At 72.1% G+C, this 230,686-nt stretch carries 156 protein-coding genes and 1 riboswitch (1 of these 157 cut by a window edge); of the genes, 62 read left to right on the forward strand and 94 right to left on the reverse strand.

Annotation, left to right across the window (positions count from 1 at the left end; all coding sequences use genetic code 11):
* Window positions 1–1,946: 1,946 nt before the first annotated feature.
* Genes AB0F98_RS11480 through AB0F98_RS11495 form a run of 4 tightly spaced genes read right to left on the reverse strand, consistent with a single transcriptional unit; the run spans window position 1,947 to window position 6,320 of the window.
* Complete coding sequence (locus AB0F98_RS11480) at window positions 1,947–3,494, reverse strand: long-chain fatty acid--CoA ligase (protein ID WP_357732530.1); 1,548 nt, start codon at window positions 3,492–3,494, stop codon at window positions 1,947–1,949.
* Window positions 3,491–3,955 (reverse strand): MaoC family dehydratase, encoded by a 465-nt coding sequence (locus tag AB0F98_RS11485; RefSeq protein ID WP_357732533.1) that lies wholly within the window; start codon window positions 3,953–3,955, stop codon window positions 3,491–3,493. Before AB0F98_RS11485 ends, AB0F98_RS11480 begins: the two co-directional genes overlap by 4 nt.
* Window positions 3,952–5,124 (reverse strand): acyl-CoA dehydrogenase family protein, encoded by a 1,173-nt coding sequence (locus AB0F98_RS11490; RefSeq protein ID WP_357732536.1) that lies wholly within the window; start codon window positions 5,122–5,124, stop codon window positions 3,952–3,954. Before AB0F98_RS11490 ends, AB0F98_RS11485 begins: the two co-directional genes overlap by 4 nt.
* Window positions 5,125–5,171: 47 nt before the next feature.
* Window positions 5,172–6,320: an acyl-CoA dehydrogenase family protein gene (locus AB0F98_RS11495; RefSeq protein ID WP_357732539.1), complete on the reverse strand. Its 1,149-nt coding sequence runs from the start codon at window positions 6,318–6,320 to the stop codon at window positions 5,172–5,174.
* A 137-nt stretch (window positions 6,321–6,457) separates the two neighbouring features.
* Here AB0F98_RS11495 and AB0F98_RS11500 point away from each other — a divergent pair, with 137 nt between their 5' ends.
* The 3 genes from AB0F98_RS11500 to AB0F98_RS11510 are packed head-to-tail and all read left to right on the forward strand — an operon-like array spanning window position 6,458 to window position 9,663.
* A complete protein-coding gene (locus tag AB0F98_RS11500; protein WP_357732542.1) occupies window positions 6,458–7,123 on the forward strand; it encodes a TetR/AcrR family transcriptional regulator C-terminal domain-containing protein in 666 nt (221 codons plus the stop codon).
* Window positions 7,124–7,174: 51 nt separating this feature from the next.
* Complete coding sequence (locus AB0F98_RS11505) at window positions 7,175–8,593, forward strand: aldehyde dehydrogenase family protein (RefSeq protein WP_357732545.1); 1,419 nt, start codon at window positions 7,175–7,177, stop codon at window positions 8,591–8,593.
* A complete protein-coding gene (locus tag AB0F98_RS11510; protein WP_357732548.1) occupies window positions 8,590–9,663 on the forward strand; it encodes an alcohol dehydrogenase catalytic domain-containing protein in 1,074 nt (357 codons plus the stop codon). Before AB0F98_RS11505 ends, AB0F98_RS11510 begins: the two co-directional genes overlap by 4 nt.
* A gap of 91 nt (window positions 9,664–9,754) precedes the next feature.
* On the opposite strand, the gene AB0F98_RS11515 is transcribed toward AB0F98_RS11510, so the two are convergent.
* The 9 genes from AB0F98_RS11515 to AB0F98_RS11555 form a co-directional block, all read right to left on the reverse strand.
* Window positions 9,755–10,642: a class I SAM-dependent methyltransferase gene (locus AB0F98_RS11515; RefSeq protein ID WP_357732550.1), complete on the reverse strand. Its 888-nt coding sequence runs from the start codon at window positions 10,640–10,642 to the stop codon at window positions 9,755–9,757.
* 261 nt (window positions 10,643–10,903) lie between these two features.
* Entirely contained in the window at window positions 10,904–13,705 is a 2,802-nt protein-coding gene (locus AB0F98_RS11520) for a LuxR C-terminal-related transcriptional regulator (RefSeq protein WP_357732553.1), read from the reverse strand.
* Window positions 13,706–13,772: 67 nt separating this feature from the next.
* Window positions 13,773–14,384 (reverse strand): TetR/AcrR family transcriptional regulator, encoded by a 612-nt coding sequence (locus AB0F98_RS11525; protein WP_357732556.1) that lies wholly within the window; start codon window positions 14,382–14,384, stop codon window positions 13,773–13,775.
* Between the two features lie 436 nt (window positions 14,385–14,820).
* A complete protein-coding gene (locus AB0F98_RS11530) occupies window positions 14,821–16,107 on the reverse strand; it encodes an ABC transporter substrate-binding protein (protein ID WP_357733538.1) in 1,287 nt (428 codons plus the stop codon).
* Window positions 16,108–16,186: 79 nt separating this feature from the next.
* Window positions 16,187–17,191 carry a branched-chain amino acid ABC transporter permease gene (locus AB0F98_RS11535; RefSeq protein WP_357733542.1) on the reverse strand — a complete coding sequence of 335 codons (1,005 nt, stop codon included), beginning with the start codon at window positions 17,189–17,191 and terminating at the stop codon, window positions 16,187–16,189.
* Window positions 17,192–17,298: 107 nt separating this feature from the next.
* Window positions 17,299–18,177, reverse strand: a complete 879-nt coding sequence (locus tag AB0F98_RS11540) for a branched-chain amino acid ABC transporter permease (protein ID WP_357732559.1) — start codon at window positions 18,175–18,177, stop codon at window positions 17,299–17,301.
* Window positions 18,178–18,195: 18 nt separating this feature from the next.
* Complete coding sequence (locus tag AB0F98_RS11545; RefSeq protein WP_357732562.1) at window positions 18,196–18,921, reverse strand: ABC transporter ATP-binding protein; 726 nt, start codon at window positions 18,919–18,921, stop codon at window positions 18,196–18,198.
* 76 nt (window positions 18,922–18,997) lie between these two features.
* Window positions 18,998–19,783, reverse strand: coding sequence for an ABC transporter ATP-binding protein (locus tag AB0F98_RS11550; RefSeq protein WP_357732565.1), 786 nt, complete (start codon window positions 19,781–19,783; stop codon window positions 18,998–19,000).
* A gap of 317 nt (window positions 19,784–20,100) precedes the next feature.
* Window positions 20,101–20,943 (reverse strand): alpha/beta hydrolase, encoded by an 843-nt coding sequence (locus tag AB0F98_RS11555; RefSeq protein WP_357733545.1) that lies wholly within the window; start codon window positions 20,941–20,943, stop codon window positions 20,101–20,103.
* 261 nt (window positions 20,944–21,204) lie between these two features.
* Between AB0F98_RS11555 and AB0F98_RS11560 the strand changes: the two genes are divergently transcribed.
* Window positions 21,205–22,383: a low temperature requirement protein A gene (locus AB0F98_RS11560; RefSeq protein ID WP_357732569.1), complete on the forward strand. Its 1,179-nt coding sequence runs from the start codon at window positions 21,205–21,207 to the stop codon at window positions 22,381–22,383.
* 44 nt (window positions 22,384–22,427) lie between these two features.
* On the opposite strand, the gene AB0F98_RS11565 is transcribed toward AB0F98_RS11560, so the two are convergent.
* Window positions 22,428–23,609, reverse strand: a complete 1,182-nt coding sequence (locus tag AB0F98_RS11565; protein ID WP_357732572.1) for a low temperature requirement protein A — start codon at window positions 23,607–23,609, stop codon at window positions 22,428–22,430.
* 194 nt (window positions 23,610–23,803) lie between these two features.
* Between AB0F98_RS11565 and AB0F98_RS11570 the strand changes: the two genes are divergently transcribed.
* Window positions 23,804–26,176: a discoidin domain-containing protein gene (locus tag AB0F98_RS11570; RefSeq protein WP_357732575.1), complete on the forward strand. Its 2,373-nt coding sequence runs from the start codon at window positions 23,804–23,806 to the stop codon at window positions 26,174–26,176.
* Window positions 26,177–26,274: 98 nt separating this feature from the next.
* On the forward strand, window positions 26,275–28,332 hold the full coding sequence (locus tag AB0F98_RS11575) for a glycosyl hydrolase family 28-related protein (RefSeq protein WP_357732578.1): 2,058 nt from the start codon (window positions 26,275–26,277) through the stop codon (window positions 28,330–28,332).
* Between the two features lie 107 nt (window positions 28,333–28,439).
* Here the strand turns inward: AB0F98_RS11575 and AB0F98_RS11580 are convergent, their stop codons facing one another.
* Together AB0F98_RS11580 and AB0F98_RS11585 are read right to left on the reverse strand one after the other, a co-directional pair.
* A complete protein-coding gene (locus tag AB0F98_RS11580; RefSeq protein WP_357732581.1) occupies window positions 28,440–28,682 on the reverse strand; it encodes an SDR family oxidoreductase in 243 nt (80 codons plus the stop codon).
* Between the two features lie 39 nt (window positions 28,683–28,721).
* Window positions 28,722–30,290: a Na+/H+ antiporter gene (locus AB0F98_RS11585; RefSeq protein ID WP_357732584.1), complete on the reverse strand. Its 1,569-nt coding sequence runs from the start codon at window positions 30,288–30,290 to the stop codon at window positions 28,722–28,724.
* 344 nt (window positions 30,291–30,634) lie between these two features.
* Between AB0F98_RS11585 and AB0F98_RS11590 the strand changes: the two genes are divergently transcribed.
* From AB0F98_RS11590 to AB0F98_RS11605, 4 genes are all read left to right on the forward strand, one after another.
* Window positions 30,635–32,794: a glycogen debranching N-terminal domain-containing protein gene (locus tag AB0F98_RS11590; RefSeq protein ID WP_357732587.1), complete on the forward strand. Its 2,160-nt coding sequence runs from the start codon at window positions 30,635–30,637 to the stop codon at window positions 32,792–32,794.
* 207 nt (window positions 32,795–33,001) lie between these two features.
* Window positions 33,002–33,113, forward strand: a riboswitch (SAM riboswitch).
* A 290-nt stretch (window positions 33,114–33,403) separates the two neighbouring features.
* Window positions 33,404–34,273, forward strand: a complete 870-nt coding sequence (locus tag AB0F98_RS11595; protein WP_357732590.1) for an ABC transporter substrate-binding protein — start codon at window positions 33,404–33,406, stop codon at window positions 34,271–34,273.
* 44 nt (window positions 34,274–34,317) lie between these two features.
* Entirely contained in the window at window positions 34,318–35,097 is a 780-nt protein-coding gene (locus AB0F98_RS11600) for an amino acid ABC transporter permease (RefSeq protein WP_357732593.1), read from the forward strand.
* Window positions 35,094–35,837 (forward strand): amino acid ABC transporter ATP-binding protein, encoded by a 744-nt coding sequence (locus AB0F98_RS11605; protein WP_357732596.1) that lies wholly within the window; start codon window positions 35,094–35,096, stop codon window positions 35,835–35,837. Before AB0F98_RS11600 ends, AB0F98_RS11605 begins: the two co-directional genes overlap by 4 nt.
* 68 nt (window positions 35,838–35,905) lie before the next feature.
* Here AB0F98_RS11605 and AB0F98_RS11610 read toward each other — a convergent pair whose 3' ends face one another.
* From AB0F98_RS11610 to AB0F98_RS11620, 3 genes are read right to left on the reverse strand one after another with little or no spacing between them, the layout of a single operon-like run.
* Window positions 35,906–36,823: a sugar phosphate isomerase/epimerase gene (locus AB0F98_RS11610; protein ID WP_357732599.1), complete on the reverse strand. Its 918-nt coding sequence runs from the start codon at window positions 36,821–36,823 to the stop codon at window positions 35,906–35,908.
* A complete protein-coding gene (locus AB0F98_RS11615) occupies window positions 36,820–37,983 on the reverse strand; it encodes a dihydrodipicolinate synthase family protein (protein ID WP_357732602.1) in 1,164 nt (387 codons plus the stop codon). Before AB0F98_RS11615 ends, AB0F98_RS11610 begins: the two co-directional genes overlap by 4 nt.
* On the reverse strand, window positions 37,980–39,131 hold the full coding sequence (locus AB0F98_RS11620; protein WP_357732605.1) for a Gfo/Idh/MocA family oxidoreductase: 1,152 nt from the start codon (window positions 39,129–39,131) through the stop codon (window positions 37,980–37,982). The genes AB0F98_RS11615 and AB0F98_RS11620 overlap by 4 nt, the downstream gene beginning before the upstream one ends.
* 212 nt (window positions 39,132–39,343) lie before the next feature.
* On the opposite strand from AB0F98_RS11620, the gene AB0F98_RS11625 reads away from it, so the two are divergent.
* Window positions 39,344–40,378, forward strand: a complete 1,035-nt coding sequence (locus AB0F98_RS11625) for a LacI family DNA-binding transcriptional regulator (RefSeq protein ID WP_357732608.1) — start codon at window positions 39,344–39,346, stop codon at window positions 40,376–40,378.
* A 114-nt stretch (window positions 40,379–40,492) separates the two neighbouring features.
* On the opposite strand, the gene AB0F98_RS11630 is transcribed toward AB0F98_RS11625, so the two are convergent.
* The 7 genes from AB0F98_RS11630 to AB0F98_RS11660 all read right to left on the reverse strand — a co-directional run bounded on the left by AB0F98_RS11630 (window position 40,493) and on the right by AB0F98_RS11660 (window position 48,407).
* A complete protein-coding gene (locus AB0F98_RS11630; protein WP_357732611.1) occupies window positions 40,493–42,589 on the reverse strand; it encodes a PQQ-dependent sugar dehydrogenase in 2,097 nt (698 codons plus the stop codon).
* 39 nt (window positions 42,590–42,628) lie between these two features.
* Window positions 42,629–43,591 carry a LamG-like jellyroll fold domain-containing protein gene (locus AB0F98_RS11635; RefSeq protein ID WP_357732614.1) on the reverse strand — a complete coding sequence of 321 codons (963 nt, stop codon included), beginning with the start codon at window positions 43,589–43,591 and terminating at the stop codon, window positions 42,629–42,631.
* A gap of 109 nt (window positions 43,592–43,700) precedes the next feature.
* Window positions 43,701–44,450: an ABC transporter ATP-binding protein gene (locus AB0F98_RS11640; protein WP_357732617.1), complete on the reverse strand. Its 750-nt coding sequence runs from the start codon at window positions 44,448–44,450 to the stop codon at window positions 43,701–43,703.
* Entirely contained in the window at window positions 44,440–45,177 is a 738-nt protein-coding gene (locus tag AB0F98_RS11645) for an ABC transporter ATP-binding protein (RefSeq protein ID WP_357732620.1), read from the reverse strand. The genes AB0F98_RS11640 and AB0F98_RS11645 overlap by 11 nt, the downstream gene beginning before the upstream one ends.
* Window positions 45,174–46,304 (reverse strand): branched-chain amino acid ABC transporter permease, encoded by a 1,131-nt coding sequence (locus AB0F98_RS11650; RefSeq protein ID WP_357732624.1) that lies wholly within the window; start codon window positions 46,302–46,304, stop codon window positions 45,174–45,176. Before AB0F98_RS11650 ends, AB0F98_RS11645 begins: the two co-directional genes overlap by 4 nt.
* On the reverse strand, window positions 46,288–47,175 hold the full coding sequence (locus tag AB0F98_RS11655) for a branched-chain amino acid ABC transporter permease (RefSeq protein WP_357732627.1): 888 nt from the start codon (window positions 47,173–47,175) through the stop codon (window positions 46,288–46,290). Before AB0F98_RS11655 ends, AB0F98_RS11650 begins: the two co-directional genes overlap by 17 nt.
* A gap of 5 nt (window positions 47,176–47,180) precedes the next feature.
* Window positions 47,181–48,407 (reverse strand): amino acid ABC transporter substrate-binding protein, encoded by a 1,227-nt coding sequence (locus AB0F98_RS11660; protein WP_357732630.1) that lies wholly within the window; start codon window positions 48,405–48,407, stop codon window positions 47,181–47,183.
* A gap of 123 nt (window positions 48,408–48,530) precedes the next feature.
* Here AB0F98_RS11660 and AB0F98_RS11665 point away from each other — a divergent pair, with 123 nt between their 5' ends.
* A complete protein-coding gene (locus AB0F98_RS11665) occupies window positions 48,531–49,562 on the forward strand; it encodes a LacI family DNA-binding transcriptional regulator (RefSeq protein ID WP_357732633.1) in 1,032 nt (343 codons plus the stop codon).
* A 161-nt stretch (window positions 49,563–49,723) separates the two neighbouring features.
* Here the strand turns inward: AB0F98_RS11665 and AB0F98_RS11670 are convergent, their stop codons facing one another.
* Complete coding sequence (locus AB0F98_RS11670; protein WP_357732636.1) at window positions 49,724–50,515, reverse strand: maleylpyruvate isomerase family mycothiol-dependent enzyme; 792 nt, start codon at window positions 50,513–50,515, stop codon at window positions 49,724–49,726.
* Between the two features lie 361 nt (window positions 50,516–50,876).
* Here AB0F98_RS11670 and AB0F98_RS11675 point away from each other — a divergent pair, with 361 nt between their 5' ends.
* Window positions 50,877–52,475: a hypothetical protein gene (locus AB0F98_RS11675; protein WP_357732639.1), complete on the forward strand. Its 1,599-nt coding sequence runs from the start codon at window positions 50,877–50,879 to the stop codon at window positions 52,473–52,475.
* A 103-nt stretch (window positions 52,476–52,578) separates the two neighbouring features.
* Here the strand turns inward: AB0F98_RS11675 and AB0F98_RS11680 are convergent, their stop codons facing one another.
* From AB0F98_RS11680 to AB0F98_RS11770, 19 genes are all read right to left on the reverse strand, one after another.
* Window positions 52,579–52,956 (reverse strand): DUF2267 domain-containing protein, encoded by a 378-nt coding sequence (locus tag AB0F98_RS11680; protein ID WP_357732642.1) that lies wholly within the window; start codon window positions 52,954–52,956, stop codon window positions 52,579–52,581.
* 105 nt (window positions 52,957–53,061) lie between these two features.
* On the reverse strand, window positions 53,062–53,766 hold the full coding sequence (locus AB0F98_RS11685) for a phosphatase PAP2 family protein (protein WP_357732645.1): 705 nt from the start codon (window positions 53,764–53,766) through the stop codon (window positions 53,062–53,064).
* 112 nt (window positions 53,767–53,878) lie between these two features.
* Window positions 53,879–54,322 carry a VOC family protein gene (locus tag AB0F98_RS11690; RefSeq protein ID WP_357732648.1) on the reverse strand — a complete coding sequence of 148 codons (444 nt, stop codon included), beginning with the start codon at window positions 54,320–54,322 and terminating at the stop codon, window positions 53,879–53,881.
* 58 nt (window positions 54,323–54,380) lie between these two features.
* A complete protein-coding gene (locus AB0F98_RS11695) occupies window positions 54,381–55,268 on the reverse strand; it encodes an SAM-dependent methyltransferase (RefSeq protein ID WP_357732651.1) in 888 nt (295 codons plus the stop codon).
* A 94-nt stretch (window positions 55,269–55,362) separates the two neighbouring features.
* The gene (locus AB0F98_RS11700; RefSeq protein ID WP_357732654.1) at window positions 55,363–56,400 is read right to left on the reverse strand and encodes a zinc-dependent alcohol dehydrogenase family protein; all 1,038 of its coding nucleotides are present in this window, start codon (window positions 56,398–56,400) and stop codon (window positions 55,363–55,365) included.
* Window positions 56,397–57,278, reverse strand: coding sequence for a carbohydrate ABC transporter permease (locus tag AB0F98_RS11705; protein WP_357732657.1), 882 nt, complete (start codon window positions 57,276–57,278; stop codon window positions 56,397–56,399). The genes AB0F98_RS11700 and AB0F98_RS11705 overlap by 4 nt, the downstream gene beginning before the upstream one ends.
* Window positions 57,275–58,210 (reverse strand): sugar ABC transporter permease, encoded by a 936-nt coding sequence (locus tag AB0F98_RS11710; protein WP_357732660.1) that lies wholly within the window; start codon window positions 58,208–58,210, stop codon window positions 57,275–57,277. Before AB0F98_RS11710 ends, AB0F98_RS11705 begins: the two co-directional genes overlap by 4 nt.
* Window positions 58,211–58,268: 58 nt before the next feature.
* On the reverse strand, window positions 58,269–59,609 hold the full coding sequence (locus tag AB0F98_RS11715; protein WP_357732662.1) for a sugar ABC transporter substrate-binding protein: 1,341 nt from the start codon (window positions 59,607–59,609) through the stop codon (window positions 58,269–58,271).
* Window positions 59,610–59,692: 83 nt separating this feature from the next.
* Window positions 59,693–60,454, reverse strand: a complete 762-nt coding sequence (locus AB0F98_RS11720; RefSeq protein ID WP_357732665.1) for a DeoR/GlpR family DNA-binding transcription regulator — start codon at window positions 60,452–60,454, stop codon at window positions 59,693–59,695.
* Window positions 60,455–60,808: 354 nt separating this feature from the next.
* Window positions 60,809–62,083 (reverse strand): multidrug effflux MFS transporter, encoded by a 1,275-nt coding sequence (locus AB0F98_RS11725; protein WP_357732668.1) that lies wholly within the window; start codon window positions 62,081–62,083, stop codon window positions 60,809–60,811.
* A gap of 155 nt (window positions 62,084–62,238) precedes the next feature.
* Complete coding sequence (locus tag AB0F98_RS11730) at window positions 62,239–63,741, reverse strand: hypothetical protein (protein ID WP_357732671.1); 1,503 nt, start codon at window positions 63,739–63,741, stop codon at window positions 62,239–62,241.
* 104 nt (window positions 63,742–63,845) lie between these two features.
* The gene (locus AB0F98_RS11735) at window positions 63,846–64,391 is read right to left on the reverse strand and encodes a gluconokinase (protein WP_357732674.1); all 546 of its coding nucleotides are present in this window, start codon (window positions 64,389–64,391) and stop codon (window positions 63,846–63,848) included.
* A complete protein-coding gene (gene manD / locus AB0F98_RS11740; RefSeq protein ID WP_357732677.1) occupies window positions 64,381–65,610 on the reverse strand; it encodes a D-mannonate dehydratase ManD in 1,230 nt (409 codons plus the stop codon). The genes AB0F98_RS11735 and manD overlap by 11 nt, the downstream gene beginning before the upstream one ends.
* A gap of 31 nt (window positions 65,611–65,641) precedes the next feature.
* Window positions 65,642–66,592, reverse strand: a complete 951-nt coding sequence (locus AB0F98_RS11745) for a sugar kinase (protein WP_357732680.1) — start codon at window positions 66,590–66,592, stop codon at window positions 65,642–65,644.
* The gene (locus tag AB0F98_RS11750; RefSeq protein ID WP_357732683.1) at window positions 66,589–67,224 is read right to left on the reverse strand and encodes a bifunctional 4-hydroxy-2-oxoglutarate aldolase/2-dehydro-3-deoxy-phosphogluconate aldolase; all 636 of its coding nucleotides are present in this window, start codon (window positions 67,222–67,224) and stop codon (window positions 66,589–66,591) included. The genes AB0F98_RS11745 and AB0F98_RS11750 overlap by 4 nt, the downstream gene beginning before the upstream one ends.
* 5 nt (window positions 67,225–67,229) lie before the next feature.
* Window positions 67,230–68,378: a galactonate dehydratase gene (gene dgoD / locus AB0F98_RS11755; protein WP_357732686.1), complete on the reverse strand. Its 1,149-nt coding sequence runs from the start codon at window positions 68,376–68,378 to the stop codon at window positions 67,230–67,232.
* A gap of 7 nt (window positions 68,379–68,385) precedes the next feature.
* Window positions 68,386–69,201 carry a carbohydrate ABC transporter permease gene (locus tag AB0F98_RS11760; RefSeq protein ID WP_357732689.1) on the reverse strand — a complete coding sequence of 272 codons (816 nt, stop codon included), beginning with the start codon at window positions 69,199–69,201 and terminating at the stop codon, window positions 68,386–68,388.
* Window positions 69,198–70,148: a sugar ABC transporter permease gene (locus AB0F98_RS11765; protein WP_357732693.1), complete on the reverse strand. Its 951-nt coding sequence runs from the start codon at window positions 70,146–70,148 to the stop codon at window positions 69,198–69,200. Before AB0F98_RS11765 ends, AB0F98_RS11760 begins: the two co-directional genes overlap by 4 nt.
* 76 nt (window positions 70,149–70,224) lie before the next feature.
* Window positions 70,225–71,511 carry a sugar ABC transporter substrate-binding protein gene (locus tag AB0F98_RS11770; RefSeq protein ID WP_357732696.1) on the reverse strand — a complete coding sequence of 429 codons (1,287 nt, stop codon included), beginning with the start codon at window positions 71,509–71,511 and terminating at the stop codon, window positions 70,225–70,227.
* 135 nt (window positions 71,512–71,646) lie between these two features.
* Between AB0F98_RS11770 and AB0F98_RS11775 the strand changes: the two genes are divergently transcribed.
* Window positions 71,647–72,405: an FCD domain-containing protein gene (locus AB0F98_RS11775; RefSeq protein WP_357732699.1), complete on the forward strand. Its 759-nt coding sequence runs from the start codon at window positions 71,647–71,649 to the stop codon at window positions 72,403–72,405.
* On the opposite strand, the gene AB0F98_RS11780 is transcribed toward AB0F98_RS11775, so the two are convergent.
* Window positions 72,402–72,971 carry a GNAT family N-acetyltransferase gene (locus tag AB0F98_RS11780; protein WP_357732702.1) on the reverse strand — a complete coding sequence of 190 codons (570 nt, stop codon included), beginning with the start codon at window positions 72,969–72,971 and terminating at the stop codon, window positions 72,402–72,404. The two genes, AB0F98_RS11775 and AB0F98_RS11780, sit on opposite strands and share 4 nt — an antisense overlap.
* Before the next feature lie 50 nt (window positions 72,972–73,021).
* On the opposite strand from AB0F98_RS11780, the gene AB0F98_RS11785 reads away from it, so the two are divergent.
* On the forward strand, window positions 73,022–73,612 hold the full coding sequence (locus AB0F98_RS11785; protein ID WP_357732705.1) for a TetR/AcrR family transcriptional regulator: 591 nt from the start codon (window positions 73,022–73,024) through the stop codon (window positions 73,610–73,612).
* A gap of 51 nt (window positions 73,613–73,663) precedes the next feature.
* Here AB0F98_RS11785 and AB0F98_RS11790 read toward each other — a convergent pair whose 3' ends face one another.
* The 5 genes from AB0F98_RS11790 to AB0F98_RS11810 all read right to left on the reverse strand — a co-directional run bounded on the left by AB0F98_RS11790 (window position 73,664) and on the right by AB0F98_RS11810 (window position 81,541).
* On the reverse strand, window positions 73,664–74,824 hold the full coding sequence (locus tag AB0F98_RS11790; protein ID WP_357732708.1) for a CapA family protein: 1,161 nt from the start codon (window positions 74,822–74,824) through the stop codon (window positions 73,664–73,666).
* A 395-nt stretch (window positions 74,825–75,219) separates the two neighbouring features.
* On the reverse strand, window positions 75,220–75,837 hold the full coding sequence (locus AB0F98_RS11795) for an LUD domain-containing protein (RefSeq protein ID WP_357732711.1): 618 nt from the start codon (window positions 75,835–75,837) through the stop codon (window positions 75,220–75,222).
* Entirely contained in the window at window positions 75,819–77,249 is a 1,431-nt protein-coding gene (locus tag AB0F98_RS11800; RefSeq protein WP_357732714.1) for a lactate utilization protein B, read from the reverse strand. Before AB0F98_RS11800 ends, AB0F98_RS11795 begins: the two co-directional genes overlap by 19 nt.
* Entirely contained in the window at window positions 77,246–78,019 is a 774-nt protein-coding gene (locus tag AB0F98_RS11805) for a (Fe-S)-binding protein (protein WP_357733548.1), read from the reverse strand. The genes AB0F98_RS11800 and AB0F98_RS11805 overlap by 4 nt, the downstream gene beginning before the upstream one ends.
* A gap of 135 nt (window positions 78,020–78,154) precedes the next feature.
* Window positions 78,155–81,541, reverse strand: coding sequence for a glycoside hydrolase N-terminal domain-containing protein (locus tag AB0F98_RS11810; protein ID WP_357732716.1), 3,387 nt, complete (start codon window positions 81,539–81,541; stop codon window positions 78,155–78,157).
* 309 nt (window positions 81,542–81,850) lie between these two features.
* Between AB0F98_RS11810 and AB0F98_RS11815 the strand changes: the two genes are divergently transcribed.
* The 10 genes from AB0F98_RS11815 to AB0F98_RS11860 all read left to right on the forward strand — a co-directional run bounded on the left by AB0F98_RS11815 (window position 81,851) and on the right by AB0F98_RS11860 (window position 91,587).
* Window positions 81,851–82,699, forward strand: coding sequence for a fumarylacetoacetate hydrolase family protein (locus AB0F98_RS11815; RefSeq protein ID WP_357732719.1), 849 nt, complete (start codon window positions 81,851–81,853; stop codon window positions 82,697–82,699).
* A complete protein-coding gene (locus AB0F98_RS11820) occupies window positions 82,696–84,060 on the forward strand; it encodes an L-fuconate dehydratase (RefSeq protein WP_357732722.1) in 1,365 nt (454 codons plus the stop codon). Before AB0F98_RS11815 ends, AB0F98_RS11820 begins: the two co-directional genes overlap by 4 nt.
* Window positions 84,057–84,830 carry an SDR family oxidoreductase gene (locus AB0F98_RS11825; RefSeq protein WP_357732724.1) on the forward strand — a complete coding sequence of 258 codons (774 nt, stop codon included), beginning with the start codon at window positions 84,057–84,059 and terminating at the stop codon, window positions 84,828–84,830. Before AB0F98_RS11820 ends, AB0F98_RS11825 begins: the two co-directional genes overlap by 4 nt.
* Before the next feature lie 194 nt (window positions 84,831–85,024).
* Window positions 85,025–86,074, forward strand: a complete 1,050-nt coding sequence (locus tag AB0F98_RS11830; RefSeq protein ID WP_357732728.1) for a sugar ABC transporter substrate-binding protein — start codon at window positions 85,025–85,027, stop codon at window positions 86,072–86,074.
* Window positions 86,074–87,603, forward strand: coding sequence for a sugar ABC transporter ATP-binding protein (locus AB0F98_RS11835; protein ID WP_357732731.1), 1,530 nt, complete (start codon window positions 86,074–86,076; stop codon window positions 87,601–87,603). Before AB0F98_RS11830 ends, AB0F98_RS11835 begins: the two co-directional genes overlap by 1 nt.
* The gene (locus AB0F98_RS11840; protein WP_357732734.1) at window positions 87,600–88,625 is read left to right on the forward strand and encodes an ABC transporter permease; all 1,026 of its coding nucleotides are present in this window, start codon (window positions 87,600–87,602) and stop codon (window positions 88,623–88,625) included. The genes AB0F98_RS11835 and AB0F98_RS11840 overlap by 4 nt, the downstream gene beginning before the upstream one ends.
* A gap of 57 nt (window positions 88,626–88,682) precedes the next feature.
* Window positions 88,683–89,018 (forward strand): L-rhamnose mutarotase, encoded by a 336-nt coding sequence (locus AB0F98_RS11845; protein WP_357732738.1) that lies wholly within the window; start codon window positions 88,683–88,685, stop codon window positions 89,016–89,018.
* Complete coding sequence (locus AB0F98_RS11850) at window positions 89,015–90,025, forward strand: aldo/keto reductase (RefSeq protein WP_357732741.1); 1,011 nt, start codon at window positions 89,015–89,017, stop codon at window positions 90,023–90,025. Before AB0F98_RS11845 ends, AB0F98_RS11850 begins: the two co-directional genes overlap by 4 nt.
* The gene (locus AB0F98_RS11855; protein WP_357732744.1) at window positions 90,022–90,873 is read left to right on the forward strand and encodes an amidohydrolase family protein; all 852 of its coding nucleotides are present in this window, start codon (window positions 90,022–90,024) and stop codon (window positions 90,871–90,873) included. Before AB0F98_RS11850 ends, AB0F98_RS11855 begins: the two co-directional genes overlap by 4 nt.
* A gap of 42 nt (window positions 90,874–90,915) precedes the next feature.
* Entirely contained in the window at window positions 90,916–91,587 is a 672-nt protein-coding gene (locus AB0F98_RS11860) for a FadR/GntR family transcriptional regulator (RefSeq protein ID WP_357732747.1), read from the forward strand.
* A gap of 24 nt (window positions 91,588–91,611) precedes the next feature.
* On the opposite strand, the gene AB0F98_RS11865 is transcribed toward AB0F98_RS11860, so the two are convergent.
* From AB0F98_RS11865 to AB0F98_RS11905, 9 genes are all read right to left on the reverse strand, one after another.
* Window positions 91,612–93,039: a rhamnulokinase family protein gene (locus tag AB0F98_RS11865; RefSeq protein WP_357732750.1), complete on the reverse strand. Its 1,428-nt coding sequence runs from the start codon at window positions 93,037–93,039 to the stop codon at window positions 91,612–91,614.
* Entirely contained in the window at window positions 93,036–93,254 is a 219-nt protein-coding gene (locus AB0F98_RS11870) for a LuxR C-terminal-related transcriptional regulator (protein WP_357732753.1), read from the reverse strand. The genes AB0F98_RS11865 and AB0F98_RS11870 overlap by 4 nt, the downstream gene beginning before the upstream one ends.
* A gap of 16 nt (window positions 93,255–93,270) precedes the next feature.
* Window positions 93,271–95,328: a bifunctional aldolase/short-chain dehydrogenase gene (locus AB0F98_RS11875; protein ID WP_357732756.1), complete on the reverse strand. Its 2,058-nt coding sequence runs from the start codon at window positions 95,326–95,328 to the stop codon at window positions 93,271–93,273.
* Window positions 95,329–95,365: 37 nt separating this feature from the next.
* The gene (gene rhaI, locus AB0F98_RS11880; protein ID WP_357732760.1) at window positions 95,366–96,547 is read right to left on the reverse strand and encodes an L-rhamnose isomerase; all 1,182 of its coding nucleotides are present in this window, start codon (window positions 96,545–96,547) and stop codon (window positions 95,366–95,368) included.
* Window positions 96,544–96,705, reverse strand: coding sequence for a hypothetical protein (locus AB0F98_RS11885; protein ID WP_357732763.1), 162 nt, complete (start codon window positions 96,703–96,705; stop codon window positions 96,544–96,546). The genes rhaI and AB0F98_RS11885 overlap by 4 nt, the downstream gene beginning before the upstream one ends.
* An 18-nt stretch (window positions 96,706–96,723) precedes the next feature.
* Window positions 96,724–97,809 carry a rhamnose ABC transporter substrate-binding protein gene (rhaS, locus tag AB0F98_RS11890; protein WP_357732766.1) on the reverse strand — a complete coding sequence of 362 codons (1,086 nt, stop codon included), beginning with the start codon at window positions 97,807–97,809 and terminating at the stop codon, window positions 96,724–96,726.
* Between the two features lie 33 nt (window positions 97,810–97,842).
* Window positions 97,843–98,907 carry an ABC transporter permease gene (locus tag AB0F98_RS11895; RefSeq protein ID WP_357732769.1) on the reverse strand — a complete coding sequence of 355 codons (1,065 nt, stop codon included), beginning with the start codon at window positions 98,905–98,907 and terminating at the stop codon, window positions 97,843–97,845.
* Window positions 98,897–99,952 carry an ABC transporter permease gene (locus tag AB0F98_RS11900; RefSeq protein ID WP_357732772.1) on the reverse strand — a complete coding sequence of 352 codons (1,056 nt, stop codon included), beginning with the start codon at window positions 99,950–99,952 and terminating at the stop codon, window positions 98,897–98,899. The genes AB0F98_RS11895 and AB0F98_RS11900 overlap by 11 nt, the downstream gene beginning before the upstream one ends.
* A 67-nt stretch (window positions 99,953–100,019) precedes the next feature.
* The gene (locus tag AB0F98_RS11905) at window positions 100,020–101,543 is read right to left on the reverse strand and encodes a sugar ABC transporter ATP-binding protein (RefSeq protein WP_357732775.1); all 1,524 of its coding nucleotides are present in this window, start codon (window positions 101,541–101,543) and stop codon (window positions 100,020–100,022) included.
* Between the two features lie 362 nt (window positions 101,544–101,905).
* Between AB0F98_RS11905 and AB0F98_RS11910 the strand changes: the two genes are divergently transcribed.
* Window positions 101,906–102,937, forward strand: coding sequence for a LacI family DNA-binding transcriptional regulator (locus tag AB0F98_RS11910; protein ID WP_357732778.1), 1,032 nt, complete (start codon window positions 101,906–101,908; stop codon window positions 102,935–102,937).
* 176 nt (window positions 102,938–103,113) lie between these two features.
* Here the strand turns inward: AB0F98_RS11910 and AB0F98_RS11915 are convergent, their stop codons facing one another.
* The 4 genes from AB0F98_RS11915 to AB0F98_RS11930 are packed head-to-tail and all read right to left on the reverse strand — an operon-like array spanning window position 103,114 to window position 117,789.
* Window positions 103,114–106,338 carry a family 78 glycoside hydrolase catalytic domain gene (locus AB0F98_RS11915; protein ID WP_357732781.1) on the reverse strand — a complete coding sequence of 1,075 codons (3,225 nt, stop codon included), beginning with the start codon at window positions 106,336–106,338 and terminating at the stop codon, window positions 103,114–103,116.
* Between the two features lie 52 nt (window positions 106,339–106,390).
* On the reverse strand, window positions 106,391–110,239 hold the full coding sequence (locus AB0F98_RS11920) for a family 78 glycoside hydrolase catalytic domain (RefSeq protein ID WP_357732784.1): 3,849 nt from the start codon (window positions 110,237–110,239) through the stop codon (window positions 106,391–106,393).
* A 33-nt stretch (window positions 110,240–110,272) separates the two neighbouring features.
* Window positions 110,273–114,925, reverse strand: a complete 4,653-nt coding sequence (locus AB0F98_RS11925) for a family 78 glycoside hydrolase catalytic domain (protein WP_357732787.1) — start codon at window positions 114,923–114,925, stop codon at window positions 110,273–110,275.
* Window positions 114,926–114,978: 53 nt separating this feature from the next.
* Window positions 114,979–117,789: a family 78 glycoside hydrolase catalytic domain gene (locus tag AB0F98_RS11930; RefSeq protein ID WP_357732790.1), complete on the reverse strand. Its 2,811-nt coding sequence runs from the start codon at window positions 117,787–117,789 to the stop codon at window positions 114,979–114,981.
* 193 nt (window positions 117,790–117,982) lie between these two features.
* Here AB0F98_RS11930 and AB0F98_RS11935 point away from each other — a divergent pair, with 193 nt between their 5' ends.
* A complete protein-coding gene (locus AB0F98_RS11935) occupies window positions 117,983–119,575 on the forward strand; it encodes a GMC family oxidoreductase N-terminal domain-containing protein (protein WP_357732793.1) in 1,593 nt (530 codons plus the stop codon).
* Window positions 119,576–119,632: 57 nt separating this feature from the next.
* Here AB0F98_RS11935 and AB0F98_RS11940 read toward each other — a convergent pair whose 3' ends face one another.
* The 5 genes from AB0F98_RS11940 to AB0F98_RS11960 form a co-directional block, all read right to left on the reverse strand.
* On the reverse strand, window positions 119,633–120,730 hold the full coding sequence (locus AB0F98_RS11940; protein WP_357732796.1) for an SRPBCC family protein: 1,098 nt from the start codon (window positions 120,728–120,730) through the stop codon (window positions 119,633–119,635).
* A gap of 76 nt (window positions 120,731–120,806) precedes the next feature.
* Window positions 120,807–122,075, reverse strand: a complete 1,269-nt coding sequence (locus AB0F98_RS11945; RefSeq protein ID WP_357732799.1) for an MFS transporter — start codon at window positions 122,073–122,075, stop codon at window positions 120,807–120,809.
* Window positions 122,076–122,157: 82 nt separating this feature from the next.
* Window positions 122,158–122,721, reverse strand: a complete 564-nt coding sequence (locus AB0F98_RS11950; protein WP_357732802.1) for a GerMN domain-containing protein — start codon at window positions 122,719–122,721, stop codon at window positions 122,158–122,160.
* Window positions 122,718–124,073, reverse strand: coding sequence for a HAMP domain-containing sensor histidine kinase (locus tag AB0F98_RS11955; protein WP_357732805.1), 1,356 nt, complete (start codon window positions 124,071–124,073; stop codon window positions 122,718–122,720). Before AB0F98_RS11955 ends, AB0F98_RS11950 begins: the two co-directional genes overlap by 4 nt.
* Window positions 124,070–124,744, reverse strand: coding sequence for a response regulator transcription factor (locus tag AB0F98_RS11960; protein WP_357732808.1), 675 nt, complete (start codon window positions 124,742–124,744; stop codon window positions 124,070–124,072). Before AB0F98_RS11960 ends, AB0F98_RS11955 begins: the two co-directional genes overlap by 4 nt.
* A gap of 228 nt (window positions 124,745–124,972) precedes the next feature.
* On the opposite strand from AB0F98_RS11960, the gene AB0F98_RS11965 reads away from it, so the two are divergent.
* The 9 genes from AB0F98_RS11965 to bla all read left to right on the forward strand — a co-directional run bounded on the left by AB0F98_RS11965 (window position 124,973) and on the right by bla (window position 133,688).
* A complete protein-coding gene (locus AB0F98_RS11965; protein WP_357732811.1) occupies window positions 124,973–125,284 on the forward strand; it encodes a hypothetical protein in 312 nt (103 codons plus the stop codon).
* A gap of 72 nt (window positions 125,285–125,356) precedes the next feature.
* Window positions 125,357–125,923, forward strand: coding sequence for an STAS domain-containing protein (locus tag AB0F98_RS11970; RefSeq protein WP_357732814.1), 567 nt, complete (start codon window positions 125,357–125,359; stop codon window positions 125,921–125,923).
* A 61-nt stretch (window positions 125,924–125,984) separates the two neighbouring features.
* A complete protein-coding gene (locus AB0F98_RS11975; RefSeq protein WP_357732817.1) occupies window positions 125,985–126,275 on the forward strand; it encodes a BON domain-containing protein in 291 nt (96 codons plus the stop codon).
* A gap of 61 nt (window positions 126,276–126,336) precedes the next feature.
* Window positions 126,337–126,717 carry a YccF domain-containing protein gene (locus tag AB0F98_RS11980; RefSeq protein ID WP_357732820.1) on the forward strand — a complete coding sequence of 127 codons (381 nt, stop codon included), beginning with the start codon at window positions 126,337–126,339 and terminating at the stop codon, window positions 126,715–126,717.
* Between the two features lie 431 nt (window positions 126,718–127,148).
* Window positions 127,149–128,696 (forward strand): multiple monosaccharide ABC transporter ATP-binding protein, encoded by a 1,548-nt coding sequence (gene mmsA, locus AB0F98_RS11985; RefSeq protein ID WP_357732823.1) that lies wholly within the window; start codon window positions 127,149–127,151, stop codon window positions 128,694–128,696.
* Entirely contained in the window at window positions 128,693–129,991 is a 1,299-nt protein-coding gene (gene mmsB / locus AB0F98_RS11990) for a multiple monosaccharide ABC transporter permease (protein WP_357732826.1), read from the forward strand. The genes mmsA and mmsB overlap by 4 nt, the downstream gene beginning before the upstream one ends.
* A gap of 52 nt (window positions 129,992–130,043) precedes the next feature.
* Window positions 130,044–131,147, forward strand: coding sequence for a sugar-binding protein (locus AB0F98_RS11995; protein ID WP_357732829.1), 1,104 nt, complete (start codon window positions 130,044–130,046; stop codon window positions 131,145–131,147).
* 106 nt (window positions 131,148–131,253) lie between these two features.
* The gene (locus AB0F98_RS12000) at window positions 131,254–132,483 is read left to right on the forward strand and encodes an ROK family protein (RefSeq protein ID WP_357733551.1); all 1,230 of its coding nucleotides are present in this window, start codon (window positions 131,254–131,256) and stop codon (window positions 132,481–132,483) included.
* Window positions 132,484–132,749: 266 nt separating this feature from the next.
* Entirely contained in the window at window positions 132,750–133,688 is a 939-nt protein-coding gene (bla, locus tag AB0F98_RS12005; protein WP_357732832.1) for a class A beta-lactamase, read from the forward strand.
* Window positions 133,689–133,864: 176 nt separating this feature from the next.
* On the opposite strand, the gene AB0F98_RS12010 is transcribed toward bla, so the two are convergent.
* On the reverse strand, window positions 133,865–135,454 hold the full coding sequence (locus AB0F98_RS12010) for a DHA2 family efflux MFS transporter permease subunit (RefSeq protein WP_357732835.1): 1,590 nt from the start codon (window positions 135,452–135,454) through the stop codon (window positions 133,865–133,867).
* A 484-nt stretch (window positions 135,455–135,938) separates the two neighbouring features.
* Here AB0F98_RS12010 and AB0F98_RS12015 point away from each other — a divergent pair, with 484 nt between their 5' ends.
* On the forward strand, window positions 135,939–136,400 hold the full coding sequence (locus tag AB0F98_RS12015) for a DUF5709 domain-containing protein (protein WP_357732838.1): 462 nt from the start codon (window positions 135,939–135,941) through the stop codon (window positions 136,398–136,400).
* 141 nt (window positions 136,401–136,541) lie between these two features.
* Here AB0F98_RS12015 and AB0F98_RS12020 read toward each other — a convergent pair whose 3' ends face one another.
* On the reverse strand, window positions 136,542–137,354 hold the full coding sequence (locus tag AB0F98_RS12020) for a DUF3152 domain-containing protein (protein ID WP_357732841.1): 813 nt from the start codon (window positions 137,352–137,354) through the stop codon (window positions 136,542–136,544).
* Between the two features lie 143 nt (window positions 137,355–137,497).
* Between AB0F98_RS12020 and AB0F98_RS12025 the strand changes: the two genes are divergently transcribed.
* The 5 genes from AB0F98_RS12025 to AB0F98_RS12045 all read left to right on the forward strand — a co-directional run bounded on the left by AB0F98_RS12025 (window position 137,498) and on the right by AB0F98_RS12045 (window position 142,254).
* Window positions 137,498–138,001 carry a SigE family RNA polymerase sigma factor gene (locus AB0F98_RS12025; protein ID WP_357732844.1) on the forward strand — a complete coding sequence of 168 codons (504 nt, stop codon included), beginning with the start codon at window positions 137,498–137,500 and terminating at the stop codon, window positions 137,999–138,001.
* A complete protein-coding gene (locus AB0F98_RS12030) occupies window positions 137,998–138,777 on the forward strand; it encodes a hypothetical protein (RefSeq protein ID WP_357732847.1) in 780 nt (259 codons plus the stop codon). Before AB0F98_RS12025 ends, AB0F98_RS12030 begins: the two co-directional genes overlap by 4 nt.
* A gap of 33 nt (window positions 138,778–138,810) precedes the next feature.
* Window positions 138,811–139,233, forward strand: coding sequence for an acyl-CoA thioesterase (locus AB0F98_RS12035; protein WP_357732850.1), 423 nt, complete (start codon window positions 138,811–138,813; stop codon window positions 139,231–139,233).
* Between the two features lie 110 nt (window positions 139,234–139,343).
* Complete coding sequence (locus tag AB0F98_RS12040; RefSeq protein WP_357732853.1) at window positions 139,344–140,003, forward strand: spermidine synthase; 660 nt, start codon at window positions 139,344–139,346, stop codon at window positions 140,001–140,003.
* A gap of 235 nt (window positions 140,004–140,238) precedes the next feature.
* Complete coding sequence (locus AB0F98_RS12045) at window positions 140,239–142,254, forward strand: hypothetical protein (RefSeq protein WP_357732856.1); 2,016 nt, start codon at window positions 140,239–140,241, stop codon at window positions 142,252–142,254.
* Window positions 142,255–142,558: 304 nt separating this feature from the next.
* On the opposite strand, the gene AB0F98_RS12050 is transcribed toward AB0F98_RS12045, so the two are convergent.
* The gene (locus tag AB0F98_RS12050) at window positions 142,559–143,242 is read right to left on the reverse strand and encodes a DUF305 domain-containing protein (RefSeq protein WP_357732859.1); all 684 of its coding nucleotides are present in this window, start codon (window positions 143,240–143,242) and stop codon (window positions 142,559–142,561) included.
* A gap of 153 nt (window positions 143,243–143,395) precedes the next feature.
* Here AB0F98_RS12050 and AB0F98_RS12055 point away from each other — a divergent pair, with 153 nt between their 5' ends.
* On the forward strand, window positions 143,396–144,361 hold the full coding sequence (locus AB0F98_RS12055; RefSeq protein WP_357732862.1) for a helix-turn-helix domain-containing protein: 966 nt from the start codon (window positions 143,396–143,398) through the stop codon (window positions 144,359–144,361).
* Window positions 144,362–144,453: 92 nt separating this feature from the next.
* Here the strand turns inward: AB0F98_RS12055 and AB0F98_RS12060 are convergent, their stop codons facing one another.
* Together AB0F98_RS12060 and AB0F98_RS12065 are read right to left on the reverse strand one after the other, a co-directional pair.
* Window positions 144,454–148,320, reverse strand: coding sequence for a S8 family serine peptidase (locus tag AB0F98_RS12060; RefSeq protein ID WP_357732865.1), 3,867 nt, complete (start codon window positions 148,318–148,320; stop codon window positions 144,454–144,456).
* A gap of 334 nt (window positions 148,321–148,654) precedes the next feature.
* Window positions 148,655–149,398, reverse strand: coding sequence for a glyoxalase (locus AB0F98_RS12065; protein ID WP_357732868.1), 744 nt, complete (start codon window positions 149,396–149,398; stop codon window positions 148,655–148,657).
* A 225-nt stretch (window positions 149,399–149,623) separates the two neighbouring features.
* Between AB0F98_RS12065 and AB0F98_RS12070 the strand changes: the two genes are divergently transcribed.
* Window positions 149,624–153,982, forward strand: coding sequence for an ExeM/NucH family extracellular endonuclease (locus AB0F98_RS12070; protein ID WP_357732871.1), 4,359 nt, complete (start codon window positions 149,624–149,626; stop codon window positions 153,980–153,982).
* 64 nt (window positions 153,983–154,046) lie between these two features.
* On the opposite strand, the gene AB0F98_RS12075 is transcribed toward AB0F98_RS12070, so the two are convergent.
* The 11 genes from AB0F98_RS12075 to AB0F98_RS12125 all read right to left on the reverse strand — a co-directional run bounded on the left by AB0F98_RS12075 (window position 154,047) and on the right by AB0F98_RS12125 (window position 172,116).
* Window positions 154,047–154,316 carry a zf-HC2 domain-containing protein gene (locus AB0F98_RS12075; RefSeq protein WP_357732874.1) on the reverse strand — a complete coding sequence of 90 codons (270 nt, stop codon included), beginning with the start codon at window positions 154,314–154,316 and terminating at the stop codon, window positions 154,047–154,049.
* 135 nt (window positions 154,317–154,451) lie between these two features.
* On the reverse strand, window positions 154,452–154,940 hold the full coding sequence (locus AB0F98_RS12080; RefSeq protein ID WP_076469953.1) for a sigma-70 family RNA polymerase sigma factor: 489 nt from the start codon (window positions 154,938–154,940) through the stop codon (window positions 154,452–154,454).
* Between the two features lie 266 nt (window positions 154,941–155,206).
* The gene (locus AB0F98_RS12085; RefSeq protein ID WP_357732877.1) at window positions 155,207–158,563 is read right to left on the reverse strand and encodes a right-handed parallel beta-helix repeat-containing protein; all 3,357 of its coding nucleotides are present in this window, start codon (window positions 158,561–158,563) and stop codon (window positions 155,207–155,209) included.
* On the reverse strand, window positions 158,560–161,541 hold the full coding sequence (locus AB0F98_RS12090) for a hypothetical protein (protein ID WP_357732880.1): 2,982 nt from the start codon (window positions 161,539–161,541) through the stop codon (window positions 158,560–158,562). Before AB0F98_RS12090 ends, AB0F98_RS12085 begins: the two co-directional genes overlap by 4 nt.
* A 57-nt stretch (window positions 161,542–161,598) precedes the next feature.
* The gene (locus AB0F98_RS12095; RefSeq protein WP_357732883.1) at window positions 161,599–163,236 is read right to left on the reverse strand and encodes a hypothetical protein; all 1,638 of its coding nucleotides are present in this window, start codon (window positions 163,234–163,236) and stop codon (window positions 161,599–161,601) included.
* Between the two features lie 58 nt (window positions 163,237–163,294).
* Entirely contained in the window at window positions 163,295–164,470 is a 1,176-nt protein-coding gene (locus AB0F98_RS12100) for a hypothetical protein (protein WP_357732886.1), read from the reverse strand.
* 292 nt (window positions 164,471–164,762) lie between these two features.
* Window positions 164,763–165,884 carry a putative sulfate exporter family transporter gene (locus AB0F98_RS12105; RefSeq protein ID WP_357732889.1) on the reverse strand — a complete coding sequence of 374 codons (1,122 nt, stop codon included), beginning with the start codon at window positions 165,882–165,884 and terminating at the stop codon, window positions 164,763–164,765.
* A gap of 7 nt (window positions 165,885–165,891) precedes the next feature.
* Window positions 165,892–166,449 (reverse strand): cysteine dioxygenase family protein, encoded by a 558-nt coding sequence (locus AB0F98_RS12110; protein WP_357732892.1) that lies wholly within the window; start codon window positions 166,447–166,449, stop codon window positions 165,892–165,894.
* An 81-nt stretch (window positions 166,450–166,530) separates the two neighbouring features.
* The gene (locus tag AB0F98_RS12115; RefSeq protein ID WP_357732895.1) at window positions 166,531–167,445 is read right to left on the reverse strand and encodes a LysR family transcriptional regulator; all 915 of its coding nucleotides are present in this window, start codon (window positions 167,443–167,445) and stop codon (window positions 166,531–166,533) included.
* Between the two features lie 105 nt (window positions 167,446–167,550).
* The gene (locus tag AB0F98_RS12120; RefSeq protein ID WP_357732898.1) at window positions 167,551–171,300 is read right to left on the reverse strand and encodes a S8 family serine peptidase; all 3,750 of its coding nucleotides are present in this window, start codon (window positions 171,298–171,300) and stop codon (window positions 167,551–167,553) included.
* A gap of 132 nt (window positions 171,301–171,432) precedes the next feature.
* A complete protein-coding gene (locus AB0F98_RS12125) occupies window positions 171,433–172,116 on the reverse strand; it encodes a TetR/AcrR family transcriptional regulator (RefSeq protein WP_357732901.1) in 684 nt (227 codons plus the stop codon).
* A 54-nt stretch (window positions 172,117–172,170) separates the two neighbouring features.
* Between AB0F98_RS12125 and AB0F98_RS12130 the strand changes: the two genes are divergently transcribed.
* A complete protein-coding gene (locus AB0F98_RS12130; RefSeq protein WP_357732904.1) occupies window positions 172,171–172,980 on the forward strand; it encodes an alpha/beta hydrolase in 810 nt (269 codons plus the stop codon).
* A gap of 26 nt (window positions 172,981–173,006) precedes the next feature.
* Here the strand turns inward: AB0F98_RS12130 and AB0F98_RS12135 are convergent, their stop codons facing one another.
* Window positions 173,007–173,822, reverse strand: coding sequence for an SDR family NAD(P)-dependent oxidoreductase (locus tag AB0F98_RS12135; protein ID WP_357732907.1), 816 nt, complete (start codon window positions 173,820–173,822; stop codon window positions 173,007–173,009).
* Between the two features lie 148 nt (window positions 173,823–173,970).
* Here AB0F98_RS12135 and AB0F98_RS12140 point away from each other — a divergent pair, with 148 nt between their 5' ends.
* From AB0F98_RS12140 to AB0F98_RS12150, 3 genes are all read left to right on the forward strand, one after another.
* The gene (locus tag AB0F98_RS12140) at window positions 173,971–175,317 is read left to right on the forward strand and encodes a hypothetical protein (RefSeq protein ID WP_357732910.1); all 1,347 of its coding nucleotides are present in this window, start codon (window positions 173,971–173,973) and stop codon (window positions 175,315–175,317) included.
* Between the two features lie 199 nt (window positions 175,318–175,516).
* Window positions 175,517–177,226, forward strand: a complete 1,710-nt coding sequence (locus AB0F98_RS12145; protein ID WP_357732913.1) for a S8 family serine peptidase — start codon at window positions 175,517–175,519, stop codon at window positions 177,224–177,226.
* The gene (locus AB0F98_RS12150; protein ID WP_357732916.1) at window positions 177,223–178,425 is read left to right on the forward strand and encodes a S8 family serine peptidase; all 1,203 of its coding nucleotides are present in this window, start codon (window positions 177,223–177,225) and stop codon (window positions 178,423–178,425) included. Before AB0F98_RS12145 ends, AB0F98_RS12150 begins: the two co-directional genes overlap by 4 nt.
* A 271-nt stretch (window positions 178,426–178,696) precedes the next feature.
* On the opposite strand, the gene eccCa is transcribed toward AB0F98_RS12150, so the two are convergent.
* Window positions 178,697–182,629, reverse strand: coding sequence for a type VII secretion protein EccCa (gene eccCa, locus AB0F98_RS12155; RefSeq protein ID WP_357733555.1), 3,933 nt, complete (start codon window positions 182,627–182,629; stop codon window positions 178,697–178,699).
* 223 nt (window positions 182,630–182,852) lie between these two features.
* Here eccCa and eccD point away from each other — a divergent pair, with 223 nt between their 5' ends.
* The 9 genes from eccD (at window position 182,853) to AB0F98_RS12200 (ending at window position 217,854) form a co-directional block, all read left to right on the forward strand.
* A complete protein-coding gene (gene eccD, locus AB0F98_RS12160; protein ID WP_357732919.1) occupies window positions 182,853–184,250 on the forward strand; it encodes a type VII secretion integral membrane protein EccD in 1,398 nt (465 codons plus the stop codon).
* 3 nt (window positions 184,251–184,253) lie between these two features.
* Window positions 184,254–185,660, forward strand: a complete 1,407-nt coding sequence (eccB, locus tag AB0F98_RS12165) for a type VII secretion protein EccB (protein ID WP_357732922.1) — start codon at window positions 184,254–184,256, stop codon at window positions 185,658–185,660.
* A gap of 139 nt (window positions 185,661–185,799) precedes the next feature.
* Entirely contained in the window at window positions 185,800–186,147 is a 348-nt protein-coding gene (locus AB0F98_RS12170) for a WXG100 family type VII secretion target (protein WP_357732925.1), read from the forward strand.
* A gap of 38 nt (window positions 186,148–186,185) precedes the next feature.
* The gene (locus AB0F98_RS12175; protein ID WP_350788317.1) at window positions 186,186–186,476 is read left to right on the forward strand and encodes a WXG100 family type VII secretion target; all 291 of its coding nucleotides are present in this window, start codon (window positions 186,186–186,188) and stop codon (window positions 186,474–186,476) included.
* A 108-nt stretch (window positions 186,477–186,584) separates the two neighbouring features.
* Window positions 186,585–186,977 carry a hypothetical protein gene (locus AB0F98_RS12180; protein ID WP_357732930.1) on the forward strand — a complete coding sequence of 131 codons (393 nt, stop codon included), beginning with the start codon at window positions 186,585–186,587 and terminating at the stop codon, window positions 186,975–186,977.
* Between the two features lie 63 nt (window positions 186,978–187,040).
* Window positions 187,041–189,410: a hypothetical protein gene (locus AB0F98_RS12185; RefSeq protein ID WP_357732933.1), complete on the forward strand. Its 2,370-nt coding sequence runs from the start codon at window positions 187,041–187,043 to the stop codon at window positions 189,408–189,410.
* 13 nt (window positions 189,411–189,423) lie between these two features.
* Window positions 189,424–189,864, forward strand: a complete 441-nt coding sequence (locus AB0F98_RS12190; protein WP_357732936.1) for a YbaB/EbfC family nucleoid-associated protein — start codon at window positions 189,424–189,426, stop codon at window positions 189,862–189,864.
* The gene (locus AB0F98_RS12195) at window positions 189,857–190,183 is read left to right on the forward strand and encodes a hypothetical protein (protein ID WP_357732939.1); all 327 of its coding nucleotides are present in this window, start codon (window positions 189,857–189,859) and stop codon (window positions 190,181–190,183) included. The genes AB0F98_RS12190 and AB0F98_RS12195 overlap by 8 nt, the downstream gene beginning before the upstream one ends.
* Window positions 190,184–190,269: 86 nt before the next feature.
* Window positions 190,270–217,854, forward strand: coding sequence for a hypothetical protein (locus AB0F98_RS12200; protein WP_357732942.1), 27,585 nt, complete (start codon window positions 190,270–190,272; stop codon window positions 217,852–217,854).
* Between the two features lie 128 nt (window positions 217,855–217,982).
* Here AB0F98_RS12200 and AB0F98_RS12205 read toward each other — a convergent pair whose 3' ends face one another.
* Window positions 217,983–220,808 carry a M36 family metallopeptidase gene (locus AB0F98_RS12205; protein WP_357732945.1) on the reverse strand — a complete coding sequence of 942 codons (2,826 nt, stop codon included), beginning with the start codon at window positions 220,806–220,808 and terminating at the stop codon, window positions 217,983–217,985.
* A 442-nt stretch (window positions 220,809–221,250) separates the two neighbouring features.
* Between AB0F98_RS12205 and AB0F98_RS12210 the strand changes: the two genes are divergently transcribed.
* Complete coding sequence (locus AB0F98_RS12210) at window positions 221,251–221,700, forward strand: helix-hairpin-helix domain-containing protein (protein WP_357732948.1); 450 nt, start codon at window positions 221,251–221,253, stop codon at window positions 221,698–221,700.
* A complete protein-coding gene (locus AB0F98_RS12215; RefSeq protein ID WP_357732951.1) occupies window positions 221,697–222,743 on the forward strand; it encodes an OmpA family protein in 1,047 nt (348 codons plus the stop codon). The genes AB0F98_RS12210 and AB0F98_RS12215 overlap by 4 nt, the downstream gene beginning before the upstream one ends.
* Window positions 222,744–222,838: 95 nt before the next feature.
* On the opposite strand, the gene AB0F98_RS12220 is transcribed toward AB0F98_RS12215, so the two are convergent.
* On the reverse strand, window positions 222,839–223,849 hold the full coding sequence (locus tag AB0F98_RS12220) for a hypothetical protein (protein ID WP_357732954.1): 1,011 nt from the start codon (window positions 223,847–223,849) through the stop codon (window positions 222,839–222,841).
* Window positions 223,846–224,214, reverse strand: a complete 369-nt coding sequence (locus AB0F98_RS12225; RefSeq protein WP_357732957.1) for a GntR family transcriptional regulator — start codon at window positions 224,212–224,214, stop codon at window positions 223,846–223,848. The genes AB0F98_RS12220 and AB0F98_RS12225 overlap by 4 nt, the downstream gene beginning before the upstream one ends.
* Before the next feature lie 210 nt (window positions 224,215–224,424).
* Between AB0F98_RS12225 and AB0F98_RS12230 the strand changes: the two genes are divergently transcribed.
* Together AB0F98_RS12230 and AB0F98_RS12235 are read left to right on the forward strand one after the other, a co-directional pair.
* Window positions 224,425–226,341 carry a glycerophosphodiester phosphodiesterase family protein gene (locus tag AB0F98_RS12230; protein ID WP_357732960.1) on the forward strand — a complete coding sequence of 639 codons (1,917 nt, stop codon included), beginning with the start codon at window positions 224,425–224,427 and terminating at the stop codon, window positions 226,339–226,341.
* 194 nt (window positions 226,342–226,535) lie between these two features.
* Entirely contained in the window at window positions 226,536–227,087 is a 552-nt protein-coding gene (locus AB0F98_RS12235) for a DUF5872 domain-containing protein (protein WP_357732963.1), read from the forward strand.
* A 93-nt stretch (window positions 227,088–227,180) separates the two neighbouring features.
* Here the strand turns inward: AB0F98_RS12235 and AB0F98_RS12240 are convergent, their stop codons facing one another.
* Window positions 227,181–227,936 carry a zf-HC2 domain-containing protein gene (locus AB0F98_RS12240; RefSeq protein ID WP_357732966.1) on the reverse strand — a complete coding sequence of 252 codons (756 nt, stop codon included), beginning with the start codon at window positions 227,934–227,936 and terminating at the stop codon, window positions 227,181–227,183.
* Between the two features lie 76 nt (window positions 227,937–228,012).
* Window positions 228,013–228,582, reverse strand: a complete 570-nt coding sequence (locus tag AB0F98_RS12245) for a sigma-70 family RNA polymerase sigma factor (RefSeq protein ID WP_357732969.1) — start codon at window positions 228,580–228,582, stop codon at window positions 228,013–228,015.
* Between the two features lie 210 nt (window positions 228,583–228,792).
* Here AB0F98_RS12245 and AB0F98_RS12250 point away from each other — a divergent pair, with 210 nt between their 5' ends.
* Window positions 228,793–230,613, forward strand: coding sequence for a copper resistance protein CopC (locus AB0F98_RS12250; RefSeq protein WP_357732972.1), 1,821 nt, complete (start codon window positions 228,793–228,795; stop codon window positions 230,611–230,613).
* Between the two features lie 22 nt (window positions 230,614–230,635).
* Here the strand turns inward: AB0F98_RS12250 and AB0F98_RS12255 are convergent, their stop codons facing one another.
* A protein-coding gene (locus tag AB0F98_RS12255; RefSeq protein WP_357732975.1) for a copper homeostasis protein CutC crosses the window boundary here: on the reverse strand, window positions 230,636–230,686 show its 3' end. 642 nt of this gene lie beyond the right edge of the window; only the last 51 of its 693 coding nucleotides appear in the window; its start codon lies off the right edge, out of view; it ends in the stop codon at window positions 230,636–230,638.

The following is a 230,686-nucleotide window of genomic DNA, read 5'->3' on the forward strand; positions in this document are numbered from 1 at the left end:
GCTCTTACGCATGATCGTGTTCATGATCAAAGCTCCTTCGGGGGTGATGACCCACCGGGGGTGTGGGTCAGCGCCACGAACCGGCGCTTCGAAAGGGGGGAAAGTCTGAGACCGGCAAACCCGCCAACCACAGGGGGATTCGGTTTCACGGGGGGCCGGGGGAAGTCCAGGCGGTCGGGCGAAGCCGGGGGGCTTCACACGCCGGGACCGGGTTCAACGACCAGCCGGCCGTCATCATTCCCGGGTTTTGCCAGGGCCCTTCCGGGCTCGCCTGGCCGTGGCCGGGACCGTGTTCAACGACGGGCGGGCCGTCATCGTTCCCGGGGGCCTAGCCTCACCGGACCGGCCGTCTTGATCTGCCGTCGCGGCGGGCTGCTACCCCGACCGTCAGGGGTGTTCAACGCCCCCGGCCCGGCCACCATTCCGGCCCCGGGATGCCACCGGTCACACCCCCAACCCCCACCAAACCACCCAACCACCCCACCCGCAGCCCGGCACCCCCCGAACGCAAACCGGACACCACGCCCAGCCACCCCCACACCCCGCCCATGGTCAACTCGACATCCATGAAGTCGGGGCATCCACGCGTCCCGGACACCCCGACATCAAAGAACCCGAGTCGATCAACCTGCTCGGGGCCACCACCAAGACCCCAGCCCGAGGCAATCAACCCACCCAGAGGCCACCACCCGACCCAACCCGACTCGATCGACCCCTGAGGCCCGACACGGCCTCTGGGCCAGCCGAGCCGATCAACCAGCCGAGAGATCGGCGGCGAAACCCGACCGACCACGGCGCAAACGCCAGACCACCCAACCGCAGCCGGTGGCCGCCACCCACGAACCGGCCACACACCCAGCCCCCCACACCCAGCGCATGGTCAACTCGACCTCCATGAAGTCGGGGCATCGGCACGCCTCGGACACCGCGACATTAAGGAACCCGAGTCGATCAACGGCCCGCGGCTACCGACACCGCTCCGACCCGGGACGATCAACCCTCCGAAGGCCCGACACGACCCTCCGGAACCATCCGGGCCAACCAGCCAGCCCGGAGACCGGCGCCGATCCCAGAACTAACCACCACGCAACCGCCCGACCACCCAACCGCCCCGACACCCAACCGCAGCCAGTGGCCGCCAGCCCCACGAGCCGGACACGACACCCGCCCCCACCCGACCCATGGTCAACTCGACTTCCATGAAGTCGGGGCATCCACGCGTGCCGGACACCCCGACATCAAGGAACCCGAGTCGATCAACCCACCCAGAGGCCACCCACTGTCCCAACCCGACTCGATCGACCACCCAGGCCAGCCACCCGGCCCCAACCCAGCCGTTCACCATCTGGGCCGCCCGCACGGCGCCAACCCGACCCGATCAACCACCCAAGCCACCCGCGCGGCCCCAACCGATCCGATCAACCACCCAAGCCACCCGCGCGGGCCTCAAGCCGACGAGAGCAACCACCCAGGCCATCCCACTCGACCCGACGAGATCAACCATCCAGGCGGCTGACCCAGCCCTTGGCCCCGAGTCGATCAGCCCTCCGCGGCCCGACACCACCCTCTGCACCATCCGAGCCGCTCAACCAGCCAAAGAGGCCAGCAGCGAAACCGGACCGACCACGAAGCGGGCGGCCGCCCACGCAACTGCACCCGGTGGCCGCCCACGCAACTGCACCCGGTGGCCGCCCACGAACCGGACCGGAACGCCCCACCCACCCATGGTCAACTCGACCTCCATGAAGTCGGGGCATCCGAGCGTGCCGGACACCCCGACATCAAGGAAGTTGAGTCGATCACCCGCCGGACCGTCGCCCGAACACAGAGCCGCACCCAGACCGTCACCTCGAACCGATCCCGCCCGTAGCGGCGGGGGCGCGTGGCGCGGGACAGACGGCTGACGGTGGAGCCCGGCCCGCAGGCTCCACCGTCAGGCCACCGGGTCAGTCGACCGGCTCCGGCGTCATCGTCCGGCGCAGTTCCCGCTTGAGCACCTTGTGGCTGGGGCCGATCGGCAGGGCGTCGACGTAGCGCACCTGGCGGGGGTACTTGTGCCGGCCGAGGTGCTCCCGCGCCCAGTCGATCAACTCCTGTTCGCTCGGCACGTCCGTCGCCGGGCGGGGTACCACCACCGCGCAGACCTCCTCCCCGTGGCGCGGGTCGGGCAGGCCGATCACCGCGACCTGGCCGACGGCCGGGTGGCGGGCCAGGGCCTCCTCGACCTCTCTGGGGTACACGTTGAAGCCACCCCGGATGATCATGTCCTTCTTCCGGTCGACGATGGTGACGAACCCGTCGGCGTCCTTGTGGCCCAGGTCGCCGCTGCGGAACCAGCCGTCGACCACGGCCTCCGCGGTCGCCTCGGGTCGCCCGAGGTAGCCGGCGAAGACGTTGTGGCCCCGGATGACGATCTCGCCGAGCTCGCCGGCGGGCAGCAGCTCGATCCGGTCGTCGACCTCGGCGCGGGCGATCTCCACCTCCACGCCCCAGACGGGGTGGCCGACGGTGCCGGCGCGGGTGCCGAAGTGCGGCTGGTTGGTGGTGGCCGTGGGCGACGTCTCCGACAGGCCGTACCCCTCGAAGACGGTCGTGTCGAACGCGGCGTGGAAGCGTTCCAGGACGGCGACCGGCAACGACGCCCCGCCGGAGACGCAGAGCCGCAGCCGGGGCAGGTCGTCCCGGCCCCGGGCGGCCTCCAGGAGCGCCACGTACATGGTCGGTACACCGTGGAAGACGTTCACCCGCTCACGCAGCATCAGGTCGATCGCGTCCGGACCGGTGAAGCGCGCGAGCAGCACCAGGGTCGCCCCGATGCGGAACGTGCCGTTCATCGCCACGGTCTGGCCGAAGCTGTGGAACAGCGGCAGGCAGCCGAGCACCACGTCGTCGCCGCGCGCGTCGTTGGCGTCGAACACGTTGACCGTGGCGTTGAGGACGAGGTTGAGGTGGGTGAGCAGGGCACCCTTCGGCACCCCGGTCGTGCCGCTGGTGTAGAGCACCACCGCGGCGTCCTCCGCCTCGCGGGTCAGGTACGACGGCAGCGGCGGCACCGCCTCGCTCACGTCCTCCAGGCGGGCCGCCTCGACGCCGGGCGCGGCCGGGCCGACGGTCACCAGCCGTACCCCGGCGGCGGCCGCGGCCGCCGCACCCAGGGCGAGCTGGGAGGTGTGGCAGACCAGCACCTTCGACCCGCTGTCGCGCAGCACGTGCGTGGCCTCGTCCGGGGTGAGCAGCAGGTGCACCGGCACCAGCACCGCGCCCGCGGCGAGCGCGCCGTAGTAGACGCGCGGGAAGTCGACCACGTTCGGGGCGAGCAGGGCCACCGCGTCGCCGGGGGCGACGCCCAGTTCCCGCAGCCCGGCGGCGTAGCTGCGCGCCTCCAGCCACAGCTCGGCGTACGTCACCCGGGCCTCGCCGTCGACCACGGCGACGGTGTCGGCATGCCGACGGGCCGATTCGGCGAGCACCATGGCGAGCGAGAGGGCGGTCACCGGGCCACCTCCCGGTAGAGGCGGCTGACCGTCTCGGCGACGCAGACCGGTTTACCGCCCGCGTCGGTTTCGACGGTGACCACGTTGACCATCTGCACCCCGCCGTCCACCTCGGACACCTCGGCGATGGTGGCGCTGGCTCGTACGGAGCTGCCGACCCGCACCGGGGCGGGAAACCGCACCCGGTTGAGTCCGTAGTTGATGCCCATCCCGACGCCCCGCACCCGGTAGAGTGCGCCGGCCAGCGCGGGCAGCAGCGACAGGGTGAGGTAGCCGTGGGCGACGGTGCCGCCGAACGGACCGGTCGCGGCCCGCTCCGGGTCGACGTGGATCCACTGGTGGTCGTCGGTGGCGTCAGCGAACAGGTCGACGCGCTTCTGGTCGATCGGCTGCCACGGGCCGGGACCGAGGGTCTCGCCGACCGCCGTGGCCAGGTCGTCGATGGAGTCGAAGGTCCTCATGCCAGCTGCCCTCCCAGCTTCGTGTAGCCGCGCAGCAGGTCGCGGGAGATGATCAGCCGCTGCATCTCGTCGGTGCCCTCGAAGATCCGGTACAGCCGGACCTGCCGGTACCACCGCTCGATGGGCAGTTCGCGGGTGTAGCCCATGCCGCCGTGGATCTGCATGACGCGGTCCACCACGCGGTTGACCATGCCGGCGCCGTAGAGCTTCGCCATCGAGGAGGCATGCCGCGGGTCCAGGCCCTGGTCGACCGTCCACGCCGCCCGCAGGATGAGCAGGCGGGCCGCCTCCAGCTCCGTCTCCGAGTCGGCGATCATCCACTGGATCGCCTGGTTCTCGCCGATCGGGCGGCCGAACGTCTCGCGCGTGTTGGCGTACGCGATCGCCATCCCCAGTGCCCGTTCGGCGATGCCCACCGCGTGCGACGGGATCGTGTAGCGGCCCTTGCCGATCCACTCCATGCCGAGCGTGAAGCCCTGCCCCGGCTCACCGAGGATGTTGCGGTCGGGCACCCGCACGTCGTCGAAGACCAGCGACGCCGGGCCGCCCTCCCCCATCGTCTGGATGAACTCGGAGCGCCAGCCCATCTCCCGGTCCACCAGGAACGCGGTGGCCCCGCCACGACGGGCGCCCTTCTCCGGGTCGGTCACCGCGATGACGATGGCGAAGTCGGCCTCGTTGCCGCCCGTGATGAACGTCTTCTCGCCGTTGAGCACCCAGTCGCCGCCGTCCCGCCGGGCGCTGAGTTTGATGTTGGCCGCGTCCGAGCCGGCGCCGGGTTCGGTGATCGCGAAGCAGCTGAACCGCTCCCCCTCGATGGTGGGCAGCAGGAACTCCCGCTTCTGCTCCTCGTTGCAGTAGAAGAGGATGTTGTCCGCCTCGCCGCCGAAGCGGAACGGCACGAACGAGCGGCCGATCTCGGTCCAGATCAGTGACTGGGTGACGGCCGGCAGGTCCATCCCGCCGTACTCCTCGGGTGTCGCGAGGCCCCAGAAGCCGAACTTGCGCGCCTTGAGCTGCAGCTCGCGCAGCTCGCCGCGCTCGAGCCCGGGCTGGTGTGCCCGCTCCCGCCGCAGCAGCTCCTGCTCCAGCGGCACGACCTCCCGGGCGATGAAGTCGCGGGCCGTGTCGCGGATGGCCCGCTGCTCGTCGGATAGCGCGAAGTCCATGGTTCCTCCGGGGGTGGTGGGGTGGGTGTACGCGTGCCTGTGCGCGTTCAGAAGGCGTTCACACCGGTGAGCGCGCGGCCGATGAGCAGTTGCTGGATCTGGCTGGTGCCCTCGTAGAGGGTGGCGACGCGGGCGTCGCGCAGGTACTTGCCGACCGGGTACTCGTCGATGTAGCCGTACCCACCGAACACCTGCACGGCGTTGTTGGCGGCGCGTACGGCGGCCTCGCTGGCGAAGAGCTTGGCCATGGACACCTCGGTGTCGAACGGCTGCCCGCGGTCGATGAGGTCGGCCACCTGCCAGACGAGCAGCCGGGCGGCGGCGGTGTCGACCGCGATGGCGGCGAGCAGTTGCTGCACCAGTTGGTGCCCGGCGATTGGCTTGCCGAACTGGGTGCGTTGCCCGGCGTAGGTGACCGCCGCGTCCAGGCATCCCTGCGCGATGCCGACGCAGCCGGCGGCGACCGACATCCGTCCCTTGGCGAGGGTGCCGAGCGCGAGCCGGAATCCGGTGCCCTCGTCGCCGAGGCGGGCCGTGTCGGGTACACGTACCCCGTCGAGGCGCAGCTCCCCGGTGGCTTGCCCGCGCAGGCCCAGCTTGCCGTGGATCTCGCGGCGGTCCAGGCCGGGGCTGCCGGTGGGCACCAGGAACGCGGTGATGCCGCGGTGGCCCGGGTCGCCGGTACGGGCGAAGACCAGCGCGACGTCGGCGGTGGTGCCGTTGGTGATGAACGTCTTCGTGCCGGTGAGCAGCCAGTCGTCGCCGTCGCGTACGGCGCGGGTGGCGAGCGCGGCGGCGTCGGACCCGCTGTCCGGTTCGGTCAGGGCGAAACAACCGAGAGCGGCACCGGAGCAGAGCTCGGGCAGCCAGCGTGCCCGCTGCTCGGCGGTGCCGTGCGCGGCGATCGACTTGGCCACCAGGCCGAGCGACACGGAGACGATGCCTCGCACGGCGGAGTCGCCGCGACCCAGTTCCTCCAGCACCAGGCAGTACGACAGATGGTCGCCGCCGGAGCCGCCGTCGGCCTCGGGGATGGTCAGGCCGAGGAAGCCGAGTTCGCCGAGGAGTCCCACGATCGCGGGGTCGACCGCCTCGCGCCGGTCCCACTCCGCCGCGTGAGGTCGCACCTCGCGGTCGACGAACTCGGCGGCGAGCCGGCGGACCGCCGCCTGCTCGGCGGAGAGACGCAGGTCCATGAGGCTTAAACTAGCGCTGCAAGTTAAATTCCGTCCAGACCCGGTTGTGGCAGAGTCTCCGGCGGACCGCCGGAGAGCCGGCGACCCGCACCCGGCCGGCTGCCCACCCGGTGAACCGAGCGAATGAGGAGAACGGCATGCCCCGGCCCCGGCAGGCGCTGCTCAGCCGGCAGCGGATCATCGAGGCCGCCGCCGCGCTGGTCGACGCCGAGGGGCTGGAGGCCTTCTCCACCCGCCGGCTCGCCGCCGAACTCGGCGTACGCGGGCCGTCGCTCTACAACCACTTCGCCACGAAGGACGAGATCCTGGACGCGGTCGCGGACAGCATCACGTCGCAGGTGAACGTGTCGTTCTTCGGGAAGGTCGACTGGCGGGAGGCGCTGCGCCGCTGGGGTCTGTCCTACCGGGCCGCGCTGGCCGCACACCCGAACATCGTGCCGTACCTGGCCCGCGGGCCGGGACGCCGTCCGGCCGCGCTCGCCATGGCCGACGCGGTGTACGGCGGGCTCGTCGACGCCGGCTGGCCGCCGGCCCGGGCCACCCACATCGGCGCGCTGATGCGGTACTTCGTGGCGGGCTCGGCGCTCGGCTCGTTCGCCCGTGGCTTCGTCGAGGACCCGGGCCTGTACGCGGAGCAGTATCCGCACCTCACCCAGGCGCACCGGCTCCCGGAGCACCAGCAGCAGGTGGACGAGGGCGCGTTCACCCTCGGCCTGGACGCGCTCATCGACGGCCTTTCCCGCACGTACGAGCGCCAGGTCGGGCCGCTACCGCCCCTCCCGCCGGCCGCCGGCGCGTACTAGGGTCGAGCCAAACTTGCACCGCTAGTTTTGGCGACGCACGTGAGGGGCGCGATGGAACTCGCACGGACCGACTTCTATCTCGACGGCCGTTGGGTCACCTCCTCCGACGGGGAGACCCTCCCGGTGCACAACCCCACCACCGAGGAGGTCATCGCGACCGTGCCGGCCGGCAGGGCCGCCGATGTGGACCGGGCCGTGGCCGCCGCCAGGGCCGCCTTCGACGGGTGGGCCGCGACTCCGCCGGCGCAGCGCGCGGCGCACCTCGACCGGCTGCACGCCCTGCTCTCCACCAGGGCCGACGAGATCGCCCGCACCGTGGCGCTGGAGTTGGGCACGCCGCTGAAGGTGGCCTCCCGGATCCAGACCGGTCTGCCCCTCACCGTGCTGCACAGCTACGTCGAACTGGCCGCCCACTTCCCGGCCGACGAGACGGTAGGCAACTCGACAGTGGTCCGGGAGCCAATCGGCGTGGTCGGCGCGATCACCCCGTGGAACTACCCGCTGCACCAGGTGATGGCGAAGCTCGCCCCGGCGCTCGCGGCCGGCTGCACGGTCGTGCTCAAGCCGTCCGAACTGACCCCGCTCGTGACGTACCTGCTCTTCGACGCGATCCACGAGGCCGGCTTCCCGCCGGGCGTGGTCAACCTCGTCACCGGCACCGGCCCGGTGGTCGGCGAGGCCCTTGCCGCCCACCCCGACGTGGGCATGGTCTCCTTCACCGGCTCCACCGCCACCGGCCGCCGGATCTCGCACCTCGCCGCGGACCGGATCGCGCGGGTGGCGCTCGAACTCGGCGGCAAGTCGGCGAACGTGATCCTCGACGACGCCGACCTGGTGGCCGCCGTGAAGGTCGGCGTGGGCAACGCGTTCCTCAACTCCGGGCAGACCTGCACCGCCTGGACCCGGATGCTCGTGCACCGGTCCCGCTACGACGAGGCGGTGGAGCTGGCCGGCAAGGCCGCCGCCGCCTACCGGATCGGCGACCCGTTCGATCCGGCCACCCGGCTGGGCCCGCTCGTCTCGGCAACCCAGCGGGAGCGGGTGCTCGACCACGTCGCCCGTGGCCTGGCCGACGGCGGCAGGCTGGTCAGCGGCGGCCCGGACGCCCCGGTGCCCGAGCGCGGCTGGTTCGTGGCGCCCACCGTCATCGCCGACGTCGACCCGGACAGCGCGCTGGCCCAGGAGGAGGTCTTCGGCCCGGTGCTCGCGCTGATTCCGGTCGACGACGAGGAGCACGCGGTGGCGGTGGCGAACAACTCCCGCTACGGCCTGGCCGGCGCGGTCTGGTCCGCCGACGAGGAGCGGGCGGTCCGGGTGGCCCGGCGGATGCGGACCGGCGCGGTGGACATCAACGGCGCGCCGTTCAACCCGCTCGCCCCGTTCGGCGGCTACAAACAGTCCGGCCTCGGGCGGGAGCTGGGCCGCGACGGGCTGGCCGAGTTCCTCCAGACGAAGGCGATCCAGCGATGAGGGCGCTCGTCGTACGCGGCGTCGGCGAGCCACCCCGGGTCGAGGAGGTCGAGCTGCCCGCCCCGGGGCCGGGCGAGGTACGTGTGGCCGTCCGGGCCGCCGGGGTCTGCCACTCGGACCTGTCCATGGTGAACGGAACGGTGACCGCGCCGTACCCGCTCGCGCTCGGCCACGAGGCGGCCGGCGTGGTGACCGAGGTCGGCACGGGCGTCACCCGGGTGACGTCCGGCGAGCACGTGGTGCTCAACTGGGCGCCGCCGTGCCGGCGGTGCTGGTACTGCGGACGCGCCGAGCCGTGGCTCTGCGAACAGGGTGGGGTGCCCGCGGTGGCCCGGGGCCGTACGGCCGCCGGAGAGCCGCTGCACGTCACGCTCGGCCTCGGCGCGCTCGCCGAGGAGGTGGTGGTGCCCGAGACCGCGGTGATCCCGGTCCCCGCCGAGCTGCCGTTCGAGGCCGCCGCGCTGCTCGGCTGCGCCGTGCTCACCGGGGTCGGCGCGGTCCGCCGTACCGCCGCGGTGGCGCCCGGGGAGTCGGTCGTCGTGATCGGTCTCGGCGGGGTGGGCCTGTCGGTCGTCGGCGCCGCCCGCGCCGCCGGAGCCGGACCGGTGCTCGCCGTCGACGTGTCGCCCACCAAGGCGAAGCTCGCGCTCGCTGCCGGGGCGAGCGAGTTCCTGCTCTCCGACGACACACTCAGTCGGGCCGTACGCGAACGCACCGGCCGACGAGGCGTCGACCACGCCTTCGAGTGCGTCGGCCGGGGCGACACCATCCGTGCCGCGTGGCGGGCCACCCGCCGGGGCGGCACGGTGACCGTGGTGGGCATGGGCGCCAAGGACGACGTGGTGCCGCTCAGCGCGCTGGAGATCTTCCACTCGGCCCGCACGCTGCGCTCCTCCGTCTACGGCTCGTCCGATCCGGACCGGGACGTGCCCGCGCTGGCCCGGTCGGTGCTCGACGGCACCCTGGACCTCGCCCCGCTGATCACCGACCGGACCGACCTGGACGGTGCCGCCGCCGCCTTCGACCGGATGGCCCGGGGCGAGGGGGCTCGCACCGTCGTCGTCCCCTGAGCCGGCCCGCGTCGGCCGGACCGCCCGCCCGACGCGGCGTCGCGCCGGTGGCGGCCGACGGCGCTAGCCGGGCCGGCAACGTCGGACGGCGCTAGGCGGGCCGGCGGAGCAGTGCGAAGCGGCCGAAGGCGGTAGCGGCCAGTCGTACCAGTTCGAACCCGGCGGCCTGAGCCTCGGCGACCAGTTGCTCGGCGGGCCGGCCGAACGGCACCTCCCAGCCCTGGTAGACGAGCCGCCGCAAGGCGTATGCGGACCGGCCGGCGTCCTGCGGCTCTCGCTCCATCTCCTGCACCAACAGCAGTCCACCGGGCTTGAGCGCACGTCGGATCATGCCGAGCGTCGCGGCCCGGGTCGGCTCGGGGAAGAACGGCTGGGCCCAGAACGCGCCGACGAACGCATCCTGCTCGTCGTAGTCCCGGGCATCCATGCACCTGACGTCCACCCGGTCGGTCACCCCGAGAGCCTCGGCTCGGCGTACCGTCTCGGCCGCAACCGTGGGCACCAGTTCGATCGCCACCGCCCGCATCTCGGGCAACATCGTGGCCATGGTCAGTGTCGTTCCGGCGACGCCGCAGCCGACGTCCAGCCACCGCCCGCTGCGTATCGCCTCGACAGCCTCGGGCAGCTCGGCGAGGAGCTGCGCGTACAGCTCCCGGGCGATCCGGGTGGTCCGTCCGCCGAAGGCGCGGGCGATGACCAGCGCGTAGGTCTCGCTCGACGGCACCGGGCCGGGCTTCTCCACCGCCGCGCGGACCAGCCGGGACATCATCGTGGCGCGATCCAGCACGTCGCTCAGCGTGACCCAGGCGTCGTCGGCGTCGAGCGCCTCGAACGGCGGGCTCAGCCGCACACTCCCATCCTGCTGCTCGATGACGCCGTGCTCCTCCAACACGGCCAGCACGTCCCCCAACCGGGTCGGCGAGAATCCCGAGAAGACAGCCAATGCATCGAGGTCGCGCGGCTCGGCGAGAAAGCGCATCCACCCTTGTTCATGAAGTGCCGTCAGCAGCGTCAGGAATTGTGCTCCCGTGGACCAGTTCTCGATGTTCTCCTGGGCCTTTCGCGCAAGCGCGAACCGTTCCCCAGGTGGTACGTCGTGAGTCACCGCGTGCCTTTCTTGCTTTTCGACCTTGCACTCTAACGGCGGCAATTGGCGGCGCAATGAATTATCGGCGTGATCCAAGGCACTCCTGAACTTGGCAATTCGGTTCGGCCTCGTCCCGGGGTCAGGCGGCTCCGGCTACGGAAGCGCCCGGGCCAGCTCCGTGCGCGACCGGACGCCGAGCCGGTGGAAGATGTTGCGCAGGTGGTGGTCGACCGTCCGGGTGGAGAGGAACATCCGGGCGGCGACCTCGCGGTTGGTCGCGCCCTCGGCGACCAGCTGCGCGATCCGCAGTTGCTGGCCGGTCAGCAGCCGCGCGGCGGCCGGGTCCGGCGCGCCGACGGACTCGCCGGCCGCACGCAGCTCGGTGGTGGCCTGGTCGGCCCAGGCCCCGGCGGCGAGCAGGGTGAACGTCTCCCAGGCGTCGTGCAGGTGGGTACGCGCGTCTCGGGGCCGGCGGGCCCGACGCAGCTCCCGGCCGAACAGCAGCGCGGTACGGGCCCGCTCGAAGGCGCCGGTGTCGACCGGGTGCAGCCGCAGCGCGGCGCCGAACCGCTCCTCGGCCTCGTCGCTGCCGCGCGGGGCGAGCAGCGCGTGGCAGCGGGCCGACAGGGCGCGCCTCGACGGGCTGGCCGTGCTGCTGGCCCATCTGTCGAAGAGCGCGAGGGCGGCGACGGCGACCGGTCGGTGCGACAGCTGGGCGGCCTCCACCAGGTGAGGGGTGGCCATCACCTGGACCAGCACCTGACCGCGCCCGGTGCCCGGGTGGGCGAGCGCGGCGAGGCGGGCGGCGGCCGGGGCGTGCCGACCGTCGGTCAGGTCGAGCACCGCGACGGCCCACTGCGCAAGCGCCCAGGGTCGGCTGTACGGTGCCGGCCCGTCGCCGATCTCGCCGAGCCGGCGCAGGCAGCCGTCCCGGTCGGCGCGTACGGCGGCGAGCACCGCGAGCATTCCCAGGTGGACCGCCGCCACGTTGGCCTGGCCGGTGGCGCGGGCGATCCGCAGCCCCTCCCGCGAGCTCTCCGCCGCCGCCTCGTGCCGGCCCAGCCAGTACTCGGCGATCGCCCGCAGCTCCAGGGCGCGTGGCAGCGCCGAGAGTTCGTTCCGCTCCCGGGCCAGCTCGACGGCCCGCTCGGCTAGGCGGTGCGCCGCGCCGTCCACCGCCACCAGCAGGCCCGCGGACGCCGCCCAGCACAGTGCGGCCGGGGTACACGCCGGTCCGGTGAGCTGGCCGCCGAGCACGACGACGCGGCGGAGCGCGGGTCCGGCCTGCTCCAGGTCGCCGCGGAGCGTGGCGGCCACCCCGGCGAGGTAGGTGCTGGTCAGCTCGACCTCGGGTGGTTCGCCGGGCCGGGCGAGCGCGCGCCCTCGCCGGGCGAGGTCGGCGTAACGGTACTGCTCGCCGGAGAAGCAGAGCGCCTCACCGGCCCGGGCCAGCGCCGCCAGCGCCAGCGGTCGGTCGGTGCGGGCGAGCCGGTCCGCGGCGGCCAGCAGCGCGCGCACGGCGGCGGGCGTACGGCCGCAGCGCAGCTCGACCTCGCCGCGCAGCAGGTCGGCCCGCCCGCTGGCGCAGGGCGGAACCGGGCCCGGGGGAAGGCCGGTTCCGACCGGCTCGGCCGGGACGGTACGGGCCGGCGCGACCGGTTCGACCGGAAGACCGCTCAGCAGCAGCCGCGCCCGCCGGGTCTCACCGGCGGACCAGGCGTACCGGGCCGCGCCCACCCGCCGCTCGGCGACGCGGCCGGCGTCGTCGCTGAGTTCGGCGGCCCGCTCCAACGCGACCGACGCCCGAGCGCCGCCGACGGTCAGCGCCGCCGCCTCCAGCTCTGCGGCGAGCGCGGGGTCGGGGCCGGCCGCGGCCGCCGCGAGGTGCAGCGCCCGGTCCAGCCGATGCCCCGGATCGTCGAGCACGCCGGCGAGGCGCAGGTGCGCCGCCCGGCGTTCGGCGATCGGCGCGGCGGCCACGATCACCGCCCGGGCGACCGGGTGGGGAAACGTGACCCGGTGTGCCTCCACCCGGACCAGCCCGGCCCGCTCGGCCGGGGCGAGCGCGGCGATCGAGGCGCCGCCGACCCGGGCCGCGCGGACCAGTGCGTCCGGTGCCCCGTCCTCGTCGAGCGCGGCGAACAGCAGCACCCGGCGGGTGTGGTGCGGCAGCTGGTCCAGCCGGGCTCGGTAGGCGCGACCCAGCGCGCCGTCGGCCGGTGGGGCCACCGGCGGTGGCTCCTCGCCCCGGCAGTGCGCCGTGGTGAGCACCCCGGCCAGGTCGACCAAGGCCTGCGGGTTGCCTCGGGCGGCCGCGGCGAGCGCCGCGGTCACCGGCGCGACGGGCGGCTCGGGCAGTCGGTCGGCGAGGAGAGCGGCACTGTCCCGCTCGTCGAGGGGGCGCAGCCGATAGGTCGGCAGCCCGCCGGGGGGCGCGGACGTCGCGGTGAGCACGACAGCGACCGGCATCCGCCCCAGCCGCCGGGCCACGAAGGCGAGGATCTCGGCGGTCGGCCGGTCACCCCGGTCGACGTCGTCCATCGTGCAGAGCAGCGGGCGATCTCGCGCGACGACGGCGTACAGCCGCAGGACGGCCAGGCCGAGTGCGAGCTGACGCTCGGGCGGGCAACCGGCGCCGGACAGTACCCGGCGCAGTAGGCGCGACTGTGCGGTGGGCAGTTCGCCGGCCCGGTCGAGCACCGGGTCGAGGAGGCGTTGCAGCCCGGCGTACGGCAGCGTCGCCTCCTCGGCGAGGCCGGCGGAGGCAAGGACGGCGCACGTCCCGGCGTGGTGGTGGGCGTAGTCGACGAGGGCGCTACGCCCGGAGCCCGGGTCGCCCTGAAACACGACGGCCGCCCCGCCGCCGGTCAGCCCGCCGAGCAGCCGCCGGATCGCCCGGCGTTCCTCGTCCCGGCCACGCAGCACAGTTATTTGCACTGTAGATGCAGCAACCATGCATCGAGTGTCACCTATCGATTCCCGCTTGGAAAGGGGCGGGCGACCCGGACGGACGCGCGGAGCGTCAACCCCCGACGACCTGCGCCAGCAGCGCCCGCACCGTACGCGTCATGACCGCCCGCGCCTGGTCCACGCCGAGCCCCAGACCGTCACGCAACATCGACCAGGCCGGCCACATGCTCGCCGCCACGATCGCGTCGACCACCTGCTTGCGCCCGCGGCCGGCCTGCGCCAGCTCGGTCGCGAAGAGCTGCTCGACCTCGTCGCGTACCCGCTCGATGTGCTTGAGCCGGTTGCGGTGCAGCTGCTCGGACACCGGCTCGCGCATCTGGGCGGCCCGGGCCGACGGCGCGATGAGCTGGAGCAGCCGGGCCCGCTGCCGGCAGTACGCGTCGACCCGCTTGGCCAGTGGCAACGTCGGCGAGATCGCCCGGTACGCGGCGTCCTGCCGGTGGAGCACCTCGGCGCCGCTGGCCTCGAAGAGGGTCTCCATGTCCTTGAAGTTGGTCCAGAGCGTACGCAGCGAGATGCCGGCGCGCTCGGCGATCCGCTCACCGGTCGGCCGCAGATCGCCCTCGGAGATGAGGTCGAGGTGCGCCTCGACGATGGCCGCGCGGGTGCGCTCGGAGCGCAGCGTCCGCCCGTCGACGCGGCCCGGAGCCGCCGCCCCGCTCATCCGCTCGCGCCCCCTCACCACCGCCGCGGCCCATTCGACGGCGAGTCTAGACAGGCGGTGGTCGGCGCCGCCGCCACGGGCCGCGACAGCGGTGCGACGTGGCGCGGGGCAAATACCGGCCACCGCGGCGGCGCGCCGCGACGCCGGGCGCCCCGGCGCGCGGCGGGCTCGCCCGCCACCGGCTGGCCCGACGTCGCGGCAGCGAGCGCCGCCCGCCCGCAGAGCCGACCAGAATATGCAGTCACAGTGCAGATACTAGGAGCACTGCCACGCCCTGGTCAACGACTCGACCGGCGCCAGGGCAGGCGGCCGGCGGGCGGCGGCGGGAAGCGGCGGGCGGCGAAGGCCGAGGTCGCGCCCCCTGTCAGGGCAGGGTCGAGCCCGGCCACGGCGGAGGGTCGTGCCGTGGCCGGGCTCGTCGGCCGTCGTTGCGGGGTCAGGAGCCGGTCGGCACCCCGTTCGCCGGCGGCTGGACGGGCGTCGCGGTGTACTCGTTGACCGGCCCGTCCGCCTCGTCGGTCTCGTACGCCGGGCCGAAGTAGCTCTGCACTCCCCCGCTGACCCGGGTCAGCCGCTCCCCGCCATAGCCGGAGTGGTCGTCGGCGGAGAAGCGCAGCGGGACCAGGCCCGGACCCTGGAAGCCGCCCTTGCCCACCGCCTCGAGCAGGCTCTCCCGGGTCAGGTCCTTGCCGGCGGCGAGCAGCGCCTGCACGAAGAGGTAGCCGACGGACATGCCGTAGACGACGTTGCCGTCGAACTCCGCGTTCCCGTTGTGCTCCTTGTTGATCCGGGTGAAGAGCTGGATCCACGGGTTGGCGGCGTCGTTCTGCATCGGCAGGTAGTTGCCGCCGATCATCCCCTCGAGCAGCGGTGCGGCCTCGCCGAGCTGCTTGGCCAGGGTCGGGTGGTCCCCGCCGACGTTGGAGACCACCCACTGCGGCTTGAAGCCGAGGCGGGCCGCGGTGCCGATGGACAACGCCGTGAAGCCGGGCACGGTGGCGAGGACGACCACCTGGCAACCGGCGGCCTTGAACGCGCCGATCTGCGGTGCCACGTTCGTGTTGCTGGTGACGTACGTCTGCTTGACGGCCACCGCGTCGGCGCCGAGGATCTTCTCCACCCCGGCGAGGCTGTCCCGGCCGAAGTCGTCGTCCTGGCCGAGGAAGCAGACCTTGCGTCCTGGCATGGTGGTCTTCACGTGCTGGGCGAGGATCTTGCCCTCCACCGTGTAGTCCGGGTTGAAGCCGAACGTGCCGGGATACTTGTCCGGCTGGTCCCAGCTACGGCTGCCGGAGGCGACGAAGAGGTCGGGCACCCGGTTGGTCTTGAGGAAGTCGAGCACGCCGGTGTGCGTCGGCGTTCCGAGCCCGTTGAGGATCGCGAAGACCTTGTCCTGGAGGACCAGCTGGCGCACCACTTGCTGAGTGTTCGCCGGGTTGTACCCGTCATCCATGATCTTGTAATTGATCTTGCGACCGTGCACGCCGCCGTTGGCGTTGACGTAGTCGAAGTACGCCTTCGTCGCCGGAGCGATCTTCGAGTACCCGGCAGCGGCCGGGCCGGTGAGCGGCATGTGGGTACCGACCAGGATCTCGGTGTCGGTGACACCGGGTACGTTCCCGCGGCTGGACCCGGAACCGCCGTCGCCGCCGCAGGCGGCCGTGGCGATGAGCAGAGCGATGGTGCTGGCGATCGCGAGACCGCGTCGCGCCGTACGGTGCATGGGGAACACCGACCTTTCCTCGGTGGGGGTTTCGTGGTGGGGTGGGGCGCCCGGCCCAGGGGAAGGCCGGACCGGTGGCTCAGGACCGGCCGGCCCGCCAGCGGGCGAGCAGCGCACGGCCGAACCGGGACAGCAGTCCCTGCACGCCGCCCGGCGCGGCGAGCATGACCACGACCAGGGTGATACCGAAGATCGCCAGCGGGAGGTTGCCCTCCAGCCGCTGGGCCGCCGCGGCCGAGAGCGTGAGCTGCTCGGTCACCGAGTGGCTGAGGTCGGGCAGGGCGACGAGCAGCACCGCACCCCACACCGCGCCGGCGAGCCGCCCCAGGCCACCGATCACCACGGCCATGAGCAGGAAGAGCGACAGGGTCAGCCCGAAGGCCCCCGGGGACACGCTCTGCGCCAGCACCGCGAGCAGCGCACCGCCGAGCCCGGCGGTCGCGGCGCTGACCACGAACGCGAGCACCTGGGTGCGGGCGACGTGGATCCCGGCGAGGCGGGCGGCAACCTCGTCGTCCCGCACCGCCCGGAACGTACGGCCGTACCGGCTGCGCACCAGGTTCGCCAGCAGCAGCAGCGCGAGCAGGGTGGCCGCACCGGCGATCCAGAGCTGCCACCGCTCGTACGGGAAGTACACGCCGAGCGCCAGCGGCGGCGGCTCGACCGGCACCGACAGACCCTGCTCGCCGTTGAAGACGCCGTCGAACGTGACGGTGAGGGCCGGCACCACGACCGCGACCGCGAGGGTGACGCCGGCCAGGTACGGGCCGCGCAGCCGGGCCGCGGCCACCCCGACCACGGCGCCGACCGCGACCGTGGCGACGACCGCCGCGGCCAGGGAGACGACCAGCAGAGCAGCACCGGTGACGCCCCGGTCGTAGAACGCGTTCTGGCACAACGCGACGGTGTAGGCCCCGGTGGCCATCAGTGCGCCGTGCCCGAGCGAGAGCTGGCCGTTGAGCCCGGTGAGCACGGTGAGACCGGCGGTGGCGCAGAGGTACGCCGCCACGGTGGCGAGCTGGAAGTTGCGGAACGGCTCGACGGCGTAGCTCACCCCGACCAGCAGCAGCCCGGCCACCGCCACGACGGCGAGGTGACGCAGCAGGGTGCTGCCCCGCTGGCGCTGGTCACCCGGCCCGCCGGCCGCACCGGTCGTACGCTCCCGCGGCGGCGTCCCCGCCGACGTGGCGCTCACACCCGCCTCGCCGCGACCGGGGCGAACAGACCGCCGGGACGGACCAGCAGCACCGCCAGCAGCAGCACCAGCACCGCCAGCGGGGTGAGGTCACTACCGGCGTAGCCACTCACGTAGGAGAGCAGCAGGCCGACGATGAGGCCACCCACCACCGCCCCTGGTGGACTGTCCAGCCCACCGACCACCGCCGCGGTGAACGCCGAGACGAATACCAGGTCCATCGCGTGCGGATGCAGGCCGAGCTCGGTCGGGATGACCAGCATGGCCGCCAGCGCGCCAACCCCGGACGCGAGCGCCCAGCCGAGGGTGAGCATTCCGCCCACGTTCACCCCGAGCAGGCGGGACACCTCGGGAGCGAACGCCGCGGCCCGCATCCGCAGGCCGACCGCCGTCCGGGCGAAGATCCAGGCGAGTGCGCAGACCACCACCGCGACCGCGCCGAAGACGAACAGGTCGTACGGGGAGAGCACGGCCAGCCCGCCCACGGTGAAAGCACCCCGGGAGAAGGGCGCCTCGGCGGGCCGGAACTCGCTGCCGTAGATCATCCCGAGGACAGCCTGGATCAACAGCACCAGCCCCAGCGCGACGATCACCGGGTTCAGTGGCGAGGCGTGGTCGACGTACCGCATCACGGCCCGGTCGACGATCGCGCCGAGCAGCAGCCCGGCCGCGAGCGCGACCACGAAGCCCAGCCAGTACGAGCCGGTGGTCGAGGCGACGCTGTACGCGACGTACGCGGCGGCGACAGCCATCGCGCCCTGGGCGAAGTTGACGACCCGTGCGGCCCGCCAGATCAGCACCAGCGCGAGCGCGAACGCCGCGTAGACCGCTCCCCGGGACAGGCCGTCCAGGGTGAGGAAGACGAAGCGGTCCAAAGTTGTCCCTCCCGGTGGTCAGAAACCGAGGTAGGCGTGACGGAGGTCGACGTCGTCGCGCAGGGCGGCGGCCGGCGCGGTGGTGACCACCCGCCCCAGCGACATCACCACGCCCTGGTCGGCCACGGAGAGCGCACTGCGGACGTTCTGCTCGACCAGCAACACGGTGAGCCCGGTACCGTCGCGCAACTGCCGCAGCAGGGCCATGGTGCGGGCGACCACCCGCGGCGCGAGGCCGAGTGACGGCTCGTCGAGCAGCAGCAGGCGGGGCCGGCCGACCAGCGCCCGGCCGAGCGCGAGCATCTGCCGCTCGCCCCCGGACAGCTGGTGGCCGAGGTGGCGCCGGCGCCGGGCCAGCGGCTCGAAGAGCTGGTAGACCTCATCGAGCGCACGGGCGGCATCGGCCCGGTCGCGCCGCCACAGCCCACCGAGGCGCAGGTTCTCGTCGACGCTGAGCTCGCCGATCACGCCGCGCCCCTCCGGCACGTGCGCCATGCCACGGTGCACCAGCCGCTCGACCGGGACGCCCCGCAGGTCCTCTCCGGCGAGCTCGATCCGGCCGGCCTGCGGGCGCAGCACGCCGGAGATCGTGCGGAGCAGGGTGGTCTTGCCGGCGCCGTTGGCACCGACCACCGCCGTGATGGTGCCGGCGGGGACGGTGAGATCGACGGCGTGCAGCACCGGTGCGGCGCCGTAGCCCGCCACGAGTTCACGCACCACCAGCAGGTCGCCACGTTCACTCATGCCGCCGCCTCCCTCCGGTCGGCGACGCCATGAGACACGACCACCCAGCACCAAACGATTCGCTCACCACGTTCGCTCATGCCGTGGCCTCGTCGACGGTGGCGCCGAGGTAGGCGTCGGTGACCGCGGGATCGTCGCGGACCTCGTCGGGGGTGCCGGCGGCGATCACCCGACCGAAGTCGAGCACCACCAGCTCGTCGCAGACCGACATCACCAGGTCCATGTGGTGCTCCACCAGCAGCACCGCGCACGGATCCGGGTCGCGGTGCGGCAACTGCCGGATCAGCTCCGCCAGTTCGGCGATGTCCTCCGCGCCGAGGCCACCGGCGGGCTCGTCGAGCAGGAGCAGCCGGGGCCGGGCGGCGAGCGCCCGGGCCAGGGCGACCCGCTGGCGTACGGCGAAGGGCAGCGTGCCCGGCGCGGCGTCGGCGTGTGTCGCGATGCCCAGCCGGTCGAGAACGTCGAGTGCGTCCCGGCGCAGCCGGGCCTCGTCGCGGTCGCTGCGCGGCAGCCCGAGCAGCGCCGGGAGGAAGCCGGCCCGGGCGGTGTGCGAGGCCCCGGTCATCACGTTCTCCAGGACGGTCAACCCGGCGAAGAGCCCGGTGCCCTGCAACGTCCGGGCGACACCGAGCCGGGTCAGCCGGTGCGGACGCGGCCGTAGCGGTCGGCCGTCCAACGCGATCGATCCCGACTCCGGCGTGACGAAGCCGCAGATCACGTTGAACAGCGTGGTCTTGCCGGCGCCGTTGGGGCCGATGACCCCCACCACCCGGCCGGGCGGCACCCGCAGCGAGACGTCGTCGAGGGCGGTGAGGCCGCCGAAGCGCACCCCGATGTGGTGCAGTGCGAGCCCCTCCTCCATCACCCATCCCCCGGGTCGTGGCAGGCGTTATTTACACTCGCAGTGTACTTTTCTCGGTTAGCGCGTCAATACTTTCGATGTTTCGATCCAATCGCCCATCCGGCCGGCGCGCCAGCCGCCGGACGGACGGACACGGCGGGCCTTCCGACCAGACACCCGCGCATCGACGCCGGCTCTCCCCGATCGCCCCGCTGATCATGAAGTTGTTGCCGTGACACGCCGCTGCCGAGGGCAACAACTTCATGATCGACGCGACGTGGCGGCGGATCGCCGGAGCGGGCGGGGCGGCCGTTTCGACGGCCGCCCCGCCCTGGTTGTCAGGCGCTGGGGCAGGTGTTGCGGTACTCCTCGATCGCCAGCCCGCTCGGGCCGGGGCAGAGGAACTGCTCGTAGCGGGTGTCGTTGTCGACGAACCGCTTCAGCCAGGCCACCGCCTGCCGGGCGGTCGGCGTGTTCACCGTCTGCGGGAAGAAGTGACTCTCGCCGTTGAGCTCCAGGTACGCCTTCTCCGCGGACGCCGGGATGCTGTTGTAGAACGGGATCGAGTGGCTGGCGACCGGGGCGACGCTGTCGTACTCACCACCGACGATCAGCGTGGGCACCTGGAGCGTGTTCCAGGTCTTGTCGAGGTTCCACGGGGCGAGAGGCACGGCGGCCTGTAGCGACGGCCGCGCCGCGGCCGCCTCCAGGCTGCCGCCGCCGCCCATCGAGTGACCGGCGACGGCAAGCCGGGTGCCGTCGATCCGGCTACGCACCGAACTCCGCTCGACGAGGTAGTCGAGCGCGGCGAGCAACTGCTGGCCCCGGCTTTCTGGCTGGTCGAGCCGGGTGTTGGTCTCGATGCCGATCACCACGAAACCGTGCGAGGCGATCCGCGGGCCGAGCCAGCTGATGCTGGACCAGGCGGCGGTGAAACCGGGCGAGATGGCGATCGCGCCGAACGTGCCCTGACTGGTGTCGGTCGGGTAGTAGATGACACCGCCACCGAAACCGGTGACGCTCAGCGAGGAGACGCTCTGCGACGCGGTGCTGAAGGGGCCACGGGCGGCCTCGAGCAGGGCCACGGTCGGGGCCGGACCTCGCTCGTACGGATTGTCGGCGGCCTGGGCCGGGCCGGAGGACGTGGCCAGGGCACCGCTCGCGACCAGAGCGGCGGCCATCGCGGCCCGGGCGACGCGGGACAGGACGGAACGGGGACGGGTGGTGGTGGGTACGGGCACGTCGGGCTCCCTAGCGGTGGGGGATATATCGACGTGCATAAGTCTTGAGCGCGCCCCTGCGTCGCCGCATCGGCGAAATCACCGGTCCCGCGTGGGTGACCGCCCGCCGCCGCGGGTCCGCCGGCCGAGGGAGGTGGATACGGTGTCGGTGGCCCTTACCGGTCGCGGCGTACACGGCGCGCGTCAGAGGAGGCAGACGCGGTGACGTCCAGTCCGCTTCCCCGCATCCTGCGCCGACGCGGCGAGCCCGGGTATCCGACGTTCCTGGAGCTCTTCTTCGACGTCACCTACATCTTCATGCTCTCCCGGATCGCCGCCGGGCTCGCCGATGACCTCACCGTGCGGGGCGTCGCCCAGGCCGCCGTCCTGCTGATGGCGGCCTGGTGGGTCTGGGTGCTGACGGCGTGGCTCACCGACCTGTTCAACCCGCGGCTGCCGCTCATCCAGGCGACCGTGCTGCTGGTCATGTTCGGGACCCTGGTGATGGCGATCGCGGTGCCGCAGGCGTTCGGCGAGTACGGCTGGCTCTTCGTCGCGGCGTACTTCGGCATCCATGTGGTCCGCGACGCGGTGCTCATCCCCGGCACCCGGGTGAACCGCTCGATCCAGGCCCGCAGCGTCCGGGTGTTCTTCTGGTTCATCGTCACCGCCGCACCCTGGGCGGCCGGGGCGTTCGTGGCGGGGTTGCCGCGGCTGGTTCTCTGGGGGATCGCGGTGGTGATCGACCTCGGCTCGGCCCGAATCGGCTGGCCGACGCCGAGGCTGGGGCGCACCGAGCTGGCCAGTCAGATCTTCACCGGGACGCACCTGTCGGAGCGGCATCGGCAGATCTTCCTCATCGCGCTCGGCGAGCTGATCCTCACCGTCGGGGTCGGGCTGAGCGCGAGCGACCTCGGGCCTCCCGGATACACGGCCTGCGCCGTCGCGTTCATCAGCGGGATCCTGCTCCTTGGGCTCTACTACCACCGGGTGCAGCAGCTCCTCGCTCCGCCCGGCCTCACGACGGTGGAGCGGGTACGTCCCGGAACCGCCACCTCGTACGCGCATCTGGTGATGGTGGCCGGCGTACTGCTGACCTCGTCGGCCCTCTCGCTGGTGATCGACGTGCCGCTCGGACCCGCGCCGGCCGCCTGGACGGCCGTCACTCTCGGCGGGCCGGCGCTCTTCCTGCTCGGCAGCTGCCTCTTCGACGTGGTGATGACCGGCCGGGTGCTCTGGTCGCGGGCCCTGGGCGTGGTGGCGCTCGGCGCGCTCGCGCCAGCGGCGGCCCTGCTCCCGCCGCTGGGCGTCCTCGCGGTGGCGAACCTGGTCATGCTGGTCATCCTGATCGGCGAGTCGGTGGCTCCCCGCTCCCGGCTGGTCGGAGTTCCCCACGGCTGAGCCGCCGGACGTTGACGAGGCCGGCGATCCGGGGAGACGGATGGTCAGCCGAAGGCCGGCGGGGCGGGCACGCGCGGGTGCAGCCGGGTGGCCACCAGGTTCGCCACGGCGATCAGGGCGAGGACGATCACGGCGAGCAGGGCGACGAGGACCGGCGGCAGCACCGAGGAGGCCGGCGCCGCGCCGGCCAGCAGCACCAGCCCGAGCACCCGGGATCGGGAGATCCGCCCGAACACGGTGTAGTCGAGCAGCCCGCGGCCGATCAGGAACAACGCCGGACCGCCGAGGACCACGGCGGCCCACGACGGTGGCGTGTCGCCGAACGGCCGTACCACGACGAGGTCGCTGGTCACCGCCACGCCACCGATGCCGGCCACCATCACCAGGTGGCAGACCGCGGCGGCGCGGGTGAGCAGCGCCGGGTCCGGCGACCGGGCGATCGCCTCGGTCAGCAGCTCACCCGCCCGGTAGATGTAGATCCGCCACATCAGCACCACGATGGTGAACACCACCGCCAGGGCGTAGCCGCGGTCCAGCGTGTACTCGTTCTGGCTGAACGTCGTACCGGTCGTGAGGATCGACACGCCGAACGCGACGACGACGAACTGCCGGTACCGCTCGGGCACCCGCTCGCCGCCCAACTGCCATTCCATCGACCTCGACCGGCCGAGGCCGGGCACCGGCCAACCGAGCGCGGCGGTGGTGTACTCGACGGCTGCCGCCGCCGCCCAGAGCCCAAGCCGGACCGGGCCCTCGGAGAACGCCCCCGAGATCCAACCGATGGCCGCGATGGCCTCCCAGAAGGCGATCCGGGCGGTCCGTCGCGGCATGGCCGGACTCGGGGCCACCAGCAGGAAATAGATGATCGAGCCGAAGTGGATGAAGACGTAGGTGCCGGCGAAGAGCAGGCCTCGGTCGCCGAACGCGTGGGGTGCGGCGGCAGCCATCACCAGGCCGGCCGCGGCCGTAGCGATGATGTGCGCCTGCACCGACGGGCGGGCCACCGCCGACGAGCCACCGGCCCACGTGGTCAACGCCCAGATCAAGGCGAACGCGAGCAGGAGCACCAGCCCCCGGGCCAGGCCCGTCCAGCTCAGGTTGCCGGTCAGCATCTTGGTGAGGGAGACCAGCGCGAAGACGTAGACCAGGTCGAGGAAGAGTTCCACGAAGAGCGGGCGGCCGGATTCGCCGGCCGCCCCGGCGTCGCTCTCCGCCACCGTCGTCATCGCGTGTCACCCGGCCCCACCGCACCGACCCTGCTTCCGACAGTACGGGACGGGGAAGGCTGCTCACCCCGATCATCTGCTTCTTACAGCCTGGCAGCCGTGATCTTTCATCTAGAAGTCGAACTATTGCGATGCGATGACGCCGGCTGGCATGATGACCGTCAATTCCCCTGACCGGCGAAGGAGCCATACCCATGGCGCTCACCCGTCGCACCCTGTTCGGCTCCGCGGCGGCGGGATCCGCACTCGCCGCCCTACCCGACCTGGCCGCACCCGCCCCGGCCGCCGCGGCCGGCCCACCCGGCGACGTGGTCGGCAAGATCACCGTCGGCTACCAGGGATGGTTCAGCTGCCCGGGTGACGGCGCCCCGATCGGCGGCTGGTGGCACTGGAGCCGGGACCGCTTCCAGCCCCCGTCACCGACCAACACCACGATCGTGTCCTGGCCGGACATGCGGGACTACGTCCACGGCTACCCCACCGCGTACCCCAACCTCGGCGACGGCCAGCCGGCCCGGCTCTTCTCGTCGTACGACCAGCAGACCGTCGACACCCACTTCCGCTGGATGCAGGAGCACGGCTGCGACACCGCCGCTCTGCAGCGGTTCAACCCGTTCGGCGACGAGGGGCCGACCCGCGACGCCATGGCGGTCAAGGTCCGCGGCGCCGCCGAGCGGTTCGGCCGCAAGTTCTACATCATGTACGACGTCACCGGCTGGACGTCGATGCAGTCGCAGATCAAGCAGGACTGGACGGCGAAGATGTCGGCGCACACGGCCTCACCGGCGTACGCGCACCAGAACGGCCGGCCGGTGGTGTGCGTGTGGGGGTTCGGCTTCGACGACGACGGCAGGCCGTTCCCGCCCGAGCCCTGTCTGGACGTCGTCCAGTGGTTCAAGGCGCAGGGCTGCTACGTCATCGGCGGGGTTCCCACCTACTGGCGGCAGGGCGTCAACGACTCCCGTCCGGGCTTCGGCGAGGTTTACCGCGCCTTCGACATGATCTCGCCGTGGATGGTGGGCCGCACCGGCACCCTCGACGGCCTGGACTGGTTCCACACCAACGTCAACGTGCCCGATCTGGCCGACTGCGCCGCGCACGGCATCGACTACCAGCCCTGCGTCATGCCGGGTGACCTCTCGGCCGGGCACCGGCGGCACGGCGACTTCTACTGGCGGCACCTCTACAACCTCACCCGCCTCGGCGCGCAGGGCCTCTACGTCTCGATGTTCGACGAGTTCAACGAGGGCAACCAGATCGCCAAGACCGCCGAGACGCAGGCGAGCACGCCCGCCGGGGTGGGCATCCGCGCGCTCGACGAGGACGGCACCTTCTGCTCGGCCGACTACTACCTGCGGATCACCGCCGACGGCGGGCGGATGTTCAAGGGCCAGCTCCCGCTCACCCCGGTACGCCCGACCCCGCCGGTCCCGGGAGGCGGTCAGCCGCCGGGCGGCAACCTGGCCGCCGGGCGGCCGACCTCGGCGAGCAGCCAGCACGGGCCGTACGTCGCCGGCAACGCCGTCGACGGCGACCGGGGCAGCTACTGGGAGAGCGCGAACAGCGCCTTCCCCCAGTGGTGGCAGGTCGACCTGGGCGCCGGCCACCCGGTGAACCGGCTCGTGCTCGCCCTACCCGCGGGGTGGGAGGCGCGGACCCAGACGATCTCGGTGCAGGGCAGCACCGACGGGTCGTCCTTCAGCACGCTCCTGGCCACGACCGGGCTCCGGTTCGACCCGGCCAGCGGCAACACCGCCACCGTCGCGCTCCCGGCCACCCCCGCCCGGCACGTCCGGGTCACGGTCACCGGAAACACCGCCTGGCCCGCGGCGCAGCTCTCCCAGGTCGAGGCGTACGCGGCCGGCGGCACACCCACTCCGCCCACCGCGCCCGGCGACCTCACGGTGACCGGCCGGACCGCGACCAGCGTCTCACTGGCCTGGTCCGCCGCCACCGACGCCGACGGGGTGGCCGGCTACCAGGTCCGGCAGGGCACGACGACGGTCGCGTCGGTCACCGGCACCTCGGCCACCGTCACCGGGCTGAGCCCCGCCACCGCGTACACCTTCACGGTCGTCGCGCTGGACCCGGCCGGCACCTCGTCACCGCCGTCGAACGCGGTCACGGTGACCACCGATCCGGTGGCGCAGACCGACCTGGCCCGGGGTCGACCGACCGCGCAGAGCAGCCAGACCCAGTCGTACGGGAGCGCCAACGTGGTCGACGGCGATCCGGACAGCTACTGGGAGAGTGCCAACAACGTCTTCCCCCAGTGGGTGCGGGTCGACCTCGGGGCGGCCACCGCTGTCGGCCGGATCGTGCTCCGGCTGCCTCCGGCGGCGACCTGGTCGGCCCGGACCCAGACCCTCTCGGTGCAGGGCAGCACCGACGGCGACAACTGGAGCGACATCGTCGCCTCCGGCGGCCGGCTCTTCGACCCGGCCACCGGCAACCGGGTGACGTTGAGCTTCCCCGTCACCGCGACCCGGTACGTGCGTATCCACCTCACCGGCAACACCGGCTGGCCCGCCGGGCAGCTCTCCCAGCTCGAGGTCTACGCCGCCTGACCGCTCGCCCGGCCGCCCGGGCCGAAGGATCGCCACCCGCCGGGCCGCCCCGGCCGTCCCAGGCAACGCCGCGTCGCAGCATCCCACCATCGAGAGAGATGAGCCCCTCCATGAATTGGAGCATCCGCGCGGAGCTCCCGCGCACCCGACAGCGGCGGCGAGCGGCGATCGCCGCCGTGACCGCGCTCGCCACGGCACTCGGCATCCTGGCCGGCGCGCCGGCCGAGGCCGGCACCCGGGACGCCGGCCGTCCGGCCGGCCCGGTGGTGACCCGGGCGGCGCTCGATCCGCAACTGGTCGCCGGCCGGGGCGCCCGGGTCGCCTTCCTCGAGCAGGAGGCGGAGAACGCGACCACGAACGGCGAGGTCATCGGGCCCGACCGGGGCGCGTACACGCTCCCCTCGGAGGCGTCCGGGCGGCGTGCGGTCCGGCTGACCCCCGGCCAACACGTCGAGTTCACCCTGCCCGCGGCCGCCAACGCGATCACCGTCCGCTACAGCATCCCCGACGCGCCGACCGGCGGCGGCATCACCGCGCCGCTGGACGTCGCCGCCAACGGCAAACGGATCCGCACCATGACGTTGACCTCGCAGTACGCCTGGCTCTACAACCAGTACCCGTTCTCCAACGACCCGGGCGCGGACCTGCTGCACCCCGACTGGTGGATCACCGAGTGCTCCTGCGTGCCGGCGGAGACCGAGCCGTACCCCACGATCCAGAAGCCGTTCCGACCCAGCCACTTCTACGACGAACAGCGGTTGCTGCTCGGTCGCACGTACCGGGCCGGTGACCGGATCCGGCTCACCGCGCCGGCCGGCAGCAACGCCGCGTGGACGGTCATCGACCTGCTCGACTCGGAACTGGTCGGCCCACCGAAGGTGCGGCTGCTCGCCGCGAACGTGCTGGCTTTCGGCGCCGACCCGACCGGCCGCCGGGACGCCGCCCCCGCGATCGAACGCGCCATCGCCTTCGCCCGGCGCACCGGGCTGCCCGTCTACCTCCCACCCGGCACCTACCAGGTCAACCGGCACATCACCGTCGACGACGTGACCATCCAGGGCGCCGGCAACTGGTACACGATCATCAAGGGCCGCGAGGTGGCCCTGCCGACTCCGGCGCCGGACGGGTCGCTGCACACCGGCGTCGGCTTCTACGGCAGGGACGCGGCCGACGGGGGCAGCCGCAACGTCCATCTCTCCGACTTCGCCATCGAAGGTGACGTCCGGGAGCGGATCGACACCGACCAGGTGAACGGGATCGGTGGGGCGATGAGCGACTCGACCATCGACGGACTGCACCTGCGCCACACCAAGGTCGGCCTGTGGTTCGACGGTCCGATGCGCAACGTACGCGTCACCGACAACATCATCGTCGACCAGATCGCCGACGCGTTGAACTTCCACACCGGCGTGACCGACTCGCTCGTCGCCAACAACTTCGTCCGGAACACCGGCGACGACGGCCTGGCGATGTGGTCGGAGCAGACGGCGAACGCCCGCAACACCTTCGCCGGCAACACCGTGCAGTCGCCCGTGCTCGCCAACGGCATCGCCGTCTACGGCGGCGGCGACAACACCGTCTCCGGCAACCTGGTCGCCGACCCGGTGCGGGAGGGCAGCGCCATCCACGTCGGGTCCCGCTTCGGCGCGGAGCCCTTCACCGGGCACCTACGCATCACCGGCAACACGACGGTCCGGGCCGGCACCTGGGAACTGAACTGGCAGATCGGGCTCGGCGCGATCTGGTTCTACGCCCTGGACCGCAGCATCGACGCCCGCATCGAGGTGACCGGCGACGCGTACCTCGACAGCACCTACAACGCGATCATGCTGGTCAGCGAGTGGGCAGTGAAGGACCTCTACTCGATCAACGGCGTGCGCTTCCGGGACATCCGGGTCGACGGCACCGGCACCTCGGTGGTCAGTGCCCGTACCGCCGGTTCGGCGTCCTTCCAGAACGTGGACGCACGGCACGTCGGGGCGGTCGGCGTGAACAACTGCGGCTCGTTCCACTTCACCCCGGCCGGTTCGGAGTTCGGCCTCACCGACCTCGGCGGCAACGACGGTGGCTGGCTCGCCGACTGGCAACTGCCGAACACCATCACCTGCGACGACCGCCCGCCCGTGGTCCCACCACCCCCACCAGCCCGCTGGTGACCCACCCCACCCCCGCACCAACGCGTTGATCATGAGGTTGACGGCGGCTTCCGAGATCCACTCCGCCGTCAACCTCATGATCGGCAGGGTGGACGAGGGCCCGAGGGTCAGGCTGTGGAGTGGGCGCTGTCGCCGGCGATGGCGGCGAACGTGGCGCCGCTGACCATCCGCGCGTCGTCCGAGGCGAGGAACACCACCAACGGCGCGACATCCTCCGGCGCGATCCACGGCAGGCCGAGCGGCGTACGCCCGCGCAACGCCTCCACCGCGGCGCCTCGTCCGATGCCGTGCGCCGCGCCGGTGACCACGGCGACGCGGCCGTACCGCGGGGTGTCCGCTGCCTCGTGCACCGTGCGCTCCTCTCCTCGGTCGCACATCCCCCCGGACCGCTACTCCGGCGCCTCCGGCCCGAGCAGCCGGATCTCCTCGATGTCCAGGGCGGCCTGGAGCTCTCGCAGCACGACGTCGTCGATCTCGTTGGCGTCGCGCATCCGGGTGATCTCCCGGCGTTTGTGCTCGATCAGGCCCAGCCGCAGCTGGCGCTCCCGCTCGCTGGCCCGTGGCGGACCCCCCTCGCGTTCGACGCTGCTGAGGTCCTCGAGGAGCGCCTCGTAGTCGGTGCGGACCCGGTCTCGCACGTCGTCGTCCGCGCCGACCTCCTCGGCGATCTGCGGCAGCGCCGACAGCCCCGCCTGTCCGGCCCGTACCCGGGCCTGCCGCACCTCTTCGACGCGCCGTGGATCGCCCATGAGGCCCGCCCAGCGGACGATCAGCGGCAGGGTGGTGCCCTGCAACAGCATGATCGCGAGGATCGCCGTGGCCGTACAGAAGATGATCAGATCTCGTTCCAGGACTCGATGCCCGTGCGTGCTCAGTGGGACGGCCAGCGCCGCGGCGAGCGACACCGCGCCCCGGTATCCGGTCCAGGTCGCGACGACGCGTAACCGGATGCCGGCGGCCTGCCGCTTCGCCCGAGGGTTGACCGCCCGGATCGGGTACGACGACAGGAGGATCCACGCGGCCCGGGTGAGCACCACCACCAGCGTCACGACCGCCGCGATGACCACGGCGCGCCCGATGGACACGCTGGTGACACTGCGGATCGCACGGGGCATCTGCATCCCCAGCAGCACGAAGAGCGCGCCGTTGATCAGGAAGGTCGAGAGATCCCAGAACGAGAACGCCACAAGCCGGGAACGGGCCCGGATGACCCGCGGGCCGGCGTAGGAGAGCACCAGTCCGGACACCACGACGCCCAGCACACCGCTCGCGTGAATCTGTTCCGCCAGCAGGAACGCGGCGAACGGGGTCAGCACGCTGAGCGCCCCCTCGCGCATCGGGTCGTCGATGTGCCGCCGCACGAGCACGACCAGACCGCTGACCACCAGTCCGGCGGCGATGCCACCGGCGAACGAGAGGCTGAACTCGCCGGCCAGCTCCAGCGCCCCCGGCAAGGCGCCGCCGCCGAGCAGGCCGACCGTGACGGAGAAGAGCACCAGGGCGCTGCCGTCGTTGATCAGGCTCTCCGCGCGCAGGGTGGTGAGCAGCCGGCGCGGCATCCGCTTGGCCAGGCCCGACACCGCGGCGGCGTCCGTCGGGGCCAGCACGGCGCCGAGCACCCAGGCCGCCGCCGGCTGGACGCCCAGCGCCTGTGCGGCGAACGACACGGTGACCGCCGTGAGCCCCACCAGCACCACGGCGAGCAGGCCGATGACGAGCAGGTTGTTCCGGATCTCGCGCAGGCTGGTGGTCAGGGCCTCCCGGTAGAGGATCGCCGGCAGGAAGAGCAGCAGCACGACCTCGGGCGCGAGCACCACGTGCGACAGCGGCGGGATCAGGGCCAGCAGCCCGCCCAGGACGATGAGCAGGACCGGCGGCGCGACCCGGTAACGACCACCGATGGTGGTGCCGACGATCACCGTGACGGCCAGCACCACGAGCAGCAACAGCCCCTCCACGTAGCACCCCCCTCCTTCGCCGCAGTGACCGTTCCGACACCACTGTCGCCGCTGCGGGCGGGTCAGGGAGGCGGAACGGGCGCAGCACGCACCGGATCATCGGCGCGTGGGTGGAGGCGGGCGCGGAGCCACGGCCGGCGTGGGGTCCGGCCTGTGGGGGCCGCGAAGCCGGGCGGGGCTCGGATCGGCGGGTCGGGGTCGGGGCGTGGCGGCCGGTCGGCAGAAAGCCGGGCCGTCCCGGACCCAACCGTGCCGGGCTGATGTGCCCGTAGGCGAAGCCGCATCGCTCGAGCCGACATAGGGTCGCGGTAGGGGCAGGCCCGGTAGCGCCGGCTGGGGGGCACGTGACGGCTGCGGAACGACGACGCACACCGGCACAGCCGTGGCCGGACCTGACCCCCGACGATCGGGTGGCCAGCGGGGCCGGCCGCGACCTGCCGCCGGAGCTCGGACCGGACGCCGTGAGCGTGCTGGAGGGCCGCACGTTCATGTTCTCCAACGCCTCCGGTGACGTGCCGAAAGGCACCATCGGTGGGCTGGTGCACGACGACACGCGCTTCCTCGACAGGTGGGAACTCACTCTCGACGGCGCGCCGCTGCTGGTGCTGGGCGCCGGCACCGTCGACCCGTTCTCCGCCGCGTTCTTCCTCGCCAACACCGAGCTGCCGCACCTGCCGCCGAACCGGGTCGGCGTCCGCCGGCAGCGGTTCGTCGGCGACGGCATGTACGAGCGCGTCGAGCTGCGGTACTTCGGCCCGGACCCGGTCGAGTTGCGCCTACGGCTCGCCGTGGGTACCGACTTCGCCGACCTGTTCGAGATCAAGGAGTCCGGCCGGGACCGTTCCGCGCAGATCGTCCGCAGTCACGAGCAGGACGGCTCCGCGCTCTGCTTCGCCTACCGCAACGGCACCTACTACGCGATGGTGCGGGTCGAGGCCGACCCGGCGGCGACCCAGATCGACGGAGACGCGCTCGTCTGGCACCTGCGTCTGCACCGCGGCGAGGCCTGGCGGTGCGAGCTGCGGGTGCCCCTGCACTGCGGCGAGGAGCAGTTCGAGCCGGTCGCCCGTAGCTTCGGCGACGTCTTCGAGCGGGACGCCGAGGATCCGTCCGCACGATGGCTCGCCGCCGTACCGACGCTGGAGGCCGGCTCGGACCGGCTGCTGGCGGTGTACCTCAAGTCCGCCGCCGACCTGGCCTCGATGCGCCTGGAGAAGCGCATCCGGGGCGAGCCGGTGGTACTGCACGCCGCGGGGCTGCCCTGGTTCATGACCGTGTTCGGCCGGGACACGCTGATCACCGGATACCAGACGGTCGCCCTCGGCAACACGATGGCGCGGGGCACGCTGCTGGTGCTCGCCAGCCACCAGGCCCAGGAGCACGACGACTTCACCGACCGGGAACCCGGCAAGATCTTCCACGAGTTCCGCACTGGGGAGTTGACGCAACTCGGGTTGAAGCCTTACCAGCCCTACTACGGCGGGGCCGACACCACCGCGCTCTGGCTGATCGTGTTCTCCGAGTACTGGCGGTGGACCGGTGACGACGCCCTGGTGCGGGAGCTGTGGCCGAACGCCCGGGCGGCCCTGCGGTGGATCGACGAGTACGGGGACCTGCACGGCTGCGGGTACGTCGGCTACGCGACCCGGTCCAGGGAGGGCCTGGGCAACCAGTGCTGGCGGGACTCGCCCGACGGGGTGCAGTTCGCGGACGGGACCATCCCGGTGCTGCCGATCGCCACCTGCGAGACGCAGGGCTACACGTACGACGCGAAGATCCGCGCGGCGGAACTCGCCGACGGGCCGATGCGGGACCCGGTGCTGGCGCAGCGGCTGCGCGCCGAGGCGGCGGCCCTGCGGGACCGGTTCAACCGTGACTTCTGGGTACCGGAACGCGGCGGCTACTACGCGATCGGCCTGGACGGCGACGGACGGCCGATCGACTCGATGACGTCCAACATGGGCCATCTGCTCTGGAGCGGCATCGTGCCGCCGGACCGGGCACGATTGGTGGCCGCCCAACTGATGTCCGACGAGATGTTCTCCGGCTGGGGCGTGCGTACCCTCTCCACCGCCGACAGCGGCTACAACCCCATCGGTTACCACGTCGGCACCGTCTGGCCGCACGACAACTCGATAGTGGCGGCCGGCCTCGCCCGCTACGGCCAGCACGAGGCGGCCCACCGCATCATCGGGGCCATGATGGAGGCGTCCGCCTACTCCGAGCACCGGCTGCCCGAGGCGTTCTCCGGCTACGACCGCAGGTTCGGCCGGCGGCCGGTCCCATACCCCACCGCGTGCAACCCGCAGGCCTGGGCCAGCGGGGCACCGCTGCTGTTCCTGCGTACGCTGCTCGGGCTGGACGCGGTCGACGGCCGGCTGGTCCTGGATCCGCACCTGCCGGAGTCGATCGGCCCGGTCCGGCTGCTCGGCGTTCCGGCGTTCGGCCGCCGCTGGGACCTGCACGCCGAGGGCACCCACGGCGAGGTCCACCCCGCCGCCTGACCCGGCGACGCCAGTCGGCCCGACGCGGCGGCGTCGGGTGCTGCGATCGCGCGCCACCGTGGCCACGCACAAGTCGGGCCGGTCGACTCGATTCCGGTGATCGTGGCCGGTCCGAGACGCCCGGCGGCCGCGCCACCCGACGGGGAGCGTGAGCGTGGTCATAACGGCTGGACGACTGTCCGTACCGGGCTGCTAACCTCTTGCGCAGGTCATGAGCGCCAGCGTCAAGCCCCGGCTTGCTGGCCGGCAACCCTCCTCCGCGGTGGGGTGCCCCGGGTGAAGACCGGGCACCGGAGCGAATCCGGTGCAAGCGTGGCCTGGTCCCCAGGTCAGCAACGACCCGGGAGAGCCAATGTCGTTCCACCACACCATCTCGTCAGTCGGCCGCATCGTGCCCGACGCCAACGTCCGGCGGCCCGATTCGCCGGCGCTGACCCGGCGTCGGCACGTCGACATGATGTTGGTGTGCAGCGCCGGCTGTCCTGCCGGCGCGCGGCGCTGACCGCGCACTCTCCCCGCCAGCCCGAACCCTCCAGCGGCGTGCCCCTGCGGCGCGCCGTCGGCGGCGCGCGTCCGTGCTCCGCCGAATACCGACATCCGGAGACACCTGTGCGATTCCTTCCTACCCTGACCCGGTTGGTCGCCGTCGGCGCGGCCGCGATCCTCGGTGCCACCGCCCTCACCGCCTGCGGCGACGACGCCGCGTCCGGCGCGGACAACCCGTACGACCTGCTCCAGCCGGGCGTGCTGCGCGCCGGGACGCTCACCGATGCCCCGCCGAACGTGTACCTGAAGGACGGAAAGTTCACCGGCTTCGACAACGACCTGCTCACCGCGGTCGCCGGGAAGATCGGTCTGAAGGTGGAGTTCGTCGGCACCGACTTCTCCGCGCTGCTCGCCCAGGTCAACAACCACAAGTTCGACGTCGGCAGCTCGTCGATCACCATCACCGAGGCCCGCAAGAAGACGGTGGACTTCGGCAACGGGTACGACTTCGGCTACTTCGGACTCGACGTACCGGCCGGCTCGCCGATCCACAGCTTCGACGAGCTCGCCGGTAAGCGGGTCGTCGTCGTGCAGGGCACCGTCCAGGACGACTACGCCAACGGCAAGGGACTCGACCCGGTGCGCGTACCGGACTACAACGGCGCGATCAACCAGCTCAAGGCCGGTACCGCGGACGCCTGGATCGCCCCGGCCGAGATCGGCGAGAAGTCGGCCGCGGACAGCGGCGGGAAGATCGCCGTGGCCGCGAAGCTGCTCAGCCCCGCGCCGACGGCGTACGCGGTGGCGAAGGGGAACGACGCCCTGCGCGAGGCGCTGAACAAGGGCCTCGACGAGGTGATCGCCGACGGCACGTGGAACCGGCTGCAGGCCCAGTACTACCCGGGCCGGCCGATTCCGGCGGACTTCAAGCCGGGCAGCGGCACCGTGGCGGTCCCGGCCGCACCGACCGCGTCCGCGTCGGCCGGGTCCTGACAGTACGACGAAACGACCGAGCGGAGCGGTAGGAGAGACGAGACATGGATCCGTTGCGGACCCTGTGGGAGACGTTCTTCGACTGGGATTCGATGCGCGAGGCGCTGCCCGAGATGCTCACCATCGGGCTGCCCAACACCCTGCTCCTCGCGGTCTCCGCCGCTCTGCTCGGCTCGGTACTGGGCATGCTGCTGGCCGTCGCCGGCATCTCCCGTACCCGGTGGCTGCGCTGGCCGGCGCGGGTCTACACCGACGTGTTCCGGGGGCTGCCGGCCGCCGCGACGATCCTGCTGATCGGCGTCGGCCTGGCGCCGCTCGGCATGCAGGTGTGGGGGCCGAACCCGTACCCGCTGGGCATTCTGGCGCTCTCCCTGATCGCCGCCGCCTACATCGGAGAGATCTTCCGCTCCGGCATCCAGTCGGTGGAGGCGACCCAGTTGGAGGGTGCCCGCGCGTTGGGATTCTCCTGGGCCGAGGCGATGCGGGTGGTGATCATCCCGCAGGGCGTACGCCGGGTCCTGCCGGCCTGGGTCAACCAGCTCATCGCGCTGATCAAGGACTCCAGCCTGGTCTACTTCCTCGGCCTGGTGGCCAGCCAGCGGGAGCTGTTCCGGATCGGGCAGGACTACGCGGCCACCACCGGTAACGAATCGGCCCTGCTGCTGGCCGGCCTGTTCTACCTGGCGCTGACCGTACCGCTGACCCACGTGGTCAACGCGATCGACGCCCGGCTGCGCCACGGCCGGCCCGCCGCACAGCCGACCGACGAGATCGACGACGCCGACCTGGCATTGCCGGGTGCGGCGGGAGGGAGTGGGCGATGACCGCCGCCACCAGCACCTCGGTCAGCCTGGCCGTACGCGATGTCCACCTGGCCTTCGGGCCCAACCGGGTGCTCCGCGGGGCCGACCTGGACGTGGTCCGCGGCGGGACGGCCTGCGTCATCGGGCCGTCCGGCTCCGGCAAGTCGACGCTGCTGCGGACGATCAACCGGCTCATCGAACCGGACCGCGGCGACGTGCTGCTCGACGGGCGCAGCGTGCTGGCCGACGATCCGGACGCCCTGCGTCAGCGGATCGGCATGGTCTTCCAGCAGTTCAACCTGTTTCCGCACATGAGCGTGCTGCGCAACGTCACCCTGGCGCTGCGCCGGATCAGGAAGCTGCCCGAGGAGGAGGCGGTGGCGATCGCCCGCGCCCAGCTGGAACTCGTCGGCCTGGCCGCCAAGGCGGACGCGCGACCCGGCCACCTCTCCGGCGGGCAGCAGCAGCGGGTGGCGATCGCCCGCGCGCTGGCGTTGCAGCCGCAGGTGATGCTCTTCGACGAGGCGACCAGCGCCCTGGACCCGGAGCTGGTCAAGGGGGTGCTCGGGGTGATGGCGGACCTCGCGTCCGGTGGCATGACCATGGTGGTGGTGACCCATGAAATGGGCTTCGCCCGAGAGGTGGCCGACACGGTGGCCTTCATGGACCACGGCGTGGTGCTTGAGGCCGGTGAACCGGCGGCCGTCTTCGAGGCGGCCGAGCACCCACGACTGCGCCGGTTCCTGGCCCAGGTGCTCTGAGCCGCGCGGTCACGTGTACCGTCGGCCGCCCCTGTCTGCCGCCTCAGTCGACCGCCCCCGTCGGCAGCTCAGTCGCGCAGCACGTGCGTGACGTAGCGGCGGGCCAGCGTGGACACGACGTCGTCCGGGTCGGCCGCCCAGACGTCGGCGTTGAAGATCTCGACCTCCACGTCGCCGGTGTAGCCGGCCCGCTCGACCGCGCGGCGCAGCAGCGGGAAGTCGATGTGCCCGTCGCCCATCATGCCCCGGGAGAGCAGCGTGTCCGGGGGCAGCGGCGTGATCCAGTCGCAGACCTGGAAGCCGGCGATGCGGCCCCGGGCCCGATCGATCTGGTCGAGCACGTCCGGATCCCACCAGACGTGGAACGTGTCGACCACCACCCCCACCTGCTCGGTGGGGAACTGCTCGGCCAGGTCGAGCGCCTGCCCCAGGGTGGAGAGCACCCCCCGGTCGGCGCAGAAGATCGGGTGCATCGGTTCCAGGGCCAGCCGTACGCCCCGCTCGGCCGCGTACGGCACCAGTTCGGCGATCCCCTCAGCCATGCGGTGGCGGGCCCCGGCCAGGTCCCGCGAGCCCTCCGGCAGGCCGCCGACCACCATCACCAGACAGGCCGCGGCCAGCTCCGCGGCCTCGTCGATGGCGCGCCGGTTGTCGTCGAGCGCGGGCCGCCGCAACGCCGGACCGGCGGCGGTGAGGAATCCGCCCCGGCACAGCGAGGAGACCCGCAGGCCGGCGTCCGTCACGAGACGGGCGGCGGCGGGCACACCGATCTGCTGGACGGGCTCGCGCCACAGCCCGACGGCCGGCAGACCGGCCCGTACACAGCCGGCGACCGCCTCGGCGACCGACCACCGCTCGGTGGTCTTCTGGTTCAGCGACAGTCGGGCGAGCCGCGCGTCGCCGGGCGCCGGTGTCGGCACCTCGGCCGGCCGCCCGGAGGGCACCTCGACGGCGGGCACTGTGGATCGAGTGGGCCGGCCGGTCATCGCGGCACTCCGGCGGCGTCGAGGAACGCCCGCAGGCGGGCGGCGGCGAGGTCGGGATCGGGCAGCAGCCGCGCGTCGTCGGCGAGCCGGGCCAGCTCGGCGAGGTGGAGCACGGACCGGGCGCTCTGCAGTCCGCCCACCATGGTGAAGCCGGGCTGGTGACCGCAGAGCCAGGCGAGGAACGCGATCCCGGTCTTGTAGTACCAGGTCGGCGCGGTGAAGATGTGCCGGGCCAGCGGCAGCGTCGGCGCGAACGCCTCGTCGTAACGCGGCAGGTCGCCGGCGTCGAGGGCCTGGAGCGCGGCCGAGGCGGCCGGTGCGATGGCGGCGAAGACACCGAGCAGGGCGTCGCTGTGGTACGTCCCGTCGCCACGGATCAGGTCCGGGTAGTTGAAGTCGTCGCCGGTGTACAGCCGGACACCGGCCGGCAGGGCGGCGCGCAGACCGCGTTCGTGCCCGGCGTCGAGCAGCGACACCTTGACCCCGTCGACCTTGCCCGCGTGCTGCCGGACGAGGTCGAGGAACGCGGTGGTGGCGGCCGGCACCTGCGGCGAACCCCAGTAGCCGTGCAGCGCCGGGTCGAACATCGACCCCAGCCAGTGCAGGATCACCGGGCCGGAGACCTGTTCGAGCACGCGCCCGTAAACCTCGGCGTAGTCCTCCGGAGCGCGGGCCAGCCGGGCGAGCTGCCGACTCGCCATCAGGATGACCTGCGCACCGCTGGCCTCCACGACCTCGATCTGCTCGCAGTAGGCGGCGGTGACCTCGTCGAGGGAGCCGAGGTCGGCCGGGGCGTGATCGGTGCCGGCCCCGGCGGCTATCCGGCCACCCACCTCGCGGGCGGCCGCGGCGCTGCGGGCGATGAGTTCCCGGGTGCTTGGCCAGTCCAGACCCATGCCACGCTGGGCGGTGTCCATCGCCTCGGCCACGCCCAGGCCGTACGACCAGAGATGCCGGCGGAACGCCAGGGTGGCCTCCCAGTCGAGGGCCGCCGGTGCGCCGGGAGTGTTGTCGCCCAGCGGGTCGGCCACCACGTGCGCTGCGGCGAAGGCGGTCCGGGAGGCGATCGGCCCGGACGGCCGCGACCAGCGGGCCGGCTCGGCCAACCGCCTCTCCTCCACCGTCCCGTCGGAGCGGGGCAACCGCACCGAGGCGCTCATGCCGTCAACTCGGTCAGCTCGACGCGGCGCCCCTCCCGCGAGGAGCGGAGCCCGGCCTCGGCGAGTTGCACCCCGCGAGCGCCGGAGAGCAGGTCGTACGGGTTCGGCGCGTCCTCGACGACGTGCCGCACGAACTGTTCCCACTGCGCCTTGAAGCCGTTGTCGAACAGGGCGTTGTCGGGCACCTCCTGCCACTGGTCGCGGAATCGTCGGGTCTCCGCGAGGTCCGGGTTCCACACCGGCTTCGGGGTGACCGTCCGGTGCTGCGCCCGGCAGCGGTGCAGCCCGGCCACCGCGCTGCCCTCGGTGCCGTCGACCTGGAACTCCACCAGCTCGTCCCGGTTGACCCGGACCGCCCAGGACGAGTTGATCTGCGCGATCACTCCGTCGTCGAGCTCGAAGATGGCGTACGCGGCGTCGTCGGCGGTCGCCTCGTATCGCTGGCCCTGCTCGTCCCACCGTTGCGGGATGTGCGTGACCACCCGCGCGGTGACCGCCCGTACCCGGCCGAACAGGTTCTCCAGCACGTAGTTCCAGTGCGGGAACATGTCCAGCGCGATGCCGCCGCCGTCCTGTGCCCGGTAGTTCCAGCTGGGACGCTGGGCGGGCTGCCAGTCGCCCTCGAACACCCAGTAGCCGAACTCGCCGCGCACCGACAGGATGCGGCCGAAGAATCCACTGTCGACCAGCCGCTTGAGCTTCACCAGGCCGGGCAGGTAGAGCTTGTCGTGCACCACGCCGTTCTTCACGCCGGCCCGGCGGGCGTGCCGGGCGAGTTCGAGCGCGGCGGTGAGCGATTCCGCGCTGGGCTTCTCGGCGTAGACGTGCCGGCTGGCGTCCATCGCCTTGATGAGCGCCTTCTCCCGGACCTGCGTCGACTGGGCGTCGAAGTAGACCGGGTAGTCGGCGTCGGCCAGCGCGGCGTCCAGGTCGGTCGTCCATCGCGGCAGGTCGTGCCGCTCCGCGATCTCGCGCAGCTTGGTGGCGTTCCGCCCGACCAGCAGCGGGTCGAGCTGCACCCGGGTGCCGTCGGAGAGCGCCACGCCGCCCTGCTCCCGGATGGCGAGGACGGATCGGACGAGATGCTGCCGGTAGCCCATCCGGCCGGTCACCCCGTTCATAACCACGCCGAGCTTGCGAGCGGCCATCGACGACCTCCTTGGGAAAGCGCTTACCGAGACGGTATGGCAGAGCGAGCCGCCGGTGCAAGCCCCGTCCACATCGGCCGGTCAGCACCGAGACCGATCGGTCACTATGAATGGGAGAAGTGCAGGTCATCGGGGTTTGACGGCGCGATCGGGCGGTTCCTAGGCTGGCGGCGGACGACTTCCATCCGGCGTCCACCGGGAAGGACGGTGTCGTGACCGGTTCCGTCACGCTGCACGACGTGGCTCGGCGCGCCGGCGTCTCGCTGGCCACCGCGTCGCGCGCCCTCAACGGCAGCGCCAACCGGGTCGTCGGCGAGGAGCTGCGCGAGCGGGTGCTGCGGGCCGCGGCAGAGCTGCGCTACTCCCCCAACGCGCACGCCCAGGCGATGGCCCGGGGTCGCACCAACATCGTCGGGCTGTCGCTGCACGACATCGCCGACCCCTACTTCTCCGCCGTCGCCGCCGGCGTGATGCGCGAGGCCGAGGCGCACGGCCTGCTGGTCACCATGGCGAGCACCGAACGGCGGCCGGGTGCCGAGACCGACTACGTGGGTGCGTTCCGCCGGCACTGGGCCAGCGTGGTCATCGTGGTCGGCAGCCGCACCGACGACCGGGCGGCCACCGACCAGCTGGCCGAGGAACTCGCCGCGTTCGAGGCCGAGGGGGGCCGGGCGGTGGCCGTGAGCCAGCCCCGCCTCCCGGTCGACACCATCTCGATCGACAACCAGGCCGGCGCACGGGATCTCGGCCACGCCCTGCACGAGCTCGGGCACCGGCGGTTCGCCGTGCTCGCCGGCCCCACCGAACTGCTCACGGCGACCGAGCGGGTGGCCGGGTTCCGGGAAGCGCTGGCCCGGCACGGCGGGAGGCTCGACCCGGAGCACGTGGTATCCGGCCCGTTCACCCGCGACGGCGGTTACGCGGCGATGCGCGAGCTGCTCGACCGGGACCCGGACGTGAGCTGCGTCTTCGCTGTCAACGACGTGATGGCGGTGGGTGCGATGGCCGCGCTGCGTGACCGGGGGATCGACCCGCCCACCGGGATGGCGATCGCCGGGTTCGACGACATCGCCACGCTCCGTGACGTCAATCCGGGGCTGACCACCGTGCGGATCCCGCTGGAGGAGATCGGCGCGCTCGCCGTCCGGCTGGCCCTCGACGACGGCGTGACGCGACCCCGGGTGCACCGGGTGGCCGGCGAGGTGGTGGTGCGCGCCAGCACACCCCGCCTGCCACCACCCCGGTGAGCATCAGGTTCGCGGCGCCCACGTCCGTCGACCCGACCGCCAGCCACCTGATCGACGACAGGTCGGCCGACCGCGGGGAGCGGCGGCTCGTTGCCGCCGCCCCCCACCGAGCGGTCAGGCCGCCGGAGTGCCGCGGACCGTGAGATCACGCAGCCGACCGACGTTGTCGAAGGAGCCGAAGCCCACCCGACCCGAACCGAACGTGGTGTCCCTGGCTGTCATCAGCGGGTCCTTCGACCCGTCGACGTAGACCGCGATCTCGCCGGTGGCCGGCAGGTGCCGGACGCGGACGCTGTGCCAGTCGGCGTCCACGATGGCCGGCGCGGCACCACGGGACCGGCCGTTCCACTGGTAGTCGAGCCGTTCCCGATCGGCATTGTCGACCTTGAAGATGCCGTTGTGCGGCAGGATCGTGTTGTCGGTCGACAGGTGCGCGTAGTAGAACTCCGTGTCCGAGCGGTAGCCGAACACGATGATCACGTCACGGTTGGTCACCTCGACCGGGGTGTCCAGCCGCACCTCCGCGGTGATGTCCACCGCGCCGAAGGCCGGACCGGCGGTGAGCACGGCGTACTCGAACGGGCGGCGCGGGCCGGGCCGCTGCACGCCCGCCTCGGCCAGGATGACCTCCTCGCCGGTGAACTGCCACTTGGCCGGGGTGACGGGCGCCCAGTTGGTCGGGCGCATCGTGTCCCGGACCTTCGTCGTGCCAGGCCGCCCGCTGGCGAACTCCCGCGTACCGGTCACCTTCCAGATCTTCCCGTTCGCCTTGGCCAGGATGTAGAGCTCACCCTGCGCGTCGGTGCCGAAGCGCAGATCGACGCGGTTCGGGTCGCCCGGGGCGCCCGGGGCGGAGAGGTCCTGCATCCGCACCGGGGTGCCGGCGGCGTCGAAGAGAGCCAGCCGGTGGATCGGGGCGAGCCCCTCCCCCCGCCGCATCTGCTTCGCCTCGGTGTAGAGCACCCGGCCGTCGACCAGGTCACCGAAGACGTACTTGCCGCGCAGCGCGGGCACGTCCCGACCCCGGTAGACGAACCCGCCGGCCACCGCGACGCCCACGTCCGAGGTGCAGTTCCAGCCCGGGGCGGGGTCGTGGTCGTACGCGGCCACCGGGTACGTGTAACCGTACTGCTCGTCGTCCGCAGGGAGCGGGAAGAGCTTGTCGCAGGGACGGGTCGACGTCTTGTCGAAGACGAACGCGCCCTCACGCTCGCTCCAGCCGAAGTTGTCCCCGGCACGCACCTCGTAGATCGCCTCGATGGCGTGCTCGCCGATGTGGCCCAGGTACATCTTGCCGGTCTGCCGGTCCCAGCTGAAGCGGTGCGGGTCCCGGAAGCCGACCGCGTAGATCTCGCCGAGCGCCCCCTCCCGCCCGACGAACGGGTTCGACGGGGGAACGCCGTACCGGCCGTTCGCGGCGTTGGTGCCCAGCGGGTCGATCCGCAGCAGCTTGCCGTGCGGCAGGGCCAGGTTCTGCGGATCGGTGTTGCGCACGCCCAGCCCGCCGTCGCCGACGGCGAGGTAGAGCAGGCCGTAGTCCGGGTCGTGCTTCTTCGCCGTCGGATTGAAGTTGATCTCCTGGATGCCGTGCACCTGGCCGCCGAAACCGACCCGCAGCACCTCGCGGCGGCTGCCCGCGAAGGTGTCGGCCGCCGGATCGCTCGCCGTCCACTCTGTGATGACGCCGTGGAAGAGGGTGCCGGTCTGCGACCAGTCCGGCACCTCGGTGGCGAGCGACGCCTGCTCGGTGTGGATCGTGTAGAACTTGCCGCTGCGCTTGAAGTCGGGGTGGAAGGCCACATAGCCGAAGCCCTGGCCCAGCCCGCGGCCGGAGAAGAACTTCGGCGCGAAGGTCGACGCGACGTCGAGGTAGACGTGCGGGACGCCGTCCTCCACGACGTACAGCTTGCCGTTCAGGTCGGGCACCGCCCGGCGGCCGGAGCCGTCCGGGATCTCCATGATGGTGTTGATCCGGGCGTGCCGCATGAGCCGCGCGTCCGTCGGCGCGGGCGTCGGCTCGGACTTCGGGAACGCGGCGTACTCGGTGAGGACCAGCCCGAGGCGACTCTGGAGCTGCGCCTCGGGTACCGGGTCGTAGATCGGGTCGGCGGCGCGGGCGGGCGCCGCGGCCACCAGCGACAGGGTGAGCGCGGCGGTCGCGAGCGCCGCCGTGGCCGCCGATCTGCGCAGGCGGCGAGGGAGGATGCGCACGGGTCACTCCGTTCTCGAGGGACGGGGGACGGTGACGGATCAGCGTCCGCGGGTCATGTGCCGGTGCTGCCGCTCGATCTCCCGCGCGTCGAGCACGCGGTCGAGGAACATCAGCGAGTCCATCCGGCAGTCACACGGGTTCTGCTCTCGGTTGTCCTGCGGGTAGCTGCCACCGATCTTGATGCCGCGCGGATCGGAGGCGGTGGTGACGTGGGGGCCCGGGCCGCCGACGAGCCACGGGTCGTCGGTACGGGTGTAGAAGCCGGCCAGCGGTTCGCCGTCGCGGTAGAGCGCCATCGCTCCGGTGCTGAAGTCGAACGTGGCGGCGAGGTGCACCCACCGACCGGCCGGCAGCAGGGTGCGCCAGTCCTGTGCCGCCGCGAACGTCTGGGAGCCGCCGCCGTCGAGCCGCCGGCCGAGCGCGACCAGCCGCAGTTCCCCGTTCACGTCGATGAGTTCCAGCAGGGCGCGTACGCCGTGCCCGTCGGAGTCGCCGGTCAGCACACCGGCCAGCCCGATGGCGTTGTAGCGGTCGCCGGGGTCGGCGGTGTTCGAGTTCGGCAGGGGCTCGGTCATCTCGACCTTGAACCAGCCCATCACGGTGGCGCCGCCGACGGCGTTGAACGCGCGCAGCGTACGCACACCGCTGGCCGAGAAGATGCCGGCCTTCCAGTCGTCGTTGCCGGCGACCGTCGGCTCGACCTGACGGGTCTGCAACGCCCGGCCGCTGCCGGCGTACGCGCGCTCGGGCACGCGCATCGCCGGACCGCCGTTGACCAGCTCGATCTCGGTGCCGGAACGGCCCTGGTCACGTTCGAGCGCCGCGTCGCCGGAGACCGGATGGTCGAAGTCGTAGAAGGCGACCAGATCGTCTCGTAGGGACGGGTGGACGTCACGCGGGCCCGGCCGGAAGGCCGACGCGGGTGGCGCCGCGACGCCGGCCAGCACGCCGGCCGCCAGGACGGCGGCGGTGGCGGCGGCGACACGTCTTGCTCTGGACATCGCGTACACCTCTCTGTGCCACGAACCTCGGCGGTCCGGTCCCGGTAAGCGCTTGCCGACGTGGCCGGACCTCGCTATGTCGGTTGTGCGTTGGTGCCCGTACGAGCTTTCAGCGTTTCGGAACGACCGGCGGCTCGGCGGGCCGACCGCCGAGGTAGAGCTCGCCGAGCTGCGGATCCGCCAGCAGCTCGGACGCGGGACCGGAGATGTGCACGCGGCCGAGGTCGAGGACACAGCCCAGGTCGGCGGCCTCCAGTGCCCGCCGGGCGTTCTGCTCGACCAGCAGAACGGCCGTGCCGGCGTCCCGCATCCGGACGACCTGCTCGAACACGGTGGCCGTCGCCTTCGGGTCCAGCCCCATGGACGGCTCGTCGAGCAGCACGACCTTCGGGTCCACCATGAGCGACCGGGCGAACTCGACCTGCTTCTGCTGGCCGCCGGAGAGCAACCCGGCGAGACTCCCCCACCGCTGCGCCACCACCGGGAAGAGCTCCTTGACGAACTCGGCCCGGCGGGCGACGAACGACTTGTCCCGCAGCGTGTAGCCGCCGAGGAGCACGTTCTCGGCCACGGTCATCTCGCGGAACACGCTGTGCCCCTGCAGCACGTGCGCCACGCCGGCGGCGAGCATCGCCTGCGGCCCCTGGCCGGTCATCTCCCGCCCACCGACCAGGATCCGCCCGGACCGGGGCTTGAGCAGCCCACTGGCCACCTTGAGCACGGTCGACTTGCCGGCGCCGTTCGGGCCGACCAGGCAGACGATGGATCCGGCCGGCACCGCCACGGAGAGCCCGCGCAGCACGGGGGCGGCGCGCCCGTAGCCGGCCTGGATGTCGACGAGTTCGATCTCAGACGCCAAGGTAGGCCCCCAGCACGCGTTCGTCGGAACGGATGACCGACGGCGGCCCTTCGGCGATCGGTCGCCCCCGGTCGAAGACCACGATGTGGTCGCTGATGCTCATCACCAGGTCCATGTTGTGCTCGACGATGACGAAGGTGCGGCCCTCGGCGTTGAGTTCCCGGACCAGGCCGCCGATCCGGTCGAGCAGGGCCGGGTTGACGCCACCGGCCGGCTCGTCCAGCAGGACCGTCTCCGGGTCGCTCATCAGCACGCCGGCCAGTTCCAGCAGCTTCTGCTGCCCCCACGACATGTTCCGCGCCTCGACGTCGACGAGGTGCTCGATGCCCAGCCGGGTCAGCCAGCCGCGCGCCCGGTCGACCTCGGCCCGGCCGCGCGCGCCCCGCAACCGACCGAGCAGACCCTCCGGGCGTACGGCGGCGAGCACGTTGTCCAGCGCCGACATGCGGGGAAAGACCCGGCAGAGCTGGAAGGTACGACCGATGCCGCTGTGCGCGACGGCGTGCGGCGTGGCACGGGTGATGTCCCGCCCCCGGTAGACGGTGCGCCCCGAATCGGCGCGGATCATGCCGGTGACGCAGTTGAAGAACGTCGTCTTGCCCGAGCCGTTGGGCCCGATGAGCGCGTTGACCTGCCCGTGCCGAAACGCCACGCTCGCGCCGTCGAGGGCCACCACACCCCCGAACGCCTTGGTGAGGCCCTCGGTCCGCAATGCCTGGTCGGTCATGCCCGCTCCCCGGTCGATGGTGTGCCGGGGCCCGTTCCGGCCAGCTCGGTCTCCGCCCGGACGCCGCCCTCGCGCTGCTCGCGCAACTCGGCGGCGGTCACCTCACGGATCGACTGCTGCGCCGGGCGGAACCGGTCGAGCATTGCGGCGACCGCCGGCAGCACGCCGTCGGGCATGAAGAGCACGACGAGGGCGAGCAGCAGGCCGGTGGCGACCAGATGCAGCGGGGTGCTGCCGTACTCGACCTTGAAGTACTCCAGTGCCGTGCCGACGACCACCGCCCCGAGCAGCGGCCCGAAGAGGGTGCGCACGCCGCCGAGCAGCGCCATGAGCACCAGGTAGGAGCCGGTCAGGATGGAGAACTGGAAGACCGGGTCGAGGTCGCCGAACCAGAGCGCGTACAGCCCGCCGGCGGCGGCCGTGAACCCGGCCGACACCACGAACACCACGAGCTTGTAGGCGAACGTCGGGATGCCCAGTGACTCCGCCTTGTCCTCGTCCTCCCGGATCGCCTTGAGCCCGAGGCCGAACCGGGAGCGGTCGATCAGCCACCAGACCAGCAGCGCGAGCGCCAGCAGCGCGGCGAAGAGAAACCAGAAGACCCGGTGGTGCTCGGGACGCAGCAGGTCGGGGAACGGGCGCGGCACGGTCAGCCCGCGCGAGCCGCCGGTGAACGAGGCCCAGCTCTGGAACACCAACAGCATGACCAGCACCAGCGCGATCGAGACGATGACGAAGGAGGCCCCGCGTACCCGCAGCGCCGCGTAGCCGATCGGCACGGCGAGCGCGGCCACGACGAGGGCGGCGACGCCGAGCGCCAGGAAGCTGGGCAGGCCGGCCTTGGTGACGAGCAGGCCGGTGCCGTACGCGCCGAGCCCGGCGAGCGCCCCGTGCCCGAGCGAGATGTAGCCGGTGAAGCCGCCGACGAAGTTCCACGACGTCGACAGCAGCGCGTAGTTCAGCACGAGGATGCCGGCCGAGAGGATGTACGGGTTGGGTGCCAGCGACGGGAACGACAGCACGACCGCGACGAGAGCCAGGAGCAGGACGGCCCGGCCGGCCCGGGCGGCCGTGACCGACGGTCGGCGGACCGTGAGGCTCGAGGTCGGGTCAGAAGCGCTGGGCAAGCCGGCCTCCGAAGAATCCCTGCGGGCGGAACGCCAGCGTGGCGAGGAGCGCGAGGTAGAAGATGGTCTGCGCCCAGGTGGTGTTGAGCGGGATCTGCAGCAGGCTCTGGGTGAGGCCGAGCACCATGGCAGCGGCCGCGGCTCCGGGCACGCTGCCCAGCCCGCCGACCACGATGATCGCCATGAGCGGCCCGATCCAGTGCCAGTGCAGCGACGGGTAGATGGTGGTGTCCAGGGCCAGCGCGGTGCCGCCGACGGCCGCGGTGGCCAGCCCGATGCCGAAGCCGTGACCGGCGACCCGGCTGGTGTCGATGCCCACCAGCCGGGCCGCGTCGGGGTGCTGGATCGTGGCGCGCAGCGCCCAACCGAACGTGGTGCGCTTCAGCAGCAGATAGAGAGTGAGCAGGGCGGCCGCCGCGAGCCCGAACGCGATGAGCTTGACCACCGCGATCCGCGCGCCGAACAGTTCGAGGTTCGCCGTGCCGTACCCGAGCTGGATGCGGCGCTGGGTGCCGGTGAAGGCGTACCCGAGCAGCCCCTCGATGATGACCGCGATGGCGAAGGTCAACAGCACCGACATCATGGTCAGCGTGGCGGGACGCAGCCGGGAGAGCAGGCCCCGTTGCAGCAGCACCCCGGCGGCGAAGAAGAGCGGAACCGTGACGACCAGGGAGAGCAGCGGGTCGACGCCGAGCCGGGTGTGTGACCACCAGGCCAGGTAGGCGGCGAGGATGAGGAACGCCGAGTGAGCGATCATCACCACCCGCATGATGCCGAAGTAGAGCGTCAGGCCCGAGGCCAGCAGGGCGTAGAGCCCGCCGAGGAGCAGGCCCAGGACGACGCTCTGGAAGATCAGCGCTCCGGAGGTCATCGCGCCTACCAGGCCGGCTTGGGGTAGACGACGTCGGCCTCCTTGGCGTCGGCCGGGAGCACGATCTGGATTTCCCCCTCGACCCACTGCTGGATCATGTGTGCGCCCTGCGGCTTGCCGGTGGCGTCCCAGCTCAGCGGACCGACGACCGTCTCGACGGTGTTGCCGCGGACCCATTCGACGAGCTTGCGCTGGCAGTCGCCCTGCTCCGCGCAGCCCACCGCGGTGATCGCCGCCGCGACCACCTGGCCCGTGGTGTAGGCGTTCGCCTCGTCCTCCTCGGGCGGCGTGCCGAACTGGGCGGTGTACTTCTGCACGAACTCGACGTTGCTGGGGTAGGGCGCCTGCTGGGTGTAGCCGGTGGGCGCCAGTATCCCTTCGGTCTTGTTGCCGATCGCGGCGGCGAACTCCGGGCTGGTCGGGGCCGTGGAGAAGGCGGCGAGCTTCGGCTGGTACGCGAGTTGCTGGAGCGCGACGATCAGGTTGACGCCGTCCTGGTACTGCGAGCCACCCACCACGATGTCCGCCTTCGAGGAGGCGATCTTCGCGGCGATGCCGCTGAACTCGGTGGTGTTCGGCGGGTACACCTCGTCGACGACGGTGCGGATGCCGCCTGCCTCGAGCTTCTCCTTCAGCCCGTACGCCGTGCCCTGCGCGAACGGGTCGTCCATCGCCGCGTACGCCGCCGTGGTGGGCCGCTGCCCCGCCGGCAGGCCGAGGATGTACTCGGCGAGGTGGTTGTAGTGGTCGTTCGCGACCGCGGGGGCGGCGTAGAACAGGTTCTTGAAGCCCTGTTCGAAGACCTCCTTCGCCGCGCCCGCGGGCTCGACGAACAGCATCCCGTACTCCTCGGCGACGCGGGCGGCCGGTACGACGAGCCGGGTCGAGAAGGGACCGACCACGACGTCGACCTGGTCCTGGCCGATCAGCTGCTCGTAGTCGGAGACGACGCGGTCGGCGTTGGACTGATCGTCGAGGATCTTCAACTCGACCTGCCGGCCCAGCAGCCCGCCCTTCTCGTTCACGATCTTCACCCAGGCCTGGTAGCCGCGTTGAACACCCTTGCCGGGCTCGGAGAAGTCGCCGGTGAGCGGCAGCGAGATCCCGACCACGATCGGGTCGTCGGTGGAGGTCGATCCCTGCTCGCCTCCGCCGCAGGCGGCGAGCGCGAGGGTGGCCACCGTCGCGCCGAACGCCGTCGCCCATCTCTTCTTTGTCAACCGGGTGGACATGCTCGGACGCTCCTTTGCTCCGGGCTGGAAGCGCTTGCGAAAGCGCTTTCGTACTCTAGGGTGTGTCCTACGTCACTGGCAATAGATAGCCGTACCGACGTCGATGTCTCGGGAGAGTCGCTGATGCCCAAGCCTGGCTCGAGGTTGCGCCTCGTCGACGTCGCCGAGCGGGCGGGAGTGTCACTGGCGACAGCGTCTCGTGCCCTGTCCGGCCGCGACGGGGTCAGCGCTGAGGTCGCCGACCGGGTACGGCGGGTCTCCCAGGAGCTCGGCTACGTCGCCAACCCGTACGCCCGCACCCTCGCCGGGGGCGCCAGCTCGACCGTGGGCCTCGTCGTGCACCAGGTGGACGACCCGTACTTCTCCGAGATCGCCGGCGGGGTCATCGAGGTCGCCGCGGAACAGGGGTTGCTCGTGCAGATCTGCCACTCGGGGCGTGACCCGCACTTCGAGCTGCGCCAGATCCGCCATCTCATCGCCCAGCGGGTCGGCATCATCCTCATCGCCGGCTCCGGCTACACCGACAACCGGGTCGAGGCGGAGACGAAGGCGGAGCTGGCCGCCTACCAGAGCCTCGGCGGACGGGTCGCGGTCATCGGGCGGCACTCACTCGGCGCCGACGCCGTACTGCCCGACAACGAGGCCGGCGGCCGGGCGCTCGCCGAGCACCTGCTCGGGCTGGGGCACCGGCGGATCGCCGTGGCGGCCGGTACCGAGGGACTCACCACCGTCGCCGACCGGCTCGCCGGGGTCGCCGCGGCATTGCGCGGCCACGGCCTGGACCTCGCCGAACTTCCGGTGGTGCACACCGACTTCACCCGGGAGGGCGGACGGGTGGCGGCCGAGCGGATCCTCGGCGAGCACCCGGAGACGACCGCCGTCATCGCGCTCAACGACGCGATGGCGATGGGTGTGCTCGCGGTGCTGCGTGCCCACCGCATCTCCGTGCCGGAGCGGGTGTCGGTGGTCGGCTTCGACGACGTCTCGGTCGCCGCCGACCTGGCACCCAGCCTCACCACCGTCCGGCTGCCGATGACCGAGATGGGACGCACGGCGCTGGCGCTCGCCCTCAAGCCCAGGTCGAACCGGCCGCGTCGGCGCCCCACCGGGCACACCCTCGTGGTCCGCGACTCCACCGGTCCGGCACCCGCCTGAACGACGGGCGCCGGACCGGAGCGCCTCACGGCACCGCAACATTCTGGTCGTGGTGGCCTCGACTCCCCCGTCAGGCCACCACGACCAGGATCGTGCGTGATCAAGCCGAAGAAGCGGCTCGCAGCGCACGACACCAGAGTCCAGCGGAGCCGGCCTCGGCCTCAGAAACCGGGGAAGACGGCCCGCAGCTCGTCCAGGCTCAGCGGCCCGGTCAGCCGCACGGTCTCCGGCGTGTACTGCGCGCCGAGCCGTCCCACCGTGAGGCGCAGCCACGCCTCGGCCGGCGCCACCAGCTCGCCGTCCGGCTGCTCCGGCGCGTCGGTCAGCTCGACCCGCTCACCGAGCCGCAGCCCGAACACCCGGGACGGGTCGTCCAGCCGCACCGTGAGGGTCGCCTGCCGACCGCCGAGCACGTCCGGCCGGCTCGCCCAGGCGAGCATCATCCCCACGTTGTCGAGCAGCAGCGGCACCGCGTCCGCCGACACCGTCGCGGACGGGTCGAACCCGACCTCGACGTCCCACCGGTGCAGGGCGAACTCGCTGAGCCGCATCCGGGCCGCGGTCGCGACCTCCACCGGCTCGGGAAGGAAGCCCAGGTCGATCCGGAGCTCCGCCCGGGCCGTCGGGTCCAACGACTCGTACTCCTCGACGAGCCGCGTGTTGGCCTCGACGAACCCGGCGGCCTGCTCGGCCGGGGACATGGCGTCCCAACGTGCCCACACCGACTTGTTGAAGTCGCCGCCCGGCACCGTGCCGCCGGACGTCGCGGCACGTAGCGCCGCCAGGTTGATCTCCGCGCCGCTGCCGAGGTGACTGAGCACCTGCGACACCTGCCAGTCGCTGGCACCGGAGGGCCGGACCAGGTCCTCCTGGCTCAGCTTCCCGACGAACGCGACGAGCGCGTCGTGCCCACTACGCAGGGCCGATATCGTCTGGTCCGCGATCGAAGACATGTCTCTCCTGTTCATTGCTCGGCGCCGCCGCGCCCCGCGACGTGCGGAGCTGGCCGGTGACCGGCACCGCTGACCATCATGCCGCGCCGGTCCGGTGCCCCGCGCCGTGCTGCGGACCTTCCCATGCTTTACTCTCGACGCCTTCGATCCGGACGCGCCCGCAGGCGCCGAGGGAGGCACCGTTGGTGGCCCGTCGGCTACCGACCGTCCGCCGCTCGCGCCGGACGGCGGCGGACGTCCACGCACGACGGGCGCGCCCCCGCAGGGGGCGCCGGGTCGGTGATGGTCTCCGTCGGCACGGCGGTAGCGTTGCGCGACCCCATGCCCCGTGGGGACGGCACGATCGTACGGAGGATGTCGGATGTCCAACGGCGAAGAGTCGTTCACGGTACGCGACCATCGCGTCTCGCGGCCCACCTTCGAGCTGACGCTGCGCGGCTACGAGAAGCGGCAGGTCGACCGGTACATCGAGCAACTCGACGCCCAGCTCACCGCGCTGACCACCGATCGCGACCGGGTGACCGGTCAGGTCCGGGAGCTGACCGCTCAGATGCAGCAGCTGCACACGGAGCTGACCGAGCTGCGGCACCGCCCCACCCAGCCCGATCGCGCGTCGTTCCGCGATCTGGGCCCGATGGTCGACCAGATCCTGGCCCTGGCCGAGAAGCAGGCCGGGGCGATCGCCGACGCCGCCGCGCAGCGCGCCGGTGAGTTGCAGGCCGAGGCGGAGCGGACGCTGGTCGACGCACGCGAGCGGGCCACCCGGACGCTTCAGGAGCTGGAGGAGGAGCTCTCCGCGCGCCGCACCGAGCAGGAGAAGGCGTACGAGGAGCGGCGCACGGCGGTCGAGACCGAGATCGCCGAGATCCGTGAGGCGGCGGAGAAGCTGCGCGCCGACGGTGAGGCCGCACACGAGCGGGCCCGTCAGGAGGCGAAGCGGATCAGTGAGCAGAGCGCCCAGCAGGTCGAGCAGGCCCGGGCCGCCTCCGAGGCGCTGACCCGCGCGGCCCGTACACAGATCCAGCAGGAGCTGCAGGCCGCCCGGAACAAGAGCCAGCAGGAGCTGGCCCAGTGGCAGGCCAACATCGAACGGGACGTCAACGAACGGCGGGCCGCCGCCGAGCAGGAGATCGCGGAGCAACGGGCGACCGCCGAGCGGGAGATCGAGAACCAGCGCAACGCCGCCGAGCAGACCATCGGCTCGCTCATCGCCGAGGCGCAGCAGTACGCGACGGAGGTGCGGCAGCGGGCGGATGAGCAGGCCACCGCCCACCACGAGCAGCTCACCGAGTTGCAGCGGGAGATCACGCTGCGCCAGCAGGCGCTGGCCCAGGTGGAGTCCGAACTGGGCACGGCCCAGCGCGACCTGGCCGGGTCGCGCCAGGAGCAGGCGGCGGCGGAGCACGAGCTGGGCACGGCGCAGCGGCGCCTGGAGGAGGTCCGCCAGCAACTCGCCACCGAGGCGTCGCGCCTGGACGAGGCACGCCGGTCCGCCGATCTGGCCGAACGGCACGCCAAGGACGTCCGTGCCCGGGTGCAGCGGGAGGCGAAGCGGGTCGCCGACCTCGCCGCGGCGGCGGTGATGGCGGCCGCGGCCGGCGGTGCGGAGACGGCCGAGTATCCGACGGTGGCCGCGCGCGAGTCGGGCCGGCGGCGGGCGAACAGCGGGCCGGCGCACGTCGAGCCGTCGCCCGCTCCGGGCGAGCAGCCGCAGCTGCGGCACGCTGCCGAGCAGAGCGCACCAGCCGAGGCGCACCCACCGGTCGAGCAGGCCGCCCAGCCCGAGGCGCACCTCCCGGCCGACGGGACCGTCCAGCCCGAGGCGTACTCCTCGGCCGAGCAGTCCGCGCCCACCGAGACGTACGCGCCGGCCGAACAGGCCGGGCACCCGATGTCGGAACAGCCGGGCGAGCAGCAATTCCCGGCACCCGGCAACGTGATCGTCCCCGAGCGGGCATAGGGCCTGCCGGGCGAGGGGTGGGTCGGCGCGGCCGCACCGAAGGGGTGCGCCCCGTCGACCCACCCACGCTCGAGAACTGCTGGGGAGCGCTCGCTCCCCGCCGTCAGGTTGTGCCGAAGAGCTCCGCGTAGCCCGACGGCAGCTGGGTGATCAGGTCGTTCAGCTCGCCGTCGCTGATCGCGTCCGCCACCGTCGACAGCACGGCGCCGGCGTCCCACTCGGCCGTCCGGCTGGTCGCCCCGGTGCCGGCGGCGATGCGCTGCAGGAACTCCTGGACCGACAGTTGCAGCGTGGGCTCGTGCGCCTCCTCCATGATCTCGGCGACGCCGTGCGGAAGCTGGGCGGCGAGGTCGTGCGCCTCGTCGGGGGTCAGGCGGGCGGCGAGGACGACGAGTACGGCCCGGATGGCCTCCTCGGCCTCGGCGGTGCTGGCGTACTCACCGCGCTGACGTACCGTGGCCACGAACTCGTGGTACTTCACGACGTCCTCCTTCGCCGGTCGCCGACGGTCCCGCGCCCCCGAGTCTGGCACAGCGGACGCGGACGGGAGCGCCATTCGCCATCCGCCCGCGGCTCGTGTGCCCGGTCAGCGGGCGCGGTCCAGCCACCGGGGAAGCGGCAGCGTCCGCCACGGCACCCGCAGGAGCGCCCGCACGATCAGCAGGCCCAGCAGGTAGCCGGCGATGCTGTCGGTCAGCCAGTGGTAGCCGAGGTAGGTGGTGCCGATGAAGACGAGCACGCCCGGCACCCACATCAGCAACCGACGGACCAGCACCGGCAGGTACGGGGCGAGCAACATGGCGAGCACACCGAAGTAGACGATGCCGTTGCTCACGTGCCCGGAGGGGTAGTACTCCTCCCACCCGTCGCTGAACATCTCCACCGAGCCGTGGTGCGGGGCGCCCCGCGAGGTCCACCGTTTCAAGCCCACGATCAGCAGGGTGCTGATGATCGGTGCGAGCCCGGCCGGGATGATCGGACGTACCGACCGGTGTCGCCAGGCCAGCCAGAACGACACCAGCACGGTCACGGCGGTGAGCGCGCCGCCCTGGCCGATCCGGTCGAACACGTACATCATCGTGGACACCGGCGGGGGCCGGTGCTGGTCGCACCAGTCGCGTACGACGATGTCCACCCGCAGCAGCGGCCGCCACCAGACCAGGGCCGCGGTGAGCGCGGCCAAGGCGGCGAGCAGCAGTCCGTCGAGCCACCAGCCGCCGGGGACCGGCGCGAGCACGGGCACACCGAGCGGCCGGGGTGGGCGGCGGCGCGAGGAGGTACCCGTTGGCATGGCCCTCTCCGCTCCACCCCCGGGCATATCCGGCTGACAGTGCGAAAATAGCGCGAGCGGCACCGGCTGCGGCCGGTACTCGACGGATTACCCCGGACGCGTCCCGCGTCGGCTACTCGCCGCCGGCCGCCTCGGCCAGGATCCCGGTGCCCTGGCCGAGCTCGATCAGGTAGCCGTCCGGGTCCCGCAGGTAGCAGCGGATCTCGACGCCGTGGTCCTTCGGCTCGGTCAGGAACTCCCCACCTCGGGAGCGCCACTGCTCGTACACCGCCCGGACGTCGGTGACCCGGACGTTCATGGCGCCGCTCAGCACGTCCGGGTCCGCCGGGGCCTGGGCCCGTACCGTCGGCTTGTCGTCGGTCGGGCCACCCTCGTCGTTGATCACGATGTAGCTGTTGTGGAACCGCAGGATGGCCGGTTGCCGCTCGCGCACCACCGTCGCGCCCAGGACCTGCCGGTAGAACTCCCGCGAGCGATCCACGTCCCGCACGATCAGCAGGTGGGTGAGCACCATTCCGTTCTCCGGCCGGAAGTAGTCCGGCGCCTCGGTCGCCATCCGCGCCTCCCGGAGCTCGTCCGGCAGCGCGGGTACCCGCCGACGACCCCGGCACACCTCACGGCTTGCGCGCGAGCCCAGCCCAGTAGTACGCGGCGTGCGGGTCGTCGGGCTGCCCGTCCTCCGGCCGCCACGCCATCACCGGGGCGATGCCCGGCTCGATCAGCTCCCAGCCTCCGAAGAGACGCTCCACCTCCTCGCGGGTACGCGGCACCAGCGTCATGCCGCCCTGGGAGGCCGCGGCGACAGCGGCGTTCATCTCGGCCGGGTTGAAGTCCCCGGTCGGGTGGGTGATCGCCAGGTAGCTGCCGGACGGCACGGCGTCCATGAGCGCACGCAGCTTGCCGGCCGGGTCGTCGCTGTCACGCAGCAGCATCAGCACCGCGATGAGGGTGAGCGCCACCGGCCGGTCCAGGTCCAGGGTCTCGGTGAGCCGGGCGTCCGAGAGGATCTTCTCCGGCTCCCGCAGGTCGGCGTGGATGTACTCGCTGCGCCCCTCCGCGGTGCTGATCATCAGCGCCCGGGCGTGCGCCAGCACGATGGGGTCGTTGTCGACGTAGACGACTCGGGTCTCCGGCGCCACCGCCTGAGCCACCTCGTGCAGGTTGGGACGGGTGGGGATCCCGGTGCCGATGTCGACGAACTGCCGGATACCGGCCTCGCTCACCAGATAGCGGGCCACCCGGTGGACGAACCGCCGATTCTCCTTGGCCATGGTGCGCAGGGTCGGGATCGCCTCGATGAGGGCCGCGCCCATCGCCCGGTCCGCGGCGAAGTTGTCCTTACCGCCGAGCCACCAGTCGTACACCCGCGCCGAGTGCGGGATGCGGGCGTCCACTCCGGACGGTGGGTTCTCCTCGAGCCCAACGGCGGCCTCGCTGTGCGACACGATCGTCTCCGTCCCTTCTATCGGCCGGTATCGACGAGCGCAGCCTAGAGGATGCATCGCGATCCGGCCGCCCGCGGGCGCGGCGGGACGGGCCGACAGGCGGCCCGCCGCCCGGTGACGAGGGCGGCGGGCCGGGGCGGCACGGGGTGGATCAGGCGCTGCCGACCTGCGCCGGGGCGGGCTCACGGACCGGCTCGCCGGCCCCGACGATCTCGATCTTCCGCCCGACGCCGGCACGGAACTGGGCGACCGCGTCGGCGTAGCTGTCCAGCGGGAACCGGTGGCTGATGAACAGGTCGGGGTCGAGGATGCCGGCGGCGAACAGTTCACCGGCCCGTTCGAAGCTGTGCAGCACCGCCATCGACCCGGTCACCGTGATCTCCTTGTTGTAGATCCGGTACGGCTCGATCGTCGCCCGGGTGCGGTACTCGGCGACTCCGAACTGGAGGAACGTGCCGGCGGGCGCGACCCGGCCGAGGCCGTCGTCGATGGCCGCCTGCACGCCGGTGCAGTCGATGACGACGTCCCAGCCGCGGGCCCGGGTCAGCTCGTCGGCGTCCGACGCCGACGCCGAGCAGCCCAGCCGGACGGCGGTGGCCAGCCGGGCCGGGTTCGGATCCACCACGCTGACGCTCGCGGCACCGCAGCGCTTGGCGAGCTCCAGCATCATCAGCCCCATCGTCCCGGCCCCGTAGATCAGGTAGTGGTCGCCCAGCCGCCGGGGCAGGACGTCGAATCCACGTACCGCACAGGAGAGTGGCTCGATCAGCGCGGCGTCCACCGGCGCCACCCCTTCGGGCAGCGGGAAGCAGTTCTTCACCGGGGCCACCGCGAACTCGGCGGCCCCGCCGGACACGGTGACTCCGATGGCCGCCCACCGCTCGCAGAGGTTGCCCCGGGCTCGGCGGCACTGGTAGCACTCTCCGCAGTGCAGCGAGGGGTCGACCGCGACGGCCTCGCCGACCCGCACCTCGGTGACGTCGCGGCCCGTCGCGACGACCGTGCCGGCGAACTCGTGTCCGGGAACGATCGGGTACGCGGGAGCGAACTCGCCGTCGAGGATGTGCAGGTCGGTGCCGCAGATGCCGCAGCCGGCCACCTGCACCACGACGTCACGGGGTCCGGGCGTCGGGTCGGGTACCGACTCGACCGAGATCTGACCCGGCGTGACGATGACCGCTGCTTTCACTTGACCGCTCCCATCGAGAGTCCACGTACGAGTTGCTTCTGGGCGATCCAGCCGGCGAGCACGACCGGCAGCGACACCAGCGTCGCCGCCGCGCAGAGCCGCGCCAGGAACAGCCCTTCGGAGGTGATGAAGCCGACCAGGAAGATCGGTGACGTGCCGGCCCGAGTCGCGGTCAGGTTCACCGCGAAGAAGAACTCGTTCCAGCTGAAGATGAAGCAGATCAACGCGGTCGCGGCGAGCCCCGGCGCGACGATCGGCAACAGGATCCGGCGGATGGTCAGCAGCACGCTCGCGCCGTCCACCGCGGCCGCCTCGATCAGCGCCGGCGGAACCTCCAGCAGGAACGACCGCATCATCCAGACCGCGAGTGGCAGGTTCATCGCGGTGTAGAGGATGATCATGCTCCAGACGTTGTCGAGCAGGCCGAACTCCTTGACCAGCAGATAGATGGGGAGCAGCGCGGCCACCGCCGGGAGCATCTTGGTGCTGATGAAGAAGAACAGCACGTCGCGCCACTTCGCCACCGGCCGGATCGACAGCGCGTACGCCGCCGGGGTGGCCAGCAGCAGCACCAGCAGCGTCGAGAGCAGGCTGGCCATCAGCGAGTTGAGCAGGTACGGGGTGATGTCCCGGTCGAAGACCTGCCGGTAGCCGTCGAGTACCGGGGTGAACACCCAGGTCGGCGGGTTGCTCGCCGCGTCCACCTCCCGCTTGAACCCGGTGAGCACCATCCAGAGCACCGGCAGGAAGAACAGCAGCCCGACCAGCCAGGCGAGAACGGTCCAGGCCGCTGCGGCCGGGGCGGCCGCCCGCCGGGCTCGGCGGCCGCTGGACGTGGCGGGCGGGACGGCGGTCGGGCCGGGGCGTACGGCGGTCATCGGGCGTCCTCCATCCGGAACAGGCTGGAGATGACCCGCAGCGCGAAGGTGGCGACGACGATCGTGCCGATCACCACCACGACACCTGCGGCGGCCGCCTCGCCGTACTCGAACTTGCGGAACGTGGTCAGGTAGATCTCGTACGGCAGGTTGGTGGTGGCGGTGCCCGGGCCACCCTGCGTGATGGTGAAGACCGCGTCGAAGGTCTGCACCAGGTAGATCGAGCCGAGCAGGGCGCCGAGTTCCAGGTACGGGCGCAGGTGGGGCAGCGTGATCCGGGTGAAGATCTGCCAGCCTCCGGCGCCGTCGACCCGGGCCGCTTCGAGAATCTCCGTCGACTGGCTCTGCAACCCGGCGAGGATGATCAGCATCATGAACGGGGTCCACTGCCAGACCAGGGTGGCGACGACGGAGAGCATCGGGTACTGCGAGACCCAGTCGGTGCTGCCGCCGAGCACGCCGTTGATCAGGCCGTACGCGGGGTTGTAGATGGCGTGCTTCCACAGCAGGGCCGCGGCCATCGGCATCACGAGGAACGGGGTGATGAGCAGGGTCCGGACGATCCCCCGGCCGGGGAACCTCCGGTCGAGCAGGATCGCGACCCCGAGCCCGAGCAGCACCGACGCGACGACCGCTCCGGCGGTGAGCACCACCGTGTTGGTCAGGGCCGCTCGCAGCCGGGAGTCGGTGAGCACCTCGGCGTAGTTGGCGAGACCGATGAAGCTGCGCTCACCGGGACGCAACGCGTTCCAGTCGAGTGTGGACAAGTAGATGGTGACCAGGAACGGAATCTGGGTCACGACGATCGCGAAGAGCAGGGCGGGCAGCAACGGCGCGCGGCGGGACCACCTGTCGGCGGCGCGCCGTCGGGCTGACGCCGCGACCGGGGCACGGGGCGTCAGGCCCGCGCCGGTGGCAACTGTCTGTGTCATCGGTTCACCTCGGGTCGGGCGGGGAGCGGCCGCGGCGGGCGGCCGCTCCCGGCCGTGGCTACCGGTTCTCCCGGGCGACTTCCTCGGCCAGCTTCTGGCCGTCGGCGAGTGCCTTCTCCACCGTGGTGCCGCCCGCGATCGCCGCGGAGACCTCCTGCGACACCTTGGTGCCCAGGTCGGCGAACTCGGGGATGCCGACGAACTGCACCCCGAGTGCGGGTCGCGGTTGCACACCCGGGTTCTTCGGGTCGGCCTCCTGGATCGACTTGAGCGTCAGGTCCGCGAACGCCGCGGCGGACTCCCGGTACTCCGGGATGGCATAGGTGGACTGCCGCTTACCGGCCGGGACCCGGGACCAACCGAGCGAGGAGCCGATCATCCGCTCGTACTCCTTGCCGGTGGCCCAGGAGATGAACTTCCAGGCGGCGTCGGGGTGCTTGGTCGTCTTGGGCATCGCCAGCGCCCACGCCCACAGCCAGCCGGACGACTTCGTCTTGTTGACCGGCGCGTACGCGTAGCCGACCTTGCCGGCCACCGTGCTGGCCGAGGCGTCCTCGAGGGTGCCGGCCGCCGACGTGGCGTCGTACCACATCGCCGCCTTGCCCTGACCGAAGGTGTTCAGGCACTCGGTGAAGCCGGCCTGCGGCGCCCCGGGTGCACCGTGCTCGCGGACCAGGTCCACGTAGAACTTCGTGGCCTCGACGAATTCGGGCGCGTCGACCTTCGGCGTCCAGTCCTTCTCGAACCAGGTGCCACCGAACGTGTTCACGACAGTGGTGAGCGGGGCGAACAGTTCTCCCCAACCGGGCAGCCCGCGCAGGCAGATGCCGGAGACCCCGGCCTTCTCGTCGTCCAACTGCGCGGCGAACTGCGCCACCTGCTGCCAGGTCGGCCGCTCCGGCATGGTCAGGCCCTTGGCGGCGAAGAGTTCCTTGTTGTACATGAGGAACGACGACTCTCCGTAGAACGGCGCGGCGTAGAGCTTGCCGTCCTCACCGGAGAGCGAGGTGACCATCGGCTGGAGCAGGTCGGCCCGGTCGTAGCCGGCGTCGGCGTCGGCGTACGAGGTCAGTTCGTGCAGCCAGCCGTTCTTCGACCAGATCGGGGCCTCGTACGCGCCGATAGTCGCCACGTCGTACTGGCCGCCCTGGGTGGCCACGTCCTGGGTGACCTTGTCGCGCAGCTCGTTCTCCGGCAGGATCGTGAACCGGACCTCGATGCCGGTCTCCTTGGTGAAGTTGTCAGCGGTGACCTTGGCGAGGTCCTCCATCTGCGGGTTGCCCACCATGAGCACGGTGATGCTCTTGCCGTCGCCGTCGTCGGAGGATCCGCCGCCGGCCCCGGAGCAGCCCGTGGCGGTGAGGACGGCCACGACGGCCAGGGCCAGTGCGGGTCGCAAGCGGTGCGGAGACCATCTTCTGGGCACAGCGAACCTCCAGGATCCGTTTCGGTGGTGGTGAGGGGGATGGCCGGTCCGGTGAGTCAGACGCGCTGAACCACCGGGCCGAGCAGCGAGTAGCGGTGTGCCTCGGACGCCGGCAGGCCGACGTCCGTGACGACGGCGTCGACGTCGGCGACGTCCGCGAAGCGGCAGAAGCTGCTGGCACCGAACTTGGTGTGTACGCCGGCGAAGACGACGCGGCGGGACACGCTGATCACTTGCGCCTTCACGGCGGCGACGGCCGGGTCGGGGGTGGTGAGGCCGTGCTCCCGGGAGATCCCGTTCGCGCCGACGAAGGCCAGGTCGATCACGAAACCGGCGAGCATGTCGACCGCCCAATGATCGACTGTCGCCCGGGTCCGGCCCCGGACCCGGCCGCCCAGCAGCAGGACCGTGGTGGCGGGCGAATCGGCGAGGATCGCCGCGGTGTCCAGCGAGGCGGTGACCACGGTGAGCGCCCGCTCGGCCGGCAGCGCCTCAGCGATCAGCCGGGGTGTGTATCCCTCGTCGATGAAGACCGACTCGGCGTCGCCGAGCAGCTGCGCCGCCGCTGTGGCGATTCGGCGCTTCTCCGTCACCAGTCGGGTGGTCCGCGTGTCGAGGGTCGTCTCGAACCGGGCGGTCTCCACCGGATAGGCGCCGCCGTGGGTACGCCGCACCAGCCCCTGCTGTTCGAGCCGGTGCAGGTCGCGCCGGACCGTCTCCGGCGACACGGCCAGGTCGGCGGCGAGTTTCTGCACGTCGACCGCACCCTGGTCGCGGGCGAGAGCGAGAATGTGCTGCCGGCGTTCCATCGAGTTCATCGCTCACCTCCCGCCAATCGGTTGCTAATTTTTAACACCGTGACGCGGATGTGACGCCTATCGGAGCGGGCAAAATCCGGAGGATTCCTGCCCGTTTGCGGCGAGCGGTCGGGCGCACCAACACCAACGAGACAGCCGAAGGCCGACAAATGGTGCGCCCGTTTGGGCAGGATGGCTGCCCGGATGTTGCCCGTCCTCGCTCCGAGGGCACGAACGGGCACCTCGGCCCGCCAGGAGCCGAGAGCGTCGGCGGGCGCGGCGGGTGACCGGGCGCACCAGAGAACGCGACGGCCGGCGAGGCTTCCGCCCCGCCGGCCGCTCGGATCGACATTCGCTCGGCAGACAGCCGTACGGTCAGTGCGCCACCACGGTCACCGCCGACGCCGCGACGTCCCCGAGCCGCGCCGGGCGCACGACCACGAACAGCACGGCGACTGCGGCGATCATGCCGCCGGCCACGACCACGGCCATCGCCACGACCCCCGTGCCGAGCATGCCGACCAGCGGCGCGGCCAGCGCGCCCACGCCGAACTGCACCGCACCGAGCATCGCCGCGGCCGTGCCGGCCGCCTCACCGTGCCGGGACAGGGCGAGCGCGGGCGCGTTCGGCATGGCCAGGCCCGCCGCGAACAGGACCACCCACAGCGACGCCAGCACGGTCGGCAGCCCGCCGACACCGGTCACGGCGAAGGTCGTCAGCACGAGGCCGGCCACGGTGCCCAACCCCAGTGCGGCGATCAGGATCCGCTGCGGCGAGTACCGGCTGAGCAGCCGGACGTTCAGCTGGGTGGCCGCGATCAGGCCGATGGCACCCGCCCCGAACGCGATCCCGAACTGCTGCTCGTCCAGCCCGTACTGCTCCTGGAAGACGAACGACGACCCGGACACGTACGCGAACAGCGCCGCCATGGCCAGGCCGGTGACCAGGATCAGGCCGACGAACACGCGGTCACGCAGCAGGGAGCCGTAGACCCGGGCGGTCGCGACGACACCACCGCGACGGCGCAGCGCGGGCGGCAGGGTCTCCGGGAGTCCGAACGCCGCCACCGTGATCAGGATGATGCCGAACGCCGCGAGGGCGATGAACACACCGCGCCAGTCCGACCAGCGCAGCAGCCCGCTGCCCAGGGTCGGGGCGAGCACCGGCGCCACGCCGACGACCAGCATGAGCCGGGAGAAGAGCCGAGCGAAGGCGGCACCGTCGAACAGGTCGCGGACCACGGCCATCGCCACCACCGACGCGGCCGCCACGCCCAGCCCCTGCAGCACCCGTAGCACGCCGACCACGGCGATGCTCGGGGCGAGAACGCACAGCACCGACGCCACGATGTGCAGGGCGACCCCGGCGAGCAGCGGCACCCGCCGCCCGACCGCGTCGGAGAGCGGGCCGATCAGCAACTGGCCGACGGCGAGCCCCGCGAGCGTCCCGGTCAGGGTCAGCTGCACGGCCGCGGACGTGGTGTGCAGGTCAGCGGCGATCTCCGGGAGCGCCGGCAGGTACATGTCGATGGTGAGCGGACCGATCGCGGTCAGCGAGCCGAGCACCAGGACCAGTCGCAGCCGGCGCGCGGTGCTCATCAGGTCGCCGGAGGTCTGGACGGCGGGAACTTCGGTGGGGGCCGGCGTCATGCCTGCGCCCCCATGGGTCTCTGACGGACGTGTGCGGGTCTACGTGCAGCAATCACACCTGCCAGCAAACCGTCGGCGGCTGATCTCATTCCCGGACGGGCCGAAGGTGCCTCACCTCACACGCGGCGCTGGAGATCGGACCTGTCCGGCAGGGGTCAGTCGACCGAGGCCTGCGGGGTACCGCAGATCTTGGTGCCCGGCGGCGTGATCTCCTCCTTGCTCCAGATCTTGTACGGCGGCGGCCCGAGCCGTCTCTCGCCGTCGATGGGTTTCACCTTGATCAGGTTCAGGAACTTGTTGACGAGGTCGACCACCGGCTGGAGGATGCTGTACCCGACGCCGTAGCTGGCCCACACTCCGAGCCCGACGCCCCGGCACTCCACGAAGTGGGAGCCGAGGGTGCCGACCGCGCCCAGGGCCGACCCGAGCGTGGTGCCGTACGCGGTGCGGACCTCGAAGAAGACACCGGCCTTGAAGACGAAGGCGTTGAATCCGACGTCGAACTTGACCCGATGCTCGATGAGCAGCCCCATGACGCCGACGGGGACTCCGGTGAGTGAGTCGATGAGGCTGCTCTTGCGTTGCACGTTCGTGCTGACGCGCGGGCCGAACGCGTTGTTGGCGTAGCCGTAACCGAGCGATCCCGCGAGAGAGAACTCGCCTGAGCCCTTGATCGTCCCGGCCTTGGCACCGAACGCCGTCGTGACCTTCAACGTCTGGCTGATGGTGAACATGAGGGGCACGCCGACGACGGTGCCGATCGGGAAGGCCGCCTCGACGGGGATCGGCAGGACCGCCTTGATGTTCTGCCCGCCCTGGATCCCGGCCTCGAAGGCCACCCGGATGCCGAACCCGCCGGTCACCTCCAGCTCGGCACGGGTCACCCGGCCGCCGCGGATGTTGAGGTGGAAGTTCGCATCGGGCGACTTGAAGGTGAGGGCCGCCCGCCCGCTCAGCTTCAGGCCGCCGCGGTCGTAGTGGAAGCTGACCTCCGCGCCGTCGTTGAAGCTCACTCCGTTGGAGAAGTTGGCGGCGACGGTCTGGGCCTCCCGCTCGCGCGTCGGTGGGGGCTGCACGGGTCGTCCGGGCGGCGGGACCGCGGGCGCCCCGCGCAGCGGCACGCTCCGGCCGAACCGGCCGGTCGGTGACGGGGCCACGGCCCCGGTCTCGTCGGTGTTCGCCCAGAACGGATCCCCGGCCTGGTACAGGACAGGGTCGGTGAGCCGCAGCCCCTTCTTGACGAAGGTGCCGTCCCGGATCACCTCGGTCAGCGTCACCGGTCCCAGCGTGACGAGCAGGTCGGCGCCGTCGCGCTCCAGGTGCAGCACCCGGCCGACGCTGCGGCCGGTCACGAACATGACCTTGCCGACGGCCACGTCGTCGGCGTGCTCGGCGTCGCCATCGATGCGCCAGGTGAGCCCGTCCGCGGTGACCGACCTGATCGACCGGCCACCGCCGCCCACGATCACCACGTCGGGTTGGAACGTCACGTCCGGATTCGCCACCGGTGCGGGCCCGTACCGCAGCGCCGCTTCGCTCCACGGGTCCTCGTTGCCCGGGCCGGTCGGCGAGCCGCCCTTGCACGCGCCCGCCGCCAGCAGTATCACGACGATGAGGACGATCGAACCAAGCTTCCGCACGCCGGATCGTCGGGTCATGCGACGACGCTACGGCGACGGCGGTGCCGAGGAATCGGGAGTTTCCCTATGTTCTGCCCGCCGCACACCATCAGGTGCACGGCGGGCAGGCCGGCCCGAACGGGCTACCGCTCCCCCACCGGGGTCACGGTGGGCAGATCGAGGACGTCGACCGCCGCCGCCACGAGCTGCTCCGGGCTGAGCGAGACGTCGAGCACGAGCACCGACTCGTCCGGCTCGGCCGGCTCGAGGGTGGCGAGCTGAGACTCGAGCAGGCTGGCCGGCATGAAGTGCCCCGTCCGGCGGGCCATCCGATCCCCAATGACCTCGGCCGGCCCGTCCAGGTGCACGAAGTCCACTCCGGGCGGACCATGGCGCAGCACGTCCCGGTACGACCGCCGCAGCGCCGAGCAGGCCAGCACCGTCGAGCGTCCCTCCGCCGCCCGCGCGGCCATCCAGCCGGCGAGTTCACGCAGCCAGGGCAGGCGAGCCGCGTCGTCCAGGGGTACACCGGCCCGCATCCGCGCCACGTTCTCCGCCGGGTGGAACTCGTCGGCCTCGGCGAAGAGCAGACCGGTCGCCTCGCTGATCCCCCGAGCCACGGTGGTCTTGCCGGCGCCGGAGACACCCATGACCACGACGTGCCGGGTGGGCCGCCGGTCACCAGTCATGGACGGTTCCGTCCTTGAGCCGGTTGAACGGCAGGTACGCCGGCACGTACGGGAACTTCGCGGCGGCCGCCTCGTCGAGCTCGACGCCGAGCCCCGGCTGCTCCCCCGGGTGCAGGTAGCCGTCGGTGAACGTGAACGACTGCTGGAACACCTCGTCGGTGAGTGGCCCGTGCCGCATGTACTCCTGGATGCCGAAGTTGTGGATCGCCAGGTCCAGGTGCAGGGCGGCGGCCATCCCCACCGGGGAGATGTCGGTGGGGCCGTGGATGCCGCTCTTGATCTGGTACTGGGCCGCGTAGTCGAGCAGTTTGCGCATGGCGGTGATGCCGCCGGTGTGGGTGACCGCCGAGCGGACGTAGTCGATCAGCTGTTCGCGGATGAGTGTCTGGTAGTCCCACACGGTGTTGAAGACCTCGCCGATGGCGAGCGGCGTGGTGGTGTGCCGGCGGACCAGCCGCAACGCCTCCTGGTTCTCCGCCGGCGTGCAGTCCTCCAGCCAGAACAGGTCGTACGGTTCGAGCGCCTTGCCGAGCTTCGCGGCCTGGATCGGGGTCATCCGGTGGTGCCCGTCGTGCAACAGCGGCAGCTCCGGGCCGAACTCGTTGCGTACCGCCTCGAAGACGTCGGGGAGGTGGCGCAGGTAGGCGCGGGTGTCCCAGTCCTCCTCGGCGGGCAACGGGGTGCGCTGCGCCGGCTCGTAGTCGTACCGCTTGCCGTCCACGCTGGGCTGGGTGGCCACCCCGTAGACGGCGTTGATGCCGGGCACGGAGGTCTGCACGCGGATCGACTTGAAACCCTCGTCCAGGTGGCGGCGGATCGAGTCGAACAGCTCCGGCAGGTCCCGCCCGGAGGCGTGGCCGTACGCCATGATGCCGGTGCGGGAGGCCCCGCCCAGCAGCTGGTAGAGCGGCATGCCGGCGGCCTTGGCCTTGATGTCCCACAGGGCCACGTCCACGGCGGCGATCGCCGCCATGGTGACCGGCCCCCGCCGCCAGTAGGCGGAGCGGTACAGGAACTGCCAGGTGTCCTCGATGCGGTGCGGGTCGCGTCCGATCAGCAGCGGGACGACGTGGTCGCGCAGGTACGACGCCACGCTCAGCTCCCGGCCGTTGAGGGTGCCGTCGCCGAGGCCGGTCAACCCCTCGTCAGTTGTGATCTTGAGGGTGAGGAAGTTCCGGTCGGGGCTGGTGACGATGACATCGGCTGCAACGATCTTCACGAGGGGTGCCTTTCTTCCGGTGGTACGACGGTCAGCGCAGAACGCTGCCCGCCTCGTGGCCGTCGAGGAGAGCGAGTTCGGCCCGGCGCGGGAGACCTTCGCAGTCGCCCCGGGTGGAGACCGCGAAGGCGCCCAGGGTGGCCGCGCGACGCAGCCGGCCGGTCAGATCCAGGCCGTCGAACCAACCCGAGAGGTATCCGGCGGTGAAGGCGTCTCCGGCGCCCACCGTGTCGACGGCGGTCACGCTCACCACTCCGACCTCCTCGACTCCGTCGACTGTGTACGCCCGGGCCCCGTCGGCGCCGAGCTTGACCAGCACGGTCTCCACGCCGCGCCGCAGCAGCTCGGCCGCCACGGCGGGCTCGTCGGCCCCCGGGTCGCCGACGAGGTCCAGCTCGTCCGCGGAGGCGATGACGGTCGTGGCGTAGGCCGCCAGCGGCGTGAGCACCTCCCGCGCGGCCGCACGGGACCAGAGCCGGGCGCGGTAGTTCACGTCGAGGCAGATCGGAATCCCCGCCGCGTGGGCCGTCTCGGCCGCCCAGCAGGTCGCCTCCCGCGCGGTGTCGGAGAGGGCCGGGGTGATCCCGGTCAGGTGCAGCATCCGCGCCCCGGCGGCGAGCGGGGCCCGCAGGTCGTCGACGCGCAGCGCCGAGCCGGCCGATCCGGCGCGGTAGTACTGCACCCGGGTCAGGTCGGCGGAGCGCTGCTCCAGGAACATCAGACCGGTCTGCCGCTCGGCGTCCCGGGCGACCCCGTCGACGCCGACGCCCTCGGCGCGCAGCTGCCGCAGGACGTACTCACCGAACTCGTCGGTGCTCACCCGCCCGACCCAGGCGGCCCGGTGACCCAGCCGGGCCACCCCGATGGCCACGTTGGACTCGGCGCCGGCCAGGTGCATGCTGAGCGGCGTGCCGGTGGCCAGCGGACCGGTGGACCGCATCGACACCATGGCCTCGCCGAAGGTGAGCAGGTCGGGGGTCATGCGTGCGCTCCCTTGACAGCAGTGAGGTAGGTGCGGGCCCGCTCGCGCAGCGCGACCAGGTCGCCGCCGGACGCGGCGTCGCCGACCAGCGGCCCGCCGACGCCGACCGCGATGGCGCCGACCGACAGGTAGCCGGGCACGTCGTCGAGGCCGACCCCGCCGACCGCGACGAACGGGATGTCCGGGAACGGGTCGCGCACCGCCTTGAGGTACGCCGGGCCCCCCACCGAGGCCGGGAAGAGCTTGACCGCCGACGCGCCCATCCGCATGGCCGTGTACGCCTCGGTCGGTGTGAACGCCCCGGCGGCGACCGGGAGGTCGCGGCGGGCGGCTGCGGCGATCGAGTCGACGACGGCCGGTGTGACGACGAACTGGGCACCGGCGGCGGCCACGTCGGCCACGTCGGCGGCGGTGAGCACGGTACCCGCGCCGACCAGGGTCCCGGCGGGTGCGATCGCGCGCAGGGCCGCGATGGCGCGGGCGGCGTCCGGCGTCGTGAGAGCGACCTCGACGACCCGTACGCCCTCCTCCAGCAGTGCGGTGCCGGCGGCGATCGCGCCGGAGCTCGACTTGCCGCGGATGACCGCGAGGATGCGGGCCGCGGCGAGTTCGGCAGTGAGGTTGAGCGTCATGTCAGTCACCATTCCGCGTAGGAGCCGTCGAGGTGCCGCCAGGTCGGGCTGCGCCAGGCGTGCCCGCGCTTGTCGGCGGTACGCACCGCGTGTTCGTCGATCTCGATGCCGAGGCCGGGTGCCCGCAGCCGCTCGACGTACCCGTCGACGAACGTCAGCGGGGTCTTGTCGACGCAGTAGTCGAGCACGTCGGCGCCGAGGTTGTAGTGGATGCCGATGCTCTGCTCCTGGATCAGGTAGTTGGTCGTGGCGAAACCGACCTGCAGGCACGCGGCGAGCGCGATCGGGCCGAGTGGGCAGTGCGGCGCGAGCTGCACGTCGTACACCTCGGCCAGCGCGGCGATCTTGCGGACCTCGGTGATGCCGCCCGCGTGCGAGAGGTCCGGCTGCGCGACCGCGATGCCGGCCTGGAGCACCGGCAGGAACTCCTGCCGGTTGTAGAGCCGCTCCCCCGTCGAGACCGGCGTGCTGGTGGAGCGGACGAACTCGCCGATCAGGTGCGAGTTCTCCGGGACCACCGGCTCCTCGAGGAAGAACGGCCGGTACGGCTCGAGCAGCGGCGCGACCCGGCGCGCGTTGGCGAGGGTGAACCGGCCGTGGAAGTCGACCGCGACGTCCCGCTCCTCACCGAGCACCTCGCGGGCGGCGGCGACCCGCCGCACCACACCGTCGAGTTCGGCGACCGAGGCGACCGAACTCATCCGCCCGGACGCGTTCATCTTCACCGCCGTCAGGCCCGAGGCGACGGCCGCGGCGATCTGGTCGCGCACCTCGGCGGGCTCGTCACCGCCGACCCAGCCGTAGACCCGGATCCGGTCCCGGACCGGACCGCCGAGCAGTTGGTGCACGGGCGCGCCGAAGTGCTTGCCGGCGATGTCCCACAGCGCCTGGTCGAGGCCGGCGACGGCGCTGGCCAGAATCGGCCCGCCCCGGTAGAAGGACGCCTTGGTGAGCACCTGCCAGTGGTCCTCGATCCGCAGCGCGTCCCGGCCGATCAGCAGCTCGCTGAGCTGCTCGACGGCGGTGCGGACGGTCTCCGACCGGCCCTCGCAGGTCGCCTCGCCCCAGCCCACGACGCCGGAGTCGGTCTCCACCCGGACGAAGAGCCAGCGCGGCGCGACGAGGAAGGTCTCCACCCGTGCGATCGTCGTCATGACGTGCTCAACCCTTCGTGGCGCCGGCGGTCAGGCCGGAGACGACGTACTTCTGCACGAACAGCGCGATCACCATGATCGGCAGGGTGACGACCGTGGCCGCGGCCATCAGACCACCCCAGTCGATGCTGGCGTAACCGACGAAGTCGAAGATCGCCACCGGGAGCGTCTTCGTGTCCGCGCCGGAGAGCACGAGGGCGAACATGAAGTTGTTCCAGGAGAAGATGAACGAGAGGATGCCCGCGGTGGCGATGCCCGGCACCGAGAGCGGCATGGTGATCCGCCGGAACGCGCCGATGTGGGTCAGCCCGTCGACGAGGGCGGCCTCTTCCAGCTCGGTGGGCAGCCCGTCGAAGTAGCCCATCATGATGTAGACGATCAGCGGCAGCGACACGAACATGTGGCTCAGGATCAGCACGCTGAACCCGCCGACCATCCGCAGGTTCGAGAAGACGTAGTACCAGGGCACCAGGAGCGAGACGCCCGGAATCACCCGGGCCATGAGCACCACCAACGCCGAGCGGCGCATGTTGAACCGGCTCATCGAGTACGCCGCGGGCACACCGAGGATGAGCGACAGCACGGTCGCGGCGAACGCGACCCACAGGCTGTTGCCGATGAACTGGACGTAGTTCGCCCGCTGGAGGACGTTGGCGTAGTTGTCCAGGGTGGGCGAGAAGGCGAACGCCTTGCCGGTGTCGTAGATGTCGACGTTGGTCTTCAGCGACGCCGTGATCATCCAGAGCAGCGGCGCCAGCAGACCGATCACCACGACGGCGAGGGCCACCGCCCGGAAGATGCGGAACGACCGGCTCGGTCTCATCGCTGCAGCCCCTTCTTGCGGTAGGTCAGCGCCCACATCACGCCGATGATGATCAGGAAGAAGATGATGAGGACGGTCGACGAGACGCCGTAGTCGTTGTAGTCGAAGCTGAGCCCGTAGGCGTACACGTTCAGGGTCTCCACCTCGTGGAAGGACCCGCCGCCGCGGCCCTTCGTGGCGTAGAGGATGTCGAAGGTCTTCAGCGCGTCGATGCCGCGCAGCAGGATCGCCACGACCACGGTCGGCATGAGCAGCGGCAGGGTGACGTGCCGGAACCGCTGCCAGGTGCTGGCGCCGTCGATCAGCGCCGCCTCCTGGGGCTCGTCGGAGAGCGAGGTGAGCCCGGCCAGCAGGATCAGCACGACCATCGGGGTCCACTGCCAGACGTCGATGAACATCGTCGTCGGCAACGCCGAGTGCTGGCCGGAGAGCCAGGGCTGGGGGCCGATGCCGACCCAACCGAGCACCTGGTTGGCCATTCCGATGTTGGGGTCGAAGATCAGACGCCACATCATGCCGACGGCCACCGGCGTGGCCACCAGCGGCAGCAGGATCGCCACGCGTACCCACCGCTCGCCGCGGAACGGGCGCCACAGCAGCAGGGCGATCGCCATGCCGAGGACGATCTCGAAGAGCAGCACGACGCCGGTGAAGGCGACGGTACGCCAGACGGCCGGCCAGAAGCGGTCGGTGTCGGCGAGCACGTCGAGGTAGTTCTGGAAGCCGATGAACTCGCTCTCGGCGCGTACCGAGCCCTCGGCGTCGGTCAGGCTGAGGTACCCGGTCCAGGCCACCGGGAAGACGATCAGCACGGCGACGAACGCCATCGCGGGTGCCGCGAAGAGCCACTTGCGGTGTGCGTTGGCCCAGCGCGACCAGGCCGACCCGTCCGGAAGCGCCGGGCGGGCCTCGGGTGATCTGGTGTCGGGGGTGGTGACGGTGGACATCGGGGTCTCCGGTTCGCAGGGGCGTGACCGGTACGGTGGCGGAGCACGTCGGCGCCCCGCCACCGTCACGGTCGGGCTACTTCGCCTCGTCGTCGAGGAACTTCTGGAACGCCTCGTTCGCCGCGTCCGCGGAGGCGGCCGAGTCCTTGCCGGTGATCGCGTCGACGATCGGCTGGCCGACGATCTCGCGCGCCTCGGCGACCTTCACGACCAGCGGGCGGTCGTGGCCGACGCCGTTGGCGGTGCTGACCGTGGTGGCCTCGGCGAGGTCCTTCGGGTAGGTCGAGGTGGCCTCCGGGTTGGCCCACACCGAGGCCCGGGCGCCGGGAACACCCGCCTTCTGCTGCACCAGGGACTGCTCCTTGCCCGCCGCCCACTGGATGAACTTCCAGGCGTTGTCCTTGTTCTCCGAGGTGCCGTTGACCCCGAGCGCCCACGAGGGGATGTTGTACGGCTTCGAACCGGCCGGGCCGGCCGGGAAGGCCGCGAAGCCGACGGTGTCGGCGACCTTCGACTTGGCCGGGTCGGTGGCGTTCTTGTAGAGGGAGTTGGCCTCGGTGTAGAAGGCGGCCTTGCCCTGGGTGAAGATGGCCATCGCCTCGGACCAGCTCATGTCGGTGCTGATGTTCTCCGGGCCGTGGTCCTTGAGCATCCCGCCGTAGTAGGCGTACGCCTGCTTGGCCTGCTCCGAGTTGACCGAGGCCTTGCCACCGGCGTCGACGAAGTCACCGCCGAAGCTGTAGAGGAAGCTGGAGAACTGGGTGACGGCGGCCGCCTTGCCGGTGCGGGCCACGAAGCCGGCCACGCCCGGGTTGTCGGCCTCCACCTTCGTCGCCTGCGCCTTGAGTTCGTCGAGGGTCTTCGGCGGGGCGGTGAAGCCGGACTTCTCCAGCAGGTCCTTGCGGTAGTAGAGGACCTCCTGCTCGGTGATGATCGGTACGCCGACCACCTTGTCCTCGTAGGTGGTGGCCTGCACCGGCGCGGGCTGGAAGTCGCCGAACTCGAAGGCGGAGTCCGACTTGGTCCGGTCGGTCAGGTCGGCGAGGTACTTGTTCTTGGCGAACAGCTTCCCCTCCTGAAGGGGCCGGTACATCATCACGTCGATGTCGCTGGAGCCGGCGTTCAGCTTGACGTTGTACTGGTCGGAGAGCTGATCCTCGCCGAGCTGGGTGACCTCCACCTTGAGACCGGACTGCTTCTCGAACTCCGGCAGGGCCTGCTTGAGGTTCTCCGTCCACACGTGATTCACCAGGGTGATCCGCAGCGTGTCGGAGCCTTCGCCGCTGTCCCCGCCGCCGCAGGCGGCCACTCCCATCGCGACGACCACGGCCAGAGAAGTGCCGAGTATCGATCTACGTCGCACGCTTGTCTCTCCTTCTGTCGCGGCCATCGCCTCGACGAGGCGCTACCTCGCTCTTTACATCTGCTTAACGTCGGGATGCTAGGCGCAAAAAGCAGACTTATTCAAGGTGTTGATCTAACTGATATGATCAGTGGCGTGGAAGCGTCCGCCTCAGGGGCCCCCGTAAGCGCCGCCCCTGCCGAGACCGGACTGCACGCGCGCGTCCTCGAACACCTCGGCACCGTCATCTGCGGCGGCGAACTGACACCCGGATCGGTTCTCAACATCGACGAGCTGGTCGACCGGTACGCCGTGTCGCGTTCGGTCATCCGCGAGGTGCTGCGCGTGCTGGCCTCGATGGGATTCATCGAGACACGCCGCCGGGTGGGCGTACTGATCCGTCCGGCCAGCTCCTGGAACGTCTTCGACCCGCAGGTCATCCGGTGGCGGCTCGCCTCGGCCGGCCGGATGGCCCAGCTCAGGTCGATCACCGAGCTGCGCACCGCCGTCGAACCGCACGCCGCCCTGCTGGCCGCCACCCGGGCGAGTCACGAGGAGGCCAGCGACCTCATCGGGCTGGCCGCGAAGATGTGGGCCGCGGGTAAGGCCGGCGACGAGGAGCGCTTCCTGAGTTTGGACATCGAGTTCCACCGCCGGGTGCTGCACGCCTCCGGCAACGAGATGTTCCTGCGGTTGCAGGACCTGATCGCGGAGGTGCTCACCGGCCGGCACAAGCACCACCTCATGCCGCACCACCCGCACGAGCAGGCCCTCCAACTGCACGCGGAGGTCGCCCAGGCCATCCAGCGGCACGACGGCGAGCGCGCCCGCCGAGCCATGGTGCAGCTGATGGAGCAGGCGTTCGACGAGATGAAGTCGCTCTGGGAGCAGGCCGTCGAGCCCGAGCGCACCTAGGTCCTGTCCTGCCGTTCATCGCCGGCCCGCGTCGGGTCCAGCCGACGACCGCTGCGGCGCAGCGCCTCGGCGCCGGCGCGCAGGTCGAGCTCGTAGACCTGGCCGACGAGATCCACACCGAAGCTGTGATGCCGTTCCTGCTCGGCGAGGGTGAAGCCCCGTGACAGGTACACGCGCCGGGCGGCGACCAGCGGATCGTTCGTCCACAACGTCAGGCGCGTGTATCCGCTCCGGCGGGCGAACGTCACGCACTCGTCGACCAACCGGCCGCCGAGGCCGTGTCCGCGGGCGGATGGGTGCACGAGGAGAATCCTCAGTTGCGCGGTGGTCTGGTCGGCCGCGACGCACAAGACGCACCCGACCCGGCGCCCGTCCAGCTCGGCGATCCACGCCGCCTCCCGTCGTGGGTCGCGATCGGTGGCGTAGTCGGCGACGATCCGGCTCACCAACGCCTCGAAGGTCGCATCCCAGCCGAACTCGGCCGCGTACAGCTCGCCGTGCGCCATCACCACCCAGCCGAGATCACCGGGTCGACCCAACGGACGAATCCCGAATCGCTCGTTCATCACGACCCCCAAGGCAACTGAAACGACTGTTTCAGTGGCAGAGTAACGCCATGAGCGACACGACACGAGCCCCGTCCGCACGCCGGGAGGAACTACTCGAGAGCGCCTATCAGTACGTCCTGCGGTGCGGCCTGGCCGATCTGTCGCTACGCCCCCTGGCCACCGCCATCGGATCCAGCCCACGCGTGCTGCTGTTCCTGTTCGGCTCCAAGGACGGCCTGATCCGGGACCTGCTCGCACGAGCCCGCCGCGAGGAACTGGCGTTGCTCGACCAGGTGCGGTCAGATCCGGCGGGCGGTGATCCGACCACCGTCGTGCGGGCCACCTGGCGGTGGTTGGTCGCTCCGGCGCACCGTCCACTGCTGACCCTCTGGCTGGAGGCGTACGCACGGTCCCTCGTCGACCCGCGCGGCCCATGGGCGGGCTTCGCCCGCCAGACCGTCGACGACTGGCTCACCCTCCTCGCCGGTCCGCCGAACCACGAACACACGGGTGGCGCCGGCGCCGAACCCACCCTCACGCTGGCGGTTCTCCGCGGCGTCCTGCTGGACCTGCTCGCCACGGGAGACATCGACCGCACGACCGCCGCCGTCGAGCGACACCTGAGCCTCGTCGACACCGCCGTTCCCGGGCCCGCGTAACCCCGCCGCAGGTAGAGCTCGACGCCGCCGGCGACCGCGGCGTCGCGCCGCTCAGTGCGGCATCCGCAACCCCGCCTCGATCGCGCCCCGCTGATCCACCAGCCCGGCGATCCGCCGGAGGACGGCGGTGTAGCGGGCGCGAAGCAAGGCCGGCGACCCGGGGTCGGCCGCGGCCGCGGTCACGTCGACCACCCGCGCCAACGGCCGGTACTCCATCCAGGTCGGCAACACGTCCACCCCGGTGACCGTCCAGCGCCCCCCGGCCGTACGGGTGAAGGTAAACTCCGGTACGACCGCGTCCTGCGAACGCTCCTCCGAGCCGTCGGCGAACCGCGTGATGAGGTTTCCCATGCCGTAGGCGACCCACTTGTCGCCCACCTTCTCGAACGGCTGCACCACGTGCACGTGGTGACCGACGATCAGATCGATGTCGGGCGAGGCCAGCAGATCGTGGGCCAGGTCCACCTGGTCGGCGGTCGGCTCGTGCTGGTACTCGGTGCCCCAGTGCATCGACAGGATGACGATCTCCGCGCCGGCCTCCCGGGCCCGCCGGGCCTCCGCCCGGATGGCGGCGGCGTCGATCAGGTTGGCCGCCCACGGCCGGCCCGCCGGGAGCGGGATGTCGTTGAAGCTCAACGTGTACGACAGATGCCCGACCTTGACGCCCTTGACGTCCAGCACGGTGGGCCGGCGGGCCTCCGCCTCGGTACGGGCCGTGCCGGTGTGCCGCAGACCCACCCGGTCCAGGTTGTCGAGCGTACGGTCGATGCCCTCGACCCCGGTGTCGAGCGAGTGGTTGGAGGCGGTGGAACAGGTGTCGAAGCCGGCCCAGGCGGCGGCGTCGGCCAACTGCGGCGGGACGCTGAAGTTCGGCCAGCCGGCGAAGGGGCCGCCCGGTTCGGCGAGCGGTGTCTCCATGTGACAGATGGCCAGGTCGGCGGCGCTCACCCGGGAACGCACCGCGGCCAGGATCTGGGTGAAGTCGTGCCCGTCGCGCCCGGCCCGTCGCGCGTCGGCGGCCGCCTGCTCGCTGAGCGCGGGATGCACCAGCAGGTCACCGGCCGCCACCACGGTGAGCGTGGTCGGTGGCGCGGCGCTGGTGGGCTGCGCGGACGGGGTCACCGGTCGGACGAACGGCTCCGGCTCGGGCGCGTCGCAGCCCGCCGTCAGAACGGCAGCCAGTATCGCCGCTACGGCGGGCAGCTTCCTCATGACAGCCCATGATGCCGGTCGCGCCGCGCCCTGCGGCCGGAACCGCGAAACTCCTGCCCACTAGCGTGATCGACTTGAACGGGGCCAGGTGCCGCGCTGGCAGCGGCCGAACGGACGACTGCGGACCAGCCACTCACCACTTCCGCTGTCGCCGCATTCTTCAACGGCCGGGCGCAGGCCGCGGTCCCCGCGTACGTGGACGCCGCGCCGGGCGCACTCGTGGTGGTCGCTGGCCGGATCCGGATCGTGCTCACCTTCATCGTCACCGACCGGATCATCGGCATCGAAGCGATGGCCGACCCGGCGCGCATCGCCGAATTGGACATTGTCACCGACGAGCCGGCTCGACGGTGACGGGCGGCGACGCGTCGCCCGAGTGATCGGCGGGCTCCGCGTCAGGGGGCCAGGAGAACGACGTGCAGGTTCCGGGGGCCGTGTACTCCCTCCACCCGGTTGAGTTCGATGTCGCTCGTGGCGGAGGGACCGCTGATCCAGGTCAACGGGCGACACGGGTCGAGCCGGGCCACGGCGTCCGGCACCCCGGCGACCACCTGCTCGGCACGCACCACGCAGAGGTGCACGTCGGGCAGGAGCGTGATGACCCGGCGGCCCTGGTCGGGGGCGCCGTCCAGGACGATCGTGCCGGTCTCGGCCACGGCCACGGCCGCAGCGGTGACCACCCCGTCCGTGGCGGCGATCTGTGCGGTGGTGAGGTCGTCGTCGGTGACCGCGGTGACCGAGGCGGGCAGCCACCGCCGGGGCAGCGCCGGCGGAATCACGATCCGCCGGCCGGCGAGGACGGCGTCGACGACCCTCGGCACCTCGGGCTCGGCGCACCGGTGCACGGTGGCCCGGTAGTCGGTGAGCCGGTCCACCAGCAGGTCGAAGTCGACGGCGGCGCCGGCCGGCCGGTAGTCGCGTGGCACCTCGGCCGATCCGCGCGACTGGGCGCCGCGGGCGGCGCGCAGCCGGGCGAGGACCTCCTCGCGGCCGTTCATCGCTGCGCCCACCATTCGCGGAAGGTCCGCGGTGGCGGCTGCGGCAGGTCACGGCCGATCGTCCACCCGGACAGCGGTGGCGGCAGGCCGCGACCACGGCGGCCGGCGAGGCGGCTGAGCCGGGCCGCCCGCTGCGCCGCCGCGTAGAGCGCCGGCCGGTCCATGACGTACGCGGCGGCGGTCATCGCCGCGGCCTCGGACCTCGGATGGGGTGCCTGGTCACGCAGGTGCACCAGCAGCTCCGGAATGTTGATCTTCACGGGGCAGGCGTCGTAGCAGGCGCCGCAGAGCGTCGAGGCGTACGGCAGGGAGGCGTTGTCCTCCACCCCGGTGAGCTGCGGCGACAGCACGGCACCGATCGGACCCGGATACACCGACCCGTACGCGTGCCCACCCGCCCGTTCGTAGACCGGGCAGACGTTGAGGCAGGCGGAGCAGCGGATGCAGTGCAACGCCTGCCGGCCCACCTCGTCGGCCAGCACGGCGCTGCGTCCGTTGTCGAGCAGGACCAGGTGGAACGCCTGCGGGCCGTCGCCGGGCGTCACACCGGTCCACATCGAGGTGTAGGGGTTCATCCGCTCCCCCGTGGACGCGCGGGGCAGCAGTTGCAGGAAGACCTCCAGGTCCCGCCACTTCGGCACGACCTTCTCGACGCCCATCACGGTGATCAGCGTCTCGGGCAGGGTGAGGCACATCCGCCCGTTGCCCTCGGACTCGACGACGGCGAGGGTGCCGGTCTCGGCCACGGCGAAGTTGACGCCGGAGACGGCGACCCGCGTGGCCAGGAACGTCTCGCGCAGGAAGCGGCGCGCGGCGGCGGCGAGGGCGGGCGGGTCGTCGGTGAGCGACGGGTCGACGCCCGGCATGGCGCGCAGGAAGATCTCGCGGATCTCGGCCCGGTTCCGGTGGATCGCCGGCACCAGGATGTGGCTCGGCCGGTCCTCGCCGAGTTGCACGATCAGCTCGGCGAGGTCGGTCTCCACCGCCGCGATGCCGGCCGCCTCGAGCGCCTCGTTGAGGCCGATCTCCTGGGTCGCCATCGACTTGACCTTGATGACCCGGTCGCTGCCGGTCGCGGCGACCAGGTCGGTGACTATCCGGTTCGCCTCCACCGCGTCGGCCGCCCAGTGCACGGTGCCGCCCGCCGTGGTGACCGCCGCCTCGAGCTGTTCGAGCAGCTCCGGCAGGCGGGCCAGCACGTCCGCCTTGATCGCCGAGCCGGCCGCGCGCAGAGCCTGCCAGTCCGGCAGCTCACCGATGACCGCACCGGACTTCGCGCGGATGGTGGTGGTGGCGTGTCCCAGGTTGCGCCGCAGCTGCGGGTCGGCGAGGCCACGCCGGGCGGCGGCCGGGAAGGACTCCTCGCCGCGCAGATGACCGACTCCGCGGGGCGCGGTCGCCGGCATGCCGAGGAAGGTGCGGCTCATGCCCGCACCGCCGTACGGGCGGTCCGGCCGGTGGTGCCGTCGCGCTCGGTCGCGGCGAGGATCTCCGCCAGATGCACCGTGCGCACGCCCGTGCGCAGCCGGGACAGCCCGCCGCCGATGTGCATGAGGCAGGAGGCGTCACCGGCCGTGCAGACGTCGGCGCCGGTCGACAGGACGTGGCGCAGCTTGTCCGCGAGCATCGCGGTGGAGGTGTCGGCGTTCTTCACCGCGAAGGTTCCGCCGAAGCCGCAACACTGCTCGGCCTGCGGCAGCTCGACGAGGTCGAGGCCACGCACCTCCCGCAGCAGGCGTAGTGGCCGGTCCCCCACGCGCAGCATCCGCAGCGAGTGACACGTCGGGTGGTACGTCACCCGGTGCGGGTAGTAGGCGCCCACATCGGTCACCCCGAGCACGTCCACCAGGAACTCCGACAGCTCGTAGGTGCGGCCGGCCACCGCCTCGGCGCGCTCGGCGAGCCGCTCGTCACCGGCCCGGCGGGCCACTGCGGGGTGCTGGTGCCGTACCGAGCCGACGCACGAGCCGGACGGGGCGACCACCACGTCGTACGGCTCGAAGGTACGCACGTGGCGGCGTACCAGCGGCAGGGCCTGCGCCGAGTAGCCGGTGTTGACGTGCATCTGCCCGCAGCAGGTCTGCTCGGGCGGGAAGAGCACCTGGTGGCCGAGCCGTTCCAGCAGCCGCACGGTCGCCTCGGCCGCGGCCGGGAAGAGCGTGTCCGCCAGGCACGTCACGAAGAGCGCGATCCGCATCGTCACCCGCCTCTCGGGTTCGGGCCGGCCCGACGCGCACCGGCCGCGGCTATTCGATCAGCTCGGCCACCTTCACGCAACGGTCGGACCGAGGGCAGGCCGGAACGGCGGCCGGCGTCCCGGCGGGCGGCGGAGTCAGCCGAAGGCACGGCTCTGCCACGTGCTGACCGCATCGGCCGGGAGCGCCTCGGGCAGGATGGCCAACCGGTCCACCTCGCCGATGAGCCGCTGCCCGCCGCCCTGATCGGCGGCGAACCGCAGCTCCCGGGTGGCGCAGCCGACGATGCCGCCGTCCGGGACCTTGGCCGTGCCGGCCTGTCGACCGTCGAGGTAGACGGTTACGGCACCGGCGTCGTCCATCGTGATCACCAGGTCGACGTACCGGTCGAGGGGCACTGTGGCGTTGGTGGTGACGCCGGTGCCGGAGCCGATGAATCGCACCTGGTTGCCGGGGGTGAGGTCGATGAGCACACCGTCGGTACCCGGATCTCCGCTGGGCTGGAAGTCGAACAGGCGCCGGTAGCTACCTGTCGTGGTCACCTTGACCTCGGCGGCGAACGTGGCCGTCTCCAGGAAACCCAGCGTGGTGGGGGCGGTCCGCAGGTAGCGGGCGCCGTCCAGGGCCAGCGCCGTGCCGGTCGGGCCGTCGGCGACGTACGCCGCGCCGGTCTGCACCGTCGCCGTGCGTCCGTTCGGCGACCGGTCGGCGATGGTGTCGCCGCTGGTGGGGTCCCAGGCGACGAGCGGCCGGCCCGGGTCCGGCCGGGCGCACGGCGGCGGTACGGGCAGTGCGATGGCCGTCCAACCGGACGCCCGCCATTCGTCATCGACCAACCGCGCCTCGATCCGGTTCCTGCCGGGGGCGGCGTCCCCGGTCGCTGTGACGGTGAACCGGTAGACCTGGGAGTCGCCGGAGCGCAGGCGCGGCACCTCGAACCGGGCGGGACGGGCGTTCCATCCGGTCGGCAGGGCCAGCGCCAGCCCGGACGGCGGCAGGTTCTGCGCGGCGTCGACCGTCACCGCGACGGTCCGCGGCTGGTCGGCTTCGAGCGTCGCCGGGGCGTCGATGGTGAAGCGGACTCCGGCGGTGGCGACGTAGCGGTGCCCGGCCTTGGCCGGGAACGTCAGCCGCTCGCCCCGGGTGTCTGCGTCGACCCGCTTTCCGGTCGTGGCGTCCACCATCCGGAACGGGCCGGTGAAGAGCGGGCTGCGCAGACGTACCTCGCCGGTCCGGCCGGCGGTCACGGCGATCTCGGTCGCGGCGCCGGCCGACCACGTCGTGTCGACGGTGAGGTCGCCGCGGGCACGCAGCCCGCGTACCGAGCCGTCCGGCCAGGCGCTCGGCAGCGCCGGGAGGACGTGGACGTCGCCGCTCTGGCTCTGCAGCAGCATCTCCGCGACGCCGGAGGTGGCACCGAAGTTGCCGTCGATCTGGAACGGCGGGTGGGTGTCCCAGAGGTTGGCGAGGGTGCTCTGCCGTAGCTGTTCGGTGAGCATCTTGTGCGCGTGGTCGCCGTCGAGCAGGCGGGCCCAGAAATTTATCTTCCATGCCTTGCTCCAGCCGGTGCCGCCGTCGCCGCGCGCGGTGAGCGAGACTCGGGCCGCGTCGGCCAGCTCCGGGTCGTCCAGCGCCGAGATCTGGGCGCCGGGGTGCAGGGCGAACAGGTGCGACACGTGCCGGTGCTCGTTCTCCGGGTCGTCCAGGTCCTCCTTCCACTCCTGCAACTGCCCCCACGAGCCGACCCGGATGCCCGGGTCGAGGTTGGCCAGCGCGGCTCGCAGCTCCTTGCGGAACGCGTTGTCGCCGCCGACGATCCCGGCGGCCTCGACGGTGTTGGTGAACAGGTCCCAGACGATCTGCTGCGACATCGAGGCGCCCGCGGTGAAGTCGCCCTGCTCCGGTGAGTAGCTCGGTGAGACGACGAGCCTGCCGTCGCGCGGGTCGACGACGAGCTCGTCGAGCCAGAACTGCGCCAGCTGCTTCATCACCGGGTACGCGCGGTCGGACAGGAACCGCTTGTCCCGGGTGAACTGGTAGTGCTGCCAGTAGTGCTGGGCGAGCCACGCCCCGGCCTCGGGGAACCAGAACGAGGAGGCCCAGTTGTGCAGCCCGGTGAACCCGTAGATGTTGGTCTCGTTGTTCACCACCCAGCCGCGGTTCCCGTAGATCTCCCGGGCGGTCACCTGGCCGGGCGGCACCATCGAGTCGACGTAGTCGAACAGCGGCGCGGTGGTCTCCGAGAGGTTGGTGAGCTCGGCCGGCCAGTAGTTCATCTGCAGGTTGATGTTGACGTGGTAGTCGGCGTCCCAGGGCGGGTTGGTGGAGTTGTTCCAGACCCCCTGCAGGTTCGCCGGCAGCGAGCCGGCCCGCGACGACGCGATCAGCAGATAGCGGCCGTACTGGAAGAAGAGCGCCTCCAGCGCCCGGTCGGCCGGGGCGGCGCCGCCGGTGTAGGCGCGCAGCAGTTCGTCGGTCGGCACGTCCGGCATCGCCTGGCCGATGTCCAACCGGACCCGGTCGAACAGTGACCGATGGTCGGCGGTGTGCGCGGCGAGCAGATCGGCGTACGTCCTGCGGGCCGCCGCGTCCGTGGTGGCGGTGACCACCGCGTGCGGGTCGGCGCCCCGGTAGCTCGGGTAGCGGGGCGCGTAGTCGGTGCCGGCGGCCAGGATCAGGGTGGCCGAGTCGGCGTCCCGCACGGTGACCGTGCCGTCGGCGCCCGAGGCGACCGTCCCACCGTCGGCGTTCACCTGGATCTGGGACTCGTACCGGAGCTTGTTGTCGGTGAGCGCACCGGCGAAGGTGATCCGCCCGTCGTTGGCGGTGACCGTCTTCGACCGGTTGCCCGGGGCCGTGACGGCGGCGGTGAAGCCGACCCGGCCCGGCTGGTCGGCGCTGATCCGCACCACCAGCACCCGGTCCGGGTGGCTGGCGAAGTACTCGCGGGTGTAGCGCACCCCGTCGTCGAGGTAGGAGACCTTCGCCACGGCACGGCCGATGTCGAGCTCGCGGCGATACTCCTGGACCGCGCCGGGATCCTCGGCCAGCCGCAACGACAGCTCCCCGAACGTGTTGTACGAGCCGAACCCGCTCTTCGGCTGGCCGAGCCGGTTCGCCACCTCTTCCGGGGACAGGCGGCCGCGTTCGTTGATCAGACGCTGCACCTCCTCGATGGCTCCCGGACGCGGCGAGGTCCAGTTACCGAAGTTGTAGCCGGCGGCCGAGCCAGGCCCGCCGGTCCACAGCGTCTTCTCGTTGAACTGGACGGTTTCGTTCGCGACCCGCCCGAAGATCATGCCGCCGAGCGCGCCGTTGCCGATCGGCAGCGCCTGGGTCTCCCAGTCGGCGGCCGGCTCGTCGTACCAGAGGGTGAGCGGGTCGGCGCTGGTGCTCGCGCTGGTGGCATTCGTGGCGGCGGCCGGAGGCGGCGCGGACCAGACGGGAAGCGTCGCGACCAGCACGGCCACCAGAAGGATCGCTGCGGAGCGGAGCGGGTGTCGCCACCGGGAGAGCTCGTCCATGGGTGTCTCCGGATCGTCCGAGGGCCGGGATGGACTCTGGCGGGTCTTCGCTGCGAGGGCCAACCATGGCGGCACCTCGGATGTTTCAGATCGAGGCTACAAAGGATCGCGCGCCACAACAAGGACTCATCCCGATCGATCCGTCACTCGGCCTCGCCGGATGGGCTTGCCTGCAACGAGAGTGACGGGGTCTGATCGTTGTGATCGATGCGGTCTTTGTCTATCTGGTGGTCTTGTGGAGCACCGCAGCTCACTGATAGACATCGGATGTCTTACCGACAACTGCGACATGGTTCTGGGGAGCGACGCGTGAGGTTGTTGCGGGTGGGTGCGCCGGGCCGGGAAACCCCGGCGCTGCTGGACGAGACCGGACGGTTACGCGACCTCCGTGGGGTGATCGACGACCTCGACGCCGAGTTCCTGGCGGACGGCGGACTCTCCCGGCTCGCCGCGGTCGCCGTGGACGAGCTGCCGGTGCTGGACAGCTCCGGCCTACGCGTGGGGCCACCGCTACGGCCCGGAAAGATCGTCTGCATCGGCCTGAACTACCGGGACCACGCCGCCGAGACGGGCGCCCCGCTGCCCGCCGAACCGGTGGTCTTCCTCAAGGCACCCGACACCGTCGTCGGCCCCGACGATCCCGTCCTGATCCCCAGGGGCAGCACGAAGACGGACTGGGAGGTCGAGCTCGCGGTGGTCATCGGCCGCCCGGCACGCTACCTGGCAACGACCGAGGAGGCGCTGACCTGCGTGGCCGGGTACGCCATGGCCAACGACGTGTCCGAGCGGGAGTTCCAGCTCGAACGCGGCGGTCAGTGGGACAAGGGCAAGTCCTGTGAGACCTTCAATCCGTTCGGCCCGTGGCTGGTGACCGCCGACGAGATCCCGGACCCGCAGGACCTCCGGCTACGGCTCTGGGTCAACGGCGTGGCGCGGCAGGACGGCACCACGAAGGACATGGTCTTCCCGGTGGCGGAGATCGTGCGTTACCTGAGCTGGTTCATGGTGCTGCACCCGGGCGACGTCATCAACACCGGCACACCCGCCGGGGTCGCTCTCGGCCAGCCGGACCCCAAGCCGTACCTGACGGCGGGCGACGTGATCGAGGTCGAGATCGACGGGCTGGGCCGGCAGCGTCAGGTGGTGGCACAGGCATGATCTTCACCGAGCTGGAGATCTCCGACGTCCGCTTCCCGACCTCACGGTCGCTGGACGGATCCGACGCCATGAACCCCGATCCGGACTACTCCGCCGCGTACGTGGTGCTGCGCACCGACGTCGGGGACGGCCACGAGGGGCACGGGTTCGCCTTCACCATCGGACGCGGGAACGACGTCCAGGCGGCAGCCATCGCGTCGCTGCGCCCGTACGTGGTGGGCCGGCCGGTGGCGACGGTGCTCGCCGACCTGGGCGGCCTCTGGCGGGAACTCGTGCACGACTCGCAGCTGCGGTGGCTGGGCCCGGAGAAGGGCGTCATGCACATGGCGATCGCGGCGGTCGTCAACGCGCTCTGGGACCTGCGGGCCAAGCGGGAAGGCCTGCCACTGTGGCGCCTGCTGAGCCGGCTGAGCCCGGAGGAGCTCGTCGACCTCGTCGACTTCCGCTACCTCGACGACGCGCTGACCCGCCAGGAGGCGCTGCAGCTGCTGCGGGCAGCGCGGCCCGGCCGGGCCGAGCGCGAGGAACACCTGTTGCGAGCCGGCTTCCCCGCCTACACCACCTCACCCGGCTGGCTCGGCTACGACGACGAGAAGCTGCGCCGACTCTGCAAGGAGGCGGTCGCCGACGGCTTCGGCCAGATCAAGCTGAAGGTCGGCGCGGACCTGGCCGACGACATCCGGCGGATGACCATCGCCCGGCAGGCCTGCGGGCCGGACTTCCCGATCGCGGTCGACGCCAACCAGCGGTGGGACGTACCGACGGCGATCCGGTGGATGCGCGAGCTGGCGCGCTTCGATCCGCACTGGATCGAGGAACCGACGAGCCCCGACGACCTGCTCGGCCACGCCACGATCGCCCGGGAGCTGGCGCCGATGCGGGTCGCCACCGGCGAGCACGTCGCCAACCGGGTGGTCTTCAAGCAACTGCTCCAGCTCGACGCGATCTCGTACCTGCAGATCGACGCGACCCGGGTCGCCGGTGTCAACGAGAACGTCGCGATCCTGCTGCTGGCGGCGAAGTTCGGTGTACCGGTCTGCCCGCACGCCGGTGGGGTGGGTCTCTGCGAGCTGGTGCAGCATCTGGCGATGTTCGACTACGTGGCGGTGTCCGGCGAGATGACCGACCGGGTCATCGAGTACGTCGACCACCTGCACGAGCACTTCGTCGACCCGGTGGTGATCCGCGACGGCCGGTACGTCGCGCCCGTCGCGCCCGGTTTCAGCGCGACGATCCGCCCCCGGACGCTGGCCGAGTACGCGTACCCGGACGGCCTCGTCTGGTCGGGGGCCGCCCCGGCCGAGGAGCCGGTCGGAGAAACCTCAGAGCCGGGACGACCCGGATCGGAGGTGGCATCGTGAGCGGCGTCCGGGGCGAGTTCGCCGGTCTGGCGGCGCTGGTGACGGGCGGGGCGTCGGGCATCGGCCTGGCCACCGCGACCCTGCTCGCCGAGCGTGGCGCCCGGGTGGCGTGCCTCGACCTGAACCCGGCGGGCGTGCCCGAGCCGCTGCTCGGGCTCGCCGCCGACGTGACCGACGACGAGAGCGTACGGGCGGCGGTCGCCGCCGCGGCGGACGCGCTGGGCGGCGTCGACGTGCTGGTCAACAACGCCGGGATCGGCGCGCGCGGCAGCGTCGGGGACAACTCCGACGAGGAGTGGCACCGGGTGCTCGACGTCAACGTGGTCGGCATCGCGCGGGTGACCCGGGCCGCGCTGCCCCACCTGCGTGCCTCGGCGCACGCGGCGATCGTCAACACCTGCTCCATCGCCGCCTCGGCCGGTCTGCCGCAGCGGGCGCTCTACAGCGCCAGCAAGGGGGCCGTGCAGGCGCTCACTCTGGCGATGGCCGCCGACCACGTACGGGAGGGCATCCGGGTGAACTGTGTGAGCCCCGGAACGGTCGACACGCCCTGGGTACGTCGGCTGCTCGACGCCGCGGCGGACCCACCGGCGGAACTCGCCGCGCTACGGGCCCGCCAGCCCACGGGCCGCCTCGTCCGCGCGGAGGAGGTGGCCGCCGCGATCGCCTATCTGGCGGGTCCGCTCGCCGGGGCGACCACCGGCAGCGTGCTCGCCGTGGACGGCGGGATGCACGGGCTGCGGCTCCGTCCCGATCCGCCGCCGCACTGACGACGTGGGCGGTCGCCGTGCTCCCGGAACATCCGATGTACCTCGTGCGACCAGTGCCGGACCTGCTCCGCAAGCGTCCGCAATCGGCCCTTGCCCGGCATGGACATCCATTGATAGGCATCGGATGTATGAACTGCGTGCGTCCGGCTGCCGTCGAGAAACGCCCACCGCATCCACACCGCTGGAGGACCATCGTGAGACCTACCGCCAAGACCCCGGTCGGAATCGCGCTGACCGCGATCCTCGCCCTCGGCACCGTCGCCTGTGGTGACTCGTCGTCGGGCGGCGCGGGCGGCCAGAGCGGCTCCGGCCCGCAGATCGGTATCGACCTGCCGCGCGCCGACTCCGACTTCTGGAACTCCTACACCAAGTACGTCCCGAAGTTCGCCGACGAGTACGACGTCAACCTGATGTCCCCGACCAACTCGCAGAACGACGTGTCGAAGCTCGTCGCGAACGTGCAGGCGCTGGTCAGCCAGGGCGCGAAGGCGATCGTGATGGCCCCGCAGGACACCGGCGCGATCGCCTCCACCCTGGGCAACCTGGAGTCCCGCAAGATCCCGGTGGTCTCGGTCGACACCCGTCCCGACAAGGGCAAGGTCTTCATGGTGGTGCGCGCCGACAATCGCGCGTACGGGCAGAAGGCCTGCGAGTTCCTCGGTGAGAAGCTCGGCGGCAAGGGCAAGGTGATCGAGTTCCAGGGCTCCCTCTCCTCGATCAACGGGCGGGACCGCTCGGAGGCGTTCGCGGAGTGCATGAAGACGAAGTTCCCCGGAATTACGATCTTCGAGGAGCCGACCGAGTGGGAGGGGGCCAAGGCCGCGGCCGCGCTCCAGACCCGCCTCGCCCAGCACCCCGACATCAACGGCGTCTACATGCAGGCGGGCGGGGTGTTCCTGGCCCCGACGCTGCAGGTGCTCCGGTCGAAGAACCTGCTGGTCCCGCCGACCGACCCGAAGCACATCTTCATCGTCTCCAACGACGGGATCCCCCAGGAGTTCGAGGCGATCCGCAAGGGCGAGATCGACGCCACGGTCTCCCAGCCCGCCGACCTCTACGCCAAGTGGGCGCTCTACTACGCCAAGGCGGCGGCCGAGGGTAAGACCTTCCAGGCCGGTCCGACCGACCACGACAGCACGATCATCGACATCGGCAACGGCCTGGAGGACCAGCTCGCCGCGCCGCTGGTCACCAAGGAGAACGTCGACGATCCGGCGCTATGGGGAAACCAGATCGGCAAGTGATGACCAGTCACGAGCAGACCGCGGGCGCCGCGGCCGGACCCCCGGCCGCGCAGGCCCGCGACGTGTCGAAACGGTACGGGGCGACCGTGGCGCTGCACTCCGCCGGCATCGCCGTCCAGGCGGGTGAGACCCACGCGCTGGTGGGCCGCAACGGCGCCGGGAAGTCGACGCTGGTGTCGATCCTCACCGGGCTCCAGCGGCCGGACAGCGGTGAGATCCGGTTCGACGGCGTCGCAGCGCCGTCGCTCGCCGACCGGGACGCGTGGCGGCAGCGCGTCGCCTGCGTCTACCAGAAGTCCACCATCATCCCCACGCTGACCGTCGCGGAGAACCTCTTCCTCAATCGGCAGGCCGGCCGTGGCGTCATCGACTGGCGTGGGCTGCGACGCCGCGCCGCGGACCTGCTGGCCGGGTACGGGGTCGACGTCGACCCGGCCGCGCTCGCCGGGGCGCTCACCGTCGAGCAGCGGCAACTCGTCGAGATCGCCCGGGCGCTCTCGTTCGGCGCCCGGTTCATCATCCTCGACGAGCCGACCGCCCAGCTCGATGCCGCCGCCATCGACCGGCTCTTCGACCGGATGCGCGAACTCCAGTCGACCGGGGTGACCTTCCTGTTCATCTCGCACCACCTTCAGGAGGTGTACGAGGTCTGCCAGCGGGTCACCGTGCTGCGCGACGCGCGGCACATCCTCACCGAACCCGTCGAGGCGCTCTCCCGCGACGAACTGGTCGCGGCGATGACCGGCGAGACGGGCCGGGCGCTGGTGGCGGGCGCCACGCGGCCACCGGTACCGGCCACGGCACCCGTCGTGCTCGACGTACGCGGCCTGCGGCTCGCCGGCCACTACGACGGCGTGGACCTCACGGTGCGCGCCGGCGAACTGGTCGGGCTCATCGGTTCGGGCAGCAGCGGCAAGGTGGCCCTCGCCGAGACGATCGCCGGGCTACGCCGGGCCGACGCCGGAACGGTGACCATCGCCGGCAACACCCCGAAGCCGGGCCAGGTGCCCGCCGCGCTCGCCGCCGGGCTCGGCTACCTGCCGCAGGACCGGCACCGGGAGGGCCTCGTGCCGTTGCTGTCGGTGGCCGAGAACGCCACGATGCCGATCGCCGGCCGGCTCGGCCCCGCCGGGATCATCGCCCCCGCCCGGCAGCAGGCCACCGCCGAGCGGATGATCCGGGCGTACGACATCAAGACCGACGGGCCGCACCAGCCGGTGAGCGACCTCTCCGGCGGCAACGCCCAGAAGGTCGTACTGGCCCGCGCGCTCGCCAACGACCCGAAGGCGCTGGTGTTGGTGAGCCCCACCGCCGGTGTGGACGTCCGGTCCAAGGCGTCCCTGCTCGGCGCCGTCGACGAGGCCGCCGCCGGAGGCGCCGGCGTGCTGGTGGTCTCCGACGAACTGGACGACCTGCGCTCGTGCGACCGGGTGCTGGTCATGTTCCACGGACAGGTGATCCGGGACGTGCCCCGGGGTTGGACGGACGCCGACCTGGTGTCCGCAGTGGAGGGAATGGAGCAGCCGTGACCGGCACCGAGACGATCGCCAAGCCACCGAGGACCGGCGGCCCCCGGCCGGGTGGCGGCCGGTTACCCCTGGCCCGGCTCCGGGACTTCGCGCTCGTTCCCGCGATCCTGTTGCTCATCGTGGTGGGCGCGCTCATCGACCCGGTGTTCCTCAGCACCGCCAACATCACCAACGTGCTGCAACAGCAGACCGAGCTGGCACTGCTGGTGCTCGCCGAAGCGATCATCCTCATCGCCGGGAAGTTCGACCTCTCGCTGGAGTCGACGATCGGGCTGGCACCGGCGCTGGCCGTCGCGCTGGTCATCCCGGCGGCCAGCAACGGGCTCGGCACCGAGCTTCCGGCCGGCCTGGCCATCGTCCTCTGCCTGCTCACCGGGCTGGCGATCGGGGCGTTCAACGGACTGCTGATCCTGCGGTTCAAGCTCTCCGCGTTCATCGTCACGCTGGGCATGCTGATCGTGCTGCGTGGCCTGCAGATCGGGATCACCGGTGGGCAGAACCTGTTCGACATCCCACCCTCGGTGCTCTACCTGGGCAGCGCGGTGTGGCTCGGCGTACCGGCCTCCATCTGGATCAGCGGCAGCCTCTTCGTGGTCGGCATCGTCGCGCTCGGCTACTTCCGGCACGGCCGGTCCGTCTACGCCATCGGCGGGAACACCGACGCGGCGCGGGCTGCCGGTATCCGTACCGACCGGGTGGTCTGGGTGGTCCTGATGATCGGTGGCCTGCTCGCCGCGCTCGCCGGCCTGCTGATGACCGGTCGCCTGGGTTCGGTCGCGGCCGCGCAGGGCGACGGCATGATCTTCACCGTCTTCGCGGCGGCGGTCATCGGCGGAATCAGCCTCGACGGTGGCAAGGGAACTCTCTTCGGCGCGCTCTGCGGCGTCGTCGTCCTCGGCCTGATCAACAACATCCTGACCCTCGCCGGGGTCTCCGCCCAGTGGATCCAGGCCATCTACGGCGCCATCATCCTGGTCGCGCTGATCCTGGCCCGGCTCACCTCCGGCAAGGCCCAGGACTAGAGGTTCATCGTCCCGGCCGCTACCGGCGGCCCCCGACGGCAGCGGAGAGGAGCGCCGATGCGCCGGATCGCCCTGCACACCCGGCTCAAGCCCGGCCGCGAACGCGAGTACGACGACGTCCACGCGACCATACCGGCGGAGCTGGCGGCCGCGATCCGCGCGGCGGGCGTACACGGTTGGTGGATCTGGCGGGACGGACCGGACCTGTTCCACGTGGTGGAGGTCGAGGACTACCGGCGGATGCGAGACGAGCTGCGCGAGCATCCGGCGAACGTCGCCTGGCAGGCCCGCATGGCGACGCTGCTCGACGTCCCGGACGACTACTCGGGCACGGACACCGGACTCCCCCTGGTCTGGGCGTTGCCCTCCGCGACGGATCGGGCGACGCCGTGACCGCCGTCCGGGTGGGACGGTCCCAGGTGACCGTGAGCCGGGTCGGTCTGGGTTGCGCACAGCTCGGCAACCTCTACACGCCGATCGGTGCGGCGGACGCGACCGCCACCGTGCGGGCCGCCTGGGACTGCGGCATCCGCTACTTCGACACCGCGCCGCACTACGGCCTCGGACTCTCCGAACGCCGGCTCGGTGACGCGCTGCGCGCCCTGCCCAGGGAGGCGTACGCGATCAGCACGAAAGTGGGCCGGCTGCTCGTACCGGACCGGTCCGGAGCCGACCGGCAGGACCCCGAGGGCTTCCTCGTACCGGCCGACCAGCGGCGGGTGTGGGACTTCACGGCGGACGGGGTGCGCCGGTCGCTGGAGGCGAGCCTGATCCGGCTCGGCCTCGACCGGATCGACGTCGTGCTGATCCACGACCCGGAGGGTCACCAGGCGCCGGCTCTGGAGCAGGCGTACCCGGCGCTGCACGAGCTGCGCGCCCAGGGCGTGATCGGCGCCGTCGGTGTCGGGTCCAAGCAGTCGCAGGTGCTGCACCGGTTCGTCACCGAGACCGACGTCGACGCGGTGATGGTCGCGGGCCGGTACACGGTGCTGGAACAATTCGCGCTCGACGACCTGCTGCCGGAGTGTCAGCGGCGGGGCGTCTCCGTGCTCAACTCGGGAATCTTCAACAGCGGCCTGCTCGCCGTCCCGGACCCGCAGCCCGGCCTCCCGTACGAGTACGCCGCGGTCCCGGACGCGGTGCTCGCCCGGGCCCGCGCGATCGCCGCGGTCTGCGCCCGGTACGGGACGACGCTGCCGGCCGCCGCGCTCGCCTTCGCCGCCGCGCACCCGGCCGTCGCCACGGTCGTGGTCGGCGCGCACGATCCGGCACAGGTCCGGCGCAACGCCACGCTGGCGGCCGCGCAGCCGCCGCCCGGCGAGTTCTGGGCGGACCTGGTGGCCGAGGGGTTGCTGCGTCCGGATGCCGCGCTGCCCACGGCCCCGGTGGTGGCCGCGTGATCGTCGACGCGCACCACCACCTGTGGCGGATCGAGGACGGCTACCGCTGGCTGGACGCACCCGAACTCGCCCCGATCCGGCGCTCGTTCGGCCCGCAGGACCTGGCACCCGAGCTGGCGGCGGCCGGCGTCGACCGGACCGTGCTGGTCGAGGGCGGCCGCTGCGACGCCGACGAGGCGGCCCTCCTGCTCGGGTACGCGCACCGGTCGACCGTTATCTCCGGGGTGATCGCGTGGGCGGACCCCGCCGACCCCGCGCTCGCCGACGTGATCGCCGGCTACAGGCGGCTGCCCGGCGGCGACCTGCTCGTCGGCGTACGGCCCCAGCTGCAGGCGGAGACGGATCCGGCGTACCTGGACCGGCCCCCGGTGCGGCGCGGTCTGCGCACGATCGCCGACGCCGGGCTGGCCTTCGACGTGGTGTGCCGTGTCGACCAGCTTCCCGCCGTGACCCGGGCCGCCCGGGACGTGCCCGAGCTGCGGTTCGTCCTCGACCACCTGGGCAAGCCACAGATCCGCGACGGCGCGGACGGGCTGGCCGCCTGGTCGGGTCCGATCGGCACGCTCGCCGCCTGCCCGAACGTGACGGCGAAGCTCTCCGGGCTGGTGACCGAGGCGGATCGGGACCGGTGGCGGGTGGCCGACCTGCGGCCGTTCGTGACCGAGGCGCTCGGCCGGTTCGGCCCGGACCGGCTGATGTTCGGTTCGGACTGGCCGGTCTGCCGACTCGCCGCCGACTACCGGAGCGTGCTGTCCGCGCTGGTCGAGGCGCTGCCACCGCTGACCGCGCGGGAGCGGTCGGCGGTGTTCGGCGAAACGGCCGTACGGACCTACCGGCTCCGGCCCTGAGCGGTCCCATACGCTGCGGTGCGGAAGAGGGCGGAGGCGAACGTGGCTGTCACGGACGAGGCGATCGACAAGATCAAACAGATGATCCTCGCCGGGGAGTTGCGCCCCGGCGACCGGCTACCACGCGAACCGGACCTGGCCGAACGGCTCGGCCTGTCCCGCAACTCCCTGCGCGAGGCCGTCAAGGCGCTCTCGCTCATCCGGGTGCTCGACGTACGGCAGGGCGACGGGACGTACGTGACGAGCCTGGACCCGGCCCTGCTGCTCGACGCGCTGAGTTTCGTCGTCGACTTCCACCGGGACGACACCGTGCTGGAGTTCCTCGAGGTCCGGCGGATCCTCGAGCCGGGCGCGACCGCGCTGGCCGCGCAGCGGGCGACCGAAGAGGACATCTCGGTGCTGCGCGGGGTCCTCGACGGGCTCGGCGACGATCCGACCATCGACGAGCTCGTCGCCAACGACCTGGAGTTCCACCGGCTGATCGCGGTGTGCGCGGGCAACAACGTGCTCACCTCGCTGCTCGACAGTCTCTCCGGCCCGACCACGCGTGCCCGGGTGTGGCGGGGCCTCACCCAGGAGGGCGCCGTCGCCAAGACCCGCGAGCAGCACGCCGCCATCCTGGACGCGGTCGCCTCCGGGCAGGCCGACCTGGCCCGGTCCTGGGCCACCGTGCACGTCGCCGGTGTGGAGGAGTGGCTGCGCCGGGTCCTCTGACCGGCGTGTTCGGTGCGCTCGCCGTCAACCGGCCATCCGCTCCTCGGCGGCGCGCCACGCCGTCTCCGTCCCGCGCGGCTCGTACCGCACGACCTGCTGGGTCTCGCGCAGCAGGGCCCGCAGTGCCGTCAGGTCGCCGCCGACGGTGCCGGACGTCCTCGCCTGCACCAGCACGTTGCCGAGCGCGGTCGCCTCCACCGGGCCGGCGAGCACCGGCAACCCGCAGGCGTCCGCCGTCAGCTGGCAGAGCAGCGCGTTACGCGCCCCACCACCGACCACGTGCACGGCGTCCACGTGCCGGCCGGAGAGCTGCTGCGCCTGACGTACCGCACGACGGTGCGCCAGCGCCAGGCTGTCGAGGATGCACCGGACGGTGGCGGCCGGCGTGCTGGGCACGGGTTCGCCGGCACGGCGGCAGGCCCGCGCGACGCGTGCCGGCATGTCGCCCGGTGGCAGGAACGCGGGGTCGTCGGGATCCACCACCGACCGGAACGCGGGTTCGGCGGCGGCGCGGCGCAGCAGGTCCGGCAGGTCGGCCCCGCCCCAGGCCCGCACCGACTCCTGGAGCAGCCACAGACCCATGACGTTACGCAGGTAGCGGATGCTGCCGTCGACTCCGGACTCGTTGGTGAAGTTCGCCTGCCGGCTCGCCTCGGTGAGCACCGGGGCGTCGAGCTCGACCCCCACCAGCGACCAGGTGCCGCAGGAGATGTAGGCGAAGTTCTGCCCCGACGCCGGTACGCCCACCACCGCCGACGCGGTGTCGTGCGAGCCGACGGCCACGACGTCGGGCGCACCCGGCAGCCCGAGCGCGGGCAGGACGGGCGCGACGCGGCTGCCCGCCTCCCGCAGCGGCGGGAACAGCTCCGGCCGGATCCCCGCGTCGGCCATCAGCTCGGTGGCCCACGTCCGGCGACGCACGTCGTAGAGCTGGGTGGTGGAGGCGTTGGTGACCTCCGCACCGACCTCGCCGGTGAGCCAGTAGACGACGAGGTCCGGAATCAGCAGCAGCCACCGCGCGACGTCGAGCTGCGGTGTACCGCTCGCGGCGGCGAGCTGGTAGAGGGTGTTGAACGGGAGCTGCTGCAACCCGGTCGTCGCGTACAGCCGTTCCGGCCCCAGCCGTGTCGCCAGCCGCTCGGCCACCCCGTCGGTACGCGCGTCGCGGTAGTGCACCGGGTTGCCGAGCAGCGCGCCGGACGCGTCGAGCAACCCGTAGTCGACGGCCCAGGAGTCGACACCGACGCTGGTCACCGGGCCGGCGGCCCGCAGACCGTCGAGGACACCCCGCGCGAGGGCGAGGATGTCCCAGTGCAGGGTGCCGGCGACCCGCACCGGCTCGTTGGCGAACCGGTGCACCTCGGTCAGGTCGAGGATGCCCGGGCCGACCCGCCCGACCATCACCCGGCCACTGGACGCACCGAGGTCCACGGCGGCGAAACGGCTGCTCACAGCAGCCCCCGTCGGACCGCCCACACCACCGCCTGGATCGGCGCGGCCACGTCGAGCCGGTCGCAGACCGCCCGTACCCGTCGCCGTACGGTCCGCTCGGAGAGGCCCATCCGGCGGGCCACCGTCTCCAGTGGCAGGCCGGTCGCCAGCAGCCGCAACAGCCGCAGGTCCCCCTCGTCGAGCACCGGTTCCACCATCCGCGCCGTCGTCGTCATCCCGCGCCGGCCCGGCTCAGCGGAGAAAGGCCGCGGCGACACCGGCGTCGACCGGGACGTGCAGTCCGGTCGTGTGCGACAGCTCCCCGCAGGTGAGCACGAAGACGGCGTTGGCGACGTGCTCCGGCAGCACCTCCCGCTTGAGCAGGGTGCGCTGCGCGTAGAACTCCCCGAGCTTCTCCTCCGGCACGCCGTAGACGGCGGCGCGTTGGGCGCCCCATCCCCCGGCGAAGATGCCGGAGCCGCGTACCACGCCGTCGGGGTTGACGCCGTTGACCCGGATGCCGTGCCCGCCGAGTTCGGCCGCGAGCAGGCGTACCTGGTGCGCCTGGTCGGCCTTCGCCGCGCCGTACGCCACATTGTTCGGACCGGCGAACAGCGAGTTCTTGCTGGAGATGTAGACGATGTCCCCGCCCATCCCCTGGGCCGTCATGATCCGCGCGGCCTCCCGGGAGACCAGGAACGAGCCCTTGGCCATCACATCGTGCTGCAGGTCCCAGTCCTCCTCGGTCGTCTCGAGCAGCGGCTTCGAGATCGAGAGCCCGGCGTTGTTGACGACCAGGTCCACCCCGCCGAACGCGAGCACCGCCGCGCGTAGGGCGCGGGCGACGGCCGTCCCGTCGGTGACGTCGGCCGTGACGGCGACCGCCACGTCGGCGCCGCCGATCTCGGCGGCCACGGTGCTCGCCGCCTCGGCGTCGCGGTCGGCGACCACCACGCAGGCGCCCTCTGCCGCGAGACGGTGGGCGGTGGCCCGGCCGATACCGGAGCCGCCACCGGTGACGAACGCGACGCGGGTGGCGAGGGGCTTCGGCTTGGGCAGCCGCTTGAGCTTCGCCTCCTCCAGCGCCCAGTACTCGATGCGGAACTTCTCGGCCTCGTCGATCGGGGCGTACCGCGACACGGACTCCGCGCCGCGCATCACGTTGACGGCGTTGACGTAGAACTCCCCGGCCACCCGGGCGGTCTGCTTGTTGGCGCCGAAGCTGAACATGCCGACGCCCGGCACGAGGACGACGGCGGGATCAGCGCCGCGCATCGGCGGGCTGTCCGCGGTGGCGTGCCGCTCGTAGTAGGCCCGATAGTCGTCGCGGTAGGCGGCGTGCAGTTCCCGGAGCCGCTCGATGGTCTCGGGCAGTGGCGCGGTGGGCGGCAGGTCGAGCACCATCGGACGCACCTTGGTGCGCAGGAAGTGGTCCGGGCAGGACGTGCCGAGCGCCGCGAGCGCGGGATGCCGCTCCCGGGCCACGAAGTCGAGCACCACGTCACTGTCGATGAAGTGGCCTACCTGCGGCCGGTCGGTGGAGGCGAGGCCGCGCAGCACCGGTGCGAGGGCGGCCGCGCGGGCCCGCCGCTCGTCCGGCGGCAGCGGCGCGTACCCCTCGATCACCGGGCCGAACGGCTCCGCCCGGCCGTGTTCGTCGAGGTACGCCTGCGCGGTCCGGATGATTTCCAGCGAGTGCCGCTCGCACTCCTCGCTGGTCGTTCCCCAGGCGGTGATGCCGTGCCCGCCGAGGATCACGCCGATCGCCTGCGGGTTGGCCCGCGCCACCGCGGCGATGTCCAGCCCGAGCTGGAAACCCGGCCGGCGCCACGGCACCCAGAGCACCCGGTCGCCGAAGATCTCCTTGGTCAGCTCGGGGCCGTCGGCGGCGGCGGCGACAGCGATGCCGGCGTCCGGGTGCAGGTGGTCCACGTGCGCCGCGTCGACCAGCCCGTGCATCGCCGTGTCGATCGACGGCGCGGCCCCACCCCGGCCGTGCCGGCAGTAATCCAGGAGCGGGACCATCTCGTCCTCCCGCGCGGGATCGGCCGGGCCGCCGCCGGCATCGCCCGGGTAGACGTCGACGAGGGCGCGCAGCCGGTCCAGGCGCAGCACGGCCAGACCGGCCTCGGTGAGCGTCCCGAGGTCACCGCCGGAGCCCTTGACCCACAGCAGATCGACGGGCCGGCCGGTGACCGGGTCGGTGACCTGTGCCTTGGCCGAGGTGTTGCCCCCGGCGTAGTTCGTGGTGGTCGGGTCGGCGCCGAGCCGGTTGCTCCGCGCGATCAGCGCCTGTACCTCGGAATGCATCGTCCTCACGTCCCTGTTCGCGTTCGTTCGGTGGTGGTCAGGCGCCCCAGCCGGCCTGCTGCCCGCCGGCCCGCTCGGTACGGATGCGCTCGAAGTAGCCGGAGCGGGCGTACGCGGCCATCGGGTCGGGGTCCAGACCCAGGTCGGCCCGCAGCTCGGCCAGCAGGGGACGGACGTCGGTGTGGTACGCGTCCATCAGCACCGCGTTCGCGCCGAGCACGTCACCGGCTCGCTGGGCGGCGGCCAGCGCGTCGGCGTCGACGAGCAGGGCCTTGGCGGTGGCTTCCTGCACGTTCATCACCGACCGGATGATCGCCGGGATCTTCGGCTCGATGTTGTGGCACTGGTCGAGCATGAACGCGATCCCGCCCTCCGGCCGCAGCGCGTCGCCGCGGACGATCTCGTGCATGATCCGGAACAGCTGAAACGGGTCCGCGGCGCCGACCATCAGGTCGTCGTCGGCGTAGAAGCGGGAGTTGAAGTCGAACCCGCCGAGCTTCCCGGCGCGCAGCAGGAACGCCACGATGAACTCGATGTTGGTGCCGGGCGCGTGGTGGCCGGTGTCGATGACCACCTGCGCCTTCGGCCCGAGTTCCAGGCAGTGCGCGTACGCGGTGCCCCAGTCGGGCACATCGGTGGTGTAGAAGGCCGGCTCGAAGAGCTTGTACTCCAGCAGCAGCCGCTGGTCGTCACCGAGCCGGTCGTACGCCTCGCGCAGCGCGGCGGCGAGCCGGTCCTGCCGGGCCCGGATGTCGTCCTGACCGGGATAGTTGGTGCCGTCGGAGAACCACAGCTTCAGGTCACGCGAGCCGGTGCGGTCCATGATGTCGACGCACTCGAGCAGGTGGTCGATCGCCTTGCGCCGCACCCCCGGGTCCGGGTTGGTGACGCTGCCCAGCCGGTAGTCGTTGTCCTGGAACACGTTGGCGTTGATCGCACCCAGCGCGACACCCTGGTCCGCCGCGTGGCGGGCCAGGTCGGCGTAGTCGTCGACCCGGTCCCACGGGATGTGCAGCGCCACCGTGGGGGCCACCCCGGTGAGCCGGTGCACCATCGCCGCGTCGGCGATCTTCTCGTACGGGTCACGCGGCACGCCCTCCTGCGGGAACACCTTGAAGCGGGTGCCGGAGTTGGCGTACGCCCAGGACGGGGTCTCGATGCGCTGGGCGCTCAGGGCCTGCGTGACCCGCGCACGGGTCGGCGCGTCGGGGTGGGTCATGGAGTTTCTCCCGTCTGCGCGGCGAGCTGAGCCGCGAGGTTGAAGGCCTCGTCCAGCGGCCGCCACGGCGCGGCCGGGGTGTGGTGGTCGAGGTCGAGGTCGAGGCGGAACGACGACGTCTGCCCGCACCGGCGGCGTGGTGCCGGCGCCGGGAGCACCGGCACCACTCGCGGCGGTCAGAAGTCGAACTGGTCGATGTTGTTCTTGTCGAAGACGGTGGGCGGGCCGAGGACGACCACACCGTCCTTGCCGACGGTGTACTCGCCGAGCTTGCCGGCCGTGAACTTCTCACCCTCGGCACCGGTGATCTGCCCCGACGCCAGGGCGGCGCCGGCGTACGCCGCGAGGTAGCCCAGGTCCGCCGGGTTCCACAGCGAGAACGCGTCGACGGTGCCGTCCTTGACGTACTGGCGCATCTGGTTCGGGGTGCCCAGGCCGGTCAGCTTGACCTTGCCCTTGTACTGGGAGCCGCTCAGGTAGCGGGCGGCGGCCGCGACGCCGACGGTGGTCGGCGAGATGATGCCCTTGAGGTCGGGGTACGACTGAAGCAGTCCCTGGGTCTCCTGGAACGACTTCTGGTCGTCGTCGTTGCCGTACGCTACGGTGACCAGCTTGATCTTGCTGTACTCGGGCTTCGCCAACTGCTGCTTCATCAGCTCGATCCAGGCGTTCTGGTTGGTCGCGTTGGCGGTGGCGGAGAGGATCGCGATCTCACCGGCGCCGCCGATCTGCTCCGAGATGAGCTTGACCTGGTTCTCGGCGATGCCTTCGGCGGTCACCTGGTTGACGAAGATCTGCCGGCACTCTGGCTTGGTGTCCGAGTCGAACGTTACGATCTTGGCCCCCGCCGCCTTCGCCTGGTTGAGGGCGCCGCAGATCGCGTTGGGGTCGTTCGCCGAGGTCACGATCACGTCCATGCCCTGCTGCGACAGCGTGTTGATGTAGCTGACCTGGGAGGACGCGCTCGCCTCGGAGGGGCCGACCTCCTTGAACTCGCCCTTGATCTCGGTGACCGCCGTCTTACCGCCGTTGTCGGAGACGGTGAAGTAGGGGTTGTTCACCTGCTTGGGCAGGAAGGCGATCTTGAGGCCTTCCCTGATCGACGCGTCCGGGTTCGCGGCGCCGCTGGCCTGGTTGCCGGCGCCGGTGTCGTTGCCGGAGTTCTCCCGGGTGGTGCCGCCGCAGGCCGTGGCGCTGAGCAGCAGGGCGGCGAGGGCGAGGCCGGTGGCCCCGAATCGGAAACCTCTGCGGTGCGCGGACATCGTTATCCCTTCCGGGGGTTGGTGGTGGGGGAATCAGGGCGCGACGGGGTTGGCGCGCTGCCGTCGACGGTGCAGCCGCGCGCGGACGTCCGCGACCGCGTTGGGGAGCACGACGGAGGCGACGAGCAGGGCCCCCGTGACGATCGTCAACGCGTTGGCGTCGACGTCGGCGAGTTGCAGCGCGTTGCGGAGGACACCGAGGAGCAGGACTCCGGCGACCACGCCGAGCAGACCACCCCGGCCGCCGAAGATCGACACGCCGCCGAGCAGCACGGCGGTCACCACGGTGAGTTCGAGACCGGTGGCGTTGTCGCCCCGGGCGCTGGCGTAGCGCAGGGTCCAGAAGATCCCGACCAGCCCGCAGACGGCGCCGGAGGCGACGAAGAGCCAGAACTTCGTCCGTGCCACCGAAACGCCGGCGAAGGTGGCGGCCTGGTCGTTGTTACCCATCGCGTAGAGCGCCCGCCCGGCCGAGGTCGCGTGGAGCACGAGACCGAACACCAGCGCCAGCAGCAACACCGGCAGCACCGCGACGGGGATCGAGGTGCCGGGGATGTCCCGTACCGCCGCCGCGGTCCAGCTCGCCGGGAAATCGGCCACCGCCTGGTCGCCGAGCACCACGAACGACAGTCCCCGGTACAGGGCGAGGGTGCCGATGGTCACCGCCAACGAGGGCAGGCCGAAGCCGGTGACGAACACGCCGTTGACCGCGCCGAGCACGGCGCCGAGCAGCACCACCAGCACGCAGATCAGCTCCAGCGACAGCCCGCTGGACAGCCACAGCTGCCCCATCACCGTGCTGCACAGGCCCACCGTGCTCGCCACCGACAGGTCGATCTCGCCGGTGATGACGATCAGCGTCATGGGCAGCGCGAGCATGGCCAGCGGCACCAGGTCGAGCAGCAGGAACTGGACGTTGCGGCCGGTGGCGAAGTTCTGCACCGACACGCCGGCCAGCAACGCGGCCAGCACCAGGGCCACCACGACGGCCACGTCCCAGGAACCGAGCGCGCCACGCAACCCGGCCAGGCGGCCCGTCTCCCGCTCGGTCTCGGCGCCGGACGACGACGGTGCGGCGTACAGGCTGTCATGCGCCATGGGCGCTTCTCCCTCGGAGCCGGGCCGCCATCCGCAGGGCCAGGAGCCGGTCCAGGCCGATGGCGGCGAGGATGAGCGCGCCGACGACCGCCTGCTGCCAGAACGGGTCGATGCGCAGGACGGCCAGCGAGCTGCCGATCGTGGTGAGCAGGACAGCGCCGAGCGCGGCGCCGTACGCACTGCCGCTGCCGCCGAAGATGGCCACCCCGCCGACCACGGCCGCCGCGACGACCTGCAGCTCCAGGCCCGTTCCGGCGGCCGCGTCGAGGGTGCCGAACCGGGCCGCGTAGAGCACACCGGCGAGGCCGGCGAGCGCCCCGTTGGCGACGAACACGGCGAAGACGCGCCGGCCGACGGGGATCCCGGAGAGCCGGGCGGCCGCCGGCTCCGAGCCGATGGCGTAGAGCTCCCGCCCGCTGCGGTAGGAGCGCAGGTAGTAGCCGACGACGGCGACGACGACCACCGCGGCGAGGAAGAGCAGGGGTACGCCGAGCACCGTCTGGTTGCCCAGTCGCAGGAATGACCGGGGCATGTCGGCGGCGTTGATCTGGCGGCCGGACGCCCAGTAGTAGTCGATGCCGCGGAAGGCGTAGAGGGTGCCGAGCGTGATGACGAGCGCGGGGACCTTCGCGACCGCGATCAGCCCGCCGTTCACCGCGCCACACCCGGCGCCCAGCGCGACGCCGAGCAGCACCGCCACCGGCCAGGGCGTACCGGGCGCGGCGAGGAAGAGGGACCCGGTCGCGAAGGCGACCAGGCCGAGGATCGAGCCGACGGACAGGTCCACGTTGCGGGTGACGATGACCAGGGTCTGCCCGACCGCGAGGATGACCAGGATCGCGCAACCGAGCAGCAGGTCCTTGACACTCTGCCCGCTCAGGAAGCGGTCGTTGCGCAACGTGGTGACCAGGATCAGCGCGCCGAGCGCGAGCAGCAGGCTCAACTCGCGTACGGCGAGCAGCCGTTCGGTGAGCCCGCGGCGTGGCGGGCCGGACGGCGGGTTCGCGGTGCGGCGGTCCGGCGTCCCGGTGTCCGTGAGACTCATGCCGGCACCTCGCTCCGCTCGGCTCCGGCTGCCGCACCGCACTGGCGATTCGCTCGCCGGCGCCCGCTCATACGGTCGCTCCTTGTCCGGTGGCGGCGAGCATGACCGAGGTCTCGTCCGCCTCGGCCCGGGACAGCTCGCGGACCACGCGTCCCTCGTGCATGACGAGAACCCGGTCCGCCATACCGAGCACCTCGGGCAGTTCGCTGCTGATCATCAGGATGGCCAGCCCCTCGTTCGCCAGTTCGGAGAGCAGTCGGTGGACCTCGGCCTTGGTGCCGACGTCGATGCCACGGGTCGGCTCGTCGATGATCAGGATCCGCGGTTCGGTGGCGAGCCACTTGGCGAGCACGACCTTCTGCTGGTTACCGCCGGAGAGCGTCGCCACCGGGGCGGTGAGCCGGGACGCCTTGACCTGCAACCGCCGGGTCCATCGCTGGGCCTCGGCCCGCTCGGCACCCCCGATCAGCAGCCCCAACCGGCTCAGTGCGCTGCGGCGGGCCAGGGTGGCGTTGCGCTCGACCGACAGTTCCATCACGAGACCCTGCTGGCGGCGGTCCTCGGGGACCAGCGCCAGGCCGGCGGCGATGGCCCGGCGCGGGCTGCCCGGTGGTAGGGGCCGGCCGGCGACGCGTACCTCGCCGGCGTCGTAGCGGTCCACGCCGAAGACGGCCCGGGCCACCTCGCTGCGGCCGGCGCCCACCAGACCGGCCAGGGCGACGATCTCGCCACCCCGGACGTTGAACGACACGTCGGAGAAGACACCGGCCCGGCTCAGCCCACTGACCTCCAGCAGGGTGTCCCGAACCGGGGCGTCCTGCTTCGGGTAGAGCGACGAGACGTCCCGGCCCACCATGCGCCGCACCACCTCGTCCACGGTGAGGTCGGTGGTCCGGTCGGTGGAGACCCAGGCCCCGTCGCGGAGCACCGTGATCCGCTGGCAGAGGTCGAAGACCTCGTCGAAACGGTGCGAGATGAACAGCACGGCCGCACCGCGCTCGCACAGTGACCGGGCCACCCCGAAGAGCCGTTCCACCTCGACGCCGGAGAGCGCGGCGGTGGGCTCGTCCATCACCAGGATCCGGGCGTCGAAGGACAGCGCCTTGGCGATCTCGACGAGCTGCTGGTCGGCGATGGACAGCCCGCGCGCGGGACGGGTCGGATCGATCCGGACGCCGAGTCGCTCGAAGAGCCGCTCGGCGTCACGGTTCATGGCGGTCGTGTCGATGCGGCGCAGGCCGCGCAGTGGCTGCCGGCCCATGAAGATGTTCTCCGCGACCGACAGGTCGGGAAACAGGGTCGGCTCCTGGTAGATGACGGCGATGCCGGCGGCCCGGGCATCCGCGGGGCCGCGCAGTTCGAGCGGGCCGCCGTCGAGGGCCATCCGGCCGGTGTCCGGGGCGTGGGCTCCGGCGAGGATCTTCACCAGTGTGGACTTTCCGGCCCCGTTCTCACCGACCAGGGCGTGCGCCTCGCCGGGGCGCAGCGCGAGGTGCACGCCGCGCAGCGCGGCGACGGCGCCGAAGGACTTCGTCACACCGTCCAGTACCAGCAGCGGAGCGTTGTCCGCTCCCGGTGCTTCGGGGCTCATCCGACCCCCTCCTGAATCGTTTCATGGGTCGTGCATGGACGGTAGGGGCAGGCATTCGTGACCGTCAAGACCTCGCGGCGATTTCCCCCCGCTCGCCGGAACGGGCCGCGAACTCTCACTTCCCGTCGCGCAGGGCCGACCCGAAGTGGGCCGCCGCCGACCGGGCAACTGGATGAAACGTTTTAGCCGCTATAGACTCCCGACGTCGACCCGGGGCCCGGGGCCGCCGCGCGGCGTCCCCGCTCCATGTCCCAGGGATCAGGTGGCGTGCTCGGTGTCTGCGGTGGGTGAGCGGGACCGTCGGACCGCAAGGCGGGACCACCCAAGGACGCTCACCAAGCGCACTGAGAGGTAACGGAACGATGGCAGGGGCAAGCATCAAGGAGGTGGCCCGCCACGCCGGCGTGTCCCTCGGCACGGTGAGCAACGTGCTCAACCGGCCCGACATGGTCTCACCCAGCACCCGCCAACGTGTGCTCGACGCCATCGCCGAACTCGGCTACGTACGCAACGACTCCGCCCGTCAGCTGCGCGCGGGCCAGAGCCGCACGATCGCCATCGTCGTGCTGGACGTGACCAACCCGTTCTTCACCGACATGGTGCGCGGTGCGGAGCGGGTCGTCGAGGCGACCGGCGCCATGCTCATCGTCTGCAACAGCGGCGAGGACGGTGCCCGCGAACGCCGGCACCTCGAGCTGTTGGAGGAGCAACGCGTACGCGGCGTGCTCATCACCCCAGTCGGCGACGGGCCGCAACCCCATCTCGAGAAACTCATCGACCGTGGCATCCCCGTCGTCCTCGTCGACCGCGGCACCGGCCGGGCCAGCCGCTGCTCGGTGGCCGTCGACGACGTCCTCGGCGGCCGGCTCGCCATGGACCACCTGCTCGACCAGGGTCACCGCCGCATCGCCTACGTCGGCGGGCCACTCTCCATCGCCCAGGTCGCGGAGCGGCATGCCGGTGCCGCCGCCGCCCTGGAGGATCGGGGGGCGGGCGCCGAACTCCGCGTCGCCGCGACCACCAGCCTGACCGTCATGGCCGGACGGCGAGCCGCCGAGGACCTGCTGGCCCTGCCCGCGCGCCAACGACCCACTGCCCTCTTCTGCGCCAACGACCTGCTGGCCCTCGGCGTGCTCCAGGAGCTCACCGCGCGCGGTCTGCGGGTGCCCGCCGACATCGCCATCGTCGGCTACGACGACATCGAGTTCGCCGCCGCGGCGGCGGTGCCGCTCTCCTCCGTACGCCAACCCCGCGAACAGCTCGGACGCACCGCGGCCGAACTGCTGCTCGAGGAGGCCGAGCACGGCGAGGCACACCAGCACCGGCACGTCGTCTTCCAGCCCGAGCTCGTCGTCCGCCGCTCCAGCGACCAGCCTCGACGCGCCCGACGCTGACCGGCGCCGGCAGCCGTGCGGCCGACGCGGTCGTGGCCGGCTCGGTGTGCGCCACCGGGCAACACGTGGCCGCCTCGTTGCGCCCCGGCGCGAACCCGGATACCGCGTACGGCAGGCGGGCCGGCCTGCGGCCGGGCCCGGCGTCACGGTGTGGACGCCGGACCCGGCCGCAGGGGCTATCGCGTGACCGTGAAGGAGTACGAGCCCGCACCGACGCGGTAGACGGCATGGTCGGCCTCTACCCGCACGAAGTCGGCCCGCTCCGGCGCTGCGGTCACCTGGCCGCCGTGCAGCGGCACCCGGATCTCCGCTGTGGTGTTGGTGGGGACGGTGACCGCGAGCCGGAACCGACCGTCGGTCCTGGACCACTCGGAGCGGACGAGCCCGGCCGGCGTCCGGTAGCTGCCCTTCACGAAGGTCAGATCGCCGACGACCTTCGGCTGGATGACCAGCTCCCGGTAGGCGATGCTGCCGTCCGCCGCGCGGATCCCGGCGAGCCCACTGTGGAACCACTCCTCGATCTGGGCGAGGATCATGTGGTTCTTCGAGTCGCCCCGGTTCCACCGCTCCCCGATGGTGGTCATGCCGCCCGGATTGGCGGTGGTGGACGCCATGAAGTACCCGTAGCTCGGCTGGTCGTCCTCCTGGAGCAGATCCCACAGCACGTCGTCGCGGCCACCGGCGGCCAGGGCCCGGACGGTGGGGCCCATGCCGATGGTGCCGCCGCTGAAGTGCGGCCCGTCGCCCTCGGGGTGGAACGCGTAGACCAGGTCGACGAGGGCGTCGAGGACCGCGGCGCGCTCCCCGTCCGGGACGAGCCCGGCGTCCAGCGCGAGTGCCTGCGCCGTCTGGGTGGCACCGGCGGTGCCACCGTCGCCGTCGGCGGTGTAACGGCGCAGCTGGGTGTTGTAGAAGTGCGCGTTGAACGCCGTCTTGATGTCGTCGGCCAGGGTGCGGTACCTCTCTGCGTCCGCCCGGTGTCCGGTCAGCTCCGCCATCATGGCCAGCTTGGTGATCATCACGTGGTAGCCCCAGGTGCCGGTGATCCGGCCCGAGGTCTGGTCGGCCGACACCCAGTCGGCGAGCGCCGCGTCGACGATGTGCGCGTCGGCGCCGGTGCCGACCTTCTCCCGCTGGATGTAGTCGGCGAAGTCGACCATCCGGTCGTAGTAGCGGGTCATGGTCTGGGTGTCGCCGTACAGCTCGTAGAGCATCGCGGGCACGAGAATGATGGCGTTGCCCCAGTTGATCTCGTCACCGAAGCGGCCGCTGTAACCCCAGTCGTACACCGGAGTCTTCAGCGCCACGTTGCCGGACATGGGCGTGTCGGCGACCGACTGTCCCTCCACCAGATGGTGCATGGTCGTGCGCAGGTACGCCGCGAGCTGCTCGTTGCGGTGGATGGCCCCCATCGGCATGGTGTAGTCCGCCGGGTACGACAGCTTCTCCCGGCCGGGGCAGTCGGTGAACACCGACATGATGTTGCTCATGAAGGAGTACCGGGACATCGTGTGGATGCGGTTGACCCGGGCGTTGGAGGTGGTCACCTCCCCGGCCGTCGGGGTGTCCGCCTGCAACCGCAGGCCCCGGATCGTGTCCTTGGTGGGCACGTACCCCTGCGGCAGACCGGTCACCTGCACCCACTGCATCCCGAAGTAGTTGAACTCGGGGTGCCAGGTCTCGCCGCCCCGGAGACCGGCCGTCGTGTAGGTGTTGAACAGGTCCCGGCCCCGGCTGCCGCCGCCACCCATCAGCGAGGCCTGGTCGACGGTGCCGTCGGCGGCGAGCGACTCGGCCGGGGACATGCGGACGGTGGTGCCCGCCGGCACCTCGTCGCGCAGGTGCAGCTCCGGCCACCCGACGATGTTCTGCCCGAAGTCGAAGACCCAGGTGCCGGGCGCGGGATTGCGTACGGACAGCGGGGTGAACTTCTCGACGACCTCGACCGGCTCGGCCGCGCGGGCGACGAGCCTGGTGGCCAGGTTGGGCGGTGGTGCGATGCCGGCGTCGATCCAGCCGGTGTTCGTGCCGTCGCGACGTTTCGCGGTCGCCGAGAGATCCGCCCCCGGGCCGTCCCAGCCGGGTTGCTCGCGGCGGGCGTCGTAGTCCGCGCCGGAGTACCACGCGTCGGTGACGAGTGGCCCCAGGGCGGTACGCCAGCTGCGGTCGGAGACGATGACATCGGTCGCCCCGCTGGCGTACGAGATCTCGAGGCGCGCGATGAGGCGCGGGGTGACCGCGGCCCCGGCGCTCGCGTCACTCGCGGCGATGTTGTTGCCCGACCCGGTGACCAACGCGCCCGCGCTGTGCGGTCCGGCCAGGCCGGGAGTGAAGGCGATACCGGCGCCGGTGGGGCCGGCGGTGCCGATCGCGGTGATCGTGCGGGATTCGAGGCGGTCTCCGCCGTCGCCGGTGTCGATGTTGATGCTGCCGCCGACGTGGTAGTTCGCCACGTCGGTGACCTGCACCGTGGTGGCGCCGGCCGCCACGTCCGTGGCCAGGGCGCCGCTGCCCTTGAGCTGACTCTGCCACCAGGAGTACGGCGCGGTACGGCCGACGGCCGGGTTGGTGACGCTGCGGCGCACGTACGCCGGGCCGTTGCCGAGCTGCACGCCGAGCGTGTTGCCGCCGGTGCGCAGCTCCTTCGAGACGTCGTAGGTGCGGTACTCGCTGGAGAGCTGGTAGTTCGAGTTGCCGGGGGCCAGCACCTCGTCGGTGAGCGTCCGGCCGTTCAGGCTCGGCTTGTGCAGGCCGACCCCGGACAGGTACAGGCGGGCATCCTCGATCCGCGCCCGGCGGTCGATCGTGAACTGGCGGGCGAAGATCGGCATCGGCTGGTTCTCTGCGCGGCCCGGGTACTCGATCCAGCGGGCCGGTGCCCAGTCACTCTGCCGCAGCAGGCCCATCTCCCAGGAGGACGTCTCGCTCCAGCCCGAGGGACGCTTGTCGGCGTCCCAGACGCGTACCCGCCACACCACCCGATCACGGGACTTCAGGGGCGCACCCGCGTAGCGGACACCCGTCTGCACATCGGATTCGACCCGGCCGGAGTCCCAGATCAGCCGCCCGCGATCGAGGTCCGACTCGCTGGCCGCGGCCTGGACCTGATAGGCGGTCTGCCTGTCCCCCGGGCACGCCTGGCGGGCTCGGGGCCGGTGACACGGATGCGCCGCGGCCCGGGGCGTCTCGACGATCTGCCAGGCGAGCGTCGGATCGGGATCGTCCATGCCCAGCGGTTCGTCGTACCTGCCGTCGACCTGGAGGTTGGCGACCCGGACGTCGGGGGCGCCGCCACCAGGCCCGGCTGCGGCCGGGGTGGCGGCCAATGCCTGCGACGCGATCAGGAGCAGGCAGACGCCCGCCCCCATGAGCCCGCGCGTCCGATGTCTCGTTCTCGACACGATGCTCTCCCTCCCGTCGACGCCCCGGCGCCGACGCTCCGCCTCTTCGCCGTCAGGCGGTCGGTGCGGAGCTGCTGACGAAGCGCCAGGTCCCCGAGCCGACCGTGTGCACCAGGTAGCCCGCCACCATCCGCCGGGCCGTCACCAACCCGCCGGGCGACGCCTCGACGTCGCCCGGCCGCGCCCCGGGTACGTGGACCTCGGCCGTGGCCCCCACCGGCACCTGCACGGTCAGCTCGAACCGGCCGTCGCGATGGCGCCAGGCGGCGGAGGCCCGCCCGCGCACCGTGTCCACCGCCACCGACGCCGAGGACAACTCGGCCCGCGCGTCGGGCCGGACGACGAACCGGGCCCATCCGTCGGCGACCGGCCGCAGGCCCGCGACGTGCTCGTAGAGCCACTGCACGACGGTGCCGTGGAAGTAGTGCTGGCGGGAGCGGGTCGAGGTCGGCCACATCTCCCACATGGTGTCGGCGTCGTTCTCCACCCAGTAGCCCCAGCTCGGGTACGTCCGCTGCAACGCCACCCGGGCGGCCACGTCGGCGTGGCCGTGCGCGGTCAGCACGGGCAGCAGGACGCTGGTGCCGAGGCAGCCGGTGTTCAGGTGCCAGCCCCGGTCGCGGATGTCGGCCACCAGGTTGTCCACCACCGCCTGCACCAGGTCCTCGGGCACCAGACCGAACGCCAGCGGAACGGCGTTGGACGTCTGCCGGTACCCGGGATCACGGTCGGTGCGGTACAGCCCACGCCCCCGGTCCAGGAAGGTCTCGTTGAGCCGGTCGCGCAGCCCCGCCGCCGCCGCGCGGAACGTGGCGGCCTGCGCGTCCTGCCCGATCAGTTCACCCACCTCGGCGCTCGCCAGCAGCGCCCGGTGCAGGTACGCCGTGGCGGTCAGCCGGGTGTCCTCGGGCGGATTACCGCCGGTGCCCGGCGACAGGTAGTCCCCGAGCGCCGTCACCGCCAGCCCGTCGCTGAGGCGACCCAGCTCCCACTCCAGATAGTCGGCCACGGCCTGCCAGTGCTGCCGTGGCAACCGGTCGTCGCCGTACCAGCGGTGCATCTCGCGCAGCAGGTACGGGTAGACGGTGGTCCACTCCGGCGCCGGGGCCAGCTCCTGGTATCCCCAGCCGCCGCTGGGCACGATGACCGGCACCTGACCGGAGGCGACCTGGGCGTCCCGCAGGTCCCCGAGCCACTTCGTGAAGAACCGCGACAGGTCGAGCTGACCGGCCATCGTGGCGGCGGCGACCTGCGCGTCCCCGGTCCAGCCGTTCTTCTCGTACATCGGGGTGTCGGTGGGGATGCCGTGCAGGTTGCTGCGCACCGTACGGCGCATCATCCGCTCGAACTGCTCGAACAGCGGTTCGCTGCACCGGAACTCGCCGACGTCGCGGACGTCGGAGTGCACCACCCGCATGGTCACGGTGTCGGTGCGGGCCGCCCCCGGCAGCCCGTCGAGCTGTACGTAGCGGAATCCCTTGTACGAGAAGCGCGGCTCCCAGACCTCCACCCCGCCGCCTCGGGTCACGTACTCGTCGAGTTGGAAGCGGGCGCTCTGGACGTTGCCGTTGGACGCCTCGACCGTTCCGTCGGCGCGCAGCTTCTCGCCGTACAGGATGCGCACGACGGTGCCGGCCGGCGCGGTGACCCGCAGCCGTACCCAGCCGGCGGTCGTCCGGCCGAAGTCCGCCACCCAGACGCCTGCACGCGGGGAGCTGAGGTGGTTCGGGGCGACGGACTCGACGACCCGGATCGGCTCGTGTTCCTGGGCCCGCAGCGTGCCGGCCGGGGCGTCCAGCACGCTCGCCCGCTCCCAGTCGGAGTCGTCGAAGCGGGCCGCCGACCAGCCCGGCAGCTCCAGCCGGGCGTCGTAGGTCTCCCCCGCGTAGAGGGAGTTCGACAGGGTGGGGCCGGCGGTCACCCGCCAGCTGTCGTCGCTGACCACCTCGGTGCGCGACCCGTCGGGGTGCTCGACGACGAGCCGGGCCAGCACTCGTGGCTCTCCGTGCCAGGGCGCCTGGTGCCAACGCCACACGTTGCGGGTGGTCATGCCGTAGAAGCCCCGGCCCAGCTCCACGGCGAGCGCGTTGTCGCCCTGCGCCAGCAGCCGCGTGACGTCGTGCGTCACGTACAGCACGGTGTCGTCGTAGTCGGTGAACCCCGGGTCCAGCACGGCCGTCCCGACCCGCTCACCGTTGAGGTGCGGCACCTGGTAGGCGAGGCCCGCCACGTACAGCCGGGCCCGGGTCACCGGCTTGTCGAGCCGGAACGCGCGCCGCAGCAGCGGCGCTGGCCGCTCCTGCACCGGCGGTTCGACACCGCTGCCCCACGGCCCCTGGCCGTACGGCGCGAGGACCACCACCGGCGACCAGGCGGAGTCGTCGTGGTCCACCTGTTCCCACCCCGGCTCGACGCTGCCGGTCGTCCGCCAGGCCGCACCGGTGACGAACACCAGTTCGCCGCCGTCCGTGGTGCCGACCACGAGCTTCGCGATCAGACCACCGGGGTTGACCGACGCGCCACCACGGTTGGTGGCGATCACGGCCAGCACCAGGTCGCCGCCGACGGCCGCGCGGGTCAGCTCCGTGACGTCCGCGACCCGGGCGGTACGCCAGCCGTCGGTCTGCTGGGGGGCGGAGAGGACGAGCTGGCCGCAGAGGTACGCGGTGAAGTCGTCGTCGGCGCTCATGATCAGCCGGGCGGAGCTGACCCCGGTGCCCTGGGGCAGGGCCAGCCGGCCGCGGAACCAGCGCGGACCGGCGGGGGCGTTGCCGGTCGTCGCGCCCGGACCCCACACCCAGGACGCGCCGGTCAGATTCAAGGCGTTGGGCTGCGGGATCTCGACCTGTCCGCCCCACGGCCCCTGGCCGTACGGGGCGAGCACCGCCACCGGCGCCCAGCCGGTGTCGTCGTGGCCGGGCTCCGGCCAGCCGGCCTGCTCCGTATCCGAGCTGCGCCAGGAGCCATCGCTGACCAGCACCGACCGCTCACCGGCGGTGGTCGTCACGACCAGCTTGGCGATCAGCCCGCCGGGGTTCACCGACGGGCCGGGGCGGTTGGTGGCGATCACGGCGAGGGTGAGCGGACCGCCGGCGTCACGGACCAGGTCGGTGACGTCGGCGGCCCTGGCGTTCTTCCAGCCGTCGGTCTGCTGCGGGGCGTGCAGCACCTGCTGCCCGTCGAGGTACGCCGTGAAGTCGTCGTCGGCGGTCACGACGAGCTGCGCGGCGACGATCCCGGTGCCGGCGGGGAGCACGAGCCGGCCACGGAACCAGCGGGTGCCGGCCGGGGCGTTTCCGGCGGTGGCGTCCGGCGACCAGATCCACGAGGCGCCGGCAAGGTCCAACGGTTCAGCCGCGTGGTCCGGTTCCGCGCCCACCCAGCGGGCGGCGCCGAAGCCCTCGTCGAGCAGGCCGGTCTCGAACCAGGTCGGGTTGCTCCAGCCGGTCGCGCGACCGGCCTGGTCCCAGAGCCGCACCCGCCAGTGGTACCGGGTCCGTGGGGCCAGCCGCGGACCGGCGTACGCCACGCCCAGGGACCGCTGCGAGGACACCCGGCCCGAGTTCCAGACGTCGGCCGCCTCCGGGGTCAACCGGTCCGGGCGGGTGGCCACCAGCACCTGGTAGGCGCTCTGGCCGGCGTTGTGGCCCGGCGCGGTCGCGGTCCAGGAGAACCGGGGCCGGCCGACGTCCGTACCGAGTGGACGGTCGGCGTACTCCGTGCGCAGGCGGTCGACCGCGAGCGGCCCGGCGCCGGCACCGTCCGGCGGGGCGGCCGACGCGGGCTCGGTGCCGCCCGCGCCCAGCGCCACGGCTCCGGCACCGGCTACGCCCCACCCGATCAGCGATCGGCGGGTCAGTTCCGATCCGGGTGCCGGGGCCGGTCGTGGGGTCTGCGCCATCGGTCTCCTCCTCGATGCGGTGGCGTTGCGGGGTCAGGGCTGCGCGGGGGCCGGCAGTGGCGCGGACCAGACGTCGGCGATCGACGGGTCGTAGCCGTCGCCGGTGTCCCGGAACCGCACCCGGACCGTGCCGTCCTGGGTGGCGTCCGGCAGGTCGACGACGAACTGGTAGCTGACCGTGCCGGCCCCACCGGCGGTGCGTCGCCAGGACCGGGTGTGTACCGCCGTGCCGTCGACGACGACCTCGTAGTCCTTCAGTTGCGCCTGGTCGTACGTCTCGACGGCCCGCAGCACGAACGGCGCGCCCGGTGTGACGGCGAGGTCGAACTCGAACCACCCGTCGGGCTGGGTGACGTTGGTGTAGCGCCGGGTCAGGCCGGCCTCGGTGCTGGTGCCGGAGTAGGTCGAGGCGGTGAGTCGGTGCGTCTGCTCCGACGCCGGGTCACCGAGATCCACATGGTCGTACGCGCCGGCCGGCGGGTTGGTGATCTGGACCTGGACCGGCACCGCGCGCCGTTCGGCCTCCGTGTCCCCCGTGGCGACGGTGACCGTCGCCGGGCCTTCCGTCGTCGACAGTGGCGCGGTGACGGCCGTGGACATCGTGGTCTCCGCCCCCGGGGCGATGGCGTACCCGGCGGCGGGTCCCACCGTCCAGCCGTCCGCCGCCACGGTGGTGAGCCGCCCGGTCACCGGCACCGTGGATCGGTTGCGCAGCACGGTGGTGACGGTGGTCGCGGCGCCGGGAGCGACCGGCTCGGCGGCCGCGGACACGATCTGCACCGCCGGCACGGTGCTGACGGTGCCCGACACCGGCAGGGTCGCGGTGCCACCCCGGTGCCGGTAGCTCACCGTGCCGTCGACGCTCGCGGTCCCCGGCGACTGCCCGAGGGGGATCCGCAGGTCGTAGCGGTGCCGCACGGTGGCGCCCGGCGCGACAGTGGTGGGCCGGGGGTCGACGGGGTTCGCCGTCCAGCCGTCCGGGACCCGCAGCGCGGACGTCACGCCGGTGAGCGGGCCGGTGCCGCCGTTGGTGACGGCGACAGTGGCGTGCAGGAGGTCGCCGGGCATCCGCTCGCCGACCGGCAGGTCGAGGGTCACCACCGCCCCGAGCAGCGCCGAGGAGGCCGCGGAGAGCCGCCGGCCCACCGTGGTGAGCGGCTCGGTGAAGCGGTCGGCGTCGGCGGCGCTCAGCCGACCGGCGTCGACCTGGGTACGCAGCCACCGGCCCACGTCGTCCGTCGTGGCCAGGGCCCGGTGCGCGTGCGCGGCGGCGGCACGGGCGTCGCCCGCGAGGTGGGCCGTGCGGGCCGCCGTGGTGGCGGTGGCGAGCTGACCGAACCGGGCACGCAGGTACGCCTCCGCGGGCCGGCCCGGTTCGCCGGCGAGTTCGTCGGTCAGCGCCCGCAGCGCCGTCACGGCGTCACCGGCGTCGCCGAGGTCACCGAGCACCCGGTCGACGGCGAACGAGTAGCTGCCGGAGCCGATCTCGTAGACGGCGACCGGGCCGTCGGTGCGGAGGAAGCGCACCCCGTCGGCTTCCGCCGCCGGCCGGCCGCGTTCGATGACCGCGTGCCGCGTCGGCGTCGGGATGCGTACGGTCGCCGTCACGTTCGCCGGGACGGTGAGGCGCAGCCGCATGTCGCCACGGGCGTCGAGGCTCCAGTCGCTGCCGATGACGCCCTGCGCCGCACGGTACGAGGCGCGGGCGGAGGTGAGGCCGCCACCCGGCTGCGGCGCGAACGTGAGGTGCGTGTACCCGGGGCTGCCGGGGTCGGGTTGGATGCCGGCGACGGTCCGGTACATCCAGTCCCCGACGGCACCGTAGGCGTAGTGGTTGAAGGAGTTCATCGACACGTCGCCGAAACTCCCGTCCGGCATGATCGAGTTCCACCGCTCCCAGATGGTGGTCGCGCCCTTGGCGATCTCGTAGCCCCACGACGGATAGGTGTCGTTGAGCAGCAGCCGGTACGCGACGTCCAGGTGCCCGGTATCGCTCAACGCCGGCAACAGGTCAGGGGTGCCCAGGAAGCCGGTGGACAGGTGCCAGTCGTGCCGCCGCACGTTGTCGACCAGCCGGTCGGCGGCCTTGGCGCGCACCGGTTCGGGCAACAGTCCCATGCCGATGGCCAGCACGTACCCGGTCTGGCTGTCGCCCGCGACGGTGCCGTCGGCCGAGACGTACGCGTCGACGAACGCCTCGGCGATGTCCCGGGACAGCGCCGTGTAGCGTGCCGCATCGGCGTCCCGGCCGATCGCCTCCGCCATCTCCCCCAGCAGCCGGATGCTGTACGCGTAGTAGGCGGTGCCGATGACCCCGGCGGGCGTCGGGTCGTCGAGGTTGAGCCAGTCGAGGTACGGGCCGGCGTTCGCGCGCAGGTGCCCCGAGCTGGTGCTCTCCAGCCAGGACGCGTACCGCACCATCGACGGGTAGTGCTCCTCGACGACCTGGGTGTCCCCGTAGCGCTGCCAGAGCGTGTACGGCACCGTGACACCGGCGTCGGCCCATCCCGTCGCACCGTCACCGCAGCAGGCGCGGGGTGCCACGTCGGGGTACGCGCCGTTCACCGACTGCGCGTCGCGCAGGTCCTGCAGCCACTTGGTGAGGAAGGTCAGGCTGTCCATGTTGAACGTCGCCGTCTCCGCGAAGACGTTGATGTCACCGGTCCAGCCCAACCGCTCGTCGCGCGCCGGGGTGTCGGTCGGGATGGAGAGGAAGTTGCCGCGCTGACCCCAGGTGATGTTGGAGTGCAGCTGGTTCACCATCGCGTTGGAGGTCTCGAACTCGCTGGTGAGTTCCCCGTCGGTGTGCATGACCAGGCCGGTGACGGTGGCCAGGTCGGGTGTGCCGGGGAAGCCGGTCAGTTCGACGTAGCGGAAACCGTGGAAGGTGAACGCCGGCTCGTAGATCTCCGCCGCACCACCGCGCAGCGTGTAGCGGTCGGTGGCCTGCGCCGAGCGCAGGTTCGCCGTGTACGCCGTACCGTCCGGGTTGAGCACCTCGGCGTGCCGGATTCGGACCGTGGCACCGGCCGGCCCGGAGACGCGCAGCCGGACCTTGCCCACCATGTTCTGCCCGAGGTCGAAGATCCAGGTGCCGGGGGTGGGCTGGGTCAGTGCCCGGGCCGGCAGCTCCTGTACGACCCGCACCGGCGGGTCGACCTGGGCGACGATCCGGCCGGTGGCACCGGTCTCGTCCAGGGTGGCCGGTGACCAGCCGGAGTCGTCGAAGCCGGGACGGTCCCAGCCGGCCGGGAGCCGGCGCGCGTCGTACGTCTCGCCGTGGATGAGGTCGCTCTGCCGGAAGGGCCCGGGTGTGGCGCGCCAGGAGCCGTCGGTGCCGACCGTCTCCGTACGCCCATCGGCGTAGTCGACGACCAGCTGCGCGCTCAGGTGCGGACGGGAACCGTAGTGGTCGGTGCCGAACGAGGCGATGGTGCCGGCGTACCAACCGTCGCCGAGCAGGGCGCCGAGGACGTTGTCGCCCCGGCGGAGCTGCCCGGTCACGTCGTACGTCTGGTACTGCACCCGCTTGTCGTAGTCGGTCCAGCCGGGCGCCAACTCGTGGTCACCGACCCGGTGACCGTTGAGCGACAACTGGTAGACCCCGAGGGCGGTGGCGTAGATCCGGGCGCGGGTGACCTTCCCGTCGACCTGGAATCCCCGGCGCAGCAGCGGGCTCGCATCCAGCGCGGTCAGCATCGCCTCGGTGCCGCCGCTGACCCGCAGCCCGGCGGCGGTGGGTGTGCCACCGCCGAACGGGTTCTCCCCGTCGGTGAGCGACGCCGCGAACAGGGAACTGTCGCCGCTGGTCACGGAGAAGTCGGAGAAGGTGCCGGTCTCCACTCCGTCGGTACGCAGGCCGACCGACCCGCCACGGTGTGCGCCGTCGCGCGTGACGTCGACCTGGGTGCCGTCGACCCAGGTGGTGATGGTGTCGCCGGTCGCGGTGATGCGCAACGTGTGCGGTGCGGTCAGCCGGTCGGCCGGCACGACGTCGCCGAGCGGTACCTCCTTGAGCACGCGCCAGGCGCCGTCGACGCGTACGTGCGGGCGCAGTTTCGCGCTGCCGCCGACGATCGAGAACTGCCACATGTAGGCGTTGGCCGGGCCGGTGGCGCGCAGGTAGACGCCGGCGGCGTCGCGTTCGAGGCGGACGGTGGTCTGGACGGTGTAGTCCGCCCAGGACTCGGTGGGCGACGGCAGCCCGATCCAGTCCGCTCGCCAGCCCGCCGCGCCCAGGACACCGGTCTCCCAGGAGGCCGGTTCGCTCCAGCCCGAGGTACGGGCCGCGGTGTCCCACACCCGCACCTGCCAGACGTATCGGGTGCGGGGCCGCAGTTCGGGGCCGGCGTACGGGACGAGGACGCTCTGCCGCGACCGGACCCGCCCGCTGTCCCAGACGTCGGGGTCGTCGAGTCGGGCCGTGCTCGTGGCCACCCGTACCTGGTAGGACTCCTGGATCACACCGCGTGCGGCGGAGTCGAGCCGCCAGCCCAGCCGGGGTCGCGGCACGTCCAGCCCGATCGGGTTCGTCGCCCGCTCGGCGGTGAGGCCGGCCACGGCGAGCGCGGGCGCCGAGGGTCGGGCGGCGGCCGCCGGCCCGGCCGACACCACCGCGGCCGCCGGTCCGGCGAGCAGCAGGAGCGCCGTGGTGAGCGCGAGGCGGCGCCGAGTTGGGAGCTTCATACCGGGTCCTCACCCTTCTGTACGACGACGGCCGCGGCGGGCCGGCCGGTGGGTCAGCGGGGTTGGGCGGCCGGCGCGGAGACCGGGTGGAAGCTGGACCGCCCCGAACCGACCTCGAACACGGCCCGGCCGTCCCGGATCCCGAGGAAGGTTGCCTTGCTCGGTCCGGCCGAGCGGTAGGACTTCGCGGCCGTGACCGGCAGGGAGACCCGGGCCGTGACGTTGACCGGCACGTCGAGGTCGGCCCGCAGCCCGGCGCCGGTACGCCGCCAGTCGAGGCGCACCGGCCCCCGCTGGGTGGGCACGACTCCGGACGCGCGGTCCAGGCCCACGGCGGGTGGCGCGATGTCGACGCGGGCGGCGCCCGGGCTGGCGGTACGCACCCCCAGCAGGGTCTCCTGCACGTCGACCACGGCCTGCGCGCCCCAACCGTGGGACTGGCTGAAGTTGCTGCCGGGGTCGAGGGTCCACGCCTCCCAGGTGAAGGTGCCGCCCTGGGCGAGGATGTCGGCCCAGCCGAGGTCGTCGTCGTTGGTCAGCAGGCGCAGCACCGCGTCCGGACGGTCGGCGTCGGCCAGCGCCCGCAGCAGCCAGTGCGCCGTCATCGGCCCCTGCTTCATGCCCATCGACGCGAGGTGCTCGGCCAGGGCCGGCAGGTCGGCCCGCGGGGCCACTCCGTGCGCGATGGCGTACGAGGTCGAGTGCTGACCGGCGTGGGGGCTGGGTTCGCCGGTGGCCGACAGCCCGTCGACGTAGACGCCGTCGGCCCGGCGCAGCTTCGCGTTGATCGTTTCGGTGAGATCGGCGGCGTGCCCGTCGTAGGTGGCGACCTCGGCGGCGGGCCGGTCGAGCGCCGCGGCCATCCGGGCGGTGGTGCGGAGCACGTCGACGCCCTGCGCGTTGATGGTGGTGCGGGCCGCCGCGCTCATGTCGTACCCGAACCGGCCGGGCTCGGGCCAGTCGACGATGCCGAAGCGGTACGCGCCGCTGCCGCCCGCCAGCTCGGTGACCAGGCCGGCGGTGGGGCCGGTGGCCGGGATGTGGCGCAGCACGTAGTCGGCGGTGTCCCGGATGGCCGGGTACGCCTCGGCGAGCAGGGCCCGGTCGCCGGTCTCGATCCAGTACCGCCACACCCAGTCGACGAACATCAGCGAGTAGTCGGGGATGTCCCGTTTACCGTCGCCGTTGGGGTAGACGGCGTTGTAACGGCCCCGGTCGTCGCCGGTGTTCCAGTAGCGGGCCGCCGAGCGGAGGAACTCCCGGATGGCCTGCTGCGTGGCGTCGCGCTCGCCGTACGCGCCCATGGTGGCGTAGGAGATGTTCGCGGCGTCGCCGAGGAACTGCCCCTTCTCCCGGGTGGGGGTGTCGACGAACGCCTCCTGAACCGAGTAGAGCGCGGAGCGCGCCATCATCGCCCACACCGCGTTCAGCGTGGCGTCCGAGCTGGCGAAGGTGGCCGCCGCGCCGGCCGGGACGTCGGTGTGCACCACGACGGCCGAGACGTCGTCGAGCGCGATGTCCTCGCCGGCGTCGGGGATCTCCAGGTAACGGAAGCCGAGGTGGGTGAAGGCCTGGAACTCCTGCGCTCCGTCGGTCTGGATGTAGGGGAAGCTCATGTCGGTGCCCTGCGACAGCAGGGTGGACGTGGCGACCCGGCCGGTGTCGGTGAGGGTGTAGCCGGCCCGGATGGGGACCGGGTGGCCGGCCACCCCGGAATGGAACCGGACGACCGGTCGGGCGGGAACGACCACGCCGAAGTCGGCGACGACCGTGCCGTCGGCGGCGGTACGCAGCGCGACCGGGGCGACCGTCCGCTCCGCCAGCCGGGTCTCCTGGCCGATCAGGTGCGGCGACGATGCGGTGGGATGCGCGCCGACGACCTCGGCGGCGCTGAACGGGGCGACGTCGTCGTCGAATCCGGGCCGCGTCCAGCCGGTCACCTCGCCCCGGGCGTCCTGCCGCTCGACCCGGTCCCCCTCGCCGTTGCGCCGCTCGGCGCCGGCGACGAACCGGCCGTCCCGGGCGACCCGCCAGGACCCGTCGGTGACGAACACCTCGCGGGTGCCGTCGGCGTGCTCGACGACCAGTTTCAGCAACACGCCGCGCGACCCGGCGGGACGGCCCTGGCCGCTGCCGTACCAGTGGTAGCGCAGCCCGATGGCCAGCGGCTTGCCGGCGGCCACCAGGCGGGTGACGTCGACGGCCTGGTAGTAGTCCTCGCCCGGGTAGCCGAAGGAGGTGCCCCGGTCGGCGCGGACACCGTTGAGGTAGAGCTCGTAGGTGTGGTCGGCCGAGGTGTAGGCGCGGGCCCGCACGACGCGGCCGGCGGCGGGCCGGACCTCGGTGCGGGCGAGGGTGTAGTCGTCCGCCTCCGTGGTCGCGCGGCGGATCCAGCTGGCGCCCTCCCACTGGCCGTCGGCGATGCCGGTCTCGAATTCGCCGCTGGCGGCCGGGGACTGCCGGCCGGTGCGGTCCCAGGTGCGTACGGTCCACCGGTACGCCGCTCCGGCGGATAGCTCGGGCCCGGTGTACGGAACGTACGACTGCTGGTCGGAGGCGACCTTGCCGGAGTCCCAGACGGGAGCGCCACCCGGCCGGGAGACGGTGATCCGGTAGGCGGTCTGCACCTCACCGGGGTCGGCGTCGCGCGGGAGCCAGCCGAACCGCGGCGGGCCTTCCACGTTGAGCGGGTGGGGCCGGTCGTCGACCGTGAGGGCGGTGGGCGCGTCCGGAGCGTGCCCCGGGGCGGCGGACGCCGGTGGCGCCCCGGCGAGGACGGTCCCGACGACGGTGGCGGCTGCCGCCATGGCGACCGTTCGGCGTCGTCCGGAAAGCGGCCGGTGGTCGACGATCCGAGGGATCACGCCTGCCTCCTCCACCCAATGAATCGTTTCAGGCAGGCTACGTGCTCGTCAGCGTCGTGTGAAGGTGTCCCTCGTGGCCAGATCCGGCCACTGCGGAGATCGACGATCGTTCACGTAGACGCGACGGCTCTTCCCGTTGCGTGATCAAGGGCCTACCGTATGTCCCGGCGATGCCGGCGAGAGGGGACGCCTCGTGCAGGAGTACGACTACATAGTGGTCGGCGCGGGTGCGGCCGGCTGCGTGCTCGCCAACCGGTTGACCGAGGACGCGGGGACCCGGGTCCTGCTGGTCGAGGCGGGTGGATGGGACCGGAGTCCCTACGTCCGCATCCCCAAGGGCTTCAGCAAACTGATGGACGACCGGCGCACGGCCTGGCACTACCCCGCCGAGGTCGCACCGGGGCAGCGGGAGGTCTGGCAGCGCGGCCGAATCATCGGCGGCTCCAGCTCCATCAACGGCATGGTCTACGGGCGCGGCGACCGGCTCGACTACGACGAGTTGGAGCGCCTCGGCAATCCCGGCTGGGGCTGGGACACCATGCTGCCGATCTTCAAGCGGTTGGAGGACAACCCGCTCGGCCCTTCCGAGGTACGTGGCGCGGGCGGTCCGCTGCGCCTCTCCACCGCCACGGGCACCGACGAACTCTGTGAGGAGATCATCGCCAGCGGCGAGGAGCTGGGCTGGCGGCGCGTCGACGACCTGAATGCCGACGACGACGATCGGATCGGCTACCTGACGGCCACCATCCGTGACGGTCGCCGGATCAGCGCGGCCGAGGCGTTCCTGCACCCGGTACGCGACCGGCCCAACCTCACCGTCGCCGTGCACACGGTGGTGCTCCGCCTTTTGATCCACAACGGACGGGCCCTGGGCGTACGCACCGAACAGCGGGGTGAGGTCGTCGACTGCTACGCCTCGGCCGAGGTGATCCTCGCCGCCGGCGCGCTCGCCTCACCGCAACTGCTCCAGGTCTCCGGCATCGGCCCGGCCGGCACGCTGCGCGAGGCAGGTGTCCCCGTGCTGCTCGACCGCCCCCGGGTGGGTGCCGGGCTACGGGAACACCGCTCCGTGCCGCTGCAGTTCCGGCTGGCCGCCCCGGGTGGCTACAACGCCGCGCTCAGCAGCGGGACCGGCCAGGCGATGGCCGCGCTGCGATACGTGCTCACCCGTCGCGGGCCGCTCGCCCTGCCGGTCTCCGACGTCGGGGCGTACATCCGCTCCAGCCCGGGGGTGGACCGGCCGGACGCGCAGGTGCTGCTCGCGCCGTTCTCGGCCGCGCCACGCCGGCCGGGCCGGGCGTTGGAGCTGGAACGCGAGCCGGGGCTGATGGGCCTGGTCACGGTGACCCGGCCGGAGAGCGAGGGCGGCCTCGCCATCACCTCCGCCGACCCGGGCGCGTCGCCGCGCATCGTCGCCAACTACTTCCAGCACCCGGACGACCGGCGGGTCGCGGTGGGCGCCTTCCGACGGATGCGGGAGCTGTTCGCCACCAACCCGATCGCCAAGCGCATCTCGGCGGAGACGTTGCCCGGCCCGAGCGTCCAGGACGACGACGAGATCGTCCGGGCCGCGCTGGACAACGGTTACTGCGGGTACCACGCGGTGGGCACCTGCGGCATGGGCCCGGGCGACGACTCGGTGGTCGACCCGCAGCTGCGCGTACGCGGCGTGCAGCGGCTGCGGGTCGTCGACGCGTCGGTGCTGCCGGTGCTGGTCTCCGGCTACCTCAACGCCCCGGTGATGGCCCTGGCCTGGCGGGCCGCCGACCTGATCCTGGGTCGCTGACGCGCGAGGCGGGGCATGTCATCAGGCCGACGGCTGCGGCCCGAACCGACCCGGGGCTCACAGCCCTTCGCAGGGCCTGCCGTCGATCGCGCAGCTCGCGGGTCCCTTCGCGAACGCCGCGGAGTCGCGTACGTCGAACCGGATGGTCTGCGACTCGCCGGCCGGTAAGGCCGGCCCGGTGAAGGTGACGGTCTGGCCGTCCTGCCGCCCATCGGCACCACTGACCTTGCCGATCTCGCTGTCGTCGGAGAACGTCACGACGACCGTCCAGTCCGCGCCCGCCACATCGCCCGGGTTGGTGACCACCACCTCGCCGGTGTAACCGAGCAGTCGGCTGTTGACGGTCTCGTAGCGCGCCGTCATGACCGGTCCGGGCGGCTGCGGTGGCGGTGGCGCGGAGCCGGGCGTGCGGGAGGGCTTCTCCGTGGGCGTCCGGCTCGGCCGCGGGCTCGGGCTCCCCGCACGGCTCGGCCGGGCGGACGAGATGGCCGGGGTGGGACGACTCGAGGCCGCCGTCGAGCCGGTCGTGGTCGCCGTCGGCGTGGGCGGCTCCTGCGCCCCGGTCTGCTCCGGCGGCTCCGACCCCAGCGCCCAGACCGCCGCGCCGCCGGCGAGCAACACACCGACCCCGGCGGCGAGGAGCACCGCTCCCCGACGGCCGCGCGGCTTCGTCGCGCCCACCCACTCGAGCACCGGCAGCTCGGCCGTCATCCCGGCTTCGCCGCGGCGCAGATCGACCTGCTGGAACGCGAACCAGTCGAGGATCGCGGGCAGCCGGTTGGCCAGTGCCTGCTGGAAACTCTGTGCCCGGGCGGCACGTAGCTCGGTGGTCCACTCTCCGTCCTGGAGGGTCTCCCGCAACGACAGCCGGCAGCCCTCCGCCGTGGGCGTGAGCGTGCAGGTGAGCAGGCTCCGGCGGCCGGCCTCCAGGCACCGCATGGTGACCATCTCCGGGGCCCGCTGCTCGACCACCTCGGCTCCGACGACGTCGTCGAAGCCGGGCAGCGCCGCCGTGGCGAACAGCAGCCGGCCCGGCGCGTCGGCCGCCGCCGTGGTGTCGGCGAACCACCGACCGAGCAGTTCCCGGTCGGTCAATGCGTGCCAGGCCCGGTCGGCAGGGTGGAACAGGTCGACCTGCGCACTGATCTCGATCACGGCGAGACTCTACGATCCAGCGTGGTCGCTCGCACGGCACGGGGGTCCATTCCGGCCCATCGGATGCGAAACGTCGTCAGATCCCGACCGGCGCCGGCTCGGTCTGTCGTGCGGCGCGCGGCGTGCCCGCGCCACGGATCGGGGTGCACAGTCCACCGAGCGCGACCAGGACGCAACCGGCGCCCGCCACGAGCATCACGGCGGTGACCCCGAACCGTCCCGCCGCCCAGGTCAGCACGGCGGCGCCGGCCGGTCCCAGCGAGTAGTGGGTGCTCCAGAAGGCGGATGTGACCCGGCCGAGCAGATGGTCCGGGGTGATCTCCTGCCGCAGCGACATCGAGGAGATGCCACCGACGCTGATCCCGCACAGGTACACGGCGGTCAGCACGGTCACGGCGCGCACGTCGCCCACGAGGCCAACACCCGCGAGGGCGAGGCCGCACAACAGTTGCGCACCGATCCACGCCGTGCCGAAGCCGCGACGGCGGCGCAGCGGCGCCACCAGCAGAGCCCCGGCGACGGTGCCCAGCGCGGCCAGACCGAGTACGGCGCCGACCGTGCCGTCGGTGCCGCCGAGGTCGTGCCTGACGTGGTAGACGAGCACATCGGTGAAGCCGTAGGTCAGGAAGATGAAGACCGCCAGCAGCACGGTGAGGGCGCGCAGCACGGGTTGCCGCCAGAGGAACCGCGCTCCCGCGAGGAACTCGGCCAGCGGTTTCTCCCGCTGGGCGACGCCTGGTACCTCGCTGCGCGGCCGGAACCGGATCATCCGCAGGCCGACGGCCGACACGGCGAAACTCAGCGCGTTGACGGCGAGCGCCGCCGAGGGGCCGACCCGGGCGGAGACCACCCCGGCGAGCAGCGGCCCGGCCACCGCCGTCAGCGCGAAGCTGGCCTGCAATCGCCCGTTGGCCTCGGTGATGCGGTCCCGGTCCACGAGAGCCGGTACCGAGGCGACCGCGGCGATCTGGAAGAGCATCCCGGCCGCCTCGCAGATCGGCAGCACGACGAAGAGCAGCCAGACCTGCGGCCCGGCGAGCCAGGCCAGTGGGATGAGGCCGTAGAGCACGAGGCGTACGACGTCCACGACGATCATCAGAGTGCGCCGGTCGTACCGGTCGACCAGGACGCCGCCGAATACCCCCGCGCCCACGGACGCGGCGCCGGCCACGGCCGTCAGCAGACCCATCTGCGCGACCGACCCGGTGGCGTGCAGCACGAGCAGCGGGACGGCGAGGAACGCGAACGCGTCGCCCGCGGCCGAGAGCGACTGCGCGAACCAGTACGTGCTGAAGGCGCGGTCCCGCCACAACGAGCGAGAGGTCGTCGTCGTGCCACGGCTCATTGCCGCACGGTACCGGGCCGAAGCGTCCCAGGATCGGACGGCCGAGGGCAAAGCTTCCCGAGGCCTGCGCCGGGCGACGGGATCAGCGCACCGGCATGAGCGGCGCGTAGTCGGCGGCGCCGAGCGGGTCGCGGGAGAGGGAACCGTCGCCCCGCGGTACGTCCAACGGCCGCCCGTCGCGCCGGAACGAGACCCGCCGCACGTCCGGCCGGGTGGTCAGCGTGCAGACGATCTGACCGAAGGCGAGCACCTCGTCGCTGCGGCCCGTCTCCTCTCCGGCCGCCCGGACGTCCACCTCGGCGATCGTGCCGTCCGTCCGTACCCCTGCCACGCTGACCGTGCCGGGCAGCGCGCTCGCGAAGCCGGCCTCCCGCTCACCGGCGGCCGGCCCGGCCAGCAGGTGCTGGAGGTGGACGTCGACGCCCGGCAGGGCGTCCACCCGCCGTACCGCGCGATCGAGCCGGTCCTCGCGGACGAAGCAGAGCGTCTCGGTGGCCCGCCCCGAGGCGGCCGTCGGGCCGGCGGTACCCGTCGTGGGAAACGAACCGGGCGGCGGCTGTACGCGGCGAGGCTCCTCGTCCACCGGCACCCCGCAGCCGCCGAGCAGCCCGACGACCAGTGCCCCGGCCAGGAGGCGGCGGTTCACGGCAGGACCCCCGGCAGCTCGACCCGGAACCTCGCGCCGCCCTCCGGACGCTCGGTCACGCCCGCGCGTCCGCCGTGCGCTGCGGCGTGCTGGGCGACGAGCGCCAGTCCGAGCCCCGTACCGTCGCTGTTGGCGCGGGCGTGCGCCGCCCGGCCACGGACGAAGCGGTCGAAGATCACCTCCCGGTCGGCGGCGGGCACGCCGGGGCCGTCGTCGTCCACCTCCAGCACACCCGTGTCGGGCGGCCGGAGGCACAGGCGGACGGCGACCGCGCCGCCGCCGTACCGGGTCGCGTTGTCGAGCAGGTTCAGCAGGATCTGCTCGAACCGACGCCGGTCCACCCGCCACTCGGTCGCCGGCCCGGGTCCGGCGCGTACCAGGCCGTCGGGGAGGCCGCGTGCCCGGCAGGTCTCCCGGGCCAACGTCACCACGTCGACGAGCTCCCGCTGCGCGGGCTGCTCGGTGCGGGCGAGCTCGATGAGATCGTCGACCAGGCGCTGGAAACGGCTGATCTCCTCGGCGACCAGCCGTGCCGCGGTCGCCGTGCGCTCGTCGTGGTGTTCCCGCCGGCGGGTCAGGACGCTCGCCGCCGCGGCCAGGGTCTGCAACGGCGAGCGCAGCTCGTGGCTGACGTCGGCGGCGAAGCGGCGATCCCGGTCGATGCGTTCCACCAGCTCGTCGACCATCCGGTTGAACGAGGTCGACAGCCGGGTCAGGTCCGGGTCGGTGGCCGCGTCGAGACGGGTGGTGTAGTCGCCGGCCGCGATCCGCTCGGCGGCGTCCGCCACCGCGGTGAGTGGACGGACACTGTGCCGGGTCGCGTACCAGCCGAGGGCCGCGCCGGAGCCGGCGGTCATGATGGCCACGGCGGTCAGCGTGAGCGCCACCACCTGGAGCGTCCGCGCGACCTCGCGCAGCGACGTGAGTTCGTAGTAGCTGGTGGTGTCGGAAACGGGGACGCCGACGAGCAGGGTGGGCTGCCCGGCCACCATGATCCGCTGCACCGCGGCCTCGCCGGAGCGGACGACGCGTTGCAGCTCCGCCGGGATGGGGCTGCCGTCGATCTCGGCGGAACGGCTGTGCCACTGGCCGTCGCGGTGCAGCAGCGGACGGCGACCGGTGCCGGTGTCCAGGGACCGAAGCACCTCCACGACGTCCGGGTCCTCCGTGTCGAGCCCGGTGCGCACCACGGCCGCGTCGAAGTAGGCCGCGCGTACCGCCGTCCGCTCGCGCTCCTCCAGCAGCGAGTGCCGGGTCAGGTCGTACGAGAAGAGCGCCATCGACGCGGCCAGCAGCAGCGCGCCGACGGCGAAAGCGGCGGTGACCCGAGCGCGCAGTCCGAGGCGCTTCATCGTTGCAGCTTGTAGCCGAGGCCCCGGAGCGTCACCAGGTGCCGGGGGTTGGCCGGGTCGTCCTCGATCTTCTGCCGCAGCCGTCCCACGTGTACGTCGACCAGGCGCTCGTCGCCGGTGTCGTAACCCCAGACGCGTTGCAGCAACTGCCGGCGGGACAGCACCCGGCCGACGTGCTCGGCCAGCTCGCAGAGCAGCCGGAACTCGGTCCGGGTGACCGGCACGACCTGCCCGGCCCGGCGTACCTCCCCCGCGTCCGGGCTGACCTCCAGCTCGCCGATGATGTGATTGCTGACCGGCGTGGTCCCGACGCGGCCCCGACGCCGCAGCGCCCGCAGTCGCGCCGACAGTTCCTTTATCGCCACCGGCTTGACCACGTAGTCGTCGGCGCCGGCCTCGAGCGCGGCGACGATGTCGTGGGTGTCGTCCCGGGCGCTGACCACCACGATCGGCACGTCGTCGTCGCGGCGTAGCTGCCGGATGTACTCGAAACCGTCCATGCCGGGAAGCATCAGGTCGACCAGCACGTTGTCCGCCGGGTCGGCGCGCTGCCGTTGCAGCCCCTCCTCCGCGGTCGCCACCCCGTACGCCCGGTAACCCTCCTCTTCGAGCGCGAGCAGCAGTGCCAGCCGGATACGGTCGTCGTCCTCGATCACCAGAACGGCCGTCATACCGGCATCATCCCCAACCGGCGCGGGCTCGCCCAACCGTGACCGCCGTTCCCCTGATTTGTCACACAACTGTCATGGAACCGAGCGGCCATCTCCAAGATCGCTACAGAGGGTGGTATTCGGGTCCCCCGCCGCCCTTTGCGATCCCACCCGGCGGGGCGGCACCGGACGAGCCTCTCGTCCGGCCCGCCGGTCGCCCGTCCGGCGACGCGACGAAGGGAGGGGCACGTGAGTGGCAGGGTGCTGGTCAGCGCGCTGGTCGTCGGGCTCGCCGTCGGCATGATCGGCCGATGGGCGGTACCCGGGCGGCGTGCGGCGCCGCTCTGGCTGACGCTCTCCCTCGGTGTGGCCGCCGCGCTACTCGGTTCGATCGTCGCGCGGCTGGCGGGCACGGACATCATCGAACTTCCCGGCCCGCGGCTGACCATCCAGGCGGGATGCGCCGCGGGCGCGGTGCTGCTCGCTCTCCTGACGGCCGGCCAATGTGACGGCGACCACTCGACCGTCTCGAACCCACCCGACGCCGGCCGACGCCACTGACGAACCGCTCACCCGCGGGCCACCCCGCCGGCCTCCGGTGGCGGCCGGCGGAACGAACGAAAGGAACTGGCGATGACCGTAGTACCTGCGGATCACCTGATGACACTGATCTGCGACGGCTGCGGCGACACGATCACCGGTGTGGCTCCCGTCCTTCCGGACGCGGAGGTCGTCTGGACGCTGGTGTTCTCCAACGACTGGGTCGGCTCCCCCTTCGCCTCCGGCCCGCACCACTGCCCCCGGTGCAGCTTGAACCTGCCCGAGGACGGCACGACCGTCGGGGACCTCGTCAGGCAGGAACGCGCGCTCGGGATCGACTACCTGGACGAGGTGGGCGTCGAACCGGCCGCCACCGAACGCGATCCGCAGGAGTTGCTCCGGCGCGCGCTGCGGGAGGCGGTGGAGCACGGCGGCCGGGTCCTCGTCGACCTCAGTGAGGTGCAGGTCATCGACTCAGCGGGGCTCGGCCTTCTCGTCCGCGCCCATCAGGAGGCGCGGCAGCGGGACACCACGCTCTGCCTGGTCGCGCCGTCCCGGTTCGTCCTGACCGTGCTGCACACCATGCGCCTCGAAGGGATCTTTCCCGTCGTGGAGAGCCGCGCGGCGGCCCTACGCGGGCTCGCCGACACCTCGCCCTGACCCAGCCCGGCACGGCCACCTCGAGCCGGATCCGCCCAGTTGCCCCCCCCTCGGAGGAACGATGATTTTGCCCTGGCCCGACGACGCCCTGTACCGCTACCTCCAGGAACCGGGGCCGGCGAGCGACGACGTGCGGCTCGCCGCGCTCGTCGCCCAACGGCTGGGCATCGACTGGACCACCCGCCACCAGCAGATCGAGGTCACGGTGCAGAACCGGGTGGTGATCCTCTCCGGCACGGTCGCCAACCTGGAGGTCCGCCGGGTCGCCGGTGAGCTCGCGTGGGACGTCACGGGCGTCCTCGACGTTTGCAACACCCTCCGCCCGCCGGGCCGTCGGCGCGTACGGGGTTGATCGGGTTGGCCCCACCCACCGCCTTCGGGCGACGTGGCGCACGACGGTCATGCTGTACATCATGATCCGTTTCGTGTTGAACGTGCTGTGGCTGATCTTCGGTGGCGGCATCGTCCTGGCGATCGGCTACGGCATCGCCGCGCTGATCTGTTTCGTGCTGGTGGTCACCATCCCGTTCGGGGTCGCCGCGCTACGCCTGGCGAACTACTCGCTCTGGCCGTTCGGCCGCACCCTGGCGCCGAAGCCCGGCGCGGGTGTCGCGTCGGGGTTGGCCAATGTCCTGTGGGTGGTGCTGGCAGGCTGGTGGCTGGCGTTGTCGCACATCGTCGCCGGGATCACGCTCTGCGTCACGATCATCGGTATCCCGTTCGGCATCGCCAACTTCAAGTTGGTGCCGGCGGCGTTCTGGCCGCTGGGACGTGAGATCGTCGATACCCCCTGAGCCGGCTCCGCCGGGGCGGAAACCGACCAACCGGTCGTGCCGGCGGAAACCGCGCATCGCCGCCGTTCACCTGCAAGCGGGCACGTACCGTACACGCATGAGAGGGCGATGTCGAGCCCTCAGAACGGCCTGCCATGATCATGCCTGCCGCGCGGCCGGCACCGGAGGACACCGGTTCCGAGCCAGGCCCGCAGATGCGACGACGAGCGTATGCCCACCGTCACTATCTGCTATGGGTGTGGCACGGATCGCACCGTCCGTCGTGGTGACCAGGGCGGACGCGGGGTCATTATTACCGGGTTGTTACGGAATTGGCGGGCCCCCAGCTTGCGAATGATCCTCTGGTCCGAATACGTTGCCGACGGCAACAAAACCAGTAGGGCCAGACGCTTCCCGGAGGCATCCATGACGTTGGCGAGGTGGTGCGAACAATGAGCGACGTACCGATCCTCCTGGAGATGCGCTCCATCACCAAGGAGTTCCCCGGGGTCAAGGCCCTGTCCGACGTGAACCTGGTGGTGCGCGCCGGTGAGATCCACGCGATCGTCGGGGAGAACGGCGCAGGCAAGTCCACGCTGATGAAGGTTCTCAGCGGGGTCTATCCGCACGGCAGCTATGACGGCGACATCGTCTACCGGGGCGAGGTATCCCGCTTCGGGGACATCCGGGCCAGCGAGCGGGCCGGGATCGTGATCATCCACCAGGAGCTCGCCCTCATCCCGCACATGTCGATCACCGAGAACATCTTCCTCGGCAACGAGCCGCGGAAGAACGGTGCGATCGACTGGAAGGCCGCCAACCGGCAGGCGCTGGAGCTGATGGCCCGGGTCGGCCTCCGGGAGGACCCGGACACCCTGATCAAGGACATCGGTGTCGGTAAGCAGCAGCTCGTGGAGATCGCCAAGGCGTTCGCCAAGAACGTCAAGCTGCTCATCCTCGACGAGCCGACAGCGGCGCTGAACGAGGACGACTCGCAGCACCTGCTGGACCTGCTGCGCGGCTTCCGCGAGCGCGGCATCACCTCGATCATCATCTCGCACAAGCTGAACGAGATCGAGGCGATCGCCGACCGGATCACCATCATCCGCGACGGCCACACCATCGAGACGCTGGACGTCAAGGGCGATGGCGTCGACGAGGACCGGATCGTGCGCGGCATGGTCGGCCGGGAGCTGCACAGCCGCTTCCCGGAGCACACGCCCAAGATCGGTGAGGTCTTCTTCGAGGTCCGTGACTGGACCGTCCGGCACCCGATCTCCGCCGATCGGCTGGTCGCCAAGCACTCGAACTTCGTCGTACGCCGCGGCGAGATCGTCGGCTTCGCCGGCCTGATGGGCGCGGGCCGCACGGAGCTGGCGATGAGCATCTTCGGCCGCTCCTACGGCGTCTACCAGTCCGGCACGATCATCAAGGACGGCAAGCCGGTCGTCCTCAAGACGGTGGCGGACGCGATCGCCCACGGTCTCGCGTACGTCAGCGAGGACCGCAAGGCGATCGGGCTCAACCTGCTCGACGACATCAAGACGTCGACGGTCGCCGCCAAGCTCTCCAAGATCACGCATCACGGCGTCCTCGACGAGGTCGAGGAGTACCGGGCGGCCGAGGCGTACCGCCAGAGCCTGCACATCAAGACCCCGACGGTCGACGAGGGCGTCAGTAAGCTCTCCGGCGGCAACCAGCAGAAGGTCGTCCTGGCGAAGTGGATGTTCACCGACCCTGACCTGCTGATCCTGGACGAGCCGACCCGCGGCATCGACGTGGGGGCCAAGTACGAGATCTACGGGATCATTCAGCGGCTCGCCGACCAGGGGAAGGGCGTCATCGTCATCTCCTCGGAACTGCCTGAGCTGATCGGGCTCTGCGACCGCATCTACACGGTGTCGGAAGGCACCATCACCGGCGAAGTCGCCCGGCAGGACGCAGACCCGGAGACCCTCCTGAAGCTGATGACCTCGACTAAGAAGATGCAGACACGATGAGCCGACTCAAGGATCTTCAAAAGAACCTCTTCGGAGGCACCACCTCAAACGCCCGCCAGTTCGGGATGATCGCCACCCTGGTGGTGATCGTGCTGATCTTCCAGATCTGGACCGATGGGCTGACGCTGCGGTCGGACAACCTGATCGCGCTGTTCCAGCAGAACTCGTACATCCTGATCCTGGCCATCGGCATGCTGATGGTGATCGTCGCCGGGCACATCGACCTCTCGGTCGGCTCGATCGCCGCGTTCACCGGCATCCTGGTGGCCAAGGCGATGGCGGAGTGGAACCTGCCCTGGCCGTTGGGGATTCTCTTCGGCCTCGCGATCGGCGCGGTCATCGGCGCCTGGCAGGGCTTCTGGGTCGCCTACATCGGGGTGCCGGCGTTCATCGTGACCCTGGCGGGCATGCTGCTCTTCCGCGGCGGCAACCAGTTCATCGGCAACGCGAACACGATCCCGGTGCCGGAGGGCTTCCGGGTGATCGGCTCGGGCTTCCTGCCCGAGACCGGCCCGAACACCGGCTACAACAACCTGACCCTGCTGCTCGGCCTGGCCGGCTGCATCGCGGTGGTGTGGCGGGAGCTGGCGGCGCGCCGCACGCGCAAGGAGATGAACGCCGACCCGATCCCGATGTGGATCTCGATCCTGCGCATGGCCGTGATGGTCGGCGTGCTGATCTTCATCTCGCTGCGCTTCGGCAGCGGCCGGGTCGGCACCAGCTTCCCGGTCTCCGGCATCATCCTGGTGGCGCTCGTGCTGGCGTACTCCTTCTACACCCGCAACACCGCGGGTGGCCGGCACATCTACGCGGTGGGCGGCAACTCCCGCGCTGCGGAGCTGTCCGGCGTGAAGCTCAAGCGGGTCAACTTCTTCGTCATGATGAACATGTCGGTCCTGGCCGCGCTCGCGGGCATGATCTTCGTGGCCCGCTCGGCGGCCTCCGGCCCGCAGGACGGTAACGGCTGGGAGCTGGACGCGATCGCCGCGGTCTTCATCGGCGGCGCGGCCGTCGCGGGCGGCATCGGCACCATCAGCGGCTCGATCGTCGGTGGTCTGGTGATGGCCGTACTCAACAACGGCCTCCAGCTCGAAGGTGTGGGCACCGACAAGGTGCAGATCATCAAGGGCCTGGTCCTGCTGCTGGCCGTCGCGGTCGACGTCTACAACAAGCGCCAGGGACGGTTCTCGATCATCGGGAGTCTCACGAAGTCCTTCCGCCGGGAAGGGCCGGCCGCACCTACGCCATCGTCCGGCGCGGAGCGTGAACCCGCCAAGACGACGGTCGCCGGCTGACGCCCGCCGGCCGCAGTTCACACACCAACCCTCAAGAAAGGCAACCACCCCAATGCGCAAGCTTCTCGGCAAGACGATGGCCGTCGGTGCCATCGCGATGCTTGCCCTCACCGCCTGCGGCTCCGGCCGCGACGAGGGCACCAGCGGCGGCTCGGGCAGCGAGACCAAGGGCTTCCCGGCCAACTCGCTGATCGGTGTCTCCCTCCCGGCCAAGACCTCGGAGAACTGGGTCCTCGCCGGTGACCTGTTCACCAACGGCCTGAAGGAGGCCGGCTTCGAGGCGAACGTGCAGTACGCGGGCGCGTCGACCACGGTCGCCGACCAGCAGGCCCAGATCACGTCCATGGTCACCAAGGGCGCCAAGGTCATCGTCATCGGCGCGACCGACGCCGCGCAGCTGTCGACCCAGGTCGCCGCCGCGCACGAGGCCGGCGCGAAGGTCATCGCGTACGACCGGCTGATCCTGAACAGCCCGGACGTCGACTACTACGTCGCGTTCGACAACTTCAAGGTCGGCCAGCTCCAGGGTCAGGCCCTGCTGGACGGCATGAAGGCCAAGAAGCCGAACGGCCCGTACAACATCGAGCTGTTCTCCGGCTCGCCGGACGACAACAACTCGAAGGTCTTCTTCGACGGCGCGATGAGCGTTCTCCAGCCGGAGATCGACAAGGGCAACCTTGTCGTCGCCTCGGGCCAGAAGGACATCAAGCAGACCGCCATCCAGGGCTGGAAGGCCGAGGGTGCGCAGGCCCGCATGGACCAGCTGCTGACCTCGACCTACGGCAACAAGGAGCTGGACGGCGTCCTCTCCCCGAACGACACCCTGGCCCGCGCGATCATCACCTCGGTGAAGGGCGCCGGCAAGCCGGTCCCGGTTGTCAGCGGTCAGGACTCGGAGGTCGAGTCGGTCAAGTCGATCGTCGCCGGTGAGCAGTACATGACGATCAACAAGGACACCCGCACCCTGGTCAAGCAGACCATCGACATGGTGAAGGCCCTGCAGGCCGGCAACGCCCCGCAGGTGAACGACACCACGACCTACAACAACGGCACGAAGGTGGTCGACACCTTCCTGCTCCCGCCGGTCGCCGTCACCAAGGCGAACGCGGCTGAGGCGTACGCGAACGACCCGAAGCTCGCGCCGCTGACCAAGTAAGTAGCACCGCAGTTAGACGTCGGGTCCCGGATATTTCCGGGACCCTTCGTCTTCCTGGAGCCGACGGCACCGACAGACGGAAGGAGGTGCGGTTGTGCGCCCCCCGCTGTCCGCTCTCCACCGGACCGGTGGTACCCCGGCCGTCCCGGCGCCCCCCGCGTCGGGTGCCAGCCAGGAGGAGATCCGCCGGCAGAACCTCGGAGCCCTGCTGCGTCACGTCCACGTCCACGGTCCGACCTCCCGGGCCGAGTTGACCGCGCGGCTCGGCCTCAACCGCAGCACCATCGGCGCGCTCGCCGCCGACCTCGCCGCCGCCGGCCTGGTCACCGAGGGAGCGCCCGTCACGACCCGCCGCGGCCGCCCCTCACTCGTGGTGACCCCCCGCTCGAGCCGCGTGTACGCGCAGGCGCTCAGCATCGAGCCGGACAAGTTGCGCGCCGCCCGAATCGGCCTCGGCGGTCGCGTCCTCGACCTTCGTGACACCCCGCGACCAGCCGGGACGTCCGCCGTCGACGCCGTCGACACACTGACCGCCCTGGCGCACGAGATGGACCGCGACGTCGCGGCGGATTCCATCCGGGTGGGCATCGCGGTCGCCGTCACCGACACGACCCGCGACCGGGACGGACGGATTCGCATCGGCGGCCCGGACGAGAGACTGCGCGCCGCGATCGGCGCGGCCTTCGGCGACGGCCGGACCGGACCCACCGTCCTCGCCGGCGACCTGGCCGACATCGCCGCGCTCGCCGAACACGTCCGGGGCGTGGCCGCCGACGTGGACGACCTCATCTACCTGCACGGATCCAGCGGCGTCAGCGCCGGCATCATCATCGAGGGCCGGCTCGTCGTGGGCCACGGAGGTCGCAGCGGCAAGGTCGGCCACATGGTGGTCAACCCCGACGGCCTGCCCTGTGAATGCGGCTCCCGTGGCTGCTGGCAGACCGAGATCGGCGAGGCCGCGCTGCTGCGGCACGCCGGGCGTGACCCCGGTACGCCTGACGGGGTGTGCGAGGTGCTGCGCGCGGCGGCCGACGGGGAGCCGGCCGCGACCGCCGCGGTCGAGCGGGTCGCCGACTGGCTCGGCTTCGGCGTGGCCAACCTGGTCAACGTGGTCAACCCCGACGCCGTGGTGTTCGGCGGGTCGCTGCGCGAGGTCTACCTGGCCGGCGCGGACGTCGTCCGGCAGCGCCTGGACGAGCTGGCGCTGCCGGCCTCCCGCGAGCACGTGCAGCTGCTACCCGCGGCGCTCGGCCCGGACGCCGCCCTGATCGGCGCCGCCGAGCTCGCGTTCGCGCACCTGCTGGCCGATCCGCTGCACATCGGCACGGCCGCCTGACCCGACCGGCGCCACCCGGGTCGCGTTCCCCGACCCGTGGGCGGCCGCACGTCCGCGCCACCGCCGGTATTCGCCGCCGCACGTCCGGGCCGCCACCCGGGCCCCGAACGCGACCGGCGAAGACGGCGAGACGTCCGCGCGACAGACGGTCGACGTCGCCGCCTCCAGCGCGGACGTCACCGGGAATGCAACCCGCGGTCGGCGTCCGGGCGTGTTCCCTGTCGTCAGCGATGCTGGCCACGTCCACGATGCCTGGAGGTACGGCGATGGGATTCCCGAGCGTCCGCGGCGGTGCCGCCGTGACCTGCGCAGCGACGATCCTCGCCGCGCTCGCGGCCTGCGGACCGGACGCCGATCCCGACGCGCCGGCCACGCCGGGTGCCTCGTCGGCCCCCGCCACCGACGCGCCGCCGACACCTCCTGCCGTGGATCGGGAGTTCCGCCGGCTGGAGACCGACTTCGACGCCCGCCTCGGCGTCTTCGCCGTCGACACCGGGACCGGGACGACGGTGCGGCACCGGGCCGACGAGCGGTTCGCGTACGCCTCGACGTTCAAGGCGCTGGCCGCCGCCGTGCTGCTCGACCGGACCTCGGCGGCCGAGCTCGACCAGGTCGTCCGGTACTCGCGGAGCGACCTTGTGGCGCACTCCCCGATCACCGAGCAGCACGTCGCGACAGGGATGCGGCTGCGCGACGTGGCCGACGCCGCAGTCCGGTACAGCGACAACACGGCAGCCAACCTGATGCTGCGTCAGCTCGGCGGCCCGGACGGCTTCGAGCGGGAGCTACGCCGGCTCGGCGACACGATCACGGAAGCCGACCGCTTCGAGACGGCGCTCAACGAGGGACGGCCCGGTGACCGGCGGGACACCACCACACCCCGGGCCTTCGCCACGGACCTACGGGCGTACACCGTCGGCGACGCGCTGAGTCAGGAGGACCGGGACGTCCTCAACGGGTGGCTGCGGAGGAACACCACAGGTGACGCCCTGGTCCGCGCCGGTGTGCCCGCGGGCTGGACGGTCGGCGACAAGACCGGCGCGGGCGGGTACGGCACCCGCAACGACATCGCCGTGCTCTGGCCGCCGGAGGGAGCGCCGATCGTCCTCGCCGTGATGTCGAGCCGCGACGCGGAGAACGCCGCGTACGACGACGCGCTCATCGCCCGGGCCACCCGGATCGTCGTCGGCGCGCTGCGTCCCTGAGCTGGGTGCCGCCGGCCCTCTCCCCCGGTCCGCTGACCGGACCCGCGTCTCGCCGCGGGCGGAGCGGACCGGGCGGGTCCCGGGCGGACCGTCCCGGCCCGAGCGGACCGGCGGGTCGACCTGACCGGGCGGGCGTCGGGGCCGCCGGGACGTTCTCCCGACGGCCCCGGTGGGCGTCAGTGGATGCCGACGGGCGTGCGGGTCTGGTCGCCCTGCCCACCGTCGAGCAGGTCCGGCCGCTCGATCCTGCGGCGGGACAGGAACGCGGCCGGGATGAACGTGAGCACCACGAGCGCGAACGCGACCCAGAACGTGCCGCCGAACGAGTGGGCGGCGAAGCCGAGCCCCCGGTCGATGAGCTCCTGCGGGACCGGGAACTGTTCGAGCAGCTGTGGCTGCTGCTGGCTGGCGATGGCCAGCCCCGCCTCGGTGACCGGCTTGCCGCTCTCCGGGTCGGTCACACCGGGGATCACGTTCGAGCCGTTCAGCTGATTGGTGAGGATCACCGACATGACCGCGGCGCCGACCGAGCCACCGATCTGCTGGAGGATGTTGACCAGCGTCGAGCCGCGCGCCACGTCATGGGCGCTCAACGTCCGCAGCGCCGACGTCATGATCGGCATCATGGTGCCGCCCATGCCCAGGCCCATGACGAACAACGAGCCGCAGAGCAGCAGGTAGGACGTGTTCGGGTCGACCTGGGTGAACGAGAAGAACCCGAGCACGATGAGCGCCAGCGCGAAGGGCACCGTACGCCCCACGGGCACCCGGTCGGCCAGCGTGCCGGCGATCGGCATCGTGATCATCGCGCCGATCCCCTGCGGCGCCATCAGCAGGCCGGCGGCGAGGGTCGACTCGCCGCGAACCTGGAGGAAGTAGCTCGGGAAGAGCAGGCCCGCCCCCATGAAGGCGATGATGAAGACGAAGAGCGTCACCGCCGCCACCGTCAGGTTGCGGTTGGCGAACAGCCGCAGGTCGAGCAGCGGGTGCCGGGGCCGGAACGAGTACAGGACGAAGGCCACCAGCAGCGCGGCCCCGACCAGCATCGGCCCCCACACCTCCGGGTCGCCGAACGTGCCGGCCTCGGGCAGCGAGGAGATGCCGTAGAGGAATAGCGCGAGGCCCGGGGAGAGCATCAGCATGCCGAGGAAGTCGAAGGACTCCGACGGCTCCGGCGCGTCCTTCGGGAGCGCGACCTGCGCGTAGATGAGCGCGACGACACCGATCGGCAGGTTGATCAGGAAGATCCAGTGCCAGCCGGCCGCGTCGATCAGCCAGCCGCCGAGGATCGGCCCGGCGATCGGGCCGAGCAGCATCGGGATGCCGAGCACGGCCATCAGCCGGCCGATCCGGTTCGGGCCGGCCGCCCGGGTCATGATCGTCATGCCGAGCGGCATCAGCATGCCGCCGCCGAGGCCCTGGAGGACCCGGTAGGCGATCAGTTGCCCGATCGAGTCGGCGGTGGCGCAGAGCGCCGAGCCGATCGTGAACAGCGCCAGCGCGGTCATGTAGAGACGCTTGGTGCCGAACCGGTCGGCGGCCCAGCCGGCGAGCGGGATCACCGTGGCCAGGGCGAGCGTGTAGCCGGTCATCGTCCACGCGACTCGGGCGTACGAGGCGTCGAAGTCGTTCTGGAACGTGGGCAGCGCGACACTGACCACGGTCACGTCGAGGATCGACATGATCGCGCCGAGGACGACGACACCCGCCACCTTGAGGACCGCGGCGTCCAGTTTCGCCGGCGCCGCGGCAACTTGCTGGGTCACAGAATCTCCTGAAGTCGGTGGTGCTGACGGGCGGTGAGCGGTGGGGGTGGCGCCGCGCCGTGGTGTGGGACGAAGCACGGCTCGCGGAGGGCGAATGCTCGCACGCAGAGTAGCGGCCGCCCCCGACAGGCCGCCCCCGTTTTAGCCCGACCGCCTCGGCCGGTACCGGTGACCTTCCGTCGCGATACGGCGGTGTTCGTCCGGGTTCTCGACGTGGTCAACTCGGCCTCCGCCCGGGGTGTGACGTCAATCCGATCGTGACTTCACCCACACGATGAGCAACCATGGCCGCCCGACGAACGGGGCCTCGGCTGCGGCGACAGGGCACGGAGGCGGAACCGGCCGGCTCTGCTGCGGTGCGACCTCCCGCCGGCCGGCTCACCGCCGCCTGGTCACCACCGCTGAACGTGTCCCCTCCTCACGATCGGCGAGAGCGCGCCCTAGGCTTGCTTGGTCGCCGCAGGGGTGACGAGGGGAGACGACCATGAGCCTGACCGACAACACCGACCGCGCCGAGGAGTGGAACGTCGCCGAGGACGACGGGGTCCTGGACGCCTCCGACACCCTCGACAGCGATCGGATCACCGATCCGCTCGACACCGGCATCGCCGCTCCGGATCACTGGTACGGCGCGAACCGGTACGGCACGACTCCCGCCGAGGAGCGGGCGGGCGAGTCACTCGAGCAGCTGCTCGCGGAGGAGGAGCCGGACATCGACCCGTACGCGGAGCAGGTCGACGACGAGGACGAACTGATCCGGCGGGGCTACGAGCAGGACCCGCGGGCGGGCCGCCTCGTCGAATACGACGAGGGCTTCCGCGATGACGAGGAGCCCGACTCGGTGGCCTGGGACGCCGGGATCGACGCCGGCGCGGCCAGCGCGGAGGAGGCCGCCATCCACCTGGTGGACGACCCGAACGGCCCGGGCGACGGCCCACTGCGCTGAGGCCCTTCCGCCGCACCGCGCCGGCGAACACTGCCGTCCCGGGCCGCCGGGTACGGATCGCTGACCCGGGTGCCGTTGCACCGCACCCGGCCGGCGTCACACATACCTGGTGACGGCGGCGGCCCCTCCGGCCGTCGCCCCTCAGCCCGCCCGGCCGCGCTCGCGTGGCGGAATGGGATCGTCGTACGTCCCGGAACGTCCCCGGTGGGGCTCGCCGTCGAGGTACGGCTTGGCGTTGGCGGTGCAGCCGTGCAGGCCGAGCGTCTGCTGCTGCATGACGGGCGCCGGTTCGCCGCGGCCCGGGCAGCGCTCGTGCCCGTGGCCGAGCCGGTGCCCCACCTCGTGGTTGACCATGTACTCGCGGTAGGTGGCCAGGGATGCGCCGTACCGCGGCACGCCCTTCACCCAGCGCGCCACGTTCAGCACCACCTTGGCGCCGTTGCGGCACGACGTGTAGCCGTCCGGCACATCGCCGCAGAGCTCGTCGCGGGTGCCCGGGGTGGCCAGGTAGATGGTGAAGTCGGCGGCCTGGCCCGGCCCGACCCGGCGCAGGGTCAACGTCCCGCCGCCGGTCCAGCCCTGCGGATCGGTCAGGATTCCGGTGACCTCCGCGGCGAAGGCCGACGTCTCGATGCCCCGGATGTCCCGCTCCACCGCCACGCGGTAGCGCATGATCTCACCCTCGCCCCGGCGGGCCGGGGACTCGGCGGCCGCGGTCTGCCACCGGTTGCTGCCCTCGGCCGGGTAGCTGATCGGGACGGGCCGTGGCCGTGCGGGAGCCGACGGCGAGGTCACCGGCCCGGCGGGGTCGACGAACCCGACGGCCGGCCCGGCCGGCGACTGGCGGTCCGCCGCCGACTCGCCGCCCACCGCGGGCTGAGCGCACCCGGACGCCAGCAACCCGCACACCGCCACCACCGGCAGCAAGCCCCGGCGCGTACTCTTCCCGGACATGCGTCTCCCCTCGCCGCGCACCGTTCGCTGGTGGCGCACGGCAGTTAGGACGCGTCAACCGGGCGGAAAGTTGATCAGGCGCGGACTCAACCTTTCGCGCCTCCCGCCCGTCCTGAACGTCGTGGAGTGCGAAGCGGGCGGACATGGCACGAGATGACGCGGAGTTCGTCGAGTTCGCCCGGGCCGCCTCCCGCCGGTTGGTACACGCGGCCTTCCTGATGACCGGCGACCGCCATGAGGCCGAGGACGCGGCGCAGACCGCGCTGGCCCGCACGTACGCCTCGTGGTCGCGCATCCGCGGCGACGACGCCTACCGGTACGCCCGGTCGGTGCTCGTCAACCACCTCGTCGACCGCTGGCGGCGACCGATTCGGGAATACCCGACCGAGGAGCTTCCCGAGCAACGTGACGAGGACGTCGCCGACTCGGTGGCCACCCGGCGCTGGCTGTTCACCATCCTCGGCACGCTCAGTCCGCGCGAGCGCGCCATCGTCGTCCTGCGCTACTACTTCGACCTTCCGGAGGCCCAGGTGGCCCACGAACTCGGCGTCTCGATCGGAACGGTGAAGAGCACCAGCTCCCGTGCTCTCGAGAAGCTGCGCAGCGTCGACGCCGGGACGCCGCAGGTCCACGGGAGCTGCCGATGAACGAGGCGGAGCGGCTCCGTGAGGCCATGCTGGCGACCGAGCGGGCGGACCACGACCTGCTCGACCTGGCTGCCGTCGTACACGAGGGTCGGCGCCTGCGCAGGCGGCGACGGGTCGCGCGCACCGGGGCGGCCGCGCTCGTGCTGGCGGTCGCGGTGGCCGTACCGGTCGCGCTGGCGTCGGCGGGTCCGGAGCCGAAGCGACCTGCGGACCCGATCGCGGGTGCCCGCCCCACCGCACCCCCGACGACCGCGCCCACCGCCGGGCCCACGACGGCTGCCGCGCCAACCGCCACACCGGCCGCCACCACCGGCTCCGGGCAGTCGCGCCCGAAGCCGGTCGGCATGGTGCTCTCCAGTGGCATCCGGTACGGCGCCGAGGAGCGGGTGTTCTACGTCGTCGGGGTCGACGTCCCGAAGGTGCCGCAGGTGACGATCGGCCTGGTGGCCGGTCGTCGCGACGCCGCCGGCGAGCTGACGCCCGACGTCCTGATCAACGACGTGGCGGGCCGTGACCGCCACGCGGGCTTCCACGAGATCGGCTACGACCAGCAGGGCGACCGCCCGGTCCACCCGCCGGTGCCCACCTTCGGGTACTTCGTCGGACCGGCCGTGCGGATCATCGGCACCGTCGACGGCCGTCAGGTGCCCGCCACGCTGGCTCGCTGGAGCGAGGATCCACGCGTGGTGGTCTTCTGGTTCGATCCCACGGTGCTCGCCCCGGGGGTACGGCTGGACGGCATCGTCGCCACCGACAAGCGCGGCAACCGGCTCTGAGTCGACGACCTTCCCACCGGTAGGCTCGGAGTCATGGAAGATCCTTTCCGGGTGCGCGTCACCGTCCGCGGCTACGAGCTCGACACCCAGGGTCACCTGAACCAGGCCGTCTACCTCCAGTACGGCGAGCACGCCCGGTGGGAGTGCCTCCGCGCCGCCGGTATCTCGCAGGACCGGCTGCTCGCCTCCGGCGTGGGTCCGGTCGCGCTGGAGGTCACCCTGCGCTACCTCAGCGAGCTGCGCGGCGGCGACGAGGTCGACGTGTCCTGCGCGTTCCGCTGGGGCGAGGGCAAGACGTTCCGCATCGACCAGGACTACACCCGGCCCGACGGCACCCGGGTCGCGACGCTGACCGGGGTGGGCGGACTGCTCGACCTGTCGGCGCGCCGGCTGGTGCCCGACCCCCGGGTGCGGTTCCGCGAGCTCGCCACCGATCCGGCGCCGCTCGGTCTCTGAGCCTCCGTCCGGCCCGCCCCGGTTCCGCACGGCATCACCTGACGGCCGGCTGCACCGACGCCCGCCGGAAATCCGTGGGCACGCCACGCCCCGCGGCATAGATTGGCCGGGTGAGTGAGGCGGTTACGGTAATCGACCGGGTCGTGACCGACCGCGGCGAGCTCGTCCTGCGGCGGAGTGCCGAGCACCTGGAGATCATCAGCAACGGGGTGTTCCTGATGGACACCCGCGCCGGCAGTTCGGAACGGCTGCTGGTACGAGAGTCGTTGAAGCTCGTGCCGGCGGGTGCCCGGATCCTGATCGGCGGTCTCGGGGTGGGCTTCTCCCTGGCCGAGGCCGCGGCGTCGCAGGTGCCGGGCGAGATCGTGGTCGTCGAGATCGAGCCGGCGCTCATCGACTGGCACCGGGACATGCTGGCTCCGTTCAGCGCGCACGCTCTCGACGACACCCGCGTCCGGGTCGTCAACGACGACGTCGTGCGCTGGCTGGGCACGACCGACGAGGTCTTCGACGCCATCTGCCTGGACGTCGACAACGGTCCGGACTGGACGGTCTTCGAGCACAACGCCGCGCTGTACGACGATCGTGGGCTCGCGCTGCTGCGCCAACGGCTCACCGACGGTGGTGTGCTGGCCGCCTGGAGCGCCTCCGCGTCACCGGCGTACGCCGCCCGCCTGGCGGCGGTGATCGGGCCGGTCACCACGCATCGTGTCGAGGTGCCGCGCGGCGAGCCGGACGTGGTCTACCTGGCTCGACGCCACAACCGGTGACCTTCGGGTCGGCTGCGGCGCGGTACCACATGATCTGGACCGTCGACTCGGGAGCGGAGACCGGCCGGGCAGGACCTTGATCCCGATGTCGGGAAATGCGGCAGTTTCGCGTCCTCCGCAAATATTTACATGATCCAAACTGACCGGTAGGCGGTACGGTCCTTACTTACCGTGGTGTACACGCGTGTCGATGCGCGTCGCAACCAGGAGGGGACACCGCGGCTGGAGGAGACGCATGACCCAGACCCATCGCAACACAGGCAGGAGACGCCGCTTGATCGGCGCCGCGGCCACCGCCGCTCTCCTCGTGGCCCTGCTGCCCGGCACCGCGTCGGGCCAGGAGTCCGAACCGGACCCGCGGATCGGGCTCGGCGCGGGCTGGCTGGACGCGCAGAGCGCGATCAGCGACCTCGATCTGCTGGCCCACCGCGACAAGCCGGCGGGCTTCGTGAACCCGGCCAACCCGGGCGACTTCGGCTACGTCGCGTCGGATCTCGCCTTCGGCGGAAGCCACGCCTTCCAGGGCAACTACAACGGCTTCAACGTCTACGACATCTCGCAGCCGGCCAACCCGACGCTGGTCAGCAGCGTGGTGTGTCCGGGCGGGCAGGGCGACCTGTCGGTGTACGGCAACCTGCTCTTCATGTCGGTCGAGGAGACCCGCGGCCGGCTGGACTGCGGCACGGACGCCTCTGCGGGCACCCGTTTCCAGGGCGTACGCGTCTTCGACGTCAGTGACGTGGCCAACCCGGTACAGGTCGCCGCCGTGCAGACCTGCCGTGGCTCGCACACGCACACGCTGGTGACCGACCCGGACGACAGCTCAAACGTCTACGTGTACGTCTCCGGCACGGCGGGTGTCCGACCGGCCAGCACGATGGCCGGCTGCAACAACACGCCCGCCTCCGGCGAGGACCCCGCACGCTGGCGCATCGACGTCATCAAGGTGCCGGTCGCGGCTCCGGAGCAGGCCGCCGTCGTCAACAACCCGCGCCTGTTCGCCGACCCGCAGACCGGCGCGGTCGACGGCCTGCAGAACACCCCGCCCACCACCAGCCACCCGTCGGGCAGCGCGTGGGGCCCGTCGCCGGTCACCGACGCCTGCCACGACATCACGGCGTACCCGGCGCTCGGGCTCGCCGCAGGCGCGTGCGAGGGCAACGGCATCCTGATCGACATCTCCGACCCGGCGAACCCGGTGCGGATCGACGAGGTGTCCGACCCGAACTTCGCGTACTGGCACTCGGCGACGATCAGCAACGACGGCAAGAAGGTCGTGTTCACCGACGAGTGGGGCGGTGGCACCGGCCCCCGCTGCCGGGACACCGACCAGCCGCAGTGGGGCGCGAACGCCATCTTCGACATCGTGGACCGGAAGCTGAAGTTCGCCAGCTACTACAAGCTGCCCGTGCCGCAGACGCTCCAGGAGAACTGCGTCGCGCACAACGGCTCGCTGATCCCCGTACCGGGTCGGGACATCCTCGTTCAGGCGTGGTACCAGGGTGGTATCTCCCTGATGGACTTCACCGACTCGGCGCACCCGCGGGAGATCGCCTACTTCGACCGCGGCCCGATCAGCCCCACCACCAGCGTGCTGGGTGGCTTCTGGTCGGCGTACTGGTACAACGGTGAGATCTACGGCAGCGAGATCGCCCGCGGCTTCGACGTACTCGGGCTGCGTCCCAGTGAGCACCTGACCGCGGCGGAGATCGCCGCGGCCCGCGAGGTGCAGATGCCGCAGTTCAACGCCCAGAGCCAGACGAAGGTCGACTGGGCACCGAGCTTCGCCGTGGCCCGCGCCCGCTTCGACCAGCTGGCCAGGACGTGCACCACGACGATCGACAAGCGGCACAACGGGCCGCTGACGGTCTCGGGTGTCACCTGCCTGTCCGGCGCGACCGTCAACGGGCCGGTCACCGTACGTCCGGGCGCCTCGCTGCTCGCGTTCGACTCGTCGATCTCGGGGCCGGTGTCGGCGTCGAACGCGGCCGCCGTGCACCTCTACGAGAGCACGGTCCGTGGCCCGGTCAGCATCACCGGTACGCGCGGCAGCACCGCGATCGTGAAGAGCGAGATCCACGGTCCGGCGGTGCTGACGGGCAACCGTACCGGCTCCGTCGAGCCGATCATCGCCGACAGCACGGTGAGCGGCCCGCTCGCGTGCACGGGCAACGCGCCGGCGCCGATCAACCTCGACGCCGCCAACCGGGTGTCGGGGCCGACCAGCGGTCAGTGCGCCAGCCTCGACTGACGTACCCCGCAGCGGTTCGATGAGGAGGCCGCGTCCTGCCGAGGCAGGACGCGGCCTCCGCCGTTCCGGAGGGGGGCGGAATCCTTCGCCGGGGTGCCGACGAGGGCGCCGGCGAAGCGGTGGTGGGGGGACCGTCGGGGCGGGTGCCGGGCATCAACCAGGACGCCAAGGAGCCGATCCGGGTCATGGACCCGGACACCTGCCGCGCGGTCGTCGCAGTTCGGTGTCCAACCTGACGACCGAGCGGTCAGCGGACGCGGTGCGCGTGCGGCGGAAGGTGCTGCGGCCGGACGGTGGGCCGGTGTCAGCCGGCGAGCCGGGCCTGCAGTTCGCGCAGGCTGCGGATCTCGATGCCCTGATCGGCGTTGACCTCCCGGGCGAACCGGTCACTCGCCGGTTCGAGCCCGCCGCCGGCCGCGTAGAGCTGCTGCACCATGGTGAGCGCGCCCTCGTGGTGCTGAATCATGAAATCGAGGAAGAGCCGGTCGAACTGCTCACCTCGGGCCTTGACCAACTGCGCCAACTGCTCCGGGGTGAGCATGCCGGGCATGACCACGTCGTGCTCGGCATGGTGCTCGTGTGGCCCCGGGAGCTGCTCGCCACGGTCGGTCAGCCACTGCTGCATCTGCGCGATCTCGTCGCGCTGCGACGTCTCGATCCGCTTGGCGATCAGCGACACGTCCTTGCTGACGGAGCGGTCCGCGACGAGCGCGGTCATGTCCAGCGCCTGCACGTGGTGCGCGATCATCCGCTGCATGAACTGCGTGTCGGCCGCGGTGTGCTTCGGCGGCGCGGGCAGCTGGGACTGCTCGGCCGGCGAAAGGACGCGGCCGCTCTGACCGGGCGCGCCGGGCTGGACGATCCGGGGTGCGGCGACCGGCCCCTCCGGCTCGTCTTCGGTGAGCTGGACGACGGCGAAGACCGACGCGCCGAGGACTACGGCGGCGGCCACGGCGGCGATGACGATGCGTCGACGAGACGAGAACACGATTCGATCACCGTAGCGGAATTCGGCCCGTCAGACGAGAGGCCGGATGGATGGTCCGCTCGGCGACACTTGACGCTCCTGTCCGGAACGCTCCAAGATCAACGCAGCGGACCACGCCACCGGTGGGGCCGCCCGAGCTGGGTGTGGTGGACAGTGCTGAGCGCATTCGGTCTGACCGAACTGGAAGAGAAGATCTACCTGGCGCTGGTCGGCGGCCGCCCGAGTACCGCGACGGAGCTGGTGGAGCGCCTGGCCACCGGCCCCGACGAGGTGGACGCGGCGCTCGATTCGCTCACCCGCCACGGCCTCGTCCGCGTGGTCGGCGACCGGGCCGGCGCGGCGCCACCCGACCTGGCGATCGATTCCCTGCTGACCCAGCGCATCCGTGAGCTTCAGGAGGCACGGATCGACCTGCGGGAGTGGCTGCGGCAGCAGCGCGCGCCGGAGCCCGCGGATCCGGGCGTCCAGATGGTCGTGGGTGTGGCGGCGATCCTGCAGACGTTCGAGCAGTTCCTGCGCGGCGCCGAGGAGGAGGTGCTCGGTTTCGAACGCCCCCCGTACGCGGCCGACATCTCGGAGAATCCGGCGGAGCTGGAACTGCTGGGTCGGGGCGTACGCTTCCGAGTGGTCTACGACCGGCGCGGCCTGGAACGACCGGGCGCCTCGACCCACATCGGCCGGTTCATCGCCGCCGGCGAGCAGGCCCGCGTCGCGACCGACGTACCGGCGAAGCTCGCCGTGGCCGACCGCCGGATGGGGCTGCTCTCCTTCCCTTCCCAGGCCGACATGGTCGAGCCCTGGGCGCTGGTGGTGCGCGGCGCCACCTGGGTCGAGGTGCTCGTGGCGCTCTTCACCGAGGTCTGGGAGCGGGCCACGCCGCTGCGCCTCGCTCCGGCCACGACCGTGCTCGACGACGCCGACCGCTGGACCGTGCCGACACCGACCGACCGGCAGATCCTGTCGCTGCTGATGACCGGGCTACCGGACAAGGCGGTCGCCTCGCAGCTGGGCATCTCGCTGCGTACCGTGCAGCGGCGGCTGCGGCAGCTCATGGACGTGACCGGCAGCGCCACCCGGATGCAGCTCGGCTGGTTCGTCGCGCGCAACCGGTGGCTCTGACACCGCGTCCCCGGTCCGTTCCGCCGGCACGCGGGCGGAACGGACCGCGACGGGTCCCGCTGACCGGCGACCCGGCCAGCGGGACCCATTGATCACTTGGTGACCGTCACCGAGACGGTGACCGGGGTGGACGCGCCCTTGGCGCCGTTGTTGGTCACCAGCACCGTGGCGACGTACGTCCCCGGGGTCAGGCCGGTGGCGTCGACCGTGACGGTCAGCGCGCCCTTTTGCCCCGGCGCCACCTCACCGGAGGTCCCGGCCGACAACCACGGCACGTCGCTGTACGCCGGCAGCGACCCGTCCACGTGGTAGACCTTGCTGCTGTACGGCTGGTTCCGGTAGGCCACCGTCCAGAGGTTGCCCTGCTCGTCGATGTCGAGCCCGGCACCGCTGATCGGGTTCGGGTCCGGGTCGGGCACCGAGGCCAGCGCGCGGCAGGTGTCCGGTTCCATGGCCCAGATCGACTCCTTGGCGTCCTGGTTGATGCCCCACAGCACGTTGTGCTCCTCGTTGAGGGCGAGCCCCGTCATCCACGGCACGGGCGGGGTGCACTCCCCCAGCACCGAGCCCGGCTGCGGGTGGGACAGCCCGGCGAGGTGCCGGATGACCCCGTCGCCGCTGAGGTAGAAGGTGTCGTCCGAGGCGCGGTAGGCCAGCCCGTAGTAGAGCTTGCCGGCCCACGGTCCCGTGATCGTCTCCTTGACCTCCAGGGTGTCCGGGTCGAAGCAGACGATCGGCAGCTCCCCGATGAACGACATCTTCGGCGCACACATGAGGTCACGCCCCGGCACGTACGCCATGTCCGAGGGCCAGCCACCGATGTCGAGCACGCCCTTGCCGAGCGACGTGCCGTCGGCGGCGAAGCGCTGCAGCTCTCCGAACTGGTACGAGTTCGACACGATCAGCTCACCGTTGCGGTAGCCGACGCCGAACGCGTAGTAGAAGTCCTTCACCGCGAAGGAACTCATCACCTTGCCGGGTACGCCGGCCGGCGGGTTCGGCGAGTCGATCTCGCGGGCCAGCCAGCTGGCCGGCAGGTCACCCTTGTTGGTGAGGGTCACCGTGGCGGTCCGGGTCTGTCCGGCCCGCGCGCTCACCGAAACCTTGTTCTTGTTGGCCAGCAGCAGCGGCGTACGCAACGCGACGTCGTGCTTGACCACCCTGGTCTCGGCCACGGTGACGGTGGCCGGCGGCAGGTCGTAGCCGGGCTGCAACGCGGCCACGGTGACCGGCCCGGCCGGCGCCTCCAGCTGGTAGAAGCCGTCCGCGTCGGTGGTCGCGGTGATCGGTTGCCGCGCGTTCGGCGACTCGACGTGTACGGTCGCGCCCGCCAGGGGCTGGCGGTCGTTGGCGTCACGTACCGTGCCGCGCAGCAGACCCCGGCCGGGCACCTCGAACGTGATCGAGGTTTCGTCGTCGAGCACCGCCTCGTCCCGCGAGTACGTCAACGCCACAGTGCCGCTGGCGTCCTCGATGCCGACCGTCGCCGAGCCACCGGCCGCCGCCGAACCGGTGCCGAGCTTGCGGTACCGGATGATGACGGTGCCCCGCTCGCCCAGCAGCACCTGGACGTCGACCCGCTGCTTCGGGTCGCTCTTCAGGGCCGCCCGGGTCCAGCTCACCAGGAGCCGTCGGTTCATCCCCGACCCGATCGCCTTCGTCCGCACGGTCGAGGCGTGGTCCAGCACCAGGTCGTCCCAGAACGCGTAGACGGCCGGCGCCGACACCTGCGGGGCGGGCAGCGGACCGTTGGCGCCGACGGAGGTGGCGGCGTCCGCGCCGAAGGTCAGGTAACCGTCGGTGTGCACGGTGACCCGGTCGTACGTGGTGCCGTAGAAGGTCATCGGGAACGGCAGGTCGAGGCCCTTGCTCGCGGTGTCACCGGTGAGGGCGAGCACCTTGCCGCCGTCCTCCCACTTGCCGGCGGTGACCCCGGCGGCGTAGCCGTACCGGTCGGTCTTGGCGGTGAGCGCCACGTCCACCGTCTTCGGCCCGTCCACCGTCAGCGCGACCGTCTTCGGAGCCAGCCACCGTCCGAAGTCGACCAGCAGGTCGTATTCGGCCTCGGGCAGCTTCCCGTCGTAGTGGCCCTCGGCGTCGGTGACGAAGCCGGGGAACGACTCGTCGGCGAGCGTCAACCGGGCGCCGGCGACCGGCTTGCCGTTCGGGTCGGTGACCCGGCCGCTGACCGGCTGCCACGGGGCGGCCTCGGAGAGGTCCAGGGTCAGGTTCACGGTGCCGCTCTGCGACACGGTGATGGTCCGCCGCTGGGTCCGCTGCCCGAAGTAGGTCGCGGTCAGCGTGTACTCCCCAGCCGGGACCCGGCCCAGCTGGACCGTGCCGTGGGCATCGGTGCGGGCGGTCCGGGTGACCAGGTTGGACGTCAGGGTGATCCGCGACCCCGCCAGCGGGTTGCCGTCCCGGTTCGCGTGCACCACGACGCCGCCGAGCTGGGCCGTCGAGGCCTGGGTCACCAGGTCGTACGCGTCGAGCCGGCCCTCGCCGTAGACGTTGTTGTCGGCCGGCGTGCCACCGCACTGCTGGTCGTCGACGTCGTGCGCGGTGCGGTCCAGCAGCTCGCGGGTGGTCACCACGTCCCGGCGCAGGTTCGGCACGGCCGACCAGGCCAGCGCGACCGCGCCCGCGACGTGCGGGGCCGCCATCGAGGTGCCGTCCATGTATCCGTAGTCGCCGCCGGGAAGGGTGGAGAGGATCTGCTCACCGGGGGCGGTGATGTCCGGCCGCACCGCTCCGTCCCGGCCGGGGCCGCGGCTGGAGAACTCGGTGATCACACCGTCCGGGCCGGTCGCGCCGACCGCGTACGTCTGCGGGTTGGTGGCGGGGTGCCCCGCCGAGCCGCACGGCTCCGGCGCCTGCTCCGCCTCGTTGCCGACCGCGAAGACCGGGAAGATGCCGGCCGCCACCCAGGAGTCGACGATCGCGTCGTACATGTGCGGGTCACCGCCGACGCCGCCCCACGAGTTGTTCACGATGTCCGGCGACAGCTCCGGACGCGGGTTCTCGCCGTTGCGGTCGGTCGGCGCGAGCATCCACTGTCCGGCGGCCAGCAGTGACGCGTCGGTGCAGTAGGTGTACTCGCAGCCCTTCGCCGCGATCCAGGTCGCACCCGGGGCGACCCCGGTGATGTGCCCGGCGCCGTCGTCACCGACCATCGAGCCGACGGTGTGCGTGCCGTGCCCGGCGTTGTCGCAGGGCTCCTCGGACATGCAGAACCCGGTGGGGTCGTACCAGTTGTAGTCGTGGGTGAAGGTGCCGTCGTCGTTGTTGCCGCGGTACTGGCGCACCAGCGACGGGTGGTCGTACTGCACGCCGGAGTCGACGCTGCCGACGACGACGCCCTCGCCACGGGTGCCGTACTCGCGCCACACCTTGTCGGCGCCGACCGCGGTCAGGTTCCACAGCAGCGGCGTGTCGGCGTCCGCGCCTGCGGTGCGGACCGGCTCCTCCAGCGTCGTCACGCCGACGGTGGTGATCCGCGCGACGTCCGAGCGGCCGGCCAGCTCGGTGAGCAGGTCCAGGTCGCCGGTCACCTCGATGACGTTCGCGATCCAGAACGGGGTGAAGTCGGCGTGCCGCTCCCGGAGCAGATCGCGCAGGCCGCGCTGCGTCTGCTCCGCGTGCGCGACCTTGGTCTGGTAGACCCGCGTGGTACGGGCCACCCGTCCGGCCCGGCCACCGGCGGCGCGCTCGACGCGGTCGAGTTCCGCCGCGTCCAGCTGGGCCTCGTCGGCCAGGTCGACCATGAAGGTGGTGCTGGTGCCGCCGCGGGCCGCGGCGAGCACGGTGGGCTCCACCTTACGCAGCGGCTCCACCGTGCCGCTCGTTGCCGTCGGTGTGGGCGTCGCCGCGATGGCACCGGTCGGCAGCGCGAGCAACGCCGCCAACGTTGCCGCGACCGTGGCTGTCGCGTGGCGCGCCCCGTATCTGGATCTGCGCATGAATTCCCTCCTCCGGGCGTCCGCCGGGAAACGCCGGCAGCGCCGTCGCAGATTCTGGGGCGGCGGGCGGCCCGGTGGCGGGCATGATCACTGGCGGAGCCCGGACATGGCGGAACTCCGCCATCCCCGGTTGGCCACGGCGACACCAGCGCGTCACCTCGGTACGCGCGGTGAGCGGGAGCGGCAACAGTCGGTGACTTGTCGGGTCAGGAACGGCTCCGCTACGCCCGGCCGGTGTGACCCGCTCCGGACACTGTCGAGCTGCCCCGGATCCGAGCCGCCCGACAACCTCCGGGCCGGCGGCAGCTGCTGACGCCTCGCGGCGACGCGGCGGTCAGCCGGCGTCCGGCAGCCACGGCGCCAGGACGGCCGGATCGGCAACCGCTTCGCGCACCTGGTCCCGCTCGGACGCGGTCAGCCGGATCGCCTGGAGTCGCACACCCCAGTCCGGCACGCGCTCGTGCTCGTCGAGAGCGGTCGAGAGCTCGATCAACGCGGCGAGCGCCAGCGCCTGCTCGACAGCCGGCGCCGTGTCGCCGTGCCGGCGCAGCCCGGAGTTGAGTGCCCGGAACGCCGCACGGTCGTCCGACTTGAACTCGCGCAGGATCCGCGCGTTGTCGAGGACACGGGCCAATCCCACCAGGCGCTTGGACCCGCCGTACTCCAACTCCTGCGGCTCGTCACGCCGGATGAAGATGATGGTGTTGCCGGAGGGGTCGACGACGCTGAACCGCGACGCGCCCGGCCGGTACCGGGTGATCCGCGGCCGGCCCTTGGCGAGCACCTTGCCGTACGCGCCACGCATCGCCTCGGTGAACGCCGCGTGGTACGGGGCGACGGCGTCGACCATCACCAGGCACCCTCCGGTCTGCTCGGCGGCCGGATCCACGCCGGTCGCCGCACCGCCGTAGTGCAGCTCGAATCCGCTCCACCGGAAGGCCAGATACAGGTATGGCCGGGTCTGCTGCCAGGTCACCGCGAAGCCGAGCGACCGCCAGAACGCCAGGGTCTCCTCGGCCGACACGCAGGGCAGCAACGGGACGACGCTCTCGGTCGGGCAGACGAGTTCCTCGGTCAACCTGGACCTCCCGGCTGGTGGCTCGGCGGTCCGGCAATTGTGCCACTGACCCACCGTATGCTGTGGGATCGACCACGATCGGCTGCCGGCGGCCGCCTACCGACCGCAGCTCACCACGGGTGGCCAGGCAGTCTCGTACATCCGGCGGCTCCCACGCGGACACCTGCTACCCATATCCTCCGACGGTCTACTCCCAACGGAGGCCAGAGTTTGATGTACAGGCACGTGACCAGACGACCGCTTGGTGCGGCGAGCGTGCTGCTCGCCACCAGCGCACTGATCCTGGCGAGCAGCACGGCCGCCCTCGCCGCCCCGACGGCCGCGGCACCGTTCGTCAGTGAGATCCACTACGACAACGCCGGCACCGACACCGGCGAGGCGATCGAGATCCAGGCGCCGGTCGGCTACGACCTGACCGGCTGGCAGATCGTCCTCTACAACGGCGCCAACAACGCGGCGTACCAGACCCGCACCCTGAGCGGTACGGTGCCGGCCGCCGGCGTGGTCGTCGCGTCGTACCCGACCGACGGGATCCAGAACGGATCGCCGGACGGCGTGGCGCTCGTCGCCCCGGACGGCACCGTTGCCGAGTTCCTCACGTACGAGGGCACCATGACGGCGGTCGGCGGCCCGGCGAACGGGCTGACCGGTGTCGACATCGGCGTCGCGGAGACCTCGAGCACCCCGGCCGGTCACTCGCTGCAGAAGATCGACGGAACGTGGCGGGACGCCGCGCCGAACAGTTTCGGCAGCCTGAACAGCGCCGGTGGTGGCGACGGCGACCCCGAGCCGCCGCTGGGGTGCACCGTCGCCGTCGACCACACCATCGCCGAGGTCCAGGGCACCGGCGGCGCCACGCCGCTGGCGGGCACCCGGGTCACCGTCGAGGGTGTGGTCACCGCCGACCACCGCACCGGCGGTTACAACGGGGTCTACGTGCAGAGCGCCGGGACCGGCGGGGACCGCCCGGTCTCGGCCGGCACCGCGTCGGACGGCGTCTTCGTCTACCTGACGACGAACACCGCCAACCACCCGTCGGTGGCGATCGGCGACCGGGTACGCGTGAGCGGCACCCCGAGCGAGTACAACGGCCTCACCCAGGTCACCATCGCCGCCAAGGCCGACGTGCAGGTGTGCGCGCACGACGCGCCGCTGCCCGCGCCGGTGCCGGTCGGCCTGCCGCTGGACGACGACGCCCGCGAGTCGGTCGAGTCGATGCTGGTGGCGCCGGTGGGCTCGTACACCGTCTCGGAGGTCTACAACACCAACCGGTACGGCGAGGTCGTGCTCGCCGCCGGTGACCGCCCGGCCGCGAACGTGACCGACGTGGCCCGCCCCGGCTCGGACGAGGCGCGCCAGGTGGCGACCGCGAACGAGCGTGGCCGGATCCTGCTCGACGACGGCCGGACCACCAACCTGTCCACCGGTGGTCTGCTGCCCCCGTACCTGTCGAAGGAGAACCCCCTGCGGGTCGGCGACTCGGTGGAGGCGTTCGGGCCCTCGGTGTTGTCGTACGGGTTCGACGAGTGGCGGTTGCAGCCGACCCTGCCGGTCGACGCGGACACCGTCGCTCCCGCCCGGACGACCTTCAAGGCCACCAACCCCCGGGCCGCGGCACCGGTGAACGTCGGCGGTGACGTCCGGGTGGCCAGCTTCAACGTGCTGAACTACTTCGTCCACTTCGGCGGCGACGCCCGGGGCGCGGCCGACGAGGCGGCGCTGGGCCGCCAGGAGGCGAAGATCGTCTCCGCGATCAGCGCCCTGGGCGCCGACGTGGTCGCTCTCGAGGAGATCGAGAACTCGGTCCGTTTCAACCCGGACGACCCGCAGCAGGCCCTGAAGCGCCTGGTCGCCGCGCTGAACGCCAAGGACGGCGCCGGCACCTGGGACTACGTCCGCAGCCCGGCCGAGCTGCCCGCACCGGCGCAGCAGGACTTCATCACCACGGCGATCATCTTCAAGCCGGCGAAGGTGCAGCCGAAGGGTCCGGCGCGCTCGGTCAACGACGAGACCGTCTGGTCGAACGCCCGGGAGCCGATCGCGCAGGCGTTCACCGCGGGCAAGGTCTCGTTCATCGTGGTCGCCAACCACCTCAAGTCCAAGAGCGGCACCGGCACCGGCGACAACGCCGACACCGGTGACGGTCAGGGGTCCTGGAACGGCGACCGGGTCCGGCAGGCGCGCGCGCTGGCCACCTTCGTCGACCAGGTGAAGGCCGACAGTGGCACCTCCGACGTCCTGCTGCTGGGCGACTTCAACGCGTACACCCAGGAGGACCCCATGCAGGTCCTCTACGACGCGCAGTACCGTGACCTGAACGACACGGGCAAGGCCACCTACGTCTTCGGCGGCGAGTCCGGTTCCCTGGACCACGCCCTCGCCTCGCCCTCCCTGGCGGCCCGGGTCACCGGGGTCGACGTGTGGCAGATCAACGCGGTCGAGTCGTTCGCGTTCCAGTACGACGGGCTGCCCGCCTTCTACGAGCCGAGCCCGTACCGGGCCAGCGACCACAACCCGCTCGTGGTGGGCATCAGCACCGGCGCGAAGCCGGTGGACCTGCAGCTGCTGACCGTCAACGACTTCCACGGCCGGCTGGAGTCCCCGGCCACCGTGGACGGCCAGCCGGTCGGCGGCGCCGCCCAGCTCGCCGGCCTGGTCGGTCAGCTGCGTGCGCAGAACCCGAACACCGCGTTCGTGTCCGCGGGCGACAACATCGGCGCCTCCACCTTCATCTCGGCGATCGACGGGGACACCCCGACGATCGACGCGCTGAACCAGATGGACCTCGCCGCGTCCGCGGTGGGTAACCACGAGTTCGACAAGGGCGTCGCCGACCTCACCGGCCGGGTGTCCGACCGCGCCGACTTCCCCTACCTGGGCGCCAACGTGTACCGCGGCGACGTCCGGGAGCTGCCGGCGTACTCCGTCAGCACGGTCGGCGGGGTCCGGGTCGGCTTCGTCGGTGTGGTGACGGAGCAGACCGCTTCGCTGGTCAGCCCGGACGGGATCGCCGGGCTCACCTTCCGCGACCCGGTCGCCGAGGCCAACCTGGTCGCCGGCCAGCTCAAGGACGGCAACCCGGACAACGGCGAAGCCGACGTGGTGGTGCTGCTCGCGCACGAGGGCGCTGCGACGGAGCACATCGACTCCGCCGAGGCGCTCGCCGCGGACCCGGTCTTCGGCCCGTTCACCCGGGTCGACGGCACCGTCGACGCGATCATCAGCGGACACACCCACCAGCCGTACGCCTTCGAGCTCCCCGTTCCCGGCACCGACCGGCTGCGCCCGGTGCTGCAGGCCGAGGACTACGGCAAGCGGCTGGGCAAGGTGACGCTGACGTACGACCCGGAGGCCGGTCGGGTCACCACCGCCGACGCGGCGCTGGTGGACGTGGTCGGCGCACCGCAGGACCCGACGGTGGCCGGCATCGTGGCGGCCGCCAAGGAGAAGGCCGCCGAGCTGGGCAAGGAGCAGTTGGGGTCGATCACCGCGGACGTCAAGCGGGCCTACACCGACGGCAACGAGGACCGGGGCAAGGAGTCGGCGCTCGGCAACTTCATCGCCGACGTCCAGGTCGCCGGCACGAAGGACGCCGGTCGGGGCGGCGCGCAGATCGCCTTCATGAACCCGGGTGGACTCCGGGCCGACCTGCTGTACGGCACCGACGGCACGGTGACGTACGCCGACGCGTTCGCCGTCCAGCCGTTCGCCAACGACGTGGTGACCAAGAGCTACACCGGTGCCCAGGTCAAGCAGGTGCTGGAGGAGCAGTGGCAGCCCGAGGGCGCTTCGCGTCCGGTGTTGTGGCTGGGCGTCTCGAAGGGGTTCAACTACACCTACAACCCCGAGGCGCCCAAGGGCTCGCGGATCACGTCGATCAAGCTGAACGGAACGGCCATCGACCCGTCGGGCACCTACCGTGTCACGGTGAACTCGTTCCTCGCCGCCGGTGGGGACAACTTCACCACCCTCGGCGCGGGCACCGACCCGGCGACCACCGGCAACAACGATCTCACCATGCTGGTGGACTACTTCGCGGCGAACTCGCCGGTCACCGCGGACACCGAGCCCCGGTCGACGATCGGTCAGGCCGGGCCGCAGTGCACCACGACGATCACCGGCCGGTACGCCAAGCCGCTGGTCGTCAGCGCCGGCCTGACCTGCCTGGAGAACGCCACCATCGCGGGGCCGGTCACGGTCCACCCGGGTGCCTCACTGATGGTCACCGGCGGCACCGTCAACGGTCCGATCGCCGCCACCCGTCCGGTGCTGTTCGAACTCTCCGGCGCGACCGTGGCCGGCCCGGTGACGGTGTCCGGCGCGACCGGCGGGCTGAAGATCGGCGACGGCAAGGTGAACGGTCCGCTCTCGCTCACCGGTAACACCGGTGGCGTACGGGTCGACTCGGTCGCGGTCGGTGGGCCGGTGACGGTGACCGGCAACACGGGCAGCGAGCCGGTGGTGGTCGCGGCGAACACCGTCGGCGGGCCGCTGAGCTGCTCCGGAAACAACCCGGTGCCGGTCAACGAGAGCCGGCCCAACACGGTGAAGGGCCCGGCGACGGGCCAGTGCGCCCGGCTCTGACCGGACGCTGATCCCCCGTCCGCGGCCTCCCGGCCGCGGACGGGGGACCCACTGTCGGAGGATGTCAGCCGAGCCGAGCCGGTGGGGGCCTGCGCGAAGCGGTCACTTCCGGCGCTTCCTCCTCGGCGGCGTCCGGCAACTCCACCGCCTCGTCCGGACCGAGGCCGGCGACGGCGCTGACGGTTGGGCCGAGGCGCTCGCACTCGCGTCGGCAGCGACCGCATTCCAGCAGGTGCGCCTCGAAGGCCACCACCGCGTCCGGGCGGAGCGCACCAAGAAGGTACGGTCCGCAGCCGTCACACGTGCAGCGGGTGCCGTCACCGTCGTCGGTCATCAGCGCGCCAGCTCTTCTCGGTGACCTGACTACCGTCTTGGCGCAGGCCAGGGCGATTCTCGAACTCGCGACCACTGTATGACGTGAGCGCCCGTCCGGGTCAGCACCCGCACATCCTCACCTCGCCACGAATCGTCAATCGCCATCGGTACGGCCGATCGCGGCCCGCAATGCCCGCAATGCGTAGTGCGCGCGCGACTTCACCGTGCCCTCCGGGATGCCGAGGCGGGCCGCCGCCTCGTCCGTCGATCGGCCGCGGTAGTAGAGCTCGATCAGCACGGCCCGGTGCGCGGGCGTCAGCTTCGGCAGCGCGCGGCGCACCGTCTGCACGACCACCACGTCCTCGGTCACGTCGCCGCTCGCGGGGAGCCGGGTGAGGTCGTTCAGACCCACCTCGGTGGGCCGGGCCTGACGCGCGCGCGCCGCGTCGATGGCGATCCGCCGCGCGACGATGAACAGCCACCGACGGACCGACTCGCTGCTGTCGGGCAGGCGGTCGAGGTGCCGCCACGCCTGCAACATCGTCTCCTGGAGCAGATCCTCCGCGAGCTGCCGCTCGCCCCAGCTCAACCGCAACAGGAAGCGGTAGAGCGGCTCGGCGTGCTCGGCGTGCACCTCGCGCATCCGGGCCTGCGCCCGTGCCTCGTCGTCCGGCCCTCCGTCACCGCCGCCGGTGCCGGAAGGGGCCGCGCCGACGAGCTTGGCCGGCACCAACAACAAACCGCCTCCCCGGTAACCGTCACGCCTCGCTCCCGCGCGGGATCCGTCGGTTACCGGCGAATCCACGCTGGAGCTTCGGTGAAGCATACGGCCAGGGCTGTGCCGTTCAAGCGAAACATTCACGAAATCATTACAAACGTCGGCAGTCATGGCACAACGCTGAAAAGCGTTCATGTTGCCGCGACGTCCTCGGCGAGGAGCATCCTCAACTGTTCCACGCTCGGGTCACGCAGCGATCGGATACGGCCGGCCTGGCGCGTGATCGCCTCGTCGAGCACCTGCCGGGCGTACCGGCCGTTGCCGAACGACCGGGTCCGCGGTACCCGCTCGAAGTGTCCGCGCAGGGCCGCCAGGGTCTCCCCCGGGCACTCGTAACCGCTCGCCGCGGCCAGGTTCTGGAAGATGGCGACCAGGTCGTTGGCGTCGTAGTTGGTGAAGTGGATCCGGCGCGAGAACCGGGACGCCAAACCCGCGTTGGCGGCGAGGAACTCCTCGATCTCCTCCTCGTACCCGGCGGCGATGACGACCACCTCGTCGCGGTGGTCCTCCATCAGCTTGACGAGCGTGTCGATGGCCTCCCGACCGAAGTCCTGGCGGGCGTCCGGCGGCGCCAGCGTGTACGCCTCGTCGATGAAGAGCACCCCGCCCCGGGCCCGGTCGAACGCCTCCCGGGTGCGCTGAGCGGTGTGCCCGATGTACTCCCCCACCAGGTCGGCCCGGGCGACCTCCACCAGCTGGCCACCGGCGAGCACGCCCAAGGCGGTCAGCAGCTCGCCGTACAGCCGGGCCACAGTGGTCTTGCCCGTTCCGGGTGGCCCGGAGAAGACCAGGTGCCGGGAGACCGACGGCGCCGGCAGCCCCGCCCTGACCCGGGTCCGGATGGTCGCGAGCAGGTCGATCATGTCGGCCACCTCACGCTTCACCCCGGCCAGCCCGATCATGGCGTTCAGCCGGCCGAGCAGCCGGTCGACCTCGTCGTCGCGAGCCACCCCGGCCTGCACCCCGGTCCCCGCTGGCGCACCCAGATCCTGTGGCAGCAGCTGCGCCAGCTCGACGCCGGACGGATCACCGGCCTGGGAGAGCCGGTACGCCTGGCGTCCGATCATCTCCTCGAACACCTTCCGGGCCACCCGGGCGTTGCCGAAGTTCGCGTCCCGGCTCATCCCGTCGAAGAGGTTGGCCAGCGCCATCCGGGTGTCGTACTCCAGGGAGTAGTGGTGCGTGCTGCAGAGCCGCTCCACGATGGTGACCAACTCCTCCGTCGAGTAGCTCTCGAATTCGACGGTCTTGGAGAACCGGGAGGCCAGGCCCGGGTTGGCGTCCAGGAACTGGCGCATCTGCGCCGAGTAGCCGGCGACGATGACCACCACCTCGTCCCGGTGGTCCTCCATCAGTTTGACCAGGGTGTCGATCGCCTCCCGGCCGAAGTCGTGACCGTTGCCGCCCTCCACCGGGGCGAGCGCGTACGCCTCGTCGACGAAGAGCACACCACCGCGCGCCTCGTTGAACTTCTCGGTGGTCTTCACCGCCGTGCCACCGATGTGCTCGGCCACCAGGTCCGCCCGGGCGACCTCGACCAGTTGACCGGACTTCAGCACGCCGAGCGCGGCGAGGATGCGCCCGTACAGCCGGGCCACAGTGGTCTTGCCGGTACCGGGAGCACCGGCGAACACCATGTGCCGGGACATCGGCGGCGCCGGCAGTCCGGCGGCAGCGCGACGCTGGCTGATCCGGTGCAGCCCGACCAGGGTCGCGACCTCGTGCTTCACCCCGGCGAGCCCGACGAGCGCGTCCAACTCCGCCAGCAGCGGCGTCGCCGGGTCGGCCGGAGCGGCCGGCTGCCCGGTCTTCGCGGCCACCGCGGGGGCGACCGGGGTCGAGTCGCGGGTGGTGACCGGTGTCGACGGCACGGGAGTGGACGGCCGGCCCGAGGTCTCCTCGGGGCGCGACGGTTCGCCGCCCGACGGCCGGGAGGCCCGCGAATCGTCCACGTCGACCGTGCCCGGCACGGTCAGCCGGATCGGCTCACCGCCGTTGCCGACGATGGTGGTGGTACGCACCCGCACCGGCTCCAGCGTCTCGACGAGCAGTCCGTCGCCGGCGTTCTCCAGCACCTCGCAGCCGTCGAGCTGGCCGGAGGAACCGGCCCCGAACTGGATTCCCGGTCCGCCGCTGCCGCGCACCCGGGTACGGGCCAACGTCAGCGTGGCCTCCTGCTGCACCAGGACGCCCGCCTGCCGGGCCCCGCCGAACTCGCAGGCGGTGGCCGTGGCGGCGCCGCCGGCGGCGAGCAACAGCGCGTTCGCGCCGGCGCTGACGGTGGTCTCCAGCATCGTGAGAGTCGCACCGCGACCGACCTGGACACCACCGCCCTGGCATCCGTCGATACGCGCTCCGCGCACGCTCGGGGCGGCGCTGTCGGCCACCCGTACGCCGTACTGGGCGCAGTCGGTGATCGTGACGTTCTCGATGGCGGGGCGTGCCCGGCCCTGCACCAGCAGACCGTCCTGTCCGCCGCGGACGGTCAGCCCGCGTACGGTGCCCGCCGACTCCGCATCGAACAGCAGCGCCACGCCACCGTCGCCGGACACCCGGCCGCCCTCGATCCGCGGCGCCGCCGCGCCGGCCACGGCCACGGCGGCGGATCCGGTGCCACTGATCTCCCCGTCGCTGAACACTCCGGTCGCGGTCTCCAACGCGTAGAGCCCGTGGCCGGCGCTGCCGCTGACCCGGCACCGGGTGAGCACCGGGTCGGCGGTGCCGGAGAGGACCACCCCGTGGCCGCCGACGGCGCGGAACTCGCACTCCTCGAACGTGGGGATGCCACCGGCGACGAAGACGCCCGCGCCGGAGGTGTCGTGCACGGTGGTACGCACCACCCGGACGGCACCGTTCTCCTCGACGGCCACGGCCGGCCCCTCGACGGCGCTGATGTCACACGCCTCGACACTGCCCCGACCGCCCTTGGTGACGAGCACGCCCGCGCCACGAACGTCGGCCACTGTGCAGTCGCGGAACACAGGGTCGGCTCCGCCCGTGACCACGATCGCCGCGCTGGCCACGTCCCGCACGGTGGTCCGTACGACCTCGCCGACGGCGTTCCCCTCGATCAGGAAACCCGCGCCGGCCGGGTTGCTGACCCGGCAGTCAGATAACTCGAACTGGCCGCCCGGAACGTGCACCGCCACGATGCCCTGCCCGACGACGTCGCAGTCGCTCAGGTGCAGGCGACCCTGCCCCACCTGGACCGCGGGCAGGTCGGTGCCACCGCCGCGCACGGTCAACCCGCGCAGCGTCGCCGTACCCCGGGCGGCGAAGACCGCGACGCCGTCACCGCCGTCGATGGTGACCGTGCCCGGCCCGTCCTCCGCGGTCACCACCACGTCCCGCGTCAGCCGCAACTGCTCGCGGTACGTGCCCGGCTGGACGACGACTGTCGCCCCCGGCGCGGCCGCCCGGACGGCCTCCTCGATGGTCGACAGGTATCCCGGATCCGTCTGGGACACCAGCAGCATGCCGTTGCTCACGCGCTCCCACCCTTGTTCACCGCGGCAGCGCCGGCGAGTTCCGCCGGCCGCTGGAAGGGGCGGCCCTCGTCGTCCAGCCCCGGGGCGAAGCCCGTCGTCCGGCTCGCACCGGTACGTGGCGCCGCCCGCAGCTGGGCCAGGATCCGCTCCGAGTCGTTGCGCCCCCCGCGGCGCGGCTCGACGCCGTACGCGGCGCCGAGATCCTGCAGCATCACCCGCATCGGTGCGCCCTCGCCGGGCTGCTCGTCGACCGCGAGCACCAGGAACCGGCTGCCCGGCTGGAAGACGGCGCCGCCCGGGCCGGGGTCGGCGGCCAGCCCGCCGAGCCGATGGGCGCTGACCGACCAGATGGCGAACTCCACCCCCGACGGCGGGACCGGTCCGGCAGCCAGGTCGACGTCGACGAAAGCCGGCTCGGCGAGCACGTCACCGGGGCGGTACGCGCGCACGTGCGCGAAGCCGGCGGGACCGGGCCGGAAGACCGGGCCGAACACCGACGGAAGCCGACGCAGCCCGTACGTGGCCCAGCGGGCCAGCAGTTCGACCCGCTCGGCCTCCTCATCGTCGCCGCCACCGCGCAGCACCTCGTTGACGTACTCACGTCCGCCGTCGCAGTACGCCCGCACGGCGACGAGCCCGGCCGCGAGGTCGGCGACCACACCCGCCGCGGCCCGCAGCCCCGGCGACTCGGCCAGGGTCCGGGTGACCACCCGGGCGTGGGCGTCGTAGCGGCCGCCGACCGCCTGGCGCAGCGCCGCACGGTTCGCGACCGTCAGCTCCGGATCGGCGCTCGGAAGCCAGCGCGCTCTCGGCACGTCGGCAGCGGGACCGCCGAGCCCGTCGGCCGGACCGTCCGCCCCGCCGTCGGCCGCGTCGCTGCCATCAGAGGGCGCCGCGGCGGTGGAGCCCCCGGAAACCCCGACGGGGGTCGCGTCCGCCCTCGACCCGACCACACCCTCGGGCAGACCGGGCACCGTCGTAGGTATGCCGGGAAGGCTGATCCGCACCGGTGCTACCGGCTCGGGCCGGTCCACGGCGACGGCCGCCGGGGCGCCGGGGACCGGCTCGGCCGTGACACCCGAAGGCGCGAGCGTGACCGGCCCGGCCCCGTCGCCGGGTGCCGGCGTCGTCGGTGACGCCGGCCGTTCGGCGGTAACCGCCTGCGCAGCGCCGGGCGAGGTCGCGGGCGGCGCGGCGGACGACGCTGCGGCCGGATCGGCGGGGACCGGTGCAGGCTCCACCGGTTCCGGCGGCACGGGAACCACCGTGATCGGGGCAACCGCCGACCGGGTAGACCAGCGCTCCGGATCGAGCAGCACTGCGAACGAGGCGTCCACCGGCTCCGGCTCGGGATCGGGTCCGATGCTCGGGTCGCCGGCGGGGTCGACACCGGCCGGGACGTCCGGCTGTCGTCCCGGCTCCCCGGCCGCCGGGACCGGCTCGACCGTCGGGCTCGGATCAGTGAGCGACGCGCCGGCCCCCGGGACCCGCTCGACCGTCGGGCTCGAGTCGGTGAGCGACGCGCCGGCCCCCGGGACCCGCTCGACCGTCGGGCTCGGATCAGTGAGTGTCGTGCCGGTCGCCGGGCTTACGGCGGCGGGCGGAAGGGTCCGCGTCGTCTCGGCGCCCGGCGAGCGGCCGGCGGGCACGACGCGACGGCCGGCCGTGCCCGGCAGCGGCGGCAGCACCTGGCCGACCACCTTGATCTGACGCGCCGGTCGCCCCTCGCCCGGTCGGGCGCGCCGGGGACTCCAGCGGCGGAAGACGCCGGTGGTCCGCAGCAGTCCGCTGCTGGTGTGCTGCACCTCCCCGTCCGCGGCGTAGACATGGACGGCCAGCGCGTCGGCCAGGCCGCCGTAGAGCAGGTCGGCGGCCGACCCGGAGACGGCCGCGCCCCGGGTCACGAGCACGACAGGTTCGCGTGCGTCCGGGCGGCACGCCGCGACCAGCTTCGCGAACGCTCGCGGTGGGGTCGGACGGCCGCCGACCCGGAAACCGGTCGCACCGACGGTGACCTCGACGACGAAGCCGGCGAGCGCCGGAGCCGGCCGGTCGTCGGTCGGTTCGTCCACGAAGGACCAGCCCGCGCGGGTACGGACGCCGGGCAGATCGGGCGGCGGGGTGGCGGCCTTGCTCGGCACGGCCACGGTGGGCGCGGGGCGGGGCGGCAGCCAGATGAGGGGTGGACGCTCGCGCGGCAGCGCGACCACCCCGTCACCCCGGGACACCAGCCACCAGGGCCCTCCGTCGGGCCATACGCGGCGTACCGGTCGGGGTGACGCCCCGGGCGACGCGGCTGCGGGCGGCGACTCCGCCCCCTCTGGCGGCGCGGACGCGGAAGGCACGGACGGCACGGGCACGGACGGCACGGGCACGGACGGCACGGGCACGGACGGCACGGGCACGGACGGCACGGGCACGGACGGCACGGGCACGGACGGCACAGGCGCGGGCGCGGGCGGCACAGGCGCGGATGGCGCCGGAGGCGGTACCGGCTCAGCATCCGCCGGGGCCGGCGGCGGCCAGGCGGCCGCCGGGCGGGGTGGCCCGTCGGGCGAACACGTCACCCAGATCGAGCCGAGCGCGTCGGCCGGCAGGAGATGTCCTCCATCGGGTGCCACCACCAGCCCGACGACCGGCACGAGCACGTCCTGACCTACCCACTCGGCCAGCTTCCGCGCCGCCGGGACCGCCTGGACGGAGGAGGCGTACGCGCCCGTCGCGACGACCCGGACCGCCCCGGCGCTGCCGCCGAGGTGCTCGATCAGCAGGTCCGGGAGGAGCTCGAAGAAGTCGGTACGGCCCGTCACCGTCGGCGTGCTCACCACCGCGGTCTGCCCGACCTCGACGGGCAGCGCCACAGCCAGCGCGACGAACGGTTCCCGGGCGTCCGCCTCGGTACGCAGCACCAGCGCGTCACCGGCGGTCTCCACGATGACGTCGGTCGTCGACGGCGGATCGGTCCGGCCCGGGGACATGGGGCGGGTCACCTCGCTTTCGACGGACGGATTGACGGAGTGGGCGGATCTCGAGGGTCAGCCCGCCTTCGCCGTTCCCGTCTGCCAGAGCGTCCGGCCGTTCTGCGAGATCGTGACGTTGCCGTCGTTCTGCAGCACGAGGATCGCGCCGTCGTGGCCGTCGGTACGCGTGCTCCAGATCGTCGCCATGCCGCGCGTGTAGAGCACCAGGTTCCCGTCGGCCTGGAAGACCAACTGGTCCGCACCCTTGCCGGAGGTCTGCGCGCTCCACACCCGGCGACCCTGGTCGTAGAGGACGACGTTGCCGTCGGAGGTCAGGGTGAGGGTGAGCCGGTTGGTGCGCCACGAGCCGCCGGGGCGTAGCACCGAGGTGGCGTTGACCACTCGGGTCTGCCAGTCCGGCTTCTTGGGCGGCTTGCTGGTGGTCGCCGACCGGGTGGGCGACGGTCGGGTGGTCGATGGCCGGGTGGGCGAACCGCTGCCCGGCCTGGTGGCGTCCGGCCGGGGACTCTGCGGTGTCCGGGTGACAGTCGGCGTGCGGGGCGTCCGCGCCGACGATTTGCCGGCGAGTGGCGCGTCGGCCCCGTAGTAGCCGACGTACGTCGAGACCAGGTTCAGGTAGTCGCGTACGGCCGGGTTGTCCGGCACTCCGCCGGCTTGGCGTACCGCCTCGGGACCGGCCCGGAACGCGGCCAGCGCCGTGAGGTATGGGTCCTTGCCCACCCCGGCCAACTCCCTGACGAGGGAGCACATGGTGTGGGCGAGCGCCGGGACGGCCGCGCCCGGGTCCCAGGGCGAGGCAGTTGCGGCGAAGGGCGCGTACCGGGCCCAGTGTTCCGGCGTGAACTGGGCGATGCCCTGTCCACCGTCGACGCCGAGCAGGTTCGGGTTGAATCCGGAGGAGGCCATCAACTGGGCGGCCACCCGGGCGGGCGAGAGCGCGGGGCAGTGCCCGCCGGCCTCACTTACGGCTGCCAGGTAGTCCGAGGGCACCGGCCGCGCGGGCGTGTCCCGGTTGGGCGCCACCCCGGCCGGTCCGTTCGCCGTGGACAAGGTTTCGCTGCCGGACAGCGGCTGGCGGGCGTACCAGGCGGCGTATCCGGCGACCGTGTCGACGTACTGGCGGGCCGGGGCGGGGACGCCTCCGGCCTCGCGTACGGCCGCGATCCCCGAGTGGTACGCACCCAGCGCGAGCAGCCACGCGTCGCCCTCGATGCCGGCCTGCCGGACCTGCCCGACGAGGTCGCAGGTGAGGTGGGCGAGGGCGGTGATGTTGGCGGCATGGTCGGCCCGGTGTGCGACGACTGTGGGCTTCCACCGCTCCCAGGACGCATCCGACAGTCCGGCCAGGCCAGTGCCGACGGAAGTCCGCGCGTCGGCGTCGAACCCGGAGGCGGCCATCAGCTGCCCGGCGAGCCGGGCCGGAGTGAGCGCCGGGCAGGAGAGTGCCGCCGCGGCGACCATCCGCGCCTCGCCGGCCGGCACCGGCCGACCGACGAGCTGCGGGGCCTGCCCCGCCGTGGCGCGGCCGAAGCCGGAACTGGCCACGACGCCGGCCGCCCCGGCCAGCACTAGCAGGAGAAGTGCGGCCGTCCAGCGCCGGGCGGGGCTGTCGAACGGGCGACGGCGTACGTTGAGCCCGCGCAGCGCGTGCCGCAGCCGGGACCGGCCACCGCCACCGGAAGGCATGGACACGGTTCGATCCCCCTCAGCAAGGTGCTCGGATGTACGACGGAGATCATCCCTGGTCGGTTCAAACCGACTTCGCCGTGGCCGCCCCACCCGTGTCGGCGCCGCCGACGGGCTCGTCGACGGCGCCGGCCACATCGGACTCCTCGACGGCGCCGACGCCGCCCGCAGCCGAGGCGTAGAGCACCGACAGCGCCCGGTGCAACGCCACCGCGTCGACCTCCGGTGACCGGTACGCGTTCCTCCGGATCTCAGCGAGGAGTTCGGGATCGGGCGCCAGGCCGTAGCCGCGCAGGTAGTAGCTGACCGCGTCGCTCCAGATCCATCGCCCGTCGGTGCGGAACGCGGTCGGCACCGCCGGCTCGCGGGTCGGGTCGGCCACGTCCGGGGCGAGGTCCGGGGTGATCAGCAGCGGCACCCCCTCATCGAGGTAGCGCGCCACCTGCTCGGCCTCGGTCTCGTCGAGCTCGGGATGGTCCGGTTCGAAGCCCGGGCCGACGCCGGGCTCGAAGGTGTCGAAGACCCGCGCCACGGCCGGCGTCTCCGCCGGCTTCGCGGTCCACAGCAGCGCGGAGAAGCCGAGCGCGGTCCGCTGGTAGGCAGGAAGTCGATCGGCGTCGACGAACGCCTCCACCTGCGGGTTGTCCTCGCCCGCCACGGTCAGCGCGTCCTGCAGCCCGGCGGCCAGTGCGGGCAGGACCGTCTCGTGGTCGGCCTGCAGCAGGTAGACCCGCCGTGGTGGCGGCCACTGGGTGCCCATCGCCGGGAACCGCCAGGTACGCCAGAGCGCCCCGGCCGGCGCGTCCTCGGCGAGCGACGGCATCGCCGCCACGGCGGCGGCGTCGACCTCGTCCAGCCCGCCCGGCCCCTCGTACGGCTGGGTCAGGTCGACGGCGTACGGCACCGCGTCGCCGTGTTCGGCGAGCACCTCCGGGCTGACCGGGGCGACGCCGTACAGCGGCTGCGGGTCGGCCTCGGAGCGTTCCAGGTCGGCCAGCGCCTCGACGTCCTCGCCGGCGGCGGTGAGGGTGTCGGCCAGCAGAGCCGCCTCCGCCTCGGTCACCGCGACCCGGGCGGCGAGCGCGGCGAAGACCACCGCCTGGGCGATCTCCACGAGCTCGTCCGCGACCAGCCAGCGCCGGGCCTCGGCGATCAGCTCGTCCGGCAGCCGACCGGCCATCCGCAGCAGCAGCTGGTGGAAGGCGGCCTGTTCCTGCCGCACCTCGCCGATCTGCGTCATCAACCCTGCTCCCTCCGCGCCGTTCCGGTCGGCCCGAGCGGAGCACCCGGCCCGGCCACCCACGACGGTCGACGGTCGACGGGGCGCTTCGGTTCAATCCGGCCAGCCGGGCACGGCTCACGCGGAGCCTCCGCCACACCTGACCGGGCCGGCCGATGCCGGCGCACCGCCGAACGAGGGAACCCGCGACCGGGTGCACCCCGGTCGCGGGCCGTGGCGGGCGGCCGGTGCGGCCCGTGCGGGGTCTTGCGGTGCCGGTGCCCGCTTCTTTCTGGCGGACGGCACCAACTGATCAGGTCGTGAGCAGCACGCCGGCATATGACACGCCGGCGACGACCGCCCAAGCGCTCACCCCGAGCGCCGCGGCGCGCCCCCCGGTCCGGGCCAGCGTGGGCAGGTGCACCGCGCTGCCGAGGCCGAACAGGGCCGCGGTGAGCAGGATCTCCTGCGCCAGGGACGCGCCGTCGAGCACGCCCGCGGGCAGCCAGCCGGTGCTGCGTACCGCGATCATGACCAGGAATCCGACGACGAACAGGGGCACCAGGGACGGCTTCGCCGTGCGCTCGCCGCCGGCCCGCTCCGCGCGCTGGGCGCGCGCCCGCCGGCGCAGCCCGATCGCCACCACGGCGACCAGCGGGGCGAGCAGAGCCACCCGCATGAGCTTCACCAGGACGGCGTCACCGAGAGCCGCCGGGCCCGCGGTCTGCGCGGTGGCGACGACCTGTCCCACGTCGTGCACACTCGCGCCGACCCAACGCCCGAACTCGGGGTCGGAGAGCCCCAGCGGATGCTGCATCAGCGGAAGCACGGCGATGGCGAGCGTGCCGCAGAGCGTCACGAGGGCGACCGAGGCGGCCGCGTCCTCCTCGTCGCTGCGGGTCGCCGCGCTGACCGCCCCGATCGCCGAGGCCCCACAGATCGCGTAGCCGGCGGCGATCAGCAGTGGCTGGTCACCGGGCAGCCCGATCCGCCGGCCCAGCCACCACGTGCCGGCGAACGTCGCGGCCACCACGGCGATCACCATCACCAGGCTCGGCCACCCGAGTTCGCGTACGTCCTGCACGCTCAGCTTCAACCCGAGCAGCACGATGCCCAGCCGCATCAGCCGCTTACCCGCCACGCTGAGGCCGGGGCGGGCCGCGCCGCGTACCCGGTCGCGGACGACGGGCAGGTGGGCGGCGGCGATGCCCAGCACCACGGCGGCGGTCAGCGCCGGCACGGCGGGCACCAGCCAGTGCACCGCCCAGGCGGCGGCGGCACCGAGAGCCGCGGCGATCAGCCCGGGAAGGACCTTCCGGCCGCCCGCGCGCTTCGCGGCGCCGGTACGGCCCGCGCCGCCGTGCCCCGTTCGCGCCGGTCCGGCCGGGTCGGTTTCGTGTTCGGTCGTGCCGGTCAGCGCCATGCCGGCACCCATGTCCCGTTCACTGCTCGTCGGTCGGATTCTGGTAAACGCGACGGACACTCGACCCGAGGCGAGAGATGTCGGCGCCGTAGATGTGCAGGGAGATCGCCTTGCCGTCGCCGCCGTTCCAGACCCGGTGGATGTCCCCGGGTGGCGCGAAGCCGCACACCTCGCCCTGCCGGTTCACGACGTCCTGGGTGGCGACGAGCCGGGCGGCGAGCCCGTCGGAGACGAGGCGGTACCGCCGCTCGTGCTCCTCGCCCTGGTGCACCCCGGTGACGCACCAGGCGACGTGATCGTGGATCGAGGTCCGCTGGCCGGGCAGCCAGACGAGGGCGACGATCGAGAATCCGCCGTCACGCTCCGCATGCAGGATGTGCTGGCGGTAACGCTCCGGATCACCCTCGCACTGAGCCGGGGTGAGCAGGTCGGAGGCGCCAAGGTGCGGGGCGAGCCGCTCCCCCACCAGGTACGCGGTCAGGTCCGGCGGCAGGCCCCGGTCGACCACGGCCCGAACCTCCTCGACCAGCCGGGCGAGGCGGGCGGTGGTGGCAACAGTGGCGGTCGGCGTGGTCATGACAACCAGCGTGACTGAGAGTGACCCATCACGTCCAACTACAGTTCCTTAGCCGATCCCAAGAATCTCTTATGACTCGACTCACGCTCGGGTCAGATCGGCGCGCCGTCCCGACACCGTCGCGAGCGCTTCGAGCAGCCGGGCCGTCGCGGGGATGCGCAGGTGCTCGCGCAGGACGTACGCCGACACCTGCCGGCGCGAGGCGGGCGCCAGCGGTCGCCCCCGGACCTTGTCCCGGCGTAGGAAGGGAAGGGTGAGGCCGGGCATCATCGCGACGCCGAGCCCCTGCGCGACGAGCGCCTGGACGGCGAGGTTGTCGTCCGTGGTGAAGACGATGTCGGGCGTGAACCCGAGCTGGGCGCACTCGTGCACGAAATTGGTGCGGCAGCGCAGGCAGCCGGCGATCCAGCGCTCCTGCGCGAGGTCGCCGAGCTGGACCGCGCGACGCCGGGCCATCGGATGCCCGACCGGCAGCAGGACGGTGAGCTGGTCCTCCAGCAGCGGGATCTCCACCAGCTCCCCGGGCACCTCCTCGCGGAGGCCCGGGTACGTGAACGCGAGCGTCACGTCGCTCTCGCCCTGCACCACCCGGCGCAGCGAATCAGGTGGCTCGTCCTCGAGCAGCTCCACCCGGATGCCGGGGTGTTCGACGGCGAGCAGGGCCATGGCCTCGGGCACCAGGGTCGCGTTGGCGCTGGGGAACGCGCAGACCCGTACCAGGCCGGTGCGCAACCGTGCGATCGCGGCCATCTGCTCCCGGGCGACCGACATGCTGCCGAGGATGTTCTGGGTGTGGCGAGCCAGCGTCTCCCCCGCCTCGGTGAGCCGCAACCGCCGCCCCACCCGGGTGAAGAGCGGGGTGCCGACCTCGCGTTCCAGGGCCTTCATCTGCTGGCTGATCGCCGGCTGCGTGTAGCCGAGGGCCTGCGCCGCGGCCGAGTACGACCGCGTCCGGACCACCTCGTGGAACGTCCGGATGTGGCGCGAGTCGAACACCGTCGAATCATAGGTCGCTCGGCCGTCACCCGCCCACGCTCGGTGAGCGGCACCACCGGACCGGCCCGGGACGTCGCCGCCCCGCGCCGGTCCGGGTCACCGCGCCTACCGCAGCCCGAAGGCCCGTACGACGGTCTGGGTGACGGTGTTGCCCACCGCGTCCCGGGCGGTCACGCGGAGTGAGGCGAACCGCGCCGACTTCGGGGCGGACAGCTCCAGCCGCCAGGCGCCGGGCTCGACCCGCGGCTTCGTCGCCCGCTGCCAGGTCCGGCCGTCGTCGTACGACAACTCGACCCCGACCGCCTGGATCGCGCCGGCGTGCCAGGCTCCGTCGAGGTGGCCGGCCGAGACGGTCAGCCGGGCGTTGCGCCGGGCGTGCCCGGCCTGGTCGGTCTCCACGCCGTAGTCGAGCTGGATCAGCGGAAGCTGCCGCACCGACTCCGGGTCCGCGTCGGGGAACTCGACGCCCCACTCGGTCACGGTCCTGGTCGAGTACGGCGAGACGACGTCCTGGGTCGCCTCGGTGACCAGCCGCACCGGCCGGCCCGGCTCGACGGAGGCGCCGATCCCGCCACCCGGGGTCGAGGCGATCAGGTCGTCACCCTGGTAGATGCTGGTCGTCTGGGCGACCTCGGCCCCCCAGGTCATCCCGTGGTGGTGTGGCTCCGCGTCACCCCAGCTCGGCAGTCCGTACGTGGACAGCTCGCTGCCGACCAGCACCGGCGCGCCGGACAGCAGCGAGCGCTGCGGCACCCGGGGCCGCGCCACCGGCGCGAACCAACTCTGCTCCGTACGACGTCCGGCCGGGTAGGAGACCGGTTCGGAGGTCAGCACGAGCGGCGTGAGGTTGGCCATCTCGAGCCACTCGTTCCCCTCGTCGGCGGAGAGCCAGTCGGTGCGCTCGCCCTGCGCCGGGAAGGGCACCGGCAGAGCGCTCAGCGCGGTCGAGGGCTCGTCCGGCGAGACGTTGGACCGCGTCCAGGTGCCCGCACCCGGGTTCGGGTTGCGGAACGACACCTCGACCCGGGCCAGGTCGCGGCCGCGAGGGCGATAGGTCAGGTTCTCCGGCACCGCGCCGGGGTGCCGGTCGACCAGGTCGTAGAGGTAGTCCGGGGTCGCGTGCCCCTCGACGGTCAGGCGTACGTCGCCCCGCCGGATCCGCTTGATCAGGTCCTCACCCTGGTCGCGGCCGAGCGAGGCGACCGGCAACGGGGTCTCCGGGTCCGGCACGTCAGCCCAGGCGTCGAGGCGCCCATAGCCGTCGTTGACCACGATCATCAACGCTGCCCCGGCCGCAGCCGCCGCGTCGGCCTGCGCCAGAGCCGTGGCCGGGTCGGCGTGCCGGACCACCACGACCTTCCCGCCCACCCGGGCCCTGGCGACGTCGGCCGGCGTGGTGCCGGCGACGAAGACGGCGTCGAGGTCGTGACGCCCCTCGGGACCGATCGCGGAGCCGCTCTGCAACCGCAGGTCGTCGTACTCCTCGGCCTTGCCGCGCACGGTGAGCGGCGGCTGGATCAGGGACCACCGGAAGCCGAGCGTGAAGGATCCCTGCTCGACCCTCCGGCCCGTCGGCGTGGCCCAGAGGCTGTCGTAGCGGGGGTCGAGGAGGTAGTTGTCGGAGAGCCGGTACCGGTCGGGATACGAACGGAAATAGTACACGCCGAGACCGGCGAGGCTGGTCCGCTGCGGGGTGACGGCGGTGACCTGCCGCAGGATACGGGCGTCCAACGTGACGCTGCGGGCGTCGTCGCCGACGACGATCTCGGGGGCGACGAGCACCGCCCGGCCGACAGAGTGTGCGCCGTGCACACCGGGCACGTCGGCGTGCATGAGGATGCTGTACGTGCCCGGTCGTACCTGCAGGTCGAGTCGGCCGGTCTCGTCGACCTCGTAGAGCTTCGGCACCACGTCCCGGGTGATGTCCTTGAGCAGGACCTGTCCGGGCAGCCCGGCGCCGTCCCGGTCCTTCGTGGTGACGCTCAGCCCGACGCGCTGGCCCTTCTTGTCGAGCCCGACCAGGGTGTGCAGGCGGGGGGTGCCGGCGGGGCCGGCGCCGACCACCGTGGCGTACGCGTAGCTGTCCTCGTCGGCCATCCGGTCCAGGTCGCCGTGCACGGTGACGGTGCTCGTGCCGTGAGCAGGCACGGTCACCTGGTCGGCGGCGAGGGTGAAGAGCCCGGCCGGGGCGGTGGGCGCCTCGACGCTCAGGTCGAGGGTGACCGGCGCGTCACCCGTGTTGGTGTAGGTGACCTGGTGCTCGGTGCGCTGCCCGGGCTCGTACGGCCACCGCAGCGCGGTGAAGTCGACGCCGGTGGCGAAGACGGTCGCCGAGACGGCGGCGGCGACGTCGACCCGGCCCGCACCGGCCCGGTAGGCGTCGTACTGGCGGGTCACCTTGCTGGTGCTCATCAAGGCGTCCTTGAGCTGCCGCCCGGTCCACTGCGGATGGGTCGCGGCGAGCAGTGCGGCGGCCCCGGCCACGTGCGGAGTCGCCATCGAGGTGCCGCTCATGGTCAGGTACTGCCCTTCGCCCTCCGGCGAGTACTGCGAGCGGGCCGCGAGCACGTCGACCCCGGGCGCGGTGATGTCGGGCTTCAGTGCGTTGTCGCCGGTACGCGGCCCACGACTGGAGAAGACCGCGAGGCGGTCGAGGTTGTCCACGGCGCCCACGGTGAGGGCCGCGTCCGCGCTGCCCGGCGCGCCCACGGTCTGCATGTCCGGGCCGGAGTTGCCGGCGGCGATGGTGAACAGGGCACCCGTCTCGGCGCTGAGCTGGTTGACCGACCGGCTCAGCAGGTCGGTGCCGTCGCTGGGCGCACCGCCGAGGCTCATGCTGATGACCCTGGCCTTCGCGTCCCGGGCGGCCCACTCCATACCGCTGACGATCCAGGAGTCCTGTCCCTCACCGGCGTCGCTGAGGACCTTGCCGACGTGCAGCTCGACACCGGGAGCAACCCCACGCTCCCGGCCGTCCGAGGCGGCGCCGGTGCCGGCGATCGTCGAGGCGACATGTGTTCCGTGGCCGTTGCGGTCGGTCACCTCCTCTCCTGGTACGAAGCTGCGGGCCTCGGCGACCTGCCCGGTGAGGTCCGGGTGCTCGGCGTCGACGCCGGTGTCGAGGACGGCGACCGGTACGCCCGCACCGGTGTTGCCACCGGACCACACCTGCGGAGCGCCGATCTGCGCCGTGGTGTCGGCCAGGGTGGCGCGCACCTTGCCGTCCAGCCACACCTTCGTCACGCCGCCGGTGAACCGCACCGGTTCGACGTCGGACCGCTTGGCGGTCGCGGCCCCGGCCGCCGCACCGGTGAGTGCGCTCCAGAAGCGATCGGCCTGGCGGCGGTCGGCTTCGACCGCCGCGCCCTGCACGCTGGGCAGGTCGCGGACGCGGGTCGCGCCGGTCGGCGCGCTCTTGGCCCGCGCGGCCGCGTCCGTGTAGCTGAGGATGAGCGGCAGCCGGTCGCGGTGCGCGTCGTCGTAGCCGTCCTCGATCAGCTGGGTGACGTTGAAGAGCCGCTGGTCCAGCAGCCCCGATGCGACGTACCGGGAGACCGAGTCGGGGTAGACGTAGGTGTCGTCGCCGTAGGTGACGACCTGGGCGCCGACCGGTTGGCCGGCCGGCCCGCGCACCTCGGTGACGACGCCGCCGGAGGTGGGGGTGACCGTTACCCGGTCGCCATTGACCAGCGTGATCCGGTGCGGCACACCGGCGGGGGCCCGGCCAGGGGAATCGGCGGGCGGCGTGGCGACGCCACTGCTCGCCGGCGCGGCGGTCGCCGGTGTGGCGGCGCCGAGCGCGAGAGCCAGGACGGCGGCGAGCGCCGCGCGTCGGCGGATGGGTGGGACGTTCAAGGATGCAGCTCCGTTCATCGGGGGCGGAACGTTGCGGAGCATGATCGCAATCGATGGTCGTCCCGGATCCGCCGGGGCATCCACACCGGACCCCCGTTCGGAGTCGGGTCCGGCCGGCCCCGGCGGCGGGCGCTACGACCCGTCGGGGGTGAGCAGGCCGCGCAGCAGGCTGCGCAGCGCGCGTTCGAAGAGGTCCGTCGCCGGTGGCGCGGCGGCCGGCTGGCGGAACGCGGCGAGCAGATGCGGGTACGGCGTGACGTCGAGGCCGACGAACGTGAGGGACTCGCCGGCGGTGCGTTTGCGCGCGAACAGGATCGCCACCCCGTTCATCATGCCGATCGCCTCGAACTTGGCGGCGAAGGGCGCATCCACCGGTGCCATCACCTTCAGGCAGGCGTCGAAGAAGCCCAGCGCCTCGGGGCCGATGGCCGAGGCCCGCTGGCTCAGCTCGAACAGCCACGGGTGGCGCTCGTGCACCGCCCGCTGTGCGCGAGCCATCCGGACCAGCGTGTCCAGCCAGTCGCCGTCGGGCTCCGGGTACGGGCGCAGCTCGGCGGCGACCCGGTCGGCCATCAGGTCCAGCAGGTCGTCGCGGGAGGACAGGTAGCGGTAGAGCGAGGCGGCTCCGGTCTTCAGCTGGGCGGCGACCGCCCGCATCGACACCGCCGCCAGCCCGTCGGCGTCCGCGATCGCGATCGCCGCCGTCACGAGTTCGTCGCGGCTGTGCGCGGGCGCCGGCCCCCGCGTTCCGCGTGCCGGTCGCCGAAATATCGATTCTCGCTGCGTGTGGCCGGACTTCGGGGTCGCATCGTTCACTGGTCTACTGTAAACTGCAAACACTGTTCGCAATTATGGGAGAGGTGGGCGCTCATGGCACCGGTCATCGCACCTGATGGCGAGAAGATCGTGCTGCACTCGACCGGCACCGGCCCGGACGTGGTCGTGGTACACGGCGGCGGAGTGACCATCGAGCCGTACCGGAGGCTCGCCGCCGCTCTCGCCGAGCACCACACGGTGCACCTCTACAATCGGCGCGGCCGGGCGGACGCACCGGCCCGCCGCGAGCCCTACTCGGTGGAGCAGGAGATCGAGGACCTGGCCGCCGTGCTCGCGCACACCGGGGCGCGTACGGTCGTCGGGCACAGCTCCGGCGGTTTCATCGCACTGCGCGCCGCGCTCACGCTGCCCATCGCCCGGCTCGCGCTCTACGACCCGGCCGTCTCCGTCGACGGCATCTTCAAGGCCGACTTCGTACCGCGGGCACGGGCGGCGCTGCGCGCCGGTAAGACCGCCCGGGCGCTCGCGATCGTCGGCGCCGCGGGCAACCCCCAGTCGCCTGCGTCACGACTGCCCCTCGGCGTGCAGACCGCACTCTGCCGGCTGCTCCTGCGCCACCCCGTCGGGCGGCAGATGGGTGAACTGCTCGACATGACGCTCTACGAGAGCGCCGAGATCGCGGCGCACGACGGCCCACCCGAGCAGTACGCGGGCATCACCGCCGAGGTGCTCTTCGCCTACGGGCAGGCGGGCCCTCCGCACTACCCGAGGCTCGCGGCGGCCCTGGCACCCGTCCTGCCGCGGATGCGGGTGTTGCCGGTCCCGGGCAGCGGTCACGACGGCATCAACCGGGCCCCGGCCCGGCTGGTCGAGCCGCTCGTCGCCTTCCTGGCGGCGGCCTGACCGAACTGGCCCGACCGGCCGCCCGATCAGGGTGTGCCGTCGAGCCAGGGCCCGAGCAGCGTCATCGTGAGCCGGTGCAGGTCCTCCCGGAACGTCGCGTCCCGGACCTGCCCGGCCGGTTCGGCGACCTGCTGCTCATCCAGGTAGACGCCACTGGGGACGTCGGGCCGCAGGGCGGCGGCCACGACGTTCGCGCCACCCTGGGACGCGGGCTCCCCTCGAACGGCGAACATCGCGTGCAACAGCGAGGTCGCCACCACCCCGGGGTGGACGCTGACGATCCCCGGCCGGATGTGGGCCGCCGCCCGCACCGCGTGGGCGACGAGCGCGAGTTTCGAGCGGGCGTACGCGGTGGTCGGCTCGTACCGACGCCGCAGCTGCGGGTCGTCCAGATCGAACGTCGCGGACAGGTGCGTCGCGGACGCCACGTGCACCACCCGGCCCGTCCCGGGCATCAGCGGCAGCAGGCGCTCGGTGAGCAGAACCGCCGCGAGATAGTTGGTCTGCAGCGTCGCCTCGTACCCGTCGTCGCTGCACCGGCGCTGTGGCGCGCCGGGCCGCCCCGCGTTGTTGATCAGAACGTCGACCTGGTCGGTGGTGCCCGCGACGTGGTCGGCCAGGGCCACGACGTCGCCGAGGCGGTCGAAGTCGGCCGGCACGTAGACGATCTCCGCCCGGCCCGCGGAACGCAGCCGGTCGAGCAGCGGACGCACGGCCGAGGCCGGTTCGGGGCCGTGCACGATCAGCCGCCGCGCCGACCCGGCGAGGAGCTGCGCCGCCGCCGCCCCGATCCCGCTGGTCGCCCCGGTGAGCACCACGGTCCGGGAATTCTGGTTGGTCATCACTGATCGCTTCCACTCGGGATCCGTCTGCTCGGGCCAATCATCGCCGGACCGTACGGCGGTCCGACGCGGTTCGCCGGACGTACAACGCGTCGCGTACGGTCTGGGCCGAACCTGCGGGGTGGGCGTTCGCGAGGGATGGTGCGGAGTGGGCAGGTGGGTCAGGAACGGGTTGCTCCTCGGTCTCGCGATGAGCCTCGCCCCGATCATCACGCCAGTCGCGGCGCTGGCCGCGCCGGTCCCGGCACATTCCGCCCGGTCGGTGTCGCCCGAACCCACGGCGAGCCCGGGCACGACCCGGTACTACGTGGTCGGGCCGCCCCGCGACGGCCAGCGCGAGTACCTGTACCAGATCGCGGTGCAGACCCTCGGTGACGGCAACCGGTACCGGGAGATCTTCGAGCTCAACCGTGACCGCCGGCAGCCGGACGGCGGCGCACTGACGGACCCGCTGACGGCGCTGCAACCCGGCTGGATCCTCGAACTGCCGTCCGACGCGAAGGGCGCGACGGTCCGCGTCGGCCCGCTGCCGTCCCCGTCGGACACGCAGCCGGACGGGCCGGCCGCCGAGGAGGACGGCACGAGCGTCACCCCGTACCTGGTCGGCGCCGCCGGGCTGATCGTGATGGCGGCGTTGCTCGCCGTCGTGCTGCGACTGGCGCGGGGCGGCCGCCGGCCACCACTCGCCGACCCGGAGGCCGACGCTACGACCGAGCCGGGGGCCGCCGAGCCGAAGAGCGCCGACCCGGCCGCACCCGCGGAGAGCTCCGAGCCTGCGAAGCGAGCCGAGCCGGCGGAGGACGCCCAGCTGGTCGAGGCCGCCGAGGCCGAGCCTCCCGGCACGGGCCCCCGCCCGGTTCCGCCTGCCGAGGTCGCCCCGAGCACCGATGCCACCGGTACCCGCGAGGTCGCGGCCACGACTGTCGTCGAGCGACCCGTGTCGCTGCTGGCGACGTCGGGGCGGGTGGTGGCACAGCTCGAGGCGCTGACCGATGCACCGGACCACCTCGACGTACGCCTGCTCGGCGTCGCGCCCGACGGCGTCGTGGAGATTCCCTGCGCCTGGATCGGCGACGGTCAACTGCCGGACGCCAGGATGCCCGTGGTCCTCGGCCGGCAGGACGAGCGACGACTCTTCGTCGACCTCGCCGCCGCACCCGACGTCTTCACCGTCACCGGCGTGCTCTCGGCGGCCCGCCGGCAGGCGCGCGCGGTCGCCGAGCAGCTCCGTACGGCGGGTGCGACGGTGTTCGTCGTCGGCGACGCGCTCGGCCCCGACGTTCCGTCCGAGTACCGGCGACTGGAGGTGTTCCCCGACGCCGACAGCGCGGCGTCGGGCGGGCCGGCCGTGGTGTTCAGTGGTGGCCTGCGCGGGGCGGAACTGACCGCGGCGCGCGCCCTGGCCGCCCGTACCGGCCACCAGGTGGTACCGGTGCTGGTCGGCGAGGTGGTGCGGTCCCGCTGGTCGGTACGGGTCACCGAGTCCACCCGCTGACGCGGACCGGCGCGGTGGTGCGACGCCGAGCCGGGCCGCTCCGGTGCCAGCAGCGCGCGACGGTTGATCACGTCGCTTGCTCGACCTCACGGATCGGAATTTGAACCGGTGGGCCCGGCGCAGCGTCGTCGGTGAGGGCGACCGCGCGGTTCCACCACGGGTAGGTCCCATGCAGATGGCGAGGCGAAGGAGGCCGGCGGTGACGGCGAAGGTGCGGGCCTGGCCCATCCTGCTCGGCAGCGTGGCCCTGGTGGCCGTCCTGCCGCAGGTGACCGGGCCGGATCAGACATCGGACGCGACCGTCCCGGCGTCGATGTCCGTCACGGTGTCGGCAGCGCCCACCCCGTCCGCGGGCAGCGCGGATGCGGACAGTGGCGCGTACGTGAAGTACTACACCGTGGCGTCGGGCCCGGACGGCGCGGAGAGCCTGGCGGCGATCGCCGGACGGTTGCTCGGCGCGGCCAACCGGGCCGAGGAGATCTACCGGCTCAACGTGGGCCGGAAGCAGGCCGACGGTCAGGCCCTGACGGACTCCCGTCAACTCCGCGCGGGCTGGGCGCTCATCCTGCCCTGGGACGCGGTCGGGGACGGCGTACGCATCGGCCCGTTGCCCACGCAACCGTCGTCCGGGCACCAGGCGCCGGCCGTACCGCCGGTGAACACGCCCCGGCCGCCGGAGCCCGGCAAGGGCACCCGCCCGCCGACGTCGTCCGGCTGCGCCAGCTCCGTACCGTCCCGCCCCGACTCCGGCTGGGCCCAGGAGCGGATGGCCCCCGACCAGGCCTGGGGCCGTACCCGCGGCGCGGGGGTGCTCGTCGCGGTCGTCGACTCCGGAGTGGACGGCAGCCTTCCGGAGCTCGGCGGGCGGGTCGCGGTCGGCGCGGACATCCCGTCCGGCACCGGCCGCGGCGACGTCGACTGTCTCGGCTCGGGCACCGCGATGGCGAGCATCATCGGCGCCCGCCCCGTCGAGGCGGCGGCACCGGCCGGAACCGGCCCGGCGCAACAGGCGACGATCGCCGGGATCGCGCCGGAGGCCACGATCCTGCCGTTGCGGGTGGTCGGCGACGTACCCCGGTCCAAGCCGGCCGACGCCGCGACCGCCATCGAGGTCGCGGTCTCGGCGGGCGCCCGCGTGGTCGCGCTCGGCGCCTTCGTCGACCTCGCCGACCCGGCGGTGGCGGAGGCGATCGGCCGGGCGTCCGAACACGACGTCGTGGTGGTGGCTCCCGCGCCGACCGGCACCGACGCCTCGCTGTCGCCCGCCCCGGACAGCGGGCCGGACGCGCTGCTGCGGGTCGGTGGCGTCGGCCCGGAGGGGCAACCGGCGGCGAACTACCGGCCCGCCGGGGCCGACGTGATCGCGCCGGGCATCGACGTGGCCAGCCTCGGGGCCGGCGGTACGGGGATACGTGCCAGCAGCGGCTCGCAGTACGCCGTCGCCTTCGTGGCCGGCACGGCGACCCTGGTCCGGTCCGCGTTCCCGAACCTGAGCGCCGCGCAGGTCGTACACCGGATCAAGACCACGGCCGACCGGGCCGGACGCTCCGACGCGGACCCGGCGACCGGCTGGGGCATGATCGACCCGAACTCGGCTGTCGTCACGACCCTCGCCGAGGAGACGCCACCCGCGTCCGACGACGGCGGCGGCTCCGGACCGGTGCGGATCCTCATCGTCGCCCTGCTGGCCGTGGCCGGGATCGCCGCGATCGCGGTGCTGGCCAGGCGTCCCTCCACCGCCGGTGACCCGGCCGAGGAGACCACCGACGACACCTCGGGAGACGGACACGGCGACGCGGACGCCACCGGCGACACCGGCGACAGGGACGACACCGGGGAGGGCGGCGTCCCCGTCCCCGCGACCGCCGCCGGAACGCCCGGAACCGGCGCGGCCGGCACACGCGAGTGACGCGGCCGGGTCGGGCCCGCGCGGTCGTCGCGGCGCTGCTGCTCACCGGAGTCGTCGGCGCGGTGCCGGTGGTACCGGCGCAGGCCCGCGCGTCCGCCGCGGAACCGCCCGCGTTGCCCCAGGTCACCGAGGGCTGCGTGGGCGAGTCACCGGCGGTGGTCGACAGCCCGCCGTGGGCGCTGCGCCGGATGCTCCCGTCGGCGGTGTGGCCGTTGACGCGGGGCGGGGGCGTCGTGGTGGCAGTGGTCGACACCGGGGTGAGTGCCACCGCCACGGCGCTGCGCGGCGCGGTGCGGCCCGGCACCGACGTGGTCGGCTCCGGCGCCGCCGACCGCGACTGCTACGGCCGGGGCACCGCGCTCGCGGGCATCGTGGCGGCCCGCCCCGTGACCGGGAGCGGCTTCGTCGGGATGGCGCCCGAGGCGACGATCCTGCCGATCCGCATCGTCGACGCGAAGGGCAGGGTCGCCCCGGGCGCGATCGCCGCCGGCATCCGGGCGGCGACCGCCGCGAAGGCCGACGTCATCCTGCTCGGTGTCGGCACCACCAGCCCCGACGCGGAGCTTCGCGCCGCGATACGCGAGGCGGTGGATCGGGACATCGTGCTCGTCGCCGCCGTCTCCGACGAGACGAAACCGACGGGCAGCACCCAGCAGGCGCGTCCGTGGTTTCCGGCCGCCGACCCCGACGTGGTCGCTGTCGGCGGGGTCGACGCCAAGGGCGTACCGACCGAGAAGTCCCCGCCGGAGGCCGGTGTCGACCTGCTGGCTCCCGCCGCCGACGCGGTCAGCGTCGCGCCGCGCGGCAACGGGCACTACTCCGTCGCCGGCCCGGCGGTGGCCGCCGCGTACACGGCCGGAGCAGCCGCGCTGATTCGCGCCCACTACCCGCAGCTGTCCCAGGCCGACGTCCGGCGCCGACTGGAGCTGAGCGCCGAGCACCCGCTCGGTACCTGGCCCGCGCCCGGCGTCGGGTACGGCACCCTCGACCTGTACAACGCGCTCACCGCGCTGGAGCTGGGCAGGACCTCGCTGCCGTCCCGGCCCCAGGTCCTGCGGCCGTTGCCGACGGCCGCTCCGGCCGAGCCGACGAAGCTGATCGCCGGTTCCGTGGCCGCCGGAATGGTCGGCCTGGCCGGGCTCGCGTACCTGTCGGCGATGACCGTCAAGTGGGGCCGGCGCCGCCGCTGGCGCGCCTGACCGGGTCACCGGCCACCTGGGCCGGGCCGGCCCGCCGTTGACGTCCGCTCAGCCGGCATCCTCCGCCGCTGGCGTGGCAGACCGGCGCGACGCGCCGCCAGATGACGTCAGCCGGTTCCGATCGCGCCGAGCCGCACCACCTCCCGGGCCACCACGTCGGTGGGTGCCGGCGCCGTCGAGCTGCCCCGGAAATGGGGCAGCTCGACAGCGTCCGAAGACCGCTACCCGAGCGCGGCCGCCCGGCGGCAGCGCGCCGGCCGGTCACCGGCCGTCAGCCGATGGGCTGCTCCGCCTCCAACGGGCTCCACGCCGTCTGGATCAGTCGCGCGCCTCGCCGCGTACAGAGCAGCGCCCGTCCGGGAGGCAGGTGACGCGGCTTGATGTTGCCGAGCAGCGGGCCCTCGGTGGGCGGGCAGGAGAGTGCCACGTCCGGGCTGTTGGTCTCCTGCATCCGGCGCAGCAGCGGATCCATCGACATCCGCAGAACGTTGGCCGCGCCCCGCGTCAGCACCAGGTGGAACCCGATGTCCGCGCCCTGCGCCAGGTACGGCAACAGCGGCATCAGTGGACTGTCGTGCCCGGCCAGCAGGTCGTAGTCGTCGACCAGGACGAACAGCTGCGGGCCGGTCCACCAGTCCCGGCGGCGCAGCTGCTCGGGGGTGACGTCCGCGCCGGGCATGCGCGGCCCCAAGCCGGCGACGGCGTCCGCCACGGTCTCCCGGGTGGAGTCGGTGGAGACGGAGTACCCCAAGCGGTACTCCTGCGGCACCGAGTCGAACAACTGCCGGCGGTAGTCGACGATCATGATGCGGGCCTCGGCCGGGGTGTACCGGGCCATCACCGCCCGGGCGAGGTGGCGCAGCATGTTCGTCTTGCCGCTCTCCGTGTCGCCCAGCACCGTGAGGTGCGGCACGTCGCCGAAGTCGTGCCAGACCGGCTGCATCCCGGCCTCGTCGAGGCCGAGCACGATGCGCACGTCGCCCTCGGGCGCGGGCAGCGTGTCGGCGGGGAGCAGCGCGGGCAGGGTACGCACCGGCGGGGCGGCCGGGCCGTCCCAGAAGTCACCGACCATCGCGGTCAGGCCGCGTACGCCCTCGGTCACGCTGGACGCGTCGGCGAACCCGTCGATGCGGGGCAGCGCAGCGAGGAAGTGCAGCTTCTCCGGCGTGAGACCCCGACCGGGCAGCTGCGGCACCGTGGCCGCCAGGCGCAGGTCGATGGTGGAGTCGACCGGGTCACCCAGACGCAGTTCGAGCCGGGTGCCGATCTGGTCGCGCATCGCGTGATGCACCTCCGACCAGCGCGACGCGGTCAGCACCAGGTGGACACCGAAGTTCAGCCCCTGCGCGGCGATCTGCCGCACCGCGCCCTCGAGCGTCTCGAAGTCCTGCCGGAGCGTGAACCAGCCGTCCACGACCAGGAACACGTCGCCGTGCGGGTCGTCGGTGACCTGCCCCTCCGCGCGCAGCTTCCGGTAGCTCGCCATACCGTCCACGCCGAGTTCACCGAAGCGGCGTTCCCGGTCCACGATCAGCCCGGTCACCTCGGCGACGGTGCGGCTGACCCGGTCGATGTCGAGACGCCCGGCGACGCTGCCGACGTGCGGCAGATCGGCCAGCGCGGCGAGCCCGCCGCCGCCGAAGTCGAGGCAGTAGAACTGCACCTCGCGCGGGCTGTGGGTCAGCGCCAGGCTGCTGATCAGCGCACGCAGCAACGTGCTCTTGCCGCTGCGCGGTCCACCTGCGATGCCGACGTGTCCGCCGTTGGCGGAGAGGTCGACGAGGAGCAGATCCCGCACCTGTTCGAACGGCTTGTCGACGAAGCCCACCGGCGCGACGAGCATCCCGTTGCCGGGCCACTCGACGGCGGTGAGCCCGCGCTCGGGGTCGGGTGCGAGGGTCGGCAGCAGTTGGTCCAGCGTCGGCGAGGCGTCCAGCGGCGGCAGCCACACCTGGTGCGCCGGCGGCCCCTGGTCGACCAACTGCTCCACCACGACGCTGAGCACGCTGCGTTCGGTGGTGGCCTCGTCGCCGTCCACCGTCTCCTCGACCGCCTGCTCGACCTGTGCCGGCTCCGGCGCACGGAACGGCACGTGGTCGAGCGAGTACGGCACCACCTGCTGCTGCACGATCTCCTGCCGCACCCGGGCGGTCGTGGCCCGGTACGGCCCCGAGACGTACCCGGCTTTGAACCGGATCAGCGTCGACACGTCGGTACGCAGGTACCCGTTGCCCGGGGCCGGCGGCAGCTCGTACGCGTCCGGCACCCCGATGACCGACCGTGACTCCATGGCGGAGAAGGTCCGCAATCCGATGCGGTACGACAGGTGCGACTCCAGCTGCGCGATCCGCCCGTCGTCGACGCGCTGGCTGGCCAGCAGCAGGTGCACGGCGAGCGACCGGCCGAGCCGGCCGATCATCACGAACAGATCGATGAAGTCGCGGTGCGTGGCGAGCAGCTCGCTGAACTCGTCGACCACCACGAACAGGGTGGGCAGCGGGTCCAGCGGGGCGCCCTGGGCCCGGGCCCGTTCGTAGTCCAGCACCGAGCTGAACCCGCCGGCCTGCCGCAGCAGCTCCTGCCGGCGGACCATCTCGCCGTGCAGCGCGTCGCGCATCCGGCCGACCAGCGCGGCCTCGTCGGCCAGGTTCGTGATCACCGCCGAGGTGTGCGGGAGCCGGTCGAGGCCGAGGAACGTGGCCCCGCCCTTGAAGTCGACGAGGACGAAGTTCAGCGTCTCCGAGGAGTGCGTGGTGGCCAGCGCGAGCACCAGCGTACGCAGCAGCTCGCTCTTGCCGGAGCCGGTGGCGCCGATGAGCATGCCGTGCGGCCCCATCCCGTTGAGCGCGGACTCCTTGAGGTCGAGCGCGACCGGTTGGCCGCTGGCGTCGATGCCGATGGGCACGCGCAGCCGCTCCCCTGCCGTGCGGGGCGCCCAGAGCCGGGTGAGGTCCAGCTGCCGCAGATCGGGGATCTGCAGCATCGTGCCGAGATCGAAGTCGGTCTTCAGGGTGTCCGCCGGGGTCTCGGTGACCACGCCCAGCCGGTACGGAGACAGCGTCCGGGCCACCACAGCGGCCCGTGCCGCGGTGAGCCGGTCGGGGGTGGCGAGCCGGGTACGCACCTCGCTGCCGACCCGGTCCTGCCGGACCATGCTCAGGTCGTCGCCGTCGACCTCCAGGCAGAGCGCGCCCTTCCCGACGGCCGGCGTCGGGTCGTCCAGGTCGATGAGGACCGCGTTGCGGTAGCCGGCGGTCGCCATCCGGCTGCCGTTGCCCAGCCGTCCGCCGTCGCGGACCACGACGACGTACGGCTCGTCCCGGCTCGGGGCCGCGCCCGACTCGTATCGGGGTCGGGCGGTGAAGCCCTCGCCGAGCCGCTGCTCCACCTCCTCCACGGTGCTACCGACCAGCCGCACGGCGCCGGCCGCGTCCTGATCGGTCGGGTGCTGCAGGTGCGGCAGCCACTTCGTCCACTCCCACTCGGCCACCGTGTCGTCGGCCACGCACAGCGCGAGCCTGACCTCCTCGGGAGCGTGAAAGCTCACGAGCTGCACCAGCAGCGCCCGGACGAACGCTCGGGTCTGCTCCTTGTCGCCCGCCGTGCGGATCTGCGCGAACCCGCGCAGGAACAACGCGATCGGCTGGTCCTCGATGGTGGTGTAGGCACGGATGAACCGGCGCAGCGACTTGGCCGCCAACGGCTCCAGGTCCTCGATCGGCTTGGTCTGCATCGGCGTGATCCGCACCGCCAGGCGCTGCTCGCCGGTGCCGACCCGGATCTCCAGGAAGTCCGGGTGGGTGGGACGCCGCTCCCAACGCCGCGACGTCATGGCCAACGACCACAGGGAGTGCGGATCGGGGTGCTGCCAGTCGCTCGCCTCGCGCTGGCGCAGCACGTGCTGGCGTACCCGCTTGCGGTTCTGCGCCAGGTAGCGCAGGTAGTCACGGCGGTCACCGCCCAGACGGGACTTGCGTTCCATGCCGCCGACGGCGATCTGGCCGACCACCAGACCACCGAGCGCGACGGCCATCAGCGCCAGGATGATCCAGGTGAACGCCCCGCCGCTGCGGCTGATGAACAGCAGCACCATGACGCCGGACATCAGGGCCATGGGCAGCATCAGGAACGCCTGCCGCAGCCCGTTGCGTTGCGGCTCGGGCAGGGCCGGCGGCTCCTGGAGACTGATCTCGCCGGACGGCATCTCCGGGCCGTTGCGGCGGGCGGGGCGGCGGAACAGCACCGTACTCAAGGGGCAGAGCCTTCCACGTCACGGGCGTCGCCCGCTTCCTGCGCTCACGTCGGGCCCGCGTGGACCGCCGGCCGACACCTGTATGACGGAGCCGGAGCCGAATCGGGTCAACTTCGTCGCCAACCAGTTCGCGGGGAAGTTTGAACCGGCGACGTCTCCCGACCGTCGTGAGGGCATGAGCGTCACCGCCCCCGCGGAGATGTGCCGCCTCGTCGTGTCCGGTCCAGGGCGGCAGATCGAGGTGGCCGTACCGGCCAACGTGCTGGTCGCGGACCTGCTTCCCGCGTTGCTGCACCACCTCGGTGACAACCTGGCCGACGCCGGTCTGGCGCACGGCGGCTGGGTGCTGCAACGGCTGGGCGGCCCACCCCTGGACGAGGAGAGCACCGTCGCTCTGCTCGGCCTGCAGGACGGCGAGACGGTCTACCTGCGTCCCCGTGCCGACCAGTTGCCGCCGGTGGACTTCGACGACCTGGCCGACGGGATCGCCACCGGCGTTCGCAACCGGTCCGGGCTGTGGCGTCCGGAGATGATCCGCTGGACCGCGCTCGGCGCCTTCGTGCTCGTGTCCGGCCTCGGCGCCGTGACGCTGGCCCTGCCCGGTCCGCCGCTGGCCCGGGCCTTGTGCGCCGCCGCCGTCGCGGTGCTCGCGCTGGCCGGCGCGTTCGGGCTCACCCGGGCCGGCGCCGACCGGCCGTTCGGTCTCGCGTCGGCGGTGACCGCGATCGGGTTCGCCGCGCTGGCCGGGATGATCGCCCCCGATCTGACCCGCGACAGCTCCCCGCTGGTCGTGGGCGGGCCGGAGGTGTTCGCCGGATCGGTGTCCGCGCTGGTGGTGGCCCCGCTGGCGGCGGTCCTGGTCGGCTGGGCGGGACCGCTCTTCACCGCCGTGGTCACCTGCGCGTTCTTCGCCGCCGTCGGCTCCGCGTTGTCGGCCTTCGTCGGCCTCGACGCGGGCCAGGCCGCGGCGGTGGTCGCGGTGGCCGCCACCGTGGCGACGGTACGCATCCCGCTGATCGCCTTCCGTCTCGCCCGCATCCACCTGGCGCCGCTGCCCACCGAGCCGGAGCACCTCCAGGAGGAGATCGATCCCGAGCCGAGCGAGCAGCTGCTGGAGCGCACGGCCGTGGCCGACGGATACATGACGGGGCTGTACGTCGGAGCGGCCGTCGCGGCCGGCGTCTGCCTGCTCCTCGTGGCCCTCGCGGGCGGCTGGGCCGCCTGGACCCTGCTCGGGCTGGTCGCCCTCGTGCGGCTGCTGGCGCTGCGCCCGATGACCAGCGCGTGGCACCGGCTCGCGCACGCCCTGCCGGCGCTGGCGGGGCTCGTCGCGCTGACCGTGATCAGCCTGGCGCAGGCACCGTCGCTGCTCCGGCTGCTCGCGCCGGTGACGCTGCTGCCGCTGGCCGGCGCGCTGCTCTTCCTGCTGGGACGGTTCCTGCCCAACCGTCGGCTGATGCCCTACTGGGCGCGGATCGGCGACGTGGTCCAGCTCACCGCGACCGTCGCCATGCTGCCGGCGCTGCTCGCCGTGCTCGGCGCGTACGCGGCCGCCCGGGCCTTGGCGGGCTGACCCGTGCAGTCCCGCCGTGACCAGGTGCAGGCCCAGACGTACGTGCTGGGCCGGCTGACCGGGGCGCTGGTCGCCGCCGAGCCGGACGGCCTGGAGAACCCGAACCGCCGCATGGTGGTCGGCACGATCGCCGGTGTGCTCGTGGCCGCGGTGGTCTTCGTCGGCTTCGTGATCTTCGGGTTCTTCTTTCCCGGCGGGGCCACCAAGTGGCGGCAGCCCGGCGTCCTGGTGGTGGAGAAGGAGACCGGCAGCCGGTACGTCTACGACGACGGCCTGCTGCATCCCGTCCTCAACTACACCTCGGCACGGCTGCTCTTCGGCGGCGAGCCCGCGGTCGTCACGGTCTCCCGGAAGTCGTTGCGGGACGTGGCCCACGGGCAGCCGCTGGGCATCGCCGGTGCCCCGGACGCGTTGCCGACCACCACCGCCGTCGACCGTCAGGTATGGACGGTCTGTGCGCTGGCCAGGCCGGACGCCGCCGGCACGACCTTCACGGCGACCACCGTTCGCATCGAGCAGCCGACCGGGGACGCGCGCCGGGACCGGCCACTCGACCGGGACCAGGCGATCCTGGTCACCGCGAACGACCACAGCTTCCTCGTCTGGCGGGGGCGGCGGCACCGGCTGACCGAACCCTGGTTGGCCCGGGTGCTCGGCTACGACCACAACGCGCTTCCGGTGGAGGCCGGCTGGCTGGAGTCCGTACCGGTCGGGGCCGACATCGCGCCGCCCGACCTGCCCGGACGGGGCAGCGCGGGGCCGACGGTGGACGGTCGGCGTGGCACCGTCGGTGAACTCTTCACGGCCCGCACCCCGGACGGCGCGGAGCGGCGCTACCTGCTCCAGCAGAACGGCTTGGCCGAGCTGAGCCCGATGGCGTACGCCATGGTGGCCGCCGACCCCGCGACCGCACGGGTGTACGACGGACGGCCGGTGCGGCCGCGCGAGTTGAGCCCTGCCGCCCTGGTCTCGTTGCCGGTCGCCCCGCAGCCGGACTGGATGGCGGCGCTGCCGGCAACCCCGCCCAGCCTGGCGAAGACGCCGGAGCACGGCACCTGGTGCGTACGTCACTCGATGGCGGACGGCTCGGTCGAGGTGACCGTGGACGTGCCCGCCCCCTCGGCCGCCACCCTCGACGACGGGGTCGGTGTCACCCGTACCTCCGCGAGTGCGGAGGCGGTCGCGGTGCAGCCGGGGGTCGGCGGCCTGGTGCTGGCGGGCCGGGCGGACCAGGCCGCCGGGTCGGGTTTCTACCTGGTGACCGACGCCGGGATCAAGTATCCGGTGGGTTCGAGCGAGGTGGCGACCCAGCTCGGCTTCCCTCCGGCGACGGCCCGCCCGGTGCCCCGACAGCTGCTGGAGATGCTGCCCACCGGCCCGCTGCTGGATTCCGCCACGGGCGGGGGGTGATCGGCGTCCCAGCAGGCCGGCGGGTGGCCGGCACGCGATAGCCGACGGTCGCCACGCGATCGGAGCGAGCAAGACGAAGGGTGGTGACGGCTCCAGTCGGAGTCGTCCCGGAGACAGCAGACTTGAGAGGAGCAGGGCCGTGGCAGGTTGGACTCAGCAGAAATCCGACGACGAGACCAGAAGCAGTGTCATCTACGCCTTCCAGCGGATGGTGGACGAGCTGGAGCAGGCGGAGCGGACGGTGATGAGCAGCTCGTCGGAGCTCGGTGCCCGCTGGCTGGGCGAGGCGTCCATGCGCTACCAGCAGGGGCTCCAGGAGATCTCGCAGGGGATCGTGGAGATCCGCTCCGGACTCGGCGACATCAGCGGCGCCATGCAACGGTTCGCCGCGATCACGGACTCCACCGAGGACGACAACGTCGCGGCGGCGGCCAGCATCTCGCTGCAGACGGAAACCTTCACCCCCAAGGCGAGCTGGACCAACTGATCCTCCGTACGACACCTCAGGCAGGAAGGAAGCGAACAATGGCCACTTACACCGTCGACCTCTCCGACGTCGACGCCGCAGCGAGCCAGTTGGAGAGCGTCGCCCAGCGGCTGAGCCAGGCGCTGGAGGAGCTGAAGTCCCAGGTGCAGGTCTTCGTGAGCAGCAACGCGGGCCAGACGATCACCAACTACGACGAGGTCCAGAAGAAGTGGGACGGCGGCATGACGAAGGTGAACAGCGGCACCGCGAAGGCCGTCGCCGAGCTGCGCAAGATCGGCGAGAACTACCACGCCGGTGACCGCCAGGGAGCGACGCTCTTCGTCGCCTGACCCGGGATCATCCCGGCACAGGCTGAGCCGGTCGGGCGGCCCGGGAGCACCTGAGCCGCCCGACCGGGACCTGTCCGCAGCGAGAGATCGAGGAAAGGAACTTAGGCGGTGCCGAAAGAAATCAAGATCGACGAGGCGTATCTGCGCGGCGTGGTCCAGAAGCTGAAGGGGATCAGGAACCAGGTCACCACGGTCCGGGCCGGTGCGAACCCCAACGACATGGCCCACCCGCACGGCGGCCACCTGAACAACCTCGTGGTCCGCACCGGCTCGGACAACTTCACCGCGGGCAAGGACCTGCGCGAGCGGGTCCGGACCGTGGGCGGCCAGGTCGACCAGCGACTCGCCGCGTACGACCAGAAGCTGTCGAGCTACGGCCAGAACCTCGAGCGGATCATCGCGTCGAGTGACGACATCGAGAACGCGAACACCTCGTACGCGTCGTCCACCGGCCTCGGCAACGGTCCGACCGGTTCGGGCAACACCGGCAACAACACCTGATCGATTCCGCGACGTCCCGAACCCGCTCACGCCGCCGGTACCGCACGGTGAACGAAGGTCCCGATGACTCAACCAAATCCGCTGTCCAACAACCTGCCGGCCTGGGAACAGGGCCTGCGGGAGGTGCTCGGTGCAGCCGACATGGACACGCGCCAGTTCACTCAGCCGACCTGGATCAGCCTGTCGGGCTCCGGCTTCTACGTGGACTCGAAGGCGAAGCCCTGGGACGACCCGATGGGCACACCGGCGAACAACGAGTTCACCCTCTACCGCCGGACGGCGCAGGAGTTCTACTTCGACGGCGACGGGTACATCGGCAAGTCCCACGCCGCGTACTACATCATCAAGGGGAAGGTGAACTGGTTCGAGAAGTCGGGCGACTACTCACCGGACGACCACTGGAACCAGTTCTACAAGAGTTCCGGCGACGCGCTGTTCCGTCCGCCGATGCCGCCACCGCTCGACGCGGCGACCCTGCACGAGTCCGCGGAGAGCTTCTACAACCTCGCGATGTGGCTCGACACGGCCGCCCAGCAGCTGAAGACCGAGGTCGACAATCTCGGTGACGGGTTCAAGGGCGCGGCGGCGGAGGGGCTTCGCGAGTCGCTCACGAACCTCCGCGACGAGATGCTGCTGCTCCGGGAGGACCTCAGGACCGCCGACGACTGGGTGGCGATGCTGCACAGCAACGGCGACGCGGTGCAGACCTTCCTGACGGAGATCGCCAAGGCGTGGCAGGCCTTCGACACGCACCCGGGACGGAGCCCGAGGGCGATGGTCGAGGCCGCCATGCGTGACATCGAGCGCGCGGTCGACGACCTGGGCAAGGAGACCGACGACTGGAACGGCCGCGCCTGGAACGAGCACAAGCTCGTGGTCTGGGAGGATCTGACAACCTGGCCCATCAGCATCGACATCGGCAACGGCGCGAAGACGTACGACTTCATCGACGCGGGCAAGGCATTGTCGGACCTGAACAACAACATGCACGCCTTCTACGCCGAGGCGGCGAAGGTGCTGAACGACGCGATGACGGAGCAGTACCGCAAGCTGCACGACAGCTTCGAGACGACCTACCGGAACCTGGTCGACCCCCGCACGTACACGCCGCCGCCGCCGTCGAAGGACGACCTGGACAGCGACGGCAACAAGGGCGGGATCGACCTGGACGACATCCTCAACAAGGGCGGCGGAGGCGGCCTCGACCTCGACGACATCCTCAACAAGGGCGGTGGCGGAGGAGGCGGCGGAACCAACCTGGACGACATCCTCAACAAGGGTGGCGGAGGAGGCGGCGGCACCGACCTGGACGACATCCTCTCGAGGACCGGTGGCGGTGGCGGCGGTGGCGGCTTCGACGCGAGCAGCTTGCTGGGCGGCGGTGGCGGCGGTAGCGACGGGCTCAGCCTGGACGACGTGCTCAACGGCGGGGGCGGCGGCACCGGCGGCCTCAACACGGACGGCCTGTTCGGCAACGGCGGTGGTTCGGGACTGGACGGCCTGACCGGGTCGGGATCCGGTGCGGGTGGCGGCGCCGGTATCGGCGGCAACCTCGGTCTCGGTGGTCTGCCCGGCCTCGGCGGCGGCCTGAACGGTCCGCGGGGCAACGACGACAAACCGCCGTCGCAGAACGGGCCCACCACCGGTGGCGACTTCGAGGAGGGACCGTCGTCCATCGGCGATCTCCCGGATCTCGGCGGCCCCGGCGCGGGCGGCAGTTTCCCCGGCCTCGGTGGCTCCGGTGGCTCGGGCTCCGGCTCGGGCATCACCGTGCCCGGCCTCGGCGGCTCCGACGGGCCGGGCGCCGGCGGAAACTTCCCCGGGCTCGGCGGTTCCGGCGGCGACTTCCCCGGGCTCGGGGGTGCCGGTAGCGGCGGCAACCTGCCGGGTCTGGGCGGCCCGGGCGGCGGCGGGGTCGGCGGCAACGACTTCTTCGGCGGAGCACCGGGCTCGCACTCCGACTTCGACGACTTCGGTACGGCCGGCCTCGGCAGCGGCGGCACAGGCTCGGGTTGGGGCTCCAGCAGTCCCTCGCCCAACGGGATGATGCTCGGCGCGCTGGGCCCGGCGCCGGCCGGCGGCGGTGGAACCGGCTTCAACCTGGTCCCCGGCGTCAGCGGTCAGCCGGGCCCGAACGGTGCTGCCGGCACGTTCGGGCCCGCCGGGGGCTACCCACCCATGATGCCGCCGATGGGCGGTATGGGGGCGGGCAACCAGCAGGAGAAGGAGCGTGAACGCACCACCTGGCTGGCCGAGGAGGAGGAGGTCTGGGGCACCGACCCGGATGTGGCGCCCGCGGTCATCGGCCGGGACGACGTCACCGAGCCGTCGAGCGGGCAGCGCACCCCCTGGTCGCCGGCCGCACCGCAGACGCCCGGATCCCCGTACGGCCCCGGTCGGGGCAGCGGCCAGCAGGTCCGCCGCGGCAACTGAGAGGAAGAACCAGATGACAAGTCCGCTGTACGACCGGATCGAGCAGGCGTACGCCGAGTTCGAGGAGAAGAAGGCCGCGATCAGCGGTGTCGAGCAGCAGATGTCGGGGGCGCAGACGACGGTGACGGCCAAGAACCGCGCCGTCAGCGTCACTGTGGACGGTCGTGGTGATCTCGTCGAGGTGAAGTTCCCGACGAACGCGTACCGCACGATGGCACCGGCGGAGCTCGGCGGCCTTCTGGTGGAGACGGTCAAGTCGGCGCGGGAGGAGGCGCGGCATAAGGCGATGAAGCTGTTCGAGTCGATCCTGCCGCCCGGATTGCCGCTGGCCGGTCTGCTGCGCGGCGAGAAAACCGCTGATCAGATGTTCGACGAGGCGATGCAGTCGATCAACGAATCGTTCGGCGGCGCCAAAGCGCCGGCGAGCGGGGACCCGGGGGTGAACCGTGGCTAGTGTCGGAGCCAACACCGATCTGTTGCGTAGCGGCAAGCTCGAACCGGCGCATCGCGAGATGCTCGCGGTGAACAAGAACTTCGCCTCCGTGGTCGAGCTGAACAACCCTCCCGGCGGGGTGCGGGCCGAGGTCGACAAGCAGATCCACGACGGGCTCAAGACCCAGGTCGAGCTGGTCACGTCGATCATCGACGGCCTCGTCCGCCTCTCCAGGGGAGATGGCACGAAGGTGGACTCCCTGCGTTCGCTACTGTCCCGCGTGGAGGAGACCAACGTCGACCTGGCGACGCCGTCCGGCGACAGCATCGTTCGGCACTGAGTCACGGGCCGTCGCCGGCCCGCAACGAGTTTCCCGGGGGGTCACACCGCACAGCGGCGGTGTGACCCCCTCAGCGACGAGGAGGTGTGACGGCCCTGGACATCGAGATGTCGGACGACGCCGCCGCCTTCCTCAAGTGGCTCTCCGGCGAGGAGTTCCCGGCCACCAACCCCGACAAGGTGCGCGCGATCGCGGAAGCGTTCGGTGACGCCGCCGACGGCATCGAACGTGTCGTACCGCTGCTCATCGCCGGGGTCAACAACATCCGTGAGGGGGTGATGGGCGAGTCCGAGCGGGCCTTCGTCGACTCGATGGAGGACTTCCTCTCGGAGGACGGTTTTCTGGGCATCGCGTCGCGCTACGTCCGGCGGATGGGCGACGAGCTGGACAAGACGGCGAACCAGGTCGAGTACGCCAAGCTGATGATCTTCCTGTCGGTCATCCAGCTGATGATCGAGGTCGCCATCGCGCTGGCGATCGCATGGCTCGTCCCCGGAGTCCTCGAAGAGCTCGCCATGCGCCTGCTGGTCGAGAAGATGATGATCAGCAGGTGGCTGGCCCAGCTCATCTACGCGGTGGTGCTCAGCCAGGTCATGGGTGTCGGCCTCCAGGTCCTCATGGACATCATCGCCCAGAGCATCCTGATCTCCGAGGGCCACCAGAAGGGCTGGAACTGGGACCAGACCGGGAAGGCCGCCGAGATCGGCGCCTGGATCGGCGTGGTCGGCCTCGTCCTGGGCGCGGGCGGCAACGCGATCGTCAGCAAGCTCTTCGGCAAGGGAAACGTACCGGGCGCCGGTATCCCGGGTCCGGGGAAGGGAGCCGCGGACGACCTTCCCACCCCCAACTCGGTCAAGGACGACGGCCCGCTGCCACCCCCGGTCAAGGATCCCGTCGTCGACACCGTGGTGAAGGAGTCCGACAACGCGCCGACGTACTCCGGCTCGAAGGACGGCGACACCCCTCCCCCGTACACGAAGGACGACCCCGACCTCCCGCCCCCGTACCGGCAGAACGGCAAGGCCGGCGGCCACGACTCGCTCGCCGGGGAGACGCTGCACGAGGGTGCCACCGAGGTCGTCGGCGAGGGCACCTACGGTGCGATGACCGGCGAGGGCTGGGAGTGGAGCAGCACGCCGGCCACCTTCGTCTCCGGAGCGCTCTCCGGCCTGCTCAGCGGACTCGGCACGGCGGCGGGAACCCGCCTGCGGCTGGAGACTCACGGACCGGACGGCGGGCCCGCGACGACCAGCGGGTCCACCGGCGGTGATCAGTTCCCCGACGAGCCGCTCCCGCTGTACGAGCCGCCTCCGCCTTCGTACGAGGACGCCACGTCGCCGCCGACGAGTACGCCCGGGCCGACCGGTTCGGAATCGACGGGCGGTGGAGGAGGCACATCCGGCGGAGGCACCGCCGCGGGTGCCGGCTCCGGCGGCGGCACGGGTTCGACCGGCGGCACGGGTTCGACAAGTGGGACCGGTGGGAACGGCTCGACCAGCGGGAACGGCCCGACCGGCACGGGTGCGGCGGGCGGCACGCGGCCGGGTGCCGGTGACGACGGGCCATCACCGGTCACCAACAACCCGAACGTGGACTCTCAGCACACGGGCGGCGGGGTGACAGGCCCTTCGAATGGGCCGGGCTCCCCCCACGGAGACGCCACGACGGGCAACGGGGCGACGAACTCCCCGGACTCGACGGCCTCGGACGGCGACGGCATATACGTACCGCCGCCCATAACCGTGGTGCCCGTCGAGTTGAGCTTCGACCCGGGCGTGCCGACCGACACGACCGGCCTGCCAGGCCAAGGCGGCGGCGCGTCCACGGACGGCGGCTCGCCGGCTGCGGGCGGTTCCTGGAACGCTCCCCCGGTCAGCGGAACGCCATCGCCGGCCCCGGCCGGCACCGCAGGACCTGGCGCCGCGGGACCCGGCGCCACCGGACCCAGCACGACCGGACCCAGCACGACCGGACCGAGCACGGGCACCCCGACCGGTCCCGGCACGGGCGGACCCGCCGCGACCACCACTTCGACCGGTCCAGGCACCGGCGGACCCGCAGCGACCACCACCTCGACCGGCGCCGGCACGGCGGCCAACGGCGTCACCGGGTCGAACGGCCCGACGAGCCAGCCCACGCCGGTACGGGACGCCACCGGCGGTGGATCCGGCGCCGAGAACAGGCCGTCCGGGGTGCGGACTCCGCTCCGTACGTCTGCGGAGGTTCCCACTCCTGCGGACGGTGTCCGGACGGGAAACAACCCGTTCCGGCCCGCTGCCGAGGTGCCGGCACCGGCGTCCACCAGCGGGTCGAACAACCCTTTCCGCAGCGCCATGGAGGTGCCGACGCCGGCAGGTGACCGCACCGGCACGAACAACCCCTTCCGGCCCTCCGCCGAGGTGCCGACGCCCACGCCTGCGGGTCCTTCGGATCCGACGGCCCGTACGACAACCGACGAGTTCGCCGGGCGACGGCCGGACGGCGGCAGCACACGTCGGGACGCGCCACCTGGCCCGGACCGCGACGGCCCGTCCCGCGTCACATCGCAGGCCACACCGTTCGGGCTGCAGCCGGCCGTGCGGCTGGACCGCGCCGGGGTGGAACGGGTGGTCGACGAGGTCGCCGACCAGGTACGCGGGCCGGGACGCCCGGGCGCACCGCCGAATCCGGAGCTCTGCGTCGACCAGGTGAACGACCTACAGCGACTGGTCTTCAAGCGGCGGGCACCGATCGCCGGTTCCCGGCGGAGCACCGACGACTCGAAGATCGGCACCGGTCACGTGGCGGACCGGCTCGGTGGCGACGCCAGGTGGCACCGGGTCCCGTCCTGGGAGGACGTCGAGTCGGCCGTCACGGCGGCGGGACCGGGCAGCATGGCGCTCGTGCTGTGGCAGCAGCCCAACGGCATCGGCCACGCCTTCGCGCTCTACCACACCACCGACCTGCTCGAACCGCTTCAGTGGTTGGAGCCGCAGCGGCCGAAGGGGAACCGGCTCGTCACGCGGGACGACCTGGGCTCTGCCCTCGCCGCCCGGGTGCTCATCCTCGACCCGACGGGACGCGAGATCCCGCTCGTCGGGTCGCCGCAGGCCGACGGGTCCGGCACCGGCAAGCCGAGCCCCGTGGTACTCCCGAACGGGCCCGAATCCGCATCGGTCGCGCGCTCCATCGTCGACGCACCGACCGACCACCGGTACGGCGCGCTGCGCACCACCGCGCGTTCCCCGCAGACGCCACCGGCGACGCACCCGTCCCCGGTGGACGTGGCGCAGAACCCGCCGGACACGTCGAGCCGGGACCAGGACGACGACGGAACAACCGTCACGGACGATGCCCTGGTCCCCCCGCCCGTGACGATCCCACCCGTTGACGGGCCGGCACGACCGGAGCCGGCGGTGGGACCGGCGACCCGGACGCCGCCCGGATCGGATGCCCAGGGCCGGGTTCCGGACGCGACGGACCCACCCAGCGTCCCGGACGGCGAGCGCACCGAGCCACCGCCGGCCGGACCGCGACCGGGACAGCGCTTCGTCGTCGATCTGCCGGTCGAACCCGTGAACCCGCTCCTGCGCGAGGGCCTCGACCCGGAGGTCGTCGACGAGCTGACCGAGCGCGCCCGGTGGGCGGTGGAGGCCGGTCCGCAGGAGCCGCCCGTCGACCCGGCGACCGCACCGCCGGCCGTCCCGCCCGTGACGACCGAGCCCCCCGCCGGCCCCGCGACGGTCACCGTCGTATCCAGCGACGTCACCGACCCCGCCTCGGTCCCCGAGTCACCCGCGGATCCGGCCTCGACCGCGGAAGATCCGGCCTCGGTCCCAGAGGAGCCGGCCTCGACCCCGGAAGATCCGGCCTCGATCCCGGAGGAGCCGGCCTCGACCCCGGAGGAGCCGGCCTCGACCCCGGAGGAGCCGGCCTCGATCCCGGAGGAGCCGGCCTCGGTCCCGGAGGATCCGGCGGACGACGGCCCGCGCCCGCCGTGGTACATCGAGCACGGCGCTACCGGCGCGATGAGCATCCAGTCGGCCGGCTACACGGACCCGGGCCGGGTCGCCGAGCAGATCGTGGCCGCGCTGCCGGTCGACGCGCCGAACGCCACGGTCACCGAGTCGGAGCACCTGCGCAACGGCGTACGAACGCGGTTGACCGCGCTGCTCGGCATCGACGGGTACCCGACAGCGACATTGGATGGGCGGCCCACGCCGGCGGTCACCGCGGCCGCACTGGTCGACCTGGCTGCCGCCGACAGCAACGTCGACCGGTGGGACAAGCTGCTGCGCGAGGGTTGGACGGGGGTGATCGACGGCCGCCTGGTCTGGATCAAGCCCCGGCTGCACGCGGCGAAGCCCGTGGCGGCGCGCCCAGTACAGGGGACCAGGTTCGAGGTCGCCTTCAACTCGACCGCGTCCAGTTCGGCTCGGGAGCAGGCGAAACCGAACGAGGTGGCCACCGGCCCGGACCTGATCCTCAAGTTGCCCAACAAGTTCCAGTTCATGCCGGTCGGGCTTCCGCTGGAGGCCGAGTACGCCACTTCGCACTCCGTCAGCTCGTCGGACCGGGTGATCTCGGGGCGGAAGCTCTTCTTCAACGGCGGGCCCAGCTACGCCAGCGGGCTGGCGGTCGACGTGTTCGTCGACGGGCGGCACTGGGGCGACACCCATCGGCTCGACTCCGATGACGGAATGCTCGTGGTGAAGTTCCCGGAGCAGTACGTCGGGCGGGACCAGCGGCCGCGGGGCAACGTCACGGTCGACGCGGACGGGCAGGCGCGGCCGGGACCGGCGACGGCGCACGACGTGCTGACCGCGATCGACTTCACACCGACCGTCGCGGCGCTGCACCGGCAGCTACGCGACCACGATCTGCCCGCGGACGCCGCGGCGACGGTCTCGCAGCACGTCACCCAGCAGTTGCTCAACGAACGGACCGCGCGCGGACGCAGCCGGTGGCTGCTCAACGGCGGGGACATGTCCGAGCAGCTGACGGTGCCGATCGGCGTGAGCAAGGACTTCCGGGGCTACGTCACCGTCGAGCTCGTCGTGCGTCGACTGCAACGGCTGGGCGAAGTCGACGGCGTGACCGTCCGCGACGACCTGGGGGCCGCGCAGGGGGACTCCGAGACCCGGTCCGGCTCCTACTCCTTCGGGCTCGCGCTCCGGGCCGTCCCGAGCGGGTTGACCGCGAACGCGTCCGATACGAACCGGGGCGGGATCGGGCCGAACGCCGGTCTGGAGTGGGGCAGGTCGGCGGCGCAGGACGTCGGCGGCGGAGCGATGAACCACACCGTCCTCGTCCGCTCCGCCGAGCACACCAGGTACGCGGCCGACGTGTCGGTCAACGTCCGGGTGGACTCGAGCACGCACCGGATCCCGTGGTTCGACGCACGGGTGATGGCCGAGTTCGGCGTCCCGACGACCGACGCCGAGGCGTTCGAACGGACGCACCACGGCAGTCCGCTGCCGGCGACGGCCGAACCGCTCTGGTATGGGGCTGCCGCGCCGACGGTGACACCGACGGCACCGGTCAGCGCCGAGCGCGTCACGAACCGACTCGGCACGCCCCGGCGGGACGCACCGCAGGTCCGTACCCCCTTGCGGCCCGACAGGGCAGCCGACCGGGAGCCGCTGCTCATGGCGGCGCGGCGCGGCGACGGGCCGGGCACCACCCACCAGCTGCCCGGTGGCAGCCGGGTCATGCCCCAAGTGCTGGCCGCGCTGCGGTACACCGTCGGTCAGGTCCGTGCGCTACGCGGCCGGATCGAGGCGGGCGGCCTCGTCACGGAATCGGGATCCTGGGCGGAGGTGCAACGACTCGCGGCCATCCGCTACGGACTGCCGGCGCTGGAAGCCGACCCGGCTCGGGTACGGGCGGGCATCTTCACCACGTTCGATATCGACGGCGATCGGTACAAGGTGCTGGTGACCGCGCATCCGCGGGAGTGGATCGGAAGCAGCAGCTACCCGATGCCGGTCAACAACCGGGCCATGTCGACGGCGAAGGTGAGCGCGGATGTCACCAACAAGCAGCGGCTGCACGGCGGGGTCTCGGCCAACGCCGTCTTCGGGTACGGCCGGAACATCCGGGGACAGCTGCCCGGGCTGCACGTCGACGGGTCGTACGAGCGAAGCACGGAACGCGGCCACTCGCGGACGCTGAAGAGCTACCGGCGTACGGAGACCACGAAGGACGTCGTCCAGCACGACTACCACCTGGCGTACGAGATCACCGTCTGGCCGGACGACGGGGCGGCCACGAGATGGCTGATCGACGGCCCGGACGTCCAGCAGCACGTGGTCGTACCGGTCGAGCATCTGCCGGCCACGACGCCGACCGCCGAGGAGATCGGCGCGGTCGGGGTCACGGTGCGGATGTACGGGAACAGCCCCCCGCCGCCGTCACCGGGGGCGGTGCCGTTCCATCGGGAGGGCGTCGCCGGGGTGTATCCCCGCTTCGCGGAGCTGCCCGAGCTTCCGGCCACGGTGGCGCGGCTCTACGGGCAGGTGCACGGCGCGGCCACCGGCTGGCATCTCGATCCGTCGAACTGGCCCGCCGAGCTTTGGGACGCCGAACTGGCGGTGCCCACCAAACTGAGCGCGAACCTGCCCGCCCTGACCAGTACCGAGCAGCGGTGGACCATCTCGCTCGGCACCCGCGACGGCCTGACCGTGGAGGCCGAGGTCTCGGCCTCGGTGCACGACGTGCTTCACCTCGGAACGAGCGACGGGGTGGAGATCGAGCAGTACTCCCAGGCAGCGTCCCAGTTCGACGTCACGGAAGGGACCGAGCAGTCGTTCTCGGTCGGCGCGGGCGGTGGCGCCTACTACTCCGGCGGCCGTCAGACGACCGACGACTCGGCAGCGTCGAACATGGCCGGCGGCTACCTCTCCGCGCACGCCTCCGGGGAGGTGGGTCGCTCCGCGTCCGGTGGATCCGGCAGCATCGACATCACCCGTGCCACCTACAAGGGGCTGGTGCACAGCTACCGGTCCCGGTTGGTCCGGTTCACCGTGTCGGTCAAGGGCTGGCGCGGCTCGGCCCCGGCGTCCGTGCAGCGCTACGCGACGATCGACGTCCAGCACGGCATGGAATTCCAGGTGCCGAACCGGATGGCTCACGAGCTGGGGCTGCCCGGCACCGTCGCGCTCCCGGAATCGCCCGCGCCGCATCGCGAACTGGACCCTCAGCTCGGCCGCGCCGCCAGCCACGTCGAACGGTTGCGGACCGACGATCCGCCGTTGCAGTTGATCCTCGACACGCTCACCGAGCGGGGCGTCCTGCCGCCCGAGGGCCATGGACCGCCACCGATGCTGCGCAAGGCGCTGACCAAGACGTTCTCCCTGGACGCGCTCGAACTGGAGGCGTTCGAGCTGTTCGGCGGCGGCGTGCAGGAGTGGTTCGTCGTGCCCGGCACGCTGCTCGGCACGGGTTACCTCTTCGTACGGGTCAGCGCGTCCCTCGGTGCCGTCACGTCCGACCGGCCCCGGCCCGAGGTCAACCTGACCCTGCGCGGTCAGGGGTACGACTCGACGGAGGAGAGTGAGTCGTCGGGCTGGTCGGCCAAGGTCGGCTTCGTGGGTCGGGGGCGTGGGGCCGGTCCCGGCGGCGTCGGCGGCGGCACCGTGCGGCTCGACTACGACTGGGGCTCCTCCCGCGAGCACGGCGAGGAGCACGCCACCAAGGACATCTTCCGGTACGGCACCTCCGGCTCGTACGAGCTGAACAATCAGGTCCACTTCACCGTCGAGATGCGCTACACGCATCGGCTGCCGCTGCGGCTGGAGGTGATCGGAAACACGGTCCGGTCGTTGCTGCTGCCCGTGGCGACCGGATTCCCGGCGCTGCGCGCGCTCGTCGACCCGCAGCGCAACGCCTGGGAGACGATCGAACCGCGACTGGCGGCGGGATCGGTCCGCCGGCTGCTTCCCGCGTTCCTGACCGGGCCGGCCGACAGCGGCGCGCAGCGGTGGGAGCCCGTGCTGGCGGACGACCAGCCGATGGACCCGGCGGCGCCGGTCGACTCACCCCAGCGGGCGGGACTCAACTACCTCGTCGCGGCGGACCCCACCTTCATCCCGATCGCGCTGCCGATCACCGAGCAGCTCGGCCGGGACCTGATCCAGGCGCTCGAGCCGGGCGGCTCACCGACGCAGGTCTCGGCCAAGGTCGCGCCGACCAACCCGCTCGGGCAACTCGTGTTCCGCCACCTGCTGGGCCTCACCGGGTTCTCCCTCGGAGACGTCCTCGTCGACCCGGGACAGTTCATCGCGGAGACGAAACTGCGCCCCCGGATCCAGCAGCTGCTCACCCACCGGTACCGGGTGCCCGGGACCGACGTCCGTCTCGGCGTCGTCCTGACCGAGGTCGCGCAGCTGCTCGACGGGAGCGGCATGCCGGTGGACCCCACGGTCAAGGCCCGCCGGTACACCCAGGAGGAGACCAAGCCCGTCGTGGAGAGCGACTCCTCGCACGGCTGGGACGTGGGAGCGACGGTCGACGCGGCCGCCGTTCCGGGCGGAAAGACCAGGTCGGCCGGGGCCCGGTTCGGCGGCAAGACGGGCAGCCACGCCGGGGAGAGTTCGACAGCGGAGCTGGCCGAGGTCGCCGAGCGCAACACGGAGCACAAGGCCCGGCACAGGTTCTACCGCTACGGACTGACGTTGGTGGTGCACCTGCCGGACGGCCGGACGGTGACCGTCGCGTCGCCGGAGGGCCTGTACGGGCAGAGCCAGCGCTCGCCGGAGGACCTGCTGAGTCCCGGCGACCCGCGCCGGGAGAGCCTGCGCGTGAACGGGCGCGTGTTCACCCCCGCGCGTCTGCTCCAGGCCACCGGCCTGGCTGTCGAGTCGGTCGGGCCGGACGCGGACGAGCTGGCCGTCCTCGGTGCCCTCGCCGAGCAGCTGTACCCGGCCGGGGTGCGCCCGCCACTCGGCCCGGAACACGTGAACACCGGGACTCGACCGGATGCCGACGACTTCTCCCGCGTCGACCACTGGAGCCGGACCGCGTCGTGGGAGGCGGTGCCCGAGACGGTACGCAGGTTGGGGCCGGGCGGCAGCGCGCTCGTCCTCGACCGGGACGGCGACGGCGACGAACGCGCCTCCACCGTCTACCACACCGCCGAAGGTCGCATCTTCTGGACCGACCCGCACGAGACCGGGGACGGGCGGCTGATCCCGGTCCCGGACGACGCGACGGCGGACGGCTGGGCACCTGTGACAGGCGACCCGTCGGACGCCCGGATCCTGTTCATCGACCCGTCGGGTACGACGGTGGAGAACCGTCGCCCCGTGCCGGAAGGGTTCGCCCGCCGCCCGGAGCAGGACGGCCCGGCCCTGCCGCCGACGCCGCCCGCCCCGCCCGCACCTGTCCGGCCGCCGGACGGGACGACGGACTCCACCACCGCCCCGGCGAGCGAGCCGGGGACGACGCCGGACGCCCCGGACGAGTCGCCGGTGCGGCATCCGGATGGTTCGGGCCGCGGGACGACAGGGCTCAGCGCGGGACGAGGCCCGGAAGGTGGACCGGCCCGGACGGTTCCGCCTCCTCCCGGTGCGAATGGTGCCAGCGCGGCCGCGCGGACCGACGACCCCCGGCGGCCCGAGGGCGGTGATTCCCGAACCGTCCATGCGCTGCTCGACCCGCCGATGAGCCGCTCGCCCGGCATGAACCGCACCACCACGGCGTCATCCACCGATTCCTCCGCCGAGGTCTCCCGGGCGGTACGCGACGCCATCGCCGTACTACCCGGGTGGGACGGCACCACCCCGGACTGCGCTCCCCGCGTACGGGACACCCTGCGCGCACTCGGAGCCCGCCCCGGCAGACGCGACGACCTCACCGGACAACGCCCCATCGACACGGTCGCAGACCAGCTCGGCGGGCGGTTCCAGTACGCCGACCTGAGCCGGCTGAACGACCTGCGCACCGGCGACGTGACCGCGGTCTGGGTGGACACGCCCAACGACCCGATGCACGTCGTGCTCGTCCAGCGCGTCGATCAGAGCCGGTTCGTGCAGATCGAGACCCAGTCCCGACACGGGAACGCCTTCACCGTCTTCCGCCTCGACGACCGGCTGAGGGCCACCCGGCCACTCCCCGCTGTATTCGCCGGCCCGGTACGACTGGCTCTCGACGAGACCGGCGGGCTGGCGCAGATCGCACCTCGGACCACCGCTCCGCTCCCCGGTGAACCGGCGCCCACCACCCCCGCGCTGGTCGACGGCGTCCGCGTGGCTGTCCCTGAACGTGTTCGCGGTTACCTGACGTGGCGGGGAACAGCGGCGGAGCTCGCCCGCGCACTCTCCGATGTCCGCGCCGGACGACCGCTCGAGGTCAGCACCCTGAGACCCAAGTCCGGTGCCTCACGCGCGTATGTCATCGAGGTCGCGGTCGGTCCTGGCAAGGCGTTCGTCAGGGACGGCCACCAGAGTGACTCGGTGTGGGTGAGCCCGCGAGACTTCGCCAATGTCACGATCGTCGGCGTCTCGCGTCAGAACGTCGTCGGGCATCGAAACGTTGTGCTGCCCGATCTCCAGGGTCGTACCTTCGCGGAGTTGGCCTCCGGCAGGCTGGGACCTCGTCGGGCCGACACTCGTGGCCTGGTCTCGACGAGTGAGCCGCGAATGCCCACCGAATACCTGAAGTGGATGCGGTCGCGGCGTAACCGGATGCTGAACCTCGTGCCCAGGCCGATGGCGACGGCCGGCACGATCGACTGGTGGGTCAAGGACCGTAGGGGTGCGTATCTCCCGTCCTACGAGAAGCGTGCGATCGGCATCACCTACAAGAACAAGAAGGAGCAGACGAACAGCCCTTGGGCCACCGTCACCTTCGATGGCAGGTATACGCTCCGCACCTTGGGGCGTGACGGTCAGGCGCAACACGAGCTGCGACGTCTCCCGTTCGACATCGACGAACGAACCTTCATCGTGGAGGCCCACGCCAACCAGTTCGATTTCGGCGTCGCGGTGGAGCGGAACTGGTTCGGGCGGGAATCGAGCGCCTACGCCGTCGTCGACGGCACCACTCTCGGCCGGGACGTACTGGCGGACCCTCGCTACCAGCAGGCGGTCGAGACCCACGGTGACAATCTGCGCGTGCTGCTGTTCGCGTGTGTCGCCCTGCCGAACAGCCGGGAATTCGCGCAGACCCTCGGCCGGCCGGTATGGGCCACCAACGGAACAGCAGTCGTCGGCGCGATGGGGGGCCGACGTTCGATAGGACTCCAGCGACGAGAGGGAGAGGCAGAGCCCGGATTCTTCCTGGTCGCCCCCGACGGGGGACTCTTCCTCTCTCCGCAGCTCTCGGTCGCGAGCATGGAAGCCAGGATGTCCACCGTAGGCAGCGGCGAGCCGGACCTGCCGGGTGATCCCGAAGACGGCCCCCGCACCGGCGCGGGCGGCCCGGCGGATTCCGGTTCCCTGCGGCAACGATTCGCCGACGATCTGATGAGCGACCTGGACGTCTCCGGCACCGGGCGAGACGGCAGGGAACAGCAGCGGATACCACGGATCCAGGACGCCCTCCAGTGGTGGCTGGGGACGACGTCACCTGATGACTTCAGCGAGCTGGTCGGCGGCGTCCGCGCTATCGAAGCGGTAACCGAGATGTCCCAGTACGGCGCTTCGCTGCTCAGCACGGAAGCCGCAGCCGGGATCCTGGTCGCCCTGCACGACCTCAGCAGCCAGGCCCCGTCCGATCGCCACCAGGAACGCGTCCAGAGCGCGCTGCACGACCTACGGCAGCTGCGCGACGAGGTCGACGACCTGCGGGCGGTGCCCCAGCCCGGCCTGAACCCCACCATCCAGGCGGTGCTGGACAGCGTCGACGTGTTGGAGACGCAGCTACGGCACGCGGCCGAGGCGGCGCAGGCCGAGGGCTCGACACAGGACCGCGGTGGCGCCGGTCAGGACAGGGCCGGTCCCGGGCGGGAGAGGGGAGCCGGTTCGGGCCGTCCGATCTCCTGGACGGGGGCAGATGATGCGTCGGCACGGCTGTCGTTCCCGTGGCTGGAGTCGGTGAAGAACGCCGGCTCCCGCAGGAACAGTGTGCTGACCGCGATGGCCTCGGACATGAGCTACGTGCGCCCCGGCGGTTTCGGTGTCCTACCGGACGTACCGCAGCCGGAACGGCACCTGTTCAATTATCAGCGGGAAGAGCTGGGTCTGCCTGACGGAGCCGAGTCACCGGTCTATCGCACCGACCCTGAGTCGATCCGCGAGGTGATGGAGGCTGCTCCGCTCGGGTCCCGGGGCGTCGTGGTGGTCCGCGAGCAGGCGCCGGACGGTGCGGGCGGGAACATCCGCGCGCTCAACGTGTTCCACGACTGGGATGGGGTGACGTTCCTCGACGTGCAGCGGGGTGGGCTGGCCCGGATGCCCGACGGGCCGGTCGAGTGGATCTTCCTTCCGCTGAATGCGGGCATCGCCGAGCCGGCGAACTCGGAACGGGTCGGGGCCTCGTACCTGTCCGGTGGCGCCGGTGCGTCCAGTACGGCCTTCGGGACGCCACGGCCACTGCCGCCGGTGCCGGTGACCACTGCCGCCGAGCCGTCCGAAAACGGGCGTGAGATGGCTGCGGAGCCCCTGCCTGCCATCGACACCATCGTGGGCACCCCGCCGATGGCCAGAATCGAGGTACCGCCCGACGGCTTCTGCCTGCTCGTCTCGACCTTCATCTCCGCACCCACCCAGCTCACCGGTTTGTTGACCCGGCCGGGTGCGGCCACCACACCTGATGACGCCGCGAACGTCGCCTGGCTGACGCATGCCGCCGAGTTGGTGCGAGCCGGGCGCGTGGCAGAGGTGACCTCGGATGCGGTCAGGGGTCCGCGAGAAGCGGCGATGAGAGCGGTCGCCGGGCGCCTGGCCCGGATGGTTCGTGATCCCCGGGCGTTCGGGCTGGACGACGATTTCGGAGGTCTGGCGGTCCGGAACTCCAGGATGGCCGAGATCGAGGCTGCCGAAGCCGACGGGGCGGTTCCCGACTACTCGGGGCTCGACGATCCGATCTCGCGACGCGACCGCGAGGAGTTGGCGGCAGCCGTCGCCAACTGGTCCAACACGTACAACAGCCCGTACGGCGACGGCTACGCGGTACTCCTCGCCAATGCCCTCGGCATGGGGCTCGTCGTCGCCAGCAGCGGCAACCCCGACGGGTACTCGGCGGTGGAGGCCAACGAGCCCGGGCAGGTCATCCGCGTGTGGCTCGAATCCGCCCTGCTCCACTACAGCGGATTGATCCCGCTGGACGATCCCGGAGACCCCGGGCGAGAATCCGGCGGCCCTGCAGAGCCGACCCGCGAGGAGTCCGAGGCGAGAGGCGCCCGCGAGACGCGCAGGCGACGCCGCGAAGGACTGATTCTCAATCCCGCACAACTTCCACCCGACCTGGCCCTTCTCGCGCGCCCCGACGCCGATCCGGCCGAGCCTTCCGGGCTCGATCCGAGCGCGGCGGACCCGATCACGTCGAACCCGGTCGAAGGGCCGACGTACAGCACACCGCCTCCGCCTGGCGCTCCGCGGCGGCCGCGGCCGTTGCCGCAGCCCGGCACACCCGCCACGTCCACATCCACCACCACCGGCGCCGTGGCCGCCGGGTCGAGCAGAGCGTCGCGGAGCCACGAAGAGCGAGCACGGCAGGCGCAGGAACGGGCACACCTGGCAGCCCTGCCGTATCCGCTGCCCAACATGTCCTCGCGGTCGCCCGAAGGTTCGGCCGTTCCGAATCCGGTACGACCCGTCATCACGTCGGCCATGACCGGTGCAACCACTGCGCCCCGGCCGTTTCGGCGTGCGCTCCCACAACCGCCTGCCGGCTTACCGGCCAACGCCACGTCGCGGCCGCCGCTACCGGCGCCCCCCAACGACGGTGACCCCGCCGGGCGCGGCGGTGGTACCCGGACGGCTCACGCGCTGCTCGACCCGCCGACGCGCCGCTCCCCGGGCATGGCCCTCACCAGCACACCACCACCCACCGCCCCCGCCGACCAGGTCTCCGACCCGGTCCCCACGGAACCGGGTCCGGCAGCCGGTTCGGGTTCCTTCCCCGATCCCCCGCAGAGCGCCCTGACCGACGAGCCGCTGCACCCCAAGCCGGCCTGGACCCGGGATCTGCCGGGCGGTGTACGGCTGCTCCCGCCACCGGCGGGGAGCCCGATCGCCGTGGCCGACCTGGAGACCGCCGCCCGGCGACTCACCGCACCGCCCGGCACGACCGTGTTGGCGGCCGTGCTGCCGTCGGTCGCCTTGGACCCACCGCATCTCGCGACCACCGGTCCGACGGGCCTGGTCGAGGTCTCCGAACTGCTCGACGACCTGCTCCCCACCAGCACGGACGGCGTCCTGCTGCTCTACCTCCACGACGCCGATTTGAGCCGGTCGGCGACGGCTGCACGCGACATCCAGGCGATGGTCGACGAACGGCGCCGCCGGGGTGAACCGGTTCCGGCCGCGGTCCTGGTGTCGGCGCCGGCCGCGCCGTCGGTATGGGACTGGATCGGGTGGCGGTCCGGCCCGCGGTGGATCCTGCACGGGGCTCTCTACGAGGACCTGCCGACGGCGCTGACCGTGGCCAGGGCGACCACGCCGCCGCCGATCGACCTGCACGCCGAGGTTCGTGCCCGGCTGCGGGGTGAGCCCAACCGGTACGGCTACACCGACGCGTCCCTGGCCGCGCGGCTCGCCGCGGAGCAGGGGCTGGACGACGGCGAGTATCCGCTGCTGCCGGCGTACTCGGTCACGGTCCCGCCGGCCGCGCCCAACCGTGGCCCGTTCGGCCCGACCGTACGGGTGCCGATCGGCGACGCGGAGAACCCGGGCGAACGGCTCCGCTGGGTCCGCGACTGGCTGCGGCTGGGCACGCTGCGGCCGGTGCCGCAACCGGGCGAGCGGACCGTCGAGGTGCAGCTGCCCGACGGGCTGCTCGGCGGAGCGGTCACCCTGCCCGCTTCCGGTACGGAATCGGATCTGGACCTGGTGGTCCTGGCTCCCAAGTTCCTGACCGAACTGGACGCGCAGGGCCGCCCGGTCCGCCGCGAGGTGGACCTCTGGGTGAACGAGCACGCCGACGGGCGGCTGGTGGCGACGGAGGCGAACGCCACGGTCCGGAGCGTGCTGCTCGACAGCATCCCGCCGGACTCGCTCGATCGCATCCGCGTCGAGACCGGGCTGCTCAACGACCAGACGGTCGACGGGCACCCGCCCGGGACGCTGCTGCGATCGACGGCCAACGGTGAGTGGATCACCGTCGAGCAGTACGTGCAGTCGATGCTCCCGCCGACCGGCGACGGTCAACGCAAGCCGATCGTGGTGCTGCCCTATCCACCCGGCGACGTTCCGTGGCCGGAGACCCCGTTCCATCAGGCGCTGGAACAGCACGCCGTCGTGGTCTCCGAGCGACGCGAGCAACGCAAGGTCGGGGGGCGCGATACCACCCACCACTGGGCGGCGCGGCAGGGCGGTGCGCCTGTCTGGACCAACCGTGACCAGCGCGGTGTCGCCGAGATCCGCCGGTCGAGCCTGGCCACACTGCTCACCGACCTGACCGGTGGCCCCCGGCCCGGTGGCCGGGCGTACTCGGCTGAGGCGGCGGTGCACACGCTCGCCCAGGCGGACGCACCGGTGGCGCCCGAGGTGTTCGCCGCGGCCCGCCGGGCCTTCGACAGCGCCCCGTTGCCGGTGACTGATCAACCGCGCTGGCTTCCGCTACCGGCGGCGCTGGGGCAGGCCACCGCGCGCACCGCCGGCGGCTGGCTGCGCGGCCAGGAACTGGCCGTGCTGCACCCCGACGACCGGTACGTCCAGACCCGGATCTCGGTACCCGGCCGGTACGTACGGGACGTGCCGGTGGAGTTCTCGGACGGCCGGCAACGGACCTACCAGGTGGTCGACCTCGCCGCGATCGTGGCCGACCGGCCGCGGGTCCGCACGTACGCCAACGGGAACCTGCGGCTGGAGACCTCGGGCCGGCGGGACCCGGTGACGTCGACCTCAGCCGCCCACAACGATCCACCGGCCTACCAGGAGCGGCCGGAGGGTGCCGGGCAGACCGGCCCGCAGCCGGCGCGGCCGGCGCGCGAGCCGGTCCGGTTGACGGTGCGGGGACTCGACGAGGTCCTCGACGAGGTCGTCGGTGAACGGACCCTGCTGGACGCGCTCCTGCTGGAGGACTGCGCCGAACTGGTCGACACGTTCGCCGGCACCGTCTACCGGGAGGGGATCAGACCGGCGGAGGCCGCCGACGACACGGCGGTCGACCGGGGTGGTGTCGCCGGCGTGCGGGCCGGACTCGTCGCCGGTCCCGGCTGGTATCGCGGCGAATCGGCGGACGCCCTGCGCGATGTGGTGGACCGGGCCGGGGTCGGCGCCACCGCGCTGATCATGGTCAGCCGTGACCAGGGTCGGACCGGGCACGTGCTGGCGCTGCACCACACCGTCGAGGGAGTTCGCTGGGCCGACCCGCAACGGCTCTCGGACGCTCGTAGTCACACCTCCAGCGAGGTGACGCCGGAACTCCTCGGCCAGTCGGTCGGCATCCACTTCGTGCTGATCGACTCGTACGGTCAGGTCGTCACGTTCGATCACCCCGGGTTGGGCGACGTCGTCGCCTCCGGGGCGCGGCCCGAGTCCACGTCCACGGCCGCGGCGCTGATCGACGCGCCGGTCAACCACGAATTCGGCTACGGCGCCCCCGAACTGGAGCTCCACGACGTGGAGGTGCAGGACGTCGGCCAGGAACAAGGTGTCGAGCTGCTCCGCACCACGGATGGGCTGGTGCGGGTCAAGGTCGACGGCGCGAGACATTACCGAGGGTCGGACGGCCGGTTGTATCTCGACACCGGCAAGATGCCCGCCGGGGTCGAGGTGGTCGGAAGAAGAGGCGTACTCATTCCGGAGATCGTGCCCCGGCCGTGGGGGATGCTCAGGGGCGAGCGAAGCCAGAACGCAGCACGGATCAAGCGACACATGGAAGAGATCCGGCGCGTCCTGCGGGGCGCCGGGAACGTTCCGCTCGGCGATCTGTTCGAGGGCCCCGACTACGTCGTGGCGAACGACGCCCGAAGCTGGAAGATCACCTCGTGGACGCATCACTTCACCACTGCGGACACGCTCTTCCAGCAGATCACCGCAGGGGTGCCGCTGCACACCATCCTCAACGCCCTTGCCGGGATGTCCCCGCATATCCGGGAGGGCCAGCCGAAGGAGATGATCCGGGCCGGACGCGACTTCGCCACCCGGGTGACGGCGATGTACCTGGGACTCACCGAGGCAACAGCCGATGACCAGGCGAATGGCACCGACGCCGACGCGGGGGCGAAGATCGTCCGGGCCATCGCGCACTTCGACAAGGACGTCAGCACGACGGCGGGCGTGCTGGCGCTCGGATTCATCCAGGCCGCGACGATCCCGTTGTGGTGGACGATCAGCCGCGGCAGTCGCGCGATCCCGAAGGCCTACCTCACCGCCGCTTCCCGGCTGTCTCTCCATGATCTCCGCGACAAGCTGCCGGCACCGGTCAAGACCTGGCTGTACGAGAACCGACGCGCGGTTCGAACCGCCTTCGCGTCCACCCTCTTCGCGTACCTGAATCCGCGCCCCGACAGGCCGGCCGACATCCTCGGCATGTACCTCGATGCCGAAGCGGGGCTCCCGAGTGACGCGCCACCGAATATCGGTGTGGTGAGCGTTCAGCGTTTCCTCGACCAGCTACTGGTCGGCGACGAGAACCTGAGCCAAGCGCACGTGCTCGACGTGGCGGACGCCATCGACCTTCCTGGCCGCAGCCAGAGGTCACCGCTCGTGCCGGTCGAGTTCCGGCAGGTCGGTTCCCGGCACACCAACTGGGACCGACACAACGCCGACGTCGAGACGGTGACCAGGGTCGTCCGGACCGCGGACGAGACGGCGACCATGCTTCTCGACCTCGCGGGCGAGGAGCACGGTCGCGCCCTCGTCCACGCACTGAGGACCGTGGTGCTGGCCGTGCCCCCGGCGGACCCGGCAACGACGATGCCGGAGGGGCTGCGCCTCACCCCGCCGGTCAGGAACCTCAGGTCGGCGGTCAACGACTTCCTCAGCGCGGACCCGCCCCGTCGGCCGGTCGTCGAGCACGTACTGAACGCTGTCGGCCTGCTCATCAGGCAACCACTTCTCGCCCTCCTGCCGGAAGAAGCCGGACCTTCGACCATCCCGGGGTTCGCGCCCCCGCAGGTCGGCGGCGAGCGCGCCGCACAGCCGGCCGGTACGCCGCCGAGGCCACGGTCTGCGGCACCACAGGGGTCGACGAATCGGCCGCCGGGGCCCGGCACCGCCCGCCCCGACACCGCCGGGCGGGATCGTCCTGGTGGTGGCGGCTTCTTCCTCGGCAGCCCGGACACGAACACCGCCGACCTGCCGGCCGTGGTGGAACTGACCTCGAACGAGGACGGAACGTGGTTCGCCGACGGCGCCGAGGTGCTGCTACGCCAGACACCCGAACTGCGCAACGGGTGGGCGCTGCTCGCCGACAGCGAGCTGAACCAGATCGCTGGACGCGACATGCTGGCCGCCGGAACCAGCACCCCGGTGGCCGTGCACCCCGCGGGCGACGGGGTCCGCGTACCCGTCCGTGGACCGGACGGCGACACCCGCGAAGTCCGCATCACCGCCGACCAGATGGCGACCCTCCTGACCGGCCGGCTCCCCGACGCCAGGCCCATCGCCCTGCTCTCCTGCGCCGCCGGCGCACTGCCGCGCGGCTTCGCCCAGCAACTCGCCACCGCCACGGGGCGCGACGTCGTCGCCGCGCCCACCGACCTCTTCGTCGACGTCACCGGCCGACATCCCGAACTCACCACCGTCGACGGCGAGAGCTGGCAACTCTTCACTCCGGACGGCACACCCTGGGACGTCGTCAACGACGACATCGACGGCGAACGACGGCCCTTCGACGGGCTCCTCTCGACGCCGCCGCGCTGGTCGGGGCCGAACGGCAGCGTCCGGACCGACAGCTCGGCGGAGACCCCGAGCCAGCCGACCCGACAGCAGCCCGAGGCGACCCCCGTCCGGCGACGCCGGGTGCTGCGCAAGCCGAATCCGCGTCCCGCGGCGAACCAGCGCGGCGCCAGCCCCCGGCACGTGCCGGATCGCCGCGCCCAGCATCCCACGCTGACGTCCCTGCAGCCCACGCGACGCATGCGGACCACCCCTGGCCCGGTGACACCGCTAAGCGCGGCGACGACCCAGCCGTGGCAGGTCCGGCAACGGCTGGCCGCCATGCCCCCGGCCGACCTGCGCCGGTACCGGCGGTGGGCGGACGAGGTGATCGGGGAACGGCAGCGGCAGCCGGGCGTCACCGCCACCGTCGACACCCTCGCACCGGTGCAGCGCGCCGAACTGGCCGACCGGGTGGTCGACCTGCTGCGAACGAACGACCACCTCGAGCGGCACGAGACCGAAAGCCTGGCGGGCGATCTCATCGACCGGTTCCTGCGGGAGGGGCCGGCGCCCCTGCCCGCCCCACCGTTCCGGCGGGATCTCGACGCCACGTTCGCCTTCGATCCGGGTACGGTCGACCTCGCCTGGGCCAACCGGGCCGAGCTGGACGCCTTCGTCCGCTCCATCGCCGCCGAGGCCGCTCGCCGGGCCGACGAGGGGCTTCCGCCGCTGCGTCTGCACGTGGAGGTCGGGCCGGGCCGGAGCACCCGGCTCGTCGACCGGCTCGTCGAACAGTTACTGCCCGTACGTCCCGGCGCGGACGGAACCCGCCGGGGGCCGGGCGGGCGGATCGCCGACTCCCGCGCGGCCGGACTCACCGCGACCCTGCAAGAGTTGCTGACCAGGCACGCCGGGGCGAACAGCGGGATCGTGCTCACCAGCCGCGTCGCGACCACGCCGCTGGCCGGTGCCGGTCCGTTCGGTCACGGTCCGGGCCGGGACTGGGCGCGGATCTGGGTCGGCGTGCCGGCGGGCGAACACGATCCCAGCCGCACCACTGGCCGGGACGGCCTGAGCGACCAGCGCTGGGATCCCTGGACCCCGGAGGAGGACGTCCGGTCGCAACCGTCGCGGGCGTCCTCGGACCCGGCACCGGGGGGACGACGCCGGGCCCGCCGGACCCGGCGGTTCACCGCGCGCGACACCACGGGCGCGAGCGCCAGGGAACGTAAGCCCCGACCGGCCGCACGTCTTGCCCGTCCCGAGCCCGCACGTCCGGCCGGCAGCTCGCAGCCGTCGGCGAGCCCCACCTCGGCCCAGCCCTCGGCGTTGCCGCCCGGTAGCACGCTGACCGTCACCGACGCCACCGGCGCTTTGGACGCCTACCAGGCGTTCCGGGCGAACGCGCTGCCCGCCCTGACCGGCGACGTCGGGCAGCCGGTAGCGGACCACCTCTCCTGGGCCACCCGGCCGGGATCGCTCGCCCGCCCCGCCGCGGACGTCCTCGACAGCTTCGGGCTGCGCGCGGTGGTGGCCCAGGAGGACACGCTCTTCGCCACGATCGCCGCCACCCTCACCCACTACCAACTGCCCGGCGGCGACCTGCTCGCCCGCCAGCACCCGGACGCGTGGCCGACCACCATCGCGGGAATGCTCCTGGCTGAGCTACGGGGCGACGGAACCCCAGGCCCCCGGATCGGCCTGGACCCGACCGACGAGACGACCGTCCGCGCGGTGACCACCTGGATCGGCAACGGCCTGCCGACAGACCGGGTGCCCGCGGCCATCCTCGCCGCGCTGGACCTCGGCGACGGGCAGGACGGGAAGCTCCGTGCGATGCTCACGCTCACCGCCAACCTGATCGAGCGCCCGATCGCGGTGGTCCTTCCCAACGGCGAGACCATCGTCAACGGCACCATCGCCGACGAGCGGGGCGCCCTGCTCCTGGTCGCCACCGACGACGGCGAGCTGCTCGCCACCGCACCCCGCAGCGGCATGCCGGCACTGTTGCGGGCCGACGCCGACCAGGTCCTGCTCACCCAGACCAGCGGCGCGACGGACCACCTGCCCAGCGATGTCGCCTCGTTCGGCTTGCTGAACCTGTTCCTCCAGAGCATCCTCGGCGACGAGGCCGACTCGCCCTTCCCGGCACCCGAGGTGGCCGCCGCCGCGCTGCCGGACGCGCTGGCCGGCACTGCCACCCCGACCGGCGACGACCTCGCCGAACTGCTGAGCCGGACCCGGGCCGCCACGGCGGCGGCCCCCACACCACCCGCGCCGGACCCGGCCGGCTGGAGCCTGCTGCCGCCGGGCTCGACGACCGTGAACCGGCTTTCCGACTTTCAGGTGGCCCGGCTCGCCGAGGCCGGCGCGCGCGCGGTGTGGACCGAGCCCGGCCACGACGCGTTGTTCGAGGCTCTGCTGCAGTCCGCCGCGCACGGGCAGCCGGGGCTGTCCGGGCTCGCCGGGTGGACCGCGCCGGCGCTGCGCCACGCCTTGGCCACGCTGCTGCAGGCGGACCTGGCGGCCACCGGCGGCACCGCCGCTCCCCTGCTGGGCCTCTCGCCTCAGGTCCTCGGGGTACGACGAGACCCCGTCCTGGACTGGATCAGGAGGCTCGCCACGCCGGGAACCCCGCTGCCCGAACACACGCCCAGGCGGATCGCGCAGGCCCTCGCGCAGGTCCTCGGGGTACGGGTGGAGCTGATCCACCCCGACGGGGTCCAGGTGGTGCCGCGCAACCGGACCGCCGCCCTCGACCTGACCGACGCGCCGGTGCTGCGTCTGGTGGTGACCGAGGACGGCCACGTGATGCCCACCGTGCCGGCCTCCGATCGGCACGACGCGATCCGCCGGCCCGCTCTGGTCGAGGGCGACCCCACCGACGCGGCACCGAAGCGGGACGGAAGTTCGCCGGAGGCGGCCGGCAGCCGGCCGGAGGCGGCGACGGTGCGCCCACCGGAGCCGGGCTCGATCGTGCACACCATCGGCATCCCGCACCGGACCCTGCCCTACCTCCACGAGGTGGCCGACCGGATCGTGGCGGCCGTAGTCGCCCGAGGCGTGGAGGTGCCGGAGAACGAGCGGGCGGTGCTGCCCGCCCGCCTGCTCAGCAACTACCACGAGCTCGTCGGCGGCGGCCACCTCGTCCAGATCGGCGCGGTGGAGGTGCTGGTCCAGCTCGACCCGACCGACCCCGCGCTCGCGCCGGATCCCGCCTACGCGCACCCGGCACGCCCGCCGATCGACGACTGGGACGTCGAGGACGACACGACGACCGGCGCGGACCTCAAGGGCAAGGGCCGCAGCGCCTCGGAGGACCCGAAGAAGATCCTCCACGCGAACCAGGCGACCACCGGCGGTTTCAACACCGGCGGCACCTCCCACACCAACAGCGGGCAGGCGGGTGCGCTACGGGGCGGCATCGGGTTCAGTGTCGGTGTCGGCATCGCGCCGGGTCTGCTGCAGGTGGTCCGGTTCGGCGTGAACCTCTCCGGCACGGCGAACAAGGTCGACCGCAGCACGACCAACGTCAAGGACGCCGAGTCGGGCCGGGTGGAGGACAACCGGATCGACTCGACGCTGGTCTCGTACACCCCGAACTGGACACTGCGGGTACGCACCGACGCTTCGAAGTGGACGCTGCGTGGGCGCAAGTACACCTCGCCCACCTGGGCGGACACCCCGCCGGAATGGTCCAGCGCGGACGAGTATCCGACCGGCCAGGAAACCATGGAGGTGTGGATCCCCCACCACTACCTGGAGGAGGGCAAGCCACAGGTCACCGCGGCGCGACCCACCGAGGAGCGGCTGCGCGCGGAGTTCGAGGCTCGGCAACAGCAGATTCCGGACACGTACCGCGCCACCGGGCTCACCGGGCTACCCGAGCTCTACCACCAGATCGTGACCGGGCTGCGGGACATGGGCGTGGAGCTGGCCGCGGACGGACCGGAGCGGCGTGAGCTGCGGCAGGTCCTGTGGAAGTTGAGCCTCAACCTCGACGCGGCGATCAACGATCGGGAGGAGGGCTACCCGATCACACTGCACGACAAGAACGGCGACGTCGTCGCGACGTTGAACGTGCACGCCAGCCGGGTGCCGGGCACGGCCCGCCGCGAGGGTGCCACCAGCGACAAGTCGCACATCGAGCGGGTCAGCACCGCGATCATCGCGCACAGCGGGAACTCGAGTCTCGCGAACCAGAGCGACGTGCGGGTCAACGGCGAGCTCAACTTCGTACCCCTGCCGGGGCTGGTGCTGGGGCCCAGTGTCGGGTTCGGCTGGAGCTGGACCAACCAGGACGCGATCAACGCCGGACGTACCGGCATCTGGGTGCACGTATCACGATGGGTAGGCCCGACCAGCGCCCAACAGGAGCGCGTGCGGCTCTTCGTCGATCTGCACACGCCCACCCGGCCCAACGCGGAGCCGCGACGCATCACCGGTGTCACCGGCACTGTCCTCTTCCGCCTTCCGGTGCCGCTCGCGTTCGCGCACGGGTATCCGGTCGACGTCACCGCGTTCCGGCGGCCGCTGCCGCCCGGAACGGCGACCGTGCCGTACGCCCCCGGTTTGATCGACGACGGCAGCACGCCGGCGAGCGAGTTGCACGACGCGATCCTGCCGCACCACGTGGCACGGGGGCGGGGCATCGGCATGGGGCTGGCCAAGGTCGACGACGACGTCGCCGCACGGCTGCGTCGGCAGATCCTGGCCGAGCTGCGCCGCACCGGCTACGTCCCGCACCGGGCACGGCACCCGTTCGCGAAGAACCCGAAGCTCGGCGGTGACCTGCGCATTGGCCGCAACAGCCGGTTCGCGAACCTCTCCGACGTCAACAAGTTCGTCTCCAGCAACGCCTTCTCCGCCTTCTACGACCAGCTCCACCAGGACGGCTTCTCGTTCACCCTGCGTGGCGCCCCGAAGGACGGCCGGCTGCGGCAGGCCCGGGTGACCATCGAGGCGACGCAGGACCCGGCCACGCTGGGCCGGCTCGGCGAGAACAACAACTCCGCCCACCTGCAACGGCGGACGAACGAGTACCACCTCGTGAACCTGTCGATCGGCGGCAGCGCGGGCTCGTACACCGCGAGCGGGTCGCGGACGTTCTCGGTCGGTGCGCGTTTCTCCGCCGGGGTGCGGCTGATGCAGACCTGGGGCGTCGGGCTGGAGTACGCCCGCACGAAGGGCGCGTCGCAGACCGCCGGCCTGGTGCTCAACGAGCCTCAGCTGCTGGAGTACCCGGGCGCCTCGCACGAGTACCGCTTGCCGAGCCGGTTCCGGGTCCGCGTCGAGTACGGCCACCGGATCCGCCGGCGGGGGCCGGACGCGGCGGTGCGCCGGTCCCGCGGTGCCGACGTGTCGCGGGCGGGTCGACTCCGGGATGCGACAACAGGGCGCACCTGGAACAGCGGCGAGGTCGCCGGTACGTCGACCGTCCATCTCATTCCCACGATCAACACGCAGCGCCTCGCGGCGACCCCGGCGGGCCGGCCCACCGACCTGAGCGTGATCGAGCACGCGGTCATCTACTACGTGGACGCCACCGGCCTGCTCCGGGCGGCGCGCGACCTCCAGCCCACGCTGACCGGCCCGGGCCAGCCGGGCGACGAGGACGTGGCGAACTTCGTCAGCACCACCTCGGTGCGGTCCTACCTGAAGGAGGTCCTGCACGACGAGTACTCGTCGGAGAACTTCTTCAAGTCCGGGTTCTTCGGCCACAAGCAGGGTGCGCTCGGGGTGCATGGTGCGCTCGGCCCCAGCGCGTTCGTGGGCGCGACCGCCGACAAGTTCGTCGCCGGTCTCATCAAGCTGTCCCTGTCCCAGACGTCCCACTCGCACAGCAGCGGTCACGGCATCAGGTTCTCGGGCGACGACACGCTGCGCGTCCCGCTGACCGACGTCGACAATCTCGCCTCCGTCACCGGCCAGAGCTCCGCCTGGTTCAGGGTCGGCTCGAACAAGTCGAGGTCCATGTCGCGCACGGGGGGCAAGGAGGTCCTGGAACTGAGTTTCCACCGCGCGTACGCCTTCCTGAGCACCGTCGACCTCACCGTGAGCGGAGTGCGTGAGTCGCACGGGAAGCTCCGACCCACGGGGGTGGACCGTCCCGATTCGGAGCATGTCGGTCAGCGTCCGATGGTCTACCTGCTTCCGGAGCCCGAGGCGCTGGCCCGCTACGGCGAGGGCCATCTGCCCGTCGACCACGACCAGCTGATGGACGCGCTCCGGCGGTGGAAGGACGGTAACGGGGACCCGGAGGAACTGCTCGAACTCAACACCGAGGTGGTACGTGCTGTTCTGGACCGGATGGACCGGGAGTCGGAAGGGCTGGCGGAGGACCGGTACCGGGACGAGCGGGCGGCGTTGCGGGGCCTGCTGGCCGACCCCACCCACGACGCGCTCAGCAACCGACTGCTCGAACTCGGTCTGAACAGCGTCGACGAGCTGAACATCCCCAACTATCTGGATCCGGACGGCCCGGTCGCCCTCGGGCACAGCGGCATCCACTCGTTGACGTTCTACCGGCCCGCCCCGGCGGCCGACGCGCCCGGTACGTCCGGTGCCACCGGCCCGGCGGGCACCACCGGCGCGGCGGGCACGCAGGACGGACCCCCGCCCGCTCGGCGGGCGATCCGCCCGATCGAGATGCTGCGTGAGGCGATCGAGAAGGCGGCCCCCGGTCTGCTCGGTGCCCACCGTACGCAGTGGACCCCGAACAAGGCGGGCCGGAGCGGTCTGGAGCTGTGGTACCGCCGCGTCGTCGGCGAGAAGGCGGTCATGGGAAGACTCGTCGGTGGCCTCGACCTCATCGACGGTCTCTTCTCGGGCACCCGACTGCACCCGATGATCGAGGATCTGGTGCAGGTGCACGGTGCCACGCTGCTCCTTGCCAACCGGGTCGGTCCGCTCCTCTCCGACGCGGTGGAGATCAAACTGCATCTGACGCTGAACTCCCGGCCGGAGATCTTCGACTTCGTCAACAAGACCGGCATCGAGAACTACAGCCACGCGCACAGCGGGCAGAGTGAGAGCCGGTCGTCGAGCTTCTCCTACGGTTTCTCGCCGGCCAAGACCGGTTTCGGTGGCGCCGGGAACACCTCGAACACCGGTGGTGCCGCCGACGTCAACTTCTCCGGCGGGACCAGCTCCGGCGTGACCCAGTCGCACCAGAGCACCGAGGAACAGACCGTCTACGACTGGGTGGCCCACTACCGCGCCCGCTCATCCGTCACGTTCGACATCGAGGTCGTCCGCCTCAACCTGGCCAACCGGCCGATCAAGAACCTGCTCGCCGATTTCTACCGGCACGTGACCGGGCGCGACGAGCCGGTACGGCGCAGCTTCGACGGCGAGCTGGTGCTGAAGCTGCCACACAGCATCGCCGAGGCCCGCCGCCTGCCGGGTTCGCTCGACGAGAGCGACCTGAGGCCGCTCACGCGGCTGCCGGGCGACAAGTACATCGTCAGCGCCCGGCTCGACGACGCGCTCGCCGTCGGATGGGACCTGCTGGGCCGGCTGTTCGGCACCGAAGCCAACGACGCCACGTTGCATTCGGCGGTCACCCTGCAACCGCTGCTCTCGCCGAGCCACCTCAGCAACTTCCTGCACAAGGCGGTGGCGGGCGGCCGCCACAAGCTCGCGGACGACATCTTCCTACCCGGCCGCGCCAGGACCCGGGCCAGCCTGTATCTGGTGGGCGACCTCTACCACCTCAAGGTGCTCTACCCCATCGTGGGCAGCGGCACGGGACGGTACGCGAAGGACCAGGCCGGTACGAGCGTCAGCGCCAACCGGAGCCACCTGCGCGCGGCAGCGGTGGGCGGCGTCAACCAGGGTCAGCCGCTCGGGGTCAACGACGCCGCGCCCCCGACCGATCCGGCGCACACGCACAGCAGTGGGTTGAGCACCGAGCAGTCCCGCGTCGCGCCGCGCGGAGACGGCATCGGGCAGACCGTCAACTACCGCTACGAGCAGCACCTCAAGCAGCAGGGACGGCTCTACGCGGTCGAGATGCGGTTCGTGGGTCATCTCGAGGCGGACCGCACCGAGAACAACGTGCCCAACGGCAGGTTCGTCAGCGACCGCATCATGGGCCCGGTCTACGCCCAGCTCTTCGGCTACGAGGTGGTCGACCTGCTGGAGCAGTTGGAGGGCTCGCCGGAACCGGGTCCGGCGACCGACCCGAGCGCCTGGCCCCGACCCGACGCACACACCCCCCGCCACAACCTGGACCAGCTGTTCAGCGGGGCGCTACGGGGCGGTGGGGACCACCTGGCCGTCGCCGAGGAGATCTCCCGTTACCTCCGCGGCCACGCCCGCACCAACCAGGTCGTCCTCTCCTCCTCCGTCTCCCGCCAGGTCTACGAGCGCTACCTGGTCGTCGAGGAGTGGGCGATCGACCGGCTCCAGTCGCACGACCGCGCCGCGGCCGAGCGGCTGCGGCAGCAGCGCGGCGAGGCTCGTTACCAGCTCATGTGGCAGATGGCCGGCGTCGCGTCGCCACCGCCGTCGCAGATCGAGGCGCTGCGCGACCGCACCGCCGACCTGATCGACCTGGTGCACGAGTACGACGCCTCGCTCACCCCGCCCGACGGGTTCGCCCCCGAGACGTACGACCCGCTGCTCACCGCCCGACTGATCGCACGCAACCTGCACCGATACGTGCACCTCACGGTGACCTTCGCCGACGGCAGCCAGGTCCGTCTGCGCATCGATCCCACGGGCCACGCGGTACGCGACGAGGATCCGGAGATCTAACGTCGGTCGCCGTCGGCAAGCCCCGCAGGCGCGCTGTTCGGACCGGGTCGTCGCCGGCGACGACCCGGTGTTACCGCCGGAGGGAGCGCCCCGACCGGGACGCTCCCTCCGTCTTCGGATGTGCCGGGTCAGCCGTTGAACTTGAAGTAGGCGCGGTACTGGAAGCCGTCGTCGAGGGTCATGACGAACTCACGGCAGGTGCCGGCCCAGGCCGGGTCGGTCTTCCACGGGTAGTTGTACCGGCCCTTGGCGTTCACCGACATCTTCGACCCGCCCGGGTTGCGGGCGGCCACCGGGAGAGGTCGGGGGGTGACGGCGCCGTCGGGTCCGACGGTCTGCAGGGTGTCGCAGTCGACCAGCCGCGAGTACGGCGAGCCACTCGCGAGGATGTCCAGGCCGCGGTTGCCGGCCAGCTGGAACTTCATCGGTACGGCGTCACCGGCGTCGACCGTGTTCAAAGCCGGTTGCGCGGCCAGGCCGATGAAGTCGGCCCGGCAGGACGGGTGGGTGTCGAACGCCTCGGTGTTGTCGTTACGTCCGGTGGTGCCCTGCACGGCGCTGTAGCCGAGGCCGCGGCGGGCGAAGGACGCCCACAGGGTGCAGGCGTTCTCGCCGCCGGTGAGCACGGCGTCCGCGGCGATGATGGCGTTGCGCCCGGTCACGAAGCCGGGGCCGCAGCCCTGCATCTTGAGGCCGTCGATCACCAACTGGAGGGCGAGGTTGTTGCCGCCGGTGTTCCAGGGCTCGTAGACGTTCGGGTTGAACCCGTGCCGGTCGACGAGGTCCCAGGTCATGTCGTACAACACGGCCGCCCAACCGTGCCCGATGCCGTGCGGCGCGGCCAGCGAGGTGCCGTCCAGCCAGCCGCCGGTCTTGATGCTGTCGTAGGTGAACGGCTGGATCTCCATGTTCCGCGAGTACGGCCGCGGCCGGATTCCCGGGCCCACCCGGCTGTCCTGGAACAGGGCGTACTGCCCGTAGCCACGCGCGTTGTCCGGGTCGTCGATGGCGGGGTTGAGCAGCGAGGAGATCGCGAGGAAGTCGCTCCACCCCTCCCCCATCTGCTCCTCTCCGGTCAGGCAGTTGACCGTCGGGCCACCGGTCAGCCGGTTGGACACGCCGTGGCCGTACTCGTGGAAGATCGTCTCCGAGCGGAACGAGGCGTCCCGCATCGCGGGGCGGTCCAGGTTGCGCTGCACCCGGCCCGTGGCCGGCAGGCCGGCCTTGATGCCGGCTCCGTCGGCCTGACTCACCATGACGGCGGGGATACCGACCGCCGGGTCCATCGAGCCGTTCATCACCACCGGCGCGCCTGCGGCGTTGTTGACGACCACCACAGCGACCGCGCCCGCCGTCTCGGCGTTGACGACCTGGGTGTGGTAGTTGCAGGAGCTGCTGCGGTCGACGACGGCGATGGCGCCGCCGGGCAGGGTGTACGGGGTGCAGCCGTCACCGTTGGTTCCGACACCGTCGTCCACCTGCACCACTTGACCGGCGAACCCGGCGCTGGTGGGGGCGGGGGTGAACCGCGCGTACTCCGCCTCGTAGGTACCAGCGGCGGAGCCCGCGTCGATCGTCACCGCGTTGGGCAGGCCGAACTGGTTGCCCGGCCAGAGGAACATCTGCATCCGCGGGCGGCCACCGTCCATCGCCGGGGTGGAGAAGTTCGCGTTGTTCTGGCCGGAGCCGTCGTGCGCCTCGCACTGCACGTCGTCGCCGCCGTTGCCGCCCCGCCCGTAGTTGTTGACCTGGAAGTTGCCGGACGCCTCGTCGAAGCCGTACCGGTAGGTCAGGTCGTGCACGACGTTGCACCAGTAGAACTGGTTCACCACGGCGGCCTGGTTGTAGGTCTGCGGGTGCTCGTTCAGGTCGGCCGGGAAGTTGAAGGTGAGGCCGGCTCCGCCGTCGGCCGGGCTGCCCGGGTCGACCTGGTTGTTGGCGTCCTGGTCGGTGTAGGCATGCGCGTTGTTGCCCCGGGTGGTGGTGTACTCGGCGCCCGGCGCGCCGTCGGTGTCGTGCCACCCGTACGGCGAGGCGTCCCCGTCGGCCGGGTTGGTCACGAGGCTCTGCGGGCCGTCGTTCGGGTCGCCCTTCGGGAACTCGAAGACGCGGTAGCTCGACCCGTCGTCGACCGGGTTCGGCGGGGTGATCCTCGTAGCCGGGACGTTCGTGGTGGCGAGCGTCGGGGTCGGCGCCTCCCGGCGGCCGAGGGTGGCGGCGAGTTCGGCCGGGGCGTCCTGGTGGGTCCAGTCGTCGACGGCGAGCAGTTCCCCGGTCTCGGCGTCGACCGTGGCATTCCACAGGTGGACGTCGGTGGAGTCGTCGATCACCAACTGCCAGGCGAGACGCAGCCCCTTGTCGGTGGGCTGCCAGCCCAGCTTCGCCGGGATGGGCTGTTCGGAGATGCCGCTGCCGGAGACGACGGTGCGCTGCGCGGTACCAGCGCTACGGCTCATCACCCGCGGGGTGGCGGGTTGGGGCAGGTCGAGGCCGTCTGCCGCCGCCCGCACCGCCTCGACGGCGTCCACCGCGGCGACCTTGGTGGCCGTGTCGGACAGCCCGGTGACCAGTGAGTCGCCGACGAAGACGACGCTGCCGTCGCGAGCCACGTTGACGGTGGCGGTGGCGCCGAAGATCTCCAGGTCCTTGTGGCGCTGGGCCAGATTGACGTGGGTCACACCGTTGTGCCGGCTGGTGTAGCTGGAGGCCACCGCGAGGTCCGAGAGGTCGGCGGCGGCTACGCCGTGTTCGGCCGGATGCGCCCGCAGGTAGCTGACGGCGATCTCGTTCGGCGCGCCGTCGTTCGGGCCGGTGAGGAAGGCCGCATTGCCCGGGACGGTTTCGTCCGGCTCGGCCCAGGCGGGCTGCGCGACCAGCGGGGTCAGGGACGCGACGAGCGCCGTGGACAGCAACAACGCGGCATGGCGTCGCCTACGGAACGGTTGTAGGGGCACGTTGCTCCTTCGGGGGTCGGTGCCGGGTTTCCACCGCCCGTGGGCCGCCGTCGCGGTGCGCCGCCCAGCTCCCACGGCGACCACCCGGCAGTCACGTGCGGCGACCACGCCGGTACGAAATGCATCGACGCTACGGCGCGACCCGTGGGCCGTTCATCCGACACGTGGCGCAACATCGAAGGAAGTCACTCCTACGCCTGTCGTGGCCGGTGCAGGGGGCAGCCGGCCCCGATGGCTCGTCGCCACGGCCGCCGCACCTGCCGGCCGGCCGGTTCGCCGCTTTCCGGCCCTCACTGTCCACATAGGATGTCGCGCAGTCCGCGCTCGGGACGGTCCCGGCGACCACGTCCGTGCCGGTCGCCGTCTCGCGACCCGAACGACGCGTCTCCTCCCGCCCGAGCTGCGGCACCGCATCCCGTACGTTCCTTCTTGGAGGCCTCACGTGGCCTGGTTCATCAACCAGTCGCTCCTCATCATCCTGGCAGCGTTCCTGCTTGGGCTGCTCGTCGGTTGGCTCCTCTGGGGCAACCGGAAACCGGACCCGACCTCGACTGGCGCCGCCACGACGGCGCCCACGCCCGCCGAACGCGCCCGCACCGGTCACGACGAGCTGGAGCGCATCGAGGGCATCGGCCCGAAGATGGCGGCCGCGCTGCGTGCCGCCGGCATCCACACCTTCGGCCAGCTCGCCGACACCGACGACGACACCCGGCGCGCGGCGATCGAGGCCGCCGGGCTCACCTTCGCTCCCAGCCTCGTCACGTGGGGGCGCCAGGCCCGGCTGCTCGCCGACGGCGACGAAGCCGGCTTCCTCGAACTCACCGAGCGACTGGTGGCCGGCCGGGACGTCGACGCGGCGGCACAGGCGCAGACGGCGGGACGGGACCGATGACGAAGACTCCTCTCCCGAGCCGCGGGCGCCGGATCAACCCGATCGTCGCGCTGATCGTGGCAATACTCGGCCTGGCCGTGCTCGTCACGGCCCAGCAGCTGCCGAACCGGCACCGGATGGAGACGGACCTGACCGAGCGCTCCACGGTGGCGCTCCGTGCGGCCGGCCTCTCCGACGTGCGGGTCACCTTCACCGGGCGCGACGGGAGACTGACGGCGGGCTCGGCCGCCGAGGCGACCCGGGCACTGGACGTCGTCCAGGCGCTGGAGGGCGTACGGACCGTCGAGTCCGAGGTGCCTGCGGCGTCGCGGGAGCCGGTCCCCGTGCCACCCACCGTGGTGGTGGCCCTGGGCCACGACACCGCGTCCCTGCGGGGCACCGTACCCACCGTGGACTCCCGGACCGCGCTGGTCGAGGCGGCGACGGCGGTCTCCGGCACCGCCGACGACGACCTCACCGTCGACCCGAGCGTGGGCGACGCGGCGCTCGCCGGCCTGCCGGACGTGCTCCGCGCGTTCGGCCGAGACGCTCACCGCGCCCGGGTCGAGCTGGGCGGCGGGACCCTGTCCCTCACCGGAGCCGTCCCCTCCGAGCTGCGCAGGAACGCGGTGCGCACGGCCGCCCGGCACACCGGGGCCCTGGTCGTCGACCGGATCGAGATTCCTGACGTTCAACGACAGTTGAGCGAGCTGCCACGGCTCACGTTCGCCTCCGGCGGCGACTCACTCAGCGCCGACTCCCGGACGAGTTTGGTGATGGTGGCCAGGATCCTCAAGCTCAATCCGAGCGTGCGGGTCCGCATCGAGGGTCACACCGACTCCACCGGTTCGGCCGAGTCGAACCTCGCCCTCAGCCACGCCCGCGCCCGTACGGTGCGGGACTTCCTGGTCGGGCATGGTGTCACCGCCGACCGGCTGAGCGCCGAGGGATACGGCGAGACCCGCCTCGAGGTCCCCGACGTCACCGCCAGCGGCCGGGCGCATAATCGCCGGGTCGAACTGCTCGCCACCGTCACGTCCCCGCCGACGGACAACGACACCTGAGAGCCGGCCGTGCGCCCGACGGCGGGCGGCCACGGCTGACGGCGACGTGCCGTCCGGACCCCGGTGCCCGGCACCGGGGTCCGGACGGCGGCGACTCATCCGGCGGCCACCCGGGCGCGCAGGGTGTTGACCGTGTCGACCGCCGTGCGGACGTCACGGCACGTGACGAGGCGTCGGGTGCCGTCGGTCAACCGGAGGGCCAACACCCGGCCGGGGAGCAGCGGCAGCGTGGGGTCGGTCGCGCCACGCAGCATCCCGCGGGCGAGCCAGGTCGACGCGTCCAGGCGGGCCTCCTCCGCGAAGGCGATGGCGGCGAGCGGCAGCCGCCATCGGTACAGACCGAAGGCGAAACGGACCTCCCGTGCGTCGATGGCGAGCCGGTAACGAGCGAACGGCAGCAGGATGGGTGCGGTCACGGTCGACGCCAGCCCCGCCCAGCCGGGCATGCCCACGAAGGGCACCAGCACGGTGGCGAGCAGTGGACCGGAGAGCGCGAGCGCGGCCGCCGCCCACACCACCGGACGCAGGGAACGCGACTCCCACCAGAGCAGTCGCTCGGCGTCGCGCTCCGCGGCCGGCCCGGTGGGCTCCGCCGCGGTGACGGTAAGAGGCTCGTGGGAATCGTCTCGCCCGGCCGGGACCCGGCCGGCCAGCAGCAACGCCACGAGACCCGAGATCACGGCGGCCGCGGCCGGCAGGATCATGGTCGCCGCGAAGTAGGCCCAGGAGACGTGTACGTCGGCGGCGCTTGCCGCGTCGAGCGCCGAGTTCAGCACCATCAACAGAATCGTCAGCACCGCGCCGGCCACGGCGGCGACCGCGACCTGCGTGCCGGCGCGCAGCCAGTGCCGGGGTCTCCGGGGCAGCCAGCCGGCCGCGAGGAAGGCGACGAGTCCGGCGATCCACGCGGCGACGGCCACCCCGATCAGGATCGCGGTCAGGGTGTCGACCGGAATCGTCGTCAGCACCGGCCGGTCGCCGACGCCGCCCTGGTTGGGCAGGCGATCCGGCACGCGCCCCCGCCACGCCAGCGTCACCGCCGTGGCACCGCCGAGCAGCGCCGCCGGCAAGAGACCGATCCCGGCAATCCAACGTGCTGTCCTCATCCGCCTGCCTCCTTCGCATACTGTTTGCGCACCAGCGCGACCAGCTCGTCCATGCCGACGCCGGCGCGTCGCGCGTCGGCCACCAGCCGCCGCACCCACTCGATCACCTGCGCCTGCTCCCGGGGCGCCGCGCCGGTCACGACGGCGCCACGGCCGCGCCGCAGCTCGATCAGCCCGTCGTCACGCAGCGCCGCGTAGGCCCGCAACACGGTGTGCATGTTGACGTTCAAGGTGTCGGCGAGTTCCCGGGCCGCCGGCAGCCGGTCGCCACGCCGTACCGATCCATCAACCAGCGCACGGCGCACGCTGGCGGCGATCTGCTCGGCCAGCGGCATCCCGCTCTCCGGCACAACACTGAACAACATGTTCGCATACTACTAGAACAACTACAGCACAGGAGGGAATCGGGCGACCGCGGGCGAGGAATCCGATCAGCCGATCGTCCAGAGTGGGCAGACCGGCGATCCGCTCGACCACCCGGGACGGAGCACGGCGGAGTCGCGTACACCTGGCGTTACGGCGGTGGCCACGCTCAATTGATGGCGGATTCGGATGCCCTCCGTAGCGTCCCGGCCATGACTGTCCCATCCGCACCCTCACCGTTCGGCCGTGCCGCCGTGGGGCGCGCCGTGACGCGTACCCGCGCCGTCGCCGTCGCCGCCGCGCTCGCCGTGGCCGGCGGCGCCGCCGCGATGGCCATCACCGGCTCGTCCCCCGCCGCCGCCGAACCGGGCGATGTCGTCGTCTCGGAGAACTTCTCCTCCGGGTCACTGCCCGCTGGCTGGAACGCGGTCGACGGAGCCTGGAAGGTCGAGAACGGCCGGCTGTACGGGACCTCGGCCAGCGCGAGCGCGAACAACAAGATCACCTTTGGTCGGCACCTGAACGACTTCCGGTTCGAGGCGACCATGCGCTTCGAGTCGGTCTCCGCCGCCACCCGCTGGGCCTCGCTCGGCATCGACGTTCCGGCCGACGGCGCCACTCCATGGTGGATCGCCACCATGCGCAGCGGCACCACCGCCGCCAACGGTCTCGAGTTCGCCCAACGGACCACGGCCGACGCCTGGGTGGTGACGAACACCGCCTCCGCGCCGTACGCCGCCGGCACCGGCCGGGATGTGCGGGTCGCGGTCGAGGTGCACGGCAACCAGGCCCGCTGGATCTTCGACGGGCGCGAGACGATGCGGACCAGCAGCCTCCAGCGCTCCATCGACGGCGTCCAGGCGCTGTTCGTCAACGGCGGCACCGTCTCGTACGACGACATCCTCGTCACCGAGCTGCCGCCGAACGGCTACCTCCGCCCCGAGGGCAGCCCGTTCACGGTGATCGCGCACCGCGGCGCGTCCGCCGCCGCGCCGGAGAACACCCTGGTCGCGCAGGAGATCGCGCGCAAGGGCGGCGCCGACTGGATCGAGAACGACGTCCAGCCGAGCAAGGACGGGATCCCGTTCATCCTGCACGACGACACCGTCGACCGGACCACCGACGGGACCGGGAAGATCCGCAACCTGACCGCCGCGCAGATCAAGGCGCTGGACGCCGGCTCCTGGTTCGGTCCGCAGTACGTCGGCGAGCGGGTGCCGACCCTCGCCGAGCAGCTCGCCGACCTGCGTACCCGGGGTGGCAACCTGCTGCTGGAGATCAAGGGCAAGCACACCAAGGACGAGGTCGCAACGATCATCCAGGTGATCCGGGACGAGCAGATGATGAGCCGGGTCTTCGTCCAGAGCTTCGAGGTCGACGCGCTCAAGTACACCTACGAGCTCGCCCCCGAGCTGCCGCTCGGCCTGCTGCGCAGCAGCCTCGACGCCGACCCGGTGGCGATCTCCCAGGAGCTGCACCTGACCGCGTACAACCCGGACGGCAACGCGCTGCTGGCCAAGCCGGAGGTGATCGCTCCGCTGCACGCCGCCGGGGTCGCGGTGATGGCCTGGACGATGGACTCCGCCAGCCTGTGGCAGCGCCTGGAGCGGATCGGCACGGACGCGATCATCACCAACCGGGCGTCGGAGTTGGTCGGTTGGAACTCCGCGTTCATGCAGCGGGCCTCCGCCGAGCCGACCGTGGAGATCGCTTCGCCGGCCGACAATGCGCGGCTCGACCGGGCCCAGTCCCCGGTGATCGCGGTCGCCGCGACCAACGCGGACAGCGTCACCGTCACGCTGGACGGCGAGAAGTCGGCCGCCGGGCACCAGCTCGACCTGGCGAAGCTGACGCCGGGTCGGCACACCATCAGCGCGGAGGTGACCGGCCCCGAGGGCACCGCGACCGCGACCAGCACCTTCACCGTGACGGTCAATCAGGCCGGGCTCGGCTACCTGATCCTCACGTCGGGAGCTGAGGAGTCCGCCGTCAACACGATGAGCGTCAAGCTCGCGCACGGCCAGTACGCACAGCTGGCCGGCTGGGTGGACCGGCAGGCCGGCAAGACCGTACCGGCCGAGGCCGCCGCCGTCATCGCCGCCGACGCCCGGACTCTCGCGCTGCGCTGACTTCCACCACAGTGGAGTCCCCGCCGTCGATGCCGACGGCGGGGACTCCTCGTCACGGGTCAGCGATGCCCTCGGCCATCCGTGCCGCACCGGCCCGCCTGCGGGAGGCGAGCAGAGGCTCGCGCCGGTGCGAGTCGACGCGCCGGCGAATCGCGTGCAGGCATACGCTCCGCGGCCCGGGGTAGCCCGCTGGCATGGTGCGGTACACGGACCCCGAGCTGCGACAGAAGATCAAGGACGAGATCCAGGCCTCCGACAAGGGTGGCAGGCCGGGGCAGTGGTCGGCACGTAAGTCGCAGCTGCTCACGAAGGAGTACCAGAAGCGCGGCGGGGGTTACCAGGGTCCACGGGACGAGCGGCAGCGGAATCTGCAGCGCTGGGGTCACGAGCAGTGGCAGACCAGAGAGGGCGGCACGCGGGCGCGCAAGGACGGCGAGACGAGTCGGTACCTGCCCAGACGGGCCTGGGCAGAGCTTTCCGACGAGGAGCGCCGCGCGACCGATGCGAAGAAGAGAAGAGCGTCCAGATCCGGCAAACAGTATGTTTCAAACACCGGACCGGCCAAACGGGCGCGCAGCGACACCACGTCGATCGACCGGCTCTTGGACCTGCGGGTCACCGAGGCGGTCAAGCGTGTCCCCCATCTCGAGACGAGGCAGCTCAGGGCCGCGCTGCGGCGCGAGCGCGACGGCAAGGGACGTAAGACGCTCGTCCAACGGCTGGAATCGGAACTCGACAGGCGCTGACCATTCCCCGCCGGCCCGTGCGACCTCCGGGCCCCCCGGAACCGGAACGGCTTCCCGCCGGCCGGCGACGCACCGGGCGACCCGGCGCGTCGCTCACGCCGCCGTGCGGTCCCGATGGTGCGCGGAGCCGGGATAGGGCGGCAGGAGCCGCAGGTTCGGCGGCTCCGCCTCGCCCTCCGCCGGAAGACGCCAGTGGGCCTCGTCGTCGCGTCCCCGGCGGGCGGGTCCGTCCGGGCGCAGTCGAGGCCGGGACAGCGCGATGACGATCGCGTAACCAGCGAGCAGGAACCCGTGGCTGACCAGCCGGGCCACCTCGACGCGACCGGTCACCATGTCGTTGGCCGACAGCAGCACCAGCGTGCCGACGAACGCGCTCAACATGGGCACCAGCCCGGTGGGCGGGGTGCGCCGGGCCGCCACGAAGAGGAACCCGGCGCCGACGGCGACGTTCCACGCCGCAGATTCGTGCCAGAGGTGCCCCGACGCCAGCGCCCCCGCCGGGTGCGGGTGTTCGCTGATGGCACCGCGACCGATCTGCGCCAGCCCCAGGATGAGTTGCATTGCGCCGACCAGGCCCAGCGCCCCTCTGAGCGTGAGCATCAGCCGGTTTCGCCTGTCGCGTTTCGCGGGTGCGGGCGCGGGCAGCGCCGCCAGGACCACGTCGGTGAGATCGCGGCCGACCGTCGGGACGGAGAGGCGGGCCCGACGGGTCACCGCCGCGGCCCGGTCGTACCACGTCCGGCAGTCGTCGCACCCGGCCAGATGGGTCTCGGCCGCCGCCCGCTCGGCGGGAGTCTCTTCGCCGTCGAGCTGCGCCGACAGAACCTCACGCCACTGCTCACACCTCATGTACCGGTAGTCGGAACGGCCCCCGCGTTGGTTCCCGCGGATTTCGCTCCGACGCAGGTCAGCGGGGATGCCGGCGTCAGCCGACCTGACCGCCGCCGCGACGTGCCGCCGATCCCGACCGGCCGTCCATGGCGAGGAGCAGATCTTCCCGAGCACGGGCCACCCGGGAACGGATGGTCCCGACCGGGCAGTCACAGACCTCAGCGGCCTCGGCGTACGACAGGCCCAGCACCTGGGTGGCGACGAACGCCTCCCGCCGGTCGTCCGGTAACGCCGCGATGAGCCGTTCCAGCACCACCTGGCGCTCGAAGCCACCCCTGGCGGCGTCAGCCGTGTCGTACCCGTCGGGCATCGGCACCGTCCGGGGGCGGGACATGGCGGCCCGGACGTGATCGACAGCCACCCGGCGGGCGATGGCGAGCAGCCACGTCCGCGCGGAGGATCGCCCGGCGAACGACGGCAGCGACCGCACCGCCCGCAGGAACGTCTCCTGCGCCAGGTCGTCCGCCTCGGAGGGAGCGGTCAGCGCCGCGAGGAACCGCCGCACCTGCGGCTGGGTCGCCTGAACGAACCGGGCGGCGGCGGCGCGGTCACCCCGAGCGGCAGCCAGCGCCCACGCGGTGATTTCCGCCTCGACGTCCGCCATCTCCACCTCCGGTCACGCCGCCGGGCCACGGCCACAGTACGACGAACTGTAGTAACAGGTTGGCAGCGTATCCCATCCGCCTCAGCGGCAGAGTAGGAAGTTTCGTACCGCCCGCCGACCCGATGAGTCGATCGTGGCAGAACTTTTGGCCATCCGTATAAAAGGTTATCGAAGTATTGATCGAAGCTCGACCGTCGTGAGAATGCGATGATGCCTCTCCCCCCGGCTCCTGGGCGCCTCGGCTCAGGCCTGCTCGCGCTCGTCCTCAGCTCGGCGGTCGCGGTCCTCGCGTCCGCCCCACCGGCCGCGGCTCACGGCACCCTGGCGACGTCCGCTCCGGCGGACGGCTCGACGGTGAGCCAGCCGCTCACGGCCGTGGAGCTGTACTTCACCGAGCAGGTCGCCGGCAACGCGTACTTCACCGTCACGGCGCCCGGGGGCGTTCGGGTCGACGGCGGCTGGACCCACGGGGAGCCGAAACCGCTGGACCAGCCGGTACGGGAGTACTTCCTGGTCGACGGGAAGTTCGAGCCGCGCGAGTACGCGACGGGGTTCCCCGCCGTGGTGCGGATCGCGCACCTGCCGGCAACCGGGCAGTACTCGGTGAGTTACCTGACGGTGGCCTCGGACGGCGACCCGGTGCGCGGCGCGACGACCTTCCGCTACACCGGGCCGACGAAGCCGGCGCCGCAGGGGTGGCGGCCGCCGACCGACCAGCCCGACCCGACGTTGCTCGCGGCCGCCGAGCAGCACTCGGCGCCCGGACCGGGTCCAGCGACGATCTCGGGAAGCCCGTCGGCCGCACCGGCCGCGTCGTCGCCCCCGGCGGCCGCCTCCGCCCCGGTCGCCGACGACGAGGGTGGCCTCGGTTGGGTGGTGTGCACCGGACTGGCGGTGGTGGTCACGGCGGTGGCCGGCCTCGTGGTCCGCCGTCGCCACCCCGCCGGCGGTGCCTCGGGCCGGAACCGCGCGTCGGGCCGGAGCCGCGCGTCGGGGGTGGCCGTCGACCGCCGGGGCACCGGCACCGGTTCCCGCGCAAGGGGTGGCCCGATCCGCCGGGACGACGGCGCCGGGACGCTCCGGCCCGAACTCAGCAACCCGCGTCTCGCGTTGCTCGTCGGTGGGCTGGTGGTGACCCTGCTGACCGGCTTCGGTCTGGGGCGGATCGGCGCGGGCGATCAGCGGACCACCAGCGGTGCACAGATTCCCACCACCCGCCCCGGCGAGCCCGTCGCCGCGGGGCAGGCGATGTCGACGGTGGACGGACACCAGCACGCGGCGGGCACCGGACCGCACGAGCACCCCGGTGACGGCGACACGAGCCGGACGCAGGCGGCCGGCACCACGGTCAGCGCCGGCGGGTACACCCTGCGACCGGTGGAGCGGTCCCAGCCGGCGGGCGTCACCGTGGACTACCGCTTCCGGATCATCGGGACCGACCGGCGGGCGGCCACCGGCTTCGCGGTCGTGCACGAGAAGACGTTGCACCTGATCGTGGTCGGTCGCGACCTGGCCGGTTACCAGCACCTGCATCCCACGATGGCGTCCGACGGCACCTGGAGCGTCCCGTTGAAGCTGTCCCGGCCCGGCGGCTACCGGATCTACGCCGACTTCTCCGTGACCACCCCCGGCGGCAGCCAGCTACCGCTCGTGCTCGGCGTCGACCACCTGGTGCCGGGAGCACACTCCCCGACCGCGCTGCCCCCGCCGCACCCCGCGGCGACCGCCGGGCCGTACACGGTGTCGATGGACGGGGCACCGGCGGTGGGCATGATGTCCCCCACCTCGTTCCGTATCGACCGCTCCGGCACCCCCGCCCAGGTCGAGCGCTACCTGGGCGCGTACGGGCACCTGGTCGTCGTCCGCGAGGGCGACCTGGGCTACGTACACGTCCACCCGGAGGCGGAACTGGTCGACGGGGCGGTCAAGTTCTGGCTGACCCCGCCGAGCCCCGGCCGCTACCGGGCGTTCTTCGACTTCCAGGTCGACGGGGCGGTGCACACGGCCGAGTACACGATCGATGTGCGCTGAGCACCGCCCCGCCCGCCCACCGTCAGCGCGTGGCGGCGACGACCCGGCGTACCTCGTCGCCGTCGGTGGCCTC

Origin of the sequence: Micromonospora sp. NPDC023737 (assembly GCF_040639715.1) — a bacterium.
GTDB lineage: Bacteria > Actinomycetota > Actinomycetes > Mycobacteriales > Micromonosporaceae > Micromonospora.

Excerpts from the sequence above, each read along its gene's own strand:
- AB0F98_RS11485 (WP_357732533.1), bottom strand. The coding sequence starts at position 3,955 with ATGAGGACCTTCGACTCCATCGACGACCTGGCCACGGCGGTCGGCGAG.
- AB0F98_RS11490 (WP_357732536.1), bottom strand. The coding sequence starts at position 5,124 with ATGGACTTCGCGCTATCCGACGAGCAGCGGGCCATCCGCGACACGGCC.
- AB0F98_RS11495 (WP_357732539.1), bottom strand. The coding sequence starts at position 6,320 with ATGGACCTGCGTCTCTCCGCCGAGCAGGCGGCGGTCCGCCGGCTCGCC.
- AB0F98_RS11500 (WP_357732542.1), top strand. The coding sequence starts at position 6,458 with ATGCCCCGGCCCCGGCAGGCGCTGCTCAGCCGGCAGCGGATCATCGAG.
- AB0F98_RS11505 (WP_357732545.1), top strand. The coding sequence starts at position 7,175 with ATGGAACTCGCACGGACCGACTTCTATCTCGACGGCCGTTGGGTCACC.
- AB0F98_RS11510 (WP_357732548.1), top strand. The coding sequence starts at position 8,590 with ATGAGGGCGCTCGTCGTACGCGGCGTCGGCGAGCCACCCCGGGTCGAG.
- AB0F98_RS11515 (WP_357732550.1), bottom strand. The coding sequence starts at position 10,642 with ATGCGCTTTCTCGCCGAGCCGCGCGACCTCGATGCATTGGCTGTCTTC.
- AB0F98_RS11520 (WP_357732553.1), bottom strand. The coding sequence starts at position 13,705 with ATGGTTGCTGCATCTACAGTGCAAATAACTGTGCTGCGTGGCCGGGAC.
- AB0F98_RS11525 (WP_357732556.1), bottom strand. The coding sequence starts at position 14,384 with ATGAGCGGGGCGGCGGCTCCGGGCCGCGTCGACGGGCGGACGCTGCGC.
- AB0F98_RS11530 (WP_357733538.1), bottom strand. The coding sequence starts at position 16,107 with ATGCACCGTACGGCGCGACGCGGTCTCGCGATCGCCAGCACCATCGCT.
- AB0F98_RS11545 (WP_357732562.1), bottom strand. The coding sequence starts at position 18,921 with ATGAGTGAACGTGGCGACCTGCTGGTGGTGCGTGAACTCGTGGCGGGC.
- AB0F98_RS11550 (WP_357732565.1), bottom strand. The coding sequence starts at position 19,783 with ATGGAGGAGGGGCTCGCACTGCACCACATCGGGGTGCGCTTCGGCGGC.
- AB0F98_RS11555 (WP_357733545.1), bottom strand. The coding sequence starts at position 20,943 with ATGGCCGCCGCTCTGGTCGCGAGCGGTGCCCTGGCCACGTCCTCCGGC.
- AB0F98_RS11565 (WP_357732572.1), bottom strand. The coding sequence starts at position 23,609 with ATGACGACGGTGGCGGAGAGCGACGCCGGGGCGGCCGGCGAATCCGGC.
- AB0F98_RS11570 (WP_357732575.1), top strand. The coding sequence starts at position 23,804 with ATGGCGCTCACCCGTCGCACCCTGTTCGGCTCCGCGGCGGCGGGATCC.
- AB0F98_RS11575 (WP_357732578.1), top strand. The coding sequence starts at position 26,275 with ATGAGCCCCTCCATGAATTGGAGCATCCGCGCGGAGCTCCCGCGCACC.
- AB0F98_RS11600 (WP_357732593.1), top strand. The coding sequence starts at position 34,318 with ATGGATCCGTTGCGGACCCTGTGGGAGACGTTCTTCGACTGGGATTCG.
- AB0F98_RS11605 (WP_357732596.1), top strand. The coding sequence starts at position 35,094 with ATGACCGCCGCCACCAGCACCTCGGTCAGCCTGGCCGTACGCGATGTC.
- AB0F98_RS11610 (WP_357732599.1), bottom strand. The coding sequence starts at position 36,823 with ATGACCGGCCGGCCCACTCGATCCACAGTGCCCGCCGTCGAGGTGCCC.
- AB0F98_RS11615 (WP_357732602.1), bottom strand. The coding sequence starts at position 37,983 with ATGAGCGCCTCGGTGCGGTTGCCCCGCTCCGACGGGACGGTGGAGGAG.
- AB0F98_RS11620 (WP_357732605.1), bottom strand. The coding sequence starts at position 39,131 with ATGGCCGCTCGCAAGCTCGGCGTGGTTATGAACGGGGTGACCGGCCGG.
- AB0F98_RS11635 (WP_357732614.1), bottom strand. The coding sequence starts at position 43,591 with ATGTCCAGAGCAAGACGTGTCGCCGCCGCCACCGCCGCCGTCCTGGCG.
- AB0F98_RS11645 (WP_357732620.1), bottom strand. The coding sequence starts at position 45,177 with ATGACCGACCAGGCATTGCGGACCGAGGGCCTCACCAAGGCGTTCGGG.
- AB0F98_RS11655 (WP_357732627.1), bottom strand. The coding sequence starts at position 47,175 with ATGACCTCCGGAGCGCTGATCTTCCAGAGCGTCGTCCTGGGCCTGCTC.
- AB0F98_RS11660 (WP_357732630.1), bottom strand. The coding sequence starts at position 48,407 with ATGTCCACCCGGTTGACAAAGAAGAGATGGGCGACGGCGTTCGGCGCG.
- AB0F98_RS11665 (WP_357732633.1), top strand. The coding sequence starts at position 48,531 with ATGCCCAAGCCTGGCTCGAGGTTGCGCCTCGTCGACGTCGCCGAGCGG.
- AB0F98_RS11670 (WP_357732636.1), bottom strand. The coding sequence starts at position 50,515 with ATGTCTTCGATCGCGGACCAGACGATATCGGCCCTGCGTAGTGGGCAC.
- AB0F98_RS11675 (WP_357732639.1), top strand. The coding sequence starts at position 50,877 with ATGTCCAACGGCGAAGAGTCGTTCACGGTACGCGACCATCGCGTCTCG.
- AB0F98_RS11685 (WP_357732645.1), bottom strand. The coding sequence starts at position 53,766 with ATGCCAACGGGTACCTCCTCGCGCCGCCGCCCACCCCGGCCGCTCGGT.
- AB0F98_RS11690 (WP_357732648.1), bottom strand. The coding sequence starts at position 54,322 with ATGGCGACCGAGGCGCCGGACTACTTCCGGCCGGAGAACGGAATGGTG.
- AB0F98_RS11695 (WP_357732651.1), bottom strand. The coding sequence starts at position 55,268 with ATGCATCCTCTAGGCTGCGCTCGTCGATACCGGCCGATAGAAGGGACG.
- AB0F98_RS11705 (WP_357732657.1), bottom strand. The coding sequence starts at position 57,278 with ATGACCGCCGTACGCCCCGGCCCGACCGCCGTCCCGCCCGCCACGTCC.
- AB0F98_RS11710 (WP_357732660.1), bottom strand. The coding sequence starts at position 58,210 with ATGACACAGACAGTTGCCACCGGCGCGGGCCTGACGCCCCGTGCCCCG.
- AB0F98_RS11720 (WP_357732665.1), bottom strand. The coding sequence starts at position 60,454 with ATGAACTCGATGGAACGCCGGCAGCACATTCTCGCTCTCGCCCGCGAC.
- AB0F98_RS11725 (WP_357732668.1), bottom strand. The coding sequence starts at position 62,083 with ATGACGCCGGCCCCCACCGAAGTTCCCGCCGTCCAGACCTCCGGCGAC.
- AB0F98_RS11730 (WP_357732671.1), bottom strand. The coding sequence starts at position 63,741 with ATGACCCGACGATCCGGCGTGCGGAAGCTTGGTTCGATCGTCCTCATC.
- AB0F98_RS11735 (WP_357732674.1), bottom strand. The coding sequence starts at position 64,391 with ATGACTGGTGACCGGCGGCCCACCCGGCACGTCGTGGTCATGGGTGTC.
- AB0F98_RS11745 (WP_357732680.1), bottom strand. The coding sequence starts at position 66,592 with ATGACCCCCGACCTGCTCACCTTCGGCGAGGCCATGGTGTCGATGCGG.
- AB0F98_RS11750 (WP_357732683.1), bottom strand. The coding sequence starts at position 67,224 with ATGACGCTCAACCTCACTGCCGAACTCGCCGCGGCCCGCATCCTCGCG.
- dgoD (WP_357732686.1), bottom strand. The coding sequence starts at position 68,378 with ATGACGACGATCGCACGGGTGGAGACCTTCCTCGTCGCGCCGCGCTGG.
- AB0F98_RS11760 (WP_357732689.1), bottom strand. The coding sequence starts at position 69,201 with ATGAGACCGAGCCGGTCGTTCCGCATCTTCCGGGCGGTGGCCCTCGCC.
- AB0F98_RS11765 (WP_357732693.1), bottom strand. The coding sequence starts at position 70,148 with ATGTCCACCGTCACCACCCCCGACACCAGATCACCCGAGGCCCGCCCG.
- AB0F98_RS11780 (WP_357732702.1), bottom strand. The coding sequence starts at position 72,971 with ATGAACGAGCGATTCGGGATTCGTCCGTTGGGTCGACCCGGTGATCTC.
- AB0F98_RS11785 (WP_357732705.1), top strand. The coding sequence starts at position 73,022 with ATGAGCGACACGACACGAGCCCCGTCCGCACGCCGGGAGGAACTACTC.
- AB0F98_RS11790 (WP_357732708.1), bottom strand. The coding sequence starts at position 74,824 with ATGAGGAAGCTGCCCGCCGTAGCGGCGATACTGGCTGCCGTTCTGACG.
- AB0F98_RS11795 (WP_357732711.1), bottom strand. The coding sequence starts at position 75,837 with ATGGTGGGCGCAGCGATGAACGGCCGCGAGGAGGTCCTCGCCCGGCTG.
- AB0F98_RS11800 (WP_357732714.1), bottom strand. The coding sequence starts at position 77,249 with ATGAGCCGCACCTTCCTCGGCATGCCGGCGACCGCGCCCCGCGGAGTC.
- AB0F98_RS11805 (WP_357733548.1), bottom strand. The coding sequence starts at position 78,019 with ATGCGGATCGCGCTCTTCGTGACGTGCCTGGCGGACACGCTCTTCCCG.
- AB0F98_RS11810 (WP_357732716.1), bottom strand. The coding sequence starts at position 81,541 with ATGGACGAGCTCTCCCGGTGGCGACACCCGCTCCGCTCCGCAGCGATC.
- AB0F98_RS11820 (WP_357732722.1), top strand. The coding sequence starts at position 82,696 with ATGATCTTCACCGAGCTGGAGATCTCCGACGTCCGCTTCCCGACCTCA.
- AB0F98_RS11835 (WP_357732731.1), top strand. The coding sequence starts at position 86,074 with ATGACCAGTCACGAGCAGACCGCGGGCGCCGCGGCCGGACCCCCGGCC.
- AB0F98_RS11845 (WP_357732738.1), top strand. The coding sequence starts at position 88,683 with ATGCGCCGGATCGCCCTGCACACCCGGCTCAAGCCCGGCCGCGAACGC.
- AB0F98_RS11870 (WP_357732753.1), bottom strand. The coding sequence starts at position 93,254 with ATGACGACGACGGCGCGGATGGTGGAACCGGTGCTCGACGAGGGGGAC.
- AB0F98_RS11875 (WP_357732756.1), bottom strand. The coding sequence starts at position 95,328 with ATGCATTCCGAGGTACAGGCGCTGATCGCGCGGAGCAACCGGCTCGGC.
- rhaI (WP_357732760.1), bottom strand. The coding sequence starts at position 96,547 with ATGACCCACCCCGACGCGCCGACCCGTGCGCGGGTCACGCAGGCCCTG.
- rhaS (WP_357732766.1), bottom strand. The coding sequence starts at position 97,809 with ATGTCCGCGCACCGCAGAGGTTTCCGATTCGGGGCCACCGGCCTCGCC.
- AB0F98_RS11895 (WP_357732769.1), bottom strand. The coding sequence starts at position 98,907 with ATGGCGCATGACAGCCTGTACGCCGCACCGTCGTCGTCCGGCGCCGAG.
- AB0F98_RS11900 (WP_357732772.1), bottom strand. The coding sequence starts at position 99,952 with ATGAGTCTCACGGACACCGGGACGCCGGACCGCCGCACCGCGAACCCG.
- AB0F98_RS11905 (WP_357732775.1), bottom strand. The coding sequence starts at position 101,543 with ATGAGCCCCGAAGCACCGGGAGCGGACAACGCTCCGCTGCTGGTACTG.
- AB0F98_RS11910 (WP_357732778.1), top strand. The coding sequence starts at position 101,906 with ATGGCAGGGGCAAGCATCAAGGAGGTGGCCCGCCACGCCGGCGTGTCC.
- AB0F98_RS11920 (WP_357732784.1), bottom strand. The coding sequence starts at position 110,239 with ATGGCGCAGACCCCACGACCGGCCCCGGCACCCGGATCGGAACTGACC.
- AB0F98_RS11925 (WP_357732787.1), bottom strand. The coding sequence starts at position 114,925 with ATGAAGCTCCCAACTCGGCGCCGCCTCGCGCTCACCACGGCGCTCCTG.
- AB0F98_RS11945 (WP_357732799.1), bottom strand. The coding sequence starts at position 122,075 with ATGAGCCGTGGCACGACGACGACCTCTCGCTCGTTGTGGCGGGACCGC.
- AB0F98_RS11955 (WP_357732805.1), bottom strand. The coding sequence starts at position 124,073 with ATGAAGCGCCTCGGACTGCGCGCTCGGGTCACCGCCGCTTTCGCCGTC.
- AB0F98_RS11960 (WP_357732808.1), bottom strand. The coding sequence starts at position 124,744 with ATGACGGCCGTTCTGGTGATCGAGGACGACGACCGTATCCGGCTGGCA.
- AB0F98_RS11970 (WP_357732814.1), top strand. The coding sequence starts at position 125,357 with ATGACCGTAGTACCTGCGGATCACCTGATGACACTGATCTGCGACGGC.
- AB0F98_RS11975 (WP_357732817.1), top strand. The coding sequence starts at position 125,985 with ATGATTTTGCCCTGGCCCGACGACGCCCTGTACCGCTACCTCCAGGAA.
- AB0F98_RS11980 (WP_357732820.1), top strand. The coding sequence starts at position 126,337 with ATGATCCGTTTCGTGTTGAACGTGCTGTGGCTGATCTTCGGTGGCGGC.
- mmsA (WP_357732823.1), top strand. The coding sequence starts at position 127,149 with ATGAGCGACGTACCGATCCTCCTGGAGATGCGCTCCATCACCAAGGAG.
- mmsB (WP_357732826.1), top strand. The coding sequence starts at position 128,693 with ATGAGCCGACTCAAGGATCTTCAAAAGAACCTCTTCGGAGGCACCACC.
- AB0F98_RS11995 (WP_357732829.1), top strand. The coding sequence starts at position 130,044 with ATGCGCAAGCTTCTCGGCAAGACGATGGCCGTCGGTGCCATCGCGATG.
- bla (WP_357732832.1), top strand. The coding sequence starts at position 132,750 with ATGGGATTCCCGAGCGTCCGCGGCGGTGCCGCCGTGACCTGCGCAGCG.
- AB0F98_RS12015 (WP_357732838.1), top strand. The coding sequence starts at position 135,939 with ATGAGCCTGACCGACAACACCGACCGCGCCGAGGAGTGGAACGTCGCC.
- AB0F98_RS12020 (WP_357732841.1), bottom strand. The coding sequence starts at position 137,354 with ATGTCCGGGAAGAGTACGCGCCGGGGCTTGCTGCCGGTGGTGGCGGTG.
- AB0F98_RS12025 (WP_357732844.1), top strand. The coding sequence starts at position 137,498 with ATGGCACGAGATGACGCGGAGTTCGTCGAGTTCGCCCGGGCCGCCTCC.
- AB0F98_RS12030 (WP_357732847.1), top strand. The coding sequence starts at position 137,998 with ATGAACGAGGCGGAGCGGCTCCGTGAGGCCATGCTGGCGACCGAGCGG.
- AB0F98_RS12035 (WP_357732850.1), top strand. The coding sequence starts at position 138,811 with ATGGAAGATCCTTTCCGGGTGCGCGTCACCGTCCGCGGCTACGAGCTC.
- AB0F98_RS12045 (WP_357732856.1), top strand. The coding sequence starts at position 140,239 with ATGACCCAGACCCATCGCAACACAGGCAGGAGACGCCGCTTGATCGGC.
- AB0F98_RS12060 (WP_357732865.1), bottom strand. The coding sequence starts at position 148,320 with ATGCGCAGATCCAGATACGGGGCGCGCCACGCGACAGCCACGGTCGCG.
- AB0F98_RS12075 (WP_357732874.1), bottom strand. The coding sequence starts at position 154,316 with ATGACCGACGACGGTGACGGCACCCGCTGCACGTGTGACGGCTGCGGA.
- AB0F98_RS12080 (WP_076469953.1), bottom strand. The coding sequence starts at position 154,940 with ATGCGCGAGGTGCACGCCGAGCACGCCGAGCCGCTCTACCGCTTCCTG.
- AB0F98_RS12090 (WP_357732880.1), bottom strand. The coding sequence starts at position 161,541 with ATGTCCCCGGGCCGGACCGATCCGCCGTCGACGACCGACGTCATCGTG.
- AB0F98_RS12100 (WP_357732886.1), bottom strand. The coding sequence starts at position 164,470 with ATGACGCAGATCGGCGAGGTGCGGCAGGAACAGGCCGCCTTCCACCAG.
- AB0F98_RS12105 (WP_357732889.1), bottom strand. The coding sequence starts at position 165,884 with ATGGGTGCCGGCATGGCGCTGACCGGCACGACCGAACACGAAACCGAC.
- AB0F98_RS12110 (WP_357732892.1), bottom strand. The coding sequence starts at position 166,449 with ATGACCACGCCGACCGCCACTGTTGCCACCACCGCCCGCCTCGCCCGG.
- AB0F98_RS12130 (WP_357732904.1), top strand. The coding sequence starts at position 172,171 with ATGGCACCGGTCATCGCACCTGATGGCGAGAAGATCGTGCTGCACTCG.
- AB0F98_RS12135 (WP_357732907.1), bottom strand. The coding sequence starts at position 173,822 with ATGACCAACCAGAATTCCCGGACCGTGGTGCTCACCGGGGCGACCAGC.
- eccCa (WP_357733555.1), bottom strand. The coding sequence starts at position 182,629 with ATGCCGTCCGGCGAGATCAGTCTCCAGGAGCCGCCGGCCCTGCCCGAG.
- eccD (WP_357732919.1), top strand. The coding sequence starts at position 182,853 with ATGAGCGTCACCGCCCCCGCGGAGATGTGCCGCCTCGTCGTGTCCGGT.
- AB0F98_RS12175 (WP_350788317.1), top strand. The coding sequence starts at position 186,186 with ATGGCCACTTACACCGTCGACCTCTCCGACGTCGACGCCGCAGCGAGC.
- AB0F98_RS12185 (WP_357732933.1), top strand. The coding sequence starts at position 187,041 with ATGACTCAACCAAATCCGCTGTCCAACAACCTGCCGGCCTGGGAACAG.
- AB0F98_RS12190 (WP_357732936.1), top strand. The coding sequence starts at position 189,424 with ATGACAAGTCCGCTGTACGACCGGATCGAGCAGGCGTACGCCGAGTTC.
- AB0F98_RS12215 (WP_357732951.1), top strand. The coding sequence starts at position 221,697 with ATGACGAAGACTCCTCTCCCGAGCCGCGGGCGCCGGATCAACCCGATC.
- AB0F98_RS12220 (WP_357732954.1), bottom strand. The coding sequence starts at position 223,849 with ATGAGGACAGCACGTTGGATTGCCGGGATCGGTCTCTTGCCGGCGGCG.
- AB0F98_RS12225 (WP_357732957.1), bottom strand. The coding sequence starts at position 224,214 with ATGTTGTTCAGTGTTGTGCCGGAGAGCGGGATGCCGCTGGCCGAGCAG.
- AB0F98_RS12230 (WP_357732960.1), top strand. The coding sequence starts at position 224,425 with ATGACTGTCCCATCCGCACCCTCACCGTTCGGCCGTGCCGCCGTGGGG.
- AB0F98_RS12235 (WP_357732963.1), top strand. The coding sequence starts at position 226,536 with ATGGTGCGGTACACGGACCCCGAGCTGCGACAGAAGATCAAGGACGAG.
- AB0F98_RS12240 (WP_357732966.1), bottom strand. The coding sequence starts at position 227,936 with ATGAGGTGTGAGCAGTGGCGTGAGGTTCTGTCGGCGCAGCTCGACGGC.
- AB0F98_RS12245 (WP_357732969.1), bottom strand. The coding sequence starts at position 228,582 with ATGGCGGACGTCGAGGCGGAAATCACCGCGTGGGCGCTGGCTGCCGCT.
- AB0F98_RS12250 (WP_357732972.1), top strand. The coding sequence starts at position 228,793 with ATGCCTCTCCCCCCGGCTCCTGGGCGCCTCGGCTCAGGCCTGCTCGCG.